This is a genomic window from Streptomyces lancefieldiae, assembly GCF_031845825.1.
Taxonomy (GTDB): domain Bacteria; phylum Actinomycetota; class Actinomycetes; order Streptomycetales; family Streptomycetaceae; genus Streptomyces; species Streptomyces lancefieldiae.
In genome coordinates, this window is the sequence record NZ_JAVRFH010000010.1 from 1 (window position 1) to 230,686 (window position 230,686).

Annotated in this window: 185 protein-coding genes and 10 pseudogenes; 96 read left to right on the forward strand and 99 right to left on the reverse strand. The window is 71.2% G+C overall.

Going from position 1 to position 230,686, the window contains the following annotated elements; genetic code table 11:
- A pseudogene (locus RM812_RS43330) lies at positions 1-118 on the forward strand (IS630 family transposase); the annotation flags it as partial.
- Between the two features lie 22 nt (positions 119-140).
- Positions 141-275, forward strand: a complete 135-nt coding sequence (locus RM812_RS12415; RefSeq protein WP_311572540.1) for a hypothetical protein — start codon at positions 141-143, stop codon at positions 273-275.
- Positions 276-487: 212 nt separating this feature from the next.
- On the opposite strand, the gene RM812_RS12420 is transcribed toward RM812_RS12415, so the two are convergent.
- The 8 genes from RM812_RS12420 to RM812_RS12455 form a co-directional block, all read right to left on the reverse strand.
- Positions 488-3,205 carry a molybdopterin-dependent oxidoreductase gene (locus RM812_RS12420; RefSeq protein WP_311572541.1) on the reverse strand — a complete coding sequence of 906 codons (2,718 nt, stop codon included), beginning with the start codon at positions 3,203-3,205 and terminating at the stop codon, positions 488-490.
- Between the two features lie 2 nt (positions 3,206-3,207).
- On the reverse strand, positions 3,208-4,032 hold the full coding sequence (locus tag RM812_RS12425; protein ID WP_311572542.1) for an FAD binding domain-containing protein: 825 nt from the start codon (positions 4,030-4,032) through the stop codon (positions 3,208-3,210).
- A 146-nt stretch (positions 4,033-4,178) separates the two neighbouring features.
- The gene (locus RM812_RS12430; protein ID WP_311572543.1) at positions 4,179-4,994 is read right to left on the reverse strand and encodes an urease accessory protein UreD; all 816 of its coding nucleotides are present in this window, start codon (positions 4,992-4,994) and stop codon (positions 4,179-4,181) included.
- A 134-nt stretch (positions 4,995-5,128) separates the two neighbouring features.
- A complete protein-coding gene (gene ureG / locus RM812_RS12435) occupies positions 5,129-5,824 on the reverse strand; it encodes an urease accessory protein UreG (protein ID WP_311572544.1) in 696 nt (231 codons plus the stop codon).
- A gap of 30 nt (positions 5,825-5,854) precedes the next feature.
- Positions 5,855-6,529: an urease accessory protein UreF gene (locus RM812_RS12440; protein WP_311572545.1), complete on the reverse strand. Its 675-nt coding sequence runs from the start codon at positions 6,527-6,529 to the stop codon at positions 5,855-5,857.
- Positions 6,530-6,603: 74 nt separating this feature from the next.
- Positions 6,604-8,442 (reverse strand): urease subunit alpha, encoded by a 1,839-nt coding sequence (locus tag RM812_RS12445; protein ID WP_311572546.1) that lies wholly within the window; start codon positions 8,440-8,442, stop codon positions 6,604-6,606.
- The gene (locus RM812_RS12450) at positions 8,426-9,205 is read right to left on the reverse strand and encodes an urease subunit gamma (protein ID WP_311572547.1); all 780 of its coding nucleotides are present in this window, start codon (positions 9,203-9,205) and stop codon (positions 8,426-8,428) included. The genes RM812_RS12445 and RM812_RS12450 overlap by 17 nt, the downstream gene beginning before the upstream one ends.
- Before the next feature lie 350 nt (positions 9,206-9,555).
- Entirely contained in the window at positions 9,556-10,350 is a 795-nt protein-coding gene (locus RM812_RS12455) for an MBL fold metallo-hydrolase (RefSeq protein WP_311572548.1), read from the reverse strand.
- Positions 10,351-10,440: 90 nt separating this feature from the next.
- Between RM812_RS12455 and RM812_RS12460 the strand changes: the two genes are divergently transcribed.
- The 4 genes from RM812_RS12460 to RM812_RS12475 all read left to right on the forward strand — a co-directional run bounded on the left by RM812_RS12460 (position 10,441) and on the right by RM812_RS12475 (position 16,087).
- On the forward strand, positions 10,441-11,049 hold the full coding sequence (locus tag RM812_RS12460) for an ABATE domain-containing protein (protein ID WP_311572549.1): 609 nt from the start codon (positions 10,441-10,443) through the stop codon (positions 11,047-11,049).
- A 185-nt stretch (positions 11,050-11,234) separates the two neighbouring features.
- A complete protein-coding gene (locus RM812_RS12465; RefSeq protein ID WP_311572550.1) occupies positions 11,235-12,152 on the forward strand; it encodes an ester cyclase in 918 nt (305 codons plus the stop codon).
- A gap of 167 nt (positions 12,153-12,319) precedes the next feature.
- A complete protein-coding gene (locus RM812_RS12470) occupies positions 12,320-14,851 on the forward strand; it encodes a DEAD/DEAH box helicase (RefSeq protein WP_311572551.1) in 2,532 nt (843 codons plus the stop codon).
- 195 nt (positions 14,852-15,046) lie between these two features.
- Positions 15,047-16,087: a vWA domain-containing protein gene (locus RM812_RS12475; RefSeq protein ID WP_311572552.1), complete on the forward strand. Its 1,041-nt coding sequence runs from the start codon at positions 15,047-15,049 to the stop codon at positions 16,085-16,087.
- 173 nt (positions 16,088-16,260) lie between these two features.
- On the opposite strand, the pseudogene RM812_RS12480 reads toward RM812_RS12475, so the two are convergent.
- Positions 16,261-16,728 (reverse strand): annotated as a pseudogene (locus tag RM812_RS12480) (LysR substrate-binding domain-containing protein); the annotation flags it as partial.
- 74 nt (positions 16,729-16,802) lie between these two features.
- Here RM812_RS12480 and RM812_RS12485 point away from each other — a divergent pair.
- A complete protein-coding gene (locus tag RM812_RS12485) occupies positions 16,803-17,222 on the forward strand; it encodes a hypothetical protein (protein ID WP_311572553.1) in 420 nt (139 codons plus the stop codon).
- Between the two features lie 456 nt (positions 17,223-17,678).
- On the opposite strand, the gene RM812_RS12490 is transcribed toward RM812_RS12485, so the two are convergent.
- The 11 genes and pseudogenes from RM812_RS12490 to RM812_RS12540 form a co-directional block, all read right to left on the reverse strand.
- The gene (locus tag RM812_RS12490; protein WP_311572554.1) at positions 17,679-18,026 is read right to left on the reverse strand and encodes a hypothetical protein; all 348 of its coding nucleotides are present in this window, start codon (positions 18,024-18,026) and stop codon (positions 17,679-17,681) included.
- Between the two features lie 127 nt (positions 18,027-18,153).
- Complete coding sequence (locus tag RM812_RS12495; RefSeq protein ID WP_311572555.1) at positions 18,154-18,630, reverse strand: hypothetical protein; 477 nt, start codon at positions 18,628-18,630, stop codon at positions 18,154-18,156.
- Positions 18,631-19,145: 515 nt separating this feature from the next.
- Entirely contained in the window at positions 19,146-19,694 is a 549-nt protein-coding gene (locus RM812_RS12500) for a hypothetical protein (protein WP_311572556.1), read from the reverse strand.
- Positions 19,695-20,065: 371 nt separating this feature from the next.
- Positions 20,066-20,839 carry a class I SAM-dependent methyltransferase gene (locus RM812_RS12505; protein ID WP_311572557.1) on the reverse strand — a complete coding sequence of 258 codons (774 nt, stop codon included), beginning with the start codon at positions 20,837-20,839 and terminating at the stop codon, positions 20,066-20,068.
- A gap of 255 nt (positions 20,840-21,094) precedes the next feature.
- Positions 21,095-22,003, reverse strand: coding sequence for a class I SAM-dependent methyltransferase (locus RM812_RS12510; RefSeq protein ID WP_311572558.1), 909 nt, complete (start codon positions 22,001-22,003; stop codon positions 21,095-21,097).
- Between the two features lie 56 nt (positions 22,004-22,059).
- Positions 22,060-23,145, reverse strand: a pseudogene (locus RM812_RS12515) (NAD(P)-dependent alcohol dehydrogenase); the annotation flags it as partial.
- Positions 23,142-24,548: an aldehyde dehydrogenase family protein gene (locus RM812_RS12520; RefSeq protein WP_311572559.1), complete on the reverse strand. Its 1,407-nt coding sequence runs from the start codon at positions 24,546-24,548 to the stop codon at positions 23,142-23,144. The gene RM812_RS12520 and the pseudogene RM812_RS12515, both read right to left, overlap by 4 nt.
- Before the next feature lie 8 nt (positions 24,549-24,556).
- Complete coding sequence (locus tag RM812_RS12525; RefSeq protein WP_311572560.1) at positions 24,557-25,306, reverse strand: (5-formylfuran-3-yl)methyl phosphate synthase; 750 nt, start codon at positions 25,304-25,306, stop codon at positions 24,557-24,559.
- 249 nt (positions 25,307-25,555) lie between these two features.
- Positions 25,556-28,822 (reverse strand): family 78 glycoside hydrolase catalytic domain, encoded by a 3,267-nt coding sequence (locus tag RM812_RS12530; RefSeq protein ID WP_311572561.1) that lies wholly within the window; start codon positions 28,820-28,822, stop codon positions 25,556-25,558.
- 43 nt (positions 28,823-28,865) lie between these two features.
- Positions 28,866-32,276, reverse strand: coding sequence for a glycosylhydrolase-like jelly roll fold domain-containing protein (locus RM812_RS12535; RefSeq protein WP_311572562.1), 3,411 nt, complete (start codon positions 32,274-32,276; stop codon positions 28,866-28,868).
- 143 nt (positions 32,277-32,419) lie between these two features.
- Entirely contained in the window at positions 32,420-35,029 is a 2,610-nt protein-coding gene (locus RM812_RS12540) for a glycoside hydrolase family 127 protein (RefSeq protein ID WP_311572728.1), read from the reverse strand.
- Between the two features lie 366 nt (positions 35,030-35,395).
- Here RM812_RS12540 and RM812_RS12545 point away from each other — a divergent pair, with 366 nt between their 5' ends.
- Together RM812_RS12545 and RM812_RS12550 are read left to right on the forward strand one after the other, a co-directional pair.
- Positions 35,396-38,449 carry a glycosyl hydrolase gene (locus RM812_RS12545; RefSeq protein ID WP_311572563.1) on the forward strand — a complete coding sequence of 1,018 codons (3,054 nt, stop codon included), beginning with the start codon at positions 35,396-35,398 and terminating at the stop codon, positions 38,447-38,449.
- A gap of 434 nt (positions 38,450-38,883) precedes the next feature.
- Positions 38,884-39,567, forward strand: coding sequence for a DUF899 family protein (locus tag RM812_RS12550; protein ID WP_311572564.1), 684 nt, complete (start codon positions 38,884-38,886; stop codon positions 39,565-39,567).
- Between the two features lie 104 nt (positions 39,568-39,671).
- Here RM812_RS12550 and RM812_RS12555 read toward each other — a convergent pair whose 3' ends face one another.
- On the reverse strand, positions 39,672-40,505 hold the full coding sequence (locus RM812_RS12555) for a helix-turn-helix transcriptional regulator (protein WP_311572565.1): 834 nt from the start codon (positions 40,503-40,505) through the stop codon (positions 39,672-39,674).
- A gap of 117 nt (positions 40,506-40,622) precedes the next feature.
- On the opposite strand from RM812_RS12555, the gene RM812_RS12560 reads away from it, so the two are divergent.
- On the forward strand, positions 40,623-41,687 hold the full coding sequence (locus tag RM812_RS12560) for an aldo/keto reductase (RefSeq protein WP_311572566.1): 1,065 nt from the start codon (positions 40,623-40,625) through the stop codon (positions 41,685-41,687).
- A 138-nt stretch (positions 41,688-41,825) separates the two neighbouring features.
- Here the strand turns inward: RM812_RS12560 and RM812_RS12565 are convergent, their stop codons facing one another.
- The 3 genes from RM812_RS12565 to RM812_RS12575 form a co-directional block, all read right to left on the reverse strand.
- The gene (locus RM812_RS12565; RefSeq protein ID WP_311572567.1) at positions 41,826-43,391 is read right to left on the reverse strand and encodes an MFS transporter; all 1,566 of its coding nucleotides are present in this window, start codon (positions 43,389-43,391) and stop codon (positions 41,826-41,828) included.
- Between the two features lie 231 nt (positions 43,392-43,622).
- Positions 43,623-44,228 (reverse strand): NAD(P)H oxidoreductase, encoded by a 606-nt coding sequence (locus RM812_RS12570; RefSeq protein ID WP_311572568.1) that lies wholly within the window; start codon positions 44,226-44,228, stop codon positions 43,623-43,625.
- 75 nt (positions 44,229-44,303) lie between these two features.
- Positions 44,304-45,053 carry an SDR family NAD(P)-dependent oxidoreductase gene (locus tag RM812_RS12575; protein ID WP_311572569.1) on the reverse strand — a complete coding sequence of 250 codons (750 nt, stop codon included), beginning with the start codon at positions 45,051-45,053 and terminating at the stop codon, positions 44,304-44,306.
- Positions 45,054-45,283: 230 nt separating this feature from the next.
- Between RM812_RS12575 and RM812_RS12580 the strand changes: the two genes are divergently transcribed.
- The 4 genes from RM812_RS12580 (at position 45,284) to RM812_RS12595 (ending at position 50,742) form a co-directional block, all read left to right on the forward strand.
- Entirely contained in the window at positions 45,284-48,490 is a 3,207-nt protein-coding gene (locus RM812_RS12580; RefSeq protein WP_311572570.1) for a BTAD domain-containing putative transcriptional regulator, read from the forward strand.
- 176 nt (positions 48,491-48,666) lie between these two features.
- A complete protein-coding gene (locus RM812_RS12585; protein WP_311572571.1) occupies positions 48,667-49,758 on the forward strand; it encodes a protein kinase family protein in 1,092 nt (363 codons plus the stop codon).
- A gap of 331 nt (positions 49,759-50,089) precedes the next feature.
- Entirely contained in the window at positions 50,090-50,437 is a 348-nt protein-coding gene (locus RM812_RS12590; protein ID WP_311572572.1) for a hypothetical protein, read from the forward strand.
- Between the two features lie 149 nt (positions 50,438-50,586).
- Positions 50,587-50,742 (forward strand): hypothetical protein, encoded by a 156-nt coding sequence (locus tag RM812_RS12595; RefSeq protein ID WP_311572573.1) that lies wholly within the window; start codon positions 50,587-50,589, stop codon positions 50,740-50,742.
- A gap of 105 nt (positions 50,743-50,847) precedes the next feature.
- Here RM812_RS12595 and RM812_RS12600 read toward each other — a convergent pair whose 3' ends face one another.
- Positions 50,848-52,056 carry a S8 family peptidase gene (locus RM812_RS12600; RefSeq protein WP_311572574.1) on the reverse strand — a complete coding sequence of 403 codons (1,209 nt, stop codon included), beginning with the start codon at positions 52,054-52,056 and terminating at the stop codon, positions 50,848-50,850.
- Between the two features lie 484 nt (positions 52,057-52,540).
- Here RM812_RS12600 and RM812_RS12605 point away from each other — a divergent pair, with 484 nt between their 5' ends.
- The gene (locus RM812_RS12605) at positions 52,541-52,921 is read left to right on the forward strand and encodes a VOC family protein (RefSeq protein WP_311572575.1); all 381 of its coding nucleotides are present in this window, start codon (positions 52,541-52,543) and stop codon (positions 52,919-52,921) included.
- A 382-nt stretch (positions 52,922-53,303) separates the two neighbouring features.
- Here RM812_RS12605 and RM812_RS12610 read toward each other — a convergent pair whose 3' ends face one another.
- Together RM812_RS12610 and RM812_RS12615 are read right to left on the reverse strand one after the other, a co-directional pair.
- Entirely contained in the window at positions 53,304-53,480 is a 177-nt protein-coding gene (locus RM812_RS12610; RefSeq protein ID WP_311572576.1) for a hypothetical protein, read from the reverse strand.
- Between the two features lie 271 nt (positions 53,481-53,751).
- Positions 53,752-54,024, reverse strand: a pseudogene (locus RM812_RS12615) (helix-turn-helix domain-containing protein); the annotation flags it as partial.
- A 57-nt stretch (positions 54,025-54,081) separates the two neighbouring features.
- Between RM812_RS12615 and map the strand changes: the two are divergent.
- The gene (gene map, locus RM812_RS12620; RefSeq protein WP_311572577.1) at positions 54,082-54,873 is read left to right on the forward strand and encodes a type I methionyl aminopeptidase; all 792 of its coding nucleotides are present in this window, start codon (positions 54,082-54,084) and stop codon (positions 54,871-54,873) included.
- 99 nt (positions 54,874-54,972) lie between these two features.
- Here map and RM812_RS12625 read toward each other — a convergent pair.
- The 3 genes and pseudogenes from RM812_RS12625 to RM812_RS12635 all read right to left on the reverse strand — a co-directional run.
- Positions 54,973-55,292, reverse strand: a pseudogene (locus RM812_RS12625) (DeoR family transcriptional regulator); the annotation flags it as partial.
- Positions 55,293-55,306: 14 nt separating this feature from the next.
- Positions 55,307-55,825, reverse strand: a pseudogene (locus RM812_RS12630) (NUDIX domain-containing protein); the annotation flags it as partial.
- 91 nt (positions 55,826-55,916) lie between these two features.
- Entirely contained in the window at positions 55,917-56,354 is a 438-nt protein-coding gene (locus RM812_RS12635) for a DUF2690 domain-containing protein (RefSeq protein WP_311572578.1), read from the reverse strand.
- Positions 56,355-56,622: 268 nt separating this feature from the next.
- Here RM812_RS12635 and RM812_RS12640 point away from each other — a divergent pair, with 268 nt between their 5' ends.
- On the forward strand, positions 56,623-57,474 hold the full coding sequence (locus RM812_RS12640) for a phosphotransferase enzyme family protein (protein WP_311572579.1): 852 nt from the start codon (positions 56,623-56,625) through the stop codon (positions 57,472-57,474).
- An 84-nt stretch (positions 57,475-57,558) separates the two neighbouring features.
- Here RM812_RS12640 and RM812_RS12645 read toward each other — a convergent pair whose 3' ends face one another.
- Genes RM812_RS12645 through RM812_RS12655 form a run of 3 tightly spaced genes read right to left on the reverse strand, consistent with a single transcriptional unit; the run spans position 57,559 to position 59,034 of the window.
- Positions 57,559-58,185, reverse strand: a complete 627-nt coding sequence (locus RM812_RS12645; RefSeq protein WP_311572580.1) for a hypothetical protein — start codon at positions 58,183-58,185, stop codon at positions 57,559-57,561.
- Between the two features lie 4 nt (positions 58,186-58,189).
- Positions 58,190-58,837 carry a sigma-70 family RNA polymerase sigma factor gene (locus RM812_RS12650; protein ID WP_311572581.1) on the reverse strand — a complete coding sequence of 216 codons (648 nt, stop codon included), beginning with the start codon at positions 58,835-58,837 and terminating at the stop codon, positions 58,190-58,192.
- Positions 58,834-59,034: a hypothetical protein gene (locus tag RM812_RS12655; protein ID WP_311572582.1), complete on the reverse strand. Its 201-nt coding sequence runs from the start codon at positions 59,032-59,034 to the stop codon at positions 58,834-58,836. The genes RM812_RS12650 and RM812_RS12655 overlap by 4 nt, the downstream gene beginning before the upstream one ends.
- A gap of 743 nt (positions 59,035-59,777) precedes the next feature.
- Between RM812_RS12655 and RM812_RS12660 the strand changes: the two genes are divergently transcribed.
- From RM812_RS12660 to RM812_RS12680, 5 genes are all read left to right on the forward strand, one after another.
- Entirely contained in the window at positions 59,778-60,113 is a 336-nt protein-coding gene (locus RM812_RS12660; protein WP_311572583.1) for a hypothetical protein, read from the forward strand.
- An 84-nt stretch (positions 60,114-60,197) separates the two neighbouring features.
- Positions 60,198-61,091 (forward strand): terpene synthase family protein, encoded by an 894-nt coding sequence (locus RM812_RS12665; RefSeq protein ID WP_311572584.1) that lies wholly within the window; start codon positions 60,198-60,200, stop codon positions 61,089-61,091.
- A gap of 199 nt (positions 61,092-61,290) precedes the next feature.
- Positions 61,291-62,781 (forward strand): prenyltransferase/squalene oxidase repeat-containing protein, encoded by a 1,491-nt coding sequence (locus RM812_RS12670; RefSeq protein ID WP_311572585.1) that lies wholly within the window; start codon positions 61,291-61,293, stop codon positions 62,779-62,781.
- Between the two features lie 271 nt (positions 62,782-63,052).
- Positions 63,053-64,639 carry a wax ester/triacylglycerol synthase domain-containing protein gene (locus RM812_RS12675; protein WP_311572586.1) on the forward strand — a complete coding sequence of 529 codons (1,587 nt, stop codon included), beginning with the start codon at positions 63,053-63,055 and terminating at the stop codon, positions 64,637-64,639.
- Between the two features lie 71 nt (positions 64,640-64,710).
- On the forward strand, positions 64,711-65,745 hold the full coding sequence (locus RM812_RS12680) for a beta-ketoacyl-ACP synthase III (protein ID WP_311572587.1): 1,035 nt from the start codon (positions 64,711-64,713) through the stop codon (positions 65,743-65,745).
- Positions 65,746-65,813: 68 nt separating this feature from the next.
- Here RM812_RS12680 and RM812_RS12685 read toward each other — a convergent pair whose 3' ends face one another.
- A complete protein-coding gene (locus RM812_RS12685; RefSeq protein ID WP_311572588.1) occupies positions 65,814-66,698 on the reverse strand; it encodes an alpha/beta fold hydrolase in 885 nt (294 codons plus the stop codon).
- Positions 66,699-66,758: 60 nt separating this feature from the next.
- Positions 66,759-67,697, reverse strand: a complete 939-nt coding sequence (locus RM812_RS12690; RefSeq protein ID WP_311572589.1) for an amidohydrolase family protein — start codon at positions 67,695-67,697, stop codon at positions 66,759-66,761.
- Positions 67,698-67,870: 173 nt separating this feature from the next.
- Between RM812_RS12690 and RM812_RS12695 the strand changes: the two genes are divergently transcribed.
- The gene (locus tag RM812_RS12695; protein ID WP_311572729.1) at positions 67,871-68,440 is read left to right on the forward strand and encodes an SDR family oxidoreductase; all 570 of its coding nucleotides are present in this window, start codon (positions 67,871-67,873) and stop codon (positions 68,438-68,440) included.
- Positions 68,441-68,669: 229 nt separating this feature from the next.
- On the opposite strand, the gene RM812_RS12700 is transcribed toward RM812_RS12695, so the two are convergent.
- On the reverse strand, positions 68,670-69,497 hold the full coding sequence (locus RM812_RS12700; protein ID WP_311572590.1) for an HAD family hydrolase: 828 nt from the start codon (positions 69,495-69,497) through the stop codon (positions 68,670-68,672).
- A gap of 546 nt (positions 69,498-70,043) precedes the next feature.
- On the opposite strand from RM812_RS12700, the gene RM812_RS12705 reads away from it, so the two are divergent.
- Together RM812_RS12705 and RM812_RS12710 are read left to right on the forward strand one after the other, a co-directional pair.
- Positions 70,044-70,649 carry a ScbR family autoregulator-binding transcription factor gene (locus RM812_RS12705; protein WP_394816447.1) on the forward strand — a complete coding sequence of 202 codons (606 nt, stop codon included), beginning with the start codon at positions 70,044-70,046 and terminating at the stop codon, positions 70,647-70,649.
- 214 nt (positions 70,650-70,863) lie between these two features.
- Positions 70,864-71,481, forward strand: a complete 618-nt coding sequence (locus tag RM812_RS12710) for a GOLPH3/VPS74 family protein (protein WP_311572730.1) — start codon at positions 70,864-70,866, stop codon at positions 71,479-71,481.
- A gap of 75 nt (positions 71,482-71,556) precedes the next feature.
- Here the strand turns inward: RM812_RS12710 and RM812_RS12715 are convergent, their stop codons facing one another.
- Positions 71,557-73,389 carry an AMP-binding protein gene (locus tag RM812_RS12715; RefSeq protein ID WP_311572592.1) on the reverse strand — a complete coding sequence of 611 codons (1,833 nt, stop codon included), beginning with the start codon at positions 73,387-73,389 and terminating at the stop codon, positions 71,557-71,559.
- Positions 73,390-73,604: 215 nt separating this feature from the next.
- Here RM812_RS12715 and RM812_RS12720 point away from each other — a divergent pair, with 215 nt between their 5' ends.
- The 3 genes from RM812_RS12720 (at position 73,605) to RM812_RS12730 (ending at position 77,139) form a co-directional block, all read left to right on the forward strand.
- Positions 73,605-74,447, forward strand: coding sequence for an alpha/beta fold hydrolase (locus RM812_RS12720; protein ID WP_311572593.1), 843 nt, complete (start codon positions 73,605-73,607; stop codon positions 74,445-74,447).
- Between the two features lies 1 nt (position 74,448).
- Positions 74,449-75,708 (forward strand): hypothetical protein, encoded by a 1,260-nt coding sequence (locus RM812_RS12725; RefSeq protein WP_311572594.1) that lies wholly within the window; start codon positions 74,449-74,451, stop codon positions 75,706-75,708.
- Positions 75,709-75,942: 234 nt separating this feature from the next.
- On the forward strand, positions 75,943-77,139 hold the full coding sequence (locus tag RM812_RS12730; protein WP_311572595.1) for a cytochrome P450 family protein: 1,197 nt from the start codon (positions 75,943-75,945) through the stop codon (positions 77,137-77,139).
- A 71-nt stretch (positions 77,140-77,210) separates the two neighbouring features.
- Here the strand turns inward: RM812_RS12730 and RM812_RS12735 are convergent, their stop codons facing one another.
- Together RM812_RS12735 and RM812_RS12740 are read right to left on the reverse strand one after the other, a co-directional pair.
- Positions 77,211-78,389: a PP2C family protein-serine/threonine phosphatase gene (locus RM812_RS12735; RefSeq protein WP_311572596.1), complete on the reverse strand. Its 1,179-nt coding sequence runs from the start codon at positions 78,387-78,389 to the stop codon at positions 77,211-77,213.
- Between the two features lie 138 nt (positions 78,390-78,527).
- Positions 78,528-79,553: an NADP-dependent oxidoreductase gene (locus RM812_RS12740; RefSeq protein ID WP_394816448.1), complete on the reverse strand. Its 1,026-nt coding sequence runs from the start codon at positions 79,551-79,553 to the stop codon at positions 78,528-78,530.
- Positions 79,554-79,624: 71 nt separating this feature from the next.
- On the opposite strand from RM812_RS12740, the gene RM812_RS12745 reads away from it, so the two are divergent.
- The 4 genes from RM812_RS12745 to RM812_RS12760 all read left to right on the forward strand — a co-directional run bounded on the left by RM812_RS12745 (position 79,625) and on the right by RM812_RS12760 (position 84,572).
- Complete coding sequence (locus RM812_RS12745; protein ID WP_311572597.1) at positions 79,625-80,710, forward strand: GlxA family transcriptional regulator; 1,086 nt, start codon at positions 79,625-79,627, stop codon at positions 80,708-80,710.
- A 102-nt stretch (positions 80,711-80,812) separates the two neighbouring features.
- Complete coding sequence (locus tag RM812_RS12750; RefSeq protein ID WP_311572598.1) at positions 80,813-82,462, forward strand: multicopper oxidase family protein; 1,650 nt, start codon at positions 80,813-80,815, stop codon at positions 82,460-82,462.
- Between the two features lie 167 nt (positions 82,463-82,629).
- Positions 82,630-83,469, forward strand: a complete 840-nt coding sequence (locus RM812_RS12755; RefSeq protein WP_311572599.1) for an SDR family oxidoreductase — start codon at positions 82,630-82,632, stop codon at positions 83,467-83,469.
- Entirely contained in the window at positions 83,466-84,572 is a 1,107-nt protein-coding gene (locus RM812_RS12760) for a class I mannose-6-phosphate isomerase (RefSeq protein WP_311572600.1), read from the forward strand. The genes RM812_RS12755 and RM812_RS12760 overlap by 4 nt, the downstream gene beginning before the upstream one ends.
- A gap of 53 nt (positions 84,573-84,625) precedes the next feature.
- Here the strand turns inward: RM812_RS12760 and RM812_RS12765 are convergent, their stop codons facing one another.
- Positions 84,626-85,543, reverse strand: coding sequence for an alpha/beta hydrolase (locus RM812_RS12765; protein ID WP_311572601.1), 918 nt, complete (start codon positions 85,541-85,543; stop codon positions 84,626-84,628).
- A gap of 232 nt (positions 85,544-85,775) precedes the next feature.
- Here RM812_RS12765 and RM812_RS12770 point away from each other — a divergent pair, with 232 nt between their 5' ends.
- Positions 85,776-86,651 (forward strand): helix-turn-helix transcriptional regulator, encoded by an 876-nt coding sequence (locus RM812_RS12770; RefSeq protein ID WP_311572602.1) that lies wholly within the window; start codon positions 85,776-85,778, stop codon positions 86,649-86,651.
- Between the two features lie 15 nt (positions 86,652-86,666).
- Here the strand turns inward: RM812_RS12770 and RM812_RS12775 are convergent, their stop codons facing one another.
- Positions 86,667-87,434 (reverse strand): SDR family NAD(P)-dependent oxidoreductase, encoded by a 768-nt coding sequence (locus RM812_RS12775; RefSeq protein ID WP_311572603.1) that lies wholly within the window; start codon positions 87,432-87,434, stop codon positions 86,667-86,669.
- Between the two features lie 234 nt (positions 87,435-87,668).
- Between RM812_RS12775 and RM812_RS12780 the strand changes: the two genes are divergently transcribed.
- From RM812_RS12780 to RM812_RS12800, 5 genes are all read left to right on the forward strand, one after another.
- The gene (locus RM812_RS12780) at positions 87,669-88,520 is read left to right on the forward strand and encodes a helix-turn-helix transcriptional regulator (protein ID WP_311572604.1); all 852 of its coding nucleotides are present in this window, start codon (positions 87,669-87,671) and stop codon (positions 88,518-88,520) included.
- Positions 88,521-88,617: 97 nt separating this feature from the next.
- Positions 88,618-90,189, forward strand: coding sequence for an FAD-dependent monooxygenase (locus tag RM812_RS12785; protein WP_311572605.1), 1,572 nt, complete (start codon positions 88,618-88,620; stop codon positions 90,187-90,189).
- 202 nt (positions 90,190-90,391) lie between these two features.
- Positions 90,392-91,768 (forward strand): D-alanyl-D-alanine carboxypeptidase/D-alanyl-D-alanine endopeptidase, encoded by a 1,377-nt coding sequence (gene dacB / locus RM812_RS12790; RefSeq protein WP_394816449.1) that lies wholly within the window; start codon positions 90,392-90,394, stop codon positions 91,766-91,768.
- 322 nt (positions 91,769-92,090) lie between these two features.
- The gene (locus tag RM812_RS12795) at positions 92,091-92,936 is read left to right on the forward strand and encodes a prephenate dehydratase (protein WP_311572607.1); all 846 of its coding nucleotides are present in this window, start codon (positions 92,091-92,093) and stop codon (positions 92,934-92,936) included.
- A 221-nt stretch (positions 92,937-93,157) separates the two neighbouring features.
- Positions 93,158-95,380 carry a bifunctional glycosyltransferase/CDP-glycerol:glycerophosphate glycerophosphotransferase gene (locus RM812_RS12800; protein ID WP_311572608.1) on the forward strand — a complete coding sequence of 741 codons (2,223 nt, stop codon included), beginning with the start codon at positions 93,158-93,160 and terminating at the stop codon, positions 95,378-95,380.
- 35 nt (positions 95,381-95,415) lie between these two features.
- On the opposite strand, the gene RM812_RS12805 is transcribed toward RM812_RS12800, so the two are convergent.
- Positions 95,416-95,799, reverse strand: coding sequence for a winged helix-turn-helix transcriptional regulator (locus tag RM812_RS12805; protein ID WP_311572609.1), 384 nt, complete (start codon positions 95,797-95,799; stop codon positions 95,416-95,418).
- Between the two features lie 101 nt (positions 95,800-95,900).
- Here RM812_RS12805 and RM812_RS12810 point away from each other — a divergent pair, with 101 nt between their 5' ends.
- Entirely contained in the window at positions 95,901-96,305 is a 405-nt protein-coding gene (locus RM812_RS12810) for a RidA family protein (RefSeq protein ID WP_311572610.1), read from the forward strand.
- Between the two features lie 183 nt (positions 96,306-96,488).
- Here the strand turns inward: RM812_RS12810 and RM812_RS12815 are convergent, their stop codons facing one another.
- Together RM812_RS12815 and RM812_RS12820 are read right to left on the reverse strand one after the other, a co-directional pair.
- On the reverse strand, positions 96,489-97,160 hold the full coding sequence (locus RM812_RS12815; RefSeq protein ID WP_311572611.1) for a TMEM175 family protein: 672 nt from the start codon (positions 97,158-97,160) through the stop codon (positions 96,489-96,491).
- A 108-nt stretch (positions 97,161-97,268) separates the two neighbouring features.
- Entirely contained in the window at positions 97,269-97,391 is a 123-nt protein-coding gene (locus tag RM812_RS12820) for a hypothetical protein (protein ID WP_311572612.1), read from the reverse strand.
- Positions 97,392-97,678: 287 nt separating this feature from the next.
- Between RM812_RS12820 and RM812_RS12825 the strand changes: the two genes are divergently transcribed.
- A complete protein-coding gene (locus RM812_RS12825) occupies positions 97,679-98,104 on the forward strand; it encodes a DUF2267 domain-containing protein (RefSeq protein WP_311572613.1) in 426 nt (141 codons plus the stop codon).
- A gap of 441 nt (positions 98,105-98,545) precedes the next feature.
- On the opposite strand, the gene RM812_RS12830 is transcribed toward RM812_RS12825, so the two are convergent.
- Complete coding sequence (locus RM812_RS12830) at positions 98,546-98,908, reverse strand: hypothetical protein (protein WP_311572614.1); 363 nt, start codon at positions 98,906-98,908, stop codon at positions 98,546-98,548.
- Between the two features lie 115 nt (positions 98,909-99,023).
- Between RM812_RS12830 and sigJ the strand changes: the two genes are divergently transcribed.
- The 3 genes from sigJ (at position 99,024) to RM812_RS12845 (ending at position 102,191) form a co-directional block, all read left to right on the forward strand.
- Positions 99,024-99,950, forward strand: coding sequence for an RNA polymerase sigma factor SigJ (gene sigJ, locus RM812_RS12835; RefSeq protein WP_311572615.1), 927 nt, complete (start codon positions 99,024-99,026; stop codon positions 99,948-99,950).
- Between the two features lie 224 nt (positions 99,951-100,174).
- Positions 100,175-101,278, forward strand: a complete 1,104-nt coding sequence (locus RM812_RS12840) for a C40 family peptidase (RefSeq protein WP_311572616.1) — start codon at positions 100,175-100,177, stop codon at positions 101,276-101,278.
- A gap of 4 nt (positions 101,279-101,282) precedes the next feature.
- Positions 101,283-102,191: a hypothetical protein gene (locus RM812_RS12845; protein WP_311572617.1), complete on the forward strand. Its 909-nt coding sequence runs from the start codon at positions 101,283-101,285 to the stop codon at positions 102,189-102,191.
- Positions 102,192-102,263: 72 nt separating this feature from the next.
- Here the strand turns inward: RM812_RS12845 and RM812_RS12850 are convergent, their stop codons facing one another.
- The 3 genes from RM812_RS12850 to RM812_RS12860 all read right to left on the reverse strand — a co-directional run bounded on the left by RM812_RS12850 (position 102,264) and on the right by RM812_RS12860 (position 106,518).
- Positions 102,264-103,364: a C45 family peptidase gene (locus tag RM812_RS12850; protein WP_311572618.1), complete on the reverse strand. Its 1,101-nt coding sequence runs from the start codon at positions 103,362-103,364 to the stop codon at positions 102,264-102,266.
- On the reverse strand, positions 103,361-104,992 hold the full coding sequence (locus RM812_RS12855; RefSeq protein WP_311572619.1) for an amidohydrolase: 1,632 nt from the start codon (positions 104,990-104,992) through the stop codon (positions 103,361-103,363). The genes RM812_RS12850 and RM812_RS12855 overlap by 4 nt, the downstream gene beginning before the upstream one ends.
- Before the next feature lie 92 nt (positions 104,993-105,084).
- Entirely contained in the window at positions 105,085-106,518 is a 1,434-nt protein-coding gene (locus RM812_RS12860; protein WP_311572620.1) for a purine-cytosine permease family protein, read from the reverse strand.
- Between the two features lie 121 nt (positions 106,519-106,639).
- Here RM812_RS12860 and RM812_RS12865 point away from each other — a divergent pair, with 121 nt between their 5' ends.
- On the forward strand, positions 106,640-107,287 hold the full coding sequence (locus RM812_RS12865) for a TetR family transcriptional regulator (RefSeq protein WP_311572621.1): 648 nt from the start codon (positions 106,640-106,642) through the stop codon (positions 107,285-107,287).
- A gap of 137 nt (positions 107,288-107,424) precedes the next feature.
- Here RM812_RS12865 and RM812_RS43335 read toward each other — a convergent pair.
- The 3 genes and pseudogenes from RM812_RS43335 to RM812_RS12880 form a co-directional block, all read right to left on the reverse strand.
- A pseudogene (locus RM812_RS43335) lies at positions 107,425-107,619 on the reverse strand (hypothetical protein); the annotation flags it as partial.
- 325 nt (positions 107,620-107,944) lie between these two features.
- Positions 107,945-108,580 carry a response regulator transcription factor gene (locus tag RM812_RS12875; protein WP_311572622.1) on the reverse strand — a complete coding sequence of 212 codons (636 nt, stop codon included), beginning with the start codon at positions 108,578-108,580 and terminating at the stop codon, positions 107,945-107,947.
- Complete coding sequence (locus RM812_RS12880) at positions 108,577-109,800, reverse strand: sensor histidine kinase (protein ID WP_311572623.1); 1,224 nt, start codon at positions 109,798-109,800, stop codon at positions 108,577-108,579. The genes RM812_RS12875 and RM812_RS12880 overlap by 4 nt, the downstream gene beginning before the upstream one ends.
- A 239-nt stretch (positions 109,801-110,039) precedes the next feature.
- On the opposite strand from RM812_RS12880, the gene RM812_RS12885 reads away from it, so the two are divergent.
- A complete protein-coding gene (locus RM812_RS12885) occupies positions 110,040-110,819 on the forward strand; it encodes a class I SAM-dependent methyltransferase (RefSeq protein WP_311572624.1) in 780 nt (259 codons plus the stop codon).
- A gap of 364 nt (positions 110,820-111,183) precedes the next feature.
- Here the strand turns inward: RM812_RS12885 and RM812_RS12890 are convergent, their stop codons facing one another.
- The 4 genes and pseudogenes from RM812_RS12890 to RM812_RS12905 all read right to left on the reverse strand — a co-directional run bounded on the left by RM812_RS12890 (position 111,184) and on the right by RM812_RS12905 (position 119,846).
- Entirely contained in the window at positions 111,184-111,513 is a 330-nt protein-coding gene (locus tag RM812_RS12890) for an alpha-amylase (protein WP_311572625.1), read from the reverse strand.
- Positions 111,514-111,711: 198 nt separating this feature from the next.
- Positions 111,712-114,792, reverse strand: a pseudogene (locus tag RM812_RS12895) (alpha-amylase family glycosyl hydrolase); the annotation flags it as partial.
- 107 nt (positions 114,793-114,899) lie between these two features.
- Positions 114,900-118,004, reverse strand: a pseudogene (locus RM812_RS12900) (alpha-amylase family glycosyl hydrolase); the annotation flags it as partial.
- Positions 118,005-118,148: 144 nt separating this feature from the next.
- Positions 118,149-119,846: a carbohydrate-binding module family 20 domain-containing protein gene (locus tag RM812_RS12905; RefSeq protein WP_311572626.1), complete on the reverse strand. Its 1,698-nt coding sequence runs from the start codon at positions 119,844-119,846 to the stop codon at positions 118,149-118,151.
- A 521-nt stretch (positions 119,847-120,367) separates the two neighbouring features.
- Here RM812_RS12905 and RM812_RS12910 point away from each other — a divergent pair.
- Positions 120,368-121,405, forward strand: a complete 1,038-nt coding sequence (locus RM812_RS12910; RefSeq protein WP_311572627.1) for a LacI family DNA-binding transcriptional regulator — start codon at positions 120,368-120,370, stop codon at positions 121,403-121,405.
- Positions 121,406-121,428: 23 nt separating this feature from the next.
- On the opposite strand, the gene rfbB is transcribed toward RM812_RS12910, so the two are convergent.
- Together rfbB and RM812_RS12920 are read right to left on the reverse strand one after the other, a co-directional pair.
- A complete protein-coding gene (gene rfbB / locus RM812_RS12915) occupies positions 121,429-122,406 on the reverse strand; it encodes a dTDP-glucose 4,6-dehydratase (protein ID WP_311572628.1) in 978 nt (325 codons plus the stop codon).
- The gene (locus RM812_RS12920) at positions 122,403-123,470 is read right to left on the reverse strand and encodes a glucose-1-phosphate thymidylyltransferase (protein ID WP_311572629.1); all 1,068 of its coding nucleotides are present in this window, start codon (positions 123,468-123,470) and stop codon (positions 122,403-122,405) included. The genes rfbB and RM812_RS12920 overlap by 4 nt, the downstream gene beginning before the upstream one ends.
- A gap of 261 nt (positions 123,471-123,731) precedes the next feature.
- Here RM812_RS12920 and RM812_RS12925 point away from each other — a divergent pair, with 261 nt between their 5' ends.
- The 17 genes from RM812_RS12925 to RM812_RS13005 all read left to right on the forward strand — a co-directional run bounded on the left by RM812_RS12925 (position 123,732) and on the right by RM812_RS13005 (position 145,491).
- Positions 123,732-125,027, forward strand: coding sequence for an aspartate aminotransferase family protein (locus RM812_RS12925; RefSeq protein ID WP_311572630.1), 1,296 nt, complete (start codon positions 123,732-123,734; stop codon positions 125,025-125,027).
- A complete protein-coding gene (locus tag RM812_RS12930) occupies positions 125,024-126,049 on the forward strand; it encodes an ABC transporter ATP-binding protein (protein ID WP_311572631.1) in 1,026 nt (341 codons plus the stop codon). The genes RM812_RS12925 and RM812_RS12930 overlap by 4 nt, the downstream gene beginning before the upstream one ends.
- On the forward strand, positions 126,046-126,855 hold the full coding sequence (locus RM812_RS12935; protein ID WP_311572632.1) for an ABC transporter permease: 810 nt from the start codon (positions 126,046-126,048) through the stop codon (positions 126,853-126,855). Before RM812_RS12930 ends, RM812_RS12935 begins: the two co-directional genes overlap by 4 nt.
- Positions 126,852-127,652, forward strand: a complete 801-nt coding sequence (locus RM812_RS12940; protein ID WP_311572633.1) for an ABC transporter permease — start codon at positions 126,852-126,854, stop codon at positions 127,650-127,652. Before RM812_RS12935 ends, RM812_RS12940 begins: the two co-directional genes overlap by 4 nt.
- Positions 127,653-127,659: 7 nt before the next feature.
- Positions 127,660-129,129: a phosphotransferase gene (locus tag RM812_RS12945; RefSeq protein WP_311572634.1), complete on the forward strand. Its 1,470-nt coding sequence runs from the start codon at positions 127,660-127,662 to the stop codon at positions 129,127-129,129.
- 2 nt (positions 129,130-129,131) lie between these two features.
- Positions 129,132-131,225, forward strand: coding sequence for a glycosyltransferase (locus RM812_RS12950; protein ID WP_311572635.1), 2,094 nt, complete (start codon positions 129,132-129,134; stop codon positions 131,223-131,225).
- The gene (locus RM812_RS12955) at positions 131,218-132,351 is read left to right on the forward strand and encodes a sugar phosphate nucleotidyltransferase (protein WP_311572636.1); all 1,134 of its coding nucleotides are present in this window, start codon (positions 131,218-131,220) and stop codon (positions 132,349-132,351) included. The genes RM812_RS12950 and RM812_RS12955 overlap by 8 nt, the downstream gene beginning before the upstream one ends.
- Positions 132,348-133,268: a carbohydrate kinase family protein gene (locus RM812_RS12960; RefSeq protein ID WP_311572637.1), complete on the forward strand. Its 921-nt coding sequence runs from the start codon at positions 132,348-132,350 to the stop codon at positions 133,266-133,268. The genes RM812_RS12955 and RM812_RS12960 overlap by 4 nt, the downstream gene beginning before the upstream one ends.
- Positions 133,269-133,281: 13 nt before the next feature.
- Positions 133,282-136,497 carry an HAD-IIB family hydrolase gene (locus tag RM812_RS12965; protein WP_311572638.1) on the forward strand — a complete coding sequence of 1,072 codons (3,216 nt, stop codon included), beginning with the start codon at positions 133,282-133,284 and terminating at the stop codon, positions 136,495-136,497.
- Positions 136,494-138,596 (forward strand): 4-alpha-glucanotransferase, encoded by a 2,103-nt coding sequence (gene malQ, locus RM812_RS12970; RefSeq protein ID WP_311572639.1) that lies wholly within the window; start codon positions 136,494-136,496, stop codon positions 138,594-138,596. The genes RM812_RS12965 and malQ overlap by 4 nt, the downstream gene beginning before the upstream one ends.
- Positions 138,568-139,734 carry a sedoheptulose 7-phosphate cyclase gene (locus tag RM812_RS12975; RefSeq protein ID WP_311572640.1) on the forward strand — a complete coding sequence of 389 codons (1,167 nt, stop codon included), beginning with the start codon at positions 138,568-138,570 and terminating at the stop codon, positions 139,732-139,734. Before malQ ends, RM812_RS12975 begins: the two co-directional genes overlap by 29 nt.
- Complete coding sequence (locus tag RM812_RS12980) at positions 139,731-140,105, forward strand: cupin domain-containing protein (RefSeq protein ID WP_311572641.1); 375 nt, start codon at positions 139,731-139,733, stop codon at positions 140,103-140,105. Before RM812_RS12975 ends, RM812_RS12980 begins: the two co-directional genes overlap by 4 nt.
- Complete coding sequence (locus RM812_RS12985; protein ID WP_311572642.1) at positions 140,086-141,204, forward strand: ROK family protein; 1,119 nt, start codon at positions 140,086-140,088, stop codon at positions 141,202-141,204. The genes RM812_RS12980 and RM812_RS12985 overlap by 20 nt, the downstream gene beginning before the upstream one ends.
- Entirely contained in the window at positions 141,201-142,124 is a 924-nt protein-coding gene (locus tag RM812_RS12990; protein WP_311572643.1) for an SDR family oxidoreductase, read from the forward strand. The genes RM812_RS12985 and RM812_RS12990 overlap by 4 nt, the downstream gene beginning before the upstream one ends.
- A gap of 350 nt (positions 142,125-142,474) precedes the next feature.
- Positions 142,475-143,311: an alpha/beta fold hydrolase gene (locus tag RM812_RS12995; RefSeq protein ID WP_311572644.1), complete on the forward strand. Its 837-nt coding sequence runs from the start codon at positions 142,475-142,477 to the stop codon at positions 143,309-143,311.
- Positions 143,312-143,333: 22 nt separating this feature from the next.
- Entirely contained in the window at positions 143,334-143,867 is a 534-nt protein-coding gene (locus tag RM812_RS13000) for a TetR/AcrR family transcriptional regulator (protein WP_311572732.1), read from the forward strand.
- A 337-nt stretch (positions 143,868-144,204) separates the two neighbouring features.
- A complete protein-coding gene (locus RM812_RS13005; protein WP_311572645.1) occupies positions 144,205-145,491 on the forward strand; it encodes a phosphatase PAP2 family protein in 1,287 nt (428 codons plus the stop codon).
- A 144-nt stretch (positions 145,492-145,635) separates the two neighbouring features.
- Here the strand turns inward: RM812_RS13005 and RM812_RS13010 are convergent, their stop codons facing one another.
- Positions 145,636-146,208 (reverse strand): dihydrofolate reductase family protein, encoded by a 573-nt coding sequence (locus RM812_RS13010; RefSeq protein ID WP_311572646.1) that lies wholly within the window; start codon positions 146,206-146,208, stop codon positions 145,636-145,638.
- A 650-nt stretch (positions 146,209-146,858) separates the two neighbouring features.
- On the opposite strand from RM812_RS13010, the gene RM812_RS13015 reads away from it, so the two are divergent.
- Both RM812_RS13015 and RM812_RS13020 read left to right on the forward strand, forming a co-directional pair.
- The gene (locus RM812_RS13015) at positions 146,859-148,430 is read left to right on the forward strand and encodes a sodium:solute symporter (RefSeq protein ID WP_311572647.1); all 1,572 of its coding nucleotides are present in this window, start codon (positions 146,859-146,861) and stop codon (positions 148,428-148,430) included.
- Positions 148,431-148,483: 53 nt separating this feature from the next.
- Positions 148,484-149,692, forward strand: a complete 1,209-nt coding sequence (locus RM812_RS13020) for an anhydro-N-acetylmuramic acid kinase (RefSeq protein ID WP_311572648.1) — start codon at positions 148,484-148,486, stop codon at positions 149,690-149,692.
- 62 nt (positions 149,693-149,754) lie between these two features.
- Here RM812_RS13020 and RM812_RS13025 read toward each other — a convergent pair whose 3' ends face one another.
- A complete protein-coding gene (locus RM812_RS13025) occupies positions 149,755-150,927 on the reverse strand; it encodes a Cmx/CmrA family chloramphenicol efflux MFS transporter (RefSeq protein WP_311572649.1) in 1,173 nt (390 codons plus the stop codon).
- 367 nt (positions 150,928-151,294) lie between these two features.
- On the reverse strand, positions 151,295-151,702 hold the full coding sequence (locus tag RM812_RS13030; RefSeq protein ID WP_311572650.1) for a MerR family transcriptional regulator: 408 nt from the start codon (positions 151,700-151,702) through the stop codon (positions 151,295-151,297).
- Between the two features lie 424 nt (positions 151,703-152,126).
- On the opposite strand from RM812_RS13030, the gene RM812_RS13035 reads away from it, so the two are divergent.
- A complete protein-coding gene (locus tag RM812_RS13035) occupies positions 152,127-153,632 on the forward strand; it encodes a SulP family inorganic anion transporter (protein WP_311572651.1) in 1,506 nt (501 codons plus the stop codon).
- 62 nt (positions 153,633-153,694) lie between these two features.
- On the opposite strand, the gene RM812_RS13040 is transcribed toward RM812_RS13035, so the two are convergent.
- Positions 153,695-154,504 (reverse strand): glycoside hydrolase family 16 protein, encoded by an 810-nt coding sequence (locus tag RM812_RS13040; RefSeq protein ID WP_311572652.1) that lies wholly within the window; start codon positions 154,502-154,504, stop codon positions 153,695-153,697.
- A gap of 286 nt (positions 154,505-154,790) precedes the next feature.
- Between RM812_RS13040 and RM812_RS13045 the strand changes: the two genes are divergently transcribed.
- Positions 154,791-157,757, forward strand: a complete 2,967-nt coding sequence (locus RM812_RS13045; RefSeq protein WP_311572653.1) for a GH59 galactosidase — start codon at positions 154,791-154,793, stop codon at positions 157,755-157,757.
- Between the two features lie 62 nt (positions 157,758-157,819).
- Here RM812_RS13045 and RM812_RS13050 read toward each other — a convergent pair whose 3' ends face one another.
- The 5 genes and pseudogenes from RM812_RS13050 to RM812_RS13070 form a co-directional block, all read right to left on the reverse strand.
- Positions 157,820-158,935: a substrate-binding domain-containing protein gene (locus RM812_RS13050; RefSeq protein WP_311572654.1), complete on the reverse strand. Its 1,116-nt coding sequence runs from the start codon at positions 158,933-158,935 to the stop codon at positions 157,820-157,822.
- A gap of 127 nt (positions 158,936-159,062) precedes the next feature.
- A complete protein-coding gene (locus RM812_RS13055) occupies positions 159,063-160,445 on the reverse strand; it encodes a SpoIIE family protein phosphatase (RefSeq protein ID WP_311572655.1) in 1,383 nt (460 codons plus the stop codon).
- Positions 160,446-160,803: 358 nt separating this feature from the next.
- Positions 160,804-161,616, reverse strand: a complete 813-nt coding sequence (locus RM812_RS13060) for an inositol monophosphatase family protein (RefSeq protein WP_311572656.1) — start codon at positions 161,614-161,616, stop codon at positions 160,804-160,806.
- Positions 161,617-161,688: 72 nt separating this feature from the next.
- Positions 161,689-162,116: pseudogene (locus RM812_RS13065) on the reverse strand (ribosomal maturation YjgA family protein).
- A gap of 4 nt (positions 162,117-162,120) precedes the next feature.
- A complete protein-coding gene (locus RM812_RS13070) occupies positions 162,121-163,665 on the reverse strand; it encodes an MFS transporter (protein WP_311572657.1) in 1,545 nt (514 codons plus the stop codon).
- A gap of 135 nt (positions 163,666-163,800) precedes the next feature.
- On the opposite strand from RM812_RS13070, the gene RM812_RS13075 reads away from it, so the two are divergent.
- From RM812_RS13075 to nadE, 3 genes are all read left to right on the forward strand, one after another.
- Entirely contained in the window at positions 163,801-164,997 is a 1,197-nt protein-coding gene (locus RM812_RS13075) for a glycoside hydrolase family 64 protein (RefSeq protein WP_311572658.1), read from the forward strand.
- Positions 164,998-165,251: 254 nt separating this feature from the next.
- Positions 165,252-168,260: a family 16 glycoside hydrolase gene (locus RM812_RS13080; protein WP_311572659.1), complete on the forward strand. Its 3,009-nt coding sequence runs from the start codon at positions 165,252-165,254 to the stop codon at positions 168,258-168,260.
- A gap of 134 nt (positions 168,261-168,394) precedes the next feature.
- A complete protein-coding gene (nadE, locus tag RM812_RS13085) occupies positions 168,395-169,225 on the forward strand; it encodes an ammonia-dependent NAD(+) synthetase (RefSeq protein WP_311572660.1) in 831 nt (276 codons plus the stop codon).
- A gap of 69 nt (positions 169,226-169,294) precedes the next feature.
- Here the strand turns inward: nadE and RM812_RS13090 are convergent, their stop codons facing one another.
- Positions 169,295-170,224: an oxidoreductase gene (locus tag RM812_RS13090; RefSeq protein WP_311572661.1), complete on the reverse strand. Its 930-nt coding sequence runs from the start codon at positions 170,222-170,224 to the stop codon at positions 169,295-169,297.
- A gap of 80 nt (positions 170,225-170,304) precedes the next feature.
- Here RM812_RS13090 and RM812_RS13095 point away from each other — a divergent pair, with 80 nt between their 5' ends.
- The 4 genes from RM812_RS13095 (at position 170,305) to RM812_RS13110 (ending at position 174,251) form a co-directional block, all read left to right on the forward strand.
- The gene (locus tag RM812_RS13095; RefSeq protein ID WP_311572662.1) at positions 170,305-170,907 is read left to right on the forward strand and encodes an acyl-CoA-like ligand-binding transcription factor; all 603 of its coding nucleotides are present in this window, start codon (positions 170,305-170,307) and stop codon (positions 170,905-170,907) included.
- Between the two features lie 147 nt (positions 170,908-171,054).
- Positions 171,055-171,900, forward strand: a complete 846-nt coding sequence (locus RM812_RS13100) for an MIP/aquaporin family protein (RefSeq protein WP_311572663.1) — start codon at positions 171,055-171,057, stop codon at positions 171,898-171,900.
- Between the two features lie 24 nt (positions 171,901-171,924).
- The gene (gene glpK / locus RM812_RS13105) at positions 171,925-173,445 is read left to right on the forward strand and encodes a glycerol kinase GlpK (protein ID WP_311572664.1); all 1,521 of its coding nucleotides are present in this window, start codon (positions 171,925-171,927) and stop codon (positions 173,443-173,445) included.
- Positions 173,446-173,597: 152 nt separating this feature from the next.
- Entirely contained in the window at positions 173,598-174,251 is a 654-nt protein-coding gene (locus RM812_RS13110) for a maleylpyruvate isomerase N-terminal domain-containing protein (RefSeq protein WP_311572665.1), read from the forward strand.
- Between the two features lie 14 nt (positions 174,252-174,265).
- Here RM812_RS13110 and RM812_RS13115 read toward each other — a convergent pair whose 3' ends face one another.
- Positions 174,266-174,946, reverse strand: a complete 681-nt coding sequence (locus RM812_RS13115; protein ID WP_311572666.1) for a DUF998 domain-containing protein — start codon at positions 174,944-174,946, stop codon at positions 174,266-174,268.
- A gap of 199 nt (positions 174,947-175,145) precedes the next feature.
- On the opposite strand from RM812_RS13115, the gene RM812_RS13120 reads away from it, so the two are divergent.
- The gene (locus tag RM812_RS13120) at positions 175,146-175,712 is read left to right on the forward strand and encodes a TetR/AcrR family transcriptional regulator (RefSeq protein WP_311572667.1); all 567 of its coding nucleotides are present in this window, start codon (positions 175,146-175,148) and stop codon (positions 175,710-175,712) included.
- A 71-nt stretch (positions 175,713-175,783) separates the two neighbouring features.
- Here the strand turns inward: RM812_RS13120 and RM812_RS13125 are convergent, their stop codons facing one another.
- Complete coding sequence (locus RM812_RS13125) at positions 175,784-176,266, reverse strand: Lrp/AsnC family transcriptional regulator (protein ID WP_311572733.1); 483 nt, start codon at positions 176,264-176,266, stop codon at positions 175,784-175,786.
- Positions 176,267-176,350: 84 nt separating this feature from the next.
- On the opposite strand from RM812_RS13125, the gene RM812_RS13130 reads away from it, so the two are divergent.
- The gene (locus RM812_RS13130) at positions 176,351-177,259 is read left to right on the forward strand and encodes an SMP-30/gluconolactonase/LRE family protein (RefSeq protein WP_311572668.1); all 909 of its coding nucleotides are present in this window, start codon (positions 176,351-176,353) and stop codon (positions 177,257-177,259) included.
- Positions 177,260-177,354: 95 nt separating this feature from the next.
- On the opposite strand, the gene RM812_RS13135 is transcribed toward RM812_RS13130, so the two are convergent.
- Positions 177,355-177,558 carry a cold-shock protein gene (locus tag RM812_RS13135; protein ID WP_019330262.1) on the reverse strand — a complete coding sequence of 68 codons (204 nt, stop codon included), beginning with the start codon at positions 177,556-177,558 and terminating at the stop codon, positions 177,355-177,357.
- A 321-nt stretch (positions 177,559-177,879) separates the two neighbouring features.
- Between RM812_RS13135 and RM812_RS13140 the strand changes: the two genes are divergently transcribed.
- Positions 177,880-178,644 (forward strand): hypothetical protein, encoded by a 765-nt coding sequence (locus tag RM812_RS13140; RefSeq protein ID WP_311572669.1) that lies wholly within the window; start codon positions 177,880-177,882, stop codon positions 178,642-178,644.
- Between the two features lie 101 nt (positions 178,645-178,745).
- Here the strand turns inward: RM812_RS13140 and RM812_RS13145 are convergent, their stop codons facing one another.
- Positions 178,746-180,170, reverse strand: coding sequence for a Gfo/Idh/MocA family protein (locus RM812_RS13145; RefSeq protein ID WP_311572670.1), 1,425 nt, complete (start codon positions 180,168-180,170; stop codon positions 178,746-178,748).
- Between the two features lie 217 nt (positions 180,171-180,387).
- On the reverse strand, positions 180,388-180,609 hold the full coding sequence (locus RM812_RS13150; protein ID WP_311572671.1) for a hypothetical protein: 222 nt from the start codon (positions 180,607-180,609) through the stop codon (positions 180,388-180,390).
- A gap of 380 nt (positions 180,610-180,989) precedes the next feature.
- Between RM812_RS13150 and RM812_RS13155 the strand changes: the two genes are divergently transcribed.
- The 8 genes from RM812_RS13155 to RM812_RS13190 all read left to right on the forward strand — a co-directional run bounded on the left by RM812_RS13155 (position 180,990) and on the right by RM812_RS13190 (position 191,395).
- A complete protein-coding gene (locus RM812_RS13155; RefSeq protein ID WP_311572672.1) occupies positions 180,990-181,808 on the forward strand; it encodes an endo alpha-1,4 polygalactosaminidase in 819 nt (272 codons plus the stop codon).
- 29 nt (positions 181,809-181,837) lie between these two features.
- Entirely contained in the window at positions 181,838-183,166 is a 1,329-nt protein-coding gene (locus RM812_RS13160; protein ID WP_311572673.1) for an ABC transporter substrate-binding protein, read from the forward strand.
- 14 nt (positions 183,167-183,180) lie between these two features.
- Positions 183,181-184,131 carry a carbohydrate ABC transporter permease gene (locus tag RM812_RS13165; RefSeq protein ID WP_311572674.1) on the forward strand — a complete coding sequence of 317 codons (951 nt, stop codon included), beginning with the start codon at positions 183,181-183,183 and terminating at the stop codon, positions 184,129-184,131.
- Positions 184,128-185,018 carry a carbohydrate ABC transporter permease gene (locus tag RM812_RS13170; RefSeq protein WP_311572675.1) on the forward strand — a complete coding sequence of 297 codons (891 nt, stop codon included), beginning with the start codon at positions 184,128-184,130 and terminating at the stop codon, positions 185,016-185,018. Before RM812_RS13165 ends, RM812_RS13170 begins: the two co-directional genes overlap by 4 nt.
- Positions 185,019-185,060: 42 nt before the next feature.
- Positions 185,061-186,017, forward strand: coding sequence for a carbohydrate kinase family protein (locus RM812_RS13175; RefSeq protein ID WP_311572676.1), 957 nt, complete (start codon positions 185,061-185,063; stop codon positions 186,015-186,017).
- Positions 186,014-187,339 (forward strand): alpha-glucosidase/alpha-galactosidase, encoded by a 1,326-nt coding sequence (gene melA, locus RM812_RS13180; RefSeq protein WP_311572677.1) that lies wholly within the window; start codon positions 186,014-186,016, stop codon positions 187,337-187,339. The genes RM812_RS13175 and melA overlap by 4 nt, the downstream gene beginning before the upstream one ends.
- Positions 187,340-187,361: 22 nt before the next feature.
- Positions 187,362-188,615 carry a Gfo/Idh/MocA family protein gene (locus tag RM812_RS13185; RefSeq protein WP_311572678.1) on the forward strand — a complete coding sequence of 418 codons (1,254 nt, stop codon included), beginning with the start codon at positions 187,362-187,364 and terminating at the stop codon, positions 188,613-188,615.
- Positions 188,616-188,761: 146 nt separating this feature from the next.
- Positions 188,762-191,395, forward strand: coding sequence for a SpoIIE family protein phosphatase (locus RM812_RS13190; RefSeq protein ID WP_311572679.1), 2,634 nt, complete (start codon positions 188,762-188,764; stop codon positions 191,393-191,395).
- Between the two features lie 34 nt (positions 191,396-191,429).
- Here RM812_RS13190 and RM812_RS13195 read toward each other — a convergent pair whose 3' ends face one another.
- Positions 191,430-192,266 carry a nucleotidyltransferase domain-containing protein gene (locus tag RM812_RS13195; RefSeq protein WP_311572680.1) on the reverse strand — a complete coding sequence of 279 codons (837 nt, stop codon included), beginning with the start codon at positions 192,264-192,266 and terminating at the stop codon, positions 191,430-191,432.
- Between the two features lie 292 nt (positions 192,267-192,558).
- On the opposite strand from RM812_RS13195, the gene RM812_RS13200 reads away from it, so the two are divergent.
- Positions 192,559-193,731, forward strand: coding sequence for a M23 family metallopeptidase (locus tag RM812_RS13200; protein ID WP_311572681.1), 1,173 nt, complete (start codon positions 192,559-192,561; stop codon positions 193,729-193,731).
- Between the two features lie 69 nt (positions 193,732-193,800).
- On the opposite strand, the gene RM812_RS13205 is transcribed toward RM812_RS13200, so the two are convergent.
- Positions 193,801-194,181: a hypothetical protein gene (locus tag RM812_RS13205; RefSeq protein ID WP_311572682.1), complete on the reverse strand. Its 381-nt coding sequence runs from the start codon at positions 194,179-194,181 to the stop codon at positions 193,801-193,803.
- Between the two features lie 127 nt (positions 194,182-194,308).
- Positions 194,309-195,367 carry an aldo/keto reductase gene (locus tag RM812_RS13210; RefSeq protein ID WP_311572683.1) on the reverse strand — a complete coding sequence of 353 codons (1,059 nt, stop codon included), beginning with the start codon at positions 195,365-195,367 and terminating at the stop codon, positions 194,309-194,311.
- A gap of 144 nt (positions 195,368-195,511) precedes the next feature.
- On the opposite strand from RM812_RS13210, the gene RM812_RS13215 reads away from it, so the two are divergent.
- Positions 195,512-196,120, forward strand: coding sequence for a TetR/AcrR family transcriptional regulator (locus tag RM812_RS13215; protein ID WP_311572684.1), 609 nt, complete (start codon positions 195,512-195,514; stop codon positions 196,118-196,120).
- A 65-nt stretch (positions 196,121-196,185) separates the two neighbouring features.
- Complete coding sequence (locus RM812_RS13220; protein WP_311572685.1) at positions 196,186-196,515, forward strand: antibiotic biosynthesis monooxygenase family protein; 330 nt, start codon at positions 196,186-196,188, stop codon at positions 196,513-196,515.
- 116 nt (positions 196,516-196,631) lie between these two features.
- Here the strand turns inward: RM812_RS13220 and RM812_RS13225 are convergent, their stop codons facing one another.
- The 3 genes from RM812_RS13225 to RM812_RS13235 all read right to left on the reverse strand — a co-directional run bounded on the left by RM812_RS13225 (position 196,632) and on the right by RM812_RS13235 (position 203,608).
- Positions 196,632-200,006: a pyruvate carboxylase gene (locus tag RM812_RS13225; protein WP_311572686.1), complete on the reverse strand. Its 3,375-nt coding sequence runs from the start codon at positions 200,004-200,006 to the stop codon at positions 196,632-196,634.
- Positions 200,007-200,185: 179 nt separating this feature from the next.
- A complete protein-coding gene (locus RM812_RS13230; protein ID WP_311572687.1) occupies positions 200,186-201,877 on the reverse strand; it encodes a cellulase family glycosylhydrolase in 1,692 nt (563 codons plus the stop codon).
- Between the two features lie 168 nt (positions 201,878-202,045).
- Positions 202,046-203,608 (reverse strand): alpha/beta fold hydrolase, encoded by a 1,563-nt coding sequence (locus RM812_RS13235; RefSeq protein WP_311572688.1) that lies wholly within the window; start codon positions 203,606-203,608, stop codon positions 202,046-202,048.
- A gap of 144 nt (positions 203,609-203,752) precedes the next feature.
- On the opposite strand from RM812_RS13235, the gene RM812_RS13240 reads away from it, so the two are divergent.
- A complete protein-coding gene (locus tag RM812_RS13240) occupies positions 203,753-204,856 on the forward strand; it encodes a helix-turn-helix domain-containing protein (RefSeq protein WP_311572689.1) in 1,104 nt (367 codons plus the stop codon).
- Here RM812_RS13240 and RM812_RS13245 read toward each other — a convergent pair.
- Both RM812_RS13245 and RM812_RS13250 read right to left on the reverse strand, forming a co-directional pair.
- Entirely contained in the window at positions 204,752-205,018 is a 267-nt protein-coding gene (locus RM812_RS13245) for a hypothetical protein (protein WP_311572690.1), read from the reverse strand. The genes RM812_RS13240 and RM812_RS13245 overlap by 105 nt on opposite strands.
- Before the next feature lie 55 nt (positions 205,019-205,073).
- Complete coding sequence (locus RM812_RS13250) at positions 205,074-206,075, reverse strand: phosphotransferase (RefSeq protein ID WP_311572691.1); 1,002 nt, start codon at positions 206,073-206,075, stop codon at positions 205,074-205,076.
- A gap of 152 nt (positions 206,076-206,227) precedes the next feature.
- Between RM812_RS13250 and RM812_RS13255 the strand changes: the two genes are divergently transcribed.
- Positions 206,228-207,328 (forward strand): DUF475 domain-containing protein, encoded by a 1,101-nt coding sequence (locus RM812_RS13255; protein ID WP_311572692.1) that lies wholly within the window; start codon positions 206,228-206,230, stop codon positions 207,326-207,328.
- Positions 207,329-207,449: 121 nt separating this feature from the next.
- On the forward strand, positions 207,450-207,872 hold the full coding sequence (locus RM812_RS13260) for a DUF350 domain-containing protein (protein ID WP_311572693.1): 423 nt from the start codon (positions 207,450-207,452) through the stop codon (positions 207,870-207,872).
- Positions 207,873-207,885: 13 nt separating this feature from the next.
- On the opposite strand, the gene RM812_RS13265 is transcribed toward RM812_RS13260, so the two are convergent.
- The 11 genes from RM812_RS13265 to RM812_RS13315 all read right to left on the reverse strand — a co-directional run bounded on the left by RM812_RS13265 (position 207,886) and on the right by RM812_RS13315 (position 217,788).
- Positions 207,886-209,319: a WGR domain-containing protein gene (locus tag RM812_RS13265; protein ID WP_311572694.1), complete on the reverse strand. Its 1,434-nt coding sequence runs from the start codon at positions 209,317-209,319 to the stop codon at positions 207,886-207,888.
- Between the two features lie 98 nt (positions 209,320-209,417).
- Positions 209,418-210,578 carry an oxygenase MpaB family protein gene (locus tag RM812_RS13270; RefSeq protein ID WP_311572695.1) on the reverse strand — a complete coding sequence of 387 codons (1,161 nt, stop codon included), beginning with the start codon at positions 210,576-210,578 and terminating at the stop codon, positions 209,418-209,420.
- A gap of 13 nt (positions 210,579-210,591) precedes the next feature.
- Positions 210,592-211,701 carry a polyprenyl synthetase family protein gene (locus RM812_RS13275; RefSeq protein WP_311572734.1) on the reverse strand — a complete coding sequence of 370 codons (1,110 nt, stop codon included), beginning with the start codon at positions 211,699-211,701 and terminating at the stop codon, positions 210,592-210,594.
- A 4-nt stretch (positions 211,702-211,705) separates the two neighbouring features.
- Positions 211,706-211,990 (reverse strand): polyprenyl synthetase, encoded by a 285-nt coding sequence (locus RM812_RS13280; RefSeq protein ID WP_311572696.1) that lies wholly within the window; start codon positions 211,988-211,990, stop codon positions 211,706-211,708.
- Between the two features lie 138 nt (positions 211,991-212,128).
- Positions 212,129-212,320, reverse strand: coding sequence for a hypothetical protein (locus RM812_RS13285; RefSeq protein ID WP_311572697.1), 192 nt, complete (start codon positions 212,318-212,320; stop codon positions 212,129-212,131).
- 50 nt (positions 212,321-212,370) lie between these two features.
- Positions 212,371-213,447 (reverse strand): polyprenyl synthetase family protein, encoded by a 1,077-nt coding sequence (locus RM812_RS13290; RefSeq protein ID WP_311572698.1) that lies wholly within the window; start codon positions 213,445-213,447, stop codon positions 212,371-212,373.
- Between the two features lie 204 nt (positions 213,448-213,651).
- Positions 213,652-213,774 carry a type B 50S ribosomal protein L36 gene (gene ykgO, locus RM812_RS13295; RefSeq protein ID WP_114533933.1) on the reverse strand — a complete coding sequence of 41 codons (123 nt, stop codon included), beginning with the start codon at positions 213,772-213,774 and terminating at the stop codon, positions 213,652-213,654.
- Positions 213,775-213,816: 42 nt separating this feature from the next.
- The gene (gene rpmG, locus RM812_RS13300; RefSeq protein WP_311572699.1) at positions 213,817-213,981 is read right to left on the reverse strand and encodes a 50S ribosomal protein L33; all 165 of its coding nucleotides are present in this window, start codon (positions 213,979-213,981) and stop codon (positions 213,817-213,819) included.
- Positions 213,982-214,100: 119 nt separating this feature from the next.
- A complete protein-coding gene (locus tag RM812_RS13305) occupies positions 214,101-215,420 on the reverse strand; it encodes a M20/M25/M40 family metallo-hydrolase (RefSeq protein ID WP_311572700.1) in 1,320 nt (439 codons plus the stop codon).
- A complete protein-coding gene (locus tag RM812_RS13310) occupies positions 215,417-216,832 on the reverse strand; it encodes a cytosine permease (RefSeq protein ID WP_311572701.1) in 1,416 nt (471 codons plus the stop codon). The genes RM812_RS13305 and RM812_RS13310 overlap by 4 nt, the downstream gene beginning before the upstream one ends.
- Before the next feature lie 2 nt (positions 216,833-216,834).
- Positions 216,835-217,788 (reverse strand): DUF1177 domain-containing protein, encoded by a 954-nt coding sequence (locus tag RM812_RS13315; RefSeq protein ID WP_311572702.1) that lies wholly within the window; start codon positions 217,786-217,788, stop codon positions 216,835-216,837.
- A 163-nt stretch (positions 217,789-217,951) separates the two neighbouring features.
- Here RM812_RS13315 and RM812_RS13320 point away from each other — a divergent pair, with 163 nt between their 5' ends.
- Both RM812_RS13320 and pepE read left to right on the forward strand, forming a co-directional pair.
- Positions 217,952-218,773, forward strand: coding sequence for an IclR family transcriptional regulator (locus RM812_RS13320; RefSeq protein WP_311572703.1), 822 nt, complete (start codon positions 217,952-217,954; stop codon positions 218,771-218,773).
- A gap of 33 nt (positions 218,774-218,806) precedes the next feature.
- Positions 218,807-219,532 (forward strand): dipeptidase PepE, encoded by a 726-nt coding sequence (pepE, locus tag RM812_RS13325; RefSeq protein ID WP_311572704.1) that lies wholly within the window; start codon positions 218,807-218,809, stop codon positions 219,530-219,532.
- A gap of 54 nt (positions 219,533-219,586) precedes the next feature.
- On the opposite strand, the gene RM812_RS13330 is transcribed toward pepE, so the two are convergent.
- The 6 genes from RM812_RS13330 to RM812_RS13355 are packed head-to-tail and all read right to left on the reverse strand — an operon-like array spanning position 219,587 to position 225,659.
- Positions 219,587-220,462: a phosphogluconate dehydrogenase C-terminal domain-containing protein gene (locus RM812_RS13330; RefSeq protein ID WP_311572705.1), complete on the reverse strand. Its 876-nt coding sequence runs from the start codon at positions 220,460-220,462 to the stop codon at positions 219,587-219,589.
- A complete protein-coding gene (locus RM812_RS13335) occupies positions 220,462-221,262 on the reverse strand; it encodes a sugar phosphate isomerase/epimerase family protein (protein ID WP_311572706.1) in 801 nt (266 codons plus the stop codon). Before RM812_RS13335 ends, RM812_RS13330 begins: the two co-directional genes overlap by 1 nt.
- Entirely contained in the window at positions 221,262-222,071 is an 810-nt protein-coding gene (locus RM812_RS13340; protein WP_311572707.1) for a triose-phosphate isomerase family protein, read from the reverse strand. Before RM812_RS13340 ends, RM812_RS13335 begins: the two co-directional genes overlap by 1 nt.
- Positions 222,071-222,553, reverse strand: a complete 483-nt coding sequence (locus RM812_RS13345; protein WP_311572708.1) for a ribose-5-phosphate isomerase — start codon at positions 222,551-222,553, stop codon at positions 222,071-222,073. The genes RM812_RS13340 and RM812_RS13345 overlap by 1 nt, the downstream gene beginning before the upstream one ends.
- Positions 222,554-222,564: 11 nt before the next feature.
- Positions 222,565-224,295 carry a dihydroxyacetone kinase family protein gene (locus RM812_RS13350; RefSeq protein WP_311572709.1) on the reverse strand — a complete coding sequence of 577 codons (1,731 nt, stop codon included), beginning with the start codon at positions 224,293-224,295 and terminating at the stop codon, positions 222,565-222,567.
- Complete coding sequence (locus RM812_RS13355; RefSeq protein ID WP_311572710.1) at positions 224,292-225,659, reverse strand: MFS transporter; 1,368 nt, start codon at positions 225,657-225,659, stop codon at positions 224,292-224,294. Before RM812_RS13355 ends, RM812_RS13350 begins: the two co-directional genes overlap by 4 nt.
- Before the next feature lie 235 nt (positions 225,660-225,894).
- Between RM812_RS13355 and RM812_RS13360 the strand changes: the two genes are divergently transcribed.
- Positions 225,895-226,653 (forward strand): FadR/GntR family transcriptional regulator, encoded by a 759-nt coding sequence (locus RM812_RS13360; protein ID WP_311572711.1) that lies wholly within the window; start codon positions 225,895-225,897, stop codon positions 226,651-226,653.
- A 64-nt stretch (positions 226,654-226,717) separates the two neighbouring features.
- Here the strand turns inward: RM812_RS13360 and RM812_RS13365 are convergent, their stop codons facing one another.
- Positions 226,718-227,602 carry a LysR family transcriptional regulator gene (locus RM812_RS13365; protein ID WP_311572712.1) on the reverse strand — a complete coding sequence of 295 codons (885 nt, stop codon included), beginning with the start codon at positions 227,600-227,602 and terminating at the stop codon, positions 226,718-226,720.
- Between the two features lie 95 nt (positions 227,603-227,697).
- Here RM812_RS13365 and RM812_RS13370 point away from each other — a divergent pair, with 95 nt between their 5' ends.
- Entirely contained in the window at positions 227,698-228,591 is an 894-nt protein-coding gene (locus tag RM812_RS13370) for a PhzF family phenazine biosynthesis isomerase (protein WP_311572735.1), read from the forward strand.
- Between the two features lie 122 nt (positions 228,592-228,713).
- Entirely contained in the window at positions 228,714-229,550 is an 837-nt protein-coding gene (locus tag RM812_RS13375) for a lysozyme (RefSeq protein WP_311572713.1), read from the forward strand.
- 32 nt (positions 229,551-229,582) lie between these two features.
- On the opposite strand, the gene RM812_RS13380 is transcribed toward RM812_RS13375, so the two are convergent.
- Positions 229,583-230,305 carry an FAD binding domain-containing protein gene (locus RM812_RS13380; protein ID WP_311572714.1) on the reverse strand — a complete coding sequence of 241 codons (723 nt, stop codon included), beginning with the start codon at positions 230,303-230,305 and terminating at the stop codon, positions 229,583-229,585.
- Positions 230,306-230,686: the final 381 nt, after the last annotated feature.

The window sequence follows — 230,686 nt, forward strand, 5'->3', positions numbered from 1 at the left end:
CGAAGACCTCGACCGCACCCTTCGCCGCGAGTTACGCAGGATCCAGCTCCGCCCCCACCTGGTCGACGGCTGCCTGACCGCCACAGGTCTGGCTCTCACCCCACCGACCTCGCCGTGAAAACCTCAGTAGCTCGATCGGGTTGAACGGCAGCGACTGCAACCGCGCCGACCTGACGCAGCTCGGCCCGATCAGCGCCGCCGACGTCGACTGGCTCCGCGACGATGTCCTGCCGCCCCTGAACCGCACCATCAGCAACGTCAGTTCGTTTCGGTGACCGCTACGTCCACGTCTACTCCCCCAGCGTCGGCCACGACGTGTGCCAGCCCGAGAACACCAAGTGGATCGAAGGGGTCTGCGGCGACGCGGCGGACTTCTGGCCGGCCACGCGGTCGTCGTGGCCGGCCGCAAGACGAACGGCCGGCCGTGCAGGAGACCCGGCCGCGGGCGAGTCGCGCCCGCCTCACGGGTCTCGCCTCCTCGGGCGTGTCACGGTCCCGCGAAGGGTGTCACCGTCCGGTGGGCTTCGGCCAGGGCTGACCATACGGTGTCGGGGCGCAGGGGCAAGGTGGTGAAGCGGATGCCGGTGGCGTCGCGGACGGCGTTGGCGAGGGCGGGAGCGACGGGGTTGAAGGGCAGTTCGCTCATCGGCTTGGGCGGGGCCTGGTCCCGGTCTTCGGGTTGTACGAAGTGGATTTCGGGCGGTGGTACTTCGCCGAAATGGGGGATGGTGTAGGTGCGCAGGTCGGGAGCGGTGACATGTCCCGTGGAGTCGGTGGGGAGGTCTTCCCGGAGTGTGGTGCCGACACCTTGCACGATGGCTCCCTCGATCTGCCCTCGGCACTGGGCGGCGTCGAGCACGGTGCCGGCGTCGGCGACGTGCACGCTGTCGGTGATGTGCACGAGTCCGGTCGCGGGGTCGACTTCGACGCGGAACCACTGCGCGCTGAACGCCAGGGACGGGACGGCGTCGTCCGCGTAGGCGGCTGCGTGGGCGCGGAGCGGGGTGTGGGTGGTGTGCGCGTGGGTGTGCAGGGTGGTGAGGGCGAGCGGGGTGCCGTCGCAGTGGACGGCGTCGGGGCCCAGTCGGCATGCGGCGGAGCTGGTGGCGGCGCGGGTGGCCGCAAGAATCCTCAGGCGTCCGGCGAGCTCCCGGCATGCCCGGGCGACGGCGCGGCCGGTGAGGATGACGCCCGTGGAAGCGAAACCGCCGCTGTGGTGGTCGAGCAGATCGGTGTCGGCGTCGCACAGGTGGACCCGGTCCGGGGCGGTGGCGAGGGCCTGTGCGGCGATGCGGCGCAGAACGCTGCCGGTGCCGCTGCCGAATTCCGGGACGGAGGTGGCCAGGTCGTAGTGGCCGTCGGGGCGTAGGGTGACGGCTGCCTGGGCGATGTGCCCGTCGGCGGGGACGGTGTGCTGGGTGGCGATCGCCAGGCCCTCGCCGGCCAGGTGGCGCTGCCCTGTCGGCCTGGGGCGGGCGTGCAGGCGGCGGGCGCGGGCCTCGCCGAGGGTGTCCATGCAGCGACCCAGGCCGGAGTCCATGACCGGATGCCGTCCGGCGACCCCGGGGAAGTGTGCCTTGTCCCCCGGGCGGAGGTAGGCGCGCCTCCGCAGGGTCAGCGGATCGAGACGGAGGCGGCGGGCGAGGTCGTCGAGGGCGGACTCGACGGCGAAGGTGAGCTGGCCGACGCCGTAGCCACGGAAGGCCCCTGCGGGCACGTTGTGGGTGCGCACGCAGTAGCCCTCGATGGAGAGGTTCGCGCAGCGGTAGAGGGCGACGGCTTCGGTGCAGGCGACGTCGAGGACGGAGGGGCCCTGGTTGCCGTAGGCGCCGGTGTCGGTGACGACACGCAGCTTGAGGGCCGTGAGCGTGCCGTCGCGGCGTGCCCCGAGGGTGACCTTCACGTGAAAGGGGTGACGTGTGGTGGTGGCGGTGAGTTCGTCGGTGCGGGTGTGCTCCAGCTGCACGGGACGGCCGGTGTGCAGGGCGGCGAGCAGGGTGAGGTCCTCGGTCTGCAGGTCCTGCCCGCGCCCGAACGAGCCGCCCAGGCGTCCGGCGGTGACGCGAAGGCGGTCCGGGGTGAGTCCGAACACTTCGCACAGGCGCCGCCGGACCAAGTGGGGTGCCTGGGTGGCGCAGTGGAGGTGGAGTCGGCCGTCGGAGCCGGTCCATGCCCGGCTGGCGTGGCATTCCATGGCGGCGTGCTGCACCCGCTGGGTGTGGAACACCTCTTCGTGGACGATGTCCGCCTCGGCCAAGCCCCGCTCGATCTCTCCCACGGTCTGGTGGAACTCACCGGCGACGTTGCCGTTCTCGTGTACCCGCACCGCTTGGGGGCGCAGGGCCTGTTCGGGCTCGGTGACGGCGGGCCGGACCTGGTATGTGACCTGGACGAGGCGGGACGCCTGTACGGCGGTGGCGGGGCTGTCGGCCACGACCGCTGCGACGCGCTGTCCGACGTGGCGCACGATGTCGTCCAGGACGCGGGTGTCGGCGGGGTCGTCCTCGGCGTTCTCGTGCAGGGCCGTGGAGAACCGGGTGCCGGGCGCGTCATGGTGGGTGAGCACGGCGTGGACGCCCGGCATGGCGAGCGCGTCGGTGGCGTCGATGTCCACGACCCTGGCATGCCGGTGCGGGGAGCGCACCAGTGCGATGTGCAGCAGGCCGTCCGGTTCGGGTTGATCCAGGGTGAAGCGTGCGGTGCCGGTGACGACCTCACGGGTGGCCAGGTCTACGTCGTCGGCGTCGTGGGAGGCGGGTTCGCCGGGGTGGGCGTGTGCGGTTCGTACCGCCTCGCCGATGGGCCGGTAGCCGGTGCACCGGCACAGGTTGCCCTTCAAGGCCTGCGGCAGGTCGGCGAGCTGTTCGGGAGTCAGGGCGGCGGCTGTCATGACGTATCCGGGTGTGCAGTAGCCGCATTGGAATGCCTGCGTCCGAGCGAAAGCGTCCTGTACCGGGTGCATCCGGTCGATCGCGCCGAGGCCTGTCACGGTCGTGACGGTGCGTCCGTCGACGCGGTGCGCGGGATACACGCAGCTGTGCACGGCCAGTCCGTCGACGTATACGGTGCACGCGCCGCAGTCGCCCGTGTCACAGCCCTTCTTCACCCCCGTACGGTCACGCTCGCGCAGGTACGTACGCAGACACTGCCCCGGCCTCGGCGGCTCGCGGCTCTCGTCGTCATCGATGCGCACGGAGAAGGACACGGCTACCCCCGCCCCGCCAGCTCGCCGCACACTTCCTCCGCCAGGTGCAGTGCCAGGTGCCGGCGCCAGTCCGCCCGGCCGTGCGCGTCGTCGAGGAGCAAGTCCGGCGTGAACGTCTCCTCCAGCGCCTGCCGCAGCTCCGCAGCGGCCGGTGGGTAGCTGAAGGAGACGGTCACCGGGCGGATCGTCGCGGCGGTGACGGCGACGGTCAGCCGCCCGGCCCCCGGAACGTGGGTGCCGGTCACCAGGGCGAGCGACCTGCCCCACGGATGCGTACTCACCCTGCGCACCGTGCTGCGCTCCGCGAGCGCGGCGGCGGGCAGCCAGACGGAGCGCAGCAGCTCGCCGGGCAGCAGCACCGTGGTGCCGGAGCCGGTCACGAACTGCTCTGCGGGCACCTCCCGCTTCCGTCCGTCGAGGCCGGCCAGCCGGCACACCCCGCGCAGGGCCACGGCCAGAGAGATCACGGGTCCGACGGGCAGGGCGGCACACAGGTTGCCGCCCACCGTCGCCGTATTCCACACCTTGAAAGAGGACGAGAAGGCCCGGCAGCACCCGGAGATGAGGGCGCGCCCCGTCGGCCACGGACCGTGTGGTGCCTCGGCGAACGTCAGCAGCTCGGCGACGGTGCAGGTCGCCGACACCTCGACGCCGTCCTCGGTCACCGTCAGCGGCTCCCACCCCCAGGTGCCGAGATCACGCAACCGCCGCAGACCGGGCTGGGGCTCGGCGAACAGCACGGTGCCGCCCGCCAGCCAGGCGTCGCCCGGCTGCCAGGTCAAGACGTCTCGCCCATCGATGACCTCGCGCACCGCTGTCAGGTCCATGCGCCCTCTCCGCTCGTCCGCCGGCGTGGGCCGGGCCGGCTCGGCCCGGACGCCGACGCACAGCTAGGCTCCCCGCGACGGGAGGCGGGCAAGGGAGCCGAACGGGTGACGCACCCTTCCCGTGTTCCGGTCCTCCAGGCCGGCGTTCACTCACGGATCTCGTGCGCTCGGGCTCCCTTGCGCACCGGCGTCTCGTGAACGTACGCGAGCGCCGTGTCGAGGAGGTGGCGCAGCAGGGCCGGTGTCGGGGCGACCGCGGTGACGGCCAGAGCCGGGGCATCGGCGAGAGGGGTCAGTACCGCCTGTCCCTCCGCCGGGTCGTCACCGATGACGCGCGGCTCCTGATGGGACTCCAGCCCCGGGTCGACCAGGAGGAGTTGCCCGGTCGCACGGTGGCTTCCCAGCACGGCGGGGCCGTCCCAGGCCGGTGCCGGGTCGCCGTAGGCGGTGTGCTGGTCGAGGAGCGCTCGCCCGTCGCGGCGTACGGTCAGGCGGGTGGTGAGGTGGCCCGGTGGCTCGCCGGAGCGGCCCAGAAGCTGTTCCTCCCGCATCAGCAGGTGGGAGGTGGCGGCGAGGTCCACGTCGAACGTCTGGTGCAGGGTGCTGCCCCGTGTGCTGATCAGCGGCTCGGGCAGCCACTGCAGGGACGCGTGCTCGCCCACACCGATCCGTACGTGGTAGGTGGCGGGGTCGGTGGTGGAGCCGCGCAGGGCGATGGTGGCGGCCGCGGTGGTCACCTCCAGCTGGGCGCCTGTCCCGGCGGTGATGTCGAGGGCGAGTCGGTCTCCACCGAGCGGCGCGCTCATCGCGCCGAGTACGCGGACTCGCGCCCGTTCTCCGCGGGCCCGTAGCCGGCGCAGGTGGAAGGGGCCGTCGTGGTGCAGGAGGGGGACCGTCGTGGTGCGGCCGTTGTGGGCGGCCCTGATACGGGCGGTCGCGTGGATTCCGTAAGGATGCGGCACGGCGGGTTGGGCGGTGGGCGACGCGTTCGGCGGTGGAGCGGCCTCGGCGAGCCGCCGTTCGACTGTTCCGCCGTCGGCTCGAGGCGGTTCACCGACCGGTGCCCGGTGGGTCCTCGACGTCGGTGCGGTGCCGTTCACCGGGAGGGTCCGGCGTGCCAGGCCGCGAGACAGCCGGTGACCCAGTCGGCGACCGGTTGGACGCCGTCGGTGGTGGTGAGACTGGTGAAGGCGTACGGCAGGTCCTTGCGCTGCTTGCGGGTGTCGGCCCGCATGGTGTCCAGGTCGACGCCGACGTACGGGGCCAGGTCGGTCTTGTTGACCACGAGGAGGTCGGCGGTGGTGATGCCGGGGCCGCCCTTGCGGGGGATGTCGTCGCCGCTGGCCACGTCGATCACGAAGACCTGGGTGTCGACGAGTCCGCGGGAGAAGGTCGCGGTGAGGTTGTCTCCGCCGGACTCGATGAGGATCAGCTCGAGCGGGTGCAGGGTCTGCTCGAGTTCCTCGACCGCTTCGAGGTTGGCGGAGATGTCGTCGCGGATGGCGGTGTGGGGGCAGGCTCCGGTCTCGACGGCGGTGATCCGCTCGGGCGGCAGGACGGCTTCGCGGCGCAGGAAGGCGGCGTCCTCCTGGGTGTAGATGTCGTTGGTGACCACGGCGATGGAGAACCGGTCGCGCAGGGTGCGGCACAGGGCGGCCACCGTCGCGGTCTTGCCCGAGCCGACGGGTCCGCCGAAGCCGATGCGCAGGGCGCGGCGGCTGCCGTCGGCGCGCAGCGGGTCGGCTCTGTGGGTGTGGCGGTGCGGCATGGTCACGGGGTGGTCGAGATGCACAGGGATGCTCCAGGCAACGGTCAGGGCTGGTCAGGAGGCGAAGAGCCGGACGGTCCAGGCGGCGTGCTGCTCACCGGTGATGTCCAGTAAGGGAGCGGACGCGGCGGGCAGGGCCCCGACCCCCTCCGCCGCAGCCCGCCTCGCCGCGTCGGCCGCGGTGTCGGCGACGGTGTCGAGATCGGCGGCGAGCCGCGCCAGGACGGCGGTGGCGTCGAACGGGTCCAGGCTCAGCAGGCGCACCGCGGCGGTTGCCGGACCCCCCACGCTCTCGTAGGCGGCGGCCTGGGCCGCGTCGAGCGGAGCGAGTCCGGCGGCGCGGGCGGTGACGCCGAGCACGACCGGCTGGTGGGCGCCCTGGGGCCGGTGGCGGGCGAGGTGGTCGAGGTCGGCGCTGGGCCAGGTGGCCCGGGCCGCGCGCATCAGCTGCCGGCCCAGGCGGCGTGCGATGTGGCGCAGCGCCTGTACGGGCGTGCGGGTGTCGGCGGCCTCGTCCAGGGCGAGGGCGTCGTAGCCGTCGGCGGCGGCTGCGGCGAGGCCGGCCGCGACCAGTCCTGCGGTGTGCAGCCGCCCCCGGCAGAACACCTCCAGGGTCGCGGGGTCGTGGACCCGGCCGGAGGCGACGGCGGCCTCCATTCCGCCGGAATGGGCGTGCCCGCCGGCGGGGAAGCGGCCGTCGGCCAGGACGAGCAGGGCAGTGCGGCTCATGGGGTGGCGGGACCGCCTTTCGCGAGGAGGTGCCGGGCCGGCCGCGCGGGCGTGACCGGCCGCGGCCGTGGTGGTCAGAAAAGGAAGTACCGCTGTGCCAGGGGCAGCTCGGTGGCGTAGTTCCGTCCGACTTCCTGCCCGTCGACCGTGGTGCGGACGTCGGAGGTGGTGGCGCCGCCGATGGTGACGTCGAAGGTGTCGGGGTCGATGTCGATCTTCGGGACGCCGTTGTTGTGGACCATGTCGGCCTTGGTGACCTCCCGGGTGGAGCGGATCGCGCGCAGAGGCTTGAGCAGCCCGATCGAGGAGAGTTCGCCGTCGAGGGCGGCCTCGGCCACGAAGTTGAAGGAGTTCGCCGCCGGGGCTCGGCCCTCAAAGCCCCAGACAGGGCGCGGGAGGTAGGGCTGCGGGGTGGGGATGGAGGCGTTGGCGTCGCCGATCTGGGCATAGGAGATCTGGCCGCCCTTGATGACCATGTGCGGCTTGACGCCGAAGAACTTCGGCTCCCACAGCACCAGGTCGGCGAGTTTGCCGGTCTCGACGGAACCGACCTCGTGGTCGATGCCGTGGGTGATGGCCGGGTTGATCGTGTACTTGGCGACGTAGCGGCGGGCACGGAAGTTGTCCGCGTGCGCGTCGTCCTCGCGCAGGTGGCCGTAACGGGACTTCATGACGTGCGCGGTCTGCCAGGTCCGCATGATCATTTCGCCGATGCGGCCCATGGCCTGGGCGTCGGAGGACATCATCGAGATGGCGCCCATGTCGTGCAGCAGGTCCTCGGCGGCCATGGTGGAGGGCCGGATCCGAGAGTCGGCGAACGCCATGTCCGCCTCGATCTCCGGATTGAGGTGATGGCACACGATCATCATGTCGACGTGCTCCTTGACGGTGTTGACCGTGAAGGGCCGGGTGGGGTTCGTCGACGCGGGGAGCACGTTGGGTTTGCCGGCGAGGCTGATCATGTCGGGGGCGTGACCGCCGCCGGCGCCCTCGATGTGGAAGATGTGCAGACTGCGGTACCTGGCGTCCTTGGTCTTGCCGCGTTCCATGGTCGCGGCGTAGGTGTTGTGCACGAAGCCGGACTCGTTCAGCGAGTCGGCGTGCAGCGCGACCTGGACACCGGTCTCCTCGCACACCGACAGGGCGGCGTCGATCACGGCCGGGGTCGCACCCCAGTCCTCGTGGATCTTGAAGCCGAGGGCGCCTGCCGTGACCTGGTCGTGCAGCGCCTTCTTCGAGACGGTGCTGCCCTTGGCGAGCAGGCCGACGTTGACCGGGAAGGCGTCCAGCGCCTCGAAGGTCCGCTGGATGTGCCACTCGCCGGGCGTCACGGTGGTGGCCGTGCTGCCCTCGGCGGGACCGGTGCCGCCGCCGATCAGTGTCGTCACGCCTGACGCGACCGCCTCGTGGATCTGGCCCGGGCACAGGAAGTGCACGTGGGTGTCGACGCCGCCCGCGGTCAGGATGCGTCCCTTGCCGGCGATCACCTCCGTCTCGGGGCCCACGACGAAGTCCGAGGCGCGCGGGTCGTCGTTGGGACGCGGCGTCATGGTCTCCGGGTTGTACGCCTTGCCGATGGCCCGGATACGGCCGTCACGCAGCCCGACGTCGGCCTTGACGACGCCCCAGTGATCCAGGATCAGCGCACCGGTGATCACGGTGTCCACCGGCTCGCGGGGGTCGTCGCGGGGGATGTGCGACTGGCCCATCGACTCACGGATCACCTTCCCGCCGCCGAAGACCATCTCGTCACCGCTGCGCCCCGGCCCACCGCACCAGTCCGCTTCGATGCGCAGGACGAGATTGGTGTCGGCCAGCCGGACCCGGTCGCCTGTGGTCGGCCCGTACAGGTCGGCGTACCGGGAACGCAGCAGCGGGTACCAGGGCTTGTCCTTCTCAGTCCTGTTCGGCATCGAGATACTTCTCCCCTTCGCTCTTGTCGGCCTGGAGCCCGTGGACGATCCGCTCGCCGGCGATCGGCACGAGCATCACGGTGCGCTTGTCACCGGGCTCGAACCGCTCGGACGTGCCGGACGGAATGTGCAGCCGCATTCCGTGGGCCGCCTCGCGACGGAACTCGAGTCCCTCGTTGGCCTCGGCGAAGTGGAAGTGGGACCCCACCTGGATCGGGCGGTCCTTGGGATTGAAGACCTCCAACGACACAGTTTTCGCGCCTTCGTTGAACACCACCCGATGCTCATCGTCGTCCGGCAGCAGTTCCGGCTTGCCGGGATGGACGTCCACCTTGGTGGCCGCTTCGTCGAACGGGTCGTCGATGGTCACCAGCTTCGTGCCGTCCGGGAACGTCGCCTCGACCTGGACGTTGTCGATCATCTCCGGCACACCGTCCATCACCTCGCTGCGCCGCAGCACGTGACGGCCGGACTCCATCACCGCGTCGACCGTCGCCCCGGCCCTCGCCTCCTCATAGACGTGCGCGGTCAGCAGCGCCATCACTTCCGGGTAGTTCAGCAGCAGTCCGCGCTCACGGCGCCGCCGGGCGACATCGGCCGCCACGTGGACCAACAAGCGCTCCTGCTCATGCGGGGTCAGATGCACGCCGTAGCCCTCTCCTGCTCGTCGCTTCGCGGCGCGGCAAGCAACGCTGAGTGAGACGGAGCGATGCCGCTGTCCCGCCTGGCCTGCCGCAGACCGATCATGGAAGAGGTGAGGCACCAATGCGCCGTGAAACGGCCCAGTCAGCCCTGATGGGATGAACCGGGATCACAGGTCGCGCAACGGGGGGCGCCCGCAGGCGGACAACCGCCCCCGGCAGGCCACGCGGGACACATGCACCCGTCCAGCAAAGTGGCGAACAGCACGCCGGAGGGGTCTCTCCCCCACGTGAGCGGGCTCCTTCGGGTTTCGTCCGGGGCAGGGCGGGGCCCGTCTGTCATACGGGGAAGCACATACGGGTACAGCGCTGGGGCGCTGTGGGGATCGCTGCCGGGGTCGGGGCCCGGCGTGACGGGTTCCGACCCCGGCAGCGAGGTCTCGCTTGCTGGACGGCGGGTCAGGTCCAGCTGTCAGGCGCGCTGGACCCAGTCCTGGTCCAGCCGGTCGGCCAGGCCCGCGGCGGTGAAGGCGGCCTGCAACTCGTCGCGGCCCTCGGTGAAGTGGGCCCAGCTGTCGTGGTGAACGGGCACGACACGGCGTGCGCCGAGGATCCGGGCGGCCTCGGCGGCCTGGGCACTGTCCAGGACGATCAGCCCGCCGTCGAAGAGCATCGGGAAGCGAGGGGCTCCGGCGAACAGCACGGCGGTGTCCACCGGGGCGAAGCGCTCGGCGATCTCCTGGACGGCGTCGAGGGAGGCGTTGTCGCCGCTGACGTAGACGGTCGGCAGGCCCTCGCCGGTCAGGACGAAGCCGACGACCTGGCCGGCGAGGGGCTCGACCTCCTCGCGCGTCCCGGGGCCGTGGACGGCGGGAACGCCGGTGACGGTGATGGTGCCGCCACCCGGGCGTTCCAGCTCGACGGACTCCCAGTCCGCCAGGCCCCTGGCCTTCTCCCCGAGGCGCTGTCCGCCGCCGGGGGTGGTCAGGGTGAGGGGGACGTCGGCGAGCAGGGCCCGGCCGGAGGTGTCGAGGTTGTCGGCGTGCTCGTCGTGGGAGAGCAGGACCACGTCGACGGGGCCGAGGTCGGCCGGGGCGGCGGCGGAAGGGGCCGTCTTGGTCAGGGTCGGCCCGAGGGAGGGGTAGTCCCCGGGGCCGTCGAAGGTCGGGTCGGTCAGGAAGCGCAGACCGCCGTACTCGAACAGGGCGGTCGGGCCGCCGAACGTGCGGACCGGGAACTGCGCGGTGTCGTGCCGGGACATACCCATACCCTCATTCCTAACGGATAAATTTGAAGCTTTCCGTGATGCCAGAGTAGGCAGGCGTCACGGAAAACCGCAAGAGCTACCATGAGAGGCATGGACGAGACCCTGGCCACCGAGATCACCCGGACGGCCCTGCCCCCGGCTCCGGGCTCTGAGCGATACCGCTGCCTGGACTTCGCCGACACCGCCGCGGCCCTGCCCGCCGGCCAGAGCTACGACCTGCTCGCCGCCCCTGAATCCGCGATGCGCTGGCTCGCCGCCCGCGACCTCACCACCCCGGGTGTGCAGCTGTACGAGGTGTGCGCCCAGCGGATGCGCACGCTGCGGGCACACGTGCGCGCCCTGTTCGCTGCCCGCGTCGACAACGCCGTTCCGCCCGAGGCATCCCTGCGTGCGGTGAACGAAGCCCTCACCGCCGTACCCACCGCACCCCTGCTCGCCTGGGACGGTGCCCAGGGACTGCGCCGCGTCCAGGCCCACCCCACCGACCAGGCCGTCAACCACGCACTGGCCACCCTTGCCGCCGACGCGGCCGACCTGCTCACCGGCCCGGACGCGGGCCTCCTCGCGGCCTGCGGCTCCGCTCCCTGCGACCGCTTCCTCCTGCGCACCCACGGCCGGCGCCACTGGTGCTCCACCCGCTGCGGCGATCGCGCTCGCGCCGCCCGCGCCTACGCCCGGCGCAGCGGCGCCTCGGACTGACCGAGTTCAGTCAGGCCGACTGCCTTTCCGGGCTGAGGAATCATCATGATGTGGTCGTAACCGGAGAGCGGTCACGGGCCTGCGCCCGCTGACGATCCGGACGGACGGCGGAGGTGTCACATTCGCGGGCCCGGCGGTGTCCTCGTGTCGAACAGCCACCCAGGCGACCGCCCATGGAGGACACCGTGTCACTTCGCGTACCGAAGGCCGAGCTCCCCGCGGAACTCAAGGAACACATGATCCAGCAGCTCGGCGAGGTGCCCGAACCCGCCGAGGTGGTGTGGCACAGCCCCGAGGTCGCCACGTCCCATCTGGAGTTCTCGGCCAAGCTCAGCGGATGGGACGCGGCCGACTCGGGCCTCAAGCCGTTCGCGCACATGGCGGTCGCTGCCCAGGCCGGCCGCAGCGGGTGCCTCGACGTCGGCTGCTTCCAGGCGTCACCCGGACCCACACGACGGCGAACCCTCGGAAGTCGTGGCGGCTGGACGAACCGGCTGAACCCTCGAGGTGAGCCGGCCGCAGTTCCTGAGACGTGGGTGTTCCGGGCGGTGGGCACCACCCGGAACACCCGCGACCACGCCGTCATCACCGAATCCGAGCAAGTCAGCCCTCTGAGCAGCGATGATCGCCTCAATGTGCAGGCGCCGAGGAGGATCCACATGTCGACAGCGCGGGCAGCGGTCAACATCACGACGTTCAGTCGCTTGCACGACGCCATGAACACCGGCGACGCCGACGTCATCTCGAAGACCATCGACGAGGTCGTCGCGCCGAACGTGCTGTTCCACGCGCCGGTACCGACCGGCGCGACGGGGGCGCAGGCACTCAAGCAGGTGTGGGCGGTGCTCCTTCGCGCGTTCCCCGACCTTCATGTTGCGGCTGAGGACGTGATCGCCGAGGGGGACAAGGTCGTTGCCAGGAACACGGTTACGGGGACCCATCTGGGCGACTACAAGGACCTCCCGCCCACCGGTAAGTCCGTCCGGTACAACGAGATCTTCATCTTCCGCTTCGCGGGCGGCCGGATCGCCGAGATCTGGGGGGTCGTCGACGTTCTCACGCAGATGCGACAGCTCGGCGTCATTCCTGGAGGCTCTTTGTGACCACGGCAACCGAGTCCGGGGCGGCCGGGTGCCTCGGTCGGTGCCGCTGAGAGCGTGGACGTCGTGGAGGGCGGCGGTTCCGTGCCGGCTGCGATCCGATGGAGAGTGGGTTTACCGTTTCCTTCGCGTGTTCCCCGTGCACGGCCCGCAGGAGAAGGCAGATCGGAATGGCAGTGAAGGAACTCCGTCCCCACCAGCGAGAAGCGGTGGACGCGGTGCTGCGGGCGCTCGAACTGCCTGCGCGATCGATCGTGCCTCCTCGTGGGCTCCGGACTCAGGTGATCATGGCGACCGGATCGGGCAAGAGCCTCGTGGCCGCCCGGAGCGCCGAGGGGCTCCGGGCGGGCCGCGTGCTGGTGCTCGTCCCCTCCCTGGACCTGCTCGCCCAGACCGAGGCCGCATGGCGCGAGGGCGGCCGCGCGGGCCCGGTGATCGGCGTCTCGTCCCTGCGCGGGGAGGAGGCGGGCTTCCCGAACACCACGGACGTGGAGGAGCTGGTCGACTGGGTGCGCCCGTTCGACAAGGTCACCGTGTTCGCCACCTACGCCTCGCTCGGGCTCGGCACTCTGGAGCGCGCCCACAAGGCCGGCCTGCCCGGCTGGGACCTCGTCGTGGTCGACGAGGCACACCGCACGTCGGGCCGTATCGGGAAGCCGTGGGCGGTCGTCCACGACAACAGCCGCATCCCCGCACTGCGCCGCCTCTACATGACCGCCACACCCCGGCTGTGGCAGCTGGACGAGGACCCCGTGCACGGCGCGCCGGGTGAGCTGGTGGCGAGCATGGAGGACGACGCCGGCTCGCCTTTCGGCAGCCGTTGCTACACGCTGACGCTGTCCGAGGCGATCGACCGGGGGATCTGTGCGCCTTACCAGGTGGTGTGCGTGGACATCACCGACACCCAGCTCCAGGCCGCCCAGCTCCTGGGCGTGGAAGGCCGCTCGGACCAGGTCCGCGGGGCCCGGCTGGCGGCGTTGCAGACCGCGCTGGTGAAGGCGTCGGCCGAGGAGGACTTCCGCCGGACGCTGGTCTTCCACCATGCCGTCAAGGAGGCCGAGGCATTCGCGGCCGGCCTTCCGGACGTCGCCGCGCACCTGCACGCCGCCGACCCGGAGCTGTATCCCGGGACGATCTGGGCGGACTGGCTGTGCGGCGACCACAAGCCGGGCCACCGGCGGCGGGTCCTCTGGGAGTTCGCCGACGGGATCGCCACGGACGGCACGGTCGTGGAGAAAGGCTTCCTGGGGTCCGTGAAGGTGCTGGGCGAGGGCGTCGACACCAAGAACTGCGACTCCGTCTACTGGGCCGACGTACGCGGCTCCATGCCCGACCTCGTCCAGGCCGTGGGCCGGGCGCTGCGGATGCAGCCCGGCGAAGGCAAGGTCGCCTCCCTGGTCGTACCGGTCCTGCTCGGACCGGGCGAGACGGCCGACAACATGCTCACCTCCCGGGCCTACGGCGGCCTGGCGAAGCTGCTGGAAGCGCTCCGGGCGCACGACGCCCGCGTCGTGGAGCAGCTCGCCGAACAGCAGGCCCGGAGCAGCGTCAGGGGCGTGCAGAGCCGAGGCGGAGGGCCGGAGGGTGAGGAAGCCGCCGGCGACCGAAGCGACCGACTGTCCCTGCCCGCCCGGGAACTGCTGAAGTTCAGCACCCCACGCGACCCCGCACAACTGGCCGCGTTCATCGACCTGCGTGTCCTCAACCCCGAACACGCGCACTGGAGGCGCGGCATCGAGGCCGCCGCCCTCTACCACCGTTTCCACGGGGACCTGAAGGTGCCGTTCACGTATCGCGTGCCCGAGCGCGGTGACCAGGAGGCGGAAGCCGAGGGGTGGCCGGCCTCGCTCGTCGCGTTTCCGCTGGGACAGTGGATCGCCGACGCCCGGCGGTTCCACGCCCGCGGGGACATGGACGCCGACCGCATCGAGCAACTGGAGAAGCTCGGCATGGTGTGGTCGCACTTCGACGTCGCATGGGAGGAGGGCCTCGCAGCGGCGAGCGGGTGGGCCGAGGAGAACGGGCACCTGCTGGCGCCGCTGGACGCCACCTTCCGGGGCTATCGGGTGGGCATCTGGCTGAAGAACCAGCGGGCCGCCGCCCGGAAGGCGCAGCACAGCGAGCAGCAGCGTGCCGAAGGGCTGCCGGTTCAGTCGGCCGGGGCCCTGTCGCAGGAACGGCGCGAACAGTTGGAGGACATCGATCCCTCGTGGTGCCCGGCCTGGCCGGTGGAATGGCAGCGCGCCTTCCACTTCGTCCGGCAGCACCTGGACGCCGGCGGCACACTGCCGACCGCGCCGGGCGCCGTCGTGCACCAGGGTGAGGACCTCGGGCGATGGGTGCGCTCGGTCCGGCTCGGGTGGGACCGGCTCACGACCGTGCAGCAGTGGATGTGTCAGCACATCCTCGGCATCGAACCCGCCGGCGAGGAGGAGAAGCCCCGGCCGCGCCGCACACACGCCGACAAGTGGGCAATCAACTACACCGCGGCCCGCCAGTTCTATGAACGTGAGGGGCACCTTCGGGTGCCGAGGAAACACATCGAGCAGGTCGCCATCGGCGGCGATGCGGACGGTGGCGAGGACCAAGAGGTCCGGGAGCTGAAGCTGGGGGCATGGATCGGGAACCAGCGCTCCCGGGCCTCAGCACTGACGCCCGAACGAGTGGAGCAACTCTCCGCCATCGGCATGCGCTGGACATGACGGCCGCCGTCACGCACGGCTCCGATCTGGCACCCGGGCCTTCACCGGGCGGCCGCGCCGGGTTGGAGATTTGTACGCCGAGCCTGACGACCACGGGCTCCCTCTCGTCGTCGGACTCGACCGCCTCGTCGTGGATCGATTGTCAGTGGTGGGTGAGAGGCTGGGAGCATCAAGTCGGAACGAGGGGGAGCTGTCATGTCGGGAACCCAGAACTACATCAATCACGTTGCTCTCGTGCTGGATGCCAGTTCGTCCATGGCGCGCCTGAGCCGTAAGGTCGTCGAAGTCGCCGACCAGCAGATTGCGTATCTTGCCCGCCGATCGAGGGAACTGGACCAGGAGACTCGCGTCACGGTGTACGTCTTCGCGGACAAGGTGGAGTGCGTCATCTACGACAAGGACGTCCTGCGGATGCCGTCGCTGAAGCAGATGTATCGGGTCGGTGGAATGACGGCTCTGCTGGCGGCTGCGCTGAAGTCACAGAGGGAGCTGGCGCAGACAGCTCAACTGTACGGCGACCACAGCTTCCTGACGTTCGTGCTCACCGACGGGCAGGAGAATGTGAGTCATCGCTGCCCGGATGCTCCTGCCCGGGATCCGCGTGAACTGGTCGAGGCCGTGGCCAGGATGATCGAGACGCAGGGGGACAACTGGACGCTGGCCGTCCTTGTGCCGGACCAGATGGGCAAGCGCGAGGCCATGCAGTGCGGCTTCCCGAGGGACAACGTCGCCATCTGGGACGCCACGAGCACACAGGGTCTTGAGGAGGCCGGGCAGGTCATCCAGCAGGCCACCGAGAAGTTCATGGTGGGTCGCGCTCAGGGCATCCGGGGATCGCGGGCGGTGTTCTCCACGGGTGCCGAGGTGGTCAACAAGGACACCATCAAGGCGGTCGGCCTCACCCCGGTGAAGCCGTCGAAGTACCGGCTGATCCCGGTGGCTCGTGAGGTGGCGATCCGGGACTGGGTCGTCGAATGCGGGCACACCTACCGTACCGGTGGGGCGTTCTACCAGTTGAGCAAGTCGGAGAAGATCCAGGCGCGGAAGCAGATTGCGGTGCTGGAGAAGAAGACGGACCGGGTGTACACGGGGCCCGAGGCCCGAGCGCTGCTCGGTCTGCCGGACGTTGAGGTTCGGGTCAAGCCGGACCACAACGCCGACTTCACGATCTTCGTGCAGAGCACCAGCGTGAACCGGAAGCTCATACCGAACACGCGGCTACTGTTCATGCTCTGATGTCTTGCCCCCCTCAGCAGCAGAGTCGGTGTGGCTGTGGCTCCGAGTGCGACCGGCTCGTCGCGCTGGGAGCGGTGCGGGTACGTCGCAGGGTCAGCTTTCGTCAGCGCCGCTGCCTTTTCCTGGAGGGCCTGTATCAGTGTGCTGACCTCGGGGTCGTGGCGGCGGCGGATCGTGGCAACGCCGAGGTGCCGGGTCGGAGACGGCGGTGCGATCGGGACAGTGCGCAGTCCCGGTGTCTGCGGGGTCTGCGCAAGGGAGGGGATCAGCGAGATTCCCATGCCCGCGGCGACGAGCGGGCGGGCGAAGAAGTAGTCGGTCGTCGTGCCGCGCACCTCCGGGTCGAATCCGGCGCGTTCGGCATGGCGGCGCAGGTAGGCCTCGGTCTTCAGGCAGCCGAGTACCCAGGGCTCGGCGGGCAGTTCGACGATGTCGAGCACCTCGCGGCCTGCCAGGGGATGCGCCTCGGGCGGGGCGATGTACAGGGGATCGTCCATGAGCGCCGTCCATTCCAGGCTGGAGCTCTGGCCCGGCCGGCCGGGCAGCGGGCCGTCGAAGTGGTAGGCGAGGGCAAGGTCCACGGCGCCCAGGCGGACCAACGGCAGGCTGTCTTCCGGCTCGGCCTCCCGGATGTGGACCACGGTGCCGGGATGGGCCGCAGTGAGGCGGGTGAGTGCACCGGGCAGGAGGAGTCGACGTCCACGGCCTGAGTGCCGTGATCGCCGCGCAGACCGGACGGAAGGCCGTGTACCGGAGCGTCACCGCGGGCGAGTCGGCGTCGCCGTTCTCCTTCGACCGCCATGACGCCATGAGCAACGCCCGCGCGAAGGCCCTCGGCTTCTCCTTCTCCCGCACCATCGACTGGCTTCCCGGTGCCGTCGCCGAAGCTCTCGACGCATCCGACGCCACGCCTGAGGAAGGACGGACCGCGCATCGACACCGCCGACAGCTACCACTGGCACGCCGAGAGCGGCACCGGATCGGGCGGGCGGGCGCGTTCCCTGTTGGCCGGTCAGTCACCGAGGGCTTCGGCCATGGTGTCGAGGTCGGCGAGCAGCGCCGTCAGGCGGTCTGCGGGAACACCACTGATCACGCGCCCGAGCGGGCACGGGTCGTTCTGAGAAGGTTGTTGTGAAGGCGTCTCAGGTGTTTGGCCACAGGGCAGTCCACACCGTCAGCGTCGCACTGACGGCATGTCCTCAGGTGGTGGTCGTAGTCCTCGCGCGCCTGCTCAAGGCGGTCATCCGACGGGTTCATTCGGCTTCCTGTTGGTCGTCCGGGCGCCACGATCGCGGGCACACAAAGGGAACGCTGCTGCCTCAGACGGTCACGTGAGGCGCACACACCAACTTTGATCTTGTTACTTGCAGTACAGCAAACCGAAGCGGTCATTGTGCCCGCACAGGCAGGCCGAGAGTGCCCCCGCATGGGCCGATCTCCGTCCCACCTCTGCCCGATCCGGTCCGAGATCCGTCGGCCCAGGCCATTGACACACGGGGAGGGCCGCGGCCGACTCGTCCGCTCCAGCCACGTGGAACACCGGCCCCGGGCCCGATCCGCTGGGTGAACGGCGGACTGTCGTCGTCGGTGGTCAGCCCGCGTACACGAAGATCAGGCACACGGCCGCGAACGGCACGACGGACAAGCCGAGCAGCGTCAGCGTTGCAGGGACCGCCGCCGTCAACGGCTCCTTGCCCTTTCGTCGGCCGGAGCGGAACGCCGTGCGGGCCAGGACGAACGGCAGCGCCATGAGGGCGAGGGAGATCACCGGCACCGAGAGCCGACTGAACACGGTGGCGCCGGCGTCGGTGACCAGATGCCAGGCAGTCGTGCCGAAAACGACTGCCGGGCCGACGAGCAGCACGAGCGAGAGGACCGACGCGATGATGAGGATCAGCCCTTCGGTCAGCCGTTCGGCGCGTGTGCGCTCCTCGGGCACTCCTGTTGTCCCGCTGTGCCCCATTTCCCCCCAGGTACTGCAGTCCGCCCCGCCGCGGACACGATGTTCTCACGGGTGGCCGAGACGGCCCGCGACAGGCCCGGCGACCGCACGAGGCCGCCGTAGGTCACAGCGACCAGCTGAGGTGCCCGTCGAAACCGGGAAGGTGGGCCGGGGCCGGGGCCGCGAGGTGGTACCGGTGGCTGAAGTCGAGGGGGATGTTCAGCGCGAAGAAGTCCTTGCCGTCCACAGTCCGCGCATGCAGGTGGATGCGGTGCCTGGCCACCGGCACGGCCCTGGGGATTCGAAGGTGCCACGTCTGCTTCCACGGCCCGACGGGCGGCCGCAAGTCACCGGAGATGCGCGCGCCCATGCGTGCCAGCAGATCGGGCAGCGGGTAGGTCCTGTCCAGCATCTTCACGGGGCCGATTTTCATGATCACCCTGCAGGTGACCCGGGCCAGGTCGACGGCTTCCTTGAGGCGGGTGTCCATGTCCCAGCGGACCTGGTCGCCGAGGCGTGGCAGCGCGGGGGCCAGGGCGATGTCGAGGATGTCCAGGACGTAGGTGTCGTCGCTCGCGTCCTCGACCAGACACATGCTCATCTCGCTCCTCCCGTCGTGTCGTGGGTGGGGAAGCCGCCGTGCCGTCACGTGCACCCTCGCCCACCGCCGCCCACCCTCCTGGGCATGCGTCGCCTGCGGCCACGAGCCGGGACGAAGGAGCCGCATCAGATGTGCGGCACGGGGCGACCACCCGTTCGGGGGCATCCGAAGGCCGAAGAGGAACGGCGGTCGTTCCTCGGGGACAGAGCTCAACGGAAGATGTTCCGGCGGGAGTCGCCTGGCAGGTGGGCCGGCGAAGCAGGAGGACGGCCCACCCGGGCAGCCGCGCAGCGCCTGCCGTGCGGCTTAGGATGGCGTGGCAGGCACGTGGTACGTCGGGTGATGGCGGCCGACGGGCACCCCCGGGTGGGGTGTTCCCGGCCGACGGCCGGATGAGAACCCCGGCCCGATTACGGCGGGCCGGGATTCTGGGTCATGCGCCTGGTGGTGGAGCTCCGGCCCGATTACGGCGGGCCGGGGTTCCGCTCCGTGCGCTTCGTGCGGGTGCGGTGGGCTCAGTAGTCGCCCTTGTCGCCCTTGCCGTGCTCGATGACGCGGAAGCTGCCGATCACGCCGTCCTTCACGAAGACGCCTTCGACGCAGTCGGGGACTACGCCGTTTGCGGAGCTGTGCGGTCCGACGGTAGCGATGGGAGCGCCGTTGTCGCAGGTCAGTCCGTTGAAGACCTCGATGGTCTTGCGGCTGTCGTTACGGATGTTCAGGCTGCGCGAGCCCAGGCCACTGGCGATGACCACGCAGCCACTCGACTGAGCGGAGTAGGACCGCTCGTTGATCTGGACCCAGCCGCGGTCGCGGTCGTCGCGGTCGTGATCGTCGCGTTTGTCGTGGTCACGTCCGCCCTGGTTGTTGCCCTCGTTGCCCTTGCTGTTGTTGCTGTTGTTGTTGGTTCCGGGGTCACCGCCCGTCGGCGCCTGAGCGGGCGCCTGCTGGACGACGGCCGGGACCGCCTGGGAATCGGGGGCAGCGGTGGCGTAGGTGATGCCGGTCGCGGTCAGCGCCGCGGCGGCCGCGACAGCCGCGGTGATCCCGGAAGAACGGGACATGATCATGTCGTTTCTCTCCTGTCTCAGAGTCAGAGAGCTCGGCTGTGAAAGGCCGTGCGTGACTGAACGTACTCACACCCCCGATAACTGTCATTTCGGGCAAATCGGAAGATGTGGTGACAGGGAGCCGAACGGGGTACCCGCGGGCCTCTCGCGCCCGTTCTCAGGAAACTGACGGTACGTCAATTATCCACAATGCTTTACCTATTGACTGACAATTAGCCCTTCGGAGTGGTTTCCTGACACGTACTCACCCCCCGCGACCCCAGAGCGCCGGGAATTGTCGGCGCGCCGCTGCTTGACATTCGGCCCACCCCAGGTCTGGCTGGTCGTCACACCTGTCCTGCCGACCGCTCGTGATCCGCGCCTGGTCAGTCGTCCGAGCCCGCAGCCGGGGGCGGTACCTCGACGACGAAGAACAGGAAGCAGGGTTTGGTCGAAAGATCACGGAAGCCGTCGGGGAACAGCTCGCGGGCGGCCGGGTCGGGCTGCGGCTCGCTGACGGCGGAGATACGGAAGCCCGCGGTGGTGAACGCGTCGATCATCGCGTGCAAGGGCTTGCGCCAGAACCTCATCGGGCAGGGCTGCCCGTTGAACTTCCAGTCGAAGGTGTAGCTGGTGGTCGCGAAATAGTCGGGCCGGGGATCCTGGAAGGTGTAGGCCACGACGGGGTGGTCCACGGACGCGATCAGCCGGCCGCCGGGCCGGAGCACTCGCCGTATCTCGGCCAGGGTCGGCCCCCAGTCCTCCAGGTAGTGCAGGACCAGCGACGCGACCACGTCGTCGAACGCACGGTCGGCGAACGGCAGGCGGTCGCCCAGGTCGACCACGTGCAGGTCCGCGTCGTCGCCCAGCCGCCGCCTGGCCAGCGCCAGCATTCCGGCGCTGGCGTCGATCCCGGTGACGAGGGCGCCGCGGTCGCGCAGTGCGGCGGACAGGGGGCCCGAGCCGCAGCCGGCGTCCAGGACCCTGCGGTCGGCCACGTCTCCTGCGAGGGCCACCATCGCGGGCCGCGCGTAGTACGCGTTCACCAGGTTGTTCTCGGTTTCCGCGGAGTACGCCTCGGCGAAGCTGTCGTAGTCGTTCACCCGGGCCGGAACCGCGGGCTGGGCGAGACTCTCGGGCATGTCGGTCACGCGTGCCATCGTTGCAGCCTACTGACCCTCAAAACGTGGTGTCCTCGGAACTTTCGCCGCACCACCACCGCTGCCGGCCTGCAACGCGGACTCGTGTCGTCGACAACTCGTCGCTCGTAGTGACCGTGGCAGGGCTTGGTGAGGGCCTGTCGTCGCGGTCTGCCCGCCGGCACCCACCCGCGTTCCCGACCGGCCGCGGGCGGGGAAGGCGGCACGCCCGCTCGTGCCGCCCTCGATCCGGCCCTCGATCACCGGATGGCAGCCTTACGGCTGCGGCTTGTTCGCGAACACCCACCGATTGCCCGCCAGCGCGTCGTTCGCCTCGGGCAGGGGGCCGCGCCCGTGCCGGCGGGTGAAGTCGAAGGGTGTGCGGACCGAGGTGGACCAGCCCTTGCCCGCCAGAGCAGTTGCGGAGTCGGGCCGCGGTTCTCGACTGAAGAGACTGAGCAGGTCGATGCCCAACTGGCGGTGCGTCGAGGTGTAGAGCGGGCTGTCACGGTATTCCAGGAGGTCCTTGTCCAGCTTGACCTCGAACGCCAGCGCGCTTCCCTGCGCACTCAATCGGTCCACCGTGCTGATGAGGTACGTCTCGGCCGCGTGGGGCAGGTAGAACAGCAGCCCCTCGACCAGCCAGACGGTGGGTGCCGCTGTGTCGAAGCCGGCGTTCGTCAGTGCGCCGGCCCAGTCGGCGCGCAGATCGGTCGAGATCGGTATGCGTGTCGTCTTCGGTGTGGCCGACAACTCGCCGAGCACCTGGTGCTTGAACGCCAGTACACCTTCCCTGTCCACCTCGAAGACCACGCATCCAGGAGGCCAGTCGAGTCGGAACGCCCGCGAGTCCAGCCCCGCCCCGAGCAGCACCACTTGCCGGGCACCACCCGTGTGCACCGACTGGAGGACGAAGTCGTCGAGGACCCGGGTCCGCAGACCGAAGTAGCGCGCGAATCGCCCCCACAGCGGGTTCGAGTCCCCGTCCGGAACCTCTCGGATCCGGACGGGCCAGGCCGCGGACGCCGGTGCGGCACGTACGAAGTGCTCCGCGTAGCTGTCCTGTGCCAGGCTGTCCGGGCGGTGGGTCTCGATCGCCCGTGCCGCGGCCACCAGGAGAGCGGTCAGGCCGACGCCTCCTTCCACGCCTTCCACACCGGTGTCTCGGCGTGCGGTGTCGACCATGTGTTCTCCCTTGGTGTGCGTAGAGGGCTTGAACGTCGTCTGTCGGGTGGTGGCCCCGGCATCAGGACGGGTTTGACGACCCGGCCCGCGTCGCAGTCCTGTTCGGCCTCGTTGATGTCGGCGAGCGGATAGGTACGGATCAGCTGGTCGAAGGGGAACCGCCCGGCCTGCCACAGTGCAGTGAGCCGTGGGATCAGGAGCCCGGGGACCGCGTCGCCCTCGCAGATGTGGGAGATCCCGCGGCCCCGGTCGAGAGCTCCGGGTTCGAGCGGCAGCGCGGTGTGGAGCCGTGCCACCAGGCCGAGGTGACCCGTTGGGCGCAGGGACCGGAGCGCGTCGTTGATCAGTTGGGCGGAGCCCGTGGTGTCGAGTGCGTACCGTGCTCCGCCGCCGGTCAGTCGCTGGATGCGGGCGGGGAGGTCGGTCGATGCGGCAGGCAGCGGGACGGCGTGGAAGCGCTCGGCGAGGGCCAGGCGTTCGGGGTGCCGGTCGACGGCGACGGTCACCGCCCCGGCCGCGGTGGCCGCCATCACCGCGGCGAGGCCCACCGCTCCCGCGCCGAAGACCGCGAGGGTGTCACCGGGGCCGACGCGGAAGGAGTTGAAGACCGCCCCGGCGCCGGTGAGGAAGCCGCAGCCGAGTGGTCCGAGCAGTTCGACGGGCAGCGAGGGATCGACCCGCACGGCGTTGCGGGCCGGCACCATCGCGTACTCGGCGAACGAGGACTGGCCGAACCAACGAGGGGCCAAGGCGCTCCCGGTCGCATCGGTGAACCGCGCGGCGTTCTCCTTGCGCCCGCCGAAGAGGTTCAGTGTGGCGAAGGAGTCACAGTAGGCGGGGGCCGCGTCCAGGCAGTTGTGGCAGTGTCCGCAGGAGTCGAAGCTCAGCACGACATGGTCGCCGACATTCAGGCCGGTGCCCGCACCGCCCGTCTCCACCACGACTCCGGACCCCTCGTGTCCGAGCACGGCCGGCAGCGGTGAGCGGCCTGCCGAACGCCGGACCGCGAGATCGGTCCGGCACATTCCGCAGCCCGCGATCCGGACCAGGACCTCCCCCTCGGTGGGACCCTCGTGCAGCATCACCTCCTCCACGGCGAACCGGTCCTCGTACGAGCGCAGCACCGCCGCAGCGAATCTCACGTGATCTCCTCCGGGCGGTGCACGACGAACGGCCTGAGGTTCCCGTAGAGACCCCACGGGCCGCCCGCGACGCCGACACCGCTCTCCTTGATGCCCGCGAAGGGCTGGGCGAGGGACAGTTCGGCGTGGTGGTTGATCCACGCCGTCCCGCACTCCAGGCGATCCGCCACGGCCTCGGCCCGGTCGAGGTCGGTCGCCCACACCGAGCCCCCCAGTCCGAACCCGGTGCCGTTGGCCGCCTCGACGGCTTCGTCGAGGCTCTCGTACGGCAGCACCGGCAGGACCGGACCGAACTGCTCTTCCTTCACCACGGGGCTGTCGGTGGAGACGTCGGCCAGAATGGTCGGGGCGAAGAAGTAGCCCGGTCGGTCCAGGCGGTGGCCCCCGGCCGCGGCTCGGGCACCGTCTGCCAGGGCCTGGGCCGTGTAACGCTCGACCCGGGCGAGTTGGGCGCCGTTGTTGACCGGCCCGAGCTGTGTGGCCGGGTCGAGCCCGGCTCCGACCACGGTGGTCTTCGCCCGGTCCGCGAGGGCCTCGACCACCCGGGAGTGGAGCCGGGCCGGGGCGTAGACGCGCTTGACCGCCATGCAGACCTGCCCGCAGTTGCGGAACGCCGCCCAGAACAGCCGGTCCGCGATCCGCTCCACATCGACGTCCTCCAGCAGGATGGCGGCGTCGTTGCCGCCCAGTTCCAGGGTGACCCGGGCGAGCGAGGCCGCCGCGCTCTCGGCGACGGCCCGTCCGGTGGGCACCGAACCGGTGAAGGTCACGTGGCGGATCCCCGGATGCGACGCGAGACGGGCGCCAAGGGGTTCGCGACCGGTGACGACCGTCAGTACGTCCTCGGGGAGGACGCCGGCGATGATCGATCCCAGCAGCCGCGTGGCGAGCGGCGTGAACGGGGAGGGCTTGAGGACCATCGTGTTGCCGGCGGCGAGCGCCGGCGCGAACTTCGCCGACGCGAGTTGGAGGGGAAAGTTCCACGGGACGATCCCGGCGACGGGTCCGAGGGATCTCCAGCGGATCTCGCCGCGTACCGGTCGGCCGTCCGTGATCCGCTGTGGTTCTGGGCCCAGCTCGGCGAAGTAGCGCAGGCGCGCGGCGGTACGGGCGACCTCCGCGTACGACTCGGCCACGGGCTTGCCCTGCTCACGGGTGAGCAGCGGGGCGAGTACGGATTCGGCCGCCTCCACGGCATCGGCCGCCGCGAGCAGCGCGGCCGTCCGGGCGGCGGGGTCGGCCCGCCAGCCGCGCCAGGCTGCGTGGGCCCGCTCGACGACGGCGTCCAGCTCGCCGGACTGTTGGTCGGGAGCCTCGTCGAAGGCCTCGCCGGTCGCCGGATCGACGACGGCGATGAGCCCGCCACGGGGTTCCGGGTGTACGACAGGAGGGCTTGCCGGCATGGTGGCGGTCAGCCCGCGGCCGCGGCCGCGTGTTCCTGGACATGCCGGTCCATCTCCGCCCGGAAGGCGGCCACCAACTCCGGTCGGATCCGGCCGGCGTTGCGGTCGCCCCCCTCGCACACCGCCCCGCGCACCCCGATGATGTCCGTCCCGATGCGCGCCAGTTCACCGAGGTCGGCGGTCCTGACGCTGCCCGCCAGTGCGGCGAGGAGGCCGGCTTCGTGGGCACGTCGTACGAACTCCGCGCAGGATTCGGGCGGAACGTGGTCGAACAGCCGTGTCCCGTCCTTGACCGCGGTGTCGAGCATGGCGGCGTCGGATCCGGAGCGGTGGGCGATGTCGGGCAGCGCGAGCGGGTTGACGCAGCCGACCCGGTGGGCGTCGGCGTAACCCGAGGCGACGACGAACGCGTCCGGCCGGTAGTCCTTCACCGCCCGGACGACGCCTCGCATGACCTCGATGGCCTGGTCGGGAGTCGTGCACCCGTAGAGGCCGACCTTGATGTAGGTGGCTCCGGAGACGACCGCGCCGAGCGCCGCCTGGGCCACCGTGCCGGGCTTGTACGGGACGTCTCCCACGGTGGCGGACACCGGCTTGTCCGCCGGCACCGCCGCTCGGATCTCCCTGATGACCCAGGGGAAGTTCGCACCCAGTGAGCCCTCGTCGGGCTTCTTGACGTCGACGATGTCGAGGTGTTCGGCCGCCTTCGCACAGTCGAGGGCCTCTTCGACACTGTCCGGAGAGATGAGAAGCAGCAAGGTGGAATCCTTCCCCTGCATGTCACCTGCCTGGGGCAGGTCTGCGGATTCGCCGGGTTCGCGTGCGGTCCGCACATCATTTCTGCGGCTGTCGGGCCTCGGCAGGGCGCGCGGAGCGACGAATGGGTCGTTGCCGCGCCCTGCCCACGCCCCGCGCACGCGCCCTCTGCGCCGGGCCGGCCGCGCGCCGTGGCTCCCTCATCACCACGGCCGCCACCTCCGCCCGTGCGGCACCCCTGCCGCCGGGGTTCAGGTCGTGCCGGGCGCGTACACCGACGTGAACGTCCAGTCACCGGAACCGACGGCGTAGACGGCCTCACCCTTCCCGGAGCGCAGCAGCCTCGCTCCGTTCGGGGCCCTGACGTGTCCCTCGGTGAACGGCACGTGGACCTCGGCCGTGCTGCCGGCGGGCACGGACAGCCGCAGCCGGTACCGGTCGCCGTCGCGGTTCCAGTCGGTGCGCACGGTGCCGTACGGGGACCGGTAGGAGCCCGACGCGGACGTGAGGTCGCCGACGACGGCCGGGTCGATCAGCAGCTCGCGGTAGCCGATGGAGCCGAAGGCCTGTTCGATGCCGGCGACCCGGTCGGTGAACCAGGAGTCGACGGCGCCGAGCATGAAGTGGTTCTGGGACTGGCCGGGGCCCCCGTCCCAGGACTCGCCGAGCGTGGTGTTGCCCTTCAGCACCTGGTAGCCGTAGCTGGGGCTGGTGGTCTGCGTGGCGATCTCGTGGACGACGTCGTCGCGGCCGGCCCCGGTGAGCACGCGGAAGGCCGCGGGCAGCGAGATCTCGCCCAGCACCAGGTGGTGGTCGGCCTCCTCGACGCTCCGGACGAAGTGGTCGAGCAGACGCTCGCGTTCGCCGTCCGGTACGGCGCCCATGTCCAGGGCGAGGGCCTCCGCGCCGTGGCCGCCACCGCCGAAGGTCCCGGCTTCCCGGTCGTAGTACTTGGCGGACAGTGCCTTGGCGCTCGTGTCGGCCTTGGCGCGGTAGGACGCCGCGCCGTCCTCGTCGCCGAGGACCCCGGCGATATGGCTCATGGCGTCGACGACCCGCCAGTAGCCGTAGGTGCCGGCCACGGCGCGCGGGAACGTCCGGTCGGGGGTGAACCAGTCGCCGAGGCCGTAGTCCAGGATGCCGTCCTTCACCTGCTGTTCCAGGAAGGCCACGTACCGCTTCATCTGCGGGTAGTACGTGGTGAGCGCGTCCCGGTCGCCGTAGGTGGTGTAGAGCTGCCAGGGCACGAGGACGAAGGCGCCGCCCCAGTTGGCGTCGTTGCGGTAGGCGCCCGGCATGCTGGTGTACTCGGGGACCGTGCTCGGGATCAGCCCGTCCTCGGTCTGGGCGTCGGACATGTCGCGCACGAGCTTGCGGAAGTACGCCTCCATGTCGTAGTTGCCGGTGAGGACGGGGAAGAGCAGCTGGTTCTGCTCCAGCCAGCCGAGCTTCTCGCGGCTGGGGCAGTCGGTGAGGACGCTCATCATGTTGCCCTCGACCGCCCGTCGGATGATCGAGTGGATGCCGTTGACGAGCTGGTCCGAGCTGGTGAAGTCACCGGACGAGGCGTTGTCGGTACGCAGGACCCTGCCGCGTACGGTGACGGTCGCGTTCTCGGGCAGGCCCTTCAACTCCAGGTAGCGGAAGCCGTGGTAGCTGAACCTCGGGTGCCAGGTCTCGGAGCGGTCGCCCCGGGTGGTGTACGTGTCCCACAGCGGGCCGCCGACGTTGCTGATGGACTGGAAGGCGTGGCCGTCCTTGAGGCTCTCGGCGGGCAGGACCCGGATGTCGGTGCCGGCCGGGGCCGTCACGGTGATCTCGGGCCAGCCGGCGATGTTGCGGCCCAGGTCGAAGATCCGGCTGCCCTCGGCCGCGCCCTCGACCTCCTTGCCCGGGAGCGTCTCGACGACGCGGACCGGTTCGGTCTCCCGCGCGCTCAGGACGGCGGGGTCGTCGGCCGTGCCCGGGCCCGGCACGGTGGCCGCCGCCTTCCAGGAACGGCGGTCCTGGCCGGGCTTGTTCCAGTTCCGGATCTCGCGACGGGCGTCGTAGTCCTCGCCGCCGTACCAGTTCGACGAGGTGGTCGCACCGAGGGTGGTGCGCCAGTCACCGCCGGTGCCGACGCGGCGTACGGTGCCGTCTGCGAGCGTGATCTCCAGCTGGGCGACGACCTTCGGATCGCTCAGGTTGCCGTACAGCTTGCGGTACCGGTCGGCGGTGCTGACGACGTTCGACATGCCGTTGCCCAGCTCGATGCCGATGGTGTTGCGTCCGGAGCGCAGCCGGTCGGTCACGTCGTAGGTGGCGTACTGGACGCGTTCGGCGTAGTCGGTGTTGGCCGGTTCGAGGACGGCGTCGCCGACCGGTTGACCGTTGACGCTCGCGTCGTAGATGCCGAGGCCGGACACGTACAGCCGGGCGCTGCGCACCCTCTTCGGCAGGGCGAAGTCCTTCGCGAGCAGGGGCAGCGCGGCGGGGAGGTACGGCCTCGGCGGCTGCTGGCCGGTGACCTCGGCCGCCCGGGTGAAGGGGCCGTCGGGGGCGTCACCGGTGGACACGGCGTAGTCGACGGGGAAGTGCGGCACCCGGCCGTCGGCGGTGAGGACGTCGGCGCGCGGGTAGAGGGCGATCCGGTCGAAGGTCTTGGCCGACTTGAGGTCGAGGGTGAGGACGATCGGCGCGTCGGAGACGTCGGGGCCGGTGTGCGGCGGGCTGGAGTATCCGGCGGCGGTCTGCAGCGCGCTGTTGGGCAGGCCGTCGACGGCGAGGGCCGGCTCCCAGGTCTTGCGGACCGTGTGGGTCTGCGACGCGGTCACGGCGGCGCCCTTGGCGAGGCCGCTGGTCCCGGTCCCGGAGTCGCGTACGTCGATCTCGCCGAGCTGGAGGCGCCAGGACTCGGCGGGGAAGTCGTCGGCGAGCGGTAGTCCGAGCCTGGTCACGTCCAGGCGGACGTAGCGGGCCGTGGTGCGCGGCAGGTCGACGACGACGGGCTCGACGGTGCGCCTGCCGAGCTGCCAGTCCGGGTGCGTGATCCAGTCGGCGTCCCAGTCCCGCTGCTTCGTCAGGCCCGTCTCGAACACGGAGGGCGCGCTCCAGCCGGAGTCCCGTCCGCTGCCGTCGGACCAGAGCATGACCCGCCAGTACACGCGGGTGCGGGAGCCGAGTGCGCTGCCGGCGTAGGTGGCCTGCGGGACGGCGGAGCGGACCCTGCCCGAGTCCCACAGGTCGGGTCTGCCCTGCTTGAGCCTGCTGAGGGAGCCGGCCGCCTGGATCCGGTACGCGGACTGCACCGTGCCCGTGGCCCGGCTGGTGAGGTTCCAGCTCAGGTAGGGCGTGGTGTCGTCGATGCCCAGGGCCTGCGCGAGGTGCTGGGTGCGCAGCTCCACGGGCGAGACGCCGGCCAGGGGCTTGGCGTCGGCGTTGACGGCGGACGGCAGCACGGTGACGAGTGCGGTGAGGCCGGAGGCGACGAGGAGGGCCGGACGCCGGTGGGCGCGCCGGGTGAGCGCTCTGCTCATGTGGTGCTCCTTGCGGGTGGGTGTGGGGCGGACGCCGGCCGGATCAGACTCGCTCCAGGACTGCCGTGACGCGGCGGTACGGCCGCAGGGTCACGGGGCCGAGCAGGCCGGACGGCAGCGGCTTCCTGCGTTCGTTGGAGAGGGTGTTGGAGACGCGGACGGCGATCGTGTTGGACCCGGCGCGCAGGACGTCGGTGACGTCGGCCGTGTACGGACTCCACAGCAGCGGCGGCAGCTCGGTCCCGTTGACGGTCACCGCGGCGACTTCGCGGACCACGCCCAGGTCGAGGCGGAAGCCCCGCCCCCGGAGGGTGTCCCGGTCCAGGTCGAGGGTGATGGTGTACGTGCCGCTGCCGGAGAACTCCGGGGCGAGGTCGGTCCAGCTGCCCAGGGGGCGGGTCACGGACTCGGCACCGTCGCGGTCCAGGGTCAGGGTCCAGTCGCCGCCCAGGCCGATGGCGTGGAGCGGGTCGGTGACCTCGACGGTGCCGCGGTAGGAGTGCCGGTCGTCGGTGCCCTTGAGCGGGTAGCTGCCGGGTGCGTCGGCGACGGCGGTGACGTGCAGCGCCTTGCCGCGCGCGGTGACGCTCTCGACGGGCAGTGCCGCGTCGGTGAGGTGGGCGCGGGGGCGGGTGGAGGAGCGGACGACGACGGCGAGGGTCTCGTAGGGGCGCAGGCTCAGCGGGACCCGGAGACCGTCCCTGCCGCGGCCTTGGCGGTGGACGGGGGCGGGCCGTGCCAGGCCGGTGGCGGGGTCCCAGAGTTCCGGGACGCCCCTGGCCGGCAGCGCGGCGACCGTCTCGACGGCCTGTCCGCTCTCGTTGTTGACGAGGAAGGCGATGTCCTTGCCGCGGGTGGTGCGCAGGACCCTGACCGCGTCGGCGGCCGGTTCGAGCACGGCGGCGGCCACGCCGGCCGCGTGTGCGGCCTCCCGCAGGCCGGACGCGTCGGCCACGCGTACGGCGGTCCCGGCGCCGGTGCGGCGGCTGCCGGGCACCTGGTCGCCGAACAGCGCGGACAGCGCCCGCTCCAGGGCGCGGTCGCCGCCGTTGGCCTCGTCCCGGGGGAGTTCGCCGACGGCGACGACGGTGCCGCCACCGCGCACGAAGGCGGTGAGGGTCCGGACCACGGCGGCGTCGAGCGTCGGGGTCAGCGGCAGCACGGCCAGGTCGTAGCGGGCCGCGCCGACGGTGAGCCGGCCGCCGCGGGTCGTGGCGTGGGCGAGCAGTCCCCCGTCGCCGCTCAGCGCTCCGTCGTGGACGAGGTCGAAGTCGACCTGGGCGGCTTCCAAGGCGTAGGCGGCGTCGCTCAGCGCGCTGTCGACGGCGCCCTGCCGGGCGGTGCCGCGCCACTGCTCGGCCGCCCGCTGGGGCTGGACGAGCGCGGTCCGTGCGGCGGACGTGCCGCGCGCGACCTCCATCACCCGGCCGATCCAGTCGGCCAGCGGCTCCATGGCCCACCACCACGGGGCGCGGGGTCCGAAGGGCGGGGGGAAGTACACCCGGGTCTCGTCGGTCCACAGCGCGTGCAGCACGGTGAGGTTGATGCCCCGGGCGGCGTTGGCTCCGACGAGGGCGCGGGCGAAGTCGGGGGCGACCTGCCAGCCCATGTTGCCGAAGGCCTCGAGCAGCGCGCGTTCGCGGCCCATCTGGTGGGCGACGCTGACCGGGTTGCGCGGGATCATGGTGGGCTCACCGGCCGCGTACTCGGCGGTGATGATGTCGCCGCCGGGGACCTGCGCCCACTGGTGGACCTTGTGCAGGTCGCCGGTGGAGGCGATGCGCTTGGACGGTGACGTCTCGTCGTACAGGGGGTTGGTGACCAGGGCGACGTCCCGCTTCCCGTACCAGCGGGACTGCTTCTGGAAGTACGCGGCGAAGCGGTCGGACACGGCCTGCCAGTACCGGCCGCGGGCGATCCGGCCGTCGCGGCCGAGGTCGTCGAAGGCGCAGGCGTACGCGGTGCCGGGTTCGACGCCGACGGCGCGCAGCGCGTCCTGCAGTGCCGGGGACCAGGGCAGGCGCTTGAAGTGGGCCTCGGCGGAGGCGAAGTACGGTTCGTCGTCCCAGAAGCCCGGGATGACGTTGCCGAAGTAGCGGGCGAAGCGGCGGTGGTACTCCCCCGGGATCATGTCGAGGAACAGGTCGACGGGTTCGTCGTCGAGCAGGTCGACGTAGCCGCGGCTGTAGCCCTGGCTGTCGTCGATCAGCGCGCTGCCGCCGAACACGTCGATCTGCCAGCGCCCCGCGGGGACCTGCCAGGGGCGCCCGGCCCGGAGGTCGGCGGTCAGCTCCACGAGGCGCTCCGTGCCGGTGGCGCCGACGGGGCGGGCGGCCGCGGCGGCGGGCGAGGCCGTGCCCTCGGGCCGGGGGCGGGCCGGGAAGTCGCCGGCGACGGCGGCCGCGTCGAAGGGCTCCTCGTACAGCGTGGTGCCGTCGGCCCCGGTGACGGTCAGGTTCTCCCACAGGGCGCGCTGCCCGTCGACGGCCCGCACGCCCACGCTGCCGGTGGTGTGGCGTGCGTCGGTGACGGTGCCCTTGTCCTTGCCGTCGAGGGTGACGCCGATGCTGTCGCCGCGGACGGTGACGACGAGCGTGTGGTACTTCGTCCTGTTGAATCCGTCGGTACGGCTGCTGCGGGCGAGTTCGGCGGGTGCCGCGCCGTCGGTCAGGCGCAGCACGGTGACGACGCCGGTCTGGTCGAACTCCACGGCGTAGCCGTCGGTCCCGGTCCGTGAGGCGCGGACCACGAGCCCGGCCGCGCCGTGCTCGGCCTTGGCGCTCCCGGTGACGGTGCAGTCGGTCCACCGCGCGCCCCGGCTGAGCACCGCGGCGCCGCCCAGGACGTCGGCGTCGGCGACCAGGCGGCCGGTGTCGACGCCCACGCCGGTGGTCGCGGTGAGGTCGACCGAGGCAGGCCCCTCGACCACGGTCGTGGACCGCCACAGTGCCTTGAGCCGCAGGTCCGGCCGGGGCTCGTAGGTGCGGGATCCGACGGTGCCGCCGTTGACGATGTACTCGCCGGCACGGCCGCTGGGGAAGTGGTCGTCGTTGAAGATCCACACACGCATGCCGGTGCGCTCGGCGACGCGCAGAACGTGGCCGACGACGGCGAACCACTCCTCGCTGAAGAACACCGGCCGCATCTCGGCGTTGTCGAAGGGGAAGAGGACGACCTCGTACATGCCCTTGGAGCGCAGGTCGGCCATCTGGGTCTCGACCAGTGCGGGGGTGACGGTGCCGTTCCAGTACCAGTAGACCGTCGGCCGGCTGTCCCGGCGCGGGTCGGCGAAGTCCTCGGGGGTGTAACCGGACGTGCGGGCGGCTTCGGCCCCGGCGTCCGCGGCCTGGGCGGTGGCCGCGCCGGTGCCGGGAAGGCCGACGGCGAAGGCGGCTCCTCCGGCCGCCCCCGCGGCCACGACGAACCGGCGTCTGGTCAGGTCGGAATCGGGCAACGTGAACTCCCTTGTTCGCGGGGTGTCGGGTGGGTGCTGCCCTGGCCCTGCCGCACCGGACAGGGGGTGTCCGGGCGCGGCGGCTGGGCAGGGGGGTGCCCGGGCAGGCGTGTGGGATGAGCTGCGTGTGGCCGGGTGGGCCGTCAGCCGGCGGCGAGGGCGGCCACCTCGGCTGCCGTCAGGGCACGGTTGTGCAGGCGGAAGTCGGCGATCGCGCCGTGCAGGCAGGGGTGCGTGGAGTTCTGTGAACGGCCCAGGTGATTGTGGGTGCCGGCGCCGAGCAGCAGCGGGCTGGTGACCATGGCGGCGTTGCGGCCGGCCTCGGCTCCGTCGACGTAGAGGATGCCGGTGCCGCCCGCCAGGGTGAGGGCGACGTGGGTCCACCGGCCCTGCGGCAGGGGCCCGGTGGCGTCGATCACGTCCTCGCCCTCCATACCGGAGATCTTCAGCGCGGCGCGTGCCCTGCCGGAGCCGGTGCGGGCCGCGAGGTACAGGTACGTGCTCTTGTGGTAGCCGAGGTCGAAGACGCGGGCCGAGTTGGCGAGCGAGTCGATGCGGACGCGCACGCCGACGGTCAGTTCGGTCAGTCCGGCGGTGAGCCCCTGGGGAAGCGTGACGTGGCCGTCCACACCGTCCAGGAGCACCGCGGTGCGCGTGCCGTCGGTGGACCAGGTCGCACCCCCGGCCAGGGTCGCGCGGGGGAAGGTGCCGGTGCTGTCGGCGGCCGTGGAGCCGGTGCCCTCGTCGAGCGGGTAGCGGGCGATGTCGCGTTCGCGGCCGGGGCGGGGGGTGACGGCCCAGTAGACGTTGTAGTTCTGGTGGTGGATCTTGTAGAACGGCCGCAACGGCACCTCACGGCCGTCGGCCTCCGCGGTGAACTCCAGCGGGACGCCCGCCACCGGCCGCAGGGACGCTGGCCGGATCCCGGGGATGGTCCGGAGACCGGTCGCCCCGTAGGCCCCGGCGAGGACGACGGGACCGTAGGAGAGCGACCGCACCTGCGGGTTGTCGGGAGCCGGCTGCCAGACGGGCTCGCGGGGCAAGGTCAGTTCCACCGTGTCGCCGCGCCGCCAACGGCGCTCGATCGTGAGGTACCGGCCCGGGCGGGACGGCGACCCGACCGCGTGGCCGTTGACCCGCACCGTGGCCCGGTTGCCACTGGCGGCGAGCCAGGCGGGGACGCGGACCTTCAGGGCGAAGCGCGCGTCGCCGGCGGTGACGGTGAGCCGGGTGCGGTCGGTCTCCGGATGACCCGTGTCCTGACGCAGTGACACGCCCGTCTCGTGCCACGTCACCTCCGAGGGGATGAACAGGTTCACGTACAGCGCCTTCTCCCCCGGGCCGGTGGAGCGGAAGTAGATGCTGTCGGCGAACTTGGTGTGCGTCTCCATGCCGGTGCCGTGGTCGCAGGAGAAGTTGTCGTAGTCGCCGCTGTAGCTGCCGGGCGCGGCGCCGAGCCCGCCCTTGGGCTGCCGCCGCGAACCGGCCCACAGGCCGGTGTAATAGGTGACGAAGCCGTGCTCGGAGTCGGGGTCCTGCTCGCCGAGCATCTGGTTGTAGAGGGTCCACTCGTAGTGGTCCATGTACGCGGGGGTGGTGGGGTCGAGCAGGAAGAGCTGCCGGCCGAGCTTGAGCATGTTGTAGCTGTTGCAGTTCTCGCAGGTGTCCTCGGAGAGCCTGCTGACGATTTCTCCCGGCGGTCCGAAGAACTCCTGGTTGGAGTTGCCGCCGATGGCGTACGAATGGTCCTGGACGACCGTCTTCCAGAAGTGGGTCGCGATGTCCAGGTAGCGCCGTTCCCCCGTCGCCAGGTAACTGCGCGCCGCGCCCACGATCTTGGGGATCTCGGTGTTGGCGTGTCGTCCCGCGAGTTCGTCGCGGCCGGCGGCCAGCGGCGTGTAGAGCTCCTCGTGGTCGAAGCGCCGCGCGGTACGCAGATACGCGGGGTCGCCGGTTTCGAGGTACAGGTTCGTCAGCACCTCGTTCATGCCGCCGAACTCGACACGGAGCAGGGCCTGCATGCGGTCGTGGGTGAGGGGCGCCGTGCGGGAGTCCACCCAGGCCGCCATGGCCGCCAGCACGCTCATCGCCTGCGCGTTGCCGCTGAGCCGGTACTGGTCGAGCAGCCCGGCCATGATCTTGTGGAGCGTGTAGTAGGGCGCCCAGGGCTTGCCGCCGGCCTCGAGTTGGTCGAAGACGTCCTCCGGGAAGGCGGAGAGGTAGCCCTGCCGGTAACCGGCGGCCGGCGCGCGCGCCTGGCATACGGCGAGCGCCGCCACCAGGTGGCGGGCCTTCTCGGCATAGGCGTCGTCGCCCGTGGTGGCATGCGCCTGGGCGAGGGCGGACAGCAGGTGGCCGGTGCTGTGGCCCCTCAGCAGGACGTCCGGGGCCTCCCAGCCGCCGCACGGCTCCGCGGCGGAGGGCAGTCCCACATTGAGCCGGAAGGTGTGCAGCAGCCGGTCCGGGTCGACGTACCGCAGATAGGCGCAGGTGCGTCGCATGTTGGCGAGGAACGGGCTCTCCAGGAGCCGGACCGCGGACGGCGGGAACGGCCGCAACGCAGGTCTGACGGCCTCCGTCGCCGGTCGGGCCGCGGCCGACGGGCCGGTACCCGCAGTGGTGCCCGCGGCGGTGGCCGCCTCGGCGGCTGCCACGGGCTCGGCGGCCGCTACGGGTATCACCGCCGCCGCGGTGGCGGCGGCCGGGACGGTCAGGACGCGGCGCCGGGTGGGGCTGGGCGCTTGGGGTCGCACGGACAAGAGCCAGGCTCCTTCGGGGAGGGAGATCCACTCGTGACGGGCCGTTGGCTGCACAGGACGGCGGGACGCGACGCCCTCGGTGGCAGCCGTCCGCGCAGTGTGCGCTGCTGGGTTGAATCGTTTTTGTCAGCCGTCCGGCAAAGTAGGCGGAGCCTTGAAGGGAGTCAAGGGTTCCGACATCGCCGCACTGTTCCGGACGTTGACGTCACCAGATCGAGCTCTCCAGGACTTTGCTGGTAGGCGGCATTTCTTGCGACAGATGAGGGCAACTGGACGATCCATCTCGGCCTAACCCTTGCGACTGTCCAGCGGGCTGCGTATGTTCCGGCCAGGTCATTAAAACGTTCAAACGGAGCCGCAATGAGACACGCACCTGGGCAGGACGTCGGCATTGAAGACCACAGCCTGCGGCGGCGGGCGGTGCTCAAAATGGCAGCGGCGGCCGGGGCCGCGACGGCCCTGTCGGCAGGCACCGCCGCCGCCTCTGCGGCGGCGGAGGCTTCGACGACGACGGCGGGTGGAGCGCAGGCGAAGCCCGGCGGGGCGTTCGCCCGTTCGTTCGCCTCCCCCGCGGCAGCGGTACGCCCGAAGTTCCGGTGGTGGTGGCCGGACGCGCTGGTCGACGCCGACGAGATCCGGCGGGAGATCGACCAGATCGCCGACGCGGGTTTCGGCGGCGTGGAGATCGCGGCGGTCACGCACAGCGTCTCCGAGCCCATCGACCCGGCGCGTCACGGATGGGGCACCCCCGCATGGGTCGGCGCCGTCGAGACGGCCCTCCGCCAGGCGAAGAAGCGCGACATCGTGGTCGACCTCACCATCGGACCGGCCTGGCCGGCCGCCGTCCCCGGCATCACGCCCGACAGCAGCTCCGCGATCAAGGAGCTGGCGCACGGCGTCGCCGTCGTGCCCGGCGGCACCGACTTCGCCGGCCCGCTCCCCGACCCCGTGACCGCCCCGGACTCCGACGCGAAGACCCGCACGGTACGGTCCGTGCAGGCCGCCCGCGTCGTCGCCGGTACCTCGCCCACCGCCTTCCCCACCCGGCTGGAAAAGGACTCGGTCGTCGACCTCACCCCCCACGTGAGGGACGAGCGGCTGGAGTGGACCGCGCCGGACGACGGGGCCTGGCTCGTCATCGCCTGCTACGAACGCGGCTCCGGCCAGCGCCCCGAAGGCCCCGCGCACACCGCCCCGCTCAGCTACGTCGTCGACCACTTCAGCGAGGCCGGGACCCGCGCCGTCATCGACTTCTGGGAACGCCGCATCCTCACCCCGCGTATGCGCGGGCTGCTGCGGGACACCGGGGGCGCGCTCTTCGAGGACTCCCTCGAGATCGAGACGGACGCGACGCTGTGGACACCCGGCATCATGGCCGAGTTCGAACGCCGCATGGGCTACTCGCTCGCGCCCTGTCTGCCCGTGCTCCTCCAGACCAGGGAGAAGTACGCCTTCGCGTTCGACGACGCCACCAACAAGGCCATCCGCCGGGACTACATGGAAGTGGTCACCGAGCTGTACGTCGAGAACCATCTGCTTCCGGTGCGGAGATGGGCGCACGGACTCGGTCTGCAACTGCGCGTCCAGCCGTACGGCCTGCAGACCGACGCGATGTACAAGGCGGCGCTGCTGGACCAGCCGGAGGGTGAGTCGCTCGGGTTCAAGAACCTCGACGACTTCCGCTGTCTGGCCGGAGGCCGGGACATGGGCGGCAAGCTGGTGCTGTCCAACGAGGCCGGCGGCACCGCGGGCGGCGCCTACGCGACGACGTGGGACGCCACCCTCAAGAAGCTCGTGACCCAGTACGCGGCCGGCGTGAACCAGGCCGTGTTCCACGGCTTCGCGTACGCCGAGGCCCCCGGCGCGGCCTGGCCCGGCTACGCCGCCTTCTCGCCGTACAAGGGCGGTGCCGGCTACGGCGAGGCCTGGGGCCCCCGCCAGCCCACCTGGGGTCATGTGCCGGGGATCGCCGGATACCTGAGCCGCGTTCAGCGAGTCCTGCAGACCGGCGTCAACAAGGCCGACATCGGCGTGCTGTGGCAGAAGGGATACGCCGGTTCGGGGCTCGGCGCGTCGTGGTTCAGCGGCGACGGCATACCGGTCGGCTGGACGCACCTCTTCCTCAGCCCGCGCCTGCTCTCACTGCCCGGTGCGGTGGTGCGCGGCGGCCGCTTCGCGCCCGACGGCCCGGCGTTCAAGGCACTCCTCGTCGACGGCGACGTCATGATCGGCCGCGAGCACACACTCCAACCGGACGTCGCGGAAAAGCTCGTCGGGTACGCCAAGAAGGGCCTGCCGATCATCGTCGTCGGCGACTGGAAGGACGGGCACGTGCCCGGACTTCCGGGGTCCGGGGACAATGAGCACCTGCGGGAACTGATCGCCGAACTGCTGGCGCAGCCCAGCGTGTTCAACGTCCCCGACCGCCCCGACGTCCCCCGGGCCATCGCGGCGCTCGGCCTCAGGCGCGACGTCGAGTACGCACAGTCCTCGATGCTCCTGCACAACCACCGGTCCGACACGGAGGCCGACTACTACTTCTTCGCCAACGACGCGGTCAGCAAGAAGGGCTCGACCGGCACCCCCATCAGCCACGACGTCACGCTCACCACCCGCAGACCCGACGTCGTCCCCTACGTGCTGGATGCCTGGACCGGCGCCATCGAACCGCTCGCCACCTACACACGGCTCGACGACGGACGCATCCGGCTCCGCGTCACGCTGGAACCGGGAGCCACCACGATCATCGCGACGGCCCGCCCCGGCAGGTGGATGCCCGGCCCCGCCCCCCGCTGGAACGCCACCTCCAGCCAGGCGTCCGAGGTCCGACGGGCGAAGGACGGCCGGCTGGAGATCCGCGACACACGGCCCGGCACCTACGCCACCACGCTCCAGAGCGGGGCCACCGTCAGCGCCACCATCAAGGAGGTCGCCGAGCCGATGGCGCTCACCCGCTGGACCCTGACCGCCGAGGACTGGACACCGGGCGCCACCGCGTCGAGCACCACCAGGACCCGGCGCACCGTCGAACTCGACGGGCTCAGGCCCTGGCCCGACATCCCGGAACTGGCCGACGCGTCGGGCGTGGGCCGGTACCGCACCACGGTGAAGCTCGGCGCCGCCTGGACCGGTGGCCACGGTGCCCGGCTGGAACTGGGCGAGGTGTTCGACACCTACCGGGTCACGGTCAACGGGCGCGCCCTGCCGCCCACGGACCAGCTCACGCCGGTCGTGGACGTCGGCCCCTACCTGCGCCGCGGCACCAACACCATCGAGGTCGAGGTCGCCACCTCACTGCTCAACCGGTTGCGGGTCTCGAACGCCCCGGTGTTCGGGATCTCCAAGCGGCAGAACTACGGCCTCGTCGGACCGGTACGCCTCGTCCCGTACGGGCGGTCCGTGGCGAAGGCCTGACTGCTCCTCACGCGCCGCGACATCTGCACCGGGCGACTGTCCGATCGCGGCGAAGACGACGCCCGGCCCAGCCACGCCATGCTCCGGGCCGGGCGGCCCGTCGACCGGCCGGGACCGACGCCCGGCAGTGCGCCGATGCGCACCAGGCGTTCCCCGTCCACCATGGGTCCCGAACACCTGACCGCCCTCGCAGGCAGGACCGTGCCACACGAAGCGGCACGGCCCGTGTCCACTGCATCACTCTCTGCCCATGACGCCCGCTGCCCGGCCGCCCTTAGGTCGCGGCCTCCGAGCCGCGGCGACCCGCCGCTTCGGCTCAACTGTCGGCGACCCTTGGAGCCGCCATAGACTTGGGGGACCGGTTCGGAGGCGCGGGGAGCGAGGGCCCGGGATCCGGACCGGGGACAGGGGGGTGGCCACACCAGGAGGACGCGATGTTGCGGCACACCAGACTGGCCGGGGAACCGGCGGACCACCTCGCCGCCCGGGAAGAGCTACGCCAGGCCGAGATCGACCTCATGCGCCACCGCGAGAAGGTCGCTGCCCAGCGACGGGCACTCCCGCCAGGACCTCCCGTCGACGACTACCTCTTCATCGAGGGCCCCGACGACCTCGAGGCCGGCGACACACCGGTCCGCGAGGTCACCCTGAGCGGGCTGTTCACCGCGCCGGACCGCCCGCTGATCGTCTACCACTTCATGTACGGCAAGCTGCAGACCGACCCCTGCCCGATGTGCACCCTGTGGATCGACGGCTTCAACGGCATCGCCGCCCACATCGCCCGCAACGCCGACTTCGTCATCGCGGCGGCCGCCGACCCGCCCGCCCTGCGGCAGCACGCCCGCAAGCGCGGCTGGGACCGGCTACGGCTTCTGAGCTGCGGCGACAGCACGTTCAAGTACGACCTGGGCAGCGAGGACAAGGACGGAGAGCAGGACTCCACCGTCTCCGTCTTCACCCGCGACAGCGACGGCACGGTCCGCCATTTCTACTCCACCCATCCACGCATGGCCGACGACATCGACCAGCGCGGCATCGACCTCCTGGCCCCCGTGTGGCACCTCCTCGACCTGACCCCGCAGGGCCGCGGCGACTGGTACCCGAGCCTCGATTACTGACCCCCGCGAGCGTGTCGGCCGACCGCACCGCGACCGGCTCCGGACGGCGTGACGATGCTGCCTCGGATGGAGGTGCGCGAGTGGACGGTCCTACGTCACGCTCGTCACGCTGCGCACAACCGGTCCAGTGCCGACTGGCTCTCCTCGTCCGCGGCGCGGCAGATCATCAACCGCTGGTCCATGTCCTGGAGCGGCATGAGCACTTCGAAGTGCACCGCGATCACACCGACGTCGGGATGCCGCATCGCCTTGCGCCCCCGGCCGTTGACCTTGACGTCTCGCTCGGCCCACAGTCGCGCGAACTCCTCGTCGTGAGTGGTGATTTCGGCGATGAGTTCGGTCAACGCCTGATCCTCCGGGTGCGCGGCCCACGCGGCGCGTAGGTGGGCGATTCCCTCCCGCACGACGCGTTCGCGGTCGACGTAGAACTCGCGTATCTCGGGATGCATCAGGCACAGCCACATCGAATTGCGCTCAGCCGGCGGCAGGGTGTCGAAGTCCAGGAGCAGTCTCGCCATTTCATCGTTCCAGGCCAGGATGTCGTAGCGGTGGTTCATCAGCATGGCCGGGAGCGGCGACAGGCCGGCGACCAGCCGGGCCAACGGCGGCGCCGCGATGGTGGCGGGCCTGTCGGCCTTGCGGGGGCGCCGCTGGGCCAGGTCGAAGAGGTAGGCGCGTTCGTCGGGTGCCAGCCGCAGCGCCCGGGCCAGCGCCTCCACCACGTCCGCCGAGGGCCGCAGTCCGCGGGCCTGCTCCAGCCGCACGATGTAGTCGATGCTGACCCCGGCCAGTTCGGCGACCTCTTCGCGGCGCAGTCCCGGGGTCCGCCGGACCTTCCGACGCGTCGGCAGGCCGAAGTCAATCGGGTCCAGGCGCTCGCGTCGGGTCCGCAGGAACGCGGCCAGCTCCTGTGCCCTGTCCACGGTGCGGGTCGTCATGGCCGGTGCAACAGCCAGGGTAGGACTGGTGTTCCCAGGAACCTCTTTCCCTTACCCCCGGCTCGCGAGGGTCACAGGCTTGCTCTCGACGACAGATCGCAAGCACAGGAGGACACGATGTGGCTCACCCTCGACACCTACCGGCTGCTGGGCCGCTCCGGGCTGCGGGTTTCACCCCTGGCGCTGGGCGCGGCGACCTTCGGCACCGAGTGGGGCTGGGGCGCCGGGCGGGACGAGGCGCGCAAGCTGTTCGACCTCTATGTCGAGCGCGGCGGCAATTTCATCGACACCGCCAACACCTACACCCATGGCAGCTCCGAACGCCTGCTGGGCGAATTCACCCGTGACAACCGCGAAAGCCTGGTGCTGGCAACGAAATACACGACGCTGCGCCGACCCGGCGACCCGAATTCCGGGGGCTCTCACCGCAAGAGCCTGTTCGCGTCGGTGGAATCCAGCCTGCGTCAGCTGAACACGGACTACATCGATCTGCTCTACCTGCACGTGTGGGATTTCACGACACCGGTCGAGGAGATCCTGCGCGGCATGGACGATCTGGTCCGGCAGGGCAAGATCTTGTACGTGGCGATCTCCAACGCCCCTGCCTGGCAGGTGTCGCGCATGCAGACGATCGCCGACCTGCGCGGCTGGTCGCCGCTGGTCGCGCTGGAGATCGAATACAACCTGATCGAGCGTACCGGGGAACGTGACCTGATCCCCATGGCGCGCGAGATGGGGTTGGGCGTGATCCCGTATTCACCTCTGGCAGGCGGGGTGCTCACGGGCAAGTACAGCCGCGACGACCTGACCGCGACGAGCGGCGCGTCCGGCGACGGCACCCGCAAGAGCTTCAACTTCGCCTTGGGCACGCTCACCGAACGCAACCTTGCCATCGCCGACGTCGTGAAGGAGGTCGCCACGGAGCTGGGCCGCACACCCGCACAGGTCGGGCTCGCCTGGGCCCTGCAGAACCCGGACGTGACGGCTCCGATCATCGGTGCCCGCACCCCCGCGCAGCTGGAGGACAACCTGGGCGCGCTGGAGGTCGATTTCACCGCTTCCCAACTGGCCCGCCTCGACGAGGCCGGCGCGATCGGACTCGGCTTCCCGCACGACATGCTCGCCAGTGAGCACATCCGCAAGGTGACCGTGGGCGACCTGAAGATCCAAACCCGCCGCTGACACCCGATCGAGCGCCGAGGGCGGCACAACCGCCGCCCTCGGCGCGATCGCCGGTTGCTGCCATGACAGCCCGGGGTGCTGGTACGCACCTGTGTGATCGGCTGTTCTCAACGACGTTCCGTACCGCGTCACGCCCGTTCAGGTGGTTGACGTGACCGGTTGCGGGGCCTCCGCGTCCGGCTGAGGTTCTGCCGTGGCGGGCGCGGTCGCGCCGATCGGCGGAACGTGGCGCAGCAGGGTCGCGACCAGGGCCGCGGTCGCGAGGGCGAAGGCCGCGCTGGCGGTGGCCGCCGTCTGGAGCCCGGCGGTGAAGGCGGCCTTCGCTGTTGAAATGAGCGCGTCACCATTCGGCAGGCGCTCTGCGGTGGCGATCGCGGCGCCGACGGTGTCCTTGGCCGCGGCGGGCGCCTGGTCGGGCATCTCGCCGCGATAGACGGCGGCCGCGAGGGTACCCGTGACCGCGATACCGAGGGCGAGACCGAGATCGTAGGCCGTCTGCCCCGTCGCCGCGGCGGCACCCGCCTTCTCCGCCGGTGCCGAGCCGACCGCCAGAGCCGTTCCCAGGACGCTGATCGGGGCGACTCCGAACATGATGACGGTGAGCCCGAGCGAGGCGGTCACCACCCCGTCGGCCAGGGCGATGGAGGCGTAGCCGGTGAGGGAGAGCAGCAGGCCGCCGATCAGGACGTACGCCGGGCGGAATCGGCGGGCGAGGACCGGGGTGAGCTGGGAGCCGGCGATCAGGCCCGCGGCTCCGGGCAGGAGCCACAGTCCGGCCTCCAGTGGAGACTGCCCCGCCACGGCCTGGAGGTACTGCGGGACGAGGTACTCGACGCCGTTGAGGGCGGTCATCCCGAGCAGCAGGGTCAGCAGTGCTCCGGTGAAGGCTCGGTCGCTGAAGAGCCGCAGGTCCAGCAGCGGTGTGGCCAGTTGGTTCTGCCGGCGGATGAATGCCACGGTGCTGATCATGCCGGTCATGAAGGCGACGGCGGGCTCCCACGGGGAGGCGGCCGAGGCCAGGCTCTTGACCGCGTACACCACGGGCAGGACGGCCAGCAGGAACAGTGCGACGCTCACCAGGTCCAGGCGGCCCGGGGTCGGGTCACGGTACTCGGGCAGCAGCGCCGGAGCCGTGGCCAGCGCGAGCAGCATGACGGGTACGCCCATGAGGAAGACCGAGCCCCACCACCAGGACGCCAGCATCACACCGCCGATGACCGGTCCGACGGCCAGACCGACCGAGAGCGCGGTGACCCACATCGCGATGGCCGTCGCACGCTGACGAGGGTCGGTGAACATGTGGCTGATCAGGGCGAGCGTGGACGGGAGCACGGCCGCGCCGGCGACACCGAGCACGGCGCGGGCGCCGATCAGCACCTCCGGGTTGGGGGCGTACGCGGCGACCAGTGACGCCAGGACGAACCCGGCCGAGCCGGCCATCAGCAGCTTGCGGCGACCGATGCGGTCGCCGAGCGTACCCATGATCACCAGGGTTCCGGCGGTCAGGAAGCCGTAGATGTCGGTGATCCAGAGGACTTCGGCGCTGCTGGGCCGCAGATCGGCGGTGAGGTACGGCGTGGCCAGCCACAGCACGCCGAGGTCGGCGGTCATGAGGGCCACGGGGAGCAGCAGCAGGGCGAGACCGAGCCATTGCCGGGCTCCGGCTGCCTTGCCGGGGGTCTGGGAGGTGGGGTGTGAGGTCATGGGACGACTGTGCGGGGTGGTGTTTCGGATCCGGCTCGGACGGTGTTGCGGTGGTGTTCGGGCGCGTCTCCCGCCTCCGGTCGAGGCCTCGGGAACGACGAACGCCTCGACCACCCGGGTGGGCACCGGGGTGGCCGCGGCGCTTCGCGGAGTGGTCGGGGTGCCGGGCGTCTGCTCGCCGGACGGGGTGAACGGGCTCGTTCGGTGGGGTGGGCCCGACCGATGTGCGGGTCAGTGCGGCAGGTGTTCGTCCAGTGCCGCGTCGGCAGCCTTGAGCACGTCACCCACGCGTGCCGATCGCAGTGCCCGCGGAACGCCGGAGAGTTCGGTGTCGTGCAGCAGCCGCACCGACGACTCGGTGATGCCGCAGAATTCGGATACGCCGACCCGCAGTTGGACGTCCATCGCGGTGGCGAGGCCGGTCTTCTCGTAGTCCGCGTCGGTGCCGCCCGCGAGGCCCAGCCAGAGCATCCGCTTGCCGGCGAGCCGAGGCTTGCTGCGGCCGTACGCGAAGCCGTAGTTCCACACCCGGTCGATCCAGCCCTTGATGACGGCCGGTGGTGCGAACCACCACACCGGGAAGACCACGAGGATGTCGTCCGCGGCGGTGATCCGGTCCATATGGGCGTGGACCTCTGGCGAGTAGCTTTTCTCCCGGTCTTCCCAGTCCGGTTCGTCGACGGGTGTCAGCCGCGGGTCGAAGTCCTCCGCGTACAGGTCGAGGAGGTCGACCGTACCGCCCTCCTCCTCGATGCGGAGCCGCAGTCGGTCGGCGACTTGGGCGGTCAGTGAGTCGGACCGGGGATGGGCCAGGATCAACAGGGTGGGGCGGCGCATGGGAGCCTCCGATCGCCGTGCGTGGGCGAAGTGGACGGGGTGGGCGGGGCGGACGGGGTGGACGGTCGGCGGAGGTCAGATCCCGAGGCCGGAGCCTCCGCTGACGTCGATGTTCTGGCCGGTCACCCAGCGGGAGTCGTCGGAGGCCAGGAAGGAGACGACATCGGCGACGTCGGCGGGCTGGCCGACGCGCTGGAAGACGGAGAAGCCCGCGGCGTGGGCCTTGGCGGCGGGGTCGGCCATCCAGGGGTGGATGTCGGTCTCGATGGTGCCGGGAGAGACGGCGTTGACGGTGATGCCGCGGGAGCCGAGGGTCTGCGCCAGCGTGAGGGTCAGTACCTCGACGGCACCCTTGGACGCGGCGTAGGAGGTCATGCCGGGGAAGGCGACCTTGGTGACACCGGAGGAGATGTTGATGATGCGGCCACCGTCGCGCAGGCGTTCCAGGCCCTTCTGGATGATGAAGAAGGGGGCCTTGGCGTTGATGGCGAAGACCTTGTCGTAGTCCGCCTCGGTGACTTCGTGGATCAGGCCGGGGCCGGCGATGCCCGCGTTGTTGACCAGGATGTCGAGGCCGTCGGCGTGCTCGTCGAACGCCCCCCACAGGGCGTTCGCGTCGCCGGGGACGCCGAGTTCGGTGCGGAGCGCGAAGGCGTTGCCGCCGGCCGCCTCGATGCCGGCCACGGTTTCCTTTGCCGCTGTTTCGTTGCTGGCGTAGTGGACGCCGACGCGTGCGCCCTCGGCGGCCAGGCGCTGGGCGATGGCCCGGCCGATGCCGCGGCTGGCGCCGGTGACGAGGGCGGTCTTGCCGGTGAGCGCGTTCATGATGGGTTCCTTTCGAAGGACTTGGTGCGTTGTGCTGTCGAGGAACACCATCGGGCGCAGCGCATCGGACGGGGCTCGGACGGTGTTACGGCTGTGTTCGGAGCGGGCTTCGCCGCTGGCGCCAGGTGGGTGCCGCGACATGTCGCGCGGGCACCGTACGGGCACGGGTACGACCGTCACCCCGCCCCGCTCCGGCAGGATCGTCCCCACTGCGGGTTACCGTTGGCGGCATGCGATTCGGGGTGTTGGGGGAGACAGCTGTCTGGAGCGATGCCGGGCAGCCCGTGCGGGTGCCGGAACTGAAGGTGCGGGCCTTGCTCGCCTCTTTGCTCGTGGATCCGGGACGGCCCGTGGCGGTGCACCGGCTGATCGACGACCTGTGGGGCGACGAGCCGCCGGGCAACCCGACCCGGGCACTCCAGGCCAAGGTCTCCCAACTGCGGCGCGTCCTTGAGGAGGCCGAGCCGGGCGGACGCGGCCTGGTGGTGTCCCGGCCACCCGGCTATCAGCTGGTCGTGGCCGAAGACGCGCTCGACGCGCACCGGTTCGCCGGGCTGGTGGTCAGGGCCAGGACCGAGCAGGATCCGCGCGTGCGGGCCCGGCTGCTCGCCGATGCCCTGGGCCTGTGGCGAGGGCCGGCGTTCGCGGACTTCGCCGACGAGGCCTTCACCCGGGCCGCCGCGAACCGGCTGGAGGAGGACCGGCTCGCCGTTCTCGAGGACCACGCCGAGGCCCGCCTCGACAGCGGTGAGCATGTCGAACTGGTCGGCGAACTGACGGAGTTGGTCGAGCGCTACCCCCTGCGGGAGCGATTGCGCTCCGTTCAGCTGCGGGCCCTGTACCGGTCCGGCCGACAGAGCGAGGCGCTCGCCGGATACGACGAGCTGCGGAGCCGGCTCGCGAACGAACTCGGTCTCGACCCGAGCCCCGAACTGGCTGGGCTGCAGCGGGCGATGCTCATGCAGGACCCGGAGCTGGGCGGCGGCGCCGCCCGGCAGAAGCCTGCTCCCGTCCGTACCCGGACGAACATCGTCGCCACGTTCAGCGATCTGATCGGCCGGGAGGGTGCGGTCGCCGACCTACGGGGACTCCTCGCCGCGCGGCGGCTGGTCACCGTCACCGGTCCCGGTGGCGTCGGCAAGACGAGGATCGCGGTTGCCGTCGGCCAGCAGGTGAGGGGCACGTTCCCGGACGGCGAGTGGCTGGTCGAACTCGCCGGTTCCACCGGCGAACTCGCCGAGGTCGTCGCGGCGGCCCTGGAACTGAGGGACGACGGGAACTGGGGCGTACGGCCCGAAGGGGAACGGCCCCTCGACGGCGCGGACCGGCTGGCCGAGGTGCTGCGCGACAAGCGGATGCTCCTCATCCTCGACAACTGCGAGCATGTCGTCGACGAGGCCGCGGAACTGGTGGAACTGCTGCTGCGGTCGGCGCCCGGCCTGACCGTGCTGACCACCAGCCAGGAACCGTTGGCGCTGGCGGGGGAAACCCTGTGGCCCGTGCCCCCACTCGCCCCGCGGGACGCGGTCGAGCTGTTCGCGGCGCGTGCCGCGGCCGCCGCACCGGGCTTTGCTCTGGACGCGTCCAACGCGGACTCGGTCGCCGCCATCTGCCGTCGGCTGGACGGGATCCCCCTCGCCCTGGAACTGGCCGCGACCCGAGTGCGGGCCCTGGGTGTGCACCGGCTGCAGGAGCGGCTGGACGACCGGTTCCGACTGCTCGACGTCGGTCAGCGCGGTGTACCCGCCCGCCAGCGGACACTGCGCGCGATCATCGACTGGAGCTGGGAACCGCTGACCGAACCCGAACGGGCCGTGCTGCGGCGCCTCGCCGTGCACTCCGAGGGATGCACGCTGGAGGCGGCCGAGTACGTGTGCGCGGGCGTGGGGGCCGACGCCGGAGACGTACTGAGCCTGCTGGTACGGCTGGTGGACCGGTCGCTCGTGGTCGCCGTCGACGGGGCCGAAGGCCCCCGGTACCGGCTGCTGGAGTCCGTCTCCGCCTACTGTGTGGAGCGGATGCGGGAGGCGGGCGAGTGGGAGCCGGTACGCAGGCGGCATCTCGAGTACTACACAAGGCTTGCGGAGACCGCGGAGCCCGGACTGCGTGGCCCCGGGCAGGGCGCGTGGCTGACCCGGCTGGACGCCGAGAGCGGCAATCTGCGCTGGGCCCTGGAGGGGGCGGTCGAGAGACATGAGACGGGGCACGCACTCCGCCTCGTGGACGCGCTGTCCTGGTACTGGGTCCTGCGCGGCCGGCTCGGTGAGGCGTGGCGTTCGGTGACAGCGGCGCTGGCGCTGCCCGGTGGGGACGCGGCACTGCGGGCGAAGGCCGGCGTGTGGCAGACCGGCCTCGCCGTCCTGACCGGCGACGGCACGGACCGGGCCGCCCGCATCGAGGCGGCGCTCACAGCATGCGAACAGCTCGCTGATCCGGTGGTGAAGGCGTGGGCACAGTGGTTCCTGGCGCATGCGCTGAGCGGGACGGGCGACCTCCTGGAGGGCGAGGCGCTCACCAAGGCGTCGCTCGACGGTTTCCGGGCGATGGGTGAGCGCTGGGGAGAGGCGGCGGCCCTGGCCGACCGGTCCGTGCAGCGCCTCCTGCGGGGGGACCTGACCGGTGCGGCGGCCGATGCGGAGCGCAGCGTGGCCCTCTTCGGGGAAGTCGGGGACGCGTGCGGTCCGTTGTGGTCGGTGTATCCGCTGGCGTCCGTGGCGGAGATCCACGGCGACTACGAGCGGGCGGCCCGGCTGCGGCAGGACGGCCTGAACACCGCCGAGGAGTTCGGCCTCTCCACCCAGGCCGCGGACCTGCTGTCCGGACTCGGACGGACGGCGCTGCTCATGGGCGACTTCGGCGCGGCCCGGGAGTACCACGAGCGGTCCCGGCGCTTCGCCGTCGAACTCGGCTTCCGGGCAGGTGAGATCAACGCGGAGCTGGGGCTCGGTCTCGGCGCCCGCCGCGAAGGACTCCTCGACGAGGCCGAAGCACGGATGCGCACCGTCCTGGACTGGCATCGTCAAGTCGGTCTCGACGCGGCGAACGCACTGATCCTGGCCGAGCTGGGCTTCGTCGCCGAGCTGCGCGGCGACGCGCGGTGTGCGCTGGCCCTCCACGAGGAGGGTTACGAAACGGCTGTCACCACCGGGGACCCGCGGGCCGTCGCCCTCGCGCTGGAGGGCCTCGCCGCCACGCATGCCCTCGCCGGCGATCCCGAGGCCGCCGCTCTCCTGCTCGGCTCCGCCTCCGCCGCCCGCGCCGCCACCGGAGCCCCGCTCCCAGCCGCGGAACGCCTGGACGTCGACCGCGCCACCGCCGCGGCGACCGTCGCGCTGGGAGCGGCGAGGTTCGCGGACGTCTTCGCGCAAGGTGAGTCTCTGCCACCGGAGGCAGCACATGCGCGGACGCGGGCGTCGCGGTTGCCGGCCGGCCGGTGACAAGCCGTCACGGACCGGGGACAGGGCGCCGGCGGCTCGCCGACATCACTGACGGGGTGATGTTCCAGGTCCTCGCACGGCGAGCCGTCCGGATGCGCTGGTACTGCCCACTGTTGGTGCCGGTACCGAAGAATTGACGTCGGTACCCGGAGGAGGTCACAGTGAAGTGCCCTGACATGTCGCGTGAAGCACGCCTGACCGCCCGTAGGGCCGTCTCCACAACCCTGGCGTCACGCAGTGATGACGCCCTGTACGAGCTCTTGGACACGGCGGTGCCGATCGGAAGCGGCATCGGCGGGAAGTCGGCCCTGCTGGAGGTCGCCGGAACCCCGGTCTTCGTGAAGCGGGTGCCCCTCACCGACTTGGAGAGGCGACCTGAGCACGTCCGGTCCACGGCGAACCTGTTCGATCTGCCCGTCGTCTGTCACTACGGCGTCGGCATCATCGGCGGGCCGGGTTTCGGAGCCTGGCGCGAGCTCGCGGTGCACACCATGACGACGGACTGGGTGCTCACAGGGGAACACGAGGGCTTTCCCCTGATGTACCACTGGCGAGTGCTGCCGGACTCAACGCCGCTGCCCGAAGAACTGGCCGACGTCGAGCGGGCCGTCGCCTACTGGGACGGCGCCCCGCAGGTGCGCCGTCGGATTGAGGCTCTCCAGCAGTCCTCGGCGAGCGTCGCACTGTTCCTGGAGTACATTCCGCAGACCCTGCACCAGTGGCTGGCTTCCCAGGTCGCAGCAGGAGAGGAGACCACCAACCGAGCCTGCACCATGGTGGAGAGGGACCTGGCAGCCGGCACCTCGTTCATGAACAGCCGCGGACTCCTGCACTTCGACGGCCACTTCGAGAACATTCTCACCGACGGCCGGCGCCTCTACTTCGCGGACTACGGCCTCGCCGTCTCATCCGGCTTCCAGCTGTCGCGGGAGGAGATCGCGTTCTTCGACCGGCATCGGACCTACGATCGCTGTTACACCGCCACGTATCTGGTGAACTGGCTGGTGACCGCCCTGTTCGACTACGCGAAGGAGGACCGGGAGGGCCGTCACGCCCTGGTGCGGGCCTATGCAGGGGGCCGGCGCCCCACAGGAATCCCGGAGGCCGCCGCGTCGGCCCTCGTCCGGCACGCGCCGATCGCCGCAGTGATGTCCGACTTCAGCCGCACGTTCCAAGGCCAGAGCAGGCAGGCTCCTTACCCGCTGGCGCAGATCCTGCAGCTCAGCGGGATGTCGGGCTCCCCTGCGGGGACGGGGAAGTCCTACTGAAGTCCTGCGCGGCGATGGCCGGTTCCCAACCCGAGACCACACCCACGGTCGAGGAGATCACCGGCCTTCCGGCGCGCACGTTCGCGGAGTGGGCGAAGGACCATCGGGCGGACTTCTCGGCCTGAGCCGATTGGTCACCCCAAGGGTGGGGAGCCAGGAGTTCCGGGTCAGCGACGCCCAGGCGCTGTCGACTGGCACGGCTGGTCCGAATGAGTGATGGTGGTGGAGGTGCGCTTGTGCAGCTCGGTACGGCTGAACAGCCACGAAGCGGCGCGCATGCCAGGCGGCCTCGCAGTGACGAAGCCGCCGACAGCGAGAAGGAAGTCCCCCCATGCAATCGTTCGCAGGAACAGTAAGGGCCGGTCTGGCGGTCGTCGCAGTGCTGGGGGCCTCGGCCCTCACCGCGCTGTCCGCCGCCGACAACGCGAACGCGGCGCCTGGCGAGTACTGCGGGGCGGACCGTGTCCACGGACTCGCCGTGTTCGGCAGCGACAGCACGCCCTGCTCCACCGCTCTCCAGGTCGCCGATGCCTACGCACGCGGCTCGAGTGGCTCCCCCGTGACCGTCCACGTCGGCGGAACCGCTTGGCGCTGCCAGGAGCAGCAGGGCGACCCCAATCCTTTCGACAGGTGCGTAGCCACCGCGGACGCGAGCCAGTGGGTTGAACTCACGTCGTAGTCTCAGCACCCTTCGTTCCGTTCGGAGGTTTCCCCATGGGGTCTCTACGCCTGTTCGCGGGCCCGGCCGCGGCTGCCTTGGCCTTCGCTCTCCCCTCAGCGGCTCACGCCGCGCCGGACGACTGCGCCAAGGCTCAAGCGGTCGCCGCGATGGCTGAGAAGGATTACGAAGACACGGTGAAGTGGTACAAGGACCTCATCGCTCAAGGCGGGCACCCGGGCCTCGTCGGGGAGCAAGCTGTGGCCGACGCCAAGGCCGATCGCGACACGACGGCGTCCCAGGCACGGCGCATCTGCGGCGCGTGACCGGGACCGTACGGGTGACCGTACGGGTGACGGTGTGCCCCGGAGGCAGGCCGGCCGGCCTCCGGGGCACCGTGGTTCACGTCGATCGAGTCGCGGGCGCAGCCGTCACGGAACGAGCTTCAGCAGCCGATTCGGTGAGCCCGAGCCCGGACTGGTGACCTTGCCGGTCGTCGCGCCGTTCACCAGGGCCGAGGCGACCTGGGCCGGGGTGGCGGAGGTGTGGTTGGCCAGGTAGACCGCTGCCGCCCCGGCGACGTGCGGAGTGGCCATGGAGGTGCCGGAGATGGTGCTGGTCGCCGTGTCACTGGTGTTCCAGCCGGCCGTGATCGAGGACCCCGGTGCGAAGATGTCCAGCACGGACCCGTAGTTGGAGTAGCTCGCCTTGGCGTCCGTGCTGGTGGTGGCACCGACGGTGATGGCCTCGGTGACCCGGGCCGGGGAGAACGAGGAGGCGTTGGCGCTGCTGTTGCCCGCGGCGACCGCGTATGTCACGCCACTGGCGATGGAGTTGCGCACCGCCGTGTCCAGGCTGGCGGAGGCGCCGCCGCCGAGCGAGAGGTTGGCGACCGAGGGGCCGGAGTGGTTCCGGGTCACCCAGTCGATACCAGCGATGACTCCGGCCGTCGTACCGGATCCGTTGTTGTCCAGCACCCGGACCGCGACGATCTTGGCCTTCTTGGCCACGCCGTAGGTGGACCCGGCGATGGTGGTGGCCACATGGGTTCCGTGACCGTTGCCGTCGGATGCGGTGGTGTCGCCGTCGACGGCGTCGTATCCGTAGGTGGCACGACCGCTGATCTGCTGGTGCGTGATGCGGACGCCGGTGTCGATGACGTAGGCCGTCACACCGCCGCCCGCGCTGTCCGGGTAGGTGTAGGTGCCGGAGAGCGGAAGCGAGGACTGGTCGATGCGGTCCAGGCCCCAGGGCGCGTTGGACTGTGTCGTGTCGGCGAGGCGGACCCGCTGGTTCTGCTCGACGGAGGCCACTGCCGGATCGGCGGCCAGACGCTTGGCTTCCGCGGCGGAGAGGGTGGCCGTGTAGCCGTTCAACGCGCTGCCGAACGTCTGGTTGACGCGGCCGCCGTACTCCTTGACCAGGTGCTTGCCCAGGGACGAGGACGCTTTGAAGCCGGCGTCTTTCCTGAGCGTCACGATGTAGCTGTCCTGTACCGCTGTGGGCGAGCCGGCAGCGAGCACTGTGCCTTCGGCGGGAGCGGCCTGGGCGGGAATCGTGGTGAGCCCACCGGCGACGGAGACCGCCGCGACCGCGGCGATCGCGGCGAACCGTATTCTCTTGCGACGCAGTCGTGCCATTACGAGGGATTCCTCCTCTGGGCGGCGCGCCTGGGTGCGGCACGCATCTGTGGGGGCGGGTACACGCGATCGTGCACCCCGACCCGGGGCGTCGCGTTCCGCTCCGGGCTGCGCTCAAGCGTTGCCCACGGCTGCGTTGCACAACAAGGGAGGTGGCGAATCGTCAACAAACTAGCCATGCGCACGACACATGACGAGGTCGGAGAAAAACATTCGTGCCAGCGACCGGATGTGTCCCAACAGACCAGCCCCTGTCAGCGTCTGACGCCCGACCAGTTCCGGTCAGCACTCTGCCTTCCTTGCGCGGCTACGGTCGTCGCTCGGCGGTTCGGGGCGGCGAGGTGAGGCCCCCAAAACCCAATCGCTCCTGCTCGTCTCCTTCGGTACGGTCTTGAGCTTGTTCCCGCCGCGGGGGCCCATGCGCTCCGCGCGCGGCCACGCGCGGCCACGCCGGCAGTCCCCACGTTGAGAGCAGGTTTCATCCATGGCATGTCGCATCAGTGAGCTCGTACTCGGTTGCCGCGACCCCGAGGTGCTGGCGCGGTTCTGGTGCGAGGTCCTGGACTTCGTGGTGCTCGATCGCGAAGAGGACGGCACCCTCGAGATCGGGCCGCGCGAAGGGTTCGGCGGCCCGCAGCCGACGATCATCCTCAGCCGCAGGGACGAGCCGGAGCAGGGGAAGTCCCGGCTGCACATCGACGTCAACGCCACCGACCGCGATCAGGACGCCGAGCTCGAACGACTGCTGAAGCTCGGTGCGCGCCCGGCCGACATCGGCCAGACCGGCGAGGAGCAGTGGCACGTTCTCGCCGACCCCGAGGGCAACGAGTTCTGCCTGCTCAAGGCCCGCCTCAACCCGCTCTGACGACTCCGCGTCCCCGGTGCTGCGTGGATCTCCTCGGCCCGGGTGAGCACCGGGGACGCGACAGGTGGCGACTGCGTGACCGTGGCACGGTAGACGGAACCGCCTCACCGTCGACCGGCACCATGGTGGCCACCGGCAACGCCTGGTAGTGAATTGCCTGGACACCGCGGCTGGGCTTGGAACAGGTGGATCCCCAGCCGCTGACCACCGCCCGACGCGCCCGCGTCCTCTCCCAGACAGCTCTGGCCGCCCGCGTCCGCAAAGCCGCCGCCCGCCCAGCGTCCGGCGAGCGCCGCCTGGAAGGCGAGGGCAGTGTGGTCGTCCGCGCTTGTTGGTCGTCCTTGCGCACTGGGCGCGGAAGTGGGGTCGGCCGTCGAGGCCGTCAGGTGGGATGGCCGGGGAGTCCGTGCATGTTCACCACTCGTGTCCGGAAGACCGCTCGACCACTGCCGAGCTGCTCGACGAGGGCGCAGTACGAGTCGAGGTGGCCGCCGGGTTCCTGCGCTCGATTCACCGAGTCCGAACGCACCGTCGCGGGCATCAGCCGACGGCTGCTCACCCCTTGAACCTGCACACGCGACGGAAGCTGTAATAGCCGTACACGGCCCACAGCACAGGCCGTAGGCGGGTGAGGAGGAGCTCGGTGAGAGCTGCTTCCACGGGCCCGTCCCGGTGCGTCACCGCCAGGACGCTGAGGGCAAGAGCTCCCTCGCCACTGGGACTACTGGCACGCCTGCTGGCGTACACCCCTCTTTCCCTTCGGCGTGAAGGGCCTGATGAGCCTGCTCACCACACCGGGGCCGGCCCTCCCCCCGGCGACGCCCAGGCACTGCTCGTCTGGAGCGACGCGTTAAACCTTCTGGCTCGGCCCACACCGCATCGAGGGAGAGGCCGAGGACATCGGCGATCGCCGCGATGGCCGGGAAGGCAGGAGTGGCCACACGGCCCGACTCGATCTTCCGCAAGGTCTCCGCCGAGACACGGGCGTCGAGCGCTGTATCGAGCAGCGAGCGACCTCCCCCGGCCCGACGCCGGAGGGCACCCAGGCGCTGTCCGCGTGCGCCCTCTGCGGGAGTGAGCGGAAACCTGACCGCGACCCCGATTCTAATACCGGTATAGTTTGGCCGGTATAGTTATTGGCTACGTGAGAAGGGCGCCGCATGATCGAGATCCTGAACCCCAGCCTGATGGCCCGAGCGAAAGTCACAGGCGCCCTGGTCGCTGACATCCTGCAGACGCTGAAGAGCCGCAGCACGATCGGCACGAACCTACTGGACATCGACCGGTGGGCCAAGAGCATGATCGTCGAGGCGGGAGCGCTGTCCTGCTACGTCGACTACGAGCCCTCCTTCGGACGCGGCCCGTTCGGCCACTACATCTGCACGGCCGTCAACGACGCCGTGCTCCACGGACGGCCGTACGACTACACCCTTGCCGACGGCGATCTGCTGACACTCGACCTCGCCGTCTCCAAGGGCGGAGTCGCCGCAGACGCCGCCATCAGTTTCCTCGTGGGCGACGCCAAACCCCCGGAGAGCGTCGCGATGATCAGTGCAACCGAACGCGCGCTGGCCGCGGGGATCGCCGCGGCCGGGCCCGGGGCCCGCATCGGCGACATCTCCCATGCCATCGGCACGGTCCTCCGCAAGGCGGGGTATCCGATCAACACCGAGTTCGGAGGCCATGGCATCGGATCGACGATGCACCAGGACCCGCACGTCGCGAACACCGGACGTCCTGGCCGTGGATACAAACTGCGCCCCGGGCTGCTGCTGGCACTGGAGCCGTGGATCATGGCGGACACCGCGGAACTCGTCACTGATGCCGACGGGTGGACCCTCCGAAGTGCGACAGGCTGTCGGACAGCACACAGTGAGCACACGATCGCCATCACCGAGGACGGGGCCGAAATCCTCACCTTGCCGACAGGGTCTTCGGCCGCGACCGGATGAGCAGGTTGTCGCGCAGGGACGGCCGCTCATTCGCGAGGACGCCGCAGTACGGCGAGTCACGGCACGTGCCGTGGACGTCCCCATGTTCGCCCGTCACCTTCAGCCGGCTGCCAGAACGGCCACGCCGCGCGCCGTGAGTTGCCCGACGACTGTGCGTCGGGCGTCGGCGTCGGTGATCAGTGCGCTGATCTCCTCCCGGGGCAGGACGCGGAACCGTGAGGCCGCGCCGATCTTCTCGGACGCGGCGAGGACGTAGGTGTCCGCGGCCCGTGCGGCCAGGACGCGTGTCATCGCGGCCTCTCGGCGTCGCCGGTGGTCGGTCCAGCCTCCGGGTGGACGCCGGTGACGCCGAGCAGCCACAGGTCGGCGGAGACGTTCTGGGCGGCCTCGACCGCGGCGGCGGCGCAGGCGACCGCCGAGCGACCTGGACCGCCTCCAAGGCGGCCCATTGCCGGAGCATGATGGTTTGCCGTCGGCGATGCGTCCATCGCGGACCATGGCGAGGGCATCGGCGAAGGACACTTCGAGTACTTCCATGTCCTCGCCGTCCTCCTCCAGCCCGCCACCGTTCCCGGTGCGGTGGGACGGGGTATAGGGGGGCCGCGTAGAAGTGCAGCGCTCGGTGACCGAGCCAGGGCTCATGAAGGCGTCGAGGACATGGGTGAGCGCGCCAAGGGTGACACCGAGCTCCTCTGCGGCCTCGCGCCGGACGGCGGCGAGCGGTTCGTCGCCGTCGAGCAGCCCGGCCGCCGCCTCGACGAGCATGCCGTCCGGGTGGTCGTCGACGTAGGCCGGGTAGCGGAACTGACGCAGGACGACCGTGCCGTTGCCGCTGGTCGTACGTCTCGCGCTGCTGGGTGCACCAGCGTCCGTCTTGGCGTCGGTAGTCGAAGGTGGTGCGGCGCAGGACATGCCGGCCCTGCGGGGTGAGCTCCACATCACGCACCCTGACGCCCTGCAACCCCGCCGGGGGGGGCAACATTCGCAGCCGGTGAACTCGGCTGCACGGGCGCCGGCTTCGGCCTCCAGCGTGACGGCCGGCGTCAGTGCCAGCGAGTACAGCTCCAGCTCCCTCCCCGCCCGTCGTACTGCTCGACACAGGCTCGGTAGGCGTTGCTCGAACCGACCATCGCCGTGTACGCCTCATAGGATGACGAGGCGTTGCTCACGTACGACTTTCCGCCTCGAATCTGGATCTTGAATCGCCAGTTGCTGTTCGCCTTCTGGATCCGCGCCCATGCCGCGCTGCAGCGGGGCGAGTTGCGAAGCTGCACTTCCGGTCCCCCGCCCGCCGGCGTCACTCGGTCGATGACCTTGGCCCCGGAGCCGCAGCCTTCCCTCTGCGGGTTCTTCCCGGTGCAGGCATGGCCCTTGCACGCGGCAGGCGCGGCGGCTTCGGCGGACAGGGCGGGGGTGACGAGCAGCGCCGAAGCAAGCGCGGCAATACCGAGAGACGACAGAAGAGAACGACGAGTGGCCATGAGGGACTCCTTTGTCATGACAGGAAACATGCGCGTGAGACGGGGATCCGGCGCATTGGGTGCGATCTTGATAGCGAAACAGGTAGATCGGCCACAACCCCTGTCGCGCGTGGATCACTCCCCCGAGTGAGACCTGCCCAGGGATTTCATACGTCCGTGGCGGGATACCGTATGCGTCACCGCGGCTGCCCATCGACCACTTGCTATGGTGCGCGGGTTGCACCGCTTGGGGAGACGGCAGCGCTCAAGGGAGAGGGACCGGGCGACGATGCAGGCGTCAGAGGTACGGCGTGCGGTGGCCACGGCCATGTCGACCGCCTCGTCGCTTGGCCTGCCGGTCGACGACGCGATCGTTCTTCATGACTCGAACAAGCTCACTCTGCGTCTGCTGCCGTGTGACGTCCTGGCCCGGGTGGCACCGGTGGCGCATCAGGTCGCACAGTTCGAAATCGAGCTTGCCCAGCAGCTTGCCGACTCCGGGTGCCCTGTGGCTGCTCTCGAGCCTCGGGTGGAGCCACGCGTCCATGAGCGTGACGGCTTCGCGGTCACGTTCTGGACCTACTACGAACCCCTGACACCTCGCGAGATCTCGCCCGCCGACCACGCCGATGCGCTCCAGCGGCTGCATGTCGGTATGCGCGAGCTCGACGTCCCGACTCCGCACTTCACGGATCGCGTCGAGCAGGCTCAACGACTCGTGGCGAACCGCGACCGCACTCCGGCGCTCGCCGACGCGGACCGGGAGCTGCTCGGCGACACCTTACGAAGCCTGAGACGAGTGATCGGCGAGCGCAGCGGTGCCGAGCAGCTGCTGCACGGCGAACCACACCCGGGCAACCTGCTCACCACGAGGAACGGGCTGCTGTTCATAGACTTCGAGACGTGTTGCCGTGGGCCCGTCGAATTCGACCTCGCCCATGCGCCTGAAGAAGTCGGCGACCACTACCCGGATGTCGATCAGGACCTGCTGCGCGAGTGCCGGCTCCTCGTGCTGGCGATGATCACAACGTGGCGCTGGGATCGAGGCGACCAATTCCCCGACGGGCGCCGGCTGGGCACGGAGTGGCTCCGACAGATCCGAGCAGCACTCGATCACCACGGCGTGGATGCCCGTGACTGATCCAGGACCGGAGGAGGGACCGGAGCGGCCCGGGTGGTAACCGGGCCGCGCGGCCCTCACGGGTGGCCGGAATCCGGCGCGGCTTCAGCAGGCGTCGGTGAGTTCCTCGATCTGGTCGGCGAGGCGATGGTCGGGGTGGTGGAAGGGAGCGCCGGCCAGTTCTTCGACCTTGAGGCGTTCGACGGCTTCGCGCAGTGCCATGGCAGGGTGGTCCGGGCGGCGGGCGGGCCAGGGGGTCGTGGAGGCGAGGTGGATGTCGCTGTCGAGGTTCAGGGCCTGGTGGGCCCAGTGGTCGGCATCGCGCAGTTCGCCGCGCAGCAGGTGGTACAGGTGGAGGCAGTAGGCGGCGGTGGCGTTGCCGGCGCCCGCGGCGAACTGCCACCACCACAGGGCACTGTCGGGTTCGTGGGCGAGGTTGAGCAGGCAGCCGAAGTGCAGGGCGCCGTCGGCGTCGGAGGGGGCGTCGGCGATACGGGCGAGGTATCCGGCGGCGTCGGTGCTGTGGATGAGCTCGGTGGACAAGGCGGTCAGGGCCGCTTCGGCGCGGTCGAGGGCGGTGGGATAGTGCCCCTCGGGTGCGGGGCGGGCGCCGAACATCAGGGTGGCGGTGACGTCGCGGACGATCTCCTGCTTCAGTGCGTCGAGGTCGGCGTCGGTGACCGTGTCCGGGAGTGTGGCCTGGTCGAGGTAGTCGTCGAAGCTGCGCGGCACGGTCTTACTCCTTCTCCTCGTCGTCACCCAGGTCTATGCCAAGTTTGGTGGCGATTCGCTTACGGGCCAGGCGTCGGTGGGTCCGGGCGGTCGCCGGGTCGATGCCCATGATGCTGGCGGCCTGTTTGCAGGGGTAGCCCAGGACGTATTGCAGGATGATCACGTCGAACTGCCGTTCCGGCAGGGCGGCGATGGCCGTGTAGAGGCCGAGCGGGGACTCTATGGCCGCCAGCTGCGTGCGCATGTTCTCCAGCGTGGCGCGGACGGCGTCGTGTACGGCGGTCGTTCGCGCGGTGCCGGCCGGCGTGGTGCTGCGCCCGTCGGCAGCGGGGCCGACGGTCATGCGCAGGTGGAGTTCGACGCGCATCTTCAGCACGCGCCAGGCGTACGCCTCCGGTCCGCCGTCCTGCAGGAGGACCACCGCCCAGTTGAGCGCGAGGTGGTTGTAGAGACGGCGCACGACGCTCTGGGCGGCCTTCATGTCACCCAGCACGGTGGCTGCGTAACGCAGTTGCGGCCGGGCGTACATCCGGTAGAAGGCGTCCAGGTCGGACGGCATCTCGTAGTGGATGCCCTGCAAGGTGTTCAGTTCCTCCGAGGTGGTGGGGAGGGTGTGGCGCGCGTCGCGGTCCTCGGGGATGGCCATGGTCATGCCTCCTCGTCCCGGACGGGGGTGGTGACGAGTGCCTCGGTGGCCGCGGTGCGTGCCGGCTGTGTGCTCAGCAGCTCGGCGACGCCGACCCGGGCGCCGGCACGCAGCAGTCGGCGCAGTCCCGCGACGACGTCGGGGAGGAAGACGCGTACAGCGGTGATGGCCGCAAGCAGCGCGAGCAGATCGTTCACGGTCACGGGACCTGGTCCTCTCCTGCCAACACGGCGTCAACTCATCCTGGAGGCAGGGGAGATGACGCTGCGGAGGACACCGCTCTGGGTCCTCGGCTGCAGGATTTCGGATCGGAGGGGTCAAACGCGCATGCCCTTCTCGACCAATTTTGACTCAAGGTGATCACATTGACACGCACAGGAATAGACCACAGCGTTAAGTTACCGCTTAGACACCATGCGTGAGCTGGGGGAACGCACGTCCTGTGCCGTCCGGAAGAGGCCACCCCCCTCCGCCTGAACACCCGTCCAGACCATCGAACACGTGACGGGGATCACAGGGCTGGAACGTTTCACGAGCTGAGCAATGCTGAGCAATCCCGCCCCCTGCTTCACGCCTTCAGGTGAACTTCAGGAGCCGGAACCTTCATTCGCCCCGTCCCGGAGGTGTCGTAGGCGATTCTGGCGGCCCTCCGACGGAAGGTCTTCTCATGCGGCGTCGTACTGTGATCGCCACTGCTCTGGTACCCCTGTCCGCCATTGCCGTGTCCGCGGCTGTGGCTGTGGGACCTGTGCTGCCTGTCGCCGGACCGGTCACGTGGTGCTTGTCGACTGCGGCGGCTGAGCAGTTGGCGGCCGACGGAGTCACGGTGTCGGCCGCCGCTCCGGCCGTGCTCGACTCTTCGGGGCCGGCCCCGTGCGTGCGGTGGCCGATGGAGGGCGAGATCAGTCTCGACCTGACCGAAGGGACCTGGACTGCGGACGGGGGCATGACCTTCACCAGGGCCTCGGACGGGAGCAACCTGCGTTTCACCGGGTCGCACGGTGACTTGGCGGGGCGGACGATGTCGGTGGAGGCGGCTGTCGGAGACGAAGCGGCGGAGCCTGTCGATCTCGCCACATACGAGTTCGACATGACGAAGATCACGGTCACCATGCCGTCCTTGGACTCTCCCGGCTCGGTCGTGGCCGAACCGCTCGACACGATGCTGACCGAGGACGGCGCGGCGGTGTTCTCCCGGGCCTTCGGTGCGTCGCCGGTTCCCGCCGGGGACAGTCTGGCCACGGTCGCGGGCCGTGTCGACGTGGTCTCGGCGCTGGGCTGACCTCGGATGTGGGGGGAAACCGGCGTCGGCCCTGCCTGTCCCGGCCTCCCGGGTGATGGTCGGGCCGAGAAGGCCGGCGCCGCGGTGCTGGCGTGGGCCCGGGGCCTGGGACTGGTTGCCGACGCCTTCGAGGAGAAGCGTCTGGTGGCCATGCGGCTGGGTGCGTTCGCCTGCCTGACCGTGCCCCGGGCGAGCGCCGGAGATCTGGCACTGACGGCCCAGTGGGCTGCTTTCATCTGCCTGGTCGACGACCGGTTCGACCGCAGCCGGACCGAGGTCCGTCCAAAGGAGGTCGCGGCGCTGTTCGACCGGCTGCTGGACGTCGTCACCAGTGGCGCGGCCGGAACGGGCAGCGGGACCGAGCAGGCCCTGGACGACCTGTGGCGGCGTACGGCTCCGCGGATGTCCGCACGGTGGCGGGAGCGGTTCGTCGCCGACTACCGCGACTTCGCCCTGGCCACGTGTGAAGAGGCCGCCGGCCGCGCGGACGGCGTCCGGCTGGGGCTCAGCGACTATGTCGTGCGGCGTCGCAGGACCATTACGGCCCTGCCCATGGCAGACATCCTGGAGTGCACCGCCGGCGCACCCTGGCCCGGCCTCCCCGGCGGGGAAGACCTCGTGAGGTCCTTGCGGCAGGCCGCGGCTGACGTAGCCGGCTGGACCAATGACCTGGTCTCGGCCGAGGAGGACCTCCGGGAGGACCGCGACAACCTGGTGACCGTGCTCAGCCGCGCACGCGGCTGCCCCCTGTCCTCGGCGCACGAGCAGGTCACGCTCATGCGGAATGACCGGATCAGGGACTTCCACTCGCTTGCCGCCTCGTTGACCACGATGGCCGGCCCCGGAACCGGGCCGGACGCGGTACGGCGGTACGTGGCGGCCCTCGGGCAATTCGTGTCCGCAACGCTGCACTGGCTCGGTGTCACCGATCGCTTCGACGCCCGTTGGTCACGTGAGCGCCCCGGCGCGTGTCACTGATCCCGTCCGCCCTCTCCCCTCTACCGGCTCGCACGTCACTGTGCTTTCCGTGCCCTCAAGGACTGTGCCACCGATGCGACTTCCTGCCATTGAGCGGCTCCCCCCGGCCTGGCCGTCCTCGCGTTTCCCAGCAGCGCTGGCCGCCGGACACGGACGTCTTTCGGCGTACCTGCTGAACCGGGTGGGAGGGGACGGCGCCGTGCGCGACCCCTGCCGCAGCCGGGTCCTCGAATCCGCGCTCGCCCTGGCCCTGATGAGGCAGTGCGGATCCGGCCACCGCGACGAACGTGACCGCTTGGTGCGTTATCTGGAGCGTCACCGGGGCGGCGAAGGCCTGATGGACACGGCCGTCGCCGCTGTGGCCCTGGGCCGGAACACCGGGCGTCCGTCGTCTCGCCAGGCCCTTGAGGACGTCGTCAGCCGAGTACCGGACTTCACGGGGGGCCGCAAACGCGCCCTGGTCCACGCCGTCTTCGCCATGCTCGGCGCGGCTGTAGCCCAGGACGACGTCGATCCCCATACTTTCGACGCGGGCACGCTGCACCCCTGGGCCGGTGTGCAGTCCGTGGCCGTGAAGGCAATCCTGGGGCGGGTGGCAGGCGGAGCCCCGGCCGACCGGGACGATGTCACGCTGCTGGCGTCCACCCAACGCCCGGGAACGGTGTGGGAGGGAAACCTCTTCATCCATCTGTCAGTTCTGCACGCTTTGTTGGACGTGCCCGGCATGGAGGGCGCCGTCGACGCCGGCCTGCGCACCGCCCTCATGCACCAGCGGGAGGACGGCGGCCTGCCCTTCGTCACGGACACCGACACCTGGTGCACCGTCACCGCGGGCCTCGCCCTCTCCAGCGCCGGCGCACCGCGCGAGGTGCTGCACCGCATCGCCCGGCACCTCGTGCACGTCCAGCGCGCGAACGGCGGCTGGTCCTACACCGACCGGGCTCAGCTCTCCGACACGGACTGCACCACCGTCGCGATCGAATTCCTGCATCACCTGGACGCGGACGCCTACCGCGCCCCGATCCGGCACGCCCTGGAGGCCCTGGTCGCGGTCCGCGGCACCGACGGCGGATTCCCCACCTACGGATCAGGCACTCCCTCCGAGGCGTGCATGACCGCCGCCGCGATCAACGCGCTCAGCACCGAGGGCCACCACCGTCACCATCACCTCATCCAGGCTGCTCTGCGTTTTCTCGCCGACCGGCAGAACCCCGACGGGTCCTTTCCCCCCGGTTGGAGCAGCAGCCGCCTGCACACCGTCTTCAGGGCGTATCTCGCCGCCCGCCACCACCGGCAGTCCGCTCCGGCCGTCCGTGACATGAGCGGCCGGATCGCCGACCTGGTGCGGAACGCACAGAACGCGGACGGCGGCTTCGGACAGCACAACGGTGCTCCGAGCGATGCCATCAGCACCGCCTACGCCCTGATCGTCCTGGCCGGACAGCTCGACGCTGCTCCCGCCTCGCGCGCCACCGGCTACCTGCTCGGCCAACAGCGTCCCGACGGCAGCATCGTCTCCGTTCCCGACATGCTGGGCCCGCGTCCGTTCCCGTATCACGTCCCCTTGTTGACGGACGCGTTCGCCCTGCTCGCCCTCGGCCACCTCACCCCTCGCCTCCGGCCCTCACGCGTCGTCATGCCTGGCCGTCGGCACAGCAGTGCGCGGTCCGCCCAACGGACCGCCCCGTGAACCCGCTCCGTCCTCTGCCGGCTCCGGCAAGGCCGCCGCAGGAAACCGAGCGAGCCGCCACCCGGGACCACCTCGGCGAAGTCCGCCCCCGCCCGGGTCTCCTTCGCCCCACGCTGCGGGCGCCGCCCGCCGGTCCCCCGGCTCACACCGGCCCGAACCGTACCCGCACCACTCACCGGCCACCACAGCGGAGAACACCGTGCCCATGCGCCTTCGTCCCAGTCCCAGTCCCGGTCCCGGTCCCGGTCCCATGGACCTGACCTTGCACACCATGGCCCAGACCCATCCCTCGGTCTCCCAGACCATCGGAGTGATCCTCCACCTGGAAGGCGCCGCTCCCACCCTCGGGGAACTCCGCAGTCATGTCGCCTCCCACCTGGAGCACGAGCCGCGCCTGACCCACTACCTGCACGGTCCCGGACTCCAAGCCCGCTGGCACCACGACCCGGCCCCCGACCTGGACCACCGCGTCCGTGCACAACATCTGCCATCAGGTGACCAGCGGCTCGAGACGGCCCTGACCGACCTCGTCGCGCGGCCCTTGCCCGACACGGGCCCCCTGTGGGACATCTGGCTGCTGGCCGGATACGCCCCTGGCCGCTATTGCATCTGTCTGCGAGCGCACCACAGCACCCAGGACGGCATGGGCCTGATCGGCACCTTGACCACTCTGTTCGGCACCGCACCCGCGTCCACCACGCAGCCCGCGCCCACCGTGCAGCCCGCCCCCCGGGCGGGCGCCGGAGCCTACCTGGGCACCGTGCGCAACATGCTCTCCGCATGCGCCACCCACCATGTCTGGAACGACACCGCGCTACCCCTCACCGGCCACCGTGACATCGGCTGGGCGCAGGTGCCCACGCAACGGTTGCGGAATGCCGCCACCGCCCGGGGCGGCGACACGAACGACGGCTTCCTGGCCGCCCTCGGCGGAGCCCTGCGCACGTGGACATCACAATCCTGGCGCCGGGGCGCCGACAGGCCGTTGCCGGCCATCACGATGGTCAACCTGCGCCGCGCCGAGGAACTCGAACGGCCCGGGAACTACTTCACCTTCGCGCCCGCGCCCCTCCCCTGCCACGAGCCGACAGCCGCAGGCCGCCTCGACCACGTCATCGCCGTCAGCCGCACCACGAAGGACCCGAGCCACCACAAGGCCATGCGCTCCGTGATGGACCTCGTTCCCGCACGGGCCTTCCAGGCTCTGGCGGCCCGGATGACCACACCCGGCCGGTCCGCCATCACCACCTCCTACCTAGCCGTCCACCGGCCCCTTCGCTACGGACAAGACCCCGTCACCAGTCTCCAGCCCTTCAGCTGGCTCCCACGGCACCAGCCGGCGACGATCGTGGCCTGCAGCTACAACGGGATCACCAGCGTCAACTTCGTCACCGACGCCGCGCTCCCCGGACTGCGCCGGCTGCCGAGTCTGTTCCACGAGGCGGTCGACGGACTCCCGCAGCCTCACGACGACCCGCAGGTGCCGGGCCTGCCTCCCCGCACCGGCTCGGCGCTCGCGCCACCCGCCGCCGACCGCGACACCACAGGCGTCATCGATTTCGCGCTCATCAAAGACATTCTGGTCCAGCAGGGACATCTGCCGGCCACGCCGATCACTCCCGGGGCCACGCAGGCGCAAGCCGGCATCGACTCCCTGGCCGTTGCCCTGCTGTCCATGACTCTCGAGGACCGCATGGGCATCGTGATCCCCGAACACGAGCTCGCGGAGGCGCCCACCGTTGCCGACCTGGTCAGCCTGGTGGCCGGACGGGCAGCGGCACCGTCCGACCCGGAGGACCCGGCAGAGCGGGGTCCCCACTCGCGGACGGACCGCGTGCCCGGGGTGCCTGAGGTGTAGTCAGTCCGGACCCCGACGGCACGGCCTCCGCCGACGGTTACGCGAACGAGCAGCACAGAGAAGACAGACCGTTGATCTTTGCACGCAGAACCACCCCGTCGCCGGCGCGTGCCGCGCGACTGCTCGGCCTGGGGGCCTACCTGCCCCCGCGCACGGTGAGCAACGCCGAACTGTCCTCACGCCTGGACACTACGGACGAATGGATCCGAACCCGTATCGGCATCGCCGAGCGGCACATCGCCGATCCGGTGACAGCCACCAGTGACCTGGCGGCGGAGGCGGGACTGCGGGCGATGAAATCGGCGAGGGTCGAACACGTCGACGCCGTGGTCCTCGCCACCGCCACTCCGGACCACCACGTGCCCGGCACCGCGCCGCTGGTGGCCCACCGGCTCGGCCTGCGTCAGATCCCCGCCTTCGATCTCGGCGCCGGCTGCTCGGGCTTCGTCTACGCGACGACCGTCGCGGCAGGACTGATCCACGCGGGAACCGCCGGCAGCGTACTGGTCATCGGAGCGGAGAAGATGTCGGCCGTCATCGACCCCGCCGACCGACAGACCGCGCCGATCTTCGGAGACGGGGCGGGCGCAGTCGTGCTCACCGCCGGACGGGCCGACGAACCAGGAGTCCTCGGACCAGCCGCATGGGGCAGCGACGGCGAGCACGCGGACGCCATCCACATCCCCGCCGGGGGTTCCCGCTGTCCCTCACGCACCGTCGATGACGCGAAGAACCAGTACGTACACATGAAAGGCAACGAAGTGTTCCGTCACGCGGTGCGCCACATCACTCGCGTGACCCAAGAAGCCGCCGCCGCGGCCGGATGGCGTCTCCAGGACGTCGACAGGGTGATCGTCCACCAGGCCAACGCACGCATCAGCGCGGCCGTGGCCCACACGCTGGGAATCCCGCCCGAGTGCCTTCCGTCCAACATCGCCCACGTCGGCAACACCTCTGCGGCCTCCATTCCCCTGTTGCTGAGCCACTCCGCGATCGACGGGCAGCTGAAGGCCGGGCAACGAGTCGTCGTGACCTCTTTCGGTGCCGGCTTCACCTGGGCGGCCACCACTCTGCTGTGGCCCACCGGGCTTCAGGCTCTCGTCTGAGCGTCGGGGCGTTCGCGCTCCCCGGTGGAGACGCGAACGCCCCCACCTCGCCGGTCTGCCGGACGGGATCAGCCGCGGTGCTCCCGGCTTCCGTGGGCGTGTTCCGCTCCCGGCGTGTGCCCGTTCACCCACTCCGTGGGCACCTGTCCCTCACGGCTCAGCATCTGTGTCGCCAGCGCCCGCAGAGCCGCCGCGAAGGTCGCCGGATCGCGCAGGAACTCCATGTGGATGCCGGGGAACTCCGCCCACGGCACACCGATCCGGCGGGCGATCTCGGCGGACGGCCGTGCGTAGTACGCACCGCGGTCGCAGGCGCCTGCGCCCAGCACGATCGGGAAGGGCGCGGCCTTCAGCGCGGCCTCGTCGGGGTGGAAGGCGGCGAAGCCGGGCCCTTCCGTGCCGAACAGGTGGTCCTGGTTCCCCAGGAACCGCTCCCAGAGGTCGTCGGGCCAGCGGTACGTCCCCTCACCGCGCGTCGTCCGGGCAAACCGGCGTCCTGCCGCCGGGGCGCCGCTCTCGGCGTACAGCGCGGCCATGTTGCTGAAGAAGCCACGCTCGGGGTCGCCTTCGGGCAGGACGTTCACGGCGGGCGGCTCGTGCGCGACCAGACCGGTCAGCACCTGCGGGTGCAGCGCGGCCAGCGTCAGGCCGATGATCGCTCCTCCGCTGTTGCCGAACACGAGAGCCCGTCCGCCCGCCACCGACTCGATCAGCCGACGGGCGTCGGCCGCCTGCTGAGCGAGGTCCATCGGTTCGGCGCAGCGGCCGGTACTGCGGGAGTTGCCTCGCCGGTCGTAGGTGATCACGGTGAAGGCGTCGGCCAGTTCCTCGGCGACACCCGAGTAGTACCCGGCGTCCCCTCCGGCCCCGCTGATCATCAGCAGAGGGGGTCCGCTGCCGCGCACTTCGTGGTACAGGCGCGCTCCGTCGGTCTCGAACACGTCACTGCGCATGGCAGGTCTCCGTCCTGGGTGAAGCGTCGGTGGCGTTGCTGGAGGCGGCGCCCCGCGGTGTCAGGACCGGGCAAGCCGAGGGATCAGAAGTTCGGCGTTGCCGCGGTTGACGGCGTGGAGCTGCCCGGGTTCCCAGTGCGGATAGTCGTCCAGCCCGCTGTCGAAGCCGGTGGCCCACTGCTCGGGAAGCATGGGGAAGTCGCTGCCGTACAGGACGTGTCCGGGCGCGGCGAAGGCGAGCAGCGAGGGCAGGGCGGCCGGGCCGGCGGAGATGGCGGTGTCGAAGTAGAAGCGACGAAGGTCGCTCAGCAGGCCCTCGGGCGTGGAGTCGGCATGGAGCCGGGCGGCCACGGCGAAGCGGTGGGCGGCGTAGGGCAGGAAGCCGCCGGCATGGGGAAGAATCATCCTGATCCGGGGGTACCGCCCCGGCACACCGTTGACAGCCAGGTGCAGGGCCGTGCGGCACGTGTCGTACGGGAAGTCGACCAGAGGGCCGGGCAGGCCGGGGACCGGCGCGATCGGCGGCGCGGTGGGGTGGACGAGGACGACGGCGGCACGGGCGTCCAGCTCTGCCCAGAGCGGCTCGAACGCCGGGTCGCCGAGGTAACGGCCGTGCGCGTTGGACAGGACCGTCAGACCGTCGGCGTTCAGCTCATCCAGTGCGTGGGCGGCCTCGGCGAGCGCGGCGTCCACATCGGGCAGGGGGAGGACGGCGAAGTGACCAAAACGATCGGGCCGGTCCTTGACGACTTCGGCGGTGTACTCGTTCACCCTCCGAGCGCCGTCGCGGGCCCCGGAGGGGTCGTCCGGGGCCCCGACCGGGGCGGGAAACGACAGGAGTCCGGTGGCGATCTGCCTGCGGTCCATCATCGCGATCGCGCTCCGCACGTCCCACGCGGGAGCGGGCCAGCCCAGGGCCGCGGCTCGCTCGGCCATCGCACGGCCCAGGTCCGGTGGGACCAGGTGCTGGTGTACGTCGATACGCGCGGGGTCCGACATGTCGGTCAGAGCCTCCTCGTACGAGGTGCGGGAAGTACGGCTTCGGCGGGACGGCCCGTATCCGGGGGTATCCCCCGGGGAACGGCGGCGTGGGTGGCAGAGCCGGGGAATCACCCGAGCGGACGAGCCCGGGTTCGCCGTGGTGACGACTCGGGCCGTAGCGAGCGCTCGCCCTGGCGGGGCGCGGGTCGAACGTCGTACTCGGTGCTCGGCGCGGCGACCGCGTCGAGCAGCTCGGCGCCGAGTTACGGCACAACGGTGGCCGCGCCGTCGGTGTGCCGACCGACGTACGCCGGCGCGAGAATCTCGTCCGCCTCGTCGACACGGCGGTCAGCGGATTCGGTCGACTCGACGCGCTGGTCGACAACGCCGGTACCGGACCCGTCTCCCCGCTGGAGGACCTGCGCGTCGACGAATGGGACGACATGATCGACGTCAATCTGCGCGGCGTCCTGCACGGCATCGCCGCCGCGCTGCCCGTCTTCCGCCGGCAGGAGGCCGGGCACTTCGTCATGGTGGCGTCGGCCGCGGCGTACCGCACCGTCCCCGGGCAGGCGGTGCACTCCGCGACGAAGACGGCCGTGCGCACGGTCTGCGATGGACTGCGGCAGGAGGTCGGCGACCTGCGCGTGACGATCGTCTCCCCGGGCTTCGTCCACACCGACTTCGTCAACACCGTCGTCGGCCCGGAGACCCGCGCCGCGCCGCTGGTCCGCCGCGACGCCGACACTGGATCCCTCTGATCGCGAACGCCATCACCCGGCCGGACCAGGTCGACGTGAACGAGATCGTGGTACGGCCCACCGCACAGCGCCGGCGGCCGCGCCCCGGTAGCTCCTTCAGGACGCCACCGGGGCCGGCGCCGGCCGGATCGTACTGTCGGCAGCAGACCGTCAGGGACGCGGTCAACACGTCGGCCGTACCGACGGGTTCCGCCGACCTCCCGGGGCCCTGTGACGCGCACCCGGGCCGCTAGGCGGTCTCGTCCACACCGGCGGAGCGTCCGCCCAGGGACGCGGCCGAGTCGTCGCCTCCGGCCCGGTCGCCGGGCGCGGGCAGTACCGGTCCGGTCGTCCACCTCCCTGCCCAGGCCAGGAGGTCCGGTGCGTGCAGGGCCGTCACCCACAGGTCGGCCCGGTCGGCTTCTTCCTCGGCCGGCCGAGGCCCGACGCCGACCACCCTGAGGCCCGCCCGACGGGCGGATTCGACCCCGGTCTGGGAGTCCTCCACGGCCAGCGCGTCCTGAGGCCGGACACCGCAGAGTCGAGCCGCCGCCGCGTACACGTCCGGCCACGGCTTGGGGCGCAGGTCCTCCAGCCGTTCCCGCGTCGCCGGACGGGCGTCCGCCGTGTGGTCCCCGGTCCCGGATGGGACCACGATGTGCTGGAAATGCCGTCGCAGCCCCGCCCAGCCGAGGCTCTCCTCGACCACCTGTGCGGGGCAGTTGCTGGCCACCGCCAGCGGCAGCCGGCCGGAGAGCAGGTGGACGAACTCCGCGGCTCCGGGCATGGTGAGGGGCTCGTCGGCCACCAGTGCCAGGAAGTGTTCCAGGAGGGCCGTCGTCAGGCCGGTGGCCAGTTCCGGCTTCTGCGTCTCCTCGGCCATCAGCCGCCCGCAGTCGGCGTAGTGAACGCCTTTGGCCCGCTCCGCGAACCCGCGCGGAGGCGTCAGCCCGAAGGCGCTGAAGGCCCGATTCCGAGCTTCCTGCCAGTGGCGTTCGGTGTCCATCAGGGTGCCGTCACAGTCGAAGACGACGGCCTTGGGGGTCCAGCGGAGAAGAGGGGGGTTCCGAGTAGGCACGGTGCCTCCTGGAGTGGGAGCGAGTAGGCGCGCCGACGGCGGCGTCGCGCCCCGGTTGGCGCGGTTCCCCGTGCGCCGGAGGTGTGCACCCCGTGTTCCTCCGGCGGCCCGGACGGATCATTCCGCACTCCGGGCATTCCGCCGCAAACGGGAAACATTGCAGTAACTACGATATTTTTGCCGCACAGAGTGATGCAATCACTACTTCGAGTGATCGACGATGCGGCGAGGAGGGTGTAAGTCCCGTCGCGCCACGAGTCGTGACCGTGGAGCCGACGGCCCGACAACCACGCGAAAAGGGCGAAGAGTTGAGGCATATGCGGATGACGGCCCGCATCAGTCGCCTTCGAGCAGCCGAGGTCGCCTCAGTGCCACGAAACACGCCGTGAAAGTCCTTTGACCACCCGTAAGCGCTCACCATCGAAAGGAAATGCAATTACCGCGCGGACAAGAGACGAATTGCACCGGGCGTGCGCGGGCGCACTACATTCTCGACCGTCAGGAGAACGCTGAGCGAAGGTGGACAGCACCGTGCAGGAACGGGCCATGGCAACCCGCAGATCCCTCCTTGAGGCAGCCGCCCGCCTCTTCGCCGAGCGGGGTTACACCGCCACCAGCGTCAACGACATAAGCGCCCTGTCCGGCCGGACCAGTGGCTCCGTCTACTTCCACTACGCGAGCAAGGAGGGAGTCGCCCTCGCCGTCGTACAGGCGCAGTTCGCCAGCTGGCCCGGGCTCGCCGCGCGGTACACGGATCCCCGCGAACCGCCTCTGGAGCGTCTCGTCGCCCTGAGCTACGAGGTCGCCCGTGCTCTTGCCGAGGACATCCACACGCGCGCAGGCGCACGCCTGTGGGCGGAACGCGAAACGATCGACGCTCCGATTCCCGACCCCTTCGCCCTCTGGACAGTCGCCGCCACCCGCCTCCTCGCCCAGGCCCGGGCAGCGGGCCACCTGGCCCCTGGCGTCCGGCCCGCGCCCACCGCCCGCACGCTCGTCCGTGCCTTCTTCGGACTCTGCACTCTCACCGAGGCCCTGGAGGGGCCCGAGGTCATCGTCCACCGACTCACCGACTGGTGGCACCTGACGCTGCCCCACCTACGGCGCGGCGGCGAGACGTCGCAGCAGTGCTGTGGCCACCCGCGGACATGACGGACGGGGCGCCGGTCGCGGCCCGGCTGCGGTCACTGAGCCGGGGACGGCCATGCGTCGTGTCGTCCGCCCGGTGTCCTGACGACGCGGCCGAGGAGCTGAGCGCCGAGACGTACAGATGACTGGTCGTCAGGATGGTGATATGTATGTCACGTGCCGTCCCGGTTCCCGCCCCGGGGGCCGGACTGACGGGTCGCGATGACGACGTTTGGACGTGCAGCCGCCTATGACCACAGCGCGGAACCTTCTCGTGATCACCTTGGACAGCGCCGGTGATCCGCCCGTGAGAGCTGGTGACCTGTCGCTCGCGCTGGCCGGGGCCGAACTGATCGACCTCTGCGCGGCCCGTGTGGTCGAGTTGCGAGAGGACCGCATCGTGCCCGGCCGGCTTCCCGCACCGGCCGACGTCCTCCTGGAGCAGGCCTTCGCATCGTTCATCCGGGAAGAGCCGTACGAGACGATCAGCGACTGGCTGTGGCGCAGAGGGAAAGCGCTGGACGTGGCCTATGTCGCCGCCTTCGAAACAGAGGGGTTGCTGACGCGCCAGCGCCGTCGGGCCCGTCTCTTCCCGACCGGTGAACCCGTCCTCGTCGATTCACCCGCCCGCCGCCAGGCAACGGAGCGGTGGTCCTCCGCGGAACCCGTCCTCGTGACCCTCGCGGAAGCCGTGGGCGTCCGCGGCCCGCAAGCGCGGGACCTCCCCCCGGAGACCGATGGTGCGGTGGAGCTCATCCTGGCCGCCGTCGGCGACGCACTGCAGGAACTGGATTCCGAACGGCAGCGACGGAGCATCGAGCAAGAGGCGTTCAACAACATCTGGCGCGCCCCCTGAACGAACGGCGCCGCGGAGTGGCCGACAGGTCCGCCACCGCCGTGAAGTGGAACCATTCGCCTGAAGCCGGGTGCGTCAGCCCTCGGCGTCCAGCCGGGCGCTGATGTCCTCACGCAGCCGAACCTTGTCCGTCTTGCCGACCGCGGTCAGGGGCAGCGCTGGAACCTCGACAAGACGTTCCGGCAGCTTGAACCGGGCCAGCCCGCGGTCCTCCAGGTACGTGCGGATCTCCCGCAGGGCCGGCGCCCCCTCGTCACCGCCCACCACGTACAGGCAGACGACTTCGCCCAGCACACGATGCGGCATCGCGACGGCCGCCGCGGCCCGCACACCGGGATGCGCCAGGACCAGCGCTTCCAGTTCGTCTGCCGGGATCTTCTCTCCTCCGCGGTTGATCACGTCCTTCAGCCGCCCGGCGACCACGAAGTTCCCTGAGGCGTGGCGGCGGACGAGGTCGCCGGTGCGGTAGAAGCCGTCGGCGGTGAACGACGCGGGTGACACGCCACCGTGATACGCCGTGATGACTCCCGGTCCCCTGACCAGGAGTTCGCCGGTCTCACCGTCGGTGACGCGTCGGCCCTCGGCGTCCACCACGAGGGTTTCGTCACCTGGTGAAGACGGCCGCCCCTGCGTGGTGAAAGCCACGTCGGGCGGGTCGTCGAGCCGGGTGAAGTTCAGCAGGCCCTCGCTCATGCCGTACACCTGCTGGACCCGGCAGTCGAAGGCACCGGCCAGTTGGACGGCCGTGGATTCGTCCAGGCGCGCCCCGCCGATCTGCAGCACCTCCAGGCTGGACAGGTCACGATCGCCGAGAGTGGCTCCGGCCATGAGCCACTGCCGGGCGAGCGCGGGAGTGAGCGCACAGTGTGTGACGCGTTCGCGCTCGATCAACGCCATGGCCACGGCCGCATCGTCCGGCGCGGCGAGGACCACCTTCCCGCCGCAGGCGAGCGTGCCGAGAATTCCTGGACTGGAGAAGGCGAAGCCGTGTGTCACGGGCAGGACGGCGAGGAACACCGATTCAGGGGTCAGCCCCGAGACCGCCGCCGACGTACGGACCACGTGTCCGAGCGCCTCGTGGGTGCGGGCGATGGGTTTGGGCGCGCCCGTGGTTCCGCTCGACAGCAGGAAGAGGGCGGTGTCCGAGGGGTGCCGGATCGCGGGTGAGGGAGCCGGACCGGCGGGCTGGACGAGATCGTCGATGCTCACGTGGTCACCGGCCGGGCCGGCGAGGCCCGAGACGAGCAGGGTCCGTACGGACGGATGCCGCTCGCGGAGCTTCTCGGCCAGCCCCAGGTGCTCGAAGCGCTGGTGCCGGGCCGGCACGGCCAGTGCAGTGGGTGCCAACGCGGTGAGTACCTGCTGGAGTTCGTGTTCGCGCAGGGCGGGAAGGGCGAGAACCGGGCACGCACCGTGCCTGATCAGCGCGAGTACCAGAACGACGATCTGGACCTGGTTCGGTAGTTGCACGAGCACGTTCTCGCCGGGCCGGACGCCGCTGTGCGCCAACCGTGCGGCGCAGCCGGACACCGCCGCTTCGAGTTCGGCCCTGGTGAAAGCGCGGTCGCCGCCGACAAGGGCCGCACGGTGACCCGCATGCACGCGCGTGCTCAGTACGAGATCGTCCAGGAACTCCGGGCGCCACCAGCCGCGGTCGCGGTACTCCCCGGAAACACCTGCGCCAGGAACGCGTTCGCCGACCGTATCGGCGAGTTGCCGGAGGGTGTGGTCGTGCCCGGTCCAGAGATCGACGCGTGTGGCGAACCGATCGGCCAGCTCCACCTGCATCTGCGTGAGGTCGACGGAGTCGAGCCCGAGATCTGCACGCAGCCGTGCGTCGTCGTGCAGCAGCTGTTCCTCGATTCCCAAGTCACGGAGAATCCTGCGGACTTCGTCGATGCCCGTCACCCGGGCCTCCTTGCTTCGGGAGCCGATTCCTTCGCGGTACGTGCCTGGTCGGTATGCCCAGTGCTTCCCACCGCAAGACCGGCGCGCGGGTGCAGTCGGAAGCGCGTGTGACCGCGGAGGCGTGGGAAGTGGGCAGTGCCGACTCCTACGCGCCCTGCACCGTCCGTGCCATGTATGTCACGCTGTGCCGTCCCACCGGGTGTGATTGGAGCGTGATGAGCCCATTGGACAGCGGGACGCTCGCCGTACGGGGCGCTAAGATCTACTTCGAAGTACGAGGTGAGGGGCCTCTCCTGCTGCTCATCGGAGGGGGAAACTCAGATGCGGCTGTCTACAAGCGTCTGGCTGCCGTCCTGGCTTCGGACCACCGTGTCGTCACCTGTGATCCGCGGGGCAACTCACGCAGCGTGCTCGACGGCCCTCCGGTGGACCAGAGGGTCGAGGAGCACGCCGACGACGCCTACCGGCTGATCCGGCACCTCGCCGGCCCCATGGAGCCCGTGTATGTCTTCGGAAGCTGCTCGGGCGGACTCATCGCGCTGGAACTCACGATCCGCCATCCGGACAGGATCCGGCTGACCGTCGCCCACGAACCCCCCGTTCTGAGCATCCTTCCGGACGCGGAGCGGCACTTGGCACTCCTCGATGACGTCTGTGAGACATACCTCCGTGAGGGTATGGCACCGGCCCTGACCAAGCTCCAGGCCCTCCACGGGGGCCGGCCCGCACCGGCCCTCCCGGAGGTGCACAACAACACCGACTTCTTCCTGACCCACTTCGTCCGTCCGTTCACGCGTTTCGTGCCCGACCTCGCCGCACTCGGCGAAGTGGCGCACAAGGTGGTGTGGGCCGGTGGCCACGCCTCACGCGAGGATCTCGTGCACCGCCCCACGCTCCTGCTCGCCGAGCGGTTCGGCCGCGAGGTGGAACTGTTCCCGGGTGGACATGTCGGATACGCGAGGTACCCCGCAGACTTCGCCGAGCGGCTCGTCGAGGTCCTCGCCGCGGCACCCGGCACCGTGGGCAGTCCGCAGAGGACCACCGACGGAGGGACGTGACGTGCGGATCGTGATGGGTGCGCAGAACTGCGGTTTCGGTCCGGCCTCCGAGCTCGTCGCGGTCTCCCGGCATCTGCCCGAGCACGAGCGGGTGTTCGTCGGCGACGGCATCACCGCCGTCTTCGCCGGGCGCAATCCCGACGCCTTCGACGACGTGTACGACACCAGTGGGATGACGAGGAGTTCCGGGGCGGAGGTGACCGACGACCTGCTGCGGAGCAGCGATCACGTGGTCTCCGTCATGGACGCCGAGCTGGTGTTCCGGGCCGTCGTGGCGCGGCGGCCCGTGACCATGGTGGACAGCCTGTTCAGCTTCTGGCAGCTCGCACGACCACTGGACAGGATCCGCGACCTCTGCGCGACCATGCCGCGCTCCAGCTACGCGGCCGCCGACCGTCACCTGACGGGGCTCTCGCCGCATGAGCGGGTCGTCGCGGCTCACTTGCTCGCCACACACAGCGTCGTGCAGAACTTCCCCGGCGTCACCGAGCGCGCAGCCGAACTGGCCGGTCCGGGGACCGGCTCCGGGGTGCACCGGACCGGCTCGATCATCGACGTCGGCGGGCTGCGGGACGTCGTGCTCACCGCCGAACCGCAGTACGACCTGCTGATCAATGTCGGTGGGTTCAAGAACTTCCTCCTGGACTTCGACGTCAACAACGACTACTTGCGCCTGCTGCACCGTTGGGTTCCGGACCTGCTGCGGGACTGGCCCCGGTTCCGTCGCGTCCTGGTCTGCGGCGGCCCGTTCGGCGAGGGCCGGCAGCGGACCTTCTCGGCCGTGGGCAGGCAGGCCGACTGCTGTTTCCTGCGTCAGCGTGAGCTGGTCCGGATCGCGGCGAGTACTGCGGACTATCTCCTGGCTCCCGGACTCACGGCACTCCACGAATCGATCGCCCTCGGGCGGCTTCCCCTGGCGATCCATGAGCAGCACTACGCCCATGTCTTCACCATGCGCGCACTGGACGGCACCCTGTTCGGCCGTAGCGGCGGCCGCTTCGCGGACGTGGTGCCGTGTCACCCGTTGCCGGAGGACGACTTCGCCGGCACCGCGGCCCTGGTGAAGCTGGCCGGCCGCATCCGGGAAGACGACGGGCTGTACGCGAAGTACCGCCGGACGTTCAACGAACGCATCGAGCATTACGTCTCACTCACCCCGCCGCAACGACAGCAGGGCGTCGAGGAGCTCGGGAAGCTCCTCGACGGTGAACCGGTCCACTCGGTGATGACCGACATCCTGGGCACGTCGCGCGCTGCGTAGCGTGCGGCTCGGGTCGCTGCCGAAGGAGAGGTGGGCGAGGTGGCAGCGACCGGCCGACCCGTGGCCTCCGTCTGCCGGAAACCGGGTTTGTCCGGTGACGGCAAGGGTTACAGTCGGCGGGCAGTCGTCGCCGCCCGCCGGTGGGCGGGGTCCCCTCCCCGGGGCCGTGGGCCCCGACCCCGTCGGTCACCGTCGTGTGCCGCGAGCCCTGAGCCGTCAGTGAGGTGGTAGCCCATGAGCATCGTCGATCTAGCCGCACTCGGCGAGTCCTTCACGCGCGACCCGTACCCCGTGTACGCCCGGTTACGGGCCCGGGGTCCCGTACACCGCATCAGGATGCCGGAGGGGAACGCGGAGGCCTGGCTCGTCGTCGGCTATGAGGCCGGGCGCGCCGCGCTCACGGACCCGACCCTCTCGAAGGACTGGGGCAAGGCGTCCCCCTCGCTTCCGCTCGGTGCCATCTCCTCCGGTCCTCATATGCTCAGGGCCGACCCGCCGGACCACACGCGGCTGCGCAAGCTGGTCGCCCGGGAGTTCACCGCTCGCCGGGTGGAGGAACTCGCCCCGCGCATCCAGAAGACCACCGACGCCCTCCTGGACCGGATGCTCGCGAGGTCCGACGGGCGCGCCGACCTCGTCGAGGCCCTGTCCTTCCCGCTGCCCATCTCCGTCATCTGCGAACTCCTCGGCGTCCCGGGCCTCGACCGCGATTCCTTCCGGACGTGGTCGAACGACGCTCTCGGCGCCACCGCCCCCGGAGCCCGTACGGCCGCCGCGGCGTCCATGGCGCGGTACCTGGAGGAACTGCTCGCGAGCAAGCGGCAGCAGCCGGGCGACGATCTCATGAGCGCGCTGATCCACGGTTCGGACGGCGACGGCGACCGGCTGTCCGCCGACGAACTCCGCGGGATGGCATGGCTGTTGCTGGTGGCGGGCCACGAGACCACCGTGAACCTCATCTCCAACGGCGTCCTCGCCCTGCTCACCCATCCCGAGCAGCTGGCCGCCCTGCGCGCCGACCTCACACTCGTCGACTCCGCCGTCGAGGAAATGCTCCGCTACGACGGCCCTGTGGAGACCCCCACGTACCGGTTCACAACCGAGCCCGTGACCATCGGCGACACGGTCGTCCCCGGGGGCGGCGAGCTCGTCCTCGTGGCCCTGGCCGACGCCGACCGCGACCCGGCGCGCTTCCCCGAGCCCGACCGCTTCGACATCACCCGCGACGCCCGCGGCCACGTGGCGTTCGGCCACGGGATCCACTACTGCCTGGGGGCCCCGCTGGCGCGCCTGGAGGCACGCATCGCCATCAGCACGCTCCTGGAACGCTGCGAGAGCCTGGCCTTGGACATTCACCCGGCGGCGATCACCTGGCGTCCCGGGCTGATGATCCGCGGCCCGCAGAGCCTGCCCGTCCGGTTCGCCCCGTAGGCGGCGGGTGGTTGCCGGTGCTGCGTCGGCCCTGGTGCGGTCCGCCGTCGCACCGGCCCGGGGACATCCGCTCATGCGGGCTGTTCGAGGTCGGGTTGGAGCGCGATCACGACGACGTCGTCGGACAGGTTGGGCGCCCATTGGGCGAGGTCGCGCTCGAGAAAGGCGATGAGGCTGGTGGGGGAAGGCCGCTGAGTGCGGCTGTCGAAGTGGGCCTGGATCCGATTGCGGAGAGGGTAGAAGGAACCGGTGGGGCTGCGTGCCTCGGTGATGCCGTCGGAGTAGGCGACCAGAACGTCCCCGGGATCGAGTGCGCAGGTGTGGGTGCGCGGCGATTCGGGCAGCATGTCCCCCATACCCAGGGGCAGGCTGTGCTCGGTCTGCACGACGGATGTGCCCTGGCGTCCGACGATGAGCAGAGGCTGGTGGCCGCGGTCCAGGATCCGCACTTCGCGCGCGTCCGAGGAGAACTCGAGCAGCACCGCTGTGGCGAAGAGTTCATCCGCCGGCGCCGGAACCTCTTCGTGACCCTGCGTTTCGCTGATGTCGCTGACGGTCTCCACCGGGGGGTAGTCGCGGTCGAGCTGCAACGCCACGTCGATGCGGTCGGCGACCTGAGGAAGCGCCTGGTGGGACAGCGCCGCCTCCTGGAAGGACGAGATCACCGTGGCCACGGTCTGCGTGGCGTTGATGCCCTTTCCTTTGACATCCCCGACGATCACACGGATACCGAACGGGGTCGGGCGGACGCTGTAGAGATCCCCGCCGATGAGCGCATCGTCATCGGCTGCCCGGTAGAAGCCGGCCAGCCTCAACGGGCCGACCCGGGCGGGAAGAGGCCGCAGCAGGGCGAGTTGAACCGCTTCGGCCACGACCTGCACGCGGCGGAACCGGCCCTCGATGCGATAGCGCGTCGTGCACAGCACAACGGAGAGCAGTGTGACGGCACCCAGCACGATCAAGGCCGAGATGGTCGTCGGGCCGATGTAGTCCGCGAGCAGCTCAGTGAGAGCCAGCAGGGCACATCCAGCCGCCCCGGTGGCCGCGACGCCGATCGGTGGATAAGTGAAGATGGCCAGCACGACCGAGGCCGACAGCAGCGATCCGAAGAAGTAGTGCGGCGGTGTCGCCTGATCGAGCCCGATCGCCGCCACCACCAGCGTGGGGGGCAGCCAGCGCAGCCAGCGTGGCGGCCATGGGTGCTCCTCAGCCTGCCGCCGGTGCGCCACAGCAGCACGACCCGCACCCACAGCTGTCAGTCCTTTCCCGCCCGTCTCGAGGCTCGAAGCGCATAACGAGCATCATGCATGAACAAACCTGCCCTCAATAGCACCAACCCGCCAGAACAGGTCATCCGCAGGGCAGGCCGGGCCCCGAGCCATCCCGCCTCAGCGCACGGTGATGACCAGCTTGCCCGTGGTGCGGCCCGTCTCCCCCAGCACGTGCGCCCGGGCGCCTTCGGCGAGGGGGAAGGTGCCGGACACGTGGACGCGGAGCCTGCCCCGGTCGACGAGCCCGGCGACGGCGCGCATCCCTGCCTGGTCGTGCTCGACCAGCAGCGTGACCGCGCGGACCTGTGCCTTCTCCGCCGCGGCCCGGGTGTCCTCGGCGCCCGGCAGCAGGGAGACGAGGACGCCGCCGGGGCGGAGAACGCTCACGGAACGGGTGGCGGTCTTTCCGCCCAGGGCGTCGAGGACGACGTCGTAGCGCTCCTCGGTGTCGGTGAAGTCCTCGGAGCGGTGGTCGACGCAGGCATCCGCGCCGAGCTCGCGCAGGAAGTCGTGCTTGGGGGCGCTCGCCGTCCCTGTGACGTGCGCGCCGCGCTCCTTGGCGATCTGTACGGCGAGATGACCGACACCGCCGGCCGCGGCGTGGATCAACACCCGCTGCCCGGCCCGGAGGCCCGCGGTCTCGACGAGGGCCTGCCAGGCGGTGAGCGCGGCCAGCGGCAGAGCGGCCGCCTTGACGTGGTCGATCCCGGCGGGCTTGGCGGCGAAGGCGCGGGTGGGGCCGGTCACGTACTCGGCGTGGGAGCCGGCTCCGTACGGGTAGGGCAGCATGCCGAACACCTCGTCACCGGGCTGGAAGAGGGTGACGCCGAAGCCGGTCTCGACCACGGTGCCGGAGACGTCCCAGCCGAGGGTCAGCGGCGGGGGCGGCAGGAAGATACTCAGGGTGCGGTGCTTGAAGTCCGTGGGGTTGAGTCCCGCCGCGTGCACGGCGACGAGGATCTCCCCGGGGCCGGGCGCGGGCCGCGGAAGCTCGGTGAGCCGCAGGACCTCGGGGCCGCCGAGGGCCGTCTGGTGCAGGGCCAGCATCACGGGGGCGCCGTCCGGGGCGGCGGCGGCCGGGGTGCCCGTGGCGGCCGTCCGGTCCGGGGAGTCGAGGTTCTCAGGGGTGTCCGTCGAAGTCATGCCTTTGATCCTGGCCGTGCGGCCAGGCCCGGGGCGATGGCAGGAAGGTCATCTTCCGATACATTCTCGCCATGCCCCTCGACCCGGCCACTCGCCCCGCATCCGCCGCACCCTCCGGGGACCGTGACCTCGCCGGCCACGCGGCCGGACCGGGCCGGGACCCCCTGCCCGGCGCCCACAAGGTCGTCGTCCTCGCCCTCGACGGCGTCTACCCCTTCGAACTCGGCATCCCCCACCGGGTCCTGGGTTCCGCCGGAGGCCGCTACGAGGTGCTGTCCGCGAGTGTGGACGGGCGGCCCGTGCGCACCGACTCGGACCTGACCGTCACCCCCGGACACGGTCCCGAGGTGCTGGCCGAGGCGGACACCGTGGTCGTCCCGCCGTACGCGCTCTCCCCGGCCTCGGCGGCCACCCCGGACCCGCAGGCCCTCGCCGCCCTGTCCCGCGTCCGCCCCGGCACCCGTCTGGTGTCCATCTGCACCGGTGCCTTCCTGCTGGCCGCCGCCGGTCTCCTGGACGGACGCCGGGCCACCACCCACTGGGCCCTCGCCCACCACTTCAGGGAACTGTTCCCCCGGGTCGAGCTCGACGCCGGGGTGCTCTTCGTCGACCACGGTGACGTGCTGACCTCCGCGGGGGCGGCGAGCGGTGTGGACGTCTGCCTGCACCTGGTGCGTCAGGACCACGGCAGCGAGGTGGCCAATCACGTCGCCCGCTGCTGCGTCGTGCCGCCGTACCGGGACGGCGGGCAGGCGCAGTACATCGAGCGGCCACTGCCGCCGGCGAGCACCACCGGCACCGGGCCGACCCGCGACTGGGCGCTGCAACGGCTGGAACTGCCCCTGTCGCTGGACGAGCTGGCCGGGCACGCGGCGATGAGCACCCGTACCTTCGCCCGGCGCTTCCGGGAGGAGACCGGCCTGAGCCCCGGCCGCTGGCTGACCCAGCAGCGGCTTCGGCGGGCGCGGCACCTGCTGGAGTCCAGCGACCTGCCGGTGGAACGGGTCGCCCACGAGGTCGGCTTCGCCACCGCCACCTCGCTGCGGCGGCACCTGGCGGCGGAGGCGGGGGTCGCCCCGTCGGCCTACCGGCGCACCTTCCGCGCCTCGGAACCGGCTGCGGGAGACGTCGGGGAAGCCTCGGGGCACGGGGGCTGAAGGGCTCCGTCGGCCTCGACACGGCGTCGGGGCACCCGTGATTGAGGAGACGCGCCGCCTTCAATCACGCATATAAGCGCACAAAACAGGTCTTATATAGACATGCCTACTTATACGCGGCGCACCCTGCTGGGTGCCTCGATCATGGCCGCCGGCACGGGAGCCCTGACCGCATGTACCGGGTCCGGCGGCAACTCCGAGCCCAGGGCCAACTCCGGGGTCGGGGCCCCCGGCCACACGGGCGGCGCGCACAGCGCAGGCGGCTTCGTACCGAAGGGGCCCAAGGGATACGTCAACCCGTCCGACCCCGAGGTCCTCGCCGCCGAGAAGAAGCGCGGGGACGGCCCGCTCCGCAGGTTCAGGCTCACCGCCACGGAGACCTCCCTCGACCTGGGCGGTCGGAGCGTCAGAACATGGACGTACGGCGACGCGCTGCCCGGCAAGGAGGTGCGGATCACCGCGGGCGACGTACTCGATCTCACGCTCGCCAACCATCTGCGCGAGTCCACGACACTGCACTCGCACGGTGTCCGGATGCGTTGCGACATGGACGGCGTGCCGGGCCTGACCCAGTACTCCGTCAAGCCCGGCGCGGACTTCACCTACCGCTTCGCCGTGACGCACCCGGGCACGTACTGGCTGCATTCGCACTCGGGCATGCAGCTCGACCGCGGCCTGTACGCGCCGCTGATCGTCGAGGACCCCAAGGAGCCGTTGTCCTACGACAAGGAGTGGGTCGTCGTCCTGGACGACTGGCTGGACGGCGTGGCCGGCTCCACCCCGGACGCCGTGCTCGCGCAGTTGCAGGACGGCAAGGGCCGGCCGATGGACATGGGGGAGGGCACCGGACGCGACGGTTCACGCCACGACATGTCCGACGGCGCCCGCGGGTCGGACCCCGGCCGGCCCACCGGCCCGTCCCGCGTCCTGCGGGACTCCCACAGCCGCATGCTGCACAGCATGGGCGGAAACGTCGACTACCCGCACTACCTGGTCAACGGCCGACTGCCGCAGGCTCCCACGGTGTTCCGGGCCCGGCCCGGGGACCGTATCCGGCTGCGGATCATCAACGCCGGGGGCGACACGGCCTTCCGGGTGGCGCTGGGCGGTCACGAGATGACGGTGACGCACACGGACGGTTACCCGGTCCGGCACACGAAGACGGACGCGCTGCTGCTCGGCATGGCCGAACGCTATGACGTGCTGATCACCGCCAAGGACGGGGTGTTCCCCCTGGTCGCACTCGCCGAGGGCAAGAACGCCAGGGCCCTGGCGGTCCTGCGCACCGGCAGCGGGGAGATCCCCGGGCCCGCGGCGCACCCGAACCAGCTCAATGGCCGGGTCGTGCCCGCCAGACGACTCGTGCCGCACGAGTCCGTGGCCTTCAGCCGCCGCGACCCGGACCGTGAGATGCGCATCAAACTGACCGGCGGCATGAAGGACTTCGACTGGGGCTTCGATCACGAGCCCTACTCCATCCAGAAGCGCGTCCCGATCCGGGAAGGTGAACGGATCCGTCTGACCCTCATCAACGCCACCGACATGTGGCACCCCATTCACCTGCACGGCCACACGTTCGCCCTCACCGGCATCGACTCGGCCGGAGCCCGCAAGGACACCGCCCTCGTACTGCCCCACCGAAAACTCGTCTTCGACTTCCACGCCGACAACCCGGGCCTGTGGATGCTGCACTGCCACAACCAGTACCACTCCGAATCCGGCATGATGACCATCCTCGGTTACCGGAAGTAGCCCGGTGCGCCGGACTCCCCTGCCATCTGCGCCGGAGCAGGTGGCAGGTGGACCCGCCCTGTGCTGCGACAGCCCGTCCTGAGATGGCGGGGCGTCGACCGGCGGGTGAGCATGGACTGTCAGCGGGCCCGGACCCGCCCGGCTCGAGCGATTCCAGGGGAGACCTCATGTCTCAGCCTCGTCAGCAGCAGTCCCCGCCCGGTGTGACGTCCGAGATGGTTCCCCGGCCCGACCACGGCGAGGAGAGCTACCGCGGAGCCGGGCGGCTGACCGGCAAGGCCGCGGTGATCACTGGTGGGGACAGCGGGATCGGGCGTGCGGTGGCGATCGCCTACGCACGCGAGGGCGCGGACGTCCTGGTCTCCTATCTCGACGAGCACGAGGACGCGGCGGAGACCCGACGGTGGGTGAAGGAGGCGGGGCGCAAGTGCGTGCTCGTGCCGGGCGACGTCGCCGATCCGGCGCACTGCCGGTCGATCGTCGACAAGGCCGTGGAGGAATTCGGCCGGATCGACGTACTTGTCAACAACGCCGCGTTCCAGATGACGCGGGACTCCATCGAGGACATCCCCGATGAGGAGTGGGACCGCACCCTGGCGATCAACATCAGCGCCTTCTTCCACCTGACCAAGGCCGCTGTCGCGCACATGCGGCCCGGATCGGCGATCATCGGGAGCACCTCGGTGAACTCCGACAGCCCGCCGCCGCAACTGCTGGCCTACAACGTCACCAAGGCGGGCATCGCGAACATGGTCGGCTCGCTGGCCCAGATGCTGGCCGCGAAGGGCATCCGGGCCAACAGTGTCGCCCCGGGGCCCATCTGGACACCGCTCATCCCGGCGACGATGCCGCCCGAGCAGGTGGAGAACTTCGGGTCGCAGGTGCCGCTGGGGCGGCCGGGACAGCCGGCCGAGCTGGCGCCGGTCTACGTGCTGCTCGCCTCGGACGAGGCCGGCTACGTCTCCGGGGCCCGGATCGCGGTGACCGGCGGACAGCCGATCCTGTGAGCGCGGACCTGGCGGGTCTGTACCCGCTGCGGCTGACCACCACGGCGAAGTCGCTGGTGTTCGGCGGGCATGCGATCGCCCGCCGCCTGGGCAAGGCCGGCATCCCGGACTGGAGCATCGCGGAGACATGGGAGTGCAGCGACGTCGACGGCGCCGGCAGCGTGGTGACCGCCGGTCCCCTGGCCGGCCTGCCCCTGCGCCAGGTGGTCCTCGACCACCCCGGAGCACTGATGGGCGCCGGATGGTCCGGCCGGTACTTCCCCGTGCTGACGAAGTTCATCGACGCCACCGGTGCCCTGCCCGTGCATCTGCACGCCGACGACGAGGCCGCCCGGCGCCTGGAGGGCCGGCCCAACGGCAAGACCGAGGCGTGGCACATCCTTGACGCCTCCCCCGGCGCGACCGCCCTGTGCGGCGTCAAGGCCGGCGTGACGGCCGGCCAGTTGCGTGCCGCGCTGGAGGCGCAGGACTTCGACGCGGTCCTACGGCGTCTGCCGGTGCGGGCGGGAGAGACCCTTTATGTGCCCGGCGGCACGCTGCACAGCTTCGGACCGGACACCCTGGTCTACGAGGTGGAGCAGACGTCCGACATTCAGCAGCATGCGATGCGTTGGAAGATGGAGGACGGCTCTCCCGTGGGCGACGCGGAGTTCGGCGCCAACCTCGACATGCTGATGCGGCAGGTCGACCTGGGCAGCAGGCCGGATTTCACGCCCGGGCTGAGCATCGCCGTCGGTGACGGGGTGCAGCGGGTCTTCCTGTGTGCGAGCCCCTTCTTCGCCCTCGAACGCTGGCGTGCCGGGACGGCGGAGCCGTTGCGTCACTCGTTCGCCACCGCGCAGATCCTGTCCAACGTCGGCGCTCCGGTGCGGGTACGGACGGGCGTCTGGAGCGAAGAGCTCGGCCGGGCGGAATCTCTCCTGCTGCCCGCGGCCTGCGGTGAGGTCGAGATCACCGGGCCGGCCGACGTCCTGTTCGGCTACCTGCCCGACCTCGACCGCGACGTCTGCGGCCCGCTGCTCGAGGCCGGCTACCCGCTCCCGCTCATCGCCGCCCTGGGTGCGGGCATGGGCGCCAGCGGCGCGGACACGCGGGAGTCCTGAAGAGGTGGCGGCGTCCCGGCGAGCGCATGAGCTCTTCGACGCCGCGACCGTGTTCAGGCGGCCAGGTGCGTGCCGAAGAATTCGGCGAGCTTGGCGACGGCCGGGGTGACGTATGCGTCCTTGTCGTACAGGTCGATGTGTGTGGCGCCGTCGATGACGAACAGTTCCTTGGGTTCGGCCGCCTTCTCGATCGCTTCCCGGCTGAAGTAGGCGGTCTCCGCCTCCGAACCGACGATCATCAGCAAGGGGCGGGGCGAGATGAGCCGGATCATCGCGTAGGAGTCGTACTGGGCGATCAGGTCGATGCTGCGCAGCACCCATCCCTGGTTCGCGCGGGGGTGGTGGCCGCGCGGGGTGCGGTAGAACTCGTACGTCTCCCGGAACTGCCTGGTGGCGGTCTCCAGCAGTTCCTCGGCGTTCTCGGGAATCCACGCCTCCAACTGCGGGGCCGCGCCGCGCGCTTCCGCGGTGCGCAGTGCACCGGCCCGGTCGAGCATGGCCTCGAGGACCGCCGGGTCCTGGGTGCGGCCCAGTCCCTCACGGAACACCGACCCGAGGTCCCCGGCACTGACCGTGGCGACACTCTTGATGCGGTGGTCGGTCTGCGCTGCGTAGGGAACGTAACCGCCGGACGCGCAGATGCCCAGAGCCCCGACACGGTCCGGGTCGATGTCGTCACGGGTGGTCAGGTAGGTCACGGCGGACTTGATGTCCTCGGCTCGCTGGAAGGGGTTTTCCAGACCTCGCGGCTCGCCCTCGCTCTCGCCCTGGTGGGCGGCGTCGAAGACGAGCGCGGCGAACCCGGCACCGGCCAGACGTTCGGCGTAGACACTCGGGCTCTGCTCCTTCACGCCGCCTCCCGGGTGGGAGATGACGACGGCGGGCAACCGGTCGTCGACGTGATCGTCGGGGGTGAAGAGAATCCCCGCTACGGCGAGGTTGTTGCTGGGGAAGGTGACGCCGGTCCTCATCTTCTGTGTCTCCTGGGTGCGGGCGGAAAGTGCTGTGTGCTGCGACCGTGGGCAGGACGGATTCCATCCGGGACTCCTCCCGCGACGGGGTGGTCCACTCCGACCGGTCACGTCACCGACACTCGCACGCGGCACACGAGTGGGTAAGGGGCCTCTCGTGTCCTGGGACCACGCTGTCCTGGGACACGCCAGGCCCCCTGTCACGGGCATCACCGCCTGCGAGACTTGTCCTATGACCGGCATTGACGCGCACCACGGCGAACTGGGTGCCTTCCTCAGGGCACGGCGTATGGAACTGAGCCCGGCCCAGGTCGGGCTGCCCTACTCGGCCGGCCGGCGGCGCAGGGTCGAGGGCCTGCGCCGGGAGGAAGTGGCCCTGCTGGCGTCGATCAGCCCCGACTACTACACGCGCCTGGAGCAGGGCCGCCGCCAGGCTTCCGAACCGGTGCTGGAAATCCTTGCGCGTGTTCTCCGCCTCGACGACGGCGAGCGTGCCTACTTGTTCGAGCTGTCCGGTCGGGACGCCGCCCGGCCCCGTCGACGCACCGCGCAGAAGGTCCAGCCGCAGCTGCGGCGGCTGCTGGACGACCTCTCCACCACGCCCGCCGTCGTCCTGGGCCGGCGCACGGACATCCTCGCCTGGAACCCCGTGGCCGCGGCTCTGTTCACCGACTTCGCGCGGATCCCCGACAAGAAGCGCAACTTCGTGCGGCTGGTCTTCTGCGAACCGGCCATCAGAGCGTTGTACCCGGACTGGGACCGGGTGGCACGGACCAGCCTGGCACAGCTGCGCATGGAGGCCGCCCGGGACCCGAAGGATCCACGGCTGACGGAACTGGTGGGCGAGCTGTCACTTCAGGACCCCGACTTCCGGCGGTGGTGGGGCGCCCATCATGTCGCCGTCCAGGGCCCGGGCACGAAAGTCCTGAACCATCCGACGGTCGGCCGGCTCACCCTCGACTGGTCCTTCCTCACCATCACCGGCGACCCCGATCAGCAGCTCATCACCCTGACCGCCGAGCCCGGCAGTCCCAGCCACGACCGACTGCGCCTCCTTGCTTCGGAGGCCGAACGGGCCGTCGGCCACCCGGTGGCGGGTACGGCGTGAAGGGGTGGAGGATGTTCAGGCCGCGGTGAAGCCTCCGTCGGCCGCGACCACGGCGCCCGTGACGAAACTGGACCGTGGTGAGGCGAGAAAGCACAGGACCTCGGCGATCTCCCGGGGCTGTGCCACGCGGCCCAGCGGCTGTGCGTCGGCGAAGGACGCGAGGTAGGCGCGGCTGTCGGGGCGGAAGGTGTCGAGGAAGTCGGTCTCGATGACGCCCGCGGCGACGAGGTTGGCGCGGATGCCCAGGGAGCCGCCCTCGATGGCGAGCACCTTGGTCAGCTGGGCCAGAGCGCCCTTGGACGCGCTGTAAACGGCGCCTTCGGGCAGGCCGACGGTGCATACGTAGGAGCCGGTGCTGACGATGGCTCCGCCGCCGCGTTCCTTCATCGCTCGGAAGGCCTCGCGGGCGAAGAAGAAGGAGCCGCGGGCGTTGACCGCCATCACGGTGTCCCAGTCTTCGGCGGTGGTTTCGGTGACGGGCTTGTTCAGGGTGCGTCCGGCGTTGTTGACCAGGATGTCCAGTCCGCCGAAGGCGTCGACGGCCGTGCGCACCGCCCGCGTGGCGGTCCCTTCCAGCGTGACGTCCCCGGTCATCGTCACGACACCGGGGAACTCGTCCGCCAGCGAGGAGAGTCCGGGCCGCACGTCGACGGCGACGACGCGGGCGCCGCGGGCATGCAGGAGGGCCACGGTCTCTTTGCCCACGCCGCGCGCGGCCCCCGTGACCAGGGCGGCCTTTCCGGCGAACTCGGCGGGTTCGGTGGACTCGGACGCGGATGCCATGGTGTGTTCCTTTGCGAGGTGGGGCCGGATGTCGGCGTGGCGCGCCCGGATGGCTGCGCGGTCGCAGGACGGGACGCCGTCAGTGGCTGCGACTGTGGCTGTGGCTGTCGAGCCGGTGTCGGACGAGGAGTGCGCCACCGAGTCTGCGCAGGTCAACGGGGCCCGACCAGGACGTCTGCTGCCTGGGTGCGGCACACCCAGGCAGGGCACCGGGCCACCACCTAGCCTGGGGGCATGGACGACAACCACCTCGGAGAGTTCCTGCGCGCGCGCCGTGCCGGCCTGCGGCCGGAGGACGTCGGCATGGCGAGCTACGGCGTCCGCAGAGTCGCCGGACTGCGGCGCGAAGAGGTCGCCGTCCTGGCCGGGGTGAACGCCGACTACTACACCCGCCTGGAGCAGGGACGCGAGCGCCATCCTTCCTCCCAGGTACTGGACGCACTCGGCCGCGCACTGCGGCTCGACGCGGACGCCCGAGCCCACCTGTACCGGCTGGCCGGTGCCCCACCGAGCGACCAGCCTCGCGCCCACATCGCCGAGCGGGTCAGTCCCGCGCTGCGTCAGCTGATGAACGGCTACGCCAACACGCCGGCGTTCGTCATGAGCCGGAACCTGGACGTCCTCGCCGCCAACGCCCTGGCCGACGCGCTCTACGCCCCGTTCACCCCGGCGGACAACCTGGCCCGCATGACCTTTCTGGACCCCGCGGGCCGGCACTTCTACACGGACTGGGACCGCGCGGCCCAGGCCACCGTCGCCAACCTGCGCCAAGCCGCCGGCTTCGACCCCGACAACCCGCGGCTACGTGAACTCGTGGACACGCTCACGGAGCACAGCGCGGAATTCACGCGCCTGTGGAAGGCGCACAGCGTGCGTGGCAAGACACAGGACGCCAAGCACCTCCTCCATCCGGAGGTCGGCCCCCTCACGCTGACCTACCAGTCCTTCGACGTCCGCGACGCCCCGGGCCAGCAGCTCGTCATCTACCACGCCGAACCGGGCAGCCCCAGCGTCCAGGCTCTGGATCTCCTCGGAAGCCTTCAGGCCACCCGGCGCCAGGCCGGGTTCGGTTCCCACAGCCAGTAGGAACACGCGGTCGGGACATCATCTGCGGGAATCCGCCTCGCCCTCCTGCCACACTCACCGAGTGCCCTGACAAGCGGGAGGCGAGGAGGACTTCGACATGCCCGTACCCGGCGCCGAGACGGACGTGCTGATCATCGGCGGCGGGCCGGTCGGGCTTACCGCCCGAGCGCTCCTGGAACGCTGGGGCGTGCGGGTACTGCTGGTCGAGAAGCACCGCGAGTTGTCGCCCTTTCCGCGGTCCCGGCTGGTCAACGTGCGCTCGATGGAAGTTTTCCGCCAGCTCGGGCTGACCGACCAGATCACCGCCGCCGCGTTCGCACCGGAGTACGGCCGCATCCGCTTCCGCGACACCCTGTACGGGCGCGACTTCGCCACCGCGGCGATGGTCGGGGTGAATGCGCCGGTACCCGAGAGTCCCGTGACCGGTGCGGTCACCTCGCAGGACCGGTTGGAACCGATTCTGCTCGCCGCAGCGGACGCACGGGTGTGGTTCGGGGTCGAGCTGATCGGTCTGGCAGAGGAGACCGACAGCGTCGTGGCTCTGCTCGTCAACCGTCACGGCGGTGAAGAGACTCGCGTCCGTGCCCGCTACGTACTCGCCGCCGACGGCGCGCACTCCACCGTCCGGCGACTGCTGGGAATCGGCACCACGGGCCCCGGAGCGCTGGGGGATGTCACCACCGTCGTGTTCGACGCCGACCTCGACCGCTGGTGCGCCCACCAGCCCGCCGGGGTCTACGTCACCGCGCACGGCTCATTCCTCCCGCTCTACCCGGAAGGAGGCTGGGCCTGGTTCGGCCCCACACCCGAGGACCCCGCACACACCGACTGGCCCGGCCTCGTCTCGCGCGCCCTCGGCCCCACCACCGAGGTACGGGCCGAGGTGCTCCGCGTCCAGCACTGGGTGATGAACGCGTTCGTCGCCGAACGCTTCCACCGGGGCCGGATCCTGCTGGCCGGCGATGCCGCGCATGCGATCCCCATCGTCGGCGGCCTGGGCATGAACGCCGGCGTCGCCGATGCGCACAACCTGTGCTGGAAACTGGCGGGCATGCTCCACGGGTGGGCCGGACCACGTCTGTCGGAGACCTACGACACGGAACGACAGCCGGTCGCCCACCAGACCCTGCGCCAGGCGGTGGCCAACACCCGGCTTCTGCTCCAGGTGCAGAACCGGCGCCGCGACCAGCTGAGAGCCGGCGAGGCGTCGTCGGCCCGGATCGGACTTCCCTGGTCGGAGGAGTACTTCGCGCAGCTCGGCCTCGTGCTCGGCGTCGCCTACGACTCCGACGCCGTCCTCACCGCCCCCGGCACCCCACCCGAGCCGTCCGAGAGCGGCACGGACTACGTCCCCAGCACAGCGCCGGGCCATCGCATGCCGCACCTCTGGCTCACACCCGACAGCTCCACGCTCGACACCGTCGGCGAATGGTTCACCCTCCTGACCCCGGACCCCGCCCACTGGGAGCGACAGGCCACCGCCACCACCGCCTGGCCGTTGCGCACCGAGACCCTTCCGTACGAGCACATCGGCCTCTGCGGCCTTGGCCCGCACGGTGCACTGCTCATCCGGCCCGACGGGCACATCGGCGCCCGCTGGGTCGACCGCTCACCGAGCGACGCCACCCTCCGCCACGCCCTCACCACCATCACCGGGCAGCCGCGGTGACCCCTCCGGTCCATGCCGGCAGTGCGGGCAGGGCCGTTTGTGAACGTCCCTTCACCGGCATCGGGACTCGTGGAGACCTTTTGCAGGTGCGTTCGGAAGGCGTGCCGAGATCCGCGGGGCATGCGTGGACCGGTGGTAGCGTGCGCGCCGCTCAACCGGCCAGAGAACTCTGTACTCGACGTTTGGATTCTCCTTGAGTGACATGGCAGACGAGACGCCTACGAGCACATTCGCCCCGGGAGGTCGCCACCGGCACCGGCGGACCAGACAGCCCAGCACCGCCGTCCGGCGAGCCGTCGTACTCGCGATGGCCGTGCCGGTGGCCTCGGCCGCGCTGGCCGGCACCTCGGCGTTCGCGGCCGACAAGGACACCACCGCGACAGCGGCCGAAGGTGCGACAACAGCGGTCCAGGGCGACGGTGTCGGGACGGACGACGCACGGCTGGTCGCGAACCTCGACGCCCGTGTTCTCGACCAGCGTCTGGGAGCCGACGTCAGCGGCGTGGTCCTGGACGCCGACTCGGAGGACGAGATCTGGGCCCGCAACGCCACCACCGCGATGATGCCGGCGTCCAACGCCAAGCTCGCCACGGCGACCGCCGCCCTGACCGTACTGGGCCCGGACCACCGGTTCACGACCAAGGTCGTCTACGGCCACGGCACGCTGACCCTCGTCGGAGGCGGTGACCGGACTCTCACCAGTGACGACCTCGCCGAGTTGGCGAAGACGGCCGTGGCCGGACTCGAGGCGGCGGGCCTGTCCTCGGTGAAGGTCGCCGTGGACGACAGCCTGTTCGCCGAGCCCTCCCTGGCCGACGGCTGGAACGAGGGCTACTACCCCACCGAGGTCGCACCGGTCCGATCCCTGGTCGTGGACGGCCGCAGTGTCGAGGACACCTCTCTCGACGCGGGCAAGGTCTTCGCCGAGCAACTCGCCACGGCCGGCGTCGCCGTCGACGGCGATGTCATCCGTGCCACGGCGCACCGACGGGACGTACCGGTCGCCCGGCACAAGTCCGCGCCGCTGAGCGACGTCGTCAGGACGATGCTCAAGACCAGCGACAACAACATCGCCGAGACCCTGCTGCGCGTGACCGCCGTGGAGGCGGGCCGCCCCGCCACGTTCGAGGGCGGCACCGAGGTCGTGCGCCATGTGCTGAGCGATCGGTACGGCGTGTCCCTCGAGAACTTCGAGATGTACGACGGCAGCGGCCTGTCGCGCGCGGACCGCATCCCGGCCGTAACGCTCGCGCAGATCCTCGAGCTGCTGACCGAGCCCCGCCACGCGCACACCCTCGGGTCCGTCCTGGAGGGCCTGCCGGTCGCCGGCGAGGCCGGTGCCACGCTGGGCCCGGAGTGGGGGCGCTTCGACGACCCGAACTCCGAGTGTGCCGTCGGCAAGGTGCGTGCGAAGACAGGCACCCTCACCGGTGCCGTCGCTCTGAGCGGTCTGACGCGGACCGAAGACGGGGAGTGGCGGGTGTTCTCCTTCATCGAGAACGGCTCGACGGCCGCCCCGAACGACATCAAGAACGCCATGGACGGTCTGGCGGCGACCGTCAACGGCTGCTGGGCCTGACCCGCCGAGTCCGAGGGGCCGTCGGCAGGTCGTGGGCACGCACGCGTGACTCGGCCTGCCGACGGCCCTCCCGGGCGGCTCTCCGACGACATCTCGGGGGGATACCCGAACGTGACGGCCACCGGCCGGCACAGCCTGGACGCCCCTCGGGGCATGTCGTGACGGCGGCCCACGAACACGCGATCGCGTCCCGACCAGGGACGGACGTCACCCTCCGGAGTCTCTCGTTGTGGACAGCACCGCGGTCCTGCAGCATCCGAGGTCTACGGTGGCCTTCCTGCTGACCGACGAGGCAGGCTCCCCGACCGGAAGGTGACAAACGGTGACGACCGTCGCATACCAGGGCGAACACGGCTCCAACTCGGCGACCGCCACCCAGAAGCTGTTCCCCGGCAGCACCGAGCTGCCCTGCACGAGCTTCGAACAGGCCCTGGACGCGGTGACGCTGGGCTCGGCCGACCTGGCGGTGATCCCGGTGGACAACTCGGCGGCCGGACGGGTGGCGGACGTGCACCACCTGCTCCCGGAGTCGGGCCTGTTCGTGATCGGCGAGTACTTCCTCGCCATCCACTTCGACCTCATGGGCGTCCCCGGAACGTCGCTCGACCAGGTGGAGTGCGTCCGCAGCCACGTGCACGCCCTGGGGCAGTGCCGCAAGGTGCTGCGGGAGGGCGGCTGGCGCACGCTCGTCTGCGACGACACCGCGGGGGCGGCCCGCGAGGTGGCGGAGCTGGGCGATCCCCGGCACGCGTCGCTCGCCCCGCCCGCCGCGGCCCGGCACTACGGGCTCGACGTGCTGCGGGCGGGGGTCGAGGACGACCCGGAGAACACCACGCGGTTCGTCGTCCTGTCCCGCGACGCCACCTTCGCGCCCCTCACGGACGGGCCGACGATGACGAGCCTGTTCTTCGCCGTACGGAACATCCCCAGCGCCCTCTACAAGGCGCTGGGCGGCTTCGCCAGCAACGCGGTGAACCTCACCAAGATCGAGAGCTATCAGATGGGCGCCGGCCTCAACCCGAGCTGCTTCTACGTCGAGATCGAGGGCCACCCCGACGAGTCCCACGTCGAGCTCGCCCTGCAGGAACTGCGCTTCTTCTCCTCCGAGGTGCGCGTCCTGGGCGTCTACCCGGCACACCCGCACCGCCTGCGGGAACGGGCCGCGTGAGGCGCCCTCCCCGTCCGGATGTCCCGCGTACCCGGTTGCCGCACGTCTGCGGGGCGCACCGCTCCCGACGGTGGCCCGGGAGCGACCGACGTGGTCCTGCCGTTCGCGACGCGGACCCGGCGGCGATCACGCCGATTCCCAGCGCATGTACAACCTCGCGGGACCATCGCGAGTCTTCGTGACGAGTTCCGGTAACCCTTACATCGCCTGGAGTTGTCCGAATGCCTCGGTTCAGCGTCGTCATCCCTGTGTTCAAGGTGGAGGGGTACCTTCGCGAGTGCCTGGACTCGGTTCTGGAGCAGTCGTTCCGGGACATCGAGCTGATCGTCGTCAACGACTGCTCACCGGACTCCTGCGGGGCGATCATCGACGAGTACGCCGCCCGCGACGAGCGTGTCAAGGCCGTCCACCTGCCCGAGAACGTGGGCCTGGGCCGGGCGCGCAACACCGGACTGGAGCGCGCGCGGGGTGACTACGTCCTCTTCCTCGACAGTGACGACTCCTACCTCCCCGGCCTGCTGCAGGCGCTGGCCGCCCGGCTCGATGCGGTCGGGGACCTGGACATCCTCGCCTTCGACCACGTGCGTACCCATTGGTGGGGCCGGGGCGACCGCAGCAAGGCCGCGGACCTGATCGAGCGGGCAGGCACGGACGTCTTCCGCCTCAAGGACCGGCCCGAGTACCTGCGGCTGTTCCTGGTGGCCTGGAACAAGGCGTTCCGCCGCGAGTTCTTCCTCGAGCAGGGCTTCCAGTACGCCCCCGGCCTGTACGAGGACGCGCCGGTCACCTTCATGGCGATGGTCACGGCCGAGCGCATCGGGTGCCTGAACAGGGTCGGCGTCGCGTACCGTCAGCGCCGCCAGGGCGCCATCACGAAGACGCCGGGCCGCAAGCACTTCGACATCTTCACCCAGTACGAGGGGTTGTTCGCCTTCCTCGCGGAGCGTCCCGAACTGGTGTGGGCCCAGTCCTTGCTGTTCGAGCGGGCCGTGTACCACATGCTGTTCGCGCTCAAGCGCCCTGAGCGGGTCAGGGTCGCCGACCGCCGGGAGTTCTTCGACCGCACCTCGGACTTCTACGCGGAGCACCTCCCGGCCGGCTTCACTCTGCCCGAGGGATCGACCGGGGTGTACATGCGTGCCCTGGCCAAGAGGTCCTACCGCGCCTACCAGGCGACCGAACTCGCCGAACGGGTCACGAAGGCGGGACCGAGCAAGGTCCTCAAGGCCAGAACCAAGGTCGGCAAGCGCGCGTACGCGGGCATGTACACCGTGCAGCGCCGGGGATCTCTGGATCCGAACCTCGCCGTCTACACCTCCTACTGGGACCGGCTGCCGTCCTGCAACCCGCTCGCCGTCTTCGACAAGGCCAAGGAACTGGCCCCGGAGGTGCACGGCGTCTGGGTGGTACGCGAGGAGCTTGCCGACCAGGTGCCCGACGGCATCGACCACGTGCTTCGCGACTCGCGCCGCTACTGGGAGGTGATGGCCCGTGCCAGGTATTTCGTGAACAACGTCAACTTCCCGGACAGCATCGTCAAGCGCCCGGGGCAGTTCCACCTGCAGACGCACCACGGCACCCCGCTCAAACGCATGGGCATCGACCAGCGTGGCTTTCCCGCCGCCGCCCGGGGCATGGACTTCGACCGCCTCCTCGCACGTGTGGACCGCTGGGACCTCAGCGTCTCCTCCAACCAGCACTCCACCAGGCAGTGGAAGCGCGCCTACCCCGGCACCTACGAGACCCTCCATGCGGGCTACCCGCGCAACGATCGCTACTACCGTTCCAGCGCCGAGGACGTCGCCGCCATCCGCGCCCGACTCGGTATAGCCCCGGGCAAGACCGCCCTGCTGTACGCACCGACCCACCGCGACTACCGGACCGACTGGACACCGTCCTTCGACCTGGCACGCCTGGCCAAGGCTCTGGGCGACGATTTCGTCCTGCTGGTCCGTACCCACTACCTCTACGGACGGAATCCGGAGTTGAGCGACCTCGCCGAACAGGGTGCCGTCATCGACGTGTCCCGTCACCCCGTCGTCGAGGACCTGTGCCTGGCGGCGGATGCACTCATCGCCGACTACTCGTCCCTCACCTTCGACTACGCCAACCTCGACCGCCCCGTCGTCATCTACGCCGACGACTGGAAGGTCTACTCCCAGGTCCGCGGCGTCACCTTCGACCTCCTCTCCGGCCGCCCCGGTGACACGCCCGGATCCGTCGCGACCACCGAGGACGAACTCGTCGACACCTTCCGCAGCGGTCGTTGGCGCGGTCCCGAGGCCGCCACGCTGCGTGCCGCCTTCCGTGAACGCTTCTGCCAGTACGACGACGGACACGCCGCCGAACGCGTCGTACGCCGGTTCTTCCTCGGGCAGGACGCGGAACCGGCGACAGTCCCGCTGGCGCAGCGCACCCCGGCGCCCAAGCCGTCCCTCCGCTGACCCCGGTGACGTCGTGGGGCACGATCCTCGTGCCCTCAGGTGTCGAAACGGCCGCGCGCGCTCTCGATGTGACCGAGGTACTGGTGGGTCCAGCCGCACAGTGCGTCGACCGTGGTGCGCAGCGCCCGGCCCGGCTCGGTGAGGGTGTACTCGACCCGCGGCGGCACGGTGGGGTGGACCTTCCGGTCGACCAAGCCGTTGCGTTCCAGCATGCGCAGGTTCTGGGTGAGCATCTTGTGGCTGACACCCTCGACCTCGTTGCGCAGCTCGCTGAAGCGCAGGGTGCGTTCGCCGAGCGTCTCGATGATCAGGAGCGCCCACTTGTTGGCGACGTCCGAGAAGATCTCCCGCGCCAGGGAGTCCGCGCGCCTCAGGTCAGCGTCCTCGGGCAGGCCCTTGAGCAGTTGCTTGGTCACCATCAGGTTCCTCAGTCACCGAAAAGTGCGTTCTTCCAGGTCCGCGGTCACTCTCCTACAGTTTCCGAGTAACCACAAGAGAGCACAGCGGAAAGGCAACCACCATGGCCACCACCGTCGACGTCTTCAACCACAACGTGCCGGCCGAGAGCGACTTCGGCTACTCGCAGGCGATCAGCTCCGGCGAGCTGATCCACGTCTCCGGGCAGCTCTCGCTCGAGGAGTCGGGCGAGTTCTCCCACGCGGACGACTTCGCCGCCCAACTCGAGCAGACCCACGCCAACATGGACAAGGTCCTGGACCACTACGGAGTCACCCGGAAGCAGGTCGTCTCGCAGGTTCTGTACGTGGTGGACCTGCGGCAGAACGCCGCGGCGACGGCGCGGGGCAACCTGGCGTACTTCGGCGACCACCGCCCCGCCAGCACGGTCCTCGGCGTCACCGAACTGACCTTCCCGGGCCAGGTCATCGAGATCAGCTTCGTCGTCGACAGGAACCTCCCCGCCTGAGCACCCCCAGGGCCGTCCCGGGGGCGGCAGCCGGAAGCCTCTCGTCCAGGGCGACCGCCGGGAGCCGCAGCAGCGGCCACTCACCGCCCTCGCCGAACGCCTGACGTCGTCCCCCACCGGTCGCCCACACCGTCGTCCACCGCGACGACAGCCACCGCTCGGAGGCAGGCGTACGCCGAGGTGCTACGAGCGCTGACGTCGCACTTGGGGCAGGCCTTCGCTGGTGACGAAGTAGAAGACGGGCAGGCACAGGAAGACCGCCAGCGCGATGACCGGGTGGAGGAACCATCCCAGCGCGCCTCCGACGGCGTACGCCAGGATGCCGGCAGCCGAGCGTGCCTGCCCCTGTCGCACATAGCGCGGCTCGGCGCGAGGTGAGAGCAGTGCGGGCTTTCCGGCGAGATGAACGTAGATCCACAGCCAGCTGGCGCACATCGCGGCGGCGATCAGTGCGTACAGGGCCACCGCGGTGCGGGCGTCGGAGCCGACGAGGTCCTCTTGCAGCGCCTCGGAGATCACAGCCGTGGGAAAGGCCAGAGCCGCGGTGGTGAGCAGCAGAGCCAGATTCGCCGCGTGAAGCCCGCGGTCGACGGTACGGATCCGAGTGAACGCCTGGTGGTGGTTCAGCCAGATCACTCCGATGTACGCGAACGAGATCAGGTACCCGAGGTACACGGGCCACTGATGCAGCAGTCCGCTCAGCAGGTGGCCGGATGCGTGCTCCGGCGTGCGCATCTCCAGGGCCAGGATCGTGATGGCGATGGCCATCACCGCATCGCTGAAGGCCTCTACGCGGCTGGTGTCGGTCTGGGCGAACCCATCCCTCTCGCTCCCCTGAAGTGGAGAGTCGCCCATGCCCGAAGAAGGCGGTTGGTGCGTCACGCTCCCAGCCTCGCTCACGGCCACGCGAGCGGCCAACTCATGGGGCTACTTGCCGTATCGGCGCCCGCGGAGCACGGGTGGTCAACGTCCGTCGCGGTCGTTGGCGAACTGCAGCCCCGGCGTGCCACCGGTCTCGATGAACAGCCGCAGGAACTCCTCGACGGTCTCCTTGCGCGCCCAGTGCCGTTGCAGCTCACACGGCAACCGGACCCATGAGATCGGCGCGCCGCGGCCTGCTCGATGCGCCGCAGGGCGACCTCGTGCGGAGGCGAAACCGGTCTGCCGGCGTGACGGCCGGCGGGGCACGAGCGTGGCACAAGCCGCACTTGCACCATTGTGCAATGACCCCGAACCACCTGCATCCCCTGCTCCCCCGACCCCCCGAAGACGCCTTGTGGGCGGCCGGCAACGGGGTACCCGCCCTTGTACCGGTGTCGTCCCGCTGAATCAGACCTTGAGGAAGCGGACCTCGAGGAAAGGACACCACACTCATGCAGCACGACGAAATGATCGGAAAGGTGCAGGCTCTGACGCAGCTGCCCGGCCGCGGACCTGCTGAGCAGGCCACGCGTGCGGTCCTGACCACGCTGGCCGAACGGCTGCCGTCCGGGCTCGCCGACCACATGGCCGCTCAGCTTTCGCCACAACTGGCCGCCTCGATCCGAGAGGTGACGGACTCCGCGACCGCAGGATCATCGAAGCCGTCGGCGGAGCGCTTCGACCTGACCGCGTTCGCCGGGCGCATCGCCGCCCGCACCGGAACGGACGAGGATGCCGCCCTGCGCGAGGCCGCCGGCGTCCTGGAGGTGCTCGACGCCGCCCTCACCCCGGAGCTGATGGAGAACGTGTCCGGAGCACTGCCGGCGGACATCCGCGAACTGGTGCCCTCGGCGCGCGCCACCGAGGGCGGGGCCTGACGGGACCCGCACCCGCGGCGTCCTCCGTCCCGACGGACAGGTCCGTGACATTCCTGTGCCGGGGGACCGGCACAGGACCAGAGCTCGCGAGTCCGAAACTTCTCGCATCACGTTCGGTGACATGCGAGCGATCAGGGCAAGGGAGGGGTCGGAAGCGCTCCGGCATGCAGTCTCGATTGAATCTTTCCCATACGTGAACGATTCGCATCTATGCGAACCGCCCAGGCCCCCGACCGGATCTACGCCGCCGTCCGGCGGATCACCGTTCCGCGTGCGGCGCAGACGCCCGTCGCGTTCCGGTCACGATCACCGGCTCGGAGGGGACGAACATCACCGTGCGGGCCGTCATCGACAGCCCGGCCGTTCCCCGCTCCCGGCTCGAGGGCTTCGTCGAGGCGGCGCACTTTCCCCGCGCCGTCCGCGCGGACGGCGTCTCGGACCTCAGCGCCGCGCCAGCGCCAGCAGGCTGAGCCCGAACATCAGGACGCCCAGCGGGAGATGGACGGACGGTACGTGCGCGATGCCCAGCACGACCTGCACGGAGGCGAGGACGAGGAAGCCGGACGCGTGCCCTATGGGCCGGGGCGAGCCACCGCCCGGCTTCCACGCCAGCACCGCGGCGAGCACGTACAGCATCGACGCCCCGTACATCACACGGGCTCCCACATCGTGCAGGGTCTCTCCGTAGGACGAGGTCAACAACAGCCCGGCGGAGACCGCTTGAAGGAAGATGGTCAGGGTCTGCGCAGCGATCGCGACCTGCAGAAACGAGTAGCTGCGCTGTGCCGTCGCCTGGGTGGCCATGTCACGGTCCCCTTTCCCGCCCGGAGGCAGTGGATCGATAGGGTGTCACCAGCCCGACGACGCGGGCCCGCGAAAGGTAAGGCGAGGAGTCGGTCGGGAACATGGGGGTGGCGGGGTGGCGGATACGAGCACCGATGAGATAGCCGGCGAGCGACGCCAACTGATCAATGTCGCCTACCGGTTGCTCGGGTCACTGGCCGAGGCCGAGGACGCCGTGCAGGAGGCGTACGCGCGCTGGTACGCGCTGCCGCGGGGCCGTCAGGAGGAGATCGTGTCCCCCGGCGCCTGGCTGACCACGGTGACCGGTCGCATCTGCCTGGACGTGCTCGGCTCGGCGCGGGCCCGACGTGAGCGCTATGTCGGCGCGTGGCTGCCCGAACCACTGCCCGACCGTGCCGAGTGGGGCCACGGTGAGGGCACCGATCCCGCCGACCAGATGGTCCTGGACGAATCGGTGACCATGGCCTTCCTCGTCGTCATGGAGTCGATGACACCCGCCGAGCGGGTGGCGTTCGTCCTGCACGACGTCTTCCGGTACCCCTTCGTCGAGATCGCCGACGTTCTCGGCCGGTCCCCTGCGGCCTGCAAACAGCTCGCGGCCTCGGCCCGGCGGCGGGTGCGCGCCGTGCGGGCTCCGGTGACGGCGACCGTGCAGGCCGACGCGGTGCGGCAGGTCAAGGAGGCATGGGAGAGCAAGGACATCGCGGCCCTCGTCGACCTCCTCGACCCGGCCGCAGTGATGACCGCCGACGGCGGCGGCATGGTCGGTACCGCCCTGCGCCCGATCGAAGGCGGCGCGCGCATCGCCCAGTACATGGTGGCCATCGCGGCCAAGGCTCCGGGGCTCGAACTCCTGGAGCGGCCGGTCAACGGTGTGCCCGGTCTGGTGGCCCAGCGTGCCGGAGTCGTCATGACGGTGGCCTCGTTCGTCGTCACCGACGGCCGCGTCACCCGGATCTGGGCGGTCCGGAACCCGGAGAAGCTGCGGTCGTGGGCGCGGGACGGCCAGGTCTTGTCCGGCGGCTCACGGGTGCAGCCATGAGTGGATTTCCGCGCGGTGACCGTGCCGTGCCCGATACAGGCCGGCTTGCCCCACAACGGCCGTCACCACGCACGCTCGGCAATGGCGGGGATGCGGGGGTCGGCCGTTCGCGTGACGGTAGTCTGTTAGAGGGTCGAACGGCCCTCCATGTGACCCGTGGTGGCGACTGCCGTGGCAAGTCGTCCGTCTGAGACGTCTGCACGCGACTTCTGAAAGTGGAGCTGATGAACGTGTCCATCGGCGGCAGACAGCTGCGGAGCCGGACCACCGTAGCAGCCCTGGTCTGTGCGATCGCCCTGATACCCGGCCCGAGTTACGCGGCCCCGAACGAGCCCGATCCGCAGGACGGCAAGTCGATCGAGACCATCCGTGCCGAGCTGGACGGCCTCTACCGCGAGGCGGAGGTGGCGACCGAGGCGTACAACGCCGCGAACGAGAAGGCGACCAAGCAGGAGAAGCGGCTGACGTCGCTCCGCAAGGACCTGGCCCGTGCCGAGGACCGGGTGGCCGACCTGCACGACCTCGCCGGTGCGGCCGCCCGGACTCAGTACCGCGGGGGCCATCTGGCCGCCACGGGCATCCAGTTGCTGCTCGGTGACCACCCCGACCAGGCCCTGGACGAGGCGTCCCAGGCCCGCCAGATCATGCGGAACCTGGTCAACGTGTCGGAGGCCCAGTCGGCCGCCCGGACAAAGCTCGACGGGCAGACCGAGGCCGCCGCGAAGGAGCTGCGGGAGCTGAAGAGCAGCCGTGCGGACAAGGCGGCGGCGAAGCAGAAGATCGAGAAGAAGATCACCGAGGCCGAGCAGATCGAGGCCGGACTCGAGGAGGAACAGGCCCGCAGGCTGGCCCAGTTGGAAAAGGAGAGGACGGAGGAGGCCAAGTCCAGGTGGACGGGCTCCGATTCCGGCGGCGGTACTTCGGCCGGGACCGGCTCGGGCGGCGGGACCGGCTCGGGCGGCGGGACGAAGGTGAGCGGAGCGGCCGGGAGAGCCGTCGACTTCGCGATGGCACAGATCGGCAAACCGTACGTGTGGGGTGCCGTGGGTCCCTCGTCCTACGACTGCTCGGGACTCACCTCCGCGGCATGGGCGGCGGCCGGACATCCCGTGCCCCGTACCTCGCAGGCGCAGTGGCAGGGGTTGACCCGGGTCGGCCTGTCCTCCGCGCGGCCCGGGGATCTGATCATCTACTACAACGACGCCACGCACGTGGGCATGTACATCGGGGGCGGGCAGATGGTCCACGCACCGCGGCCCGGACGCACGATCACGACCGCACCGGCCGCCTCCATGCCCATCCTCGGTGTCGTCCGACCCGGAGTCTGAACGAATGACCCACTCACTGACGCCCCGTGACGCGGCGAACCTGCCGGCGCTCAGCGCCCCACCGCTGATCCGTCTCGACGCCTACGTGGCCGAGGACGGGTCGACGGTGGTCAACGGCCATCTGCTGGAGATGGGCGGCACGCGGCCCCCCAACGAGGCGATCCTCGACGCCGTCGCCATGTTCGCCCGCACCCTGGGGGCCCCGGTGGCGGCCACCGTCATCGACCGCACCGTGCGGCAGGTGGCACGCGTGCGTGTGTACCCCGACGGCTCGAGCCGGACCATCGCCGACGAGGAGGACCTGCCGCCCGGGCGCGAGCGTACCGCCGCGGAGGAAGAGGCGTTCCCTCCGCTCGCCCGCGTCGAGCGCATCATCCAGCACGCCCAGCGCGAGGAGCTGCACGCCGCGTTCGTCCTCGCCAGCGCACTGCGGGAGCACCTCACGCTGCGCAGGGGCGCGGAGGACGAACTCTCGCTGGAGGCACGGGCGATCGAGGCGTACCTCGCGTATCTGCGCGGCGACTACATGCTCTCCACCATCCTCGCGCTGACCGTCGCCCGCATCCGCTGCCGCACCGACCTGAACCGTGCGGCCCCGGATGTGGCCCGGGCCACCGCCGCCTGGCAGCGGCTGTGGGACCAGGGCCAGGTGGCCACGCGGGGACAGGAGCTGCTGCACATGTGGGAGAGGCTGTCCGCGGAGGGCCTGCTGCTGGAACCGTCCCACCAGGCCATGGCCCACGCCGTCCGGACCCGGCTCCAACAGGGCAACCAGTCCGTACCGGCCCCGGCACCGGCAGCCGCCGTGACCGCGGGCCAGGGGCCGGTCGCCCCCGAGGACGAGCCCCTCAAGCCCACACGGCGGGGACTGCGCCGTTTCACGCGCCGACCGGGCCGGCCCACCGGGTCCTGACCACACCGGCCATGCCAACGTCCCGCCGCGAGTGGCAGCACCCCGTGTGCTGCCTGTCCGCACGCGCGCGGATCAGCCGGCGGTGAGGACGCGCCAGTCGCGGGAGCCGATGTCGGCGGGTGTGCCGTCGAGGATGCGGGCCGTTCGGGTGGCGGGTTCGAGGGTGAGGGTGGCAAGGCTGGCCCAGCGCCGGCCGAGTGGCTCGTCCGGGTCGGGCAGACAGGTCACCGGCGGCTCGCCGTCGCCGGTCACGAGAAGGCCCGCGAGGTCGTCCACCGTCGCCGGCGGCCGGCTGCGGGCGAGGCGAGCGCGGACGAAGTCGTGGCGTTCACCCGAATCCGGCTGGTAGAGCCAGGTCTTCTCGCCGGCGGCGGGAACCGGTGTCAGGAAATGGTTGGTACGCACGAGCGTGCCGCGGGTGGGCGGCACCTCGAAGACTCCGACGGGGCTCAGGTCGAGCAGGGCGGCGTCGGTCTCGTCGAAGAGCGCGAACGACCCGGAGGATGCGATGGGCGATCCGCGGACGATCTCGACGGCCTCGGCCACACTTCCCGCTTCTTCGAGGACGATGGCCGCGAGCACGTGCATGGGGATGCCGCCGACGCCGTCGCGGACATGGCCGAGGATGTTGAAGTGCAGGGCCAGGCCGGCGCTGTTGACGCCCATCTTGCCGAGTATGCCGTTCTCGGTGAGGCCGACGACGTCGTGCCGGCCGCCGCGGGACTCCAGCGTGTGCCACATGGCGCCCAGTTCGACGTGCCAGTCCCACGTCTGCACGCCCAACGTGCGCGGCGAACCGTCGTCGCCGTCGACGCGGCGCACGATCGTGGTGCACTCCCCCGGAGGCACGGCGGTACTGCGGGCCAGGATCTCCGTGCGGGCGTTGAGGGCGGCGACGCGCCATTCCTCGACGCCGGCTCCGTGGGCGATGCCCGAGATCTCGGCTCGGGCCGCGGGGCGGAACCGCCCGATCGCGTCGAGGGCACGCCCGGCGTCCTCACCCACCTGGGCGGGGGTGATGCCGCCGAGCGCGAAGAGCCGGTCGTACACCTCCGCCGCGGCGGGGATGCCGTCCCGGAGCTGCTCGCCCCGGGCGACACCGCGGTCATACGGGTCGGTGGCGGCGGCCGTGACGTGGGGGCGGTGTGCGGGGCGGGGGATGGCCGGGTTCACGAGTTTCCTTCTGCGCTGTTCGTATGGAGCTGTACCGTGCCGCCGACGACCGTCGCGAGGACGGGGTTGCCGGGCTGGGCGTCGGGGGTCAGGTCGAGAGGGTTCGCCGCGAACACCGTGAGGTCGGCGAGGTGACCCGGCGCGATCTTCCCGAGGTCGTCCGATGCGCCGGCGGCGTAGGCGGCGGACGCCGTCATACCGGTGTAGGCCTCACGGGCGGAGATCGCCTGTCCGGGCTGCACGGGTGCCGTTTCCGGCTCCTCGACCGGGCGACGCAGCTGGCAGTCGGCGAGGCCGATGCGCGGATCGCCGGGGCCGATGGGCCAGTCGGAGCCCAGTGCCACGACGGCGCCGTGGTCCAGCAGGTCGCGGGTGCGCCAGCCTCGGGCGACGCGGTCGGGTCCGATGCGCCGCGACCAGTTGTCCGTCGCGTCGGCGTGCGTGTGCCTGGTCCCGTGCACGGGCTGGAGGCTTGCCACGACGTCGAGTTCGGCGAACCGGTCCAGCAGGTCGTCGGGGAGGGACTCGATGTGCTCGATACGGTGCGGGGCGCGGGCGACCGGGCCGACTTCCTCGATGACGTCCAGGGCGAAGCGGACCGCCTGATCACCGATGGCGTGCGTCGCGGTCGGGACGCCGCGTTCGGTGAAGAACCGCATGCCGGCGCGGTAGGCATCGGTGTCGCGCCACAACGGCTCGCGGTTCTCGCCGTGGATGTCCGGCCGGTCGAACCACGCCGTGCCGTTGTCGGCCGTGCCGTCGAGCATGAACTTCGCCCCCTCGACGTGCCAGCGCCGCCCACGGCGGCCCTGGAGGTCGGCGATCTCCTGCCACACCTCGGGGGCCGAGTCGGCCGGCACGAGCGGAGAGCACCGGACGCGCAGCGGCAGCTCCCCGTGTTCCTCGATGTGCCGGTACACGGCTTCGGACGGGTCGGTGAAGTCGAGCGCGTGCAGACCGGTCAGGCCGCCGCGCGCGAGGCGGTCGAGCTGGTGGCGGACGTACCCGGCGGCGGTCTCCACCGGCACGTCCGGATAATGGGCGAACACCAGGCCCATCGCTTGGAGTTCGACCACGAAACCGGTCGGGCGGCCGTCGGGGCCGACCTCGATCGACGAGGCGTCGGTGAACGTCTCGCGGCCGGTCAGCCCGGCGAGTTCCACGACGCGGGGGCTCACGACCAGCGCGTGCGCGTCACGTGACATCAGCGAGATCGGCCGTCCGGGGAACCGTTCCGCGAAGACGGTGCCGGCCGGGTGCCCCTCGAAGACGTTGACGTCGAGGTCGAAGCCCGTGATCCACACGTCGGCCGGCCGCCGGTCCGCGGCGTCGGCCAGGCGTGTGAAGACCTGGTCGAGCGTGGACGCTCCGCCGAGGTCCACGCCACCGCCGATCTCGATCGACCCCCATACGGGGTGGGCGTGGACGTCGGTGAGGCCGGGCAGGATCGTGGCGCCCGGGAACGCGTGGACGACCGTACCGGGACCGTGTACGGGTCCAAGGTCGGTGATGTCGCCGACGGCGACGATGCGGCCGTCGGCGATCGCGACGGCGTTCGCGGACGGACCGGCTGTCGTCCCGGTCAGAGTCTCTATGTGGCCGGCCAGCACGATGGCGTCGGCGTACACGGGGTTTCCCTTCTGGTGATGCTGGATGTGCGGTGACCCGTGTCCGGCCGGCCCGGGCATGAGCCGGGCCGCGTGCCGGGGTCCGAGGAGTGTCAGGGGCGCGGAACGGTGCCGAGGACGCGCGCCGATACCCAGTAGACGGCGGCGGCGACACCCATGCCGGAGGGGATCGCGAGATCGAAATCGCCCATGGCCGCGGCGATCGGGCCGGTCCAGGAGCTGGTGGTCACCCACATCAGGGACGTGAGTCCGCCCGCGACGAGCGCGAGGACACCGGACCAGTGGACACCGCGGTGGTACCAGAACGGCCCGCCGTGTTCCTGCCCGAGCAGGTCCGCGCCGTTGTAGCGGATGCGCCGCATGACGAGGTCGGTCACGGCCACCGCCATGGCCGGGCCGGTCACGACGACCACGAGCTGCAGCATGGTGTTGACGCTTGTCAGGAAGTCCCAGACGAGGATCGCGTACAGCGTCATGGCCGTGCCGAGGACACCGATGATCAGGACCGCGGGGATACGCGCGAGGCGGACGCCGACCGACTGGATCGACAGGCCGGCGCTGTAGGCCGTCATGCCGTTGTTCGTCATGGTGTTGACGACGACCGCGATGACGAAGACGGGGATGAACCACCCCGGCAGGACGCTCTCCAGCGCCGCCTGCGGGTCGGTCATGTCGAGGCTGGTGGCCGCGAGCGCGCCGACGGTGGTGAAGAGGACGCTCGGCAGGTACGCGCCCAGGGCCGTCCATCCGGCGATCGCGACGGGGCTGCTGTCGCGGGGCAGGTATCGGGCCAGGTCCGGGCTGTTGCTGTAGGACAGGGGCGTGGAGGCGACGAGGGTGAAGGCGACGCCGAGCGCGGCGGCGAGCGCGGCGCCCTCGAGCGGCTCCGCCGGGGCGTAGGACCAGTCGGCCTCGGCGAGGACGTGTCCCGTCACGACGACGAACACGATGGTCAGCAGGACGCTGAGCGCGGCGTACAGACGGACGATCGTCGCGTATCCGTAGATCGCGATCAGTAGGGTCGCCGCGGCGATGAGACAGATGACGGCCGCGCTCAGGGCCGAGCTGTCCGGCAGTCCCATGCGTTTCGCCAGGCCGATGCCCGCGACCGAGGCGGCCGACCAGTTCAGGGCGAGATAGGCCGCGGCGATGAGCCAGCCGGTCAGGACGAGCACGACCTTGTTGCCGATGACCCCGTAGAACGCGCGGGAGATGACCGAGCCGCTCGTGCCGGCGACCGGTCCGCTCGCCGCGACGATCCCCGTGCAGATCCACAGCAGGTTTCCGGCGAGGATCACGCCGATCGCCTGCGGGAGCGTCAGCCCCATGAGGATCAACGTGCCGCCGACCGCCAGGCTCAGATAGCTGACGTTCGGCGCCGCCCACACCGCGAAGAGCTGGCGCGGGCGACCCGCGCGCTCGTCGGCGGGGACCAGGTCGATTCCCCGGGTTTCCGGATGCCCCGCCCGCTCGTGACCCTGGGCGTCGAGGGGTCCCGCGGAGGTGGTGGTGGGCTGTGTCGTCATCGAGGCCTCTCGGATGCGGCGGCGGTGCCGTTATTGGTCAAGCGGCCAACCGTTTGTTGGTCACCGATCCAATAGCCTTGCCTCCATGACGTCAAGAGTTCAGCCGAAACGAACCCGCAAGATGCCTGAGCAGCGCCGTGCGGAGATCGTCGAGACCGCCGCGCGCATCGCGCTCGAGGAGGGGCTGGAACTGATCACGCTGCGGCGCGTCGCCGAGGAGCTGAGCGTCCGCCCCGGCCTCATCAGCCACTACTTCCCGGTCGCGGACCACCTCGTGAGCGAGGCGTTCACCGACGCCGCTGCCAAGGAACGCGAGTCGCTCCTGCCGTCGCACGAGCAGGACCTGCCTCCCGTCGACCGTCTCGCGCGCTTTCTCGTGGGGCTCGCGGACGGCGACTACCTGGACCTCAGTCGCCTGTGGCTCAACGCCCGGCACCTCAGCAGATTCAAGGACCCCCTGCGTCTCGCGGTGCGCACGCAGGAATCGCTGACGCGCACGGCTCTCGTGGCTCTCATCGACAGAGGTGTCCAGGCGGGAGAGTTCACGACCGACGACGCGCTCCGGACAGCGCTGCACATCCTCATCACCGTCGACGGCCTGGGGTCGTACGCCAACGACGACGCGCAGCCGGAGGGCGGCCTGGATCCCAGCGACATGGCCATCGAGACCGCCGAAACCCGGCTCGGCCTGGCTCCGGGCACACTCCGCGTACGGGCCCGCGCGCGATCGGCCGACTCCACGGCAGCCAATGCGGCCGCGCCTCGGTGACGGGCGGGTAGCGGGCTGTCGTGGGCACTGACCCCCCTGCCCGCCATGCGCGTCGCGGCGGACAGCCACGCGTCACCTACTACGCCTCCCCCGTGGCGAAGGCCCTCACCGCACTACCGGTTGGTCGCGGCCGGGGTTCACCCCGTCGCGGAGTCCCGCGGCCGGGTTCGCCGGTCCGCATGCGGGAGGCGGTCGGTGCTGGCCGGACAGGTCAGGACCGCGCTCACGACGGCATCGAAGAGGTGATCGACGCGTGGCGCGAGCGCAGGTTGGTCGCCGAGCCACGCGAGCGACCCGGCGAGCGCGAAGAGGTCGGCGCCGTCGATGCCGGTCAGCCCGGTTGGCGCTCGTTCGAGACGGTCACTCGCCGGGACGCTCCGAGGGCGGCGTCTTCCCCAGCATGTCGCAGGCCGCCTCGTTGACGAGGGCCTTGTTCGCAGTCGCGGCCGTCCAGCAGCGGGGGCAGAAACGTCAGGGCGGCCAGGCCGGCGTCGGCCCCCACCCGGGCCATGTGCCGTCAACGACATTCATTCGTCCGACACCATGCGCTCACGCACGGCGCTTCATCGCTCCAGGGAACGACTCGCATCTCGCCGACGGACACCGCCCGGTCCCCGCCGGGACGCGCTGTCCGGTCGATTCGGCCATGAGCGGTGGTCACGGCAGCAGACGGTGCCGGGCCGCGGCGGCCACCGCCCCGGCCCGGGTGCGTACGCCCAGCTTGGCGTAGATGCGGCCCAGGTGGGTCTTGACCGTGGCCTCGCTCAGGAACAGGGCGCGGGCGATCTCCCGGTTGCCGAGGCCCTGGGCGAGGTGGCCGAGGATGTCGCGCTCGCGTGCGGTGAGGGCGGGGCCGGGGGCGCGCAGGCGGGAGACCACCCGGTCGGTGACCGTTCCCGACAGCACGGTGCGTCCGGCCGCGGCGTCCCGGATCGCCGCGAACAACCGTTCGGGCCGCTCGGCCTTGAGCAGGTATCCGGTGGCGCCCGCGGCGACGGCACGGGCGATGTCGGCGTCGGTGTCGAACATCGTGAGGACCAGCACGCGCGGCACGGTGTCCTCGCCCGGCGCGGTCAGGCGGCGGGTGGCCGTCACCCCGTCCATGCCGGCGCCCAGTTGCAGATCCATGAGCACCACGTCCGGCCGTAGCACCGCGGCCATGTCGAGGGCGTCCTCGCCGCTGCCGGCCTCACCGACGACCTCGATCCCGTCGGTACTGGACAGCAGGGCACGCAGCCCGGCGCGGACGACGGCGTGGTCGTCGCAGAGCAGCACGCGGACGGCCGAGGTCACGGCGTCTCCCTCGTGAGCGGCACCGACATCGTCACCACCGTCCCCTCACCGGACGCCGACTCGACGGTGAGCGTGCCGCCCGCCTGCCGGGCCCGCATCCGCATCAGCGCAAGGCCGTGGCCTCGGTCTGCGGCCCGGCCCCGGTGGGGCGACCGGCGTACGTCGAAGCCGCGTCCGTCGTCGGCGATGTCCACGGTGATCCGGTCCTCCAGACAGGTCAGGGTGATGACGGCCCTGCCGGCCCCGGCGTGCTCCCGCGCGTTGGCCAGGGCCTGCTGTGTCACCCGCAGCAGCGCCGCCTCGACCGGCCCGGGCAGCGCTCCGGGCAGGCCCGGCTCGGCGTCCAGGCGGAACTCGACGGCCGGGGCCGGTGCGCCGTCGCGCTCGGCGAGGTCGCGCAGGGCCTGCACCAGGGAGTTCTCGGCGAGGTCGAGCGGGGCCAGGTCACGGACGAACCTGCGGACCTCGGCGAGTGCGCGGTCCGCGGTCGCGGCGGCGTCCCGTACGTGCGTGTGCGCGGTGTCCGGGGCGGTGTGCCAGTGGCGTTGGGCGGCCTGGAGCAGCATCTGCTGACTGGACAGGCTCTGGGCGAGGATGTCGTGGATCTCCGCCGACAGGCGCTGGCGCTCGGCGAGGATGCCCGCGTGCCGTTCGGTGGCGGCCAGTTCACCGCGGGCGCGCACCAGGTCGTCGATGAGCAGGCGTTGCCGGGCGGTCAGCCGTCGGCTGTGCACCAGGACGGCCGTGGCGACGATGCCGAGGGCCAGCGGGGCGATCACCAGGTTCGGGTTGAACCCGCCCGTGGCGACCCGTATTTCCGAGACGACCACCAGGACGACGAGTGCGCCGGCGAGCGGCACCGCGAGCCGGACCGGCAACCGGTGCAGTCCGGTGAACAGCAGCGGCATGGTGCACCAGGTGGCGCTCGGTTCGAGGGCAAGCAGCACCAGCCACAGCACGAGCACCGCGCCCAGCCAGCACAGATGCCGGACGGTGGGCCGCTCGCCGTGCAGCGGCGCTGGGGCTCTCAGCCGTCCGAACAGATAGAGGACCCCGAAGGCGAGGAACAGGGCGAGGACCCGTCCGGTGCGGCCGCCGTCGGCGGATCCGTGGGTCAGGAGGCGGGCGATCGCGCCGCCCAGCAGCAGGACGAAGGCGGTGTGCAGGGCGGCGGTCAGCCAGCGTGCGTCGGGGTCCGGCTCCGTGCCGTCTCGCTCCACCGTGTCCCCATCGCCTCGCCCGCGCTCTGCCTCACCACGTATACAAGCGCGCACCGGGAGGCACATCATCCGATCGGCTGACACCGGTGTGGCCCGGTGCGGCCCCCAAGGGTAGCTGCGCGTTGGAGGAACGGGGCCGCCGGGCCCGTGAGACTGCTGGGGCCGGCCCTCAGTGAAGCCGCGGCGCCTCACGGCATCCCGGCGCGGGCCCACGGAACCCTACGGAGACGAGCACCACCATGCCCAAGAACCTCACCGCCAATCGCGCCGCCCTCGGCCACCGCCTGTCCTACGCGCTGCGCCACCCCGGCCGGGTGCCGCGGCACCTGCGCCGCACCGCCCGCGACGCATGGCTGCGCTACCGCTCGCCGGACCACGTCGCCTACTACCGGGCCGTCATGCGCTCGGACACGCGCCGCGACCCGGACGCGGCCGTGGGCAGCCGCAACCGGGAACGCTGGCTGGCGCTGGGAGCGATGCAGTTCGACTACCTGCTGGGTCACGGACTGCGTCCGGAACACCGGATGCTGGAGATCGGCTGCGGCAACCTGCGGGCGGGCTGGCGGTTCATCGAGTACCTGGATCCGGGCCACTACTACGGCGTGGACATCTCCCCCGACATCCTGTTCGCCGCGCAGGACACCCTTCAGTCCCAGGGGCTCCAGGACCGGGTGCCGACGCTGACTCCGGTACGCGACCTCACGCTGGGGTTCCTGCCGGAGGGGCGGTTCGACGTGGTGCACGCGCACAGCGTGTTCTCGCACTCGCCGCTACCGGTGATCGAGGAGTGCTTCGCACACATCGGCCGTGTCCTGGCGCCCGGAGGCTGGTTCGACTTCACCTTCGACCGTACGGAGGGCGCGGAGCACCACGTTCTCCGGGAGGACTTCTACTACCGTACCGAGACGCTGACCGCCCTGGCCGCCGACCACGGCTTGGCGGCGCGCCTCATGGACGACTGGGAGGAGCTCGGCCACGGCCAGTCCAAGATCCGCGTCACGCACCGAGCGGTGAGGTGACACCCGGCGGCCAGGCCCTCCCCGGCACCTCGGACGGGCGACACCCGGTGCCTTCCTGGCGGCGGCTCGCCGCGGCGGCTTCGAAGGACTGCTGCGCGTACTCGACCCCGAGGTGAGACTGACCGTCGACACCCCCGACGGTGTGATCGTCACCCTCGGCGCCACCAAGGTCGCCACCGGCGCACGGCCGGCCACCGGCGGCGGCTTCGGGGCGGACCGTGCTCGTCAACGGCTCCCCGGGGCTCCTGTCGTGGCGCGAGGACGGCACCCCGCTCCCGGTCATCGCGTTCGCCGTCACCGGCGGCCGGTTCCTGAGTGAGCCGCCGCCGAAGGCGGGGGTCGTCGCCCCGCCTTCGGCCTGCGGTCAGCCGTTGCCGCCGGCGTCGCACAGAGCGACGCCCAGGACCTCGTTGCCCAGAGTTCCGTGGCCCGGGAAGGTGATCAGAGCTCCAGGAGGCGCCAGACGGCAGGGGACGTCGGTTCCGTCGCGGTACACGACCGTCAGGGAGTGGGTGCTCGAGCAGTCGTTGGTGACGAACGTGTAGCGCCAACCCGCGCTGAACCGCACGCAGTCAGGAGCACCGACCCCGCCATCGGCGTCCTCCGGGGCCGCGGCGTGAGCCGCCGTGCCGGACGTCGCCAACGTCAGGGCCATCGCGAACAGCACGAAAGTTGAACGCAGGAACCGCTTCATCAGGCTCTCCCCTTCACTTAATGAACGGACTCCCTCAATGTACGAGACCTCGAAAGGACATGAATGACTTTGCGACAAGTTCCAGAAAAGCTTGCAGAACTGCGGGGCACGGCCAAGCAGCCATGAGGAGAACCGAGATGCCCGTGCCGGGCGACCGGCACGGGCATCTCATGGGCCGTTCCGTCAGCGCTTGAAGACCTCTACGCCCGTCGCCGCGAGCAGTGCCCCGTTGGCCGCCCGTTGCGTGGCGACGACCTGGCCGCGCAAGGCGGTACGGATCCGGTCGCGGTCGCGCGGGTCGACCTTGAACGCCGGCTGGTCCGCGAGATCCGGATGGGCCGCCCTCTGCGCCTCGCTGAGGGGCGTCGGCGCCAGTCGGAGCCAGTGCCCCTCGTGGGACAGGGCACCGTCCTCGATGGTGAGGTCGCCCTTGCGCGCGTACACGAGCTGCTGGCTGGTGGCGTCGGTGGCCTTCACCTTCCACACCACCGTGTCCACGTCGATCCACCGGGCCTTCGACGTGCCGAGGTCCAGGTCGGGAGCGGCGCCCACGGCCGGCAGCAGATGGTCACCGGTGCCGCTGGTGAGCCAGACGTCCTTGCCATGGGTGGCGAAGTCCAGGGAACGGTCGCTGGCAATATCCTTCTCGTCACCCTTGTGGATGATGTAGCTGAGGGACGTGGCACCGTCGGCGAGGGGTACCTCGAAGGTCACGCCGAAGGCGTCCCTGCCGACCGGTTCCAACGGCTTGGACCAGTCCGTCGGGTTCGCCGCGCCGGTCCAGGTGTGCAGGCCCCAACCGTCGTAGTCACCGTCGGCGCGGTGGTAGTGCAGGACGGCCTTCTTCGGGTCCTGCGGCGGGTACGCGCCCTCGGGTGCCGTCGCCGCCTGCTCGGCTTTGCCCTGCTCGATCCAGACCTCACCCGTCTTCGCCGTCTCGAGCGTGCGCTGCGGGCCGTCCGCGGTGCCGTCCTTCTCGACGGTGTACGTCACGTCGGCGGCGTCGTCGTCCAGTTCGACCCAGGCGAAGGCTCCGTAGGCGTCTTGGCCGGTGAAGTCGGCCGTGCCCGCGGACGACTTGAGCTGCCAGCCGTCGTAGTCGCCGTCCGGCCGCTGATAGTGCACCACGGCGTAGGGGCGGTCCACCGCGCTCGGCTTGGCCTTGAGCGGCGGTTGTCCGGCGGTGGTGGTGGCGGTGGCGTTCGCGGTGCGTCCGGCACTGTCGATCACGACGGCCTTGTAGCGCAGGGGTGTCCCGGCCCGCACCGTGTCGGGCAGATGCTGGGTCACCTTGTAGGGGGCGTGATCGGCCGAACCCAGCGTCCGCCACGGCCCGTTGCCCACCTGCGCGGCGAAGACGACCCGGTTCAGCCCGCCGCCGTCCACCTCCGCGCCGACCTCCACCTCACCGGACGCGCCGGCCGCCGGCACCTTCACCGACACCGACGGCGTGCGGACGGGCGACGCCAGCGGCTTCGCCGCCTTCAGCACCACCGCGGACAACGGCGGAACCTCCACCGACACCCTCCTGTCGCCGCCGCTGGTCACCCGCGCCGACGACCCGTACACACCACGGAAGTCCATCCCCGCCGCATACGTCGGTACCCCGACCGTCCGCATCCGCTCGGCGTTGTTCACCGCGACGACGTACTCGACCCTCTGCTCCAGGTCCGTGCGCGAGAACGCATACACGCCCTGACCCTCGTCCGCGTACCGCTCCTCCTGCACACCGTCACGCAACGCCGGATGCCGCTCCGTCAGCTTCGACAGCGCCGCGATCGACCGGTACAGCGGATGCCCCGGGTCGTACGCGTCCGAGGCATGCGTACGCTCCGTACCGATCTGGTCGTCGTCCAGGTAGCCCGCCACCTTCGACGCGAACATCGTCTGCCGGGCGCCCTTGTCCCCGCCCGGACCGGTGAAGCCCTGCTCGTCCCCCGCGTAGATCACCGGGTTTCCCCGGGACAGGAACATCAGCTCGTGCGCGAACCGGTCACGGCGCAGCAGCTCGGCGTCGTCCGCCCCGGGGTTGTCCTGGCTGACGAAATTCCCGATCCGGCCCATGTCGTGGTTGCCGAGGAAGGTCACCTGCTCATAGGCGTTGGCCTTGTCGGTGGTGTAGCGGTAGTCCTGGCCCAGGACGCCGGAAAGAGCGGTCGCGGGCTTGTCCTGGGAGGCGTAACCGCGGATGGCGTTCTGCAGGGGGAAGTCGAGGGTGGCGTCGAGCCGGCCCCGTGTCACGTAGGGCGACGTGACGGCCGGGTCGGAGGAGAGGGTCTCACCGAAGATGAAGAAGTCCTCGCGCCCCTTCTTCGCGGCGTAGGCGTCGATGGCCGTGGCCCACTGGGTCCAGAACGGCATGTCGACGTTGCGGACCGTGTCGACGCGGAAGCCGTCGATGTCCAAGTCCTCGACCCACCTCTGGTAGATCTTCTCCAGGCCCCTCACGACCTCGGGCCGCTCGGTCCACAGGTCGTCGAGACCGGTGTGGTCGCCGTAGAGGCCGCTCTCGCCGACGAAGGTGGAGTCGCCCCGGTTGTGGTACATCGCGGGGTCGTTCAGCCACGCCGGGACCTTGGCGTCGGCCTCCTTCTCGTTCACCACGGGCGTGTACGGGAAGCTGTCCCGGTCCACCTTGCCCATGCCGGTGCTGTCGTCGAAGGGACGGCCCTCTGTGTCGAGGTAGGGGTAGGCGCCCTTGGGACGGTAGCCGTACTTCTTCTCGGCGTTCGTGACGGTGTCGGCGGTGTGGTTGGTGATGACGTCGAAGAAGACCTTCATGCCCTTGGCGTGGGCCGCCTCGACGAGCTCCGCGAGCTCGGCGTTGGTGCCGAAGTGCGGATCGACCTGGGTGAAGTCGGTGATCCAGTAGCCGTGGTAGCCGGCGGACTCACCGCCGCCCTGCACCGGTTTGTTCTTGAAGATCGGCGCCATCCAGATCGCCGTGGTGCCCAGGCCTTTGATGTAGTCGAGCTTCTTGATCAGGCCCTTCAGGTCGCCGCCCTGGTAGAAGCCCTTGTCGGTGGGGTCGAAGCCCGTCGTGGTCCGGTCGCCGGTGAGGCCCCCGCGGTCGTTGGCCGTGGAGCCGTTGGCGAACCGGTCGGGCAACAGGAAGTAGGACTGCTCTCGGGTCAGGTCGTGCCGGGCCGGCTCGGCGGCCAGCCGGGCGTCGGACGGCGGACCGGGCGGCCTGGGCGCCGCGGCCGCCGGCTGTGCCGTGCTCAGCGCGGTGGCGAGCAGTGCGGCCACGACGACCGAGGCGGCCGTGGGCCGTGGCACGGCTGCGCGACTCGTGCGGCTTCTTCGGCTTCTTCGGTCGCTTCGGCTTCTTCGGTCTGTGAACGAACCGATCACTTGCCGGGTCCTTCCGGTCGATTGTCTTCGATGCGCACGCCGGTGGCACCCAACAGGGCGCCGCTGTCCGCGCGTTGGGTGGCGATCAGCTGGGCCCCGAGTGCCTGGCCGATGCGGTGGCGGTCCCGCGGGTCCACGCGGAACGCCGAGGCTTGTGCGTACTGCGGGTACCGGGACTTCTGGGCCTCGGTCAGCTCGGTCGGCACGAGCCGGAGCCACTGACCCTCGTGGGAGAGTGCGCCGTTGTCCAACGTGAGGTCCCGCTCGGTGGCGTACACCAGTTGCTCGCTGGCGACGCCGGTGCCCTCACCCGCCCACACGACGGTGGCGTCACCGATCCAGGTGGCCTCCGAGGTGCCCAGGTCCAGGCCGAAGGCACCGCCGAAAGAGGGTGTCAGGTAGGCGGGGTCGCCAGCCACGCGCCAGACCTCGTGTCCGTACAGGGAGAAGTCGAGGGCCTCGTCGACGGGGACGTCCTTCTCCTCCTTCTTGTGCAGGATGTAGCTGAGGGAGGCGGCTCCGTCCTTCAGCGGCACCTCGAAGACGAGCCCGAAGGGATCCTCGCGCACCGGGCGGATGGGGTCGTTCCATTCGGGCGGATCGGTCGACCCCGTCCAGGTGTGCAGGCCCCATCCCTCGTAGTCGCCGTCGGGCCGGTGGTAGTGCAGGACTGCCCTGGTCCCGTCCTGCGGCGGATACGCGGACTCCGGTCTGGCCTTCCGGACGGTCGCACTGTTCTCCTCGGTCCACACCTCGCCGGTCGCGGCGAAGTCGAAGGCGCGCTCGGGACCGTCGGCCACTCCGTCCTTCTCGACGGTGAAGCGGATGGTGTCGTCGCCCGCGCCCGGCGTGATCCACGCGAAGGCCCCGTAGGCGTCGCGGCCGACGAAGGGGGCCGTCGTACCGTCGGCGGTCCGCAGCAGCAGACCGTCGTGGTCGCCGTCGGCTCGCCGGTGGTGGACGACCGCATGGTGGCGTTTCGCCGTCGGTTTCTCGAGGACGGGTGGTTGTCCGGCGGTGGTGGTGGCGGTGGCGTTCGCGGTGCGTCCGGCACTGTCGACCACGACGGCCTTGTAGCGCAGGGGTGTCCCGGCCCGCACCGTGTCGGGCAGATGCTGGGTCACCTTGTAGGGGGCGTGATCGGCCGAACCCAGCGTCCGCCACGGCCCGTTGCCCACCTGCGCGGCGAAGACGACCCGGTTCAGCCCGCCGCCGTCCACCTCCGCGCCGACCTCCACCTCACCGGACGCGCCGGCCGCCGGCACCTTCACCGACACCGACGGCGTGCGGACGGGCGACGCCAGCGGCTTCGCCGCCTTCAGCACCACCGCGGACAACGGCGGAACCTCCACCGACACCCTCCTGTCGCCGCCGCTGGTCACCCGCGCCGACGACCCGTACACACCACGGAAGTCCATCCCCGCCGCATACGTCGGTACCCCGACCGTCCGCATCCGCTCGGCGTTGTTCACCGCGACGACGTACTCGACCCTCTGCTCCAGGTCCGTGCGCGAGAACGCATACACGCCCTGACCCTCGTCCGCGTACCGCTCCTCCTGCACACCGTCACGCAACGCCGGATGCCGCTCCGTCAGCTTCGACAGCGCCGCGATCGACCGGTACAGCGGATGCCCCGGGTCGTACGCGTCCGAGGCATGCGTACGCTCCGTGCCGATCTGGTCGTCGTCCAGGTAGTCCGCCACCTTCGAGGCGAACATCGTCTGCCGGGCGTACACATCGCCTGCCGAGCCGGTGAAGCCCTGCTCGTCCCCCGCGTAGATCACCGGGTTTCCCCGGGACAGGAACATCAGCTCGTGCGCGAACCGGTCACGGCGCAGCAGCTCGGCGTCGTCCGCCCCGGGGTTGTCCTGGCTGACGAAACTCCCGATCCGGCCCATGTCGTGACTGCCGAGAAAGGTCACCTCGCCGTACGCGTCGGCCTTGTCGGTGGTGTAGCGGTAGTCCTGGGCCAGGACGTGGGCGAGGTCACGCGTGGGGCCGCCGCGGGACACGTAGTTGCGGACCGCGGCCTGCAGGGGGAAGTCGAGGGTGGCGTCGAGCCGGCCCTCGGTCAGGTAGGGGGCCATGACCACGGGGTCGGCGGAGAAAGCCTCCGCGAAGATGAAGAAGTCCGGCTTCCCCTGCCGGGCCGCGTAGGCGTCCAGCGCCGTGGCCCACTGTGTCCAGAAGGCCATGTTGACGTTCTTCGCCGTGTCGACCCGGAAGCCGTCGATGCCGAAGTCCTTCACCCACGTCTCGTAGATCCGCCGCATGCCCTCGACGACCTCGGGCCGCTCCGTCCACAGGTCGTCGTTGCCGATGAAGTCGCCGTACAGAGCGCTCTCGCCGGCGAAGGTGGAGTCGCCCCGGTTGTGGTACATGGTGGGGTCGTTCAGCCACGCCGGGACCTTGGTGTCGTGCTCGGTGGTGCGGTTTCGGGGCGTGTAGGGGAAGCCGTCCCGGTCGACCTCGCGCATGCCGGTGCTGTCGTCGAAGGGACGGCCCTCGGTGTCGAGGTAGGGGTAGGCGCCCTTGGAGCGGTAGCCGTACTCCTTCTCCGTGTAGTCGACGGTGTCGGCGGTGTGGTTGGTGATGACGTCGAAGAAGACCTTCATGCCCTTGGCGTGGGCCGCCTCGACGAGCTCCGCGAGGTCCGCGTTGGTGCCGAAGTGCGGATCGACCTGGGTGAAGTCGGTGATGGAGTAGCCGTGGTAGTTGGCCGTCTCCGTGCCGCCCATGGTCTGCACGGGCTTGTTCTTGAAGACCGGTGCCATCCAGATCGCGGTGGTGCCCAGGCCTTTGACGTAGTCGAGCTTCTTGATCAGGCCCTTCAGGTCACCGCCCTGGTAGAAGCGCTCGTCGGTCGGGTCGTGCCCGGTCTGCGAGCGGCCGCCGGTGAGGCCGCCCTTGTCGTTGGAGGTGGTTCCGTTGGCGAAGCGGTCCGGCAGCACCAGGTAGAACTGCTCGCGCGACGGTGCGGGCCGCGCCGGTGTGCGGGCGAGTGCGCGGTCGGACGGTGGTCGTGGGGCCGCGGCATCGGCGGACGGGGTGGTGGGCGGCAGCGCCGACAGCACCGACAGGAACAGTGCGACGGACGAAACCCGGGCGGTTGTGCGCCGGGACGGTAAACCGGTCATGGGGCCTTTCTCCTCGCCGGTCGAACGGCATGGGCCGCCTCGTGCGCGCCGGCCGGAGTCGGCACGGACAAGGCGGGCCGCCCGGTTCCCTCGCGTGGCGAACCGGGCGGTCCTTCGGTCGGCGAGACGGAGCGCTTTCCTGGTTCAGCTGCGCCAGGTGTCGCTCAGCAGTGTCTTGCCGCTGGACGGGACGGTGGCGGTGCGGTTGCCGCCGCTCTCCCAGGTGACGTTGCCGGAGGCGTTCTTGCGGAGGAACTTGTATGCGAAGGACGTTCCGGCGGGGAGGGCGACGTCGAGCTTCCAGACGGGGTAGGCCGCCGGGTCGAGCTTGAGCGCGTCGGCCGGATTCCAGTTGCCGAGCGCCGAGTTGTTGCCGGTGACGTAGATGTTCTCGCCCCAGGCAGTGGTGGCGTTGACGCTGAACGAGGCGCCGGCGGTCTCACCGGGGTTTCCACCACCCGGGTCCGTGCAGCTGGTCGCCCCCGTGTGCAGGGCGAGCGCCGTGTTGGCTCCGAGGGTCGCGGTGAACTGCCCGGAGCCGTTCACGGTGACGGGCCTGCCGCTCTGGACGTCGCAGTAGGTGCCGGCGGGCAGCGACGTCTGGAAGGTGCGGGTCAGTGAGCCGGACTCGTGGTTGATCGCGACGTAGGCCTTGTTGCCGCGGCCGAAGGCGATGGCGTTGTTGCCGTTGTCCCACCAGTTGGTCACCGCCGAGCTGCCCGCGGTGTTGCGGAACTTGACCATGCTCGCGATCTCGCGCCAGGCGTGCTGGCACTTCCATCCGTCGGTGTAGCAGGCGTTGACCTGCCCGTTGTTGGGTCCGCCCGCGTCACTGTTGAACTCGTAGCCGGAGTGGACGTCCGGTGAGCCGTAGGGCCAGGCCAGCATGAAGACGTGGGCGAGCGTGTAGTTGGCGCCGTCCTTGTAGGTCAGCGTGGCGTTGTGTCGCTCGGTGTCGTGGTTGGCCACGAAGGTGGCGGCCTTGTCGCTGGGGAGGTAGCCCCAGGCCTCACCGAAGTTCTTCAGGTACGCCAGCTTGTCACCGGAGAGGATCCGCTTCAGGTCCCTGCCGTAGGAGAACTCCTGGACGTCACCGGTGCCGGTGTACTGGCCGGGCTGCACGGCCTCGCCGGACGCCCCGATGGTCTCCTGCTTCCAGTAGACGCCCGGGTTGCCGAGCCGGCTCTTGATGTCGGCGAGGTCGCCCGGCGGGATGTGCTTGGCCGCGTCGATGCGGAAACCGTCCACGCCGAGGGAGAGCAGGTCGTTCATGTACCCGGCGATCGTCCTGCGGACGTACTCCTCGCCGGTGTCCAGGTCGGGCAGGCCGGACAGTTCGCAGTGGTGGACGTTCCAGCTGTCCGCGTAGTTGTTGATGTCCCTGGTGCAGTCGTCCATGTCGGACGCGGAGTAGAGGCCGGGGTAGTTGTACTTGCTGTAGGAGGAGCCCCCGGTCCCGGTGCCGGCGCTGTTGGCCATGTGGTTGATCACCGTGTCCACGACGACCTTGACTCCGGCGGCGTGGCAGGTGTCGACCATGTTCCTGAAGGCGTTCCGGTCGCCCAGTCTCGTGGCGATCCGGTAGCTGACGGGCTGGTACGCGGTCCACCACTGCGGGCCCTGGACCCGCTCGTTCGGCGGTGACACCTGCACGTACCCGTATCCGTCCGGCCCGAGGTCGTCCGTGCAGGCCTTGGCGACCGAGTTGAAGTTCCACTCGAACATCACGGCGGTGACGTCCTTGTCGCCGGGCGGCTGAGCCTGTGCCGTTCCAGGTGCCGTGACGACCACAGCGGCTCCCGCCACGAGGGCGAGTGCAGTGGCCACGGTCTTGTTGGCCATCGTTCCTCCTGATCCACCTGATGGGGATGAGAGGCCTTCCCGCAGCAACGCGCCTTGCCCGACAGGCCCATGAGACCTCTTGCTGAAAAATGACAGCAAGAGCTTGCGGTCGAGACCGTACGAGCCCCCGTACCTTCGGTCAACCCCTCCCGTCGCACTCGTGCTCCTCCCCGCGAGAACGTCAACACCGCTGCTCCATAAGCCGATCGGGCAGACGCAGACCCTTTCGCAAGGCGTTTCAGAGGTGTTACGTTCAATCAACGTCCGGTCCGGCGGGCCGGGGACCCGGAGAGCTGTTCGGGCCCACGCGCCCGGCCCGCCGGCCCGGGTACGTTCAGCCGTGCCGCCGGGTGGTGGCGACGGTCCGCGGCCGTCCGCCGGCCGGGGGATCCCGCGGGGCTCGTCGACGCGCGCACGCGTCGGTCCGCGCTTCGAGGCCCGGACACGGGCGGCCCCGCGCAGTCCCGCCGCTTACCCACGCCAGTGGGCACGGTGACGGGCGACGGGTAAAGTGCACTGCCATGACCACGCGGCTTGCCGACATCGCGGCCCGGGCGGGCGTCAGCAAGGCGACGGTCAGCCGCGTGCTCAACGGTGCGCGCGGTGTGGCCACGGGCACCCGCGATTCCGTGCTCGCCGCGCGCGACGCGCTGGGCTATGCGTACCCACCGCGACAGCGCCGCGCGGAGTTGGTCGGCCTGATCACACCGGAGCTGGACAACCCCGTCTTCCCCGCGCTGGCCGAGGTGATGGGGCAGGCGCTGACGCGTCAGGGCTACACACCCCTCCTGGCCACGCAGACACCGGGAGGTTCGACCGAGGACGAGCTCACGGAGATGCTCGTGAGCCGCGGGGTGGCCGGCATCGTCTTCGTCTCCGGACTGCACGCCGACACCACCGCCGGCACCGGACGGTACGACCGGCTGCGTGCACAGCGCGTGCCCTTCGTCCTGGTCAACGGGTACTCCCCCCGGATCGACGCGCCCTTCGTCTCTCCGGACGACCGGGCCGCCATGCGTCTGGCCGTGGCGCACTTGGCCGAGCTGGGACACTCCCGCATCGGGCTCGCGCTCGGACCGGAGCGCTTCGTGCCGGTACAACGCAAGATCGAGGGCTTCCGCGTCGGCATGCGGGAGCAGCTGGGTCTGTCGGCGCAGGAGTCCCGGGAGCTGGTCCAGCATTCCCTGTTCACCCTGGAGGGAGGTCAGGCCGCCGCCCGCGCACTGATCGACATGGGCTGCACGGCCGTCGTGTGCGCGAGCGACATGATGGCCCTCGGCGCCGTCCGGGCGGCGCGGCAGAAGGGTCTCGCGGTTCCCGGTGACATCTCCGTCGTCGGCTTCGACGACTCTCTGCTCATCGCCTTCACCGACCCGCCTCTGACCACCATCAGACAGCCCGTCAAGGCGATGGGGCAGGTCGCCGTGGACGCGCTGCTGGAGGAGATGGGCGGTACGCCGCCGCCCCGCTCCGAGTTCGTCTTCATGCCGGAACTCGTCGTCCGGGGGTCCACCGCCGCCGGTCCCCGGGCCGGTCGGCGCCCGGCGCACGGACACTGACCGGCCGGCCCCGCCGTGCGGACTCACGCGGAGGCGAGCAGGGGAGCCCACCAGTCCGCGTGGCGCTCGTACCACTCCGCGGTGTCGGCCAGGGCCGCCTCGAAGTCGGTGCGCGGCCGGTAACCGAGTTCGGCACTGATCTTGCTGTGGTCGACCGCGTAACGCCGGTCGTGCCCCTTGCGGTCCTCGACGTGCACGATCCGCTCCGGGCCCGCGCCGCACAGTGCGAGCAGCCGGTGCGTCAGGTCCAGGTTGGGCAGGGAGGTGCCGCCCCCGATGTTGTAGATCTCTCCCGGCCGGCCCGACAGGCGGACGAGTTCGACCGCCCTGACGTGGTCGTCGACGTGCAGCCAGTCACGCACGTACCGCCCGTCGCCGTAGAGCGGGACGGTGCCGCCGGACAGGATGCGGGCCAGGAAGCGCGGGATGAGCTTCTCCGGGTGTTGGTGGGGGCCGAAGTTGTTCGAGCAGCGGGTCACCCGGACGTCCAGGCCGTGCGTGTGGTGGTGGGCGAGGGCGATCAGGTCCGAGGCCGCCTTCGACGCCGCGTACGGCGACGTCGGACGCAGCGGGTCGCCCTCCTTGGCGGCCCCGTGCGGGAGGGAACCGTACACCTCGTCGGTGGAGACGTGCACGAAGGTGCGCACACCGTGGCGGAGCGCGGCGTCGAGCAGGACCTGCGTGCCCAGCACGTTGGTACGGACGAAGGAGTCGCCGTCGGCGATGGAGCGGTCGACGTGCGACTCGGCCGCGAAGTGCACGATCTGATCGTGGCGTTCGGCCAGCGCGTTCACCAGCGACGGGTCGCACACGTCGCCCTGGACGAAGGTGAGGTCGGGGTGGTCGCGCACCGAGTGGAGGCGAGCGAGGCTGCCGGCGTAGGTGAGTTTGTCGAGGACGGTCACCGCCGTGCCCCCGGGCGCCGTGGGCGAAAGGAGGTGGCGGACGTGGGCGGAGCCGATGAAACCCGCTCCGCCGGTGACGAGGATCCGTGAGTTCATGGGGTGAGATACACCTTGCTGTGGTCGCCGATCACGAGCCGGTGGGCCTGTGGGAGACGGGGAGCCGGGCGCACGACGGCGTCCCGGCCGATGAGGGACGACTCGAGTCGGGACGTCCCCTCGACCTGGGCGCCTCGCAGCAGGACGGAGTATTCGATGGCGCTGTCCTCGACCCGGCAGTCCTCCCCGATGGAGGTGTACGGGCCCACGCTGGAGTTGCTGACGACGGCACCCGCGCCGATGACCACCGGGCCCACGACGCGTGACGCACGCACCACCGCGCCCTCGGCCACCCGGACCCGGCCGACGAGCACGCTGTGCGCGTCGACCTTGCCCTCGACCCGCCCCTCCAGCCCGTCCAGGACGTGGCGGTTGACCTCCAGCATGTCCTCCGCGCTGCCGGTGTCGCGCCAGGGGCCGGCGGTGGTCTCGGCGCGTACGCGCAGCCCTTGGTCGATCATCCACTGCACGGCATGGGTGAGTTCCAGCTCGCCGCGTGCGGAGGGGGTGATGGCGCGCACCGCCTCGTGCACGGCCGGGGTGAAGGCGTACACGCCGATGAGCGCGAACGCGCTGCGGGGGGTGTCGGGCTTCTCCTCCAGACGCAGCACGTTCCCCTCGGCGTCGACCTCCGCGACGCCGAACGCGGACGGGTCCGCGACCGGGGTGAGCAGCAGCCGGGCCGCCGCGGGATCGGCCGACGAGAGACGGGCGAAGTCCGTGACGCCCTGCTGGAGGTAGTTGTCTCCCAGGTACAGCAGGAAGTCGTCGTCGCCCAGGAAGTCGCGGGCGATGAGCACCGCGTGCGCGAGACCGAGCGGGCGGGGCTGCTGGAGGTAGGTGATGCGTAACCCGAACGCGGCACCGTCACCCGTCAGTTCGCGTATCTCCCGGCCGTGCGCGCCCACCACGACGCCGACCTCGCGCAGGCCCGCCGCGGCGAGCGACTCCAGGGCGTAGAACAGCACGGGCTTGTTGGCGATGGGAAGCAGCTGCTTGGCGCCGGTGTGGGTGAACGGCCTCAGCCTGCTGCCGGTGCCACCCGCCAGGACCAGGGCCTTCACTTCGGCCTCCGGTGGGGCGAGCCGATCTTGGGGCGTGTTCTCACAGGTCCCTCCTCGAACGTGAGGCGTGGTGTCGCCGTGGGCACCCCGACTCAACCAGAGCGCCGCGACCTTCCGCAACAACTTTCTGAAACCATCCGCAAGGTCTTGCAGTGCCCTGTGTTCAAGTGTTTGACTCAACGCCGATCCGCCAACGGTGGTGCGCCGCACCGCAGTTCGCTGGCGATCACGCGCAGTCGGCCCGAACGAGCGGGGGCAGCAATGACAGGCTTACGGCAAGCGGAGCACCTGGCGCGGGAGGCCCGGCACCTGGCACCCGGTGCTTCCGAGGAAGCCGTCCACGGGCGCCGGGTCTTCACCGAGGGACGCGGCCCCGTTCTGACCGATCTCGACGGCAACCAGTACCTCGACTTCGCGGCCGGCACCCTCACCCAGTCGCTGGGCCACGGGCACCCGGAGGTGGTCGAGGCGCTCACCGCCCAGGCCCGCCGGCTGTGGAACGTCCACGACAGTGCCACGCCGGACCGTGCCGGACTCCTCGAACTGCTGGCCAGGCTGCTGCCCGAACAGCTCGACACCTACGCCTTCTTCTCCACCGGCGCGGAGGTGGTCGAGGCCGCCCTGCGGGTCGTCCAGGCGACCGCGCCGCCGGGCCGCAACAGGGTCGGCGCCCTGCGCCACGGCTTCCACGGCAAGACCATGGGCGCCCGGATGCTCGTGCACTGGGACGTCGGCCACCAGTCCTTCAGCGGCAACAGCGTGCTGGGGTACAGCCCCTACTGCTACCGCTGCCCCCTGGAACTGGAGTACCCGTCCTGCGACGTGCGCTGCGCGACGCTCGTGCGCAGGCACATCGCCGAGAAGCCCAACGTCTCCGCCCTCGTCTTCGAGCCCGTCCTCGGCGCGGCCGGCGTGATCGTGCCACCACCGGGCTACTGGGAGCGCATCACCGAAGCCTGCCGGGACAACGGCGTCCTGCTCGTCGCGGACGAGGTCCTCACCGGCGGCGGTCGCACCGGGGCCTTTCTGGCCAGTGAACTCCTCGGCGTCGAGCCGGACCTGGCGTTGCTGTCCAAGGGCACCGCGAGCGGTTTCCCCTTCGCCGTGCTCGCCGGCCGCGGAGAGCTGCTGCGCAGTCCGGAAGCGGCCACCCCGGGGGCGTACGCCTCGACGTACGCGAGCAATCCGCTGGGGATCGCCGCCGCCCGCGCCACCCTCGAGGTCGTCGAGCGCGACCGGCTGATCGAGCGCGTTCGCGTCCTCGGCGAGCTCATGGGGGACCGCCTCGGCGCCCTGCGGTCCCGCTTCCCCCGGCACCTGGGCCAGGTACGGGGCCTCGGGCTGCTCTGGGGCCTGGAGTTCGTCACCGACCCCACCAGTCGCACCCCCGCGCCCGAGGTGGCCCGCGACGTCTACACGACCGCCCTCGACCTGGGGCTGCGCACCTCCCTCGGCGGCCACATCCTGCGTCTGGCACCGCCGTTCACCCTCGACGAGGCCGTGCTCGAGGAAGGCCTGCGCCTGCTGGACAAGGCCGTTGAGCGGGTGGTCGCGTGATCGTGGCGGAACGCCTCGTCAAGGAGTTCCGGCTGGCCGAACGCAAACCCGGCCTGCTCGGCAGCCTCTCCACCCTCCTCACCCGCCAGTACCGCGTCGTGCGCGCCGTCGACGACATCTCCTTCGAGATACCCGCCGGCACCAAGACCGCGTACATCGGTGCCAACGGCGCCGGCAAATCGACCACGATCAAGATGCTGACCGGCATCATGACCCCCACCTCCGGCCGCTGCCTGGTCGCCGGTCTGGAGCCGTACCGGCACCGGCAGCGCAACGCCCGCACCATCGGCGTCGTCTTCGGCCAGCGCAGCCAGCTCTGGTGGGACCTGTCGGTACCCGACTCCTTCCGCATCCTGCGCCGCATCTACGACATCCCCGAACCCGTCTACCGGCGCAATCTCGGCCTGTTCCGGGAACTCCTCGACATCGACGCCCTGGGTTCCACCCCCGTACGGCAGCTGAGCCTCGGGCAGCGCATGCGCGCCGAGATCGCGGCGAGCCTGCTGCACGACCCCGCCGTCCTGTTCTGGGACGAGCCGACGATCGGCCTCGACATGGTGCTCAAGGACGCGGTGCGCCATCTGGTCAACCGCGCCCACCAGGAGCTGGGCACCACCGTGGTGCTCACCAGCCACGACATCGCCGACATCGCCGCGATCTGCGACAGCGCCCTGGTCGTCGACCACGGGCGGGTCGTCCACCAGGGCACCCTGAAGGACCTGCTGCGCACGGCCGACCACCGTTCGGTCGTCTTCGACCACCGGGACGGCACGACGGCCGCGACCGTCCGGACCCGCATCGAAACCGGCCTTCCGGGCGTGCACGCCACACCGGACGACGGCGGTCGCGTCCGCGTCGACTACCCGACCGGCCGCTACACCTCCCGGCAGGTCCTCACCTTCCTCCTGGACCACTTCGACCTCGCCGACTGGTACGCCCCCGAACCCGGACTCGAGGACGTGCTCCGCGAGATCTACGGCCGCTCACGCGTTCCCGGCCACGCCCGCGACGGGGCCGCATGACCGCCCGCCTGCGTCGCTACACGCCGTTCGCCACCAGCGGCCTGCAGTCCCTGCTGCAGTACCGCTCGATGTTCGTGATGACCGCGGTCACCGCGGCCGCCGGCGCGGCGGTGACCGTCTTCCTGTGGCGCGCCGTGTACGCGGGCACGCCCGGCCGCGGGCCCGGCGGCTTCACCGTGGAGGGCATCACGACCTACCTGCTGGTGGCCCAGATCCTCCAGGTGCTGCACACCAACCGGGTGGACGACGAAGTCGCGGCCGAGGTGTACCGGGGTGACGTCGCGGTCATGCTCGTGCGCCCCGTGAGCTACCCGGTGATGCGGTTCTTCGCCTGCCTGCCGGTGGTGGGGGCCAACGCCGTCCTGGTCGGCCTGCCGGTCCTCGGCCTGTTCGCCCTGCTCGTGCCGCTCAGCGCACCCCGGCCGGCGGATCTGCTGCTGTTCGCCGTGTCCACCGCCCTCTCGGTGCTGCTGGCCTTCTGCGTCAACCTGCTGACCGGCATGACCGGCTTCCTCACCACCAACACCTGGGGGGTGCGGATGGTCAAGCAGAGCGTGGTCGCCTTCTTCGCCGGACAGCTCGTGCCCATCGCGCTGATGCCGGGTCCGCTGGCCGCGCTCGCGAAGGCCCTGCCCTTCCGCGGCATGGTCGACGGTCCACTGACGCTGCTGCTCGGCCGCTACGACGGCTGGACGGACGCCGCCGGGCTGCTCGCCCAGCAAGTGGCCTGGGCGGCCGGCCTGTCACTGCTGTGCGCCGCGCTCTGGCGCGCGGCCCTGTCACGGCTGGAGGTGCTCGGCGGATGACGCGCACGACCACGCGGTACCTACGGCTCTCCTGGTTCCTCGGCGGGGTCGGCCTGCACCGGCTGGCGGCCTACCGCACGGACTTCGTCCTCGGCGCGGGCGCCTTCCTGGTGCGGGTCGGCGTCCAGACGGCGGTCGTGGGTCTCGTCTTCCGGCAGGTCCCCGCCGTGGGCGGCTGGTCGTACCACGAGGTGCTGTTCCTGCTGGGGTTCTCCCTGCTGCCGCGCGGGCTCGACCACCTCTTCACCGACCAGTTGTGGGAACTGGGCCGCAAACTGGTCCAGCGCGGCGAGTTCTACCGCTACCTCGTCCGGCCGGTCGACCCGCTGTTCTCCCTGCTGTCGGAGCGCTTCTTCCACCCCGACGGGCTCGGTGAACTCATCGTCGGCGCCGTACTGGTGGGGTACGCGGGAAGCGAGCTCGGCCTGTCGCTCACCGCCGTGCAGTGGGCGCTGGCACCCCTGCTCGTGCTGTGCGGGGCACTGCTGCACACGTCGGTGAAGCTGTTCTTCGCCTCCCTGTCCTTCTGGACCGTGACGAGCATGCCCGCGATGTACGCGGCCAGTCAGGTGTCGGAGTTCTCCTCCTACCCCCTGGACATCTACCACCCCTCGCTGAGGACTCTGCTCACCTGGGTCCTGCCCTTCGCCTTCACCGCCTACGTGCCCAGCGCCTACCTCCTGACCGGCGCGACGGGCCTGCTCGGCTGGCTGCCCCCGGTGACCGCCGGTGCCCTGGCACTCGCCCTGGCCGTCTGGCGTCGCGGCGTCAACCGATACGAGATGACCGGAAGTTGAGTCGGGCATGATACGAAACGACGATCTCGGCCCCCTGCTGCGCACGGCCCCGTGGATGCCCGAGGAGGGACGGCGGGCCGACCGCTTCGAGTGTGTCGACCATGCGGACCTCGGCACCGCTGCCCGGCTGCTGATCGTGGCCGGCGTCGGCGGGCCCGCGTCCGGGCGACGCTACTTCGTGCCGGTCCGGCCGGGACCGGCGGGGGCCGGTGCCGAAGAGGCGCACGGCAGCGCGGAGTTCGACGCCGCCGCGCTGGACGCGATCGGCACCGACCGCCATGTGCCCACGGCCCGCGGCGGCTGGGTGCGCTTTCGCGGCGCGGGACACACGGCGCGCTCGGTGCGCCCGCTGCCGTTCGAGCGGGGCTGGTCCTCCAACGTCCTGTCACTGGTGGAGAACGACGGGACGGCCTACGTCCACAAGACCTACCGGCGGCTGGACGAGACCGTCCGCGAACCGGAGCTCCTACGGCTGATGAACGACACCGGCCGCACCCCCGACTGGGCCGGCGACTACACCTACGTCGACCCCGCCGACGGCACCCACCGCCCGTTGGGCGTGTTCTACCGGTACGCACCGGGTGACGGGATCGACCTGCCGCTGAGGCGGAGCATGCGGTCACTGTGGCCGAAGGTGACCGGCGGACACGTGCCCGGCGATCTCGAAGCCGTCGTGCGGGCCCATCTGCGCCCCCTGGCCGGGAACCTGCGCGACGCCGGGCGCTTCCTGACCGGCTTCCACCGCGACCTGGCCGGCCGACTCGGCGGCCGTCCCGTACCGCCGTACCCGGTGCGGGAGGTACTGGCCCGCGCCACCGCCCGGGCGGCCGAACTGGCCTCTGCGGACATCGCCCTCCCCACGGCCCCGCGCGCCGCCGCCTTCACGGCCCTTCGGCAGGAGACCGCCGCGCTGCGGAGCGCCTTCGACGCGGCTCCGGCGGGGTTCCCCTCCGGGCCCTGCCACGGCGACCTGCACCTGTCCCACCTGCTGTGCCGGGAGCGGGACGACGGAGGCTGGTCGATGAACGTGATCGACATGTCCACCCCCGCCCTGGGCCCCGACGAGGTGGGATGGGCCGCGCAGTCCCCGGTGCAGGACTTCGTCGCCGTGCAGCGCGCCCTGGAGTACTTCGCCGCCGACGAGGCCGCCTTCGAGAGCGCGCGGCGCCTCGGCCTCGACTCCTCGGAGACCATGCGGGGCGCGCTGGACGGCGCCGGCGACCGGGCACCCGGGCCACGCGCCGCGCTGCGCCTGGTCTTCCACGCCGCCGACGTCTGGCGGGCGCAGGTCCTCGGGCTGCTCCTCGGCCGAACGGCGAGCGACCCGCTGCGGCGCCTGCTGTACCTGGGCCGGCTGCTGCACGAACTCGCCTACAACGTCGAGCACGCCCGTCCCTACCACGCCGCGATCGACCTGCGCCACGCCCTCGCGCTCGGCGCCCGTACCCCGGCCCCGACCATTCCAGCAAGGACGTGAACGTGACCGCGCCCCGTATGCACATCATCGAGACCTACTTCGAATGCTGCGGCTTCGACCACACCTTCCTGCAGGGCGGCACCTCGGTGTACCTGTGGAACCTGTCCCGGGCGTTCGCCGCGCGCGGCCACCGGGTCTCCGTCGTGACCCCCGCGCACGGCAGGCTGGACGACCTGCGCGGCAGATACGAGGTGGAGGACCTCGACTACGCGGACGAGTACCTCCTGCCGCTGGTCCTGGACCCGGACGTGTGGCACGACCTGCCCGCCGAGGTCCACCTGCCCCTGCGCACCACCGCGCACCGCATCCGCCTCGACGACGTGGACCTGTACTTCCTCTCCAACGACTACCTGGACCGGCTCCCGGACACCTTCTACCCGCCCTACTCCGCCAAGGGCCGCGACCTGGTCTTCTTCAAACCGCTGGTCTTCCAGGTGGACAGCGTGCGCTTCCTGCGCCACTGGTTCGGCGCGGAGAAGGCACTGGTCCACGCGCACGAGCCCTACTACCACTACCTGCTGCCGGCCGCGCTGCGCGACGACCCGCGCAAAGTCGTCGTCAGCACGGTGCAGAGCAACATGCCGATCACGAAGAAGGTCTACGCACCCGAGGTCCGCCGGCTCCTCGCACTCCTGGGCGCCGAGGCCGACCTCCCGCAGGACCGCCCGCCGGCCGAGCCGGAACTCGAAGCGGTGTCCCAGTACCAGCAACTGACGCACCTGCACTACGAGTACCCGCCGGACCACGTGGCCCTGTACCGGCTGGTCCTGGAGAACGCCGATCTGATCGACTTCCTCTCGCCCGGCCAGCTCGACTTCTACGCCTCCTTCCGGGACACCCCCTTCGAGACCCTCTTCGCGCGCCTGCCCCTGGCCAAGGCCGTGAAGGAGAACGCGCACAAGATGTTCGTCGGAGGCTGCGCGATATCCGACCAGTGGCTCGCCTGGGACCCGCGGGAGGTGGACCGGACGGCGGTGCTCGAGGGCCTGGGGCTGGACCCCGCGCTGCCGACCTTCTTCCACAACGCGCGCTACGCCCTGCACCACAAGGGCCAGTTGGAGCTGGTGCGCGCCGTCGACCGGGTGCTGAGCGACGGCCTCGCCGCGAACTTCGTCGTGCGCTGCATCTCCGGCGCACCGCTCGACGACCCCTGCTTCCGCGAGGTCGCCGAACGGCACCGGGGCCGGCTGCACCTGGAGTCGGAGCGGGTGGACGAGCGGCGGGTGTTCGAGTACGCGTCGGCCGCCGACTTCTGCCTCTTCCCCTCCAAGTTCGAGATGGACACCTTCCTCATCGCCCAGGGCGAGGCGATGGCCTGCGGGGCCGTGCCCATCGCGACGGCGCAGGAGGGCATGGCGCACTTCCTGCACGCCCGGCCCGAGCCGGAGACCACCGGACTCGCCGTCAACCGGTCCTTCGCCGAGGACGACCCGCTGCTCACCACCGCGCTGGTCGAGCGCGTCCGTGAAGCGGTCACACTCTGGTCCGAGGACCCGGCCCGCTACCGCCTGTTGTCCCACCGCGCGGCGGAGGTCGCCCGGCAGTTCACCTGGGAGCACTGCGCGGACCTGCACCTCGCCGCGTTCGGCCGCCTGTGGGACGGCGAGCCGGCCGCGCTGCCCGCCGAACGGGCCCTGCGGAACGGCTGGTTCGACCTGCTGAAGGACGAGGAGATCACCGAGGAGGCGACGCTGGCCCACGGCGACCTGGCGGCGTACGCGCGCCGCGCGCCCGTCGACCCCTCGGTCGCCCGGCGGTTCTTCCTCGCGGCGTGGGAGCGGGCCGACTTCGCGACCTGCGAGCGGGTCGTGGACCGTTTCCCCACCGCCGTGACCACCGAGGAGGTGCGCGGCCTGCGCGAGCGGTGCTCGGTCACCGGCGACGGCACGCTGGTGTACCGGCTGCCGCACGCCGAGCGGGTGGAGCTGGTGACCCCGGCCCCGCGCGGCACCGCGGCGCGGGCGCTGCCCGAGGTGCGGGAGCTGCGCCGCACCGGGGCCGGCGCCTTCGAGGGGCCCCCGCCCACGCCGGGGGCCCGGCTGCTGCTGACGCTGGCCTCCGGGCGGGTCACCTGGGACGAGGCCCGTCATGGCTGAGCGGGCAGGGGTGCGCGCGGTCCTGCTGGCGGGCGGCGAGGGGCGGCGCATGGGTCCGCTGGGCACGGGACGCCTCAAGCCGCTCGTCCCGTACGGCGGCGTCTGCCGCCTGATCGACTTCAGCCTCGCCAACGCGCGCGCCTCGGGACTGGGGGAGGTTCTGCTGCTGTCCCAGTACGAGGAGCGCCGGCTGATGGACGACCTGCACCAGGTGTGGAACCGGGACACCGGCTTCCGGGTCCACTTCGGGCCGTACGACGACGCCTACCGGGCCGCGGAGGGCGGGCTCCCCCGCGAGCTGCCCGAACGCACCTGGCCGGCCGAGCGCGGCACCGCGGACGCCCTGATCCGCAAGGCCGGACACGTCTTCGGCGGTGGCCGCGAACAGGTGCTGGTCCTGCACGCCGACCACGTCTACCGCTTCGACTACGGGCCGCTGGTCGCGGAGCACCGGGCCTCCGGCGCCGCACTGACCATCGCCTACCAGCGGATCGAGCGACGCTGGGTCCACCTGTTCGGGATGGTCCGCTTCGACGGTGCCGGCCGGCTCACGGAGTTCGTGGAGAAGCCCGCCGAACCGACCAGCGACCTGGTCTTCGCCGCCTTCTGCGTCTTCGACGCCGCGGTGCTGCACCGCTACCTGGAGAAGCTCGACGGCACCGACTGGCAGCACGACATCAGCCGGGACGTCATCCCGGCGATGCTCGCGGGCGGCGAGGACATCCGCGGCCACCGGGTCGTCGGGCACTGGGCGGACATCGGCACCGTCGAGCGCTACCACCGGGCCCATCTCATGCTCGCGGCCGCCGGGCCCCGGGCCGGACTCCCCGTCGAACGGATGCCCCGGACCGTGCGGCCCGAGGTGGACCGCGGCTGGGTGGCCGACTCCCCGGGCGTGGTCGCCTCGTTGGTTCCGGCGGACCTCGTCAACGAAGGCCGGGTGGAGCACAGCGTGCTCTTCCCGGGCGTCACCGTCGGCGCGGACGCGAGGGTCCGGCGCAGCGTGCTGCTGCCCGGCGCCACCGTCCGCCCCGGTCAGGTCATCGAGTCGGCGGTGGTCCTGGAGAACGGACATGTGCAGCGGGTCGAGGACCCCGCTGCCGTCACGGAAGGAACCCGTACATGAGCCTGCCCTCTTACGACGTCCTGGTGGTCGGCGGTGCCGGAGTGGACACCGTCGTCCGCGTCGACGCCCTCCGGATCCCGCCCGGCGACTCGCTGCACGTGCCCCCGGTGCGCGACTACGTCGCGCACACCGGCAACGGCGTCGCGCTCGGCTGGCACGCGCTCGGCCTCGCCACGAAGTTCATCGACTTCCTCGGCGACGACCCGCAGGGCCGGGCGGTGCTCGACGCCTACGCCGAGCGGGGCCTCGACTTCAGCCACCTGGTGTCCCCGCACGGCACCCCCCGCGGCGTCAACCTGGTCGACGCGCAGGGCCGCCGCTTCTCCTTCTACGACTCCCGGCACCCGCAGGATCTCCGGCTGCCCCGCGCCTTCTACCTGCCCCACCTGGAGCGGACGCGCCACGTCCACCTGTCCATCGTCGGACACAACCGCGACCTGTACGAGGACGTCCACCGGCTCGGGGTGACCAGCTCGACCGACCTGCACGACTGGGACGGGGTCAACCCCCACCACCGCACCTACGCCCTCGCCTCCGACTACGTCTTCATGAGCGCCGCGTCCGTCCACGACCGGCTCGACGAGGTCCTGCACGGCATCGTCGACGAGGGCCGGGCCCGCTTCGTGGTGGCCACCGACGGAGCGGACGGCTGCCACCTGCTGGTGCGGGGCGAGGCGAAGGTGCGCCACTTCCCCGCGGTACGGCCGGAGCGGCCGGTCGTCGACAGCAACGGCGCGGGCGACGCCTTCGTCACCGCCTTCCTCCACGCCCACCTCGAGGGGCGGCCGGTGGAGGAGTGCGTCCTGGCCGGATCGGTGTCGGGGGCCTTCGCCTGCGGTGCCGCCGGCACCCACACCGAGTTCATCGACCTGCCCGGTCTGCGCGCGGCCAGCGCCCGGGCCGGCGCGGGTGAGTGAAGGAGCGCCCCAGGTGCACATCATCACCTTCTCCTTCGAGTGCGGCGGTTTCGACAACCGGCTGATGCGCGGCGGGCTGTCCCCGCTCGTGTGGAACCTCTCCCGCGAGTACGCCGCACGCGGCCACCGCGTCTCGCTGGTCACCCCCGCGCACGGTCACCTGGAGACGCTGCGGGAGCGGTTCGACGTACGGGAGCTCGACTACCGCGACGAGCACACGGTGCCGCTGGTGCTCGACCCCAAGGTGTGGCCGGGCCGGCCCGCCGGGACGGACCTGCGTCTCGTCACCCGCGCGCACCTGCTGCGCCTGGACGGTGTGGACGTGTACCTGCTGTCCGACGCCTTCCTGGACCTGCTGCCGGACCGGCTCTACCCGCCCCCGGCCTTCGAGGGCCGGGACCTGGCGTACGTCAAGCCGCTGGTCTTCCAGGTCGGCGGTCTGCGGTTCCTCCAGCGGTGGCTGGCGGACGGCCCCGCGGTCGTGCACGGCTTCGAGCCCTACTACCACTACCTGCTGCCCGCGGTCCTCGCCGACGGCGACCGCTACCGGACGGTCAGTACGGTCGCCGCGAACTCCCCCGTCACGCAGAAGGTGTACCGGCCGCAGGTGGAACGGCTGCTGGAGCTGTTCGGGGCACGGGTCCCGGACCTCGACGCCCTGGACGGGCCGGCGCCCGCCGAGGACTCCCCCGAGGCCACCATGGCCCGGTTGCTGGCCGGCACCCGGATGCACGTCGAGTACGGCCCGGACCACGTCGGCGTGTTCCCGCTGGTCGTCGCCGGCGCGGACCTGATCGACTTCGTGTCCCCCGGTCAGCGCGACCACTACGTCACCTGGCAGGACACACCGTTCGAAGCCCTGTTCCAGTCACTGCCCGTGGCCCGTCGGCTGCGCGAACGGCCGGACCGGTTGCTGGCCGGCGGCTGCGGCATCGCGGACAGCTGGCTGGCGCGCGATCCGGACGCGGTGGACCGGGCCGCGGTACGCCGGTCGCTCGGCCTGACGGTGTCCGGTCCGGTCTTCTACCACGCCGCCCGCTACGCGGTGCACCACAAGGGACAGCTCGAACTGATGCGGGCCGTGGAGGAGGTGCTGGCCGCCGATCCGGAGGTCGGTTTCGTGGTCCGCTGCTCGACCGGGGGCGGTGGTGACGCTCCGGCGGCAATCCCGAACGCCGCGTTCGAGCGGCTCGCCGCCCGGTATCCGGGCCAACTCCACCTGGACTGGCGGCTCGCCGACGAGGACACCCTGTTCGCGCAGGCGGCGAGCGCCGACTTCTGCGTGTATCCCTCCAAGTTCGAACTGGACGGTTTCCTCATCGCCCAGGCCGAGGCGATGGCCTGCGGTGCGGTGCCGGTCGCCACGGCCCAGCGGGTGACCTCCCACTTCGGGCACCAGCGGCCGCTGGAGGACCCGGCCGCGACCGGGTTCTCGGTGCCCGGTTCCTTCCGCGACGACGACCCGGGGCTGGCCCGTGCCCTCGCGGAGCGAATACGCCAGGCCGTGGCGGTCTTCCGCACGGCACCGGACACCTACGCCCGGCTGTCGGGCAACGCCCGCCGTCTGGCCCGCTCGTTCACCTGGGCCCGCAGCGCGGACCTGCGCCTGGCGGCCTACGACCGATTGCTGCGCGGCGAGCGCGCGCAGTCCCCGGTCGCCGAACTGGTGGAGCGGGGCTGGCTGGACGCGCTGCCCCGCACCGTCCACGCCGGGCACCGCGACCTGATCGCCCGCGCGGCGACGCGTCGCGGGGACGCCGCCGCCCTCGCCCGGGCCCTCGGGTGCGGCATCGAGGATCTCGGACCGGACACCTGGGACCGGCTGTTCGCGTCGGCCCACGACCGGGGGGACTTCGCCCGCTGCGCCGAACTGGCCCGGTGGGCGGGCCGGCCGGACCTGCACGCCCGGTCGGCGGACCGCTTCCGCCTCGTCGCCGGTCCGGACGGCACCTGGCACGTGCGGTACACGCATTCCGGGGCGGACCGGGTCGAGATGGTGGTCGAGGCACCCCCCGTGGCGGACCGGGGCGAGTGGGTGGTCGAGGCGTCCCCCGCCCTGGCCTGCGCCGGTCCCGACACGGCCGCGACGGACTCCGTCCCCGCCGCGGCCACCGCCGGCCTGGGCGGCGGGGCGGCGGCGTCCGCCGCGTCGGCGCCCTCGGCCGCAGGGCGCGGCGGACCGGGCCCCCTGGGCCGGCCGGCCCCGCCGCCACGCCCCTCGCCGGTGTCGGTCACCGAGGCCCTCACCTTCGACGAACCGGCTCCCGCCCCGGGCGGCGCCGTACTGCGTCCGCTCGCCACCGACGGCGACGGCGTGTTCACCGGGACGCTGGACGGACCGCCCGTCGGCAGCCATGCGGTGGCCATGGTGACCCTGCGCTCCGGGCGCGTGGTCTGGGACACCGCGCCGACCCGCACACCCGCGTACCGGCTGGTGGCGACCGACCTGGACGGCACGTTGCTGCGCAGCGACCTGACGGTGTCCGCACGCACCCGCCGGGCTCTGGACCGGGTGACCGCGTCCGGCGCCCACCACCTGGTGGTCACCGGACGCCCGGCGGTGGCCTGCAAACACCTCCTGAACACCCTCGGCTACCGGGGTCTGGCCGTCTGCGGCCAGGGCGCGCAACTGTACGACGCCGGTGCCGACCGCCTGCTCTCCTCGCTGGCCCTGGACCGCGACCTCGCCCACGGCGTCGTCGAGAAGGTCGAGGCGGAACTGGGCCGGGTCGAGCTCGGCATCGTCACCTCGCCGCCGGAGAGCCGCTTCAAGGTCACCCCCGGCTTCGGGGAACGGGTCCGCCACGGCTGGGACGTGACCACCGACCGGGCCCTGCTGTGGGCCGACCCCATCGACAAGCTGATCCTGCACCACCCGGACGTCGACGAGGACCGGCTGGCCGCCGTCACCCGTCGGCTGACGGGCGGCGAGGTGACCGTCGTGCACTCGGTCAAGGGCATGGTGGAGGTCCTGCCGGCGGGCACCGACAAGGGCACCGGCGTCGCCCGGGCCGCCGAACTGCTGGGCTTCACCGGCGCCGACACCGTGGCCTTCGGCGACATGCCCAACGACATCCCGCTGCTGGCCTGGGCCGCCCACGGCGTGGCGGTCGCGGGCGCCCACCACGACCTGCGGGCCATGGCCGACGAGGTGGCCCCCGGCAACGACGAGGACGGTGTCGCCTCCGTCCTCGAGCGCCTCTTCGCGCCGGTGGAGGCCGGGACGTGACCCGGGTCACCGCACCCGACGCCGCGCTGCGGGAACTGGCCCGCGCGCACGCGGTGAGCACCGAGTACGTCACCGACCGCGGCGAGAAGGTCACCGTCGCCGCGGACACCCTGGTCGCGGTCCTGGCATCGTGCGGCGTGGACGCGAGCACCCCTCAGGCCGCCCGGCAGGCCCTCGCCGCCCGGCACGCGGCGGACACGGACAGGCTGCTTCCGGCGTGCGTGGTCACCCGTGCCGGATCGGCCGTACGGCTGCGGCTGCCGCCCGGCGCCGAGGCCCGCGTCGTCCTGGAGGGCGGCGGCGAGAGCGGTCCCGCGGCGCCTCTGCCACCCGGAGCGCACGTCCTGCACGCCGTCGCCGGCCGGCGGCGGGAGACGGCACCGCTGCTGGCGGTGCCCGAGCGCATCCCGGTGCCCGAGCGGCGCGATTGGGGCTTCCTGATCCAGCTCTACTCGGTGCTCTCCCGCCGGTCCTGGGGCATGGGCGACCTGGCCGACCTCGCGGAGCTGGCCTCCTGGTCCGGCCAGGCGCTGGGCGCCGGATTCGTCCAGTTGGGTCCGCTGCACGCGGTGGAGCCGGGTCCGCTGCCCGATCCGTCACCGTACCGGCCGAGTTCGCGGCGGTTCGCGGACCCGATGCACGTCCGGGTGGAGGAGGTGCCGGAGTACCGGTACCTGGACGGGGAGGCCCGCCGCGCGGTGGACTCCTGCGCCGCCCGGGCCCGGGCCCTCAACGAACGGGTGCTGCGCGGCGAGACGCTGATCGACCGGGAGACGGTGCGCGCCCTCAAGCACGAGGCGCTGCGCCGCGTGTACGAGGTGCCGCCGCCCCCGGGACGCCGTGCGGCCCTGGAGGCGTTCGTCGTCCGTGAGGGCGAGGACCTGACGGACTTCGCCACCTGGTGCGCGCTGGCCGAGGTGCACGGCGGCGCCTGGCGGTCCTGGCCCGAGGGGCTGCGCGACCCGCGGTCGCCGCGGGTGTCCGAGGCGCGCGAGGAACTGGCGGAAGCCGTCGCGTTCCACCGCTGGCTGGCGTGGATCACCGACGAGCAGCTCGCCACCGCCCAGCGCGCGGCGAAGAGCGCGGGCATGGGCATCGGCCTGGTGCACGACCTCGCGGTGGGGGTCGCACCCGAGGGGGCCGACGCCTGGACGCTCCAGCACTGCCTGGCCGGTGGGATGAGCGTCGGTGCTCCCCCGGACGACTTCAACCCCCTCGGACAGGACTGGGGCCAGCCGCCCTGGCGGCCCGACGCGCTGGCCGCCGAGGGGTACCGGCCGCTGGCCGGGCTGCTGCGCGCCGGCATGCGGCACGCGGGTGCCCTGCGCGTCGACCACGTCATGGGGCTGTTCCGGCTGTGGTGGGTGCCCGAGGGCCGGTCTCCGTCCGAGGGGACCTACGTCCGCTACGACGCCGAGGCGATGCTCGGCGTCCTGCTCCTGGAGGCGCACCGCGCCGGGGTGGCGGTGATCGGCGAGGACCTCGGCACGGTGGAGCACGGTGTCCGCGAGGAGCTGGCCGCGCGCGGCGTGCTCGGCACCTCGGTGCAGCGCTTCGAGTACCTCGGCGGGTCCGAGGGGCGGCACGGTCCGCTGCCGGCGCGGCAGTGGCGCAGGAACTGCCTGGCCACACTGACCACGCACGACCTGCCGACGACCGCGGCCTGGCTGAGCGGCGAACACGTCGATCTGCGGGCCCGGCTGGGACTGCTGACCCGCCCGGAACCGCAGGAGAAGGCGCAGGCCGCGGCCGAGCGGGACGGCTGGCTGGGGGAACTGCGCCGGCTGGACCTGCTGCCCGACGCCGACGGTGAGGTCGTCGCCCTGCACCGTTTCCTGACCCGCACACCGTCGACGCTGCTCGGAGTCTGGCTGCCGGACGCCACCGGTGACCGCAGACCCCAGAACCTTCCCGGCACGGCGCGGGTGCACCCCAACTGGAGGCTGCCGGTGGCGGACCGGCTCGGTCGGCCGGTGCCGCTCGAGGATCTGCCCGGTCACCCCCATGTACAGGCCGTCGCCCGCGTGTTCACCGACGGCGAACCGCACGGAACGAAGATCGAGGAGAGAGATGTCAGGCCAGGCTCTTGCTCAGCTTGAGGGAGTCCGTGAGGACTCCGGAGGCTTCGACCTGCTGGCACCGGACGGCACGCAGTACCGCGTGGACGTCACCGACGGAGTGTTCGACCCCCACAACCCGCTCCTCGCCGGCTACGTGGCGGGGCGCCGTGTGGTCGCCTTCGTCGGTCCCACGGTGAACCGGCTCTACGGTGACCGACTGCGCGCCTACCTCGACGCCCACCTGGAGCCGGGCGGTTGGAGCGTGCACACCATCGCCGGCGGGGAACGGAACAAGACGCTCGCGTCGGCGGAGGAGGTGTGTGCCGTCGCCAAGGCGACCGGCCTGGACCGCCACGGGGTGATGCTCGCCGTGGGCGGCGGGATCGTCGCGGACATCGTGGGCTTCGCGGCCTCGATGTACGCCCGCGGCATCCGCTACATCAAGGTCAACACCACCCTGGTGGGGCAGGTGGACGTGGGCGTGGGGGTCAAGACCGGTGTCAACGCCCTGGACACGAAGAACATGTTCGGGGCCTACCACCCCGCACACGCCTCGATCAACGACCCCGCCCTGCTGGCCACCCTGCCGGCCCGGGAGGTCCGCTGCGGCCTGGCGGAGATCGTGAAGATGGCCGTGATCCTCGACTCCGATCTGTTCCAGACGCTGGAGGAGCACCCGGACGCGTTCCTGCGCACCTCCGACGGCGCGCTGGAGACCTATGTGGTGCGCACCTCCATGCGGCTGATGATGGAGGAGCTGTGCCCCAACCTCCGTGAGCACGACCTCGCCCGGCTCGTCGACTTCGGCCACACCTTCAGCCCCGTGATCGAGACGGCCGGCGGCCACCGCCTCGAACACGGCGAGGCGGTCGCCGTGGACATGGCGCTGTCGGCGCACCTGGCCAGGCTGCTGGGGCTCGTCGACGCGGAGAGCTGCGCGCGCGTGGTGTCCCTGCTGCGCCGTATCGGCCTTCCCGTGTTCGACCCGGCCACCTGCACGCCGGAGCTGATGACACAGGCCCTGCAGGCGTCCTGGCAGCGGCGGGGACGCCAGCTGCACCTCGTGGTGCCGACCGGCATCGGCAAGGCGGACTTCGTGGAGCGGTTGGAGGACGTGCCCGCCGACCTGCTGCGGGCCGCCCTGGACGCGCTGGCGCGGGACGGGCGCACCTCGTGACCGCCCGAGACGTGCTGAACCTCGGCGCGCTCCTGCGGGGCAAGGAGCACGACCACGGCGGGCTGGGCACGATCCTCGCCCACCGCGTGTTCTCCCGGGCGGAGGGAAGTGCCGGAGCGGAGTTCATCGACATCGCCGTGCTGCCGCCCGGTACCTCCATAGGGCGCCACCGGCACGGCCGCGACCGTGAGACGTACATCGTGCTCAACGGCAGCGGCCTGATGTACCGGGACGGAACGGAGTTCCGCGTCAACACGGGGGACGTCGTCGTCAACCGTCCGTACGGCGAGCACGGCCTCGTCAACGACTCGACCGGCGACCTGTGGCTCCTGGTCTTCGAGGAGGAGCTCCATGACCGTCCCGCAGTCTGACCGCCTCGCCGCCGTCGCCCCGGCGGGCGGTCCCCCGGTGCACGGCCCGGCCGGCACCGCGCCCCGCGGTGACCGGGAAGCGTCCGGCGACGTGTTCACCGTGCTCGACGTGGGGGGCACGACGCTGCGCACCGGCAGTTACGACCCGGCCACCGCCTCCCTCACCCGCGTGCGGCGGATACCGGTCGAGGGCATGGCCCGTCATCCGCGGGACTCCGTGGCCGTCCTTCAGCACCGCGTCGTGGAGCAGATCGTCCACGAGGCCGGCCGGCACACCCCGCGTACGGCGCCGCGTGCCGTCGGCGTGGCCTTCGCCGGTCCCATCTCGGCCGGCGGTCTCGTCCTGGCCGCTCCCACGGTGTGGGGGCGGCGCGGCGACCCGCTGCCGCTGGGAGAGCTCCTGACGGAGCGGATCGGGGTACCGGTCGTGGTCGTCAACGACCTGACCGCCGCCGCGTGGCGCTACGCGGCGACGGAGACCGAGCCGTTCTGTCTGATCACCGTGAGTTCCGGCATAGGCAACAAGGTGTTCCGGGGCGGTGAGGTGCTGCTGGACGCGGACGGGCACGGGGGCGAACTCGGGCACTGGGTGTGCGACCCCTCCCCCGGGGCGCCGCTGTGCGACTGCGGTGGGCGCGGCCACCTCGGTGCCATCGCCTCGGGGCGGGGGGTGCTCGCCGCGGTCCGCCGTGCGGCGGGCGCCGACCCGGCGGGCTTCGCCCGGTCCGGGCTGGCCGCGCGCTGCGGTGGCCGGGCTGCCGACGTGGACAACCCGGCGATCGCGGCGGCGGTGCGGGAGGGGGACGCGTTCACCACGCAGGTGCTGCGCGGCACGCTCACCCACCTCGCGCAGGCGATGACGGCCGTCTTCACCTCCATCGGTGTGTGCCGGTACGTCGTGATGGGCGGCTTCGCACTGGCGATCGGCGAACGCTACCGGGAGCTGCTGGTGGGCGAACTGGTGAGGCTCGGATGCTTCGGCCTCGACGTGGACGCCGTCGATGCCATGGTGTCGCTCGGCAGACCGGACGACGACCACGGTCTGATCGGCGTCGGCAGGCTGCTGACCGACCGGTTGTCCCGGGCGGGCGCGCGATGAGCGCCGGGGGCACGCTCGTCGTCGGCAGCGGCTTCGTCGGCACGGCCGTCGCGCGGCGGCTGGCCGCGCGGGGCGACTCCGTCACCCTCGCCTCGCGCCACCGCCCGGGACACCTCCCGGCCGTCCGGGGTGTGGGTTGGCACGCCCTGGACGCCACCGAGCCCGAGGCGTGCGGCCGGCTCATGGCCAGGCTGAGGCCGCGGCGCGTCGTCCTCGTGCACGGTCCGTCCGACGTCACCTGGTGCGAGGAGCACCCGGCCCTGGCCGTCTCGGCGCACACCGCGGCGGCCGCCCACTTCGCCGCGCTCGCCGGTGGGGCGAGGCTGGTGATGATCTCCACCGACAACGTCTTCGACGGGTCCCGCTCCGACAACGGCGAGGACGCCCCGGTCCGTCCGGCCAACGCGTACGGCCGCGCGAAGCTGCGCGCGGAGGAGATCGTGCTCGGCACGGCCGCGAACGCCGTGGTGCTGCGGGTCAGCCTCGTCTACGGCCATGAACCGGCGCGGGCCGCCAAGTGGCTCAACTTCTTCGCCGCGTGCGCGCACCGGTTGCTGCGCGGTGAGACCCTCACGGTGCCGGAGGACCAGTGGACGACACCGGTGCTGGTGGACGATGTCGCGGCGGTGACGGCGGCCGTCCTGCACGCCGAGGCGCCTCTTCCCGCGGTCCTCCACCTGGGTGGGCCGGACCGGGTGAGCCGTGCCGGGTGGGCGTCGACCGTCGCGGAGACACTGGGGGCGCCACCGCACCTGGTCGTGCCCGTGCCACGGGCGACCACCCGGTACGCCTCCCGCCCGGAGAACGCGTGTCTGACCAGCTCTCTGCTGGGCCGGCTTCCGGCCACCCGGGCGATCGCCGTCCGCGGTGTGCGTGAGGGCGCCCGAGACCTGGCCACGGCTTTCCCGTCCCTGCGCTGATCCCGCGCCGGGGCGTCGCGTGTGCCCCCCGGGAGCGCGCCGGGGAGTGCGGCCTCGCGCGCGGCCACGCCGACCGCGTGTCCGCGCGCGTCACGCCCTCGCCCGGGTGGCGGGCCTCCCCGAGGCGTGGGAGTGCGAGGGCCGTGAGGACCCGGCCCGGCCAGACGCAGGGACCGTTGCAGGTGCCCTGCTGACGGCCGCCCGTTCGGCGCGGGACGGTGGCGGGGACGCCGAAGGACGCACCGGGCCACCCCGACGATGCGGGACAGCCATCGCTTCTCCGTTGACAGGGCGCAGCTAATACGATTAGCTTTTGGCTAACGACGTTAGCCACAGCACAGGGGGATGCCATGACCGAGTACCTCGCCGTCGACGGCGGCACGATCGCCTACGAGGTGACGGGCTCCGGCCCGCTGGTCGTTCTCGCGCACGGCATGGGCGACAGCCGCGCCGCGTACCGTGCCGTGACACCGCAACTGGTGGCGGCGGGCTACCGGGTCGCCGCGGTCGACCTGCGCGGCTGCGGCGAGTCCAGCGTCGACTGGCCGGCCTGGAGCCGCACCGCCGTCGCCGGCGACCTCCTCGCCCTGATCCGCCACCTGGGCGGCCCGGCCGTACTGGTCGGCCACTCGGCCTCCGGCGGCGCCGCCACGATCGCCGCGGCGCGGGAGCCCTCGCTGATCACCGCGGTGGTCGAGCTGGCACCGTTCACCCGCAAGCAGTCGATCCGGCTCGGCGATCTCAAGGTCAAGCGCTTCCGGCAGGGCATGCTGCGGCTGCTCGGCGCGGGCGCGCTCGGCAGCGTGCCGCTCTGGCGCTCGTACCTCGACGTGGCGTACCCCGGCGCGAAGCCGGCCGACTGGGCCGAACGGCTCGGCCGCTTCGAGTCCCTGCTGCGCGAACCCGGCAGGATGAAGGCCATGCAGGGCATGGGCCGCAGCGCCCCGACCGACGCCGGCGCGCAGCTCGCGGGCGTCCGCTGCCCGGTCCTGGTCGTGATGGGAACGCTCGACCCCGACTGGGCCGATCCGCACGCCGAGGGTTCCGCGATCGTCGATGCGCTGCCGTCCGGCCTCGGCCGCCTCGAGATGATCGAGGGCGCCGGACACTACCCGCACGACCAGTTCCCCGACCAGGTGGTGTCGCTCACGCTCGCCTTCCTCCGCTCGGACGTGGCTCGTGCCTAGGGCCGGCCTGGACCCGGCGACCGTGGTCGCGGCCGGTGCCGCCCTCGCCGACGAGGTGGGGCTCGCCCACCTGACGATGGGCTTGCTGGCCGAGCGGGTGGGCGTGCGCACCCCGTCCCTGTACAAGCACGTGGGCGGCCAGGAAGACCTCAACCGGCGCATCGCGGCACTGGCGTTGCGGGAGGCCGCCGACGCCGTCGGCGGCGCGGTCCAGGGGTACGCGGGCCGCGACGCCCTTGCGGCCGCGGCACGCGCCTTCCGCGCCTTCGTCCTCGAGCACCCCGGCCGGTACGCCGCGACGATCGGCGTGGAACCGTCCGGCCCGGACGATCCGCTGGCCGCCGCGGGTCGGCGGCTGCTCGACGCGTTCATGGCCGTCCTGCGCGGCTACGACGTCGGAGAGTCGGACGTGGACCACGCCCTGCGCATGCTCCGCAGCCTCTGCCACGGCTTCGCCACTCTGCAGGCGGCCGACGCCTTCCAGTGGAGCGCCGACATCGACCAGAGCTTCGAGTGGCTGATCGACTTCGCCGACCGGGGCCTGCGCGCCATGTGAGAAGGCGCACGCCCTCACGTGCCGGTGGACCGCCGCCGCGCCGTACACGGCGATCGGCCGCGCCAACACCCGTGCCCGAGCTGCCGTTTTCGACCGGCCGCCGCATCTCCCGCGACCAGTGAAACCCACCCAGACCACCCCGATAACATGTTCGAGCTCACATGGATTGCCCCCTCGACCGCTCTTCACCGGAAAACCATGCCACCTGGCATGAAAAGTTACTTATTTAGCTAACTCCTACCAAATCGGCCAAAAAAAATTGATATCTATAGCCTCGCGGGTGCGTTCGCGAATAAACAGCAGGATCAAGCTCGCCTCGTGGCGCCGGTCACGGGTGATGCTGTGGGCCACGGCAGGTGTGGTAACCCTCGCGTTCCTCATCACGCTGGAGATCGCCGCGCGTCGCTACGGCCTGCCCGGGCCGATCACCAACCAGGCGCAGGAATTGATATTCGCCCCCAAATCGGGGCCCCTGCTGTACGCCAGTATGGCGCTGATGATGGTGGTCCTCACCTGGAGGCAACGCTTCATCGCGGCCGGCGCCGCGATCGGCATCGACATCGCCGTCGCACTGGTGCGGTGGGCGGTCGACGCCGAAATGACCTTCGGCAACGGCGCGTTGTGGGTCATCCTGGGCTGCGCGGTCATCGCTGTCACCCGCCGCTCCGGACCGGAGCGCCTCCTGATGCTGAAGGGCGTCGGGCTGGGCCTGCTGCTGGTGGCCGGCCGCAAGACGGGCGACACCTGGCTGCTGATCACGTCGAAGACCCGCCCGGAGGTACTCGACCAGTATCTGGTGACCGCTGATCACGCGCTGGGCAATCCGTCGTGGGTGGCGGGCCGGATCATCGAGGCCACCGGCCCGATCGGCACCCATGTCCTCGACTGGGTCTACGCCCAGCTGGCGGTGGCCGCGGCCGTCGTCGCCCTGTACCAGCTGCGCAACGTGGCGGTCGAGCGCCGCTTCCCGGGCCATCATCTGGTACGCACCTTTCTGGTGATCGGCCTTCTCGGGCCGGCCATCTACATGATCTTCCCTGTGGTCGGACCGATCTTCACCTACGGCACCGGCGCGTTCGGCACGGGCGGCGAGCAGTGGGCGGTGGCCAACCTGTGGCCGGACACGCTGCCGCCGGTCAGCACGCCGCACCCGGTGCTCTACGACGAGATCACGCCCCGCAACTGCATGCCCAGCCTGCACACGGCGTGGGCCACCACGATCTTCGTTCATTCCCGCAAGGGCCCACGCGTGCTGCGCTTCGCGGGCACTTTCTGGCTGATCGCCACACTCTGCGCGACCCTGGGATTCGGCTACCACTACGGCGTGGACATCATCGCCGGCGTGGTGTTCGCGCTCACGATCGACGCCGCCATGCGCTCGCTCGACCGCGGCTGGGACCGGCCGGGAATCCAGCTGGTCGCCTACGGCGCGACCGTCTTCGCCGTGCTCCTGGTGTCGTACCGCTATCTGCCGATGGAGATGGCCGGACATCCGTGGGTGTTCGGCCCCCTTCTTCTGCTGGCCATGATCTCAGTGATCCTCGGCTACGTGCGGACCACCAAGCTGTGGGATCCGAAGGCGGCACCGGTGCAGCAACCGGAACCGCAACCCGAACTCGTCTGAGTCGTGTGGCGGCCCTCTCCGGGCCGAGCGCTTCCCCGGTACGACGGGGATGCCGACCATGTACGGGCGAACGCCTTCACCGCGCCTCGGGTGGCGCACCGGAAGGCGTTCGCCGCGCCCCGGCGGGCGAGGACGGGAGTCCTCTCAGCGGACGACGTCGAAGACCTGCTTCTGCAGGCCGTTGGCGTAGGCCTCGTGGTCGACCAGCTTCAGCTTCTGCGTGTCCCTGTCCGCCGCGCTGAACAGACGCTTGCCCGCGCCGAGCAGGAGCGGGAAGACGAGCAGGTGGTAGCGGTCGATCAGACCGGCGTCCGAAAGGCCCTGGTTCAGGGACGCGCTGCCGTGGACGATGATCGGGCCGCCCTCCGTCTCCTTCAGCGCGGCGACCTCGTCCAGCGAGCGCAGGATCGTGGTCCCACCCCAGTTCGACACCAGGTCGCCCTCGGTGAGAGAGCCGGAGACGACGTACTTCGGCATCAGCTTGTAGTCCGCGAAGTCCTCCATGTCCGGCCACACCGGGCTGAACGCCTGGTAGCTGACCCGCCCCATCAGCATCGCGGTGGCTTCCTTCTGCTCCCGGCCCTTGATCTCGAAGGCCTCGGGGACGAACTCGGTGTGCTTGAAGGTCCAGCCGGAGTTCCGGTAGCCGGGCTCGCCGCCCGGGGCCTCCACAACGCCGTCGAGCGAGATGAACGCGGTGCTGATCAAGGTGCGCATCTGATGTTCCCAGGTGTCTCGTGGCTGGTCGTATGAAGAGTGAGCCGGTGCGCGCTTCGCGCCCGTGCGCTGTCGTGCACCGGCCGTCATCTTCGACTCCGTGTCGCGCAGAGAGTAATCGGTCGATCAAGGTCTGATCCTGTCCGTCCTGCTGCCGGGCAGGCTTCTCCGTCTTCGGCACGCACGTGTGGTCAGCGAACGAGGTCGCGGAGTACCGGGACGCCACTGCCGGCGCGGGCCGTCCCGGCGATGACAGCGGCGCCGCAGAGACGGCCGCGTTCGGCGATGTTCCGTCCAGGGGCGGCAGCCGTGTGTCCAACGGGCCCATACGACTCCCACGCCGCCAGGACGTCCTGGACACGGTCGATCTCGGCAGGAAGGCCCGCGCGGCGCCGTACCAGAACCTCCGGCTCGCGCTGCCTGCCACAACCGTTACGTGGGCGCGGACACGTTCGTGTGGCTCGTGCGTGGCCAACTGGCGCACCCTGTGGGTCGGCATCACCATAAGACGACCTGCGCGGCGACGCCGAGGTCCCGGGAGCGCCTGCGCCGGGCTCCCCTGCTGCCCAGTCCCCGCCCGCCGGACGACGTCCTCGCCCCTCCCCCTCCCCCACGCCGGCGACACCACCGGCCAGTGCCCAGGAGCAAGTGTGCGCCAACTCGACCTCGTGGTGATCGTGGTCTATCTGATCGGGATCGCCTGGATCGGCCTGCGGAAGGCCGGCCGGCAGAAGTCGGCGAAGGACTACTTCGTCGGTGAGGGCCACATGCCGTGGTGGACCGTCTCCTTCTCCGTCGTCGCCACCGAGACCAGTGTGCTGACCGTGATCAGCGTTCCCGGGGGCGCCTACAGCGGACAGGGCTTCGGAAACGTCGAACTCGCCCTGGGGTACGTCATCGGACGCGTCGTCGTGGCCACCGTGCTGATCCCCCTCTACAAGCGCGGCGGGTTCGTCAGCGCCTACCAGTACCTGGGCGACCGGTTCGGCCTGAAGTTGCAGGGGCTCGCCGCGGTGACCTTCGTCTTCACCCGGCTGCTGGCCGAGGGCGTCCGGCTGTTCGCCTCCGCCATCCCGATCAAGCTGCTGCTCGACGAGTTCGGCGTGCACGCGAGCTACCGCGTGATCATCATCGTGCTCACGCTGATCACCGTGGTCTACACCTACCTGGGCGGCATCAAGGCGGTCATCTGGACCGACGCCATCCAGATGGGCCTCTACCTCGGTGGCGCGATCCTCGCCGTCGCGGTGCTGTCCGCCCACGTCGGCGGTGACGGCTACGCACGCGCCCTGGACGCCGGACGGTTCGCGCTCTTCGACACCGACTTCACCCTCGCGCACGTTCTGACCAGCCCGTTCGCCCTGCCCACGGCCATCGTCGGCGGCGCCATCTTCGCCATGGCCAGCCACGGCTCCGACCAGCTGATCGTCCAGCGCGTGCTGGCCACCCGCACGCTGCGCGAGGGACAGAAGGCCATGATCGCCTCGGGTGTCTTCGTCACCATCCAGTTCGCCGCCTTCTCCCTCGTCGGCGCGCTGCTGTGGTCGTACAACCAGGGCAAGTCCTTCTCGGAGCTCGGGCTGTCCAGTTCCGACAACCTCTACCCCGAGTTCATCCTGCACGGGCTGCCCGTCGTCGTCTCCGGCCTCCTCGTGGCCGGCATCCTGGGCGCCGCGATGGGGTCGTTGTCCTCGGCGCTGAACTCCATGTCGAACTCGACGGTCGCCGACATCATCCACAACTTCTTCCGCAGGACACCCTCCGAGGACACGCTGCTCAGGCTCGCCCGCTGGATGACGCTGGTGTGGGCGACCCTCATGGCCGTCTTCGCCTGCGCGTTCAGCGCGAGCACGGGCAACGTCTATCTGACCGGTCTGACCATCGCGGGTTACACCTACGGTGCGCTGCTCGGCGCGTTTCTCCTCGGGCGACTGGTCACCCGTGCCGACGAGGTCGACTCCATCGTGGCCTTCCTGGTCACCATCGGGGTCATGACCTACATCGTGCGCGGGGTGAAGATCGACGTCACGACGGGCGGGACCACCGTGTCCCAGGCCGTCGCGGCCCAGTGGCTCGTGCCCATCGGCGTACTGATCACACTGGTGGTCGGCGGTGTGCTGAGCCTGTTCCACCGCGCGCCCGCGGCCGACGAGGGTGCCGCAGTCGACGGTGAACCGGGGTCCGGACACGATCCCGTGACCACGGGGGCCGGGCAGGAGTGACCGCGGCCCCTCAGCCGGCCGTCCGGCTCTCTCTCATCCCCCCAGGAGACACCGTGCGTGTGATCGGGCTGATGTCAGGCACCTCCTACGACGCCGTCGAAGCGGGCGCCGCGGACCTCGACCTGCGGGGCGACGCACTTGTGATGCGCCCCCTCGGCCACCTCTCCGTGCCCTACCCCGACGACCTGCGCGACCTGATCGGGGCCAGTCTGCCGCCGTCGGCCACGACGGCCCGTACCCTCGCCGTACTCGACACCGGGATCGGTCAGGCGTTCGCCGACGCGGCCGTGCGTGCCGTGCGCGAACTGTGCGGCGGGGCCGCGGACCTGGTGGTCTCGCACGGGCAGACCCTGTACCACTGGGTCGAGGACGGCACCGTCCGCGGCACCCTCCAACTCGGCCAGCCCGCCTGGATCGCCGAGGCCACCGGCCTGCCCGTGGTCTCCGACCTGCGCAGCAGGGACGTCGCCGCCGGCGGCCAGGGCGCACCCCTGGTGGCCATGACCGACGTCCTGGCCATGGGCACGCTGCCCGGCACCCCCGCGGCGCTGAACCTGGGCGGCATCGCCAACCTCACCGTGGTCGCACCCGGCGCGGACCCGCTGGCCTTCGACACCGGCCCTGCCAACGCCCTGATGGACGCCGCGGTGCGGCACTTCACCCGGGGCGCGGCCCGGTACGACGAGGGCGGGCGCCGGGCGGGAGCGGGCCGGGTCGATCCCACGCTGCTGAGGGTGCTTCTGGACGACCCCTACTACCGCAGGCCGGCGCCGAAGAGCACCGGCAAGGAGCATTTCCACCTGCCGTACCTGCTGCAGGCGCTCGCCACGGCGCCCGTCCCGGACCACGACGACGTCCTGGCGACCCTGACCAGGCTCACCGCCGTCACGGTGGCCGACGCCTGCCGGGCTCACGAGGTCACCCGGCTCATCGTCTCCGGCGGCGGCGCGCACAACCCGGTACTGACGGACATGCTCGCCAAGGAGCTGCCCGGCGTGCCCCTCGCCTCCAGCGACGCGCTGGGACTGCCGCCCGACGCCAAGGAGTCGCTGGCCTTCGCGCTCCTCGGCTTCCTGACGGTCAACGGCCTGTCGGGAACCATCCCTTCGGGGACCGGTGCGCGCCGTGCGTCGCTCCTCGGCACCATCACGCCGGGCCGCACGCCCCTGCGCCTGCCCGAACCCGCCGCGCGGGCACCACGCGTGCTCCACGTCACCGACGAACCCGTCCTCCGACCGCCGCGTCCTCACCGACCGGAGTGACGGCGTGGCGGCTCGTACCAACACCGGCCGCCCGTCGTCGCTCACGTCGAGACAGGCGATGCCTATGGCGTCACGGTGGTGTGGGTGAGCACCCTTCCCCGCAGGGGGAACGCGATGAGCAGCGCCACGGCGACCAGGAGCCCGCTCACCCAGAGCGGCCCGAGGTTCCCGGCTCGTGTGCCGAGGGTGGTCGCGGCGACGAGGGGTCCGGCGGCGGCGCCGACGTTGAGGGCCGCGGTCGCGTAGGAGCCGGCCATGCTCGGCGCTCCTGCCGCCTCGTAGAGAACCCGCGTGATCAGTGTGCTGCCCAGCGCGAACGACAGCGCGCCCTGGAGGAACACGAGGGCGAGCAGAGCGACGGGCCGGTCGGCCAGCAGGGCCAGGGCGGCCCAGCCGGTGAGCAGCAACGGACCACCGACCGCGACGACCTGGCCGGGGCGCCGGTCGGACAACCGTCCGGCAACGGTGACCCCGGCGAAGGAGCCCGCACCGAAGAGCACCAGGGCGCCGGAGACCCACAGTTCGCCCAGCCCGGCGTTGTCGGTGACGACGGGCGCGAGGAAGGTGAAGCTCGCGAAGGTCGCCGCGTTCACCAGTGCGCCGAGCAGCATGGCCAGGAGCAACCGCGGCCTTGCGAGCTGTGCGAGCTCCGATCGCAAGGCCGGCCTGTCAGCCGCCTCCTTCCGCTCCCGGCGTGCCGGGATTCCCGTGAGGACGCCGATCGCCGCGGGCAGGCACAGAGCGGCGACGGCCCAGAACGTGGCCCGCCAGCCGAGCAGTGTGCCGAGTACCGATCCCCCGGGGACCCCGGCGATCGTGGCCACCGTCGTGCCCGACAGCAGCACCGCGAGCGCACGTCCCTTCCGGTCGGGCGAGACCAGTGAGGCGGCGGTCGTCAGAGCGACGGCCAGGAACCCCGCGTTCGCGAGCGCCGCGACCACCCGGGTGGCGAGCAGGACCGAGAAGCTCGACGTGGCGGCGCCCGCCGCATGGGCCGCCGAGAACACGAGAAGGAATCCGAGCAGGCCGGACCGTCGTGGCCAGCGGCGGGCAAGCCCGGCCGTGAGCGGGGCCCCGACGGCCATTCCGGTCGCGAAGGCCGTGGTGAGCGTGCCTGCCGTCCCGACCGTGACGTCGAGGTCGGAGGCGATGTCCGGCAGGAGGCCGGCGAGCATGAACTCCGAGGTGCCCATGGCGAAGACCGCCATGGCAAGCAGATACAGCGGGAAGGACATCGAGTGGCTCCGGGGTGAGGAGAAGAAGCACGAGAGGGCATCTCGTCACCGCGGTCAGCACCCAGGGGCGCACTCGTCCGGCCGCGGAGCGCGGCGGGACGGCGGCACTACGGACTCAGTGGTTCAGGGAGCTGACGGCGTGACCGAAAGCCCCCACCTTGTCCGACTCAGGACTCGACATGCCCCGCACGGTACCCCACCGACGCTCGCCGAAGCACCTCGGTTCTCGCAGCGGCCGGCGGCAGGAAGCGCCGCCCCTCGCGGTGGCGCCCGGACGGGGCACGGCTGGTGGTGCCGAGGCTCGCGGACTCGGCCACGCTCCCGGGGCGCCGACGGACGGTGCCCGGGCGGCCGGCGACGGGACCGGCTACGGAGCGGTCGCGCTCGGGAGGCGGTCGGCCAGCGTCGCGGCGAACTCCTCCGCCCGTGCCAGCTGGGTCCGCAGGTCGGCGACCCGCTGCCGGGCGGCCCGCTCGAACGCACGCACGCGGTCGAGGAGTCGCTGGCGTTCGTCGGCCGGCAGGTGGTCCCCGCCGGAGTCGAGGCGGTCGGTGGCCTCCAGGAGATCGCGCATCTCGTCGAGGGTGAAGCCGAGCGGTTTCATACGGCGGACGACCATGAGGCGGGCGACGTCGCCCTCGGTGTAGAGACGGAAACCGCCCTGGGAGCGGGCGGAGGGGATGACCAGGCCGGTCTCCTCGTAGTGCCGGATCGTGCGCAGCGACAACTCGGTCCTCGACGCCACCTCGCCGATCTGCATGTGCTCACCGCTCACGCGCGTGCCTTCCTCGTCGTCCGTCCTGCGGCTGTCCGCACTGCGGCTGTCCGTCCTGCGGCTGCACGAACGGCTTCGATCCCTACCGTAACGTTAGGGTAGAGTCGCCGAGTGCCGGGGCGCCGTGCCGTCCGGCACGTCGTGGCGCGAGACGCCCGACCCGCACTGCCGGGGCCGAGGAAGCCCCCGGCGAAGACCGATGCCTGCAGGAGAGAGCGAGCGGATGCCCATGATGCCCCGCGCCGCCGCCTGCCCGCCGTGACGCTTCGCCCCTGAGCGGCAGCCGTTCTCCCGTCGGCACGCTGCACTCGTTTCGCCTCCGCCCGCCGACGCGCGGGCGTCGCGAAGGACCGGCCCGGTCCTCGCGCCCTCTCCCGCACGTCCCGCCCTACCGGCGTGCCCGACCACGACAGGTACTGCCCCCTTGTCTGCTCCTGCGCTCTCCCCCGCCGCGCGGCTGCGCGGCCTCAGGCCCGACTGGATCTCCGACCCGAAGGTGTGGCGCACGGAGATCCTCGGCGGCCTCGTCGTCGCCCTGGCGCTGATCCCCGAGGCGATCTCGTTCTCGATCATCGCCGGCGTCGACCCGGAGATCGGCCTGTTCGCGGCCGTCACCATGGCCGTCACGATCTCGATCGTGGGCGGCCGTCCCGCGATGATCTCGGCCGCGACCGGTGCCGTCGCCCTGGTGATCGCGCCGTTGAACCGTGAGCACGGGCTCGGCCATCTCGTGGCCGCGGTCATCCTCGCCGGCGTCTTCCAGGTGGTCCTCGGCGCGCTCGGGGTGGCCAAGCTGATGCGGTTCGTGCCGCGCTCGGTGATGGTCGGCTTCGTCAACGCCCTGGCCATCCTGGTCTTCATGGCGCAGGTGCCCGAGATGACCGACGTGCCCTGGCCCGTCTACCCGCTCCTCGCAGGCGGGCTCGCCCTGATGGTGCTGTTCCCGAAGGTCACCAAGGTGATCCCGGCACCGCTGGTCTCGATCGCCGTCCTGACCGTCATCACCGTCGCGGCCGGCATCGCGGTGCCGACCGTGGGTGACAAGGGGGAGCTGCCCCACGCGCTGCCGGTACCGGGCCTGCCCGACGTGCCGTTCACCCTCGAGACGCTGACGACCGTCGCCCCGTACGCGCTCGCCATGGCCCTGGTCGGGCTCATGGAGTCGCTGATGACCGCGAAGCTGGTGGACGACATCACCGACACGCACTCCAACAAGACCCGTGAGTCGATCGGTCAGGGCATCGCCAACATCGTGACCGGCTTCTTCGGCGGCATGGGCGGCTGTGCCATGATCGGCCAGACGATGATCAACGTGAAGGTGTCCGGGGCGCGCACCCGCCTGTCCACGTTCCTGGCGGGGGCGTTCCTGATGGTGCTGTGCATCGTCTTCGGACCGATCGTCTCCGAGATCCCGATGGCCGCCCTGGTCGCGGTGATGGTGATGGTGTCGTTCGCGACGTTCGACTGGCACTCCATCGCGCCGAAGACCCTCAGGCGGATGCCCGCCGGCGAGATCGCCGTCATGGTCGTCACCGTCGCCGTCGTGGTCGCCACCGAGAACCTCGCCATCGGCGTCGTCGTCGGCTCCGTCACCGCCGTGGTGATCTTCGCCAAGCGCGTCGCCCATCTGGTCGACGTCACCTCGGTCACCGACCCCGACGGCGGTCAGGTCGTCTACTCCGTCACCGGTGAACTCTTCTTCGCCTCCAGCAACGACCTGGTCACCCGGTTCGACTACGCCACCGACCCCGACAGGGTCGTCATCGACCTGTCCGCCACCCACATCTGGGACGCCTCGTCCGTCGCCGCGCTCGACGCGGTCGAGACCAAGTACGCCCAGCGCGGCAAGCGGGTCGAGATCGTCGGCCTGAACGGGCACAGCGCCCACCTGCACGAAAGGCTCAGCGGGGAACTCGCCGAGAACCACTGACCGCGAGCAGGGGCGCGGTGTCGGGACACGGAGCCGGCATCAGCAGCGAGGGCGAACGGCGGTCAGCCGTTGTTGCTGCGGCCGACGTAGACGTTGCGGGCGCGGTAGTACGTGTCGCCCGAGGGGCCCGGTGAGCCCGACGAACCTTCCATCTGGAGGTTGATGACGACGTCCATCGGGGCGCCGACGAAGTCGGTGGCCCGGTGCTGACCGACCCACCGGCCGTCGAGGTAGTAGTGGATGTCCACGTCCGTTGCGCCGACCTTGGTGATCCAGGCCCGGTAGGCATGCCAGGCGCCGGGGTCGGACACGGTGACGGGCGTACTGTCCCAGCCCCCGTCGTAGGTGTTGAACCAGTTGCGGGCGTCCCCCTTGAACTCCAGGATGTCGCTCTCCGGGGGCCAGCTGTGGGCGCCGGTGAGCCAGAACGCCGGCCAGGTGCCACGCGCGGAGGGCGCACGGAACTCGCCCTTGACCTCCCAGGAGGGGTACTGGTCGTTCACCACCACGTGTGCCTTGGAGTGAATGGCGCCGGAGTGGTAGTGGATCGGCAGATGAGGATCCTTGCTGCTCGTGCCCTCGTCCCAGCCGATGCGCGACGCCCTGAGGACGAGCACACCGCCGGGCTCGAGGTGGACGTGGTTGTGGTCGGTGGGGCTCGCGTACATACGGGCGCTGCCGTTGTGGTCGGATCCCCAGGGATACAGGTAGTTCCAGGCCGACTCGAGTGCGCCGTAGTCGGCGAAGGTGTCGGCGCCGATGACCGTCTCCCAGGCGAGCGGGCCCACGTCTGCTGCGGCGGGACGGGCCAGGGCGACACCGGTGACGGCGGCTCCGGTGGACCAGAGGAACGTGCGACGGCTGATCGTCATCTCGGGAGTCCTCCTCGCGTACGGGTGGGCGGGCGTACGTCGCAGGCTCGTACCGGGCACAACAACCGTCAATAATTCCCGCACCGTTCACTCAGAAGCGAACGGAAGCGAAAATCACGCTCGCCCCCAGGGCGACACTTTCTTAGTTGATCGAATCTGATCGATTCCTGTGTCACGGCTTCCACTCCGCCCTCCCCTGCGGGTGCACTGAGGCGGGCCCGGCCGGGCGGGACAGACGCGTCGCGCCCCACCGCAGGGCGACATGAGAAGAAGGAGTCGAAGCCGGATGGACACGCAGAGGAGACGCGGATGGATGTCGCTCGCCGCGGCGACCACCCTGGTGCTGGCGGCAGGAGTGATGACGGCCCCCGCCGCGCACCCCGCGGATGACCCGGTGGAGGTCGTGGTCGACGGGGACGACGTTCGCGCCGACAACGTGAACGGTCTGACCTACAAGGGCCTCGGCGTGCTCAGCTGCAACAGCACGAGCAATCTGCTGATGGACTACAAGGCGGAGCACCCGGAACGGTACTGGCAGCTCATCAGAGTCCTGTTCGGCGGAAAGCACCCGCTGATCAACCACGTCAAGGTCGAGATGGGGTCGGACACGAACACGTCGACCGGTTCTGACCCGGCGACCATGCGCACACCCGACGAACGCGCCGACGCGTCCCGTTCCCCGGGGTTCCAGTTGGCCGCCGACGCCAAGACGGTCAATCCGGGCCTCAAGGTCTCCATTCTGAGATGGGTCATGCCGGCATGGGTGCAGGCCGAATGGGACAAGGGCACGGGCGCCGACGAGATGTACACCTGGTACAAGGAGACGATCCTCGACGCCTACGAGAAGTACGGGTACATGGTCGACTACGTCGACCCGGACACCAACGAGACACGGGATCCCGACGAGGCCTTCGTCAAGTGGTACAAGAACGCGATCCTGACGGACACGGACTTCAGCAATCCGCGGTACGACCTCCCGGCGGCCCAGCGCAAGAAGGCCGAGAATGCCTACCGCAGCATCAAGATCATCGCCTCGGACGAGAACGACACCCACCACATCGGGCCTTCGGTGCTCAGGGACGAGGAGCTCTTCGGCGTCGTCGACGCGGTGGGCTACCACTACAACACCGAGGACCTGCGCGAGGGTGACACCGCCGGCGACACGTACCTGCCCTACACCAAGCTGGCGACCGGTGAGAACAAGTACGGCGAGGACAAGGAAGTCTGGTACAGCGAGGGGACCGCCTCGTTCGGCTACACCGAGTACCGCGTCAACAACACCGAGGGACCGAACGGGGCGAGCACGGGCATCGGTGGCGTGCAGAGCGCCCTCGACCTCGCGAACCGCTCCGTCAAGAGCTATGCGAACTCCAAGAGGACGCACTACGTCTTCCAGCCGGCGATCGGCTCCTTCTACGAAGGCGCCCAGTACAGCCACAAGGAACTCGTCAGCGCACGAGACCCGTGGTCGGGCCACCTCCACTACGACGCGGCCGTCTACGTGATGCAGCACTTCACCCAGTTCGCGACGACCGGCTGGGAGAACGACACCAACACGGCAGGCATCTGGCGCACCGTGCCGGAAGCCAGCCACAGCGGGGCGAGCGGCACCGTCGACATCGACGGGTCGAACGGGGCCCCCAGCTACATGACGCTCGCGGACCCGCGCAAGAAGGACTTCTCGACGATCGTCGTCAACGACAGCGACCGGACCAGGACCTACCGGATCAAGACCGAGAACATGCGACTGGGGGATCCGGCCATGGAGATCTGGGAGACCCGGGCGGCGGACCCCGGGCAGGCGTACGACGCGAACTTCAAGCGCCTCGTCGACGAGATCCGGCCCGGCCGCGACGGGTACTACACGTACACGGTCGCACCCAGGTCCATCGTGACCCTGACGACGCTCGACAAGAGCCACGACAGGACGACGCGGCAGCGTCTGCCCGAGTCCGGTGACCGTACGGTGCTCGACACCGACGCGACCGGCAGGAAGCACGACACCCGTGACGACGTCCTGTACGCCGACGACTTCGGGTACGAGGAGGAGGGCAGGGTCCAGGTCGGCACCGCCAACGGCGCGGCCAAGGCGTCCCGGCCCTACCTCGCGTCGCGCGGCAACCAGCCCCGCTACATGGTCGACCAGACCGGCGCCTGGGAGGTCGGGCAGGGCGCCGACGGCGGCAACGTGCTGTACCAGTACATGGACCAGTCCATGAAGAACACCGGCGCCTGGAACCGGCACACGCCGAACACCACGGTCGGCGACTTCCGCTGGGAGAACTACAAGGCCACCGTCGACGTCTCCTTCCCGGACCGGGCCGGCGGGCTCGCCACCCTGGGCGTCCGCCAGCAGAAGGGCATGGCCGTCAGCGACGCCGCGTACAACGTCCGGGTCCGCCCGAACGGCACCTGGACGTTCTACGAGTACGGCACCGCGATCGAGTCGGGCACGGTCGCGGCATCCGACACCTACCGTCTGGCCATCGAGGCCAAGGGGGCGACGATCACGACCTCCATCAACGGGCGGGCGGTCTCCACATACGAGGATCCGACCCCCGAGACCTCGGGCCGGGTCAAGCTCGGCACCGACTTCTACCGGACGGCGTTCGACAACCTGAAGGTCGAGAAGGTGGACGGGTACACCCCGTACGCCCGTGCGCAGATCGACAACATGGACGGCTCGGTCGCCTACGAGGGCGCCTGGAACAGGAAGGCCTCCTTCGGCGACGCGATGGACTGGTACCGCACGACGTCCACGAGCACGGACGCCGGCGCGTCGTTCACCGTCCCGTTCACGGGCACGGGCGTCGACGTCATCGGCGGCAACGACGGCAGCGCCGTGTTCGACGTCCACGTCGACGGCGAGCTGATCGCGAAGGACGCCAGGACCGCGGTCTCCGACAAGCGTCGCACGACGTACGCGCTTCGGGGTCTTCCTGACGGCGCGCACACGGCGAGGTTCGTCCTCAGGTCCGGAAAGGCCGTGGTCGACGCGTTCGACGTCATCTCGGGTGACGTGGACGGCGAGTTGGACCTGACACCGCTCCGGGAGCGCCTGGACGAGATCGGCGATCCGGTGCGGGCCGACCACACGGCCGGCTCGTGGGCCGTGTTCGACTCCGCGGTCTCGGCGGCGAAGGCGGCCGTGGCCGGGCGGCGGGGCCTCGACGCGATCGGGGTCGAGCAGATCACGGACCGGCTCGAAGAAGCCCATGCCGGGCTGGTCCGCGAGGACGGCGGCCCTCAGTAGGAGGCCCGGTGCACGAGCGCTCTCCCGGTCCGCCCAAGAGCGCTCGTACGCCGGGGGGCCGGCTACACCGTCTGCGGCTTCGGCTCGGTCCCGCACGACTCACGGACCACCACGTTCGGCCAGAGCTCGAGCCGGTGTACGGGCCACTCGTCGCCGACGTCGGCCACCTTGGCCAGCACGAGTTCCGCCGCCAGCATGCCGAGGCGGTGCTTCTGCGGCCGCACGGCGGTCAGCGGCGGGTCGGAAGCCGCCCCGATCTCGTCGTCGTAGGTCACGATGGCCAGGTCGTGCGGAACACCGATGCCGAGCTCCCGGCCCCGTTCGATCAGGCCGATCGCTTCGCGGTCGGAGTGCACCAGCAGCGCCCGGGCTCCGAGGTCGCGACTGCGCTCGAGCACCTCCGTGTACGCCGCCGCCCAGCCCGGGGCCCCGTACGAGGGCACCTCGATGTCCAGGCCGTCGTGGGAGGGAAGGTCCAGCATCCGGACGGCGTCCCGCCAGCCCGCGCGCAGCGCCTTGCTGGTGGGACTCTGGCGGGTCGTGATCAGCACGACGTGCCGGTGCCCCAGTGTCACCAGGTGACGCACGGCCAGGCCGGCGCCGAGCGCGTGAGCGGTCATGACCGCGTCCAGGGCGAGGGTGGCGAGCTCCTGCGGTGGCCGGCGCTCGACGAGCACGACGGGCACGGTGAGCGAACGCAGCCAGCGCAGCAGTTCCATGGCGCCGTCCCCGGTGGTGGCGGGCGCGATCAGCAGCGCCTGCGCTCCCCGCTCCAGGAGGGCGCTGACCTGCCGCCGGTCCTCGGCCGGATCCTCCCAGCGCGAGGCCCGCATGACGAGCCGGCCCTCGGCGGCGGCCACGGCCGTGTGCGCGCCCTGGATGACCGGAGGCCAGTAGTACTCCACCGAGGGCACCACCATGCCCACCAACGCGCGCGTGGCCATCGGGCCGTACGCGCCCGGCACCCCTTCCCGCAGTTGCGCCGCCTGTGCCCGGTGGGGAAGGGCGATGCCCCCGTGGACCCGCTGGACCAGGCCGCGGTCGGCCAGCAGGGTCACGTCCCGGCGCACGGTCACCGCGGTGACGCCCAGTTGGGCCACCAGGTCGGAGAGACGCACCATGCCGTGTTTGCGGACCGCGGCAAGGATTCTTTCCTGACGCTCGGCCGCCAGAGGCATCGTGGGATCCTTCCTCGAAGCGCCGCCTCCTCATGAGGCACCACGGAGCCTCCGCATGGTATCGATACTGATCGAACAAGTTCAGAGATGCGCGAAATCACTGCCCTCCGTGGGGCCGCGGGGGGGGTCAGGAGCGGCCGTACCCCGTCAGGGGCGGAGTGCGCAGGGCGATGACGGCCTTGTCGTCGTGGCCGGTGCCGGGACGGTGGGCGACCAGCGAACGGCACAGTTCGTCCGGTGACAGGCCGACGAGCCGGGCGGCGGTGACGGCCAGGGCGTCGAGACCGCGGTCCAGTGGCTGGCCGGGTGTCTCCACGAGGCCGTCGGTGAAGAGCACGACGGTGCTGTCCACCGGCAGCGCCTCGCAGTGGTCGGGGCGTGGCAGGTCGGGCGCCACTCCCAGGGGAAGTCCGGGCTCCGCGTCCAGGTACCGGACCCGTCCGTCGGGCAGCAGCACGAGCGGCGGCGGGTGCCCGGCGCTGGACCAGTGCAGCCGCCAGGCACCGTCGGCCGGTTCCAGACGGGCCAGCAGAGCCGTGGCGATGGGAGCCTCGTCCAGGGCCGCGTTCATGATGCGGTCGAGCCGGGCGAGGGAGGCGCTGGGCGGGGCGTTCCAGTCGTAGTACAGGGCCCGCAGCATGTTGCGGATCTGGGACATGTCGGCGGCGGCCCGCAGATCGTGCCCCACGACGTCACCAATCACCGCCGCGCAGGACCCGTCCGGCAGCAGCATGGCGTCGTACCAGTCACCGCCCACGGCGGCCGGCTCGCTCGCGGGGCGGTAGGCCGCCCCGGCGGCGAAGGGCCGTAGGTCGGGCAGGCGGGGCAGCAGCAGCCGCTGGAACTGTTCGCTGCTGTTGCGGACCTGCTGGTAGAGGCGGGCGTTCTCGATCGCCACACCGGCCGTGCCGGCGAGGGCGCGGATCACGCCCTCGTCGTGCCGGTCGAAGGGCTGTCCGTCCTTGCGTTCGGAGAGGTAGAGGTTGCCGTAGACCTGTCCGCGCACGCTGATGGCGACGCCGAGCAGGGTACGCATGGGTGGGTGCCCGGGCGGGAAACCCGCCGACTCCGGGTGCCGTGCGATGTCCTTGACCCGCAGCGGCTCGGGGTGGTGGATCAGGTGCCCCAGCAGGCCTCTCCCCCGCGGGAGCTCCACCCCCTCCAGGCCCGCCAGTTCCTGCGCGGTGAGGCCCAGCGGAATGAACTCCTCCAAGAGCCTGCCGTCCTCGTCGAGGACCCCCATGGCCCCGTAGCGGGCGCCCACCAGATCCATGGCGGTGCGGACGATACGGCGCAGCGCCATGGGCAGCTCCAGCTCGCCGGTGATGTTCACCACCGCCTGGAGCAGCTCCTGCAAGGTGCTCTGAGCCCGGGCCAGGGCGTGCAACTGCTCGCCGATGCGGGCCAGGTCCGAGCTGAGCGGCAGATCGAGCATGGAGGTGTAGGGCTCGTCGGTGCCCTCGCCGGTCGGAGGGCCGTCGCCCGGTGGCCCCTGCCAGTCCTCCGTCATCGCGTCTGCCTCGCTTCCGCCCGTCCGCCCGGGGATTCCCATCTGCCCGTCCCGCACATGGGGCACCGTCGTGAGTCGGTTCCCGCCCGGGTACCGCCTCCCGCCACCCTCGCCCGGCACCTGGTCGCGCGCCGCCTGCGGACAGCCGGTCGGCGTAACACCTCACCGTCGCGGTGCGCGATGGCCCGGTACCGGTGCGTTCGGCCTGACGGGTGGCGCGGGGGAGGAGGCGGCACGGTGATGACGCCGAGGCGGGGCGCGACGCGCCGTGGACCGGCCGGTGGGTCCGTGCTGCTGTGGGGCCCGAGCGGCGCTGGTACGCCGAGCACGCCGCTGTACCGGCTGAAGGCCGAGTCCTTCAGGACGCGCGGATCATCGACAACAGCAGCGCGTGGGTCTCGGCGTCCGCGGCCACCAGGAGGCCGCGGCCCGCCCGACCGACCGGAGCGCCGTCGAGTCCGGTGACGACACAGCCGGCGGCCTTGCACAGCGCGATGCCGGCGGCGAAGTGCACGCTTTGGCTCAGGTCACCGCCGTCGGTGACGTACGCGGCGCGTTTTCCGGCCGCGACCCAGGCCAGCGCCAGCGTCGTGGACGCGACCCGCGGCCGGAAGTGCCGGACGAACCCGGGGTGGGCGAGCAGGTCCACTGCTCGGAACCGGGGCGCACTCGGGAAGGGCGGGTCCAGGTTCACGTCGACCAACCGGGTGGCCGCCGTGGGCGCCAGCGGCGCATCGGCCCCGTCGCGCCGTACCCGGGCGGTCGCACCGTCGGTGAAGAAGACCTCGCCGCCGAACGGATCGGCCATCGCCGCCGGACCGTCGCGCAGTGCCACGTTGACGGCCACCAGCATGGTGCCGACGGCGTAGTTGAGCGTGCCGCACAAGGGATCCACCAGCCACTGACGCACCGCGTCGGCCGACCCCCGCCGGCCGCCCTCCTCACCGAGCACCGCGTCGCCGGGCCGCGCAGCACGCAGCACACCGAGGATCGCCTCCTCGGCCGCCACGTCGACGTCGGTGGCGAAGTCCCCGGCCCCCTTGTCGAGGCGGGTCAGTCGCCGCCCGTATCCGGCGTTCACGACCTCTGCGCCGGCCCGCGCGGCGGCTGTCGCGACCTCGGTGTCGTCAAGGCTCCCAGCGTCGTCAAGGCTCGCAGGTGAGTTGATCACAGCGTGCAGAGTACCGGGCGACGCTGCCCCGCAGGGCGCGAGGCCGGTCGGCGGTGACACGGGCGATCGCGATCAGCGCCCGCAGAGGACTCGACCGTCCACGCGGGTCATGAGGAGCCGGCCGACGACCGCGCCGACCGCGTACCAGAACAGGTCCGGTGCGTTGAAGGTGGAGCCGAGGACCAGGCGGGCAGCCGTACTGCGCCGGGAGAGGTCCGCCGGCACGTCGCTGAGTTGCAGGAACTCGACCCCCCCCAGCTCACGGCCAGGGCGACTCCGCCTGCCGTCAGTGGTGTCACCCGCGGCGCCACCAGAACGACGAGGGTGGTCAACAGGAGCGTGTACAGGGCGTCCCCGCCGTACTTGGCCACCTCTCCGGCCGCCGTCGCCCTGAGCCCCAGTCCCGCCCCCACGGTCACCAAAGCGGCCACCGCCGCCGTGAGACGAATCCGTATCGGATCGCCGTGGACGCCGAAACGCGTTCTGGACGTGGGGGCCATGGGGTCATTCTGCTGGACGGCCCCGGCCCCCGGTGTCCCGGCCGGGTCGGGTGTCATCCCGACGCGGTTCCAGCGGGGGGACCGCGACAGAGCCGTGTGTGCGGCACTCCGGTCGGAGGCAGTCGGGTGCCGGGCGCCGTACGGTCGCGAAGGCCAGCACCGCGCCGAGCACCAGGATGCCCGCGCACAGGGGCATCGCCCGCCGGAACGCCGCGTCGAAGGCGCCCGCCGAGCGGTACGCGTCGGGGCCCATCCCCGCGAGCAGCGGCAGGGCGGCCACCGCGATCAGCCCCGCCGCTCGGGCCGCGGCGTTGTTGATCCCACTGGCCAGGCCCGCGCGCGCGGTGTCCACGGAGGCGAGGACGGTGGCCGTCAACGGTGCGACCAGCGTGACCATGCCCGCTCCCATCACCAGCAGCGCGGGCAGCACGTCCCGCACGTACGAGGCGTCCGGGCCCACCCGGAGCATCAGCAGCAGCGCCACGGCGCACAGCAGCGGCCCCGCGGTGAGCGGGGCGCGTGGCCCGATGTGCTGGGCCAGTTCACCCGAACGGGCGGAGAACAGCAGCATCAGGACCGTCGTCGGGAGCAGTGCCGTTCCGGCCTCCAGCGCCGAGTAGCCCGCCACCACCTGAAGCTGGAGGGCGGTGAGGAAGAAGAAGCCGCCGAAGGCCGCGTACACGCACAGGGTCACCAGATTGACGGCCGTGAACTGGCGTGAGGCGAAGATGTCCGGCGGCATCATCGGATCGGGCCGTCGGCGTTCCACGAGGACGAAGGCGACCCCCGCCGCCACTCCCACGACCGCCGCCACGGCCACGGCCACAGAGCCGCCACGGGCCTCGATCAGCGCATACGTCACCAGCGCCAGCGAGAGCGCGCCGAGGACCGCCCCGAGCACGTCGAACCCGCGGTGGGATCCGCCGTCGGCCGACTCGGGGACGTGCCGCAGTGCGATCGGGGCGCACACCAGCGCCAGGGGAACGTTCAGCAGGAAGACCCAGCGCCACCCGGGGCCGTCCACCAGCCATCCGCCCAGGAAGGGCCCCACGGCCGCGCCGACGCCTCCGAAACCGGACCACAGACCGACGGCCCGGGCCCGGTCGTCGGGGTGGAACGACGCCTGGATCAGCGCGAGGGAGCCGGGGGTGAGCAGCGCGCCGCCGACCCCTTGCAGGGCGCGGGCGGCGATCAGTACACCGCCGGTCGGCGCGAGTCCGCACAGCAGGGAGGCGGACGCGAACCACACCACCCCCAGGACGAAGATCCGCCGCCGCCCGAAGCGGTCCCCGAGCGAGCCGCCCAGCAGAATCAGGCCGGCCAGCGTCACCATGTACGCGTTCACGGTCCACTGCAGCGCGGCGAGGCTCGCGTCCAGGTCTCGGCCGATGCGTGGCAGGGCGACGTTGACGACCGTCGAGTCCAGCATCGCCATGCTGGAACCGAGGACGGTGGTGAGCAGGATCCACTTGCCCGTCGGAGAGGCGATCCGTACGGCCGGTCCCGCTCCCGACGCGTCCTCGGCCGTCTGCTCCCAAGGCTTGGCCATACCTCGGAGAATACGAGAGGGACGAGCGCGGTGCGCGGCGCCTGCATTGACATGGACGCGCCCAGACGCGACGCTGAGAGCGCTCTCAAGTACCGGTACGGACCAATCCCCCCCACACCTGCACGGAGGTGGAGAGTGTTCTCAAGCCTCAGACACCGCCTGCTCGCCACGGCCTCGGCCGTCGGCCTGGCCGGCGCCCTGCTCACCGTCGGTTCCTCCCCGCCCGCGGACGCAGCGGTGCCCGACACCATCCCGCTGAAGATCACGAACAACTCCGGCCGCGCCGACCAGGTCCACGTCTACACGCTGGGGACCTCCCTGACGACGGGCCGGCAGGGCTGGGCCGACGCGAACGGCACGTTCCACGCCTGGCCGGCCGGCGGCAATCCCCCCACCCCCGCCCCGGACGCCTCGATCCCGGGACCGGCGGCCGGGCAGACCAAGACCATCCGCATCCCCAAGCTGTCAGGACGCATCTACTTCTCGTACGGCCAGAAGCTCGACTTCCGGCTGACCACGGGCGGGCTGGTGCAACCGGCGGTGCAGAACCCGAGCGACCCGAACCGCAACATCCTGTTCAACTGGTCGGAGTACACACTCAACGACTCCGGGCTGTGGCTGAACAGCACACAGGTCGACATGTTCTCCACGCCCTACACGGTCGGGGTGCAGCGCGCAGGCGGCGGTGTGAGCACCACCGGGCAGCTCAAACCGGGCGGCTACAAAGCGGTGTTCAGCGCTCTGCGGGCGCAGCCCGGCTGGGGCGGACTGATCCAGACCCGGCCCGACGGCACGGTTCTGCGGGCGCTGTCACCGCTGTACGGGGTGGAGACCGGAGCGCTGCCCGCGTCGGCCATGGACGACTACGTCAACCGCGTCTGGCAGAAGTACACGTCGACCCCGCTCACGGTCACCCCGTTCGCGGACCAGCCGGGCACCAAGTACGTCGGGCGCGTCTCGGGCGGCGTCATGCACTTCACCAACAGCGCCGGCGCGGTCGTCACCAGCTTCCAGAAGCCCGACGCCTCCAGCGTCTTCGGCTGCCACAAGCTCCTGGACGCGCCCAACGACACCGTACGCGGACCGATCTCCCGCACACTGTGCGCCGGTTTCAACCGCTCGACGCTGCTGAGCAACCCCAACCAGCCGGACACCTCGGCGGCCGACTTCTACCAGGACTCCGTCACCAACCACTACGCCCGGGTCATCCACGACCGGATGGCCGACGGCAAGGCGTACGCCTTCGCCTTCGACGACGTCGGACACCACGAGTCGCTGGTGCACGACGGCAATCCGGCACAGGCACACCTCACGCTCGCCCCGTTGGACTGACCCGTGCTCGGCGGGGGCGGGTTGCCCGCTCCCGCCGTTCGGCTGCCCGAAGGAACCACGGGACCGTCGAGGTGCGGACCCACCGATCCACCACGCGGCGTACCGAAGTTTCCACCTGGGACTTTGAACACGGTGATGACAAAGTATGGACATGCCAAGCGGAAGCCTCCTACCTTGGCGGCGGAACTTCCGTCATACCGCACAAGACCGGAGCGATTTCCGGCACGGTCCGGTCCCCACATCCCGGAGGACCAATGCACCAACGGCTGTTCTCGCGTGCCCGAAGACACCTCATCCTCCTGCTGACGTCGGCGGTCTCCGTCGGCGGCGTCTGGGCCGCGCCCGCTTCCTCCGCCGCCCCCGCGGACATCCCGCCGCAGGAGCCCGGAGTCACCCTGCGCGTGTTCGACGTGCAGACGCCACTGAACGAGCTGTGCACCCTCAAACCCGGCCAGACCCCCAACCACGACAAACTGATGCCGACGGTCGACTGGTCCACCACCGCCGACTTCGGCGGAATCGCCGACAACTTCGTGACGGAGGCGTCCGGTTACCTGGTCGCGCCGCGCGACGGCACCTACGTGCTGCGGCTCACGAGCGACGACGGCTCACGGCTGACGCTCGACGACGCCACGGTGATCGACCACGACGGTCTGCACGGCGCGGAGCCGAAGGACGGCGTGGTCGACCTCACCGCGGGACCGCATCCGCTGCGCATCGAGCACTTCGACCGCGGCGGCGGGCAACAGCTGCAACTCTCCTGGAAGCCGCCGGGCGAGAGCGGGTTCACCGTGGTGCCCCGCGAGGCGCTGAGCACCGACGCCGGGGTCGTCCGGGTGACGGCGCCGGGCCGCAAGGAGTGCGAGGCCGGCCGCGACACCCCCGGCGACGGTCTGCCGCTCACCTCCGTGCGCCCCGACCTGACGCTCACCGACCTGCGCCCCGACGGCTTCGAGCCGCAGGTCAGCGGCATGGACTGGCTGCCCGACGGTCGCCTGGCGATCAGCACCTGGGGCGGCACCGACAACGTTGCCGGGGAGGTGTACGTCCTCGACAACGTCACGGGGGCGACCAGTCGCGACAAGGTCACCGTCAAGAAGGTGGCGAGCGGGCTGCGCGAGCCCATGGGCATCAAGTACGTGGACGGTTCGCTCTACGTCTCGCAGAAGCACGAACTGACCCGGCTGGTCGACCGGGACGGCGACGACGTGACCGACGAGTACCGCACGGTCGCCACCTGGCCGTACGGGGGCAACTTCCACGAGTTCGCGTTCGGCCTGCTCTACCGCGACGGCTACTTCTACGTGAACCTCTCCGTCGCCATCGACCTCGGTGGCGCGACCACCACTCCGCAACCCGCGCCGGGCCGCGGGACGACGTACCGGGTCAGCAAGAAGACGGGGAAGATCAGCCCGATCGCGGGCGGGCTGCGCACGCCCAACGGAATCGGCTGGGGACCGGGCGGCGACCTCTTCACCACCGACAACCAGGGTGGCTGGCTGCCCGCCTCGAAGCTCGTCCAGATCAAGCAGGACCGCTTCTTCAACCACTACACCGAGCCCGCCGGACCCTTCGAGGGCTCCCCCGTCACCGAACCGGTGCTGTGGCTGCCGCAGAACGAGATCGGCAACTCGCCCTCCACACCGCTGTACCTCACCAAGGGCAGCTTCGCGGGCCAGATGCTGATCGGTGACGTCACCTACGGCGGCCTCCAGCGGGCCTACCTGGAGAAGGTCAAGGGCCAGTACCAGGGCGCCGTCTTCCGCTACACGCAGGGCCTGGAGGCGGGCGTCAACCGCGTCTCCCTCGGCCCCGACGGTGCGATCTACACCGGTGGCCTCGGCGCCGACGGCAACTGGGGCCAGGAGGGCAAACTCAAGTTCGGTCTGCAGAAGCTGACGCCCAACGGCGGCAACACCTTCGACGTCCAGAAGATGCGGGCCGTGCCGGGCGGCTTCGACCTGACGTACACCCAGCCGGTGTCCGCCGAGACCGCCGCGGAACTCGCCGCTCGCTACGAGGTCGAGCAGTGGCGCTACACGCCGACCGCAGACTACGGCGGCCCGAAGATCGCCGAGGAGGAGCTGACCGTGCGTTCGGCGACGCTCTCGGACGACGGCCGGACCGTCCGGCTGCGGCTGGACGGCCTCGAGCCGGACCGCGTGGTGCACGTGCGCTCCCCCCGCCCCTTCACCTCGGCGTCCGGTGAGACGCTGTGGAGCACCGAGGCCTGGTACACGCTCAACGAGATGCCCGGCAAGCAGCAGCCGCCGGCCTCCCTGTACGAGGCCGAGGAGGCGCGTCTGACGGGCAAGGCCGGTATCAACACCGACCACGTCGGCTACTCCGGCAGCGGATTCGTCGACCGGTACGCCACCGAGGGCAAGGCCGCCACGACGTTCGACGTGACCGTCCCGAAGCCGGGCACCTACGACGTCAACCTGCGGTACTCCAACGGTCCGAACCCCTTCGAGGGCACCAAGTCGCTCTCCCTGTACGCCAACGGGAAGAAGGTGCGGCAGACGACACTCGCCTCCACCGGGGACTGGGACACCTGGTCCACCCGGACCGAACGCCTGACCCTGCGCGCCGGCCACAACACGGTCTCCTACCGGTACGACCCCGGCGACACCGGCCACGTCAACCTCGACCTGATCACCGTGCACCCGCACGGCGCCCGGGTCGCCCTGTTCGACGGCACCGCCGCCTCCCAGGATCAGTGGCAGCACACGGACGGGCGGCGCGTGGCGTGGCCGCTCGCCGAGGAGAGGTCCATGGAGGTGTGCTGCGGTGACATCCGCACCAAGGACGCCTACCAGGACTTCAAGCTGCACGTGGAGTTCCGCGTGCCGCTGCTGCCGCCCGACGTGACCGGGCAGGACCGCGGCAACAGCGGCATCTACCTCCAGGACCGCTACGAACTGCAGATCCTCGACTCCTACGGTGACACCTCCCCGGGCACCAACGAGGCCGGCGCGATCTATCTGAAGAAGGCGCCCGACACCAACGCGGCGACCGCCCCCGAGACGTGGCAGACGTACGACATCGTCTTCCGCGCGGCCCGCTACGACGACGGCGGCCGCAAGACCGCCGACGCCCGGGTGACGGTGGTGTGGAACGGCGAGAAGGTCCACGACGACATCGTGCTCGACGGGCCCACCGCGTCCGGCAGGGCCGAGACACCTGCCGCCGGGGCGATCCGGTTGCAGGACCACGGGAACAAGGTCCGGTTCCGCGACATCCGGGTGGAACCACTGGACTGACCGGCCGACGTGCGGGGCGGCCCCTGAAGGCCGCCCCGCACGTCGCGCTCCCCACACCGGTCGGCTCTCGTGCGCCGGACGCCTCTGGGTAGGCTGGACGAAACCTCCCCCCGTGAGTCGAACAAGGAGCGGAATTGAGCGAGCCGGCGTCCATCACCCTGCAACTGGAGATCGCCCGGGAACTGGAGGTCGCGGAGACCTTCGACGCCGCACAGGAGATCGAACGCCGGGTGGCCTTCCTCGCCGAGCGGCTGACCTCCACCGGTCTGCGGTCGCTCGTGCTCGGTATCAGCGGCGGTGTCGACTCGACCACCGCGGGCCGGCTGTGCCAGCTCGCCGTCGAGCGGGCCCGGGCCGCGGGGCACGAGGCGAGCTTCTACGCGATGCGGCTGCCGCACGGGGTCCAGGCCGACGAGCACGACGCCCAGCTCGCGCTCTCCTTCATCCAGGCCGACCACGTACTGACCGTGGACATCAAGCCCGCGAGCGACGCCGCGCTCGAGTCCCTGCTCGCCGCCGACGTCGCCTTCCGCGACGCCCGTCACCAGGACTTCGTGCACGGCAACATCAAGGCCCGCCAGCGCATGATCGCCCAGTACGCCGTGGCCGGGGCGCACAACGGCCTGGTCGTGGGCACCGACCACGCCGCCGAGGCGGTCTCCGGCTTCTTCACCAAGTTCGGTGACGGCGCCGCCGACGTGGTCCCGCTGACCGGCCTCACCAAGCGCCGCGTGCGCGCCGTCGCCGACGCGCTGGGCGCGCCCGCCGAGCTGGTGTGGAAGGTCCCGACGGCCGACCTGGAGGCCCTCGACCCCGGCAAGGCCGACGAGGACGCCCTCGGAGTCACCTACGAGGAGATCGACGACTTCCTGGAGGGCAAGCCGGTGGCGGAGCGGGCCTTCGAGACGATCGTCACCCGCTACCGGCTGACCGACCACAAGCGCCGGCTGCCCATCGCTCCGTGAGGGGGCCCCGGGTCACCCTTGACCGAAACCGGGGCACGACGGGGAAGGCCCCGGCGCTTCCGACGTCGTTCACGGCCGGAGCGGGAAGCGCACATCGGTCAACCGTTCCGACAGTTCCCACAGGCGGCGGCCGGTCCCGGCGTCCGCCGCCGCGGGGGACAGTCGTACCCGTGTCGGTCCGCCGCGCAGCTCGGCCGGGCCGTTCGGCCCGATGAACTCACCGCCTCGCGCGCCCGGGTCGGTCGCGGCGTACAACTGCGGCAGCGCGCCCCGGTCCGGGGACTGGGCGAGCGGAATGAGAACGCGGCCGAACAGCATCCTCACCATGCCGACCGGCGCACTCGTCTGCAGGTTGGTGGCCGTGTAGCCGGGGTGCGCGAGCAGGCTGCGCACGGGGCTGCCGACCCCGGTCAGCCGCCGGTGCAGTTCCCGCCCGAAGACGGCGTTCGCGAACTTCGACTGGTTGTAGAAGGCCATGGGCGCGTACGTGCGCTCGCCGGCGAGGTCGTCGAAGAAGAGTCGTCCCTGCCGGTGGTTGGTCGAGGTCACCGTGACCACGCGGGGATCGTCTCCGTCCGCCAGCCGGTCGAGCAGGAGTCCGGTGAGCGCGAAGTGGCCGAGGTGGTTGCAGGCGAACTGCAGTTCGTGGCCCTGCGCGCTGAGCCGTCGAGGCGGTGCCATCACGCCGGCGTTGTTGACGAGCACGTCGAGCCGCGGGTAATCGGCACGCACCCGCTCGGCGAAGGCCCGGACCGAGTCGAGATCGGCCAGGTCGAGCGGGCGGACCTCGAGGTCGGCACCCGGTTGCTCGGCGGTGATCTCCGCGACCGCCCGCCGGCCCTTCTCCTCGTCACGCACCGCGAGGATCACGTGTCCGCCCCGGCGGGAGACCGCCCGGGTGGTCGCCAGGCCGAGGCCGCTGTTGGCTCCGGTGACGACGAACACCCGCTCGGTCTGGTCCGGTATCTGCTCGGCGGTCCAACGCTGCTGCTGGGTCATGTGGCACACATTGCCTCGCGTGGCACTTAGTGTCAATACGCCTCTTGGTGTCATGAGCGGCATGGAGTTACCATGGCGTGGTGAGCACTCGTCCCGAAGTCAGCCTGGCCCAGCGCAAACGTCAACTCGTCTCGGACGAACTGACCGAGGCAGCCCTGCAGTTGCTGGCACTGAAGGGGTTCGACGGGGTCACGATCGACGAGATCGCGACCACCGCCGGGGTGTCCAAGCGGACGTTCTTCCGGTACTTCGCGTCCAAGGAGGACGTGGTCGTCCAGTTCCTGACCGACATGGGCACCGGCATGAGCGTGGAGCTGACGGCCCGTCCCGGCGCGGAGCCGCCCTCGGTGGCGCTGAAGAACGCCGTCTCGGTTCCCCTCGCGGACTGCGCCGGGCACTCCGACAGGGCACTGCGCGTGGTGCAGCTGATTCTGCGCACCCCCGCCCTGCACGCGCGCTTCCTGGAGCGGCAGGAACAGTGGCACGACGACCTGGCCGCCCAGATGGCACACCGCCTGGGGCTCGCCCCCGACGACCTGTACCCGCGGCTCGCCGCCGGTATGGCGCTGAGCGCGTTCAACACGGTGCTGCGCCGCTGGAGCGACAGCGACAGTGCCGAGGACCCCGTCGAACTCACCGACCGGGCCTTCGCCGTGATCGCGCCGGCCCTGGACGCCGTCTGACGGGACAGCCCGCTGCCGTACCCCCGAATCTGCCCCACCGTCAATACGCATGCACTTTAAGTGCGCTTTTTCCCTTACCGCCTTAATGTGTCGCAGGAGAGGCTTGGACAGTCGACGGCCGGTTCACCCGGCGGAAGGTGAGCTTCCATGGCCGAGCGGCTCAAAAGGCACGGTCTGATCGGTGAGGTGTCGGCCGAATTCGCCGGCACGATGATCCTCATCCTCTTCGGCTGCGGCGTGGTGGCCCAGGTGAACGCGGGCGGCGCCCTCACGGATCCGGCCGGTGGTCTCGGGGACCACGACAGCATCTCCTGGGCGTGGGGTCTCGGCGTCACCCTGGGCGTCTATGTGGCGGCACGGCTGAGCGGTGCCCATCTCAACCCCGCGGTGACCCTCGCCCTCGCGGTGTTCAAGGGGTTCTCGTGGCGGAAGGTGGTCCCCTACGCGCTGGCCCAGACGGCCGGCGCCTTCGTGGCCGCCCTCCTGGTCCGCTGGAACTACACCGAGGCGCTGGCGAAGGCCGACCCGGGCCACACCCTCAAGACCCAGACGGTGTTCTCCACGCTCCCCGCGAACGGAAACACCGCCCTACCGGTCCACGAGTGGGGGGCCTTTCGCGACCAGGTCATCGGCACCGCCATCCTCCTGCTGCTGATCATGGCCATCACGGACGTGCTGAACACGCCGCCGGGCGCGAACCTGGCGGCCTTCGTCATCGGCCTGGTGGTCGTCGCGATCGGCATGGCCTTCGGCACCAACGCGGGGTACGCCATCAACCCGGCCCGCGACTTCGGCCCCCGGCTGGCCAGCTTCCTCACCGGATACGGCGGGGCATGGCGAGATCAGTACGGGAACCTCTACTTCTGGGTGCCGATCCTCGGCCCGCTGATCGGTGGCGTGCTCGGCGCGGGTCTGTACAAGGTTTTCGTCAGCCGGTTCCTGCCCACGGCGGAGCCGGAGCCGACGGGGCGCGTCCCGGCGCCCGAAGACTGACACCGGCCGGAGAGGCGGCACAGCATGGCGGACTTCATCGGCGCGGTGGACCAAGGAACCACCAGTACCCGATTCATGATCTTCGACCACGACGGCAACGAGGTGGCCAAGCACCAGTTGGAGCACGCCCAGATCCTGCCCCGCTCGGGATGGGTGGAGCACGACCCGGTGGAGATCTGGGAACGCACCAACTCGGTGATGCAGAACGCCCTGCGCTACGGCGGTCTCTCCGGAACCGACCTCGCGGCCATCGGCATCACCAACCAGCGGGAGACCACGATCGTCTGGGACCCGCGCGACGGCCGTCCCTACTACAACGCCATCGTGTGGCAGGACACCCGCACGGACACCATCGCGGCGACCCTCGAACGTTCGGGCCGGGGCGACGTCATCCGCCGCAAGGCCGGGCTGCCGCCGGCGACCTACTTCTCCGCCGGCAAGATCCAGTGGATCCTGGAGAACGTCGACGGCGTCCGTCGGGCGGCGGAATCGGGCCACGCCCTCTTCGGCAACACGGACGCCTGGGTGCTGTGGAACCTCACCGGCGGCCCCGACGGCGGCATCCACGCCACCGACGTGACCAACGCGAGCCGCACCATGCTGATGGACCTGGAGACGCTCGACTGGGACGACGAACTGCTGGGCTTCTTCGGCATCCCGCGGGCCATGCTGCCCACCATCAACCCCTCCTCGCACCGGGAGGCGTACGGCACGACCCGGACCTCCCGGCCGCTGCGCGCCGCCGTTCCCATCGGCGGGGTGCTCGGCGACCAGCAGGCGGCCACCGTCGGTCAGGTCTGCTTCGCCCCCGGCGAGGCCAAGAACACCTATGGCACCGGGAACTTCCTGGTGCTCAACACCGGTACGGAGCTGGTCCGCTCCCAGCACGGCCTCCTCACCACCGTGGCCTACCAGTTCGGCGACAGTCCGGTGGTCTACGCGCTGGAGGGCTCCATCGCGGTGACGGGGTCCGCCGTGCAGTGGCTGCGCGACCAGATGAAGATCATCAAGTCCGCCGCCGAGAGCGAGGAACTCGCCCGTACCGTCGAGGACAGCGGCGGCATGTACTTCGTCCCCGCCTTCTCGGGCCTGTTCGCCCCCTACTGGCGCTCCGACGCCCGGGGAGCGATCGTCGGCCTCGCCCGGTACAACGACAACGCGCACCTGGCACGGGCGACGCTGGAAGCCATCTGCTACCAGAGCCGCGACGTCGTCGAAGCCATGGAACAGGACTCCGGGGTCCACCTCGACGTCCTCAAGGTCGACGGCGGAGTGACCGCCAACGACCTCTGCATGCAGATCCAGGCCGACGTCCTCGGTGTCCCGGTCAGCCGTCCCGTCGTCGCGGAGACCACCGCCCTCGGCGCGGCCTACGCGGCGGGACTGGCCACGGGGTTCTGGCAGGACACCGATGAACTGCGCACGCACTGGCACGAGTCCAGGCGCTGGGAGCCCCGGTGGTCCGAGGACCGGCGCGCGCAGGGCTACGCCGGATGGAAGATGGCGGTGGAGCGCACGCTCGACTGGGTCAAGGTCCACGACTGACCCCGGTGTCCGTCGTAGGCCGGCGGCCTCGGCGGCGTACTCCCCCAGGCGGCCCGCCCGTTGACCGGGTGTCGCCACCGGTGTTCGAGGTGGCCGTCCGTGCGGACGCGAAACCGGTCGCAGCGGGGCGGGTGTGCTGTTAGCTTGCGGTCGTGGATCTCTTCTCCAGTTCCTGGGCGGCGCTGCGCACCGCGGTCGCCGAGCTCTCCGACGAGGACTTCGCACGGCCGTCCGGCTGTACCGGCTGGCTCGTCCGGGACCTGGTGTGCCACCTGGTCATCGATGCCCAGGACGTCCTGATCACCCTCGCCACCCCCGCGACCGCAGAGCCGACCCGTGACGCGGTGACCTACTGGGAGGTCGTCGAGGCCCCGACGGGCGAGGACCCGCTCGACGCGCTGACCGTCCGCCTGGCCGCCGCGTACGAGGAGCCGTGGCTGCTCAAGTTCCACCTCGACGACGTCGGTTCGGCCGCCGGTCGCGCCGCCGGGCTCGCCGATCCGTCGGGTCGGGTCGGCACCCGGGACCAGGTCCTCACCGCGGGCGACTACCTCGGCGCGTACGTCCTGGAATGGACGCTGCACCACCTCGACCTCATCGCCCGCCTTCCGCACGCGGCACCACCGCCCGCCGAGGGTCTCGCCAGGTCGCGCGAGCTGCTGGAAGGGGTCGTCGGGGCGGGATTTCCCCGGTCGTTCACCGACGAGGACGCACTGCTGATCGGCACCGGACGGCGTGCACCGACCGAGGTGGAGAGGGCCGCACTGGGTGAGCCGGCCGCGCGGCTGCCCTGCGCGATCGGCTGACGGCACACCCGTCGTCATCTGCGCACTGCGTCCACAGGTTCTGCCGACACCGCTTCCTGAAGGGCGTTTCGCCCGTGGATCAGGCCGTGGACGCCGACCAGCACCGTCCACACCAGGAGGGGAAACGCCGCGACCCGTTCCATGCCGCCCATCCCGAGCCCGAGGTAGTGGCGGGAGAGAAAGAGCCCCAGGGCCGTGATCGCCACGATGCCGAGGAGGCTGGTCAGCCGGCGCAGGGGGCCCGGAACGCGGTCTGTCAGCCCGAATCCCGCCAGCAGCAGGCCGACGTTGCCCGCTCCCATGATGAGAAGGGCGCCGAGGACGTGCTGGTCCTCGTTGACGTCCGCGGGAGCGAGGCCGGCCCACACGAACCCCACGCCGGCACCGGCCAGCAGCGACCGCGCCGCTGTCGCGACCGTACCCTTTCGCCACGGAGCGCCGCCGACCAGAACGGCCCCGACGACGAGCAGCGTTCCCAGCACGCCGAACGAGACGTTCATCAGGTCGTGGTCGGGTGAGCAGACATACCGTGGCGTGGGCTCCGACTGCAGAGCGCAGCGTGCGTTGCCCAAGTCACTGATGTTGTTCCGGGACCAGCTGTACGGTCTCGCCCAGGCCGACTCGACGATCGCGTGCACGACGAAGAACTGCACCACACCCGATATCCATGCGCAGTAGCCGATCCGAACCCTCAACTGTCCGCCTTCTCCCCCATGGTTCACGTGCGGACAGCTGATCACGCACGGCCGGCCGCAGGCACTCCGACGAGCCCCCGCACCGGGGTGGGGCAAACCCCACGTGTGACTCCCGCCTCGCGAGTTCCGTGCGGTCCGTGGCCGCCCGTCCGAGTCCACTCCGCCATGACAGCTACTGTCATCACCTAGAATCCCCCGCATGGGCCGATGGAAGCCGAACGCGCGCGGACGCCTGGAGCAGGCGGCACTGGAGCTGTACGTCGAGCGCGGCTACGACCGGACCACGGTTGCCGAGATCACCCGGCGCGCCGGGCTGACGGAGCGCACGTTCTTCCGGCACTTCGCCGACAAGCGGGAGGTCCTGTTCGCCGGCTCCGGTGCGCTCGAGGAGCTCTGCGTGGACGCCGTCGCGACGGCTCCCGGCGCCACGGCACCGATCGACGTGATGACCGCGGCCCTCGACACCGCCTCCAGCCTGTTCCAGGAACGCGGCGACGTCGTCCGGCAGCGCCAGAGTGTCATCGACGCGAACACGGAGCTCCGGGAACGCGAACTGGTCAAGCTCGCGTCCCTGTCCGCGGCGCTCGCCGACGCGTTGCGCCTGCGCGGCGTGGGCGATCTCACCGCGCGTCTGACCGCCGAAACCGGGATGGCCGTCCTCAAGGTGGCCTACGAACGCTGGATCCGCGAACCCGACGACCGGACCCTGCACCAACACCTCGGGGAGTGCCTCGACGCGCTCAGGGCCGTGACCGCACGCACGTGAGCCCCGCGTCCGCGGCATGGTCCGCCGGGCAGGCCCCTGGCCGCGGTGGAGCAGTCACGGGTCCGGTCGGCTCACGGCGCGCTCCGCGCGCCGTCGGGGCCACCGCGGGCGGGGCGTTGACCGGCGTCCAACGGCCGTTCGAAGAAGGTCTCCAGGACCACCGTCGCCCGGGTCCCGCTCACCCCGTCGATCGCGTACAGCCGGCGCAGCACGTCCTGGAGCTGCTCGGTGGTGGCGGTGCGGACCTTCACCAGGACGGCCGCGCTGCCCGCGATGACGTGCGCCTCCTGGATCTCCGGCACGGCGGCGAAGTCCTCGGCCCGCTCGCCCATCCACGCCGTGGAGTCGACCAGTACGAAGGCGAGGACCCCGCGATCGAGCGCGGCGGGGTCGACGTCCACCGTCGTGGCCCGGATGACCCCCTGTTCGCGCAGCTTGCGTACGCGCTCGTGCGCGGCGCCCGCGGAGAGTCCCACTTCCCTGCCCAGTGCGGCGTACGGCCGGGTGGCGTCCCGCTGGAGCAACGCGATCAATCGGCGGTCGATCTCATCCACTGACTTCACCTTGCGACCATATATGGTTCGGGAGGGTGCGTGTTACGTTGAACCTCATCTTGGTCACTCCCTTGAGAGGACGCCATGCCCGCCGACGGCCTGTACGAGATCCTGGACGACCGCTTCCGCACCGGTCGCTGCGCGAACGGAGACAGCAGGCTGGAGGTCCTGCACGACGACTGCCGCTGGGCCGAGGGCCCGCTGTACGTCCCCGCCTGGCGCCAGTTGATCTGGAGCGACATCCCCAACGACCGCATCCTGCGCTGGGACGAGGCCACCGGCTCGGTCGGTGTCTTCCGCACCCCGGCCGGCCACAGCAACGGCAACACCCTCGACCGGCAGGGCCGCCTGGTCACCTGCGAGCAGGGCAACCGCCGCGTCACCCGCACCGAGCCCGACGGAACCGTGACCGTCCTCGCCGAGCGGTACGCCGGCAAGCGGCTCAACAGCCCGAACGACTCCGTCGTGCGCTCCGACGGCACGATCTGGTTCTCCGACCCGGACTTCGGCATCACCAGCGACTACGAGGGCCACCGCGCCGAGTCCGAGATCGGCGCGTGCAACGTGTACCGGATCGACCCGGCGTCGGGGACCGTGCACCTCGCGGCCGACGGCTTCGACGGGCCGAACGGCGTCATTCTGTCCCCCGACGAGAAGCGCCTGTACGTCTCCGACTCGCGCGCCGCCCGGATCCACGTGTTCGACGTCCGCGAGGACGCCACACTGTCCGACGGGAAGGTCTTCGCCGAGGCCCGGGGCGACGTCCGCTTCGACAACATCCGCTTCGACGACGAGGGCCGCCTGTGGGCCGCCGCGCTGGAAGACGGCGTCCACTGCTACGACCCCGACGGGAGCCTCATCGGCCGGCTGCGGGTGCCGGAGCCCGTCTCGAACATCGCCTTCGGCGGCCCGAAGAACAACCGCCTGTTCATCACGGCCACCACCTCCGTGTACTCACTGGTGATGTCGGTGACCGGAGCACCGCGCCTCTGAGCCCGGGCGGTCGCAGGGGCACGATGTGCCGCAGGGCTCGGTGCCCGGGGACCGATCGGTCCCCGGGCACCGAGTCGTGTTCGGCGGTCTCCCGGTCAGGCGGGGGTGATGTTCTCCGCCTGCGGGCCCTTCTGGCCCTGGGTGATGTCGAAGGTGACGGCCTGGCCTTCCTGCAGCTCGCGGTAGCCGGTGGCGTTGATGTTGGAGTAGTGCGCGAAGACGTCGGGGCCGCCGCCGTCCTGCGCGATGAAGCCGAAGCCCTTTTCGGAGTTGAACCACTTGACGGTTCCGCTGGCCATGCCTTTTGCCTTTCAGCCGTTATCGGATCCGCACCGCGCGAACCCGGAGGTGGTCGTCCTGGTCCTCCGGCATTGCACAGCAAACCGCCCGCACTTCGGCGCGGGCGGTCTGGGCGAACCACGACATCTGCTGCTGACGCTACACGGCATGTCCGAGCCTCACCAGTGAGTAAGGGCAGTGAGAGGGAACGAGGTTGCGGCGGCGGCCGATCCGGCGCCTTCACGTCCTGCGCCATACGGACGAGACGACGAGGCGGTGGCGCACCCGGTTCTGTAAGTGTTCAAGCAGTGAGTAGTCCACACACGGAGTCGGAGATCGATATGACCGTCAGGAAGGTGCTCGCCCTGCTGATCGGCGCTGTCGTGTGCACCGGCGTGCTGGGAACCGGCTGCGCCCGGGAGCAGTCGGACGCCTCCCGCCGGGCTGCACAGCCGTCCGGCGGATCCGCGTCCCCGTCGGCATCGCCCCACCCCGCTCCCCCGCGCCCGGTGCTGAGCCCCCTCCCCGGGCTGGGGCCGGACATGCGGGCCCGTCTCCCCTCCGCGTCCCGTCAGGCCCTGGTGGTCACGGGCGCGACGGAGAGCTCCGTCCGGGCGCAGGCGGTGCTGTACGAGCGGTACCCCACGAAGGGCTGGCGCGCCGTCGCCGGGCCCTGGCCGGCCCACAACGGCCTGCGCGGCTGGACCGACGACCACGTGGTGGGCGATCTGCAGACACCCATCGGGGTGTTCCCCCTCAGTGACGCCGGTGGCCTGCTGCCCGACCCGGGGACCCGCCTCCCCTACGACCAGGACCCGTTGTTCCACGCGACGGGCACCGGGCATCTCGGCGAGCCGCTGGAGGGTTCGTTCGACTTCGTGATCGCCATCGACTACAACCGGGTGCCCGGCACCACCCCATTGGACGAGACGCGGCCACTGGGTGAGGAGAAGGGCGGCGGGATCTGGATCCACGTGGACCACGGCGGGCCGACCAACGCCTGCGTGTCCTTCAGCGAGGAACACATGCGCGTGCTGCTGAACACCCTGGATCCGGCCAAGAATCCGGTCGTCGTCATGGGGCCGGAGGCGGCTCTGGCGCGGTAGCACGGGCCGCTGCGAGCCGCCCGCCGCTGTGCTCGGTCGGCCCGCGCGCCGCCGCCCCCGCCACGGAGTCGACCGTGTGCCGTGGCGGAAGCGGCCAGGGATCAGCCGACGGGCGGCATGTCGAGGGGTGTCGAGTCGAGGCCGGTCCTGCGCTCACGCCAGGCGCCCCGGGTGAAGTCGGGGATCTCGACGGGGCGTCCGTCCCTGGCCAGCGACGCGGCGCTCAGCGGGACGGGCGCGCACCATGCGGCCGAGTCGTAGACGTCGATGTCCGGCACCAGCCCTGCGCGCATCAGTTGGACGGTGCGCCACTGCAGGACGTAGTCCATGCCGCCGTGGCCGCCGTTGTTCGCGGCGTCGTCACCGACCTTCTGCCACAGCCAGTGGTCGTATTCCTTGCGGTAGCTCTCGAAGTCGCGCCAGGTGTGGCCGCTGTGGTCCGGTTCGACGTAGATCCGGGCGCCGGTCGGTGCGGGTCCGGCGTAGTCCTCGACGATCCCGCGGCTGCCGGCGAGGGTGTTGATCCGGCTGTACGGACGGGGCGAGCTCACGTCGTGCTCCGCGCGGATCGTCCGGCCCTGCTCCGTCTCGATCATGCAGGTGATCAAGTCGCCGTTGATGTACGTCTCTTTCCAGGAGGGGTGGTCCCTGGGGACGAAGCGTGCGCGGTAGTCGGCCAGACCCTTCGGGGCGGTCGCGGTGGCGCGCAGTGTGGTCATGCGGTCGCCGCGGTTGACGTCCATGGCCGCCGCGATGGGGGCCATTCCGTGCATGGGGTAGAAGGAGGCGGTGCTGCGGGTATGCCAGAGCCGTCGCCAGGAGTCGGTGTAGTAGGTGTCGGAGAAGAGGAGTTCACGCAGGTCGTGGAGGTAGCCGCCGTGGCCGTTGGTGATGTCTCCGAAGAGGCCGTCGTGCGCCGCCCTGAGCATGGCCAACTCGTTGCGGCCGTAGTTGCAGTTCTCGGACAGGATCAGGTGCCGGCGGGTGCGTTCGGAGGTGTCGACGAGGTCCCACAGCTGGCGCAGTTCCGTCGCGACGGGAAGTTCCACCAGGGCGTGCCTGCCGCTGAGCAGCGCCGCCCTGCCGTGCTCGTAGTGGAATTCCCAGGGGGTGGCGACGTACACCAGGTCGATGTCGTCCCGCCGGAGCATCCGGGCGTAGGAGTCGGCCGAGCCGCCGTACTCGGCGGGGCGCGGGTTGCCCTTGCTCTCGAGTCGGTCTGCGGCGCGTTTCACGCGGTCGGCGCGGATGTCGCAGACGGCGGTCACGGTGCAGCCGGGTACGGCCGCCCAGCCCGTGACCATGCCGCCGCCCCGGTTGCCGAGGCCGACGACGGCGACACGGACGGTTCTGTGGACGTCGAACGGCACACCGACCATCGACTTCTGGCCGGGTCTGCGGCCGGGTGTCTGCTCGGTGGCGGCCGATGCGGACGGGGCCGATGCGGCCATGCCGGCGGCGAGCGCTCCGGTGGCGACGGCTCCGCCCAACAGCAGTCGGCGTGAGACAGCGGGCTTTTCGGACATGACGGCAACACTCCTCGGTGGGCGGTCGGCATCACGGTCTGGCACTGTCGGGCACGGTCGGGCACTGTCGGAGCATGACTCTGGCGGGCTCGGCCGTGACATGTCAACACATGCTCGATACAAAGCCGTTCCGAGCAGTTCCGCGCACCTGGGATTTCGCGGTCCGCCCCGGACCGACGCGGCACCCCGCACCCACGCCCCCCTCGGCGGGGACGGTTCAGAACAGCCGCTCCTGGGCGGGTGAGGTCCTTCCCCTCCGGCTCCGGCGCGGGGTGCTCGGTGCGGGCGCCGGGTCCCCGAACAGCGGCGCCGTGCCGTACTCGTCCGGCTCTGCCGGGACGGTGGTGGGTCCGGTGCCCACGTTGAGGACCAGCGGAGCGTCCAGGTCGAAATCACCCGGCGTCATCGCCACCCACTGACAGTCCTGCCGCTCACCCACGCACCGACACCTCTCTCGCGCCGCCCGCCGCGACCACGCGACGCTACCAGCCGGGCCGCAGCCCCGTGATCACGGCTCCCGCCTGGCTCGTTCCCATCGTTCCCGCGCACCCGGCAACCGACGCATGGTGATTTATTCTGCGCCCAACAAGCCCTCTCCAATCAGCTTCGAGCATCCCCCTCGTGGTTTCGGACTCTTGACAGGTGCTGGAGCCGGTCGATTTACTCCCGATCAACGCCGACGTCGTTCGGTCGGCGACAGAGGTACGCCCAGCCGGTAGCTGGCTTCACGCGTTGTGCGCCAGGAGTCCGGACTGAGTCGCCAGGACCGCCACGTGCGTCCGAGGCGGGGCCGTGCCCACCACCCCCCGGAGCTCGAACATGAGCCGCATTCAGGCGCGCACCTCCAAGAAACTCGCCCTGGCCGGCGCATGCGCCGCCGCCGTCGCCGCAGCGCTCGTCCCCAACAGCACCCCGGCCCAGGCGATGTCCGCGGCACCGCCTCCCGCCCACGCGGACTTCGACTACCAGATCGGCGGCGCCTACACCCCGCCGGCCGGCGTGGAAGTCGTCAGCCGCGACCACACGGCCGCCCCCGTACCGGGCCTCTACAACATCTGCTACGTCAACGCCTTCCAGGCACAACCCGACGCCGAGGACGACTGGGCCTCCGACCTGCTGCTGCGCGACGCGAACGGCGACGTCGTCTACGACACCAAGTGGGGCGAGGCCTTCCTGGACATCCGCACCGACGCCAAGCGGAAGCGCATCGCCGAGCAGGTCGGCACCTGGATCGACAACTGCGCGGACAAGGGCTTCGACGCGATCGAGCCGGACAACTACGACAGTTACACCCGGTCCGGCAAGCTCCTGGACTCCGCCGACGCCCAGGCGTTCATCAAGCTGCTCGCGGCGCGCGCGCACGCCGACGGGTTGGCCATCGGCCAGAAGAACACCGTCGAGCTCGCGCCAGAGCGGCAGGAGAACGGCCTGGACTTCGCGGTCGCCGAGGAGTGCGGACAGTACGACGAATGCGGTGACTACACGGCCGAGTTCGGCGACCACGTCATCGTCATCGAGTACAACGACGAGGGCATGGCGAAGGCGTGCGCCGAGTGGGGCGACACGCTCAGTGTCGTCCGGCGCGACGAGGACGTGTCGCCGCGGGGCAGCAGCGGGTACGTCCGCGAGACCTGCTGACGACCGAACGCCCGTCCTTGGAGGTACAGATGGATGCGGTCCGACGTGCCGCTCGTCCCTCGCGCCGCGGCGTACTGCGGGCCGGCTCGGGTGCCGTGCTCGCGGCAGCCGCGGGCGGCGCGGTGACCGGTTGCGGGGCCGGTACGGATGACGGCGTCGGGCCCGACGGCACGGTCACCATCGAGATGTGGCACGGCCAGGCCGACCTGGCGAAGAAGGCCCTTCAGGGGCTGGTGACCGACTTCGAGCGCGCCCATCCGAAGATCAGGGTGAAGTTGGGCGGCGGGGTGCTGGCGGACGCGATGCTCCAGAAGGTGACCGCCGCCCTCGCCGCCGGCTCCTACCCCGACATCGCGTACGTCTTCGGGTCGGACCTGGCGCGGGTCGCCCGCAGCCCGCAGGTCGTCGATCTCACCGAAACGGTCGAGTCCGGCCCCGTGCCGTGGAAGAACTACTGGGCGGCGGCCAGGACCGCCGTCACGGTCAACGGCAAGGTCAGGGCCGCCCCCGCGCTGCTCGACTCGCTCGCCGTCGTCTGCAACAAGAAGCTCTTCCGCGAGGCGGGTGTGGCGCTGCCCAGAGCCGGCTGGTCCTGGCAGGACTTCGTCACCTGCGCGCGACGGCTCACCGACGCGGGCCGGGGCCGGTTCGGCACCGGCTGGCCCGGAACCGGCGACGAGGACACCGTGTGGCGCCTGTGGCCGATGATCTGGGACCTGGGCGGCGACGTCGTGAACGACGGCGGCAAGGGCATCGGCTTCACCGACAGCGGCGCCCGTGCGCTGGCGGTACTGGCCGACCTGGCCCGGGACAGGAGCGTCTACGTCGATCCCAAGCCCGGCAGCGAGCAGATGTACCAGGTGTTCCTGTCCGGGCGGATGGGGATGGCGATGACCGGGCCGTGGCAGCTGCCCGACATCGAGCAGGCGAAGGTCGACTACCACGTCGCCCCACTGCCCACCTTCAGCGGACGCCCGGTGACCATCTCCGGGCCCGACACCTGGACCGTGTTCGACAACGGCGACGCGCGGTCACAGGCCGCCCGTACCTTCATCGGCTGGCTGACGCGGCCCGAGCAGGACGTGCGCTGGGACGTCGAGGCGGGCAGTCTCCCGCTCAGCCGCCGCACCGAGGCCCTGCCCGCCTGGCAGGACAAGGTCGCCCGCACCGAGGGCCTGGCCGTGTTCACCACGGCGCTGGAGACGGCGCGCGTGCGTCCCGTCCACCCGGCCTACCCGGAGGTCTCGCAGGCGCTCGGGCAGGCGATCGTGGCCGTGCTCCTGGGCCGCAGCACCCCCGAGAAGGCGCTGCGTGCCTGTGCCGACGACGCCAACGCCGCCCTTCTCATACCGCGTTGAGGAGCCACACCGACATGCCTCGCCTCCCCCGAGCCATCACCGTCGCGGGGCCGCCACCGGACCCACGGGCGCTGCGGCGCAAGCGCCGGAACGAGACGGCCACCGCCTGGGCGTTCGTCTCACCGGCGGTCCTGATCGTCCTCGGTCTGAGCATCGTCCCGGTGATCTGGTCACTGCTGCTGTCCTTCCAGGCCAGTGACCTGGTGACGCCCAGCCGCTGGGTCGGCCTGGACAACTACCGCGCCCTCGCCCAGGACCCGAACTTCAGCCAGGCCGTGCGCAACACCCTGCTCTACACGGTGCTGTACGTGCCGCTGAGCATGCTGTTCGGCCTGGCCCTCGCCCTGGTACTGAACCGGCGCATCCGCTTCGTGGGCCTCTACCGCACCCTGATCTTCGTGCCGTTCGTGCTGTCGGCGACCGCGCAGGGCGTACTGTTCTCCTTCATCCTGGACCCGGAGTTCGGCGGGGCCAACTCGGTGCTGCACCGCCTCGGCATCTCGTCCCAGGGCTTCCTCTCCGACCCCTCCCAGGCACTGCTCGCCCTGGTGGCGATCACCCTGTGGAGCGGCACCGGCTTCTGTGTCGTCGTCTACCTCGCCGCCCTCCAGGACGTTCCGCAGTCCCTGATCGAGGCGGCCCGGCTGGACGGTGCCGGCCGCCGCCACCTGCTGCGCCACGTCACCCTGCCCACGCTCACCCCGGTCACCGTCTTCCTCGTGCTGTGGCAGGCCATCAACTCCCTCCAGGTCTTCGACCTGGTGTACGTCACCACCAAGGGCGGTCCGCTCGGCTCCACCACGGTGATCGTCTACTTCATCTGGGAGCAGGCGTTCAAGAACGCCACGGCGGGATACGGGGCCTCGGCCGCCTATGTGCTGGCCGTCGCCCTCGGCCTGGCCGCCGGGGTCGTCCGCATCGTCCGGCGTCGGGGACGCCACCGTCTCGAAGGGGCCCGAACATGACGGCGACCTCGGCCCGTCCCGCCACCAGCCGCGCCCTCGCGGCAAAACCCGCCGCATCGCAACGGCGCCGCGTACGGCTCCCGTTCAGTCCCTGGCACCTGCTGCTGGCCCCGCTCGCCCTCACCTTCGCCGTGCCACTGGTCTGGCTGCTGCTGAGCTCGGTGATGAGCAACGCGGAGATCAACCGCTTCCCGCCGGCCCTGTGGCCCTCCGGCATCGACCTCGGCGGCTACCGCTATGTGCTGGGCAACGCGATGTTCCCCCGCTGGTTCGCCAACTCGCTGATCGTCTCCGCCGTCACCGTCACGGCGAACCTCGTGTTCGGCTCGCTGGCCGGCTACGCCTTCGCGCGGATGCGCTTCGCGGGCTCCCGGCTGCTCCTGGGGCTGATGCTGGCCACCATGGCGGTGCCCTTCCAGCTGACCATGATCCCGACGTTCCTGGTCATGAAGCAGCTCGGCCTCATCGACACGCTCGGCGCGCTGATCGTGCCGTCACTCGTCACCCCGTTCGCCGTCTTCCTGCTGCGGCAGTTCTTCCTCTCCCTGCCCAGGGAGCTGGAGGAGGCCGCGTGGATCGACGGCTGCTCGCGGCTGCGCGTCCTGTTCCGCATCGTGCTGCCCCTGTCCCGGCCGGCGCTGAGCACGGTCGCCGTCCTCACCTTCCTGACCACGTGGAACGACCTGACCTGGCCACTCATCGCCATCAACCACGACACCCAGTACACGCTGCAACTGGGCCTGACCACCTTCCAGGGACAGCACCACACCCAGTGGGCCGCCGTGATGGCCGGCAACGTCATCACCGTGCTGCCGGTGCTGCTCGCCTTCCTCGGCGCGCAGAAGACCTTCATCCAGTCGATCACCTCCAGCGGTCTCAAGGGCTGACCGCCTCCCTCTCCGTCACCGCTGTCACTTCAGGGAAGACCCATGCCACACACCCTTGACCTGCTCGTCGTCGGAGACGCCAATCCCGACGTCGTTCTCGGACCGCTCGACGCCCCGCTCGCCTTCGAACAGCGCGAGCAGCTCGTCGACGCCGGTGCCCTCACCCTCGGCGGTTCCGCCGCGATCATGGCGTGCGGCGCGGCCCGCCTCGGTCTGCGGGTGGCGTTCGCCGGCCGGGTCGGCGACGACGACGCGGGCCGCTACGTACGCGACGCCCTCGACGCGCGCGGCGTCGACACCCGCGCCCTGCGCGTCGATCCGCGTCTGTCCACCCCCCTCACCGTCGTGCTGACCCGAGCCGACGACCGCGCCATCGTCACGGCCCCGGGCACGCTGCCGGCCACGACGGCCGCCGACGTCCCGGCCGGGTTGCTGGCCGCCGCCCGGCACGTCCACGCCGCGTCGTACTTCCTGCTGCCCCGGCTCGCCGCCGGTCTGCCCGACCTGCTGCGGACCGCGCGCTCCCACGGTGCGACGACGTCCCTCGACACCAACGACGACCCCTCCGGGCGCTGGGACCCGCCCGGTCTGGACGCCGTACTCGCCCAGACCGACTACCTGCTGCCCAACGCGGCCGAGGCCCGGCAGCTCGCCGGACTCGGCACCACGGACCTCGAGAAGTCCGCCGCGGCGCTCGCCCGCCGGGGGCCGACGGTGGTCGTCAAGAACGGGGCCGAGGGCGCCCTGTGCCATGACGGACGCACCCTGGTCACCACCCGTGGCATCCCCGCGCGGCCCGTCGACACGGTGGGCGCCGGTGACAGCTTCGACGCCGGGTTCGTCGCCGCGCTCCTGGGCGGGCTCACGGTCCCGCAGGCCCTCGAACTCGCCGCCGTCTGCGGTGCGCTGTCCACCCGCGCCCCCGGGGGCACCACCGCCCAGCCCACCTGGGACGAAGCGTTCGCCCAGGCCACCCGCAACGGAAAGAACCCCGCATGAGCACCGCCCACCCGACCGCACCCAAGATCACCTTTGTCGGAGCCGGCAGCGTCGTCTTCACCCAGGGCCTGCTCGCCGACCTCTTCGCGTTCGACGAGCTGAAGTCCGCGCACATCGCGCTGCACGACATCGACGCGGAGCGCCTGGCCACCGCCCAGGCCGCCGCCGAGTACATCGCCGCCGAACGCGGCGCCCGCCCGCGCGTCACCGCGCACGCCGACCGCCGCGAGGCCCTCGTCGGCGCCGACTTCGTCATCAACATCGTGCAGGTCGGCATGCGGGAGGCGACCCGGACCGACTTCGAGGTACCGGCCCGCCACGGATTGCGCCAGACCATCGGCGACACCCTCGGCGTCGGCGGCATCTTCCGCGCACTGCGCACCTTCCCGCTGCTCAAGGCGCTCGGCCGGGACATCGCCGAGGTCTGCCCGGACGCCTGGCTGCTCAACTACACCAACCCGATGGCGATGAACGTCCAGTACCTCGCCGAGGCGACCGGGCTGACCAGGGTGGTGGGGCTGTGCCACTCCGTCTACTGGACGATCCAGGGCCTGTGCGACCTCCTCGAGGTCCCCTACGAGGAGGTCACCTACCGGGCGGCCGGCGTCAACCACCAGGCGTGGGTGCTGCGTCTGGAGCACGAGGGCAAGGACCTCCATCCACGGCTGGACGCCCTGATCGCCGAGGACGAGCAGCTGCGCCGGCGGGTGCGCATCGACATGTACCGGCGCCTGGGGCACTACCCGACCGAGACCAGCGAGCACTCCTCCGAGTACGTCCCCTGGTACCTGCACCACGACAGTGAGATCGACCGGCTGCGGCTGCCCGTCGGCGCCTACCTGGGCATCGTGGACGAGAACGTGGCCGAGTACGAGCGGACCCGCGACGCCCTGGCGTGCGGGGCGCCGCTCACGGTCGAGGGCACCATGGAGTACGCGCCGCAGATCATCCACAGCATCGTGACCGGCACGCCCCGCACGATCTACGGCAACGTGCCGAACCACGGCCTGATCGAGAACCTCCCCGCCCGCGGCGCCGTCGAAGTGCCGTGCCTGGTCGACTCCTCGGGCGTCCAGCCCACCCGCGTCGGGGCGCTGCCCGCGCAGCTCGCCGCGCTCAACCGCGCCTACCTGAGCACCACCGACCTGGTCGTGCGGGCGGCGACGGAGGACGACCCGCGGCACATCCGGCAGGCCGCGATGGCCGACCCGGCGACCGCGGCCGCCCTGCCGGTCGAACGGATCTGGCAGCTGTGCGACGACATGGTGCGTGCCCACGGGGACCGTCTGCAGCCGGGGTTGCGGACCGTGCTCGACCTCTGAGACGACCGGGAAGGAGACCGCGATGCCTCGTGTGACGCTGGCCCTGGTCGGTGCCGGGCTGCGCGGAGTGACCTACGCACGCCGCGCACACGCCACGGGCGCGGGCCGGGTGGTGGCGGTGGCCGAGCCGGACCCCGTACGGCGGGCGGCGGTGGCCCGCGAGTTCCGTGTCCCCGCCCACCGGCTCTACACCGGCTGGGAGGAGCTGGCCGGTCAGGAGCGGCTGGCGGACGCGGCCGTCGTCGCCACCCAGGACCGTCTGCACACGGGGCCGGCCGTCCGGCTGGCCGACCTCGGCTACCACCTGCTCCTGGAGAAACCGATGGCGACCGAGGAACGGGAGGCCGTCGCCATCGCCGAGGCCGCGGAGCGCAACGACATCGTGCTCGCCGTCTGCCACGTCCTGCGGTACGCGCCGTACACGCAGGCGCTCAAGTCCCTCCTGGACAGCGGCCGGATCGGCCGCCTGACCAGCGTGGAACACCTGGAGCCGGTCGGCTGGTGGCACCATGCCCACTCGTTCGTCCGGGGCAACTGGCGTCGCTCCGACACCTCCGCCCCGATGCTGCTCACCAAGGCGTGCCACGACGTGGACTGGCTGGTCCACGTCATCGGCCGCACTCCGCGACGGGTCGGCTCCTTCGGCTCGCTCACCCACTTCCGCGCCGACGCCGCCCCGCCCGGGGCCGCTTCCCGCTGCCTGGACTGCTCGGTCGAACCGACCTGCCCGTACTCGGCCAAGCGGCTCTACCTCGGCTGCCTGGGCGATCCGGACAGCGAGTTCTGGCCGCTGTCGGCGATCACGGACACCCTCACCGAGGAGGGCGTCCTCCAGGCCCTGCGAACCGGCCCCTACGGCCGCTGCGTGTACGCCTGCGACAACGACGTCGTGGACCATCAGGTCGTCGCCATGGAGTTCGACGACGGCGCCACCTGCTCGTTCACCATGAGCGCCTTCACTCCTATGGGGCACCGCCGCACCCGGCTGCACGGCACGCACGGCTTCGCCGAGGGCGACGGGACGACCATCCGGGTGGTCGACTTCCGCACCGGCGACGAAACGCTCGTCGACCCGCACGTCACCGCCGGGGCTTCGGCGGCCGACGGACACGGCGGCGGGGACGAGGCCCTGGTCGACGCCTTCCTCGAGGCCCTCGCCACCGGTGACGCGAGCGCTCTCCGGTCGGACGCGGCGGCGAGCCTGCGGACCCACCGCGTCGTCTGGGCCGCGGAGCGGGCCCGCCTGACCGGCACGGTGGTCACGATCGACCCGTGACCACCGCCCCCGGCCGGACACGGCTCGCACGCTGTCGCGGCCGCACCGGGCATTCACCCGACCGGCGGACAGACACGTACGACGAGAACGGGGCGCACCCGGACGGCGCGCTGCGGGGCGGTCCGTGCGGGGCCCACACTGGGGGCATGGTTTACCTCGATCCGTCGGAGGTGTCACGGCGATTCCCCGAGCGGCCGGTGAGCGTGGCATCGGCCCGACGGTTCGTGCGTGCCGCACTGGACGACGTCGCCGCGGACCTCGTGGACACGGCTCAGCTCCTGGTGAGCGAGCTGGTCACCAACGCGGTGCTGCACGCCCGCACCGAGGTCGAGGTAGCGGTGTCACGCCCCGAAGGCCGGGTGCGCGTACGGATCGGTGACCGGCGGCCGAGCCGTGGACTCGTACCGCAGCACTGCCCGCCGTACGCCGGTACGGGACAGGGGCTGGCACTGGTCGAGCAGCTGGCCTCGCGGTGCGGGGTCGACTCCGGCGACGAGGGCAAGACGGTGTGGTTCGAGCTGTGGCCCGACGGTCCGCCGCCGCCGTCGTCCGGATGGGAGCCCTCCGTGCCGGCGTGGCCCTCCGAACAGACGGTGACGCTCGTCGACGTGCCGAGCGCGCTGTACTTCGCGTGCGCGCAGCACCGGCACGCGGTGCTGCGCGAAGTGACCCTCGCCGCGTCCGTCGGGGACGACCTGCGCGTGGTGCCCGAAGATCTCACGACCGCCCACGACATCAACAACGTGATCAGCGCGTGTGCGACGGCCGCGCTGCGGGAGCCGTACCCCGAGGCGGGCCTCCGCTCCGTGCGCCTGCCGATGCCGGCCGACGCCGCACCGGCGGTACGGACGCTGCGCCACGTGCTCGACCAGGCCGAGGAGGGCGCGCGGGAGGAACTGCTGCTCACCCTGCCGGCTCTGCCGCGCGCCCGTGCCTTCCAGGACTGGCTGTTCGACCAGATCGTCGGCCAGCTGACCGGGGGCCAGCCCACCGCGTGGACGGTGATGCCCCGCGAGCCGGAGGTCAGCTCCTCCGAGCTCGTGCCGTGGGACGCCGGCCAGATGCAGGCCAGCAGGATTCCGACCGTCGTGGCCGACGAGGGCAACCGGATCATCGCGGCGAACGGGCCGGCGGCGGACCTGCTGGGCTGGACACCGGACGATCTCGTCGGGCGCAGGCTGACCACGCTCATTCCCGAGCACCTGCGCGGGCGGCACACGGCGGCGTTCACCTCGCTGCTGCTCACCGGTCGTGCCCGCATCGTGGGCCGCTCCGTGCCGCTTCCCGCGCTGCACCGTGACGGCGACGTGGTTCCGGTGCGGCTGTACATCCAGACACAGGAGACGGCCGACGGCCGCACCGTCTTCGTCGGCCAGCTCACCCCGCGGGCGAGCACGACCCTCGACGTGCCGAGGGGTCCTGGCAGGAGCGGGCAGGCGGCGACCCCGGAGGCCGACGAGGGCCCGTCACCGACCGCCCCGGAGCGCGCCCGCAGGACGAGCGGCGCCGAGCGCGGCATGTCGGCGCTGGACCGGCTGTCCCTCCTGGCCGACCTGGGGGCGCAGCTCAACAACACCCTGGACCTGGACGAGGGGCTGCGGTGCGCCGGCCGACTGCTGACGCAGCGGCTGGCCGACTGGTGTGTGGTGGACCTGTTCACCGAGCATGCCCAGGTGGACCGGGTCTGTGTCGTCCACCGGGATCCCCGGGGCCTGCGCCCCGGGGCGTACGAGGGCAGGCTCCCGGCGGTCTCCGAGGAGTCGCGCGGCCCGCTGGCCCGGGCGCTGCGCGGCGCGGGGCCCCTGCTGCTCACCGATGTCGCGCCGCCGAACCGGGCCGGGAGCGCGCTGGACAGGAACTACCTCGAACTGCTCCGGGCGCTCGGCGCCGGCAGCGCCGTCGTCGCTCCGCTGCGGGCCCGCCGGAAGATCTTCGGGGCTCTGACCCTGACCCGCGCGCCCGGCGGGCGGCCGTTCGCCCAGGACGACCTTGCTCTGGTCGACGACCTGGTCCACAGCCTGGCGCTGGGGGTGGACAACGCCCGGTTGTACCAGCAGACCCGTTCCATCGCCGAGCGGCTGCAGCACTCCCTGCTGCCGGTGCTGCCGGAGGTCGAGGGTCTGCAGCTGGCCGCCCGCTACGCCGCCTCCTCGACCACCGCGCAGGTCGGCGGGGACTGGTACGACAGCTTCGTCGTGCCCAGCGGGGACACGGCCGTGGTCATCGGCGACGTCACGGGACACAATCTCGACGCGGCCATCGCCATGAGCCAGCTGCGCAGCATGCTCCGCGGCATCGCCGTGGACCGCCAGGAGCCACCCGCGGTGGTGCTCCACCGCCTGGACCTTGCGAACCACAGTCTCTACCGGGAGGCCACCGCCACCTGCGTCTACGGCCTGGTCAAGGGGTCCGCTCCGGGCCCCTGGGAGCTGAAGCACTCCTCCGCCGGCCATCTGCCGCCCCTGCTGACCACCCGGGAAGGCGGGACCCGCTACCTCGATGACGGCGCGGGTCTGCTCCTGGGCATGGACCCCGATGTCCCCCGGCCCACGGCCCGCCATCCGCTGCCGGCCCACTCGACCCTGCTGCTGTACACCGACGGCCTCATCGAGCGCCGTGACGAACCCCTCGACGACGCCCTGGAACGGCTGCGCCGCCTGGCCGCCGATCTGGCCCGCGAGCCCCTCGACACGTTCTGCGACGAGCTGCTGATCGGCCTGGGGGCCGACAGCGCCGACGACATCGCCGTCCTCGCCGTCCGCCCCTCGCCGCCGCTGTGATCCGTGGCGGGCTCGTCGTACCGGGGACGACGGGTCAGCCCGGACGGTCCGCCGCCAGCAGCTCCGCGATCTGTCCGTGCAGCCGCTGCGGCACCCGGACGGCCCAGCGGTCGGCCGCCTCGGCGCTCAGCTCGCGGCTCCACCGCCAGCTGTTCCGCGCCGCCGTGCGCAGCTCGCCCTCCCGGGCGGCGGCGGTCGTGGTGGCGTAGCGGTCGACGTCGGCGGCGGGCAGATCCTGTTCCAGTGCGCGGCTGGGGGTCAGCCAGTGCGCGGTGCTGTCGCGCAGGAGCCGGCAGAGCTGCAGTTGCTGCGGGGCGACGACACTGTGCAACAGGGCGTGGGCGCGGGCCACTTCGCCGCGGGCCAGGACGTGGGCCAGCATCAGGGTCCAGTTGGCCAGCTCGTCGGTGAGCTGCTGCGCGGTGCCGGCCGGCTCGGGCGGCCGGAACGCGGCCAGCCGCCGGGCGGCCGCGGTGAGGCGTCCGGTGCGGTCCAGCAGGACGGCGGCCTCGGGGCGGGGCAGGTGCACCATGCCCTCCCAGGTGGGGACTTCCTCGATGCCGGGACCGGCCGGGGTGATGTGGAACTCGCCGCGCATCAGGTCCTCGAAGACGACGGCGAGGATGCCGTACATGTTGGTGTACGCCAGCTGGAGCGGAGCGAGCCGTGCGAGGAAGGCCCGGGCGTCGAAGTCGTCGAGGTGCTCGTCCTCGACGTAGAGGTACGCCTCGATGTCGGAGTGGGCGTCGGCCTCGCCGACCGTCCAGGAGCCGTAGAGGAGTACGCCCTCGAGACGGGGTTCGGACCGGGCGAGCTGCCGCAGACGGGCGATGCGGTCGTCCAGGGCGGGGCAGCGGGAGTGAACGGACATGGGGTGACTGTCTCCTGAGTGAACGCGCGGGCACGCGTGACGGGCGCCCGGCGTCTGCCGGGCGGGTGGCTGTGGACCGTGCGGTCGGTTCAGGAGACGCCCATGGCGGGGATTCTATGCGACGCCGGTGGAGGGCGGAGTGACGGTCGGGAACCGGGAACCGGGAATCGCGAACCAGGCGCCGCACGGCCCTGCCCGTTCGGGCAGCTGCTTCTGCCTCAAGGGCTCCTGACGTCCGCGGACGGGGGCGTTAGCTTCGCTCCGTGAGCAACATGTCCTGGCGAGCGCCCAGGTGAACGACGAGCGGCTGATCGTGACGCAGGCGTCCGAGGACACGGGCGAGGAACGGCAGCGGCAACCTGGACCGGATGGGCAGCCGGAACCGGCACCAGCACCAGCACCGGAACAACAGGCGCGGGCCGGGAAGCGGCGGCGCCGCGGGCCGGGGCCCTTCACGCTGCTGGTGCTCCCCGGTCTGGTGACCGTCACCGGCGTGGCCACGTTCCTCACGCTGACGGGCGGGCTGCCCTCCCCGTGGCCCGAGGACTCCGGTGCGGGCCAGACCGCCGCGGCCGTCATCGACCCCTCCTACGTCCCGTGGCTGCGCAAGGCGGCGTCGGCCTGCACGGTCCTCGAGCCGTCGGTGCTGGCCGCCCAGATCGACCAGCTCTCCGGCTGGACCGACGACACGGACGACCTGTCGGGACAGAAGGGCATCGCCGCCTTCACCGACAGCGAGTGGCGCACCTGGGGCAAGGACGACGACGGCAACGGGAACTCCTCGCCCCGCGATCCGGCGGACGCCATCATGGCCCTCGGCCGGCGGGACTGCTCCCTGGCCGGGAAGATGACCGACCTGCGCACCGAGGGCAGGGTCAGCGGGGACCTCGTGGACCTGACGCTCGCCGCCTACGCGTCGGGACCGGACGCCGTGACGCAGGCGGGTCGTGTGCCCCCCGCCGCCAAGACGTACCTCGCCGAGGTCAAGGCCCTGCTCCCGCGGTACGAGGCACTCGACCGGGACGACTCCGGCGACGGTGCGGGTGCGGCGGCCGGCGCGCTGCTGAGCCCTCCGGTGACCCCGCTCACCATCACCTCGCCGTTCGGCTCGCGGGAGCACCCGCTGACCGGGGTGACCAAGCTGCACACCGGCGTGGACTTCGCCGCGCCCCAGGGAGCGCCGGCCGTCGCGGCCCGCGAGGGCCGGGTCGTGTTCGCCGCGCCGACCACCGCGTACGGCAACCGCGTCGTGATCGACCACGGGACCCTCGAGGGCAAGCGGCTGGAGACGACCTACAGCCACCTGTCGTCCCTGGAGGCCGCCGTGGGACAGACCGTCGAGGCCGGAACCCTGATAGGCCGGGTCGGCTCCACCGGTCTGTCCACCGGTCCCCACCTGCACTTCGAAGTCGTCTTCGACGGGTACTACGCCGACCCGCGGCCCTGGCTCGTCGCCGGCGGCTGAGGGTGCGGGGTGCCCGCCCCGGTGTGCGGCACGGGCCGGTTCGGCCGCCGCTCACGGGCCGCCGATCGCTCACGCGGCGTGCGCCCGGTCCCGCACGGCGCGTACGGGACCGGTCGGGGTTCGGACGGCCCTGACCCGGTAGGTGGTTCTGGCCGGGTCGATCAGTGGCTCGCCCAGTGCGATCCGGCCGGCGGCCTGGAGCAGGTCGCACTCGGCGGTGGGCAGCGCCGTGTAGCAACCGCCCCTGCCGGTGGCCGAGTCCAGAGGCCGCCAGTAGCTGTATCTGCGCCGTCCGCCCTCCCGCACGGTGACGAAAACGGGGGTACGCGCGTCGGAGACGATCCGCAGGACCTCGGCCTCGGCGGGGCTGAGCGGGGCGCTCGGGCGGGGCCCGCGGTGGCCGGTCGCGAGGGAGCCGGCGGTCTGTGCGTGGACGACGGTAAGCGGCATCGGCTGGGGCCTTTCCGGGACGGGGACTCGAGACCGCCTACCCGCTCCGGCCGGTGTTGATCTCGCTTGCCCGCATTCTGGTGCACGGCACTGACAATGCCGTTGCCGCACCGCCGAGCACGGCGGGTCAGCCCTGGGGTACGCCCACGCGCCGCACGGGGTGGGGGTTGAGGCGGGCGAAACCCTCCTGGCGTTCGTAGGGGAAGTAGGGATAGGGAGCCGTGCCGGCGCTCGCGGCGTCGAGCCTGGCCACCTGCTCCTCGGTCAGGGCCCACCCGACGGCGCCGAGGTTCTGCCGCAGCTGCTCCTCGTTGCGGGCGCCGATGATGACCGAGGAGACGGTCGGGCGCCGCAGCAGCCAGTTGATGGCGATCTGGGGCACGGTCCGCCCCGTCTCCTCGGCGATGGCGTCCAGCGCGTCGACCACCCGGAACAGCAGCTCGTCCGCCACGGGTGGGCCGTAGTCGGCCGTGGCGTGCAGCCGGCTCCCGGCCGGGAGCGGTTGGCCGCGCCGGATCCGGCCGGTGAGCCGCCCCCACCCCAGCGGGCTCCAGACGACGGCTCCGACGCCCTGGTCGAGCGCCAGCGGCATGAGCTCCCACTCGTAGTCCCGGCCGACGAGGGAGTAGTAGACCTGGTGCGCCGCGTAGCGCCGGTGTCCGTGGGCGTCCGCGTCGGCCAGCGACTTCATCAGCTGCCACCCGCTGAAGTTCGAGACCCCGGTGTAGCGGAGCTTCCCGGCCCGTACGAGGTCGTCGAGGGTGGAGAGCACCTCCTCCACCGGCGTTCCGGCGTCGAAGGCGTGCAGTTGGAAGAGGTCGATGTAGTCCGTGCCCAGCCGGCGCAGGGCCCGGTCGACCGCCGTGATCAGACGCGCCCGCGAGGTTCCCGCGTCCGCCGGCCCGTCGCCCGTCGGCAGCCCGGCCTTGGTGGAGATGATCACCTGGTCGCGCCGCCCCTTCACGGCGGCACCGAGCACCTCCTCCGACGCCCCGCCGGAGTAGACGTCGGCCGTGTCGAACATGGTCACTCCCGCGTCCAGGCAGATGTCGACCAGTCGGCGCGCCTCCGCCTCGTCCGTGCTGCCCCAGGCGCCGAAGAGCTCTCCCCGCCCACCGAAGGTACCGGCGCCGAAGCTCAGTGCGGGGACCATGAGTCCGGACGCGCCCAGTCTCCTGAATTCCACAACCGCATCCCTCCGTATGGCCGTCCGTCGCGTCGTGGTGGTGCACGTCGCGCGCGAGGCGGCAACCGTTAACGGGACTTCTGTTCCGTTAAGATGTCCACAGACTAACGGCAAGCCAGCAGTTAATGGAACCGGAGTACCGTTATGACTTCCGAAGGCATGAACCCCGGCACCACCCGCCCGGGCGGCCGTACCGCCCGCGTGCGGTCCGCCGTACTCCGGGCGGCCGGCGACGCCCTCGCGGAGCACGGCCTGGCCGGCCTCGACCTCGCCGACGTGGCCCGTCGCGCCGAGGTGGGCCGGACCACGGTCTACCGCCGGTGGGGGACCCCGGCCAACCTGGTCGCCGACCTGCTCGCGGACATGGCCGAGCAGTCCCTCCCCCGCGCCGAGACCGGCACGCTCCTCGGCGATCTGCGGGCCAACGCCCGGCTCGTGCGGCGCACGCTGGCCGACCCTCGCCAGGGCGCGCTCTTCAAGGCGGTGATCGCCGCCGCGACCGGCGACGAGCAGGCGGCCGCCGCCCTCCACCGGTTCTACGACGCCCGCGTCACGGAGTGGGAGCCCTGCGCCCGCCAGGCCGTCGAACGCGGTGAACTGCCCGAGGGCACCGACACGCGCGAAGTGATCCGCGCGGTCTCCGCTCCCCTCTACTACCGCCTGCTGACCACCGATCAGCCCCTGGACGAGGCGACGGCCGACCGCGCCGCCGAGGCCGCGGCGGCAGCGGCCCGGGCGGGAGTCTTCGTCTGATCCTCCTGCCCGTCTCCGGGTCCGTTGCGAGGCGTGACGACCGCGGCATGCGGCAGGATGGGGCCATGAGCGTAGTCAAGATCAACGTACTGACCGTTCCCGCCGAGCAGCGCGAGACACTGGAGAAGCGCTTCGCCTCACGGGCCCATGCCGTGGAGAACTCCGACGGGTTCGAGTGGTTCGAACTCCTGCGGCCCGTGGAAGGCACCGACGACTACCTCGTCTACACGCGCTGGCGTGACGAGGAGTCCTTCCAGGCCTGGATGGAGGGCCCCATGAAAGCGGCGCACCGCGGCGGTGGCGCGGAGGGCGGCGAGGCTCCCAAGCCGGCGGCGAGCGGGTCCACGCTGTGGTCCTTCGAGGTGGTGCAGCAGGCGGCGCCGAAGAGCGCCTGAGCGGTGGAGTTGAACGACGGCGCGGACTCCGTGCCGGGGGTACACCCGTAAGGCGCCGACCGTCTGACGGCCCGGCGGCAACCGCCGGCCGGGCCGTCGGCCTTCGGCTGCCCGGCTCAGGCCAGCTGGACGAGGAGGTCTCCCCCCTCGACCTGCTGGATGCGGTTGACGGCGAGCCTGGTCACCGTGCCGGACTTCGGCGCGGTGATCGTGGCCTCCATCTTCATCGCCTCGATGGTGGCCACGGTGGCACCGGCCTCGACCTCGTCGCCCTCGGCGACCGCGAGCGTCACCACGCCCGCGAACGGCGCCGCGACATGGCCGGGGTCGGCACGGTCGGCCTTCTCCGTGACCGGGACGTCACAGGCCGCCGACCGGTCGCGGACCTGGATCGGCCTGAGCTGGCCGTTCAGAGAGGACATCACGGTGCGCATGCCGCGCTCGTCGGCGTCACCGACCGCCTGCAGCTCGATGAGCAGACGGACACCGGGGTCGAGGTCGACCGTGTACTCCTTGCCGGGGCGCAGCCCGTAGAAGAAGTCCTTGCTGTCCAGGACGCTGGTGTCGCCGAAGGAGGCGCGGTGGGCGTCGAACTCGCGGGCCGGTCCGGGGAACAGCAGCCGGTTGAGCGTCGTCCGGCGCTCCTTGGCCAGCCCGGTGCGGTCGTCGGGGGTCAGCTCCGGCAGGGGCTTGGCCTCGGCGCGGCCCCGCAGCGCCTTGCTGCGGAACGGCTCGGGCCAGCCGCCGGGCGGGGTGCCCAGTTCGCCGCGCAGGAAGCCGACGACGGAGTCGGGGATGTCGAACCGGTCCGGCTCCGCCTCGAAGTCCGCCGGGGAGACGCCGGCGCCCACCAGGTGCAGGGCCAGGTCGCCGACCACCTTGGACGAGGGGGTGACCTTCACCAGGCGGCCCAGCATCCGGTCGGCCGCGGCGTACATCGCCTCGATGTCCTCGAAGCGGTCGCCGAGACCGAGCGCGATCGCCTGGGTGCGCAGGTTGGAGAGCTGCCCGCCGGGGATCTCGTGGTGGTAGACGCGGCCGGTCGGTGAGGCCAGGCCCGCCTCGAAGGGCGCGTAGACCCTGCGCACGCTCTCCCAGTACGGCTCCAGGTCGCCGACGGCCTGGAGGTCGAGGCCGGTGGGCCGCTCGGTGTGGTCCGTCGCGGCGACGATCGCCGACAGCGACGGCTGCGAGGTGGTGCCCGCCATGGACGCCACCGCCCCGTCGACCGCGTCCGCGCCGGCCTGGACCGCGGCGAGGTAGGTGGCGAGCTGACCGCCGGTGGTGTCGTGGGTGTGCAGGTGCACCGGCAGGTCGAACTCCCGGCGCAGCGCGGAGACCAGCGTCGCCGCGGCCGGTGCGCGCAGCAGCCCGGCCATGTCCTTGACGGCCAGGACGTGGGCTCCGGCGTTCACGATCTGCTCGGCGAGGCGCAGGTAGTAGTCCAGCGTGTACAGCCGCTCGGACGGGTCGGACAGGTCCGCGGTGTAGCAGAGGGCGACCTCGGCGACGGACGTGCCGGTCTGCCGTACGGCGTCGATGGCGGGCCGCATCTGGTCGACGTCGTTGAGGGCGTCGAAGATGCGGAAGACGTCGATGCCGGTGGCGGCGGCCTCCTGCACGAAGGCGTCGGTCACCTCGGTCGGGTACGGGGTGTAGCCGACGGTGTTGCGACCGCGCAGCAGCATCTGCAGGCAGATGTTGGGCACGGCCTCGCGCAGGGCGGCCAGGCGCTCCCACGGGTCCTCGGCGAGGAAGCGGAGGGCGACGTCGTAGGTGGCACCGCCCCAGCACTCCAGGGACAGCAGTTGGGGCAGGGTGCTCGCGACCACCGGGGCGACGGCGAGCAGGTCCTTGGTGCGGACCCGGGTGGCGAGCAGCGACTGGTGGGCGTCGCGGAACGTGGTGTCGGTGACCCCGATGGTGGGCGAGTCGCGCAGCCGGCGCGCGAAGCCCTCCGGGCCGAGCTCGGCGAGCCGCTGCCGGGAGCCGGCCGGGGGTTCACCGGCGGGCAGCGGCGGCAGCTTCGTCAGCGGGTCGACGAGTGCCGGGCGCTCGCCGTGCGGCTTGTTCACCGTGACGTCGGCGAGGTAGGTGAGCAGCTTCGTGCCGCGGTCGGCGGAGTGGCGCGCGGTGAGCAGGTGCGGACGCTGCTCGATGAACGACGTGGTGACCCGGCCGGCCTGGAAGTCGGGGTCGTCCAGCACGGCTTGGAGGAAGGGGATGTTGGTGGCGACGCCACGGATGCGGAACTCGGCCACGGCGCGCCGGGCGCGGTTCACGGCGGTGGCGAAGTCCCGGCCGCGGCAGGAGAGTTTGACCAGCATCGAGTCGAAGTGGGCGCTGATCTCCGTACCGGCGTGGGTGGTGCCGCCGTCGAGGCGGATGCCCGAGCCGCCGGGCGAGCGGTAGGCGCTGATCCGCCCGGTGTCCGGGCGGAAGCCGTTGGCCGGGTCCTCGGTGGTGATGCGGCACTGCAGCGCGGCGCCGCGCAGGGTGATGTTCTCCTGGGCGAGACCGAGGTCGGCCAGCGTCTCACCGGCGGCGATCCGCAGCTGGGACTGCACGAGGTCGACGTCGGTGACCTCCTCGGTGACCGTGTGCTCGACCTGGATGCGCGGGTTCATCTCGATGAAGACGTGGTTTCCGTCGCGGTCGACGAGGAACTCCACGGTGCCGGCGTTGCGGTAGCCGATCTGCCGGGCGAAGTTCACGGCGTCGGCGCAGATCCGCGTCCGCAGGTCCGGGTCGAGGTTCGGGGCGGGCGCCAGCTCGACGACCTTCTGGTGGCGGCGCTGTACCGAGCAGTCCCGCTCGAAGAGGTGGATGACATGGCCCTGCCCGTCGGCGAGGATCTGGACCTCGATGTGACGGGGTTCGACGACGGCTTTCTCCAGGAAGACCGTCGGGTCACCGAAGGCGGACGCCGCCTCCCGGGAGGCCGCTTCGATGGCCTCGCGCAGCTGGGCGGGGACCTCGACGCGGCGCATGCCGCGTCCGCCGCCGCCCGCGACCGCCTTGACGAACACCGGGAAGCCGATGCCGTCGGCGGCGCGGACGAGTTCGTCCACGTCGGTGGAGGGTGCGGACGAGCCGAGGACCGGTACTCCGGCCTCGCGGGCGGCGGCCACGGCGCGGGCCTTGTTGCCGGTCAGTTCGAGGATCCGCGCGCTCGGTCCGACGAACGTGATGCCGGCCTCCTCGCACGCGCGGGCCAGTTCGGGGTTCTCGGACAGGAATCCGTAGCCCGGGTAGACGGCGTCGGCTCCCGCTCGGCGCGCCGCGCGGACGATCTCCTCCACGGAGAGATAGGCGCGCACCGGGTGCCCCGGCTCCCCGATCTCGTACGCCTCGTCGGCCTTCAGGCGGTGCAGCGAGTTGCGGTCCTCGTGCGGGAAGACGGCGACGGTGCGCGCGCCGAGCTCGTAGCCCGCGCGGAACGCCCGGATCGCGATCTCACCGCGGTTGGCGACCAGCACCTTGTGGAACATTGGTGATCCCTTCAGCCTGCCGGGTGACGAGACCATGGTGTCGGCGGCACCGGCGGTACGCCATGTGAGCCGGGCCACTCCTGGCCCCCGCGCGGTCGGGGCCGGCGCCGGCCGACGTCCCCGGCCCCGACCCCGGGACGGCGTACGTGGGGCCGCCGCCGGCCGGCACCGGCGTACGGTCACGCCGTGGCGCAGGAGGCGCCGTTGAGGCTGAAGGCGGTCGGGGCGGTGTTGGTGGTGCCCTTGCCGGCGGTGAAGCCGAGGGTGACCGTGCCGCCCGCGGGGATGGTGGAGGTGTAGGAGGCCGGGGCGACGCTCACCGCGCCGGCGTTCTGGGCGGCGGTGCCTCCCCACATGTTCGTGATGGTCTGGCCGTCCGCGAAGGCGAAGGCGAGCGTCCACGGGCCGATGGAGGCGGTCCCGGTGTTGCGGACGGCGATCTCGCCCTGGAAGCCCCCGGGCCACTCGCCCACGACACGGTATCCGACGGAGCAGGCGGCCCCCGGGGTGCTGCCGTCGTCGCCGGTCGTGACGTCCACGGTGGCGGAGCGGGCCGAGCGGTTGCCCGCCGCGTCCCGGGCGTAGACGGCGAAGGTGTAGGTGGTGTCGGCGGTGAGGCCGGTCACGGTGGCGGTGTTGGTGGTGGAGGCGGCGGCTCGGGTCTCGGAGCCTCCGGCGAGCCGGACGACGTCGTAGCCGGTGACGCCCACGTCGTCGGTGGCGGCGGTCCAGCCGAGGGTGACGGAGGTGGCCGTGACGGCGGAGGCGATCGGGGTGCCGGGGGCCGTCGGTGCCTGGGTGTCGTCCGGGTCGCCGCCGCCGTACACGGTGGCTTCCTCCGAGGTCCGGGCGATGCCGTCGGCGCCGTGGAAGATGCGTTCGCCCCAGGAGCTGAGCCGGCTGGGGTCGAAGTCGAGGGCGAGGTCGAGGACGGGGTCGGTGTTGCCGCTCCAGGACCAGGCCAGGTAGCCGAGGTCGAGCTGCTCGGCGGTGGCCATCATGGTGTCCTCGTCGGGGTCGCCCCACTGGTCGGCCGGGCCGCCGAACTCGCCGATGACGATGGGCAGTTTCGCGTCGACGAAGGCGTTCAGGTAGTCGGTGATCTCCTGGGCGGTGTCGAAGACGCTGTACATGTGGATCGAGAAGATCAGGTTGCCGGTGGGGTCGGCGTCGTGGACGGACCGGGCGTTGGCCCTCATGACGCCCTGCCAGTCCTGGCCCCAGTTGGGCGCGTCCACCATGATCGTGTGCTGGAGGCCGGCGGCGCGCAGCTTCTTGATCGCCGCGGCGGTCGGCTCGGTCCAGCCGGCGGGGTCGGTGTTGCCCCAGGGCTCGTTGCCGATGTTGACGATGACGTAGTCCTCTTCGCCCGCCAGCACGTCCTTGAGGCCGATCCAGTAGTCGGCCGCGTGGTCGAGCGTGCCTGCCGCGGCGTCCTCGCCGTAGCCGGTGGTGTCGTGCACCTCCAGTACGCAGATCAGCCGGTTGGCCTTGCACTGGCCGATGACGGCGGCCACGTCCTCGGGGCTGTTCTCGCTCCAGCGGTGGCCGTCGGACAGGACGACCCGGACGGTGTTGGCGCCCAGTGCCTTGACGTCCGCCAGTGACTGCGTCTCGCCGGGATACCAGGTGTGGGCGTGATTGACCCCGCGCATGACGAAGTCGTTGCCGTTGCCTTCCAGCAGCCGGCCCTCGCTGATGTGCAGGCCGGTGGCCTGCGCACCGGAGGACTGCGCCAGCGCGACGGCCGGGCAGAGGGCCCCTGCGAGGACCAGCCCGACCAGGGCGGCGAGTCCGGTCAGCAGGCGGGCCAAGGGCTTCTGAAGGCGGGCCAGGGGCTTCTGGGGTGTATCGCGTCTTGCTGTGCGCACGGCGACTCCAGGACCAGTAGTGCGGACACGGTGGACGACGAGAGTGTGGGAGCGCTCCCATAAACTCATTACGCCGCGTACACGTCAAGATGTCGGGCGGAAAAGGCCTCGGTGACCTGAAGGCCGGACGGTGGGCGCACGGGTGCCCGCACCGTCCGGCCCGGTGGCTCAGACAGCCGCCCTCCACGCGTCGTCACGGTGTGCCACGCCGTCGCCCACCAGGCTCAGCACCGAACGCATCGCGCGGCGCACGGCCTCACGTGACTCGTCGGTCGGGTCGACGCTCTCGAAGGCGTGGTGACCGTGCGGCACGTCGACCACCTCGACGTGCGCCCCGCAGTTCTCGGCCTCGGTCAGGAACTCCTCGACGGTGGCGGCGATCTCGGGCATCTCCAGCCCCGCCCGGGTGAGGACGAGGGGCAGGGCGCCGGCGTTCGCGACCGCGCGCGCCGGGTGGAACCGGGTGCCGGACAGCCCCCAGTTCGGCAGCGGGGCGAGGACCGGGTAGGAGGCCGCCAGGCAGCGCAGCCATGCCGGGGGCGCCTCCAGCCAGTCCGCCGCGATCGGACCACCGCCCGAGAAGAACCACAGCGCGATCCGGTCCTCGTCCACCCGCGGATCGGCCCGGACCCGTTCCACGGCGGCGGCCACGTCCGCGGCGGCGCGCGCGTAGTCGGCCAGGTCGTGCAGGCGGTGGTCGAGGACCGCGCCCACCGCCCCGCCCCCGGCCGCGTACCGGGCGTATCCCCTCAGGACCGGCCAGTCCCTCGGGGTCGGCCGGGCGTCGGCCGGGACCGGACCGCCGTGCACGAACACCACCGCCGGTCGTGGCTCCTGCGCGTCGGGCAGGTACAGGTCGACGTTCCCGTGCCGCTCCCTGGGCACGTCGGGGACCTCCAGCAGGAACGGCCGCAGGTGCGCGGGCGGTGCCGCGGCGTCGACGGGCTCCAGCCGGTGCCCCTCGCCGGCCGCGGCCCGCAGCAGGACGTCCGTGAGTTCGGCGGGGCAGGACAGCATCGGCCAGTGACCGGTGGGCAGTTCGAAGAAGGTCACCCGGGGATCGACCAGGGCCCGCAGCGCGGGGTCGCCGAAGCCCACCAGCATCTGGACCATCTCGATGCTCGCCCCGTTGCCGGTGCACAGCACGCCGGTGGTGGGCACCGAGGCCACCGCGCCGGTCAGTCGCAGCGATTGGAGCAGGGTGCCCAGCGGTTGCGGGGCGGCGAGGGCGGTGAGCCGGTCCAGGGCCGGGCCGGGTATGCCCGCGGTGCTGCCCCAGAGCCGCCATTCGTCCCGGCCCGGGGGCGGCAGTACTCCGTCGGCCACCTCCCCGCCCGGCCCCGCCCGCCCGGCCAGCCGCTCGCGCAGGGACTGGTCGGGCACGGCGGCCAGGGCCGGGGCCCCGTCCCGCGGCATGCCCGAGTCCAGGTACACGATCCGCTCCACGCGCCCCGCCCGCCGGTCGGCGGCGCCGAGCGCCGGGTGGATGCCGTAGTCGTGGCCGACGAGCACGATCCTCCGGTCCGCCGCCGTGCCGACGGAGTCGATCACCGCGAGGACGTCCGCGATGTGCGTCTCCAGGTCGATGCCGGCCGTCGCGGTGCGCGGCCCGTCGAGCCCGGTGAGGGGCACCGCGTGCGCCTCGGTACCCGCTGCGGTCAGTCGCGCGGCTGTGTCCCGCCAGATGTGTGTGCCGGTGAACATGCCCGACACCAGGATGAACACGGTCATGGCCTCTCCTCACTACGCCGTTCGGTACGGCGTCGGTATGCCGTTGGCCACGACGCCCGTCACGACGTCGCACGCCCGCGGACCGGCCAGGTCACCGGCCCGCGCTCGCCGGTACGGTAGGAACTCCCCCTGAGGGAGGTTCAAGTGTTCACGTCGTACGACGGTCTGTGCGGCATCGGCGAACTCGCCGAACAGGCGGGTGTCACCGTCAAGACCGTCCGCTTCTACTCCGACCGCGGCCTGCTGCCGGAGACCTCCCGCAGCGCCGGCGGGCACCGGCGGTACGGTCCCGGGGCGCTCGACCGGCTGCGCCTGATCCGGTCCCTGCGTGGTCTCGGCCTGTCGGTACCCGAGGTGCGGCGGATCCTTGACGAGGAGGACGAGGCGGGCGAGGCGGAGGCGGCGGGCGGAGCAGGCGCGGCAGGCAGCGGCGCACTGGAGGCCGCCGTCGCCGGCCGGCTGCGCGAACTCGGCTCCGAGCTGAAGGCGTTGCGCTGGCGGGAGGCCGCACTGCGGCTGGTGCACGAGTGTCCGCCCGGGGAGCGGGCCGGCCGGCTGCGGCTGATCGGCGCCGTGCCCGCGCCGCCCAGCACGGACCCGCTGGTCCGGTTCTGGCGCGGCTGGCTGCCGGCCCGTATGCCGGCCCGGGCGGTCGGCGGGTTCCTGGAGGCGGCGGTGCCGCAACCGCCGGACGACCCGGTCCCGGCCCAGGTCCTCGCCTTCGCCCGCCTGAACGCCCTCACGCTCGCTCCGTGCCGGGGCACGGTCCAGCCCCAGCCCGAGGCGCACCGGGCCGCCGGGGCCCGTGGGGCGGCCGTGCTGTACGCCGGGCTGGCGGGGGCGTACGAGCTGGCGGGCGTCCCGTTGCGCGGGGGCCGGGACCCTCAGCCGGGCGAGGCGCTGGACGGGTTCGTCGCCGCGTACACGAGCGCGTACGGCGTCCGGGACACCCCGGACTTCCGCCGCGTGCTGGCCGGGCAGCTCTCTGCCGACCCACGGCTCGACGGCTACTGGGAGCTGGTGGCCGAGGTGATCACTCCGCCGGGGGGCCGGCCGGAGCCGACCCCCGGGTCCGCACACGACTGGCTGCTCGCGGCTCTGGTCGCGGAGACCGGGGACGCTCCCGCGCACGCCGAGCAGCCGTCAGGGCATGTCGCCCCGCCAGTCGAAGCGCCGGGGATCGCCGGGCCTCGGGCCGTACGCGGAGCGGCCGCCCGCCCCGTAGCGACCCAGCGCCGTCGCCAGTGACACTCCCCGGCCGCGCTCGCCTTCCGTGAGGTCCGTGACGTCCAGGAGCAGACCGTCCAGGGGACCGCCCACCAGATGCGCGTAGACGCGTCCGGCCCGCGGCCCGGGGTCGTCGTGGTCCGCTCCGTACACCCTGCCCCGCATGAACTCCACCTCATCCATGACGCGTAGCCTCGCATCCGCCACTGACAACGGCCCGGGCGAACAGGGACAGGCCCTAAAGCGGCGGGTCGTTGAGCAGTTCCAGCAGGCAGCGGGCGCCTTCCCGGGCTGTCGCGGCACCGGCGGTGCCGGTCACCGCGGGGAACAGCCTGCCGTAGGAGGCGGCACGGCTCAGGGCGCTCAGCCGCCAGGCGACGCTCACCGCACGTCGTAGTTCCGCCGCGCTCCGGCCCGCACCCGTCCAGGGCTCCAGGTAGGCGTCACGCAGTCGCGGCAGCACGTGAGGCCCGTATCGCTCGCAGGCCCGGCGAGCGGGGACCGGCAGGCTGCAGAAGGGGTGGGAGACAACGGCGTCGCCCCAGTCGAAGAACGTGAACCTGCCCGGGCCGGGGTGGAACAGCTGGCCGTCGTGCAGGTCCGCGTGGTCGAGGGAGTCCGGGATGCCCACGGCCGCGAGTTCCGCGCACCACTGCAGGAGACGGGGGCGCAGTTCCCGTAGTCCCCGCCGTTCCTCCGGCCTGAGCGAGGTGTCGTCGAGCCGGTCGAAGACGTCGGGCAGTGCGGTGACGGGTACGCCGGGAACACCCAGCCACTCGATCTGTCGGGCGCGCGGAGTCAGGGCGTACTGCAGGGCCGCGTACTGGCGCAGGAGTTCTTCCCAGGTGCCGGGGCCGACCGTACGGCGGTCGAGTACGTCCCGCAGGACCGGTCCCCCGTCCGGCAGCAGTGACCAGCCGCGGTCGGCGTCCACCGCCAGCGGCTCCAGGACGTACCGCGGCACCCAGCTCGCCAGTGCCGCGGTCAGCGCCCCTTCGAAGGCGCCGGCCGGCGGATTGGCCTTGAACCAGACCGCCTCGCGCCCCTCCACGGTCAGCCGCACCAGGACGGACCACGGCCGCAACCGCACCCGGCACTCCCCCGTCGGCCGCAGGCCCCGTGCGGCCAGCCCGGCCCGCACCCAGCCGAGGGCCGCGGTGCGCCAGGCCTCGTCCTCCCAAGGCGTCACGGCGTCCTGGTACCGCCCCCGGTCCACGACCACCGGCATATCACTGAGCATCACGCCATCCCAGCATCATGCGCCACGGACGGCCACCACGTTTCCGGGTCGGCCGGTGGCGGCGGACGAACGTGGTAGAGAACGTGGGTGGAGGGCACTGGCAGGGAATGCCCCTTCCGGCACAGCGCGACAACAGGAGTGAGTGAGCAGCCGTGCTATTGAAGACGTTCCGCTGGGCCTTCGCCGTCACTGCACTGGGCCTGGCCGCCGGAGTGCTGTACGACGGTTGGACCGCCTTCGGTCTCGTGGCCGTCCTCGCCGTGCTGGAGATCTCCCTGTCGTTCGACAACGCGGTGATCAACGCCGGGATCCTGAAGAAGATGAGCTCCTTCTGGCAGAAGATCTTCCTCACCATCGGCATTCTCATCGCCGTGTTCGGCATGCGCCTGGTGTTCCCGGTCGTGATCGTGGCGGTCAGCGCCCGGCTCGGACCGATCGAGGCCGTCGACCTCGCGCTCACCGACAAGGACCGCTATCAGGAGTTGGTGACGGACGCCCACCCGTCGATCGCCGCCTTCGGTGGCATGTTCCTCCTGATGATCTTCCTCGACTTCGTCCTCGAGGACCGGGACATCAAGTGGCTGGGGTGGCTGGAGCGTCCACTGGCCAAGCTCGGCAAGGTCGACATGCTGTCGGTCTGCGTCGCCCTGATCGTGCTGCTCGTCTCCTCGATCACCTTCGGCGCCCATGCCCACCAGCACGGCGGCACCCACGCCGACAAGGCGGAGACGGTCCTGCTGGCGGGCATCGCCGGTCTGATCACCTACATGGTCGTGGGCGGCCTCTCCGGCTACTTCGAGGACAAACTCGAACAGGAGGAGGAGCGCGAACACACGGCCGAGGTGGAGGCCGAACGCGCGGGCAGGTCCCGCTCGGCCGTCGCCCTCACCGGCAAGGCCGCGTTCTTCATGTTCCTCTACCTGGAGGTCCTGGACGCGTCCTTCTCCTTCGACGGTGTCATCGGCGCCTTCGCCATCACCAACGACATCGTGCTGATGGCGATCGGCCTCGGCATCGGCGCCATGTACGTGAGGTCGCTCACCGTCTACCTCGTCCGCCAGGGGACCCTCGACGACTACGTCTACCTGGAGCACGGCGCGCACTACGCCATCGGCGCCCTCGCCGTCATCCTCCTGGTCACCATCCAGTACCAGATCAACGAGATGATCACCGGCATGGTCGGGGTGGTCCTGATCGGCGCATCCTTCTGGTCCTCCGTGCGCCGCAACCGCGCTCTCGCTGCGGTCTCCTGACTCCGCGTCGGGCCGCGCTTGTGGCACCGCAGGGGTCCGGCGGCCGAACGGGTGCGCTACATTTTGCATCGCCTTGACCGCGATCATTCACGATCTCTCACGCAATGGAGCCGGCACCCCCATGAGCGACATCGTCAACGGACTGGGCCGGGCCACCGCCTACGGCGGCCTGGGTCTGGTCCTTCTGGTCCTCGGCATCGTCCTGGTGGACGTGCTGACGCCCGGAAAGCTCGGCCGGCAGATCTGGGAGCAGCGCAACCGCAACGCCGCCGTGGTGCTCAGCTCCGCGCTGCTCGGTATCGGCGGCATTGTGTTCACCTCCATCTGGACGACCTACGAGGACTTCGGCAAGGGTCTGGTCTCGACGGCGACGTTCGGCCTGCTGGGGCTCGTGATGATGGCGGTGGCCTTCCTGGTGGTCGACCTGATCACGCCGGGGCGGCTCGGCGCGACGCTGGTCGAGTCGGAGCCCCACCCGGCCGTATGGGTGACGGCGTCCTGCAACGTCGCGGTCTCCGCCGTCATAGCGGCCTCCATCGCCTGAGGCCGCCCCCCGGTCACACAAGGCGCCTGATGTCCCCGCGCACCCGGTAGAAACCACCCGACGCGGCGTGCAGCGCGTCGACCACGTAACGCGCGCCCGGTTCCCGGATCGCCCTCGGGAACTGGACGTTCCACGAACGGTCGTACCCTTCCGACACCACGTGGATCCGGGTCCGGCCGTTCTCCTGGACGCACTCCACGACCACCGACCCCGCGGGCGCCGCGGCGACGGTCGTCACCGAACCGGCGGTGGTGGCGGGCGCGTACGTCGGCAGCGCGGCGGCGAGCTTGACGTCGCGCGCGACGGGCACCGAGCCCTGCTGGGCGGCCGTGACCGCCGCCTCGCTCGCGTCCACGCACACCAGGGAGCCGTCCGTGGTGACCAGGAAGAGCCGCTCGTCCCGGTACTGCATGGACAGCGCCGAGCCGCCGCCCGTGCCCAGCTTCCACAGCCGCGTGCCGTCCCGGTCGAAGCAGTACACCGAGGAGGCCGAGTCCCCGGCGAAGACGAACCGGCCGCCGGGCGAGGTGGCGCACGAGTACACCGGACCGTCGCAGTGGTACGTCGCCTCGATGGCGCCGGTCGCCTTCGACAGCCGCTGGACCGTGTGACGCCCGGTTCCCGCGTACACCGCGTCGTCCTCCTGCCAGCCGAAGAGCACGGCGCCCTGCGTGGGCGTGTGCCACAACTCGGTGCCGCCGTCCGGCGTGTGGGCCGTCACGCCGTGCGTGTGCCCGTGGTAGACGGCCCGGTCGTCGGCGCGCACCATCCAGGCGTGCTCGCCGCGCCCGCCGCGCGCCCACTGGTGCTCGTCCTCGTGGTCGATCACGGTGAGCCGCCCGGCGCGGTCCGCGACGTTCAGCACGCCCTCGTGGATGTCGAGCCAGAAGATGTCCACGTCGGCCGCGATGTCGTAGGCCGCGAAGGGCAGTTTGGAGGACAGGTCGTACACCCGGCCGTCGTCGCAGCCGGCGTAGATCCAGAAGTCGTCGGCGACCAGGCACTTGACGCCGTCCGGCAGTTGGTAGCGGGCGAGGACCTCGCCTCCGTGCGCGAGGGTGAAGACGTCGCCCGCCTGGTTCCCCACCCAGCAGCGCTCCTCGTCGATGTGGATGCCGAACGCGGCGGAGCCGGTGCGGAAGCGCCACAGGACGGGTGCGACCGCGCGGGCGGTGGACGGCGCCGAGGTCACCTGCCGGCGGGTGACCGCGCGGGGCGCGCGCTGCCCCTGCACGGCGGGGGCGTAGCCCTTGCGCATCTTCTCGCCTATCTTCTTCGCGGCCGCCGCCTCGGCCTTCTGGGCGGTGGGGAAGGTCGACGTCTGGGTCTGTCCGGCGGCACCGATCCGGCCGTAGCGCACGGACACGACCTGTCCCTGAACGGTGACTTCGTAGAACTTGTGCGCGCCCCCACCGTCCTGCGACAGCTCCAGATACGTCTTCGACATGGCAGACCTCTCCCCGGATCGGGCCCCGCGGTGTGTCCGCGGGTTCCACTGACAGAACCGTAGAAGGTCCCACTGACAATCGGACGGCGCCCGGTGGCTCAGGAGACGGTCGCGGGCGGCGGGGTCCAGCGGCGGGTTCGGGAAGCGGTGCCGGCGACGCCGTAGTCCTTCTTGAGCTGCTCGGGGACGGCGTAGTGCATGACGCGTCCGCGGGTGAGGGAGGACAGTTCGAGGATCGTGGTGAGGTGGCCGATGCGGTCGAGCGCCCAGGCGCCCAGTGGTGAGCGGTCCTCGATCGTCTCCAGGACACCGAGGAGGTGCGGGGCGGCCGTCACGAGGGTGTCCCAGGTGCTGCGGGGCACGTCCAGCCAGTCGGCACACGTGTCCCCGACGAGGTAGCGGATCAGTGCGGAGACGACGGGGTCGAAGAGGGTGCCCGGGACGACCTCCTCGTACAGGTCGATGAGCTGCCTGGCCAGATGGGCGCCCTCTTCCGAGGGGCCCATGTGGCGCAGCATGTAGAGGTCGAGGAACTCCCGCCCCTCGTCGAGCGTGGTGGGGACGGCCGTCTGGTCGACGCCCAGCATGGCGCCGACCACGCGCCACGCGTAGAAGTAGGCGTCCGCTCCTTCGGCGGTCATGTGGATGCCGAGACGGTGCAGGCTGTCCAGAACGAGCAGGGAGAAGAACATCTGCCCGCCGATCATGTCCTCCTGGCAGATCGGTACGCCTAGGTTCTCGGTGTCCCAGCGGTTCTCCCGCTTCAGGTGGTGGCGGACGGCGGCGTGCAGCAGGCGTACCTTCTGCGCGGCCGGGACGAACCGGCCCCCGGCTTCGAAGGCGTCCGGCTGCATGAGGTACACGGTGAACTGGCCGGTCTCCGCCATCCGTTTGGAGGGGTAGCTCAGCTGGTGGGTGGCCGACAGCAGCTTGGCGACGTGCGGGACGACGTAGCAGGCGGGCATGGACGCGAACGACAGGGCGGTGGAGATGTGCACGTTGTTGTCGATGAAGAACAGGCGGGCCCTCTCCATCTCGGACCAGTCCACCCAGTCGGGCGGCGCGCCGGTCACCCGCAGGTACTCACGGGCCACCCCGGGGAGGCCGTCCGGAAGTTCCTGGCCGGCGGTGGAGACGTAGCGCATCAGGGAGTTGAACTTGCCGACCTCGCCGCGCTCGAACAGGGTGGCGACGACTGCGTCGGCCAGCTCGTCGCCGTCGCGGCGCAGGGCGTCCATCGACGTCTCGGTGCGGGTCATCACGGTCTCCTCGTCAGTGGATGCGGTCGGTGGCCCGCCGTGCGAGTTCGCGCAGCGCCCGGCGTGCGTGCGGTGGCGTCCCGGCATGGTCCAGGGCGCGGGTGGCCCGCTCCACGCGGGCGAGGATCATCCGCTCGACCCGTTGCGGCGCCTTCAGTTCCAGCATGAGGTCGCGCACGTCGCGCAGGTGGGTCCCGTCCAGGTCGCTCCGGCCCAACAGGTCGGCGAGCAGCTCTCGTTGGGAGGCGTCGGCGGCCTGCCAGGTCTCGGCCAGCAGTGCGGTGGGCCGGTGGGCGCGCAGGTCGTCCAGGCCCGCCTTGCCGGTGCGCTCCGGGTCGCCGAACAGGCCGAGCAGGTCGTCGCGCAGCTGGAAGGCCTCGCCGAGCGGCAGGCCGTAGGCGGAGTAGGTGTCGCGCAGCGCGGGGGTGGCACCGGCGAGCAGGCCGCCGATGAGCAGGGGGTGCTCGACGGTGTACTTGGCGGTCTTGTAGCGGACCACCTTCAACGAGGTTCCGGTGTCCGGTGGTCCGCCGGTGTGCAGGATCTCCAGGCACTCGCCGGCGACGAGTTCGCGGGCGAGCACGGCCCACAGGCCGCGGGCACGGGCGAGGTAGGCGGCGGGAAGACCGCTGGTGACGAACAACTGCCCCGCGAGGGCCATCAGATGGTCGCCCACCAGCATGGCCAGGGACCGGGCGGCCGCGCGGACCGGTCGGTCGTCGTCCCGGGCCTCCCCGGGGGTTCGCGGGGCCGGGTGCCGGCGCGTCTTCGAGGCCGCTGCCAGTACGGCTTCCAGGGCGACGTGGGCGGTGGGCAGGCCGTGGCGCAGGCCGCTGTCGTCGATGAGGTCGTCGTGGACGATCGCCGCGGCGTGCACCAGCTCCATGGAGGCCGCCGCCCGTACGAGCGCGTCGCTGTCGGGCTGTCCGGCCGCGCGCCAGCCCCAGTAGCAGAAGGCAGCGCGCAGCCGTTTGCCGTGTCCGGCCGCGTTCCGCAGTTGCTCGGCCACGGGTGCGAGAGCGTCGTCGACGGCCGCGAAGTGGCCGGCCTCTTCGTCCAGGAAGGCCCGCAGGACGCCGTCGACGCGGGTCTTGAAGGCGGCCGGGTCCCAGCAGTCGGACATCCGGTCAGACATCGCGGCGGTCCGCCGCCCGGCGCGCCCGCGCGTGCTGGGCGAGCACCTCCAGGTGAGCGGGTGGCACGTGCGTCCACCGGTCCAGGGCCAGCCTGCCCCGGGCCTGGAGATCCTGTTCCGCCTCGCGCACCAGGTCGGCGGTGTCCGAGCGGCCGAGGAGCGCGCGCAGCCCGCCCACCGCCGACCCGAGCGTACTCACCGCCAGGTCGGCGAGTCCGGCGACCAGCAGTACGGCCTGGTCGTCCGGGCCTCGGCCCTGTCGCGTCGAGTGCGTCATGCTTCCCCCCACAGGGCGCGTCGTCACCGATGCGCCGGGTCGACGGCGCATCGGTCAGAGCATGACCGGACAACCGGGGTGGAAGATCGGCGAATATCCCTTTGAGCGACGCGGGGAACAGGTGTCGGACGGGCCGGTTCAGTCGCTCGAGTCGTCCTGCCCGCCCGAGCTGCGACCGGAGCTCTTCGCACCGCGTACCAGTTCGCCCACCGCCAGGGTCACGGCGGCCACCCCTCGCACCCACCGAGGTCCGCCCCTCGCCGCCCACACGACGCAGACACACCCTCCGACGACGAGCACCAGAATGCCGGACAGAACCGCCACAGCCATGTTCGTTCCCCTGCTTTCCCGTAGTCCCCGGCAAGTCCGTCGCCGCGGGGTCACCCGGCCCGGTCGACGCTCCACCGCGGCAGGCCTTCGAAGAAGGCGACCGCCTCCTCGCGCCACCTCGGACGCCAGCCCGCTGCCACCAGACGGGCCTGCTCAGCGTAGCGCCGCATGTCCTCCCTCATCAGGGCGGCCACCCCGCGGCGCTCGCCGATCTCACGGACCGCGGCGACGGCCTCCGGCGTGCAGGAGGGGTTCCCCAGGGCGGCTTCCACGACGACCCGCTCGGAGCCGCTCGCGACGGACAACAGGCGGGCGACGGTGTAGCTGTGCCTTCCCTCGCGGATGTCGGTACCGGTCGGCTTGCCCATCGTGGCCGCGTCTCCGAAGAGGTCCAGGTAGTCGTCGCGCATCTGCCCGCAGATGCCGACCAGTCGGGCGTAGCGGCGCAACTCCTGCTCGTAGAGGGCCGGTTGCTCGCCGGCGGCCAGCAGTCCGAGTTTCAGGGGCGCGAGGACCGAGTAGCGGGCCGACTTGTGGTCGGCGACCTCGTGCAGTACTTCGTCGTCCGGGACGGCGGGGGCGAAGTCGCGTTCCAGGTCGACGATCTGGCCCACGAACGTGTCCGCCGCGGCCTGGGTCTGGACCTCGACCATCGCCTGCCGCACCGCCACCGGAAGCTCTGCGTCCAGGAGCGCGCGCAGCGAGAGGGCGAGCGCGAGGTCACCCGCGAGTACGGTCAGGGCGAGGGCCGCGCGCGGATGCCGGGGGAACCTGTCCCGGTAGGCGTAGTAGGTGGTGGGGCCGCCCCGGCGGGTGGCACTGTCGTCGATGAGGTCGTCGTGCACCAGGCCGTGGGTCTGCAGCAGTTCGATGCTCAGCGCGGCGGCGTCCAGCCCTTCCACCGGGTCGCTGCTCACCAGGCGGGCGGCCTCGTGCAGCAGCACGACCCGCATCCGCTTGCCGCCTCGCAGCGACAGGTCGCGCAGCAGGTCCAGGCAGTCCGGGGTGAAGCGGCTGAAGGACGGCGCGTCCAACGTCGTGCCCAGTGTGTCGAAGTACTCCGCGAAGAGCGTGTTGAAGCGCCGCTGGTACCGGGCCACACGGTCCGGCGGCTGCTCGGTCGTCACGAAGTCCTCCTCAAGGCGCCCCGCGCGACGTCTCCGGCGCGGGCACAGCCGGCGGCTGCGGGGCCGTCGGCCAAGGCTACGACCACGGCCTCGGCGCTCTCGCCCGGGGTCGACGGCGTGGACGTCGCCGACTGACCGCCCGCGCGGACACGGACGTGGCGAGGCCCGGCCCCGCCGGTCGCGGGACCGGGCCTCGCACGCGGCTCAGCCCTGGCGGGCCTTGAAACGCGGGTCCTTCTTGTTGATCACGTAGGTCACGCCCCGGCGACGCACCACCTGTGCGCCGGGCCTGGCCTTCAGTGAGCGCAGGGAGTTGCGCACCTTCATGATTTCCCTCCTCGCTCCGTGCGCCGTTCGGCGTCGAGCCGTTCAGCGCTCCTCGCGGAACAGGACGTGCTCCGCCGCCACCGGGTCGTACTTGCGCAGGACGAGCCGGTCGGGGTCGTTGATCCGGTTCTTACGGGTCACGTAGGTGACGCCGGTCCCCGCCGTCGACTTCAGCCTGACGACCGGGCGTGCGGTGTTGCGTGCCATGGGAGCTCCTTCCGACCTCACGCGCGAAACTGATCTGACCCGCGCATGTCAGTCACATGCTCCTCAACGCCGTCCCCCACCGGCGCATTCCCCGGAGCGCCGGCCGGGTGTGGTCGGCGTCAGCACTCCTGCCACAGCCGGGTCATCACCCGCACGCCGAAGCGCAGTCCCTCCAGCGGCACCCGCTCGTCGACGCCGTGGAACAGGCGGCCGTAGTCGAGGTCGGGGGGCAGCTTGAGGCCCTTGAAGCCGAAGCAGCGGATGTCGAGCCTGGTGAAGGCCTTCGCGTCGGTGCCGCCCGGGTTGCAGTAAGGGACCGGGTGGCCGTCGGGGTCCTCGGCTCGCACGGCGGCGCACATGGCGTCGACGAGGGTGCCGTCGAAGGTCGTCTCCATCGCGATGTCGTGGTTGACCCACCGCCGGGACACCGAGGGCAGGAGCAGTGCGTCGATCGCGTCGATCAGTTCCTGTTCGTGGCCCGGCAGGAAACGGCCGTCGACGCGGGCGGTGGCGCGGCCCGGGATGACGTTGGTCTGGTAGCCGGCCGTGAACATGGTCGGGTTGGCCGAGTTGCGCAGGACGACCTGCATGAAGTCGGCGACGTGCCCCAGCTTGGCCAGTTCGGCGTCCAGGTCCTCCGCGTCGAAGTCGATGTCGACTTGCTGGAGCCGGGCGGCCTCCGCGAGCAGGGCGCGTACCGGCTCGATCAGCCGGACCGGGAAGGTGTGCCGGCCGATGCGGGTGAGGGACTCGGCAAGGTCGGTGACGGCGTTCTCGTCGTTGGGGGACGATCCGTGCCCGGCGCGGCCGGTGGCCGTCAGCTCCATCCACGCCATGCCGCGCTGGGCGTTCTCGATCGGGTAGAGGCGCCGGATCTCGTCCAGGGCGTAGCTGAAGCCGCCGCCCTCGCCGATCGCCTCGGTGACGCCCGCGAACAGGTCGGGCCGGTGCTCGACCAGCCAGTGGGCGCCGTACTTGCCGCCCGCCTCCTCGTCGGCGAGGAAGGCGAGGACGATCTCGCGGGCGGGCCGGGTGCCGGTGCGGGCGAAGTGCCGGGCGGTGGCCAGCATGACGGCCACCGTGTCCTTCATGTCGATGGCGCCGCGGCCCCACAGATAGCCGTCGCGGATCTCTCCGGAGAACGGCGGCACCTGCCACTCGGCCGGATCGGCCGGGACGACGTCCAGGTGACCGTGGACCAGCAGGGCGCCGCGCGTCGGGTCGGTGCCCGGGACGCGGGCGACGACGCTGGCACGCCCCGGGGCGCTCTCCACCAGCTCGAAGGCGATGCCCACCTCGGCGAGACGGGCCGCGACCCAGTCGGCGCAGGCGCGCTCGTCGCTGGTGGGGTTCGAGGTGTCGAAGCGGATCAGCTCCGCGCACAGATCGACGACTTCGCGCTGTGCCTCGTCGGAGGCGGGGACGGAGGCGGTGCTCATGGTGCTCCTACGGGGGCCGTGCCGGGGGCGTCCGCGGACGGCTCGGCGGGGTCGGCGGGACGGTCGTCCAGGGTGGTGGTGCCGTACGTCCTGATCCAGCCGGCGAGGCCGAGGACGCAGTAGAGGACGAACGCGGTCAGCAGGGAGTTCAGGGCGGGGATGCCGCCGTCGTAGAACTTGCCGACGCAGAAGGCGACCGCCCAGATGACCAGGGACATGGGCACCCAGGTCGGTGAGGTGGCGGGCAGGGTCCCGGCCTCACGGGTGGCGTCCAGGGGTGCGCGCATGCGGCGCACCACCCAGTACTCGGCGACGATGATGCCGCCCACCGGCGGGATGGCGACGCCCAGCACGGACAGGAAGTCGGTGAAGTGGGTCATGATGCCGACGGCGGACAGCACGGTGCCGGCGATGCCGAGGGCGATGGTGACGGCGCCGCGGTGCAGGCGCTTGCCGAACACGACCTGGAAGAAGTTGACGACGCCGAGGGAGGAGCCGTAGAGGTTCCAGTCGTTGATCTTCGCCGTGGACATCAGGACGACGAGCACACCGAAGGCGCCGGAGGTGAAGAGCACGATCTGGGAGACCTGGCCGCTGCCGACCATGTGGCCGAGCAGGACGCCGGTCAGGCCGACGATGTACTCGGAGAGGATCATCGACGAGGCGCTCTGCAGGAAGACGTGGCTGCCCTTGCGGTTGTAGCGGGTCATCTCCGGGGAGACGATCGCACCGGTCATGAAGCCGCCCGCGATGGCGGTCGCGGCGACGGCGAGCGGGATGGACTGGCCGGGCGCCGGCGAGTGGATCAGCTCGGACAGCGAGTGCTCGCTCAGCGCGTCGGTGACCGACCAGGCGACCATGGCGAAGAACAGCGGGGTGACGATCTTCGCGAAGACGGCCATGTACCGGAAGCCGAAGATGACCAGGCCGGTGATGCCGGCACCGGCGACCAGGCACCACAGCCAGGACGGACCGCCGACGAGCGAGGACACGCTGTCGCCGAAGATGGTGTTCTGGACGCCGAACCAGCCGACGAGGCTGACGGAGATGACCAGGCTGACCAGGGCGGAGCCGTTGCGGCCGAAGCCGGCCCAGCGGGTGAGCAGCGGGGTCGCCAGGCCCTCGCGCATGCCGGCCAGGCCGATCGCGAAGATCACCACTTCGAGGATGACCGCGCCGAGCGTGAAGGCCCAGAAGGCGTCGCCGAAGGACATGCCGACGCCGATGGTGGCACCGAGGGTGAACTGCGAGATGGAGCCCGACTGGGCGAGCCACTGCAGCAGCATCGTCCAGAAGCCGAGGCGCTTGTCGCGCGGGACGCGGGACAGGGCGTAGTCGTCGCTGCCGACGGTTCTGGCGCCGCCCGCCCCGCCCTGCTCAGGGGCCGCGGCGGTGTTCTTGTGCGCGGCCATGATCAGGACTCCTTGGGGACGCGGCCGAGGGTCTGCAGGTGGGCCAGTGAGCCGTAGCGGGACACGAGCGCGGCGAACTCCACGTCGTCGTGGAAGTCCAGGCGTCCGCCGCCGTAGGCCTTCGCGGTCTCGACGGCGAACCGGGCCGCCGCCGCGATGTCGGTCTCGTGGCTGGCGCCCGTCTGGCAGCCGGGCACCGCCGCCGCGGAGGTGATCGCGAGGCCGACGACCGGGGCGGGCGTCGCCGTGGCCGGCTGCAGGATCGAATTGATGTGGTGTACACCGTTACCGTAGGGGGTGATGTCCTGGGTGGTCACCGGGTACGTGACCAACGGCTCACCGCTCACCACGGCCAGCAGCTCCCCGAGCTGCTCGCTCACCTTGAGCACCCAGCCCTCCTTGACGGTGGGCGACAGGGCGAGGCCCTTGTGGTTGATGATGCGGTTGCCCTTGGTGGTGTCGATGGAGAGCACCGCCTCCATCTCGTCGGTGACCTCGTGCCGGTTCATGGTGGCGATGTCGACCGGCGAGTCCATGAACGGCACCGGGTCGTGCGGTGCGGTGGGGGCGTTCGGGCAGATGTGCGTGGCGATGACCACGTCGCCGTCGAGCACGTCGCCGCGGCGGCGCATGTCGAGCAGCTTGGCGGCGGTGGCCAGGGCCGCGACGGCGCCGTCGGCGTCGGAGACCAGGCCGGTCATCTCGGGGCGCGCGCCGACGCCGCCCAGCCGGCCCACCACCCCGAGGGTGCGGGCGGCGCCGCCGCGGCCGCGACCACTGCGCCCCGGGACCCGGACGAGCACGAAGTCCGTCGAGCCGCGCTCTCCGGTGACGGTGGTGACCTCGGCGCCGGAGCCCTCGGGACCCGCGACGGAGTCGAGGTGGGCGGCGACGCGCTTGCCGTCGACGTCGGGATCGTCCAGCAGGTCCACGAGGTCCAGGACGTACTTCAACATGGGCAGTTCTCCTGATCCGCACCCGGGGGCGGTGCTGACAGCAGGTTCCGGATCCGTTAACGTTTTCCGCAACTGTTTCCCGTTATCTGCAATCGATGTCTGAATGGCGAGATGCCTGAGGCGAGTCGCGGGAGACTGTGGCCAGCGAGTGAGAGGAGCTGCCGTGGCCGGTCAGCCCGCCGACCGGAAGACTCCGGCCGGGGCCCTGCAGACCGTCGACCGCGCCCTGCTGGTGCTGCTGGCGTTCGAGCGCTCGCGGCCCGACTGGGGCGTCACGGAGATCGCCACCGAGTTCGGCTGGGACACGTCGGTGGCCCAGCGGCTGCTCTCCACGCTCGCGGGACGCGGCTTCCTGGTCTCCGACCCGGCGACCCGGCGGTACCGGATCGGCCCGGCGGCCCTGCGCCTGGGCCGCCTCTGGGAGCGCTCGGGGTCCCTGGAGCTGCTCGCGGAGCCGGTCCTCCAGGAACTGCGGGCGGCGACGGGCGACACGGTGCTCTTCTGCCTGCCCGACAGCTTCCACATGCGCTGTGTGGCGGCCGTCGAGGGCGAGGAGGGGCCGCTGCGCTACTACCCGCTGGTCGGCGAGCTGTATCCGGCGCACGCCGGCGCCACGAGCAAGTCGTTCTACGCCTTCCTGGCCGACGACCAGCGCCACCGGCTGTTCCGGGGGCGCCCCATGGCGCGCTTCACCGAGCGCACGGTCACCGACCCCGACCAGCTGGAGCGCGAGTTCCGTCAGGTGCGCGCGCAGGGCTACGCCTGGACGGTCGGCGAGTACGACGCGGGCATCGGCACCGTCGCCGTGCCCGTCTTCCTCGGCGCCGACCCCTACGGCAGCCTGAGCCTCGGCGCCGCGAAGGAGCGCTTCCCCGAGGGGCCCGAGGACCGGCTCGACGTGCTGCGCCGGGCCGCCCGGCTGCTGGAGCGGCGTCTGACGCATCCGCCCCAGCCGCACCGCCGCCCGCGTTCGGCCACCACCTGACCCACCGATCCACCCCTTGAAGAGGTCGACCCCGTGAAACTGCTGCTCCTGTCCAACTCCACCCAGTACGGCCGCGGCTACCTGGAACACGCCCTCGACACCGTCACCGGTTTCCTGCCCGCCGGGGCCCGGCTGGCCTTCGTTCCCTACGCGCTCGCCGACCTCGACGCCTACACCGCCAAGGTGCGGGGCGCGCTCGCCGGTGCGGGTATCGATGTGTGCGGCGTGCACGAGGGGGGCGACCCGGTCGCCGCGCTGGGCGCGGCGGACGCGGTGTTCGTCGGTGGCGGCAACTCCTTCCGGCTGCTGAGCGCGCTGTACCGCACGGGGCTGCGGGAGGCCCTGATCAAGGCGGTGGCGGACGGGCTGCCCTACATGGGGGCCAGCGCGGGCACCAACATGGCCGCGCCGTCGCTGCGGACCACCAACGACATGCCGATCGTCGAGCCCCCGTCCTTCGAGGCGCTCGGCCTGGTCCCGTTCCAGATCAACCCGCACTACCTCGACCCGGACCCGTCCTCGACGCACAAGGGCGAGACCCGCCAGGAGCGGCTCACGGAGTTCCTGGAGGAGAACGACGTGCCGGTGCTGGGCCTGCGGGAGGGTTCCTGGCTGCGCGTCGAGGACGGGAGCGCCGTGCTCGGCGGCGAACGCGACGCCCGGCTGTTCCGGCGCGGCACGGCGCCGCGCGAGCTCGCGACGGGCTCGGACGTGTCCGAACTGCTGGGGGTCCGGGGCGGGTTCGACACCCGCGCCTGACCACGACGACGCCGGAGACCCGTTCGGGCCTCCGGCGTCACCCGGACCGGCGTGTCAGCGCCTGATCTCCTTGATCTTCAGCATGCGCGTGATGACCTTGTCCAGCTCCTCGTCGTCGAAGACCTTCTTCCAGTCCTCGCGCACGATCGACTCGCGGCCGTAGTCCATGGCGATCAGGCAGGCGTCCGAGAAGGGGTTGGAGCCCTTGAGGGTGTTGGCCAGGGCGACCTGGGTGTGGCCGAGCAGCATGGCGCGGGCGGCCTTCTCCGGGACGCCGACGGTGTGGACCGTCTCGTGCAGCGCCTCGGTCAGCAGGGCGCCGACCATGCAGGCGATGGTCTCGACGAGGGTCGGCTCCAGCACGGCGAGCTGCTTGACGGTGACCCAGTGGACGTCGACGACGGGCGCGTACATGACGCGGATGACGGCGTCGGCCAGCTCCTGCTTGGTGGCGTCCCCGCCCTCGTAGGCGGCGACGACCTCCTGCGGGGCGGCGATACCGCCGAAGGTGTCCTGCCACTCCTCCTTGGTGGTGCGCTCCAGGAACACCGACGGGTGGCAGGGGTGGGCGCAGGCGTAGTGGACGTCCTCACGGGCGAAGAGCAGGCCGGCGTAGGCGGCGGCCGGGTCGAGGGTGAGGACGACGGTGCCCGGCTTCATCAGCGGCACGAGCTGCTCGGAGACCTTGCCGAGGACGACGTCCGGCACGGCGAGGATGACGACGTCGGCCTCGGCGGCGGCGGCCTCGGAGTCGGTCAGCTCGCGGCCGAGGTCGCGGATGAGCTCCTGGCCCTGGGGCGACGCCTCGCTGAAGAGCACCCGGAAGTCGCTCTTCACCAGGTTGTTGGAGACGCGCTGGCCCATCTTGCCGGCGGCCCCGATGACGGCGACGGTCTTGACGTCGGCCCGGGTCTGGATCTCGGTGGCCATTACTTGCTCCTCAGGAGGGTGTTGATGCTGTGCTGCGTCCACTGGTGTTCGAGCCGGGCGGTGGTGTCGTAGCCCTCGTCCTGCCACGGGAGCCAGTGCTCCACGATCTGGTTGATGCCGCGCTCCCCCGGGCGTACGGCGGCGATCATGCCGTCGTAGTCGAGGAGGCCCTCGCCGAGCGGGCAGCCGGCGTAGGTGAAGCCGACCCAGCCGTCGCGGCGGGTGAAGGCGAAGTCCTTGACGTGGATGTTGACCACGTGCGGCGCGGTGGCGGCCACGACGTCGGCGGGGCGTTCCAGCCGGGCGACGCTGTTGCCCGGGTCCAGGACGACGCCGAGGTGCGGATCGTCGACGGCGCGTACGACGGTCATGAGGTCGTCGGTGGCGACCTGCTCGTAGGTCTCCAGGCCGAGGGTCACGCCCGTGTCGGCGTAGCGCGGCACCACTTCCTTCAGCAGGGCCTCGGCCTCGGTGGTGTCCGGCCGGTGGTCGGCCGTGTTGAGCATGGAGCGGACCAGGGTGACACCCAGTTCACCGGCCAGGTCGAGGTACTTCCGCAGGTGCCCGGGGCGGATGCCGCGGGTGCCGAGTTCCAGGGCCAGGCCGAGGTCGTCGGCGGTGGCGCGGAGGTCGGCGAGCTGCGCGGTGTCGTAGGACTCGATCGGGGCGTAGTCGCAGATCTGGAAGACCTCGCCGCCGAGTTCCGCGGTGTCGCGGAGCATCGCGGTCAGGGTCATCGGCTCGGGGGCGCGGCCGGAGATGCGCCAGAAGTAGGCGTAGGTGCTGATGCCGTAGGCCATCACGCCACCGCCACGGGTACCGGGGAGCGGATCTCGTCCAGGATGGCCTCGACGTTCGCCGGGTCGTGGGCGAACCGGCCCAGGAACAGGCCCTCGGCGGTGCCGGCGAGGCGGGTCAGGAGGCCCGGGCCCGCGCTGCCGCCGTAGATGACGGTGGAGTCTCCGTGCTGCGGACGGGTGTCGAGCCAGCCGCGCAGGGCGGTGCACACGGTGGCGATGTGGTCGGCGGAGGCGGGCTCGGGGGCGCCGATGGCCCACTGGGGCTCGTAGGCGAGGACCACCGCGCCCTCCAGGCCGTGCAGCAGGCGCTCCGCCTCGGCGACCGTGCGGGCCGCGGCGTCGGCCGGGTCGGTCTCGTCGCGTTCGCCGACGCACAGGACGGGGGTGAGGCCGTTGCGCAGGGCGGCGGCGGTCTTGGCGGCGACGACCGTGTCGCCCTCGCCGTACAGGCGCCGGCGCTCGGCGTGGCCCACCTCGGCGTAGCGGCAGCCGATCTCCCTGAGGACCGGGCCGCCGACCTCACCGGTGTAGGGGCCGGTGTCCTCGGTGGCGAGGTCCTGGGCGCCGATGGCGACACCGTACGGGGCGAGGATGCCCGCGGCCGGGACGAGGGCCGGGAAGGCGGGGAGGACGAAGAGGCGGGCGGCGCCGGAGGTGACGGCCGGGTGCCGGTCGGCGAGGGCGGCGACCTTGCGCGCCCAGTTGAGCGTCTGGTGGTGGCCGAAGTACATCTTCAGGCTCACCCCCAGCAGGACGGGCGAAGGCAGGACGGGGGACGGCGGGACGGGGGACGGTGCGGGGGCGGACATCAGGCGGCGGCCCCGTCGCTCGCGGCACTCTCGTAGTCGCACATCAGCTGGACCTTGGCGGCGGACGCCGAGCCCTCGTCGAAGCGGTAGGTGAGCCACTCGGCGGCCAGCCGCCGGGCGAGTTCCAGGCCTATGACGCGCTGGCCGAGGGTGAGGACCTGCGCGTTGTTGGAGAGGATCGCCCGCTCGACGGAGAAGGAGTCGTGGGCGGTGACGGCCCGGATGCCCCTGACCTTGTTGGCGGCGATGGCCACGCCCAGGCCGGTACCGCACACCAGCAGGGCGCGGTCGGCCTCACCGCGGGCCACCATCTCGGCGGCGGCGATGGCGACCTTGGGGTAGGCGGTGTGGCCGTCGGCGTCGACGCCGACGTCGGTGACCTCGGCGACCAGGGCGCTGCTCTGCAGGTCCTGCTTGAGGGCTTCCTTGTACTGGTAACCGGCGTCGTCGGACCCGACGACGATGCGGAGCTTGTCGGTCATCTCGGCTTTCCTCAGTGGTGGTCGATCAGTACGCCGTGGACGGCGCGGGTGATCAGGGCGAGGGAGTGGGCGCCCGCGTCGGGGGTGCCGAGGGACTTCTCGGCGTGCGGGCGGGCCCGGCCCTTGCGGGGCAGCAGGTCGGCGGTGGCGGCGGCCGCCTCGGTGGCGGCGGTGGCCGCGCGGTCCCAGGCCTCGGTCAGGGCCAGGCCGCGGGACACGGCGTCGGCGAGGGTGTCGGCGAACGGCACGAGGACGTCGACCATGGTCTTGTCCCCGACCTCGGCCCCGCCCAGCCTGCGCACGGCGGCGGAGGCCTCCGTGACGCCGGCGGCGACACGGGCGGCGTCCGGGGCATCCTGGTCGCCCAGGGCGGCGCCGAGCGAGCGCAGGATGGTGCCCCACAGGGCGCCGGAGGTGCCACCCGCCTTGTCGGCCCAGGCGTCGGCGGACCGGTTCAGGACGGTGCCGGCGCCGGCGCCGAGAGCGTGGACGTCGGTGGCGGCCCGACGAGCCGCGGTGGAGCCGCGCTGCATGCCGATGCCGTGGTCGCCGTCGCCGGCCACGGCGTCGATCCGGCCGAGCTCGTCGACGTGTGCGTCCACGGTGCCGGCGACCGCGTCCAGCGCGGCCAGGACGGTGCCGGCGGCGTGCCGGGAAGCCTCGGAGGCGGGGGCCACGACGAGGTCAGGGACTTCCTCGGCGACCGCCTCGCGGTGGTCCGGTTCGGGCGCGGCGAGGGCGCCCTTGCGGTAGGCGGGGGTGTCGGCCGGGGCCCGCCACAGCTCCTCCAGGCGGTCGTCCAGCCAGGTGAGGGTGAGGGAGACGCCGGCCATGTCGAAGCTGGTGACGAGTTCGCCGACCTCTGGGTCGACGATCTCCACGCCGGCCTCGTCGAGCAGGGCCGCGACCTTGCGGTAGACGACGAACAGTTCCTCGTACTTGACCGATCCGAGGCCGTTGAGGATGACGGCGGCACGCTGTCCCGCGGCTCCCTCGACGTCCTCGGGGAGTTCCTTCAGCAGGGTGTCGACCAGGAGCCGTGCCGCCTCGTCCGCGGTGGGCAGCGCCTCCTCGCCGATGCCCGGCTCCCCGTGGATGCCGAGGCCGACGGCCATGCGAGCCTCGGGGACGGTGAACAGGGGGTGGTCGGCGCCCGGGAGGGTGCAGCCGGAGAAGGCGATGCCGAAGGAGCGGGTGCGGGCGCCGGCCCGTTCGGCGACGTTCAGTACCTCGTCCAGCGGCAGGCCCTGCTCGGCCGCGACCGCCGCGGCCTTGAAGACGGGGAGGTCGCCGGCGATGCCGCGGCGCTGGGCGGACTCTCCCGGGCCCGCGCTGGAGATGTCGTCGGCGACCGCGAACGTCCGGGCGTCGATGCCGTCGGCGGCGAGCCGCTGCGCGGCCTGCCCGAAGTGCAGCACGTCGCCCGCGTAGTTGCCGTACATCAGCAGCACTCCGGCGCCGCCGTGCGCGGCCCTGGCCACCGAGTGGATCTGCTGGGCGGAGGGCGAGGCGAAGACGTTGCCGACCGCGGCACCGTGCGCCAGGCCCCGGCCGACCAGGCCGGAGAAGGCGGGGTAGTGGCCGGAGCCGCCGCCGATGACCACGGCCACCTGACCGGCGGGGGTGGCGCCGGCCCGCACGACGCCGCCGGTGACGGGCCGGACCCAGCGCCGGTGCGCGGCGGTGAAGCCTTCCAGTGCCTCGTCGGCGAAGGCGGCGGGGTCGTTGAACAGGCGGGTCATCGAAGGGCCTCCAGGGACTGGTGCGCGGGCTCGGGGGCCGGTTCGTCGGTGCGGTGGCGGGCGGAGAGCCAGATCATCAGGGCGGCGGACACCAGCATGAAGAAGCCGACCAGGAAGAGCGGGACGTAGTAGTCGCCGGTCCAGTCCTTGAGCCAGCCGGTGATGTAGCTGGAGGCGAAGCCAGCGATGTTGCCCGCCGTGTTGATCAGGGCGATGCCCGCCGCCGCGGCGGCGCCGGTCAGGAAGCGGGAGGGCACGGACCAGAAGACGGGCAGTGCGGCGAAGATGGCACAGGCGGTCACGGTGATCACGGCGACCGTGGCGGTCGGGGAGCCCATGTAGAGGGCGAGGGGGATGGAGAGGCCGCCGACGACGGCCGGGCCGGCCACGTGCCAGGTGCGGGTGCCGTGGCGGGTGGCGTGCCGGGTCCAGAAGAAGAGGACGACGGCGGCGGGCAGATACGGGATGGCCGTGATCCAGGCCTTGTCCATCACGCTGAACGTGGTGTCGTACTGCTCCTGGAAGCCGTTGATGATCGTCGGCAGGAAGAAGGCGAGGGCGTACAGGCCGTAGACGAAGCCGAAGTAGACGACGGCGAGGGTCCAGACGCGCGCGCTGCCGAAGGCCGTCCTGAGGTCGCCCTTGGCGTGCTTGCCCTCGTGGCCGGTCTTCCGGGCGTTCTCGGCGGCGAGTTCGGTGGTCAGCCAGTCGCGCTCGGCCGGCGTGAGCCACTTGGCGTCGGCGGGCCTGTCGATCAGGTAGAACCAGGCGATGACGCCCAGGAGGATCGCGGGCACCGACACGAACAGGAACATCACGCGCCAGCCCTCGAGGCCGAACAGGCCGTGGTGGCCGATCAGCCAGCCCGCCAGCGGGGCACCGAGCACGGTGGTCAGCGGCTGGGCGAGGTAGAACAGGCCGAGGATCTTGGTGCGGTGCCGGGAGGGCACCCACTGGCTCAGGAAGAGGATCGCGCCCGGGAAGAAGCCGGCCTCGGCGACGCCGAGCAGGAAGCGCAGGGTGTAGAGCTGGCCGCTGCTGCTGACCCAGGTGAACAGGAGGGACACGATGCCCCAGGTCACCATGATCCGGGCCAGCCAGCGGCGGGCGCCGAAGCGGTGCAGGGCCATGTTGCTGGGGACCTCGAGCACGATGTAGCCGAGGAAGAAGATCCCGGACGCGAAGCCGAACTGGGCGGCTGTCAGCGCCAGGTCCTGCCCCATCCCGTTCGGTTCGGCGAACGAGACGGCCGTGCGGTCCAGGTAGTTCACGAAGAACATCAGCGCCACGAACGGCACGAGGCGGACTGAGACCTTCTTGATGGCAGTTCTCTCGACTGCCGCGGATGGCGCTTGGGCACCCATGGGCGACTCCTCGGCTCGCCCGGACAGCTCTGTCCGGGGTGGGTCACGCCGGACGGTCCGCGACGGGGCGGCCGGCCGGTTCGTCCTTCACGCTATGCCTCGGATCCAAATTGGTCACCAATTTACCAGTGTGGTGACCGTCATAGATTCCGCGAGGGTCCGACTCTTGACAAACGGGCCCGAGGAATCGATGAACTGCCTGGTCAGTCGGGTGAGTACGGCATCTGGTTGACTGGTGACCGTGACCAGTCAGCCTGATCAGAGCTCCGCCTCCGCGCCCGACCTCGCGCAACTGCTGCGCCCCGTGGTGCGCGAGTCGTCCGTCAGCGAGGTCGCCAAGCGGCTCCTCGACCACCTCTCGGCCGGCGACATCCGGCCGGGCACACGGCTGCCCGCCGAGCGTCAGCTGGCCGAGGCACTCGGTGTCGCACGGTCCAGCGTGCGCGGCGCGCTGTCCGCCCTGGACGTCCTCGGCATCATCGAGATCCGCCCGGGCTCCGGCTCCTACGTGCGCGAGGGCACCTCGGAGTTCCTGCCCCGTGCGATCAACTGGGGGCTGATGCTGGGCCAGCGGCGCACCCAGGACCTCGTCGAGGTCCGCACGTACATGGAAGGGGTCTCGGCCCGGCTCGCGGCGGAGCGCGCGACCGACGCGGACGTGGCACGGCTGGAGGAGCACCTCCGGCACATGCGCGACGCGGGCGGCGACGTCACCGCGTTCATCGACGCCGACATCGCCTTCCACCTGGAGACGGCCCATATCGCGCGCAACACCGTGCTCAGCGACATCCTGCACAGCATCCGGGCGCTGCTCCAGGTCTGGATGGAGCGGGTCAGCGACATCGAGGGCACGGTCAGCGGCACGCTGTGCGAGCACGACGCGGTGCTCCAGGCGATCCGGGACCGCGACCCGGAGGCCGCGGACCGGGCGATGGCCGAGCACATGCGGATGGCCAGCGCACGACTGCGTGCCTCCGTGGACGGCGGCGCCTGAGCCGACGTACGCCCCGGACCGGATCCGCGGCGTCCTGGCGGCGGGTTCCGGCCACGGGCGGCGCTCAGTTCCCCAGGTACCGCACGAGGGCCTGCGCGACCTCCCGCGCGGCCGGTGCCACCCACCGTCGCCGGTGCCGGGCCAACCGTACCGGTACGTCCGGGAAGCTCGGTCCGTCGACCCGCGCCAGCCGCCCCCGGCTCAGCTCCTCCGCCACGGTGGTCAGCGGCAGCAGGGTCAACCCGAGCCCGGCCGCCACGCAGTTGCGCGCCGCGTCCACGCTCCCGAACCGGGTCAGCCGCGGCCGTCCGCCCGGCACGTCGAGCAACCGGCGTGCCAGCGCGTCACTGTAGGAGCAGCCCTCTTCCAGCAGGAAGAAGCTCTCCGCGGCCAGCTCCGCCCAGGTGACGGCGCGCCCGCGCGCGGCGAGGGGGTGCTGGGGAGCGGCGACGAGGGCGAGCGGCTCGTGGGCGACCGGTTCGCCCGTCACGTCGGGGAACTCCGTCTCCTCCAGCAGCAGCGCCAGATCGAGGCGTCCGGACCGCAGTCCCTCTACGCATGCCGCGGTCCCGGCGGCGTGCAGGTGGACGTCCACCTCGGGGTGACTGGTGCGCAGGGCGGCGATGACACCGGGCAGGCGGCTCGCGCACAGGGACTCCGCGCTGCCGACCACCACCCGCCCCGCCACCGGACCGGCGTCGTCGCATGCGGCCCGTAGCCGTGCCTCGGCGTCGAGCACGTCCTCGGCCCGTTCCAGGAGCCGGCGGCCGGTGTCGGTGAGCAGCGCGCCGGTGGGCAGGCGGTCGAAGAGCCGGACCCCGAGGTCCTGTTCCAGGGTGCGGATGTGCACGGTGACCGTGGATTGGGCCAGGTGCAGTTCGGCGGCGGCAGCGGTGAAGCCGCCCGTACGGGCGAGCGTGGTGAAGGTCGTCAGCAGTCGGGTGTCCACCGGGCCAGGCTATGCGGTTTCCCGATGGCCAGGATCACTATCCATCGTTGGACACGATCGACGTCGGATGGCAGCGTGGAGCCATGACCACCGACATGACGGGAACGAGCGACGTGTCAGACCGTTCCGAGGCGCTGACCGACGCCGGGATCCTGCGCTACTCCGCCTTCACCCGCGACCCGGCGGGCGGGAATCCGGCCGGCGTGGTCCTCGACGCCTCCGGGCTCGGCAGCACGGCGATGCGGGCGATCGCCGCCGAGGTGGGGTACTCCGAGACCGCCTTCGTCACCGGTGGCGACGAGGCCTCACGGCGGTTCCGGGTCCGCTACTTCAGTCCCCTGGCCGAGGTGGCGTTCTGCGGGCACGCCACGGTCGCGCTGGCCGTGGCCCTCGCCGAGCGGCTGGGACCCGGCGAGATCGTGCTGGACACGCCCGCCGGTGAGATCCCCGTGTCCACGGCGGCCGACGCGGCGGGCGCGGTACGGGCCACCCTCACCAGCGTGCCGACGCGTTCCCGCCCGGCGCTCGCCGCGGAACTCGACGCCACGCTCCGGGCCCTCGGCTGGGCCGCCACCGACCTGGACCCCGCCCTGCCTCCGCATGTGGCGTTCGGCGGCAACGACCACCTGGTGCTCGCGGCGGCGTCCCGGGCCCGACTGGCCGACCTCGACTACGACTTCGACGGCCTCGGCGAGATCATGCGGCGCCACGACTGGACGACGGTGGACCTGGTGTGGCGCGAGTCTCCGGAGCGCTTCCACGCCCGCAACCCGTTCCCCGTCGGCGGTGTCGTGGAGGATCCGGCGACCGGCGCGGCGGCCGCGGCGTTCGGGGGTTACCTCCGCGAGCTGGGCCTGGTCACCCGCCCCCGCACGATCGCCATCCGCCAGGGAGAGGACATGGGCCGCCCCAGCGACCTGCTGATCGGTGTGTCCCCGCACGACTCGCGCACGCGGGTCACGGGACAGGCGGTGCCGATCCCCGGGTGACCGGGCGCGACGGCCGGTACGGGCTCACGCGGTCAGGGAACCGTCACGGGTGGCGGACACGGCGACACCGTCTGGGCGCCGTTGGGATGCGGTGCGGCGTGACAGCGGATGCTATGGGTGCCATGCGCAAACCCATAGCCGTGGCCCGGAGCCACTCACGCCTGCTCACGTCGGGTGTCCTGCTCGCCGCCCAGTCACTCCTCCTGACCCTGCCCGCGGTCCCCGCGTCGGCCGACGAGGCCGACGGGACACCGGTCCGCGGTTCCGCCTACATGGGCATGGGTGTCCTCGCCCACGAGGGGGTCCAGGGACAGCCCGTCGACTCCCGCGCCACCCAGACGGAGGGGGTGGACGTCTCCAGCCATCAGGGCGACGTCGCGTGGACGACCCTCTGGAACAGCGGAGTCCGGTGGGCCTATGTGAAGGCCACCGAGGGGACGTCCTACCGCAACCCGGACTACGCCCAGCAGTACAACGGTTCGTACGACGTCGGCATGATCCGCGGCGCGTACCACTTCGCGATCCCGGACGGTGCCGGCGGCGCCGCCCAGGCGGACTACTTCGTCGACCACGGAGGCGGCTGGTCGAAGGACGGCAGAACACTGCCGGGCGTGCTCGACATCGAGTACAACCCGTACGGAGAGACCTGCTACGGCAGGACGGCGAGTCAGATGGTCGACTGGATCCGCGCCTTCCTGGACCGGTACAAGGCGCGCACCGGCCGCCACGCCGCCATCTACACCTCCACGAACTGGTGGACCCAGTGCACCGGGAACTACAGCGGTTTCGGTTCCACCAACCCGTTGTGGATCGCCCGGTACGCCTCGACGGTGGGGACGCTTCCGGCCGGGTGGGACTTCCACACGATGTGGCAGTACACCTCGTCCGGGCCGACCGTCGGGGACCACGACAAGTTCAACGGGGCGCTGGACCGGGTCAAGGCACTCGCCAACGGCTGACCCGCGGCGGGGGGCGGGCGGCTGGCGGTGCGTCAGCGACCGGGGAGGGAGCCCAGGATGCCGGCGACCTGCTCACGCACCTGGTCCCGCGCCGCGGGAGGCAGTGCGCCGACATCCGTGCGCTCCAGCGCGTGGAGCACCTCGTCGGTGTCCACGTCGCACGCCGTGGTCTCGCTGAGCACCTCGTAGCCCTCGCGGACGGCGACCCGGAGCTGGTGCCGGCCCTCGCCGTCGGCGTGCACGGCGGTGGCCACGACCAGGGGCGGCGGTCCGCCGGCCGCTGCGGGCTGCTTGTGGTAGCCGCTGACGGTCGGCGTGCGCCAGCGCAATCCGATCATCAGGTGACGCTTCGCCACGACCTCGGCCAGGTCGGCCTCGTAGGCCCCCTCCGGGCCCAGCACCGTGGCACGGGCGTCCAGGACGAGGGCCGCGGGCAGCAGGCAGCGCAGGCTGCTGCCGACGATGTTGCCACCGACCGTGGCCGTCCGGCGCACGGCCCCCGTGCCCACCGAGCCCGCCGCCCGGCGCAGCACCTCCGGTACCCGGTCGTCGATGCTGTGCAGCACCACGGCCGCCCCCAGCGCCTCGGGTTCGACCACGGTCGCCGCCGGAAGGTTGCGCAGCGACATGGCCCGTTCCGGGAAGCCGTCCCGTTGCCAGCCGGCCCACACGAGGGTGGCACCGCCGATGGGCACCGCTCCCTCGGCCATGCACTCCTGCGCCTCGGACACGGACGTGGGCAGACGCAACAGCATGGTGATCGACCTGCTTTCCGGGAGGGCGGCGGGCGGACGACGCCGTGCCTCCCGCCGCGTGATCACGGCCACTGCGCATTGTCCGCAACGCCGCAGGGGCGCGTACAGGGCTCACTCATTCACCGTGCGCGCCCTCTGCGCGCCGGAGCACCACGCACCCCGCCCGTCCGGAAGACGCCGACCATGTCCCGCTGCCCGGTCGGGTAACCGTAGGCGGGTCGGACGGCGTACCCAGGTTCCTGCCCCTGCCGGATCTGCCGCCCCTGCCGGTGGGCTGGGCCGTGCGCCGCGGGGACGCGCAGCCGGTGGCCCGCCCGCGCGTTCGCGGTCACGGTCGCGCGCGGCTGCGTGGGACCGTGACCGGCGGGAGCACCGGATCCC

Bases quoted from the DNA above. Each gene is read 5' to 3' on its own strand.
- RM812_RS12425 (WP_311572542.1), bottom strand. From the start codon at position 4,032: ATGGACCTGACAGCGGTGCGCGAGGTCATCGATGGGCGAGACGTCTTG.
- RM812_RS12440 (WP_311572545.1), bottom strand. From the start codon at position 6,529: ATGAGCCGCACTGCCCTGCTCGTCCTGGCCGACGGCCGCTTCCCCGCC.
- RM812_RS12445 (WP_311572546.1), bottom strand. From the start codon at position 8,442: ATGCCGAACAGGACTGAGAAGGACAAGCCCTGGTACCCGCTGCTGCGT.
- RM812_RS12455 (WP_311572548.1), bottom strand. From the start codon at position 10,350: ATGGGTATGTCCCGGCACGACACCGCGCAGTTCCCGGTCCGCACGTTC.
- RM812_RS12460 (WP_311572549.1), top strand. From the start codon at position 10,441: ATGGACGAGACCCTGGCCACCGAGATCACCCGGACGGCCCTGCCCCCG.
- RM812_RS12470 (WP_311572551.1), top strand. From the start codon at position 12,320: ATGGCAGTGAAGGAACTCCGTCCCCACCAGCGAGAAGCGGTGGACGCG.
- RM812_RS12475 (WP_311572552.1), top strand. From the start codon at position 15,047: ATGTCGGGAACCCAGAACTACATCAATCACGTTGCTCTCGTGCTGGAT.
- RM812_RS12495 (WP_311572555.1), bottom strand. From the start codon at position 18,630: ATGAGCATGTGTCTGGTCGAGGACGCGAGCGACGACACCTACGTCCTG.
- RM812_RS12500 (WP_311572556.1), bottom strand. From the start codon at position 19,694: ATGTCCCGTTCTTCCGGGATCACCGCGGCTGTCGCGGCCGCCGCGGCG.
- RM812_RS12505 (WP_311572557.1), bottom strand. From the start codon at position 20,839: ATGGCACGCGTGACCGACATGCCCGAGAGTCTCGCCCAGCCCGCGGTT.
- RM812_RS12510 (WP_311572558.1), bottom strand. From the start codon at position 22,003: ATGGTCGACACCGCACGCCGAGACACCGGTGTGGAAGGCGTGGAAGGA.
- RM812_RS12520 (WP_311572559.1), bottom strand. From the start codon at position 24,548: ATGCCGGCAAGCCCTCCTGTCGTACACCCGGAACCCCGTGGCGGGCTC.
- RM812_RS12530 (WP_311572561.1), bottom strand. From the start codon at position 28,822: ATGAGCAGAGCGCTCACCCGGCGCGCCCACCGGCGTCCGGCCCTCCTC.
- RM812_RS12545 (WP_311572563.1), top strand. From the start codon at position 35,396: ATGAGACACGCACCTGGGCAGGACGTCGGCATTGAAGACCACAGCCTG.
- RM812_RS12550 (WP_311572564.1), top strand. From the start codon at position 38,884: ATGTTGCGGCACACCAGACTGGCCGGGGAACCGGCGGACCACCTCGCC.
- RM812_RS12555 (WP_311572565.1), bottom strand. From the start codon at position 40,505: ATGACGACCCGCACCGTGGACAGGGCACAGGAGCTGGCCGCGTTCCTG.
- RM812_RS12560 (WP_311572566.1), top strand. From the start codon at position 40,623: ATGTGGCTCACCCTCGACACCTACCGGCTGCTGGGCCGCTCCGGGCTG.
- RM812_RS12565 (WP_311572567.1), bottom strand. From the start codon at position 43,391: ATGACCTCACACCCCACCTCCCAGACCCCCGGCAAGGCAGCCGGAGCC.
- RM812_RS12570 (WP_311572568.1), bottom strand. From the start codon at position 44,228: ATGCGCCGCCCCACCCTGTTGATCCTGGCCCATCCCCGGTCCGACTCA.
- RM812_RS12575 (WP_311572569.1), bottom strand. From the start codon at position 45,053: ATGAACGCGCTCACCGGCAAGACCGCCCTCGTCACCGGCGCCAGCCGC.
- RM812_RS12580 (WP_311572570.1), top strand. From the start codon at position 45,284: ATGCGATTCGGGGTGTTGGGGGAGACAGCTGTCTGGAGCGATGCCGGG.
- RM812_RS12585 (WP_311572571.1), top strand. From the start codon at position 48,667: ATGTCGCGTGAAGCACGCCTGACCGCCCGTAGGGCCGTCTCCACAACC.
- RM812_RS12590 (WP_311572572.1), top strand. From the start codon at position 50,090: ATGCAATCGTTCGCAGGAACAGTAAGGGCCGGTCTGGCGGTCGTCGCA.
- RM812_RS12595 (WP_311572573.1), top strand. From the start codon at position 50,587: ATGGCTGAGAAGGATTACGAAGACACGGTGAAGTGGTACAAGGACCTC.
- RM812_RS12600 (WP_311572574.1), bottom strand. From the start codon at position 52,056: ATGGCACGACTGCGTCGCAAGAGAATACGGTTCGCCGCGATCGCCGCG.
- RM812_RS12605 (WP_311572575.1), top strand. From the start codon at position 52,541: ATGGCATGTCGCATCAGTGAGCTCGTACTCGGTTGCCGCGACCCCGAG.
- map (WP_311572577.1), top strand. From the start codon at position 54,082: ATGATCGAGATCCTGAACCCCAGCCTGATGGCCCGAGCGAAAGTCACA.
- RM812_RS12635 (WP_311572578.1), bottom strand. From the start codon at position 56,354: ATGGCCACTCGTCGTTCTCTTCTGTCGTCTCTCGGTATTGCCGCGCTT.
- RM812_RS12640 (WP_311572579.1), top strand. From the start codon at position 56,623: ATGCAGGCGTCAGAGGTACGGCGTGCGGTGGCCACGGCCATGTCGACC.
- RM812_RS12650 (WP_311572581.1), bottom strand. From the start codon at position 58,837: ATGACCATGGCCATCCCCGAGGACCGCGACGCGCGCCACACCCTCCCC.
- RM812_RS12660 (WP_311572583.1), top strand. From the start codon at position 59,778: ATGACCTTCACCAGGGCCTCGGACGGGAGCAACCTGCGTTTCACCGGG.
- RM812_RS12675 (WP_311572586.1), top strand. From the start codon at position 63,053: ATGGCCCAGACCCATCCCTCGGTCTCCCAGACCATCGGAGTGATCCTC.
- RM812_RS12685 (WP_311572588.1), bottom strand. From the start codon at position 66,698: ATGCGCAGTGACGTGTTCGAGACCGACGGAGCGCGCCTGTACCACGAA.
- RM812_RS12690 (WP_311572589.1), bottom strand. From the start codon at position 67,697: ATGTCGGACCCCGCGCGTATCGACGTACACCAGCACCTGGTCCCACCG.
- RM812_RS12705 (WP_394816447.1), top strand. From the start codon at position 70,044: ATGGCAACCCGCAGATCCCTCCTTGAGGCAGCCGCCCGCCTCTTCGCC.
- RM812_RS12720 (WP_311572593.1), top strand. From the start codon at position 73,605: ATGAGCCCATTGGACAGCGGGACGCTCGCCGTACGGGGCGCTAAGATC.
- RM812_RS12730 (WP_311572595.1), top strand. From the start codon at position 75,943: ATGAGCATCGTCGATCTAGCCGCACTCGGCGAGTCCTTCACGCGCGAC.
- RM812_RS12740 (WP_394816448.1), bottom strand. From the start codon at position 79,553: ATGACTTCGACGGACACCCCTGAGAACCTCGACTCCCCGGACCGGACG.
- RM812_RS12745 (WP_311572597.1), top strand. From the start codon at position 79,625: ATGCCCCTCGACCCGGCCACTCGCCCCGCATCCGCCGCACCCTCCGGG.
- RM812_RS12750 (WP_311572598.1), top strand. From the start codon at position 80,813: ATGCCTACTTATACGCGGCGCACCCTGCTGGGTGCCTCGATCATGGCC.
- RM812_RS12755 (WP_311572599.1), top strand. From the start codon at position 82,630: ATGTCTCAGCCTCGTCAGCAGCAGTCCCCGCCCGGTGTGACGTCCGAG.
- RM812_RS12765 (WP_311572601.1), bottom strand. From the start codon at position 85,543: ATGAGGACCGGCGTCACCTTCCCCAGCAACAACCTCGCCGTAGCGGGG.
- RM812_RS12770 (WP_311572602.1), top strand. From the start codon at position 85,776: ATGACCGGCATTGACGCGCACCACGGCGAACTGGGTGCCTTCCTCAGG.
- RM812_RS12775 (WP_311572603.1), bottom strand. From the start codon at position 87,434: ATGGCATCCGCGTCCGAGTCCACCGAACCCGCCGAGTTCGCCGGAAAG.
- RM812_RS12780 (WP_311572604.1), top strand. From the start codon at position 87,669: ATGGACGACAACCACCTCGGAGAGTTCCTGCGCGCGCGCCGTGCCGGC.
- RM812_RS12785 (WP_311572605.1), top strand. From the start codon at position 88,618: ATGCCCGTACCCGGCGCCGAGACGGACGTGCTGATCATCGGCGGCGGG.
- dacB (WP_394816449.1), top strand. From the start codon at position 90,392: ATGGCAGACGAGACGCCTACGAGCACATTCGCCCCGGGAGGTCGCCAC.
- RM812_RS12800 (WP_311572608.1), top strand. From the start codon at position 93,158: ATGCCTCGGTTCAGCGTCGTCATCCCTGTGTTCAAGGTGGAGGGGTAC.
- RM812_RS12805 (WP_311572609.1), bottom strand. From the start codon at position 95,799: ATGGTGACCAAGCAACTGCTCAAGGGCCTGCCCGAGGACGCTGACCTG.
- RM812_RS12810 (WP_311572610.1), top strand. From the start codon at position 95,901: ATGGCCACCACCGTCGACGTCTTCAACCACAACGTGCCGGCCGAGAGC.
- RM812_RS12815 (WP_311572611.1), bottom strand. From the start codon at position 97,160: ATGGGCGACTCTCCACTTCAGGGGAGCGAGAGGGATGGGTTCGCCCAG.
- RM812_RS12825 (WP_311572613.1), top strand. From the start codon at position 97,679: ATGCAGCACGACGAAATGATCGGAAAGGTGCAGGCTCTGACGCAGCTG.
- RM812_RS12830 (WP_311572614.1), bottom strand. From the start codon at position 98,908: ATGGCCACCCAGGCGACGGCACAGCGCAGCTACTCGTTTCTGCAGGTC.
- RM812_RS12840 (WP_311572616.1), top strand. From the start codon at position 100,175: ATGAACGTGTCCATCGGCGGCAGACAGCTGCGGAGCCGGACCACCGTA.
- RM812_RS12845 (WP_311572617.1), top strand. From the start codon at position 101,283: ATGACCCACTCACTGACGCCCCGTGACGCGGCGAACCTGCCGGCGCTC.
- RM812_RS12860 (WP_311572620.1), bottom strand. From the start codon at position 106,518: ATGACGACACAGCCCACCACCACCTCCGCGGGACCCCTCGACGCCCAG.
- RM812_RS12865 (WP_311572621.1), top strand. From the start codon at position 106,640: ATGCCTGAGCAGCGCCGTGCGGAGATCGTCGAGACCGCCGCGCGCATC.
- RM812_RS12885 (WP_311572624.1), top strand. From the start codon at position 110,040: ATGCCCAAGAACCTCACCGCCAATCGCGCCGCCCTCGGCCACCGCCTG.
- RM812_RS12890 (WP_311572625.1), bottom strand. From the start codon at position 111,513: ATGAAGCGGTTCCTGCGTTCAACTTTCGTGCTGTTCGCGATGGCCCTG.
- RM812_RS12905 (WP_311572626.1), bottom strand. From the start codon at position 119,846: ATGGCCAACAAGACCGTGGCCACTGCACTCGCCCTCGTGGCGGGAGCC.
- RM812_RS12910 (WP_311572627.1), top strand. From the start codon at position 120,368: ATGACCACGCGGCTTGCCGACATCGCGGCCCGGGCGGGCGTCAGCAAG.
- rfbB (WP_311572628.1), bottom strand. From the start codon at position 122,406: ATGAACTCACGGATCCTCGTCACCGGCGGAGCGGGTTTCATCGGCTCC.
- RM812_RS12925 (WP_311572630.1), top strand. From the start codon at position 123,732: ATGACAGGCTTACGGCAAGCGGAGCACCTGGCGCGGGAGGCCCGGCAC.
- RM812_RS12935 (WP_311572632.1), top strand. From the start codon at position 126,046: ATGACCGCCCGCCTGCGTCGCTACACGCCGTTCGCCACCAGCGGCCTG.
- RM812_RS12940 (WP_311572633.1), top strand. From the start codon at position 126,852: ATGACGCGCACGACCACGCGGTACCTACGGCTCTCCTGGTTCCTCGGC.
- RM812_RS12945 (WP_311572634.1), top strand. From the start codon at position 127,660: ATGATACGAAACGACGATCTCGGCCCCCTGCTGCGCACGGCCCCGTGG.
- RM812_RS12955 (WP_311572636.1), top strand. From the start codon at position 131,218: ATGGCTGAGCGGGCAGGGGTGCGCGCGGTCCTGCTGGCGGGCGGCGAG.
- RM812_RS12960 (WP_311572637.1), top strand. From the start codon at position 132,348: ATGAGCCTGCCCTCTTACGACGTCCTGGTGGTCGGCGGTGCCGGAGTG.
- RM812_RS12975 (WP_311572640.1), top strand. From the start codon at position 138,568: ATGTCAGGCCAGGCTCTTGCTCAGCTTGAGGGAGTCCGTGAGGACTCC.
- RM812_RS12985 (WP_311572642.1), top strand. From the start codon at position 140,086: ATGACCGTCCCGCAGTCTGACCGCCTCGCCGCCGTCGCCCCGGCGGGC.
- RM812_RS12990 (WP_311572643.1), top strand. From the start codon at position 141,201: ATGAGCGCCGGGGGCACGCTCGTCGTCGGCAGCGGCTTCGTCGGCACG.
- RM812_RS12995 (WP_311572644.1), top strand. From the start codon at position 142,475: ATGACCGAGTACCTCGCCGTCGACGGCGGCACGATCGCCTACGAGGTG.
- RM812_RS13005 (WP_311572645.1), top strand. From the start codon at position 144,205: ATGCTGTGGGCCACGGCAGGTGTGGTAACCCTCGCGTTCCTCATCACG.
- RM812_RS13010 (WP_311572646.1), bottom strand. From the start codon at position 146,208: ATGCGCACCTTGATCAGCACCGCGTTCATCTCGCTCGACGGCGTTGTG.
- RM812_RS13025 (WP_311572649.1), bottom strand. From the start codon at position 150,927: ATGTCCTTCCCGCTGTATCTGCTTGCCATGGCGGTCTTCGCCATGGGC.
- RM812_RS13040 (WP_311572652.1), bottom strand. From the start codon at position 154,504: ATGACGATCAGCCGTCGCACGTTCCTCTGGTCCACCGGAGCCGCCGTC.
- RM812_RS13045 (WP_311572653.1), top strand. From the start codon at position 154,791: ATGGACACGCAGAGGAGACGCGGATGGATGTCGCTCGCCGCGGCGACC.
- RM812_RS13050 (WP_311572654.1), bottom strand. From the start codon at position 158,935: ATGCCTCTGGCGGCCGAGCGTCAGGAAAGAATCCTTGCCGCGGTCCGC.
- RM812_RS13055 (WP_311572655.1), bottom strand. From the start codon at position 160,445: ATGACGGAGGACTGGCAGGGGCCACCGGGCGACGGCCCTCCGACCGGC.
- RM812_RS13070 (WP_311572657.1), bottom strand. From the start codon at position 163,665: ATGGCCAAGCCTTGGGAGCAGACGGCCGAGGACGCGTCGGGAGCGGGA.
- RM812_RS13080 (WP_311572659.1), top strand. From the start codon at position 165,252: ATGCACCAACGGCTGTTCTCGCGTGCCCGAAGACACCTCATCCTCCTG.
- RM812_RS13090 (WP_311572661.1), bottom strand. From the start codon at position 170,224: ATGACCCAGCAGCAGCGTTGGACCGCCGAGCAGATACCGGACCAGACC.
- RM812_RS13100 (WP_311572663.1), top strand. From the start codon at position 171,055: ATGGCCGAGCGGCTCAAAAGGCACGGTCTGATCGGTGAGGTGTCGGCC.
- glpK (WP_311572664.1), top strand. From the start codon at position 171,925: ATGGCGGACTTCATCGGCGCGGTGGACCAAGGAACCACCAGTACCCGA.
- RM812_RS13120 (WP_311572667.1), top strand. From the start codon at position 175,146: ATGGGCCGATGGAAGCCGAACGCGCGCGGACGCCTGGAGCAGGCGGCA.
- RM812_RS13130 (WP_311572668.1), top strand. From the start codon at position 176,351: ATGCCCGCCGACGGCCTGTACGAGATCCTGGACGACCGCTTCCGCACC.
- RM812_RS13135 (WP_019330262.1), bottom strand. From the start codon at position 177,558: ATGGCCAGCGGAACCGTCAAGTGGTTCAACTCCGAAAAGGGCTTCGGC.
- RM812_RS13140 (WP_311572669.1), top strand. From the start codon at position 177,880: ATGACCGTCAGGAAGGTGCTCGCCCTGCTGATCGGCGCTGTCGTGTGC.
- RM812_RS13145 (WP_311572670.1), bottom strand. From the start codon at position 180,170: ATGTCCGAAAAGCCCGCTGTCTCACGCCGACTGCTGTTGGGCGGAGCC.
- RM812_RS13155 (WP_311572672.1), top strand. From the start codon at position 180,990: ATGAGCCGCATTCAGGCGCGCACCTCCAAGAAACTCGCCCTGGCCGGC.
- RM812_RS13160 (WP_311572673.1), top strand. From the start codon at position 181,838: ATGGATGCGGTCCGACGTGCCGCTCGTCCCTCGCGCCGCGGCGTACTG.
- RM812_RS13165 (WP_311572674.1), top strand. From the start codon at position 183,181: ATGCCTCGCCTCCCCCGAGCCATCACCGTCGCGGGGCCGCCACCGGAC.
- RM812_RS13170 (WP_311572675.1), top strand. From the start codon at position 184,128: ATGACGGCGACCTCGGCCCGTCCCGCCACCAGCCGCGCCCTCGCGGCA.
- RM812_RS13175 (WP_311572676.1), top strand. From the start codon at position 185,061: ATGCCACACACCCTTGACCTGCTCGTCGTCGGAGACGCCAATCCCGAC.
- melA (WP_311572677.1), top strand. From the start codon at position 186,014: ATGAGCACCGCCCACCCGACCGCACCCAAGATCACCTTTGTCGGAGCC.
- RM812_RS13185 (WP_311572678.1), top strand. From the start codon at position 187,362: ATGCCTCGTGTGACGCTGGCCCTGGTCGGTGCCGGGCTGCGCGGAGTG.
- RM812_RS13190 (WP_311572679.1), top strand. From the start codon at position 188,762: ATGGTTTACCTCGATCCGTCGGAGGTGTCACGGCGATTCCCCGAGCGG.
- RM812_RS13195 (WP_311572680.1), bottom strand. From the start codon at position 192,266: ATGTCCGTTCACTCCCGCTGCCCCGCCCTGGACGACCGCATCGCCCGT.
- RM812_RS13205 (WP_311572682.1), bottom strand. From the start codon at position 194,181: ATGCCGCTTACCGTCGTCCACGCACAGACCGCCGGCTCCCTCGCGACC.
- RM812_RS13215 (WP_311572684.1), top strand. From the start codon at position 195,512: ATGACTTCCGAAGGCATGAACCCCGGCACCACCCGCCCGGGCGGCCGT.
- RM812_RS13220 (WP_311572685.1), top strand. From the start codon at position 196,186: ATGAGCGTAGTCAAGATCAACGTACTGACCGTTCCCGCCGAGCAGCGC.
- RM812_RS13225 (WP_311572686.1), bottom strand. From the start codon at position 200,006: ATGTTCCACAAGGTGCTGGTCGCCAACCGCGGTGAGATCGCGATCCGG.
- RM812_RS13235 (WP_311572688.1), bottom strand. From the start codon at position 203,608: ATGACCGTGTTCATCCTGGTGTCGGGCATGTTCACCGGCACACACATC.
- RM812_RS13245 (WP_311572690.1), bottom strand. From the start codon at position 205,018: ATGGATGAGGTGGAGTTCATGCGGGGCAGGGTGTACGGAGCGGACCAC.
- RM812_RS13250 (WP_311572691.1), bottom strand. From the start codon at position 206,075: ATGCTCAGTGATATGCCGGTGGTCGTGGACCGGGGGCGGTACCAGGAC.
- RM812_RS13260 (WP_311572693.1), top strand. From the start codon at position 207,450: ATGAGCGACATCGTCAACGGACTGGGCCGGGCCACCGCCTACGGCGGC.
- RM812_RS13265 (WP_311572694.1), bottom strand. From the start codon at position 209,319: ATGTCGAAGACGTATCTGGAGCTGTCGCAGGACGGTGGGGGCGCGCAC.
- RM812_RS13270 (WP_311572695.1), bottom strand. From the start codon at position 210,578: ATGACCCGCACCGAGACGTCGATGGACGCCCTGCGCCGCGACGGCGAC.
- RM812_RS13275 (WP_311572734.1), bottom strand. From the start codon at position 211,701: ATGTCCGACTGCTGGGACCCGGCCGCCTTCAAGACCCGCGTCGACGGC.
- RM812_RS13280 (WP_311572696.1), bottom strand. From the start codon at position 211,990: ATGACGCACTCGACGCGACAGGGCCGAGGCCCGGACGACCAGGCCGTA.
- RM812_RS13285 (WP_311572697.1), bottom strand. From the start codon at position 212,320: ATGGCTGTGGCGGTTCTGTCCGGCATTCTGGTGCTCGTCGTCGGAGGG.
- ykgO (WP_114533933.1), bottom strand. From the start codon at position 213,774: ATGAAGGTGCGCAACTCCCTGCGCTCACTGAAGGCCAGGCCCGGCGCA.
- rpmG (WP_311572699.1), bottom strand. From the start codon at position 213,981: ATGGCACGCAACACCGCACGCCCGGTCGTCAGGCTGAAGTCGACGGCG.
- RM812_RS13305 (WP_311572700.1), bottom strand. From the start codon at position 215,420: ATGAGCACCGCCTCCGTCCCCGCCTCCGACGAGGCACAGCGCGAAGTC.
- RM812_RS13310 (WP_311572701.1), bottom strand. From the start codon at position 216,832: ATGGCCGCGCACAAGAACACCGCCGCGGCCCCTGAGCAGGGCGGGGCG.
- RM812_RS13315 (WP_311572702.1), bottom strand. From the start codon at position 217,788: ATGTTGAAGTACGTCCTGGACCTCGTGGACCTGCTGGACGATCCCGAC.
- RM812_RS13330 (WP_311572705.1), bottom strand. From the start codon at position 220,462: ATGGCCACCGAGATCCAGACCCGGGCCGACGTCAAGACCGTCGCCGTC.
- RM812_RS13335 (WP_311572706.1), bottom strand. From the start codon at position 221,262: ATGGCCTACGGCATCAGCACCTACGCCTACTTCTGGCGCATCTCCGGC.
- RM812_RS13340 (WP_311572707.1), bottom strand. From the start codon at position 222,071: ATGTCCGCCCCCGCACCGTCCCCCGTCCCGCCGTCCCCCGTCCTGCCT.
- RM812_RS13345 (WP_311572708.1), bottom strand. From the start codon at position 222,553: ATGACCGACAAGCTCCGCATCGTCGTCGGGTCCGACGACGCCGGTTAC.
- RM812_RS13350 (WP_311572709.1), bottom strand. From the start codon at position 224,295: ATGACCCGCCTGTTCAACGACCCCGCCGCCTTCGCCGACGAGGCACTG.
- RM812_RS13355 (WP_311572710.1), bottom strand. From the start codon at position 225,659: ATGGGTGCCCAAGCGCCATCCGCGGCAGTCGAGAGAACTGCCATCAAG.
- RM812_RS13370 (WP_311572735.1), top strand. From the start codon at position 227,698: ATGACGGGAACGAGCGACGTGTCAGACCGTTCCGAGGCGCTGACCGAC.
- RM812_RS13375 (WP_311572713.1), top strand. From the start codon at position 228,714: ATGCGCAAACCCATAGCCGTGGCCCGGAGCCACTCACGCCTGCTCACG.
- RM812_RS13380 (WP_311572714.1), bottom strand. From the start codon at position 230,305: ATGCTGTTGCGTCTGCCCACGTCCGTGTCCGAGGCGCAGGAGTGCATG.